The 226,459-nt window shown below is 66.3% G+C and carries 204 protein-coding genes, 1 tRNA gene and 2 riboswitches (2 of these 207 cut by a window edge); of the genes, 93 read left to right on the forward strand and 112 right to left on the reverse strand.

Annotated features, from left to right (window positions below):
- From CSC70_RS04500 to CSC70_RS04510, 3 genes are all read right to left on the reverse strand, one after another.
- Positions 1-968, reverse strand: partial view of a DUF3734 domain-containing protein gene (locus tag CSC70_RS04500; protein WP_162455469.1) — the 5' portion only. The gene continues 232 nt to the left of window position 1, outside the view; the window shows 968 of its 1,200 coding nt (coding positions 1-968); the start codon lies at positions 966-968; its stop codon lies off the left edge, out of view.
- Between the two features lie 4 nt (positions 969-972).
- The gene (locus CSC70_RS04505) at positions 973-1,764 is read right to left on the reverse strand and encodes a 3-hydroxybutyrate dehydrogenase (protein ID WP_162455470.1); all 792 of its coding nucleotides are present in this window, start codon (positions 1,762-1,764) and stop codon (positions 973-975) included.
- A 92-nt stretch (positions 1,765-1,856) separates the two neighbouring features.
- The gene (locus CSC70_RS04510) at positions 1,857-2,336 is read right to left on the reverse strand and encodes an SET domain-containing protein (protein ID WP_162455471.1); all 480 of its coding nucleotides are present in this window, start codon (positions 2,334-2,336) and stop codon (positions 1,857-1,859) included.
- A 193-nt stretch (positions 2,337-2,529) separates the two neighbouring features.
- Between CSC70_RS04510 and CSC70_RS04515 the strand changes: the two genes are divergently transcribed.
- From CSC70_RS04515 to CSC70_RS04595, 17 genes are all read left to right on the forward strand, one after another.
- The gene (locus CSC70_RS04515) at positions 2,530-2,991 is read left to right on the forward strand and encodes an SUF system Fe-S cluster assembly regulator (RefSeq protein WP_162455472.1); all 462 of its coding nucleotides are present in this window, start codon (positions 2,530-2,532) and stop codon (positions 2,989-2,991) included.
- Positions 2,992-3,005: 14 nt separating this feature from the next.
- Positions 3,006-4,475 carry a Fe-S cluster assembly protein SufB gene (gene sufB, locus CSC70_RS04520; RefSeq protein ID WP_162455473.1) on the forward strand — a complete coding sequence of 490 codons (1,470 nt, stop codon included), beginning with the start codon at positions 3,006-3,008 and terminating at the stop codon, positions 4,473-4,475.
- Between the two features lie 132 nt (positions 4,476-4,607).
- Positions 4,608-5,372 carry a Fe-S cluster assembly ATPase SufC gene (gene sufC, locus CSC70_RS04525; protein ID WP_162455474.1) on the forward strand — a complete coding sequence of 255 codons (765 nt, stop codon included), beginning with the start codon at positions 4,608-4,610 and terminating at the stop codon, positions 5,370-5,372.
- Positions 5,369-6,613: a Fe-S cluster assembly protein SufD gene (gene sufD, locus CSC70_RS04530; RefSeq protein ID WP_162455475.1), complete on the forward strand. Its 1,245-nt coding sequence runs from the start codon at positions 5,369-5,371 to the stop codon at positions 6,611-6,613. Before sufC ends, sufD begins: the two co-directional genes overlap by 4 nt.
- A complete protein-coding gene (locus tag CSC70_RS04535) occupies positions 6,610-7,860 on the forward strand; it encodes a cysteine desulfurase (RefSeq protein ID WP_162455476.1) in 1,251 nt (416 codons plus the stop codon). The genes sufD and CSC70_RS04535 overlap by 4 nt, the downstream gene beginning before the upstream one ends.
- A gap of 36 nt (positions 7,861-7,896) precedes the next feature.
- The gene (locus CSC70_RS04540; RefSeq protein WP_162455477.1) at positions 7,897-8,439 is read left to right on the forward strand and encodes a GNAT family N-acetyltransferase; all 543 of its coding nucleotides are present in this window, start codon (positions 7,897-7,899) and stop codon (positions 8,437-8,439) included.
- The gene (locus CSC70_RS04545) at positions 8,436-8,768 is read left to right on the forward strand and encodes a non-heme iron oxygenase ferredoxin subunit (RefSeq protein WP_162455478.1); all 333 of its coding nucleotides are present in this window, start codon (positions 8,436-8,438) and stop codon (positions 8,766-8,768) included. Before CSC70_RS04540 ends, CSC70_RS04545 begins: the two co-directional genes overlap by 4 nt.
- A gap of 106 nt (positions 8,769-8,874) precedes the next feature.
- The gene (locus CSC70_RS04550; RefSeq protein ID WP_162455479.1) at positions 8,875-9,249 is read left to right on the forward strand and encodes a hypothetical protein; all 375 of its coding nucleotides are present in this window, start codon (positions 8,875-8,877) and stop codon (positions 9,247-9,249) included.
- A 199-nt stretch (positions 9,250-9,448) separates the two neighbouring features.
- A complete protein-coding gene (locus CSC70_RS04555; RefSeq protein ID WP_162455480.1) occupies positions 9,449-11,761 on the forward strand; it encodes a catecholate siderophore receptor Fiu in 2,313 nt (770 codons plus the stop codon).
- Positions 11,762-11,816: 55 nt separating this feature from the next.
- Positions 11,817-12,503: a Fe2+-dependent dioxygenase gene (locus CSC70_RS04560; protein ID WP_162455481.1), complete on the forward strand. Its 687-nt coding sequence runs from the start codon at positions 11,817-11,819 to the stop codon at positions 12,501-12,503.
- Between the two features lie 175 nt (positions 12,504-12,678).
- On the forward strand, positions 12,679-13,062 hold the full coding sequence (locus CSC70_RS04565; RefSeq protein WP_162455482.1) for a hypothetical protein: 384 nt from the start codon (positions 12,679-12,681) through the stop codon (positions 13,060-13,062).
- A 162-nt stretch (positions 13,063-13,224) separates the two neighbouring features.
- A complete protein-coding gene (locus CSC70_RS04570) occupies positions 13,225-15,588 on the forward strand; it encodes a TonB-dependent receptor domain-containing protein (protein ID WP_162455483.1) in 2,364 nt (787 codons plus the stop codon).
- Positions 15,589-15,737: 149 nt separating this feature from the next.
- Positions 15,738-16,355: a PepSY-associated TM helix domain-containing protein gene (locus CSC70_RS04575; protein ID WP_162455484.1), complete on the forward strand. Its 618-nt coding sequence runs from the start codon at positions 15,738-15,740 to the stop codon at positions 16,353-16,355.
- Between the two features lie 41 nt (positions 16,356-16,396).
- Positions 16,397-16,912, forward strand: coding sequence for a DUF2271 domain-containing protein (locus CSC70_RS04580; RefSeq protein ID WP_162455824.1), 516 nt, complete (start codon positions 16,397-16,399; stop codon positions 16,910-16,912).
- 56 nt (positions 16,913-16,968) lie between these two features.
- Positions 16,969-17,766, forward strand: coding sequence for a DUF4198 domain-containing protein (locus tag CSC70_RS04585; protein ID WP_162455485.1), 798 nt, complete (start codon positions 16,969-16,971; stop codon positions 17,764-17,766).
- Between the two features lie 112 nt (positions 17,767-17,878).
- On the forward strand, positions 17,879-18,790 hold the full coding sequence (locus CSC70_RS04590) for an FAD:protein FMN transferase (protein WP_162455825.1): 912 nt from the start codon (positions 17,879-17,881) through the stop codon (positions 18,788-18,790).
- Positions 18,787-20,421 carry a sulfite reductase subunit alpha gene (locus tag CSC70_RS04595; RefSeq protein ID WP_162455486.1) on the forward strand — a complete coding sequence of 545 codons (1,635 nt, stop codon included), beginning with the start codon at positions 18,787-18,789 and terminating at the stop codon, positions 20,419-20,421. Before CSC70_RS04590 ends, CSC70_RS04595 begins: the two co-directional genes overlap by 4 nt.
- On the opposite strand, the gene CSC70_RS04600 is transcribed toward CSC70_RS04595, so the two are convergent.
- The 12 genes from CSC70_RS04600 to rlmE form a co-directional block, all read right to left on the reverse strand.
- On the reverse strand, positions 20,415-20,921 hold the full coding sequence (locus tag CSC70_RS04600; protein WP_162455487.1) for a hypothetical protein: 507 nt from the start codon (positions 20,919-20,921) through the stop codon (positions 20,415-20,417). The genes CSC70_RS04595 and CSC70_RS04600 overlap by 7 nt on opposite strands.
- A gap of 127 nt (positions 20,922-21,048) precedes the next feature.
- The gene (locus tag CSC70_RS04605) at positions 21,049-21,669 is read right to left on the reverse strand and encodes a HutD/Ves family protein (protein ID WP_162455488.1); all 621 of its coding nucleotides are present in this window, start codon (positions 21,667-21,669) and stop codon (positions 21,049-21,051) included.
- A 48-nt stretch (positions 21,670-21,717) separates the two neighbouring features.
- A complete protein-coding gene (locus CSC70_RS04610; RefSeq protein ID WP_162455489.1) occupies positions 21,718-21,903 on the reverse strand; it encodes a DUF2065 domain-containing protein in 186 nt (61 codons plus the stop codon).
- A gap of 8 nt (positions 21,904-21,911) precedes the next feature.
- A complete protein-coding gene (hflC, locus tag CSC70_RS04615; RefSeq protein WP_162455490.1) occupies positions 21,912-22,775 on the reverse strand; it encodes a protease modulator HflC in 864 nt (287 codons plus the stop codon).
- Positions 22,776-22,787: 12 nt separating this feature from the next.
- Positions 22,788-23,891: an FtsH protease activity modulator HflK gene (hflK, locus tag CSC70_RS04620; protein ID WP_162455491.1), complete on the reverse strand. Its 1,104-nt coding sequence runs from the start codon at positions 23,889-23,891 to the stop codon at positions 22,788-22,790.
- A 136-nt stretch (positions 23,892-24,027) separates the two neighbouring features.
- Positions 24,028-25,326 carry a ribosome rescue GTPase HflX gene (hflX, locus tag CSC70_RS04625; protein WP_162455492.1) on the reverse strand — a complete coding sequence of 433 codons (1,299 nt, stop codon included), beginning with the start codon at positions 25,324-25,326 and terminating at the stop codon, positions 24,028-24,030.
- Between the two features lie 57 nt (positions 25,327-25,383).
- Entirely contained in the window at positions 25,384-25,653 is a 270-nt protein-coding gene (gene hfq, locus CSC70_RS04630) for an RNA chaperone Hfq (RefSeq protein WP_162455493.1), read from the reverse strand.
- A 132-nt stretch (positions 25,654-25,785) separates the two neighbouring features.
- Positions 25,786-26,733 (reverse strand): tRNA (adenosine(37)-N6)-dimethylallyltransferase MiaA, encoded by a 948-nt coding sequence (gene miaA, locus CSC70_RS04635; protein WP_162455494.1) that lies wholly within the window; start codon positions 26,731-26,733, stop codon positions 25,786-25,788.
- A gap of 39 nt (positions 26,734-26,772) precedes the next feature.
- Positions 26,773-28,260: a sodium/proline symporter PutP gene (gene putP, locus CSC70_RS04640; protein ID WP_162455495.1), complete on the reverse strand. Its 1,488-nt coding sequence runs from the start codon at positions 28,258-28,260 to the stop codon at positions 26,773-26,775.
- Positions 28,261-28,327: 67 nt separating this feature from the next.
- Positions 28,328-29,224: a dihydropteroate synthase gene (gene folP, locus CSC70_RS04645; protein WP_162455496.1), complete on the reverse strand. Its 897-nt coding sequence runs from the start codon at positions 29,222-29,224 to the stop codon at positions 28,328-28,330.
- Between the two features lie 70 nt (positions 29,225-29,294).
- The gene (gene ftsH / locus CSC70_RS04650; RefSeq protein WP_162455497.1) at positions 29,295-31,220 is read right to left on the reverse strand and encodes an ATP-dependent zinc metalloprotease FtsH; all 1,926 of its coding nucleotides are present in this window, start codon (positions 31,218-31,220) and stop codon (positions 29,295-29,297) included.
- Positions 31,221-31,269: 49 nt separating this feature from the next.
- Positions 31,270-31,902 carry a 23S rRNA (uridine(2552)-2'-O)-methyltransferase RlmE gene (rlmE, locus tag CSC70_RS04655; protein WP_162455498.1) on the reverse strand — a complete coding sequence of 211 codons (633 nt, stop codon included), beginning with the start codon at positions 31,900-31,902 and terminating at the stop codon, positions 31,270-31,272.
- Between the two features lie 91 nt (positions 31,903-31,993).
- Between rlmE and yhbY the strand changes: the two genes are divergently transcribed.
- Positions 31,994-32,299 carry a ribosome assembly RNA-binding protein YhbY gene (yhbY, locus tag CSC70_RS04660; RefSeq protein WP_162455499.1) on the forward strand — a complete coding sequence of 102 codons (306 nt, stop codon included), beginning with the start codon at positions 31,994-31,996 and terminating at the stop codon, positions 32,297-32,299.
- Positions 32,300-32,323: 24 nt separating this feature from the next.
- Entirely contained in the window at positions 32,324-32,698 is a 375-nt protein-coding gene (locus tag CSC70_RS04665; protein ID WP_162455500.1) for an Mth938-like domain-containing protein, read from the forward strand.
- A 36-nt stretch (positions 32,699-32,734) separates the two neighbouring features.
- Here the strand turns inward: CSC70_RS04665 and CSC70_RS04670 are convergent, their stop codons facing one another.
- The 4 genes from CSC70_RS04670 to surE form a co-directional block, all read right to left on the reverse strand.
- Positions 32,735-33,472: a peptidoglycan DD-metalloendopeptidase family protein gene (locus CSC70_RS04670; RefSeq protein ID WP_246189324.1), complete on the reverse strand. Its 738-nt coding sequence runs from the start codon at positions 33,470-33,472 to the stop codon at positions 32,735-32,737.
- A 133-nt stretch (positions 33,473-33,605) separates the two neighbouring features.
- On the reverse strand, positions 33,606-34,190 hold the full coding sequence (locus tag CSC70_RS04675) for a YqaA family protein (protein WP_162455502.1): 585 nt from the start codon (positions 34,188-34,190) through the stop codon (positions 33,606-33,608).
- Complete coding sequence (locus CSC70_RS04680; RefSeq protein WP_162455503.1) at positions 34,190-34,867, reverse strand: protein-L-isoaspartate(D-aspartate) O-methyltransferase; 678 nt, start codon at positions 34,865-34,867, stop codon at positions 34,190-34,192. The genes CSC70_RS04675 and CSC70_RS04680 overlap by 1 nt, the downstream gene beginning before the upstream one ends.
- Positions 34,864-35,643: a 5'/3'-nucleotidase SurE gene (gene surE, locus CSC70_RS04685; RefSeq protein ID WP_162455504.1), complete on the reverse strand. Its 780-nt coding sequence runs from the start codon at positions 35,641-35,643 to the stop codon at positions 34,864-34,866. Before surE ends, CSC70_RS04680 begins: the two co-directional genes overlap by 4 nt.
- Before the next feature lie 95 nt (positions 35,644-35,738).
- Here surE and CSC70_RS04690 point away from each other — a divergent pair, with 95 nt between their 5' ends.
- The gene (locus CSC70_RS04690; protein ID WP_162455505.1) at positions 35,739-36,287 is read left to right on the forward strand and encodes a Smr/MutS family protein; all 549 of its coding nucleotides are present in this window, start codon (positions 35,739-35,741) and stop codon (positions 36,285-36,287) included.
- Positions 36,288-36,303: 16 nt separating this feature from the next.
- Here the strand turns inward: CSC70_RS04690 and CSC70_RS04695 are convergent, their stop codons facing one another.
- The 9 genes from CSC70_RS04695 to CSC70_RS04735 all read right to left on the reverse strand — a co-directional run bounded on the left by CSC70_RS04695 (position 36,304) and on the right by CSC70_RS04735 (position 43,512).
- The gene (locus tag CSC70_RS04695) at positions 36,304-36,531 is read right to left on the reverse strand and encodes a hypothetical protein (protein ID WP_162455506.1); all 228 of its coding nucleotides are present in this window, start codon (positions 36,529-36,531) and stop codon (positions 36,304-36,306) included.
- A 133-nt stretch (positions 36,532-36,664) separates the two neighbouring features.
- Positions 36,665-37,705, reverse strand: coding sequence for a tRNA pseudouridine(13) synthase TruD (gene truD, locus CSC70_RS04700; protein ID WP_162455507.1), 1,041 nt, complete (start codon positions 37,703-37,705; stop codon positions 36,665-36,667).
- 52 nt (positions 37,706-37,757) lie between these two features.
- Entirely contained in the window at positions 37,758-38,249 is a 492-nt protein-coding gene (ispF, locus tag CSC70_RS04705; RefSeq protein ID WP_162455508.1) for a 2-C-methyl-D-erythritol 2,4-cyclodiphosphate synthase, read from the reverse strand.
- Complete coding sequence (gene ispD, locus CSC70_RS04710) at positions 38,246-38,935, reverse strand: 2-C-methyl-D-erythritol 4-phosphate cytidylyltransferase (protein WP_162455509.1); 690 nt, start codon at positions 38,933-38,935, stop codon at positions 38,246-38,248. Before ispD ends, ispF begins: the two co-directional genes overlap by 4 nt.
- On the reverse strand, positions 38,935-39,276 hold the full coding sequence (gene ftsB, locus CSC70_RS04715) for a cell division protein FtsB (RefSeq protein WP_162455510.1): 342 nt from the start codon (positions 39,274-39,276) through the stop codon (positions 38,935-38,937). Before ftsB ends, ispD begins: the two co-directional genes overlap by 1 nt.
- 3 nt (positions 39,277-39,279) lie before the next feature.
- Positions 39,280-40,572, reverse strand: a complete 1,293-nt coding sequence (eno, locus tag CSC70_RS04720; RefSeq protein WP_162455511.1) for a phosphopyruvate hydratase — start codon at positions 40,570-40,572, stop codon at positions 39,280-39,282.
- Positions 40,573-40,592: 20 nt separating this feature from the next.
- On the reverse strand, positions 40,593-41,426 hold the full coding sequence (gene kdsA, locus CSC70_RS04725) for a 3-deoxy-8-phosphooctulonate synthase (protein ID WP_162455512.1): 834 nt from the start codon (positions 41,424-41,426) through the stop codon (positions 40,593-40,595).
- The gene (pyrG, locus tag CSC70_RS04730) at positions 41,423-43,099 is read right to left on the reverse strand and encodes a CTP synthase (protein ID WP_162455826.1); all 1,677 of its coding nucleotides are present in this window, start codon (positions 43,097-43,099) and stop codon (positions 41,423-41,425) included. Before pyrG ends, kdsA begins: the two co-directional genes overlap by 4 nt.
- 146 nt (positions 43,100-43,245) lie before the next feature.
- Positions 43,246-43,512 carry a hypothetical protein gene (locus CSC70_RS04735; protein WP_162455513.1) on the reverse strand — a complete coding sequence of 89 codons (267 nt, stop codon included), beginning with the start codon at positions 43,510-43,512 and terminating at the stop codon, positions 43,246-43,248.
- Between the two features lie 130 nt (positions 43,513-43,642).
- On the opposite strand from CSC70_RS04735, the gene parE reads away from it, so the two are divergent.
- The gene (parE, locus tag CSC70_RS04740; RefSeq protein ID WP_162455514.1) at positions 43,643-45,532 is read left to right on the forward strand and encodes a DNA topoisomerase IV subunit B; all 1,890 of its coding nucleotides are present in this window, start codon (positions 43,643-43,645) and stop codon (positions 45,530-45,532) included.
- Between the two features lie 617 nt (positions 45,533-46,149).
- Here the strand turns inward: parE and CSC70_RS04745 are convergent.
- From CSC70_RS04745 to CSC70_RS04755, 3 genes are read right to left on the reverse strand one after another with little or no spacing between them, the layout of a single operon-like run.
- Complete coding sequence (locus CSC70_RS04745) at positions 46,150-47,397, reverse strand: NAD(P)/FAD-dependent oxidoreductase (protein ID WP_162455515.1); 1,248 nt, start codon at positions 47,395-47,397, stop codon at positions 46,150-46,152.
- Between the two features lie 16 nt (positions 47,398-47,413).
- Positions 47,414-48,670 carry a DUF418 domain-containing protein gene (locus CSC70_RS04750; protein WP_162455516.1) on the reverse strand — a complete coding sequence of 419 codons (1,257 nt, stop codon included), beginning with the start codon at positions 48,668-48,670 and terminating at the stop codon, positions 47,414-47,416.
- Between the two features lie 14 nt (positions 48,671-48,684).
- A complete protein-coding gene (locus tag CSC70_RS04755) occupies positions 48,685-49,164 on the reverse strand; it encodes an FKBP-type peptidyl-prolyl cis-trans isomerase (protein ID WP_162455517.1) in 480 nt (159 codons plus the stop codon).
- Positions 49,165-49,245: 81 nt separating this feature from the next.
- Here CSC70_RS04755 and CSC70_RS04760 point away from each other — a divergent pair, with 81 nt between their 5' ends.
- The 4 genes from CSC70_RS04760 (at position 49,246) to CSC70_RS04775 (ending at position 53,122) form a co-directional block, all read left to right on the forward strand.
- Entirely contained in the window at positions 49,246-49,806 is a 561-nt protein-coding gene (locus CSC70_RS04760) for a C40 family peptidase (RefSeq protein ID WP_162455518.1), read from the forward strand.
- Between the two features lie 121 nt (positions 49,807-49,927).
- Positions 49,928-50,854, forward strand: a complete 927-nt coding sequence (locus tag CSC70_RS04765) for a C40 family peptidase (protein WP_246189325.1) — start codon at positions 49,928-49,930, stop codon at positions 50,852-50,854.
- Positions 50,855-51,029: 175 nt separating this feature from the next.
- Positions 51,030-52,721 (forward strand): alkaline phosphatase, encoded by a 1,692-nt coding sequence (locus CSC70_RS04770; RefSeq protein ID WP_162455519.1) that lies wholly within the window; start codon positions 51,030-51,032, stop codon positions 52,719-52,721.
- Between the two features lie 26 nt (positions 52,722-52,747).
- Positions 52,748-53,122, forward strand: a complete 375-nt coding sequence (locus CSC70_RS04775; protein ID WP_162455520.1) for a VOC family protein — start codon at positions 52,748-52,750, stop codon at positions 53,120-53,122.
- 39 nt (positions 53,123-53,161) lie between these two features.
- Here the strand turns inward: CSC70_RS04775 and CSC70_RS04780 are convergent, their stop codons facing one another.
- Positions 53,162-53,614, reverse strand: a complete 453-nt coding sequence (locus CSC70_RS04780; protein ID WP_162455521.1) for a CopD family protein — start codon at positions 53,612-53,614, stop codon at positions 53,162-53,164.
- A gap of 86 nt (positions 53,615-53,700) precedes the next feature.
- Here CSC70_RS04780 and CSC70_RS04785 point away from each other — a divergent pair, with 86 nt between their 5' ends.
- Together CSC70_RS04785 and CSC70_RS04790 are read left to right on the forward strand one after the other, a co-directional pair.
- Positions 53,701-54,300, forward strand: a complete 600-nt coding sequence (locus CSC70_RS04785; protein WP_162455522.1) for a class I SAM-dependent DNA methyltransferase — start codon at positions 53,701-53,703, stop codon at positions 54,298-54,300.
- Positions 54,301-54,330: 30 nt separating this feature from the next.
- Positions 54,331-55,608 carry a polyhydroxyalkanoate depolymerase gene (locus CSC70_RS04790; protein ID WP_425501516.1) on the forward strand — a complete coding sequence of 426 codons (1,278 nt, stop codon included), beginning with the start codon at positions 54,331-54,333 and terminating at the stop codon, positions 55,606-55,608.
- Positions 55,609-55,741: 133 nt separating this feature from the next.
- On the opposite strand, the gene CSC70_RS04795 is transcribed toward CSC70_RS04790, so the two are convergent.
- On the reverse strand, positions 55,742-56,659 hold the full coding sequence (locus CSC70_RS04795; protein WP_162455523.1) for a sensor domain-containing protein: 918 nt from the start codon (positions 56,657-56,659) through the stop codon (positions 55,742-55,744).
- Entirely contained in the window at positions 56,656-57,018 is a 363-nt protein-coding gene (locus tag CSC70_RS04800; protein WP_162455524.1) for a PadR family transcriptional regulator, read from the reverse strand. The genes CSC70_RS04795 and CSC70_RS04800 overlap by 4 nt, the downstream gene beginning before the upstream one ends.
- A 156-nt stretch (positions 57,019-57,174) precedes the next feature.
- On the opposite strand from CSC70_RS04800, the gene CSC70_RS04805 reads away from it, so the two are divergent.
- Entirely contained in the window at positions 57,175-58,095 is a 921-nt protein-coding gene (locus tag CSC70_RS04805; RefSeq protein WP_162455525.1) for a peptidylprolyl isomerase, read from the forward strand.
- 35 nt (positions 58,096-58,130) lie between these two features.
- Positions 58,131-58,424 (forward strand): hypothetical protein, encoded by a 294-nt coding sequence (locus CSC70_RS04810; RefSeq protein ID WP_162455526.1) that lies wholly within the window; start codon positions 58,131-58,133, stop codon positions 58,422-58,424.
- Positions 58,425-58,462: 38 nt separating this feature from the next.
- On the opposite strand, the gene CSC70_RS04815 is transcribed toward CSC70_RS04810, so the two are convergent.
- From CSC70_RS04815 to rraA, 3 genes are all read right to left on the reverse strand, one after another.
- Positions 58,463-59,578 (reverse strand): NADH:flavin oxidoreductase, encoded by a 1,116-nt coding sequence (locus CSC70_RS04815; protein ID WP_162455527.1) that lies wholly within the window; start codon positions 59,576-59,578, stop codon positions 58,463-58,465.
- A gap of 117 nt (positions 59,579-59,695) precedes the next feature.
- Positions 59,696-61,270 (reverse strand): serine hydrolase, encoded by a 1,575-nt coding sequence (locus CSC70_RS04820; RefSeq protein WP_246189326.1) that lies wholly within the window; start codon positions 61,268-61,270, stop codon positions 59,696-59,698.
- Positions 61,271-61,296: 26 nt separating this feature from the next.
- A complete protein-coding gene (gene rraA / locus CSC70_RS04825) occupies positions 61,297-61,773 on the reverse strand; it encodes a ribonuclease E activity regulator RraA (RefSeq protein WP_162455528.1) in 477 nt (158 codons plus the stop codon).
- A 95-nt stretch (positions 61,774-61,868) separates the two neighbouring features.
- Between rraA and CSC70_RS04830 the strand changes: the two genes are divergently transcribed.
- Positions 61,869-62,816 carry a DMT family transporter gene (locus tag CSC70_RS04830; RefSeq protein WP_162455830.1) on the forward strand — a complete coding sequence of 316 codons (948 nt, stop codon included), beginning with the start codon at positions 61,869-61,871 and terminating at the stop codon, positions 62,814-62,816.
- Positions 62,817-62,823: 7 nt separating this feature from the next.
- On the opposite strand, the gene CSC70_RS04835 is transcribed toward CSC70_RS04830, so the two are convergent.
- Together CSC70_RS04835 and CSC70_RS04840 are read right to left on the reverse strand one after the other, a co-directional pair.
- The gene (locus CSC70_RS04835; RefSeq protein ID WP_162455529.1) at positions 62,824-64,665 is read right to left on the reverse strand and encodes a DEAD/DEAH box helicase; all 1,842 of its coding nucleotides are present in this window, start codon (positions 64,663-64,665) and stop codon (positions 62,824-62,826) included.
- 135 nt (positions 64,666-64,800) lie between these two features.
- Positions 64,801-65,676: an endonuclease/exonuclease/phosphatase family protein gene (locus CSC70_RS04840; RefSeq protein WP_162455530.1), complete on the reverse strand. Its 876-nt coding sequence runs from the start codon at positions 65,674-65,676 to the stop codon at positions 64,801-64,803.
- 118 nt (positions 65,677-65,794) lie between these two features.
- On the opposite strand from CSC70_RS04840, the gene CSC70_RS04845 reads away from it, so the two are divergent.
- Complete coding sequence (locus tag CSC70_RS04845; RefSeq protein ID WP_162455531.1) at positions 65,795-66,031, forward strand: RNA-binding S4 domain-containing protein; 237 nt, start codon at positions 65,795-65,797, stop codon at positions 66,029-66,031.
- A 26-nt stretch (positions 66,032-66,057) separates the two neighbouring features.
- Positions 66,058-67,905 carry an ABC transporter ATP-binding protein gene (locus CSC70_RS04850; RefSeq protein WP_162455532.1) on the forward strand — a complete coding sequence of 616 codons (1,848 nt, stop codon included), beginning with the start codon at positions 66,058-66,060 and terminating at the stop codon, positions 67,903-67,905.
- Between the two features lie 27 nt (positions 67,906-67,932).
- Here the strand turns inward: CSC70_RS04850 and CSC70_RS04855 are convergent, their stop codons facing one another.
- Complete coding sequence (locus tag CSC70_RS04855) at positions 67,933-68,427, reverse strand: DUF4019 domain-containing protein (protein WP_162455533.1); 495 nt, start codon at positions 68,425-68,427, stop codon at positions 67,933-67,935.
- Positions 68,428-68,489: 62 nt separating this feature from the next.
- Complete coding sequence (locus tag CSC70_RS04860) at positions 68,490-69,620, reverse strand: COG3904 family protein (RefSeq protein ID WP_162455534.1); 1,131 nt, start codon at positions 69,618-69,620, stop codon at positions 68,490-68,492.
- A gap of 199 nt (positions 69,621-69,819) precedes the next feature.
- On the opposite strand from CSC70_RS04860, the gene CSC70_RS04865 reads away from it, so the two are divergent.
- Genes CSC70_RS04865 through CSC70_RS04875 form a run of 3 tightly spaced genes read left to right on the forward strand, consistent with a single transcriptional unit; the run spans position 69,820 to position 73,001 of the window.
- Positions 69,820-71,067 (forward strand): alkaline phosphatase family protein, encoded by a 1,248-nt coding sequence (locus tag CSC70_RS04865; protein WP_162455535.1) that lies wholly within the window; start codon positions 69,820-69,822, stop codon positions 71,065-71,067.
- Positions 71,068-71,116: 49 nt separating this feature from the next.
- A complete protein-coding gene (locus CSC70_RS04870; RefSeq protein ID WP_162455536.1) occupies positions 71,117-71,617 on the forward strand; it encodes a methylated-DNA--[protein]-cysteine S-methyltransferase in 501 nt (166 codons plus the stop codon).
- A 31-nt stretch (positions 71,618-71,648) separates the two neighbouring features.
- Positions 71,649-73,001, forward strand: coding sequence for a chloride channel protein (locus tag CSC70_RS04875; RefSeq protein ID WP_162455537.1), 1,353 nt, complete (start codon positions 71,649-71,651; stop codon positions 72,999-73,001).
- Positions 73,002-73,103: 102 nt separating this feature from the next.
- On the opposite strand, the gene CSC70_RS04880 is transcribed toward CSC70_RS04875, so the two are convergent.
- Positions 73,104-73,280, reverse strand: a complete 177-nt coding sequence (locus CSC70_RS04880; protein WP_162455538.1) for a 30S ribosomal protein THX — start codon at positions 73,278-73,280, stop codon at positions 73,104-73,106.
- Between the two features lie 134 nt (positions 73,281-73,414).
- A complete protein-coding gene (locus CSC70_RS04885; protein WP_162455539.1) occupies positions 73,415-73,822 on the reverse strand; it encodes a MerC domain-containing protein in 408 nt (135 codons plus the stop codon).
- A 102-nt stretch (positions 73,823-73,924) separates the two neighbouring features.
- On the opposite strand from CSC70_RS04885, the gene CSC70_RS04890 reads away from it, so the two are divergent.
- The 3 genes from CSC70_RS04890 (at position 73,925) to scpC (ending at position 78,176) form a co-directional block, all read left to right on the forward strand.
- Entirely contained in the window at positions 73,925-75,976 is a 2,052-nt protein-coding gene (locus CSC70_RS04890) for a TonB-dependent receptor (RefSeq protein WP_162455540.1), read from the forward strand.
- A gap of 60 nt (positions 75,977-76,036) precedes the next feature.
- Complete coding sequence (locus CSC70_RS04895; RefSeq protein WP_162455541.1) at positions 76,037-76,579, forward strand: DNA-3-methyladenine glycosylase I; 543 nt, start codon at positions 76,037-76,039, stop codon at positions 76,577-76,579.
- A gap of 79 nt (positions 76,580-76,658) precedes the next feature.
- Positions 76,659-78,176 (forward strand): succinyl-CoA:acetate CoA-transferase ScpC, encoded by a 1,518-nt coding sequence (scpC, locus tag CSC70_RS04900; protein WP_162455542.1) that lies wholly within the window; start codon positions 76,659-76,661, stop codon positions 78,174-78,176.
- Positions 78,177-78,225: 49 nt separating this feature from the next.
- Here scpC and CSC70_RS04905 read toward each other — a convergent pair whose 3' ends face one another.
- Together CSC70_RS04905 and CSC70_RS04910 are read right to left on the reverse strand one after the other, a co-directional pair.
- Positions 78,226-79,359: a PilT/PilU family type 4a pilus ATPase gene (locus tag CSC70_RS04905; RefSeq protein ID WP_162455543.1), complete on the reverse strand. Its 1,134-nt coding sequence runs from the start codon at positions 79,357-79,359 to the stop codon at positions 78,226-78,228.
- Between the two features lie 54 nt (positions 79,360-79,413).
- The gene (locus tag CSC70_RS04910) at positions 79,414-80,451 is read right to left on the reverse strand and encodes a type IV pilus twitching motility protein PilT (RefSeq protein WP_162455544.1); all 1,038 of its coding nucleotides are present in this window, start codon (positions 80,449-80,451) and stop codon (positions 79,414-79,416) included.
- Positions 80,452-80,547: 96 nt separating this feature from the next.
- Here CSC70_RS04910 and CSC70_RS04915 point away from each other — a divergent pair, with 96 nt between their 5' ends.
- From CSC70_RS04915 to CSC70_RS04925, 3 genes are read left to right on the forward strand one after another with little or no spacing between them, the layout of a single operon-like run.
- Complete coding sequence (locus tag CSC70_RS04915) at positions 80,548-81,243, forward strand: YggS family pyridoxal phosphate-dependent enzyme (RefSeq protein WP_162455545.1); 696 nt, start codon at positions 80,548-80,550, stop codon at positions 81,241-81,243.
- Positions 81,240-82,061: a pyrroline-5-carboxylate reductase gene (gene proC, locus CSC70_RS04920; protein ID WP_162455546.1), complete on the forward strand. Its 822-nt coding sequence runs from the start codon at positions 81,240-81,242 to the stop codon at positions 82,059-82,061. The genes CSC70_RS04915 and proC overlap by 4 nt, the downstream gene beginning before the upstream one ends.
- A gap of 14 nt (positions 82,062-82,075) precedes the next feature.
- Positions 82,076-82,546: a DUF4426 domain-containing protein gene (locus CSC70_RS04925; protein WP_162455547.1), complete on the forward strand. Its 471-nt coding sequence runs from the start codon at positions 82,076-82,078 to the stop codon at positions 82,544-82,546.
- Between the two features lie 19 nt (positions 82,547-82,565).
- On the opposite strand, the gene CSC70_RS04930 is transcribed toward CSC70_RS04925, so the two are convergent.
- A complete protein-coding gene (locus CSC70_RS04930; protein ID WP_162455548.1) occupies positions 82,566-84,779 on the reverse strand; it encodes a YadA-like family protein in 2,214 nt (737 codons plus the stop codon).
- A gap of 105 nt (positions 84,780-84,884) precedes the next feature.
- On the opposite strand from CSC70_RS04930, the gene CSC70_RS04935 reads away from it, so the two are divergent.
- Positions 84,885-85,121, forward strand: a complete 237-nt coding sequence (locus tag CSC70_RS04935) for a hypothetical protein (protein WP_162455549.1) — start codon at positions 84,885-84,887, stop codon at positions 85,119-85,121.
- Between the two features lie 49 nt (positions 85,122-85,170).
- Here CSC70_RS04935 and CSC70_RS04940 read toward each other — a convergent pair whose 3' ends face one another.
- From CSC70_RS04940 to pdxH, 11 genes are all read right to left on the reverse strand, one after another.
- Positions 85,171-86,013 (reverse strand): hypothetical protein, encoded by an 843-nt coding sequence (locus CSC70_RS04940; RefSeq protein ID WP_162455550.1) that lies wholly within the window; start codon positions 86,011-86,013, stop codon positions 85,171-85,173.
- Positions 86,014-86,407: 394 nt separating this feature from the next.
- Positions 86,408-87,268: a hypothetical protein gene (locus CSC70_RS04945; RefSeq protein ID WP_162455551.1), complete on the reverse strand. Its 861-nt coding sequence runs from the start codon at positions 87,266-87,268 to the stop codon at positions 86,408-86,410.
- Between the two features lie 34 nt (positions 87,269-87,302).
- Entirely contained in the window at positions 87,303-87,899 is a 597-nt protein-coding gene (locus CSC70_RS04950) for a hypothetical protein (protein WP_162455552.1), read from the reverse strand.
- 34 nt (positions 87,900-87,933) lie between these two features.
- Entirely contained in the window at positions 87,934-89,076 is a 1,143-nt protein-coding gene (locus CSC70_RS04955; protein ID WP_162455553.1) for an OmpA family protein, read from the reverse strand.
- A 104-nt stretch (positions 89,077-89,180) separates the two neighbouring features.
- Positions 89,181-89,918: a hypothetical protein gene (locus CSC70_RS04960; protein ID WP_162455554.1), complete on the reverse strand. Its 738-nt coding sequence runs from the start codon at positions 89,916-89,918 to the stop codon at positions 89,181-89,183.
- Between the two features lie 15 nt (positions 89,919-89,933).
- Positions 89,934-90,719, reverse strand: coding sequence for a hypothetical protein (locus CSC70_RS04965; protein WP_162455555.1), 786 nt, complete (start codon positions 90,717-90,719; stop codon positions 89,934-89,936).
- Between the two features lie 150 nt (positions 90,720-90,869).
- The gene (locus tag CSC70_RS04970) at positions 90,870-91,457 is read right to left on the reverse strand and encodes a hypothetical protein (RefSeq protein WP_162455556.1); all 588 of its coding nucleotides are present in this window, start codon (positions 91,455-91,457) and stop codon (positions 90,870-90,872) included.
- Positions 91,458-91,550: 93 nt separating this feature from the next.
- On the reverse strand, positions 91,551-94,154 hold the full coding sequence (locus tag CSC70_RS04975) for a serine/threonine-protein kinase (protein WP_162455557.1): 2,604 nt from the start codon (positions 94,152-94,154) through the stop codon (positions 91,551-91,553).
- A gap of 225 nt (positions 94,155-94,379) precedes the next feature.
- Positions 94,380-94,775: a hypothetical protein gene (locus CSC70_RS04980; protein WP_162455558.1), complete on the reverse strand. Its 396-nt coding sequence runs from the start codon at positions 94,773-94,775 to the stop codon at positions 94,380-94,382.
- 87 nt (positions 94,776-94,862) lie between these two features.
- Positions 94,863-95,417 (reverse strand): ECF-type sigma factor, encoded by a 555-nt coding sequence (locus tag CSC70_RS04985; RefSeq protein WP_162455559.1) that lies wholly within the window; start codon positions 95,415-95,417, stop codon positions 94,863-94,865.
- Between the two features lie 181 nt (positions 95,418-95,598).
- Entirely contained in the window at positions 95,599-96,198 is a 600-nt protein-coding gene (gene pdxH, locus CSC70_RS04990; RefSeq protein ID WP_162455560.1) for a pyridoxamine 5'-phosphate oxidase, read from the reverse strand.
- 38 nt (positions 96,199-96,236) lie between these two features.
- Between pdxH and CSC70_RS04995 the strand changes: the two genes are divergently transcribed.
- On the forward strand, positions 96,237-97,088 hold the full coding sequence (locus tag CSC70_RS04995; protein WP_162455561.1) for a kinase: 852 nt from the start codon (positions 96,237-96,239) through the stop codon (positions 97,086-97,088).
- Here CSC70_RS04995 and CSC70_RS05000 read toward each other — a convergent pair.
- Positions 97,069-97,272 carry a dodecin family protein gene (locus CSC70_RS05000; RefSeq protein WP_162455562.1) on the reverse strand — a complete coding sequence of 68 codons (204 nt, stop codon included), beginning with the start codon at positions 97,270-97,272 and terminating at the stop codon, positions 97,069-97,071. The two genes, CSC70_RS04995 and CSC70_RS05000, sit on opposite strands and share 20 nt — an antisense overlap.
- Positions 97,273-97,369: 97 nt before the next feature.
- On the opposite strand from CSC70_RS05000, the gene CSC70_RS05005 reads away from it, so the two are divergent.
- Genes CSC70_RS05005 through mdtD form a run of 5 tightly spaced genes read left to right on the forward strand, consistent with a single transcriptional unit; the run spans position 97,370 to position 101,853 of the window.
- Positions 97,370-97,912 (forward strand): shikimate kinase, encoded by a 543-nt coding sequence (locus tag CSC70_RS05005; RefSeq protein WP_162455563.1) that lies wholly within the window; start codon positions 97,370-97,372, stop codon positions 97,910-97,912.
- Positions 97,909-99,015, forward strand: a complete 1,107-nt coding sequence (gene aroB, locus CSC70_RS05010; RefSeq protein ID WP_162455564.1) for a 3-dehydroquinate synthase — start codon at positions 97,909-97,911, stop codon at positions 99,013-99,015. The genes CSC70_RS05005 and aroB overlap by 4 nt, the downstream gene beginning before the upstream one ends.
- Positions 99,016-99,049: 34 nt before the next feature.
- Positions 99,050-99,307, forward strand: a complete 258-nt coding sequence (locus tag CSC70_RS05015) for a WGR domain-containing protein (RefSeq protein ID WP_162455565.1) — start codon at positions 99,050-99,052, stop codon at positions 99,305-99,307.
- Positions 99,308-99,362: 55 nt separating this feature from the next.
- Positions 99,363-100,439: a uroporphyrinogen decarboxylase gene (gene hemE, locus CSC70_RS05020; RefSeq protein ID WP_162455566.1), complete on the forward strand. Its 1,077-nt coding sequence runs from the start codon at positions 99,363-99,365 to the stop codon at positions 100,437-100,439.
- A gap of 7 nt (positions 100,440-100,446) precedes the next feature.
- Positions 100,447-101,853, forward strand: coding sequence for a multidrug transporter subunit MdtD (mdtD, locus tag CSC70_RS05025; RefSeq protein ID WP_162455567.1), 1,407 nt, complete (start codon positions 100,447-100,449; stop codon positions 101,851-101,853).
- A gap of 22 nt (positions 101,854-101,875) precedes the next feature.
- Here mdtD and CSC70_RS05030 read toward each other — a convergent pair whose 3' ends face one another.
- A complete protein-coding gene (locus CSC70_RS05030) occupies positions 101,876-105,385 on the reverse strand; it encodes a hybrid sensor histidine kinase/response regulator (protein ID WP_162455568.1) in 3,510 nt (1,169 codons plus the stop codon).
- A gap of 140 nt (positions 105,386-105,525) precedes the next feature.
- On the opposite strand from CSC70_RS05030, the gene CSC70_RS05035 reads away from it, so the two are divergent.
- The 3 genes from CSC70_RS05035 to CSC70_RS05045 are packed head-to-tail and all read left to right on the forward strand — an operon-like array spanning position 105,526 to position 107,337.
- The gene (locus tag CSC70_RS05035) at positions 105,526-106,194 is read left to right on the forward strand and encodes a YceI family protein (RefSeq protein WP_162455569.1); all 669 of its coding nucleotides are present in this window, start codon (positions 105,526-105,528) and stop codon (positions 106,192-106,194) included.
- Positions 106,191-106,781 carry a cytochrome b gene (locus CSC70_RS05040; protein WP_162455570.1) on the forward strand — a complete coding sequence of 197 codons (591 nt, stop codon included), beginning with the start codon at positions 106,191-106,193 and terminating at the stop codon, positions 106,779-106,781. The genes CSC70_RS05035 and CSC70_RS05040 overlap by 4 nt, the downstream gene beginning before the upstream one ends.
- The gene (locus CSC70_RS05045) at positions 106,771-107,337 is read left to right on the forward strand and encodes a YceI family protein (protein WP_162455571.1); all 567 of its coding nucleotides are present in this window, start codon (positions 106,771-106,773) and stop codon (positions 107,335-107,337) included. Before CSC70_RS05040 ends, CSC70_RS05045 begins: the two co-directional genes overlap by 11 nt.
- A gap of 12 nt (positions 107,338-107,349) precedes the next feature.
- On the opposite strand, the gene CSC70_RS05050 is transcribed toward CSC70_RS05045, so the two are convergent.
- The gene (locus CSC70_RS05050) at positions 107,350-107,586 is read right to left on the reverse strand and encodes a glutaredoxin family protein (protein WP_162455572.1); all 237 of its coding nucleotides are present in this window, start codon (positions 107,584-107,586) and stop codon (positions 107,350-107,352) included.
- A gap of 71 nt (positions 107,587-107,657) precedes the next feature.
- Between CSC70_RS05050 and CSC70_RS05055 the strand changes: the two genes are divergently transcribed.
- The 3 genes from CSC70_RS05055 to CSC70_RS05065 all read left to right on the forward strand — a co-directional run bounded on the left by CSC70_RS05055 (position 107,658) and on the right by CSC70_RS05065 (position 112,316).
- On the forward strand, positions 107,658-109,040 hold the full coding sequence (locus CSC70_RS05055; protein ID WP_162455573.1) for an L-serine ammonia-lyase: 1,383 nt from the start codon (positions 107,658-107,660) through the stop codon (positions 109,038-109,040).
- Between the two features lie 135 nt (positions 109,041-109,175).
- Positions 109,176-110,729, forward strand: coding sequence for a sulfatase family protein (locus CSC70_RS05060; RefSeq protein ID WP_162455574.1), 1,554 nt, complete (start codon positions 109,176-109,178; stop codon positions 110,727-110,729).
- A 75-nt stretch (positions 110,730-110,804) separates the two neighbouring features.
- Complete coding sequence (locus tag CSC70_RS05065) at positions 110,805-112,316, forward strand: sulfatase family protein (RefSeq protein ID WP_162455575.1); 1,512 nt, start codon at positions 110,805-110,807, stop codon at positions 112,314-112,316.
- Positions 112,317-112,334: 18 nt separating this feature from the next.
- Here CSC70_RS05065 and CSC70_RS05070 read toward each other — a convergent pair whose 3' ends face one another.
- The 3 genes from CSC70_RS05070 to metX are packed head-to-tail and all read right to left on the reverse strand — an operon-like array spanning position 112,335 to position 115,683.
- On the reverse strand, positions 112,335-113,423 hold the full coding sequence (locus CSC70_RS05070; protein WP_162455576.1) for a homoserine dehydrogenase family protein: 1,089 nt from the start codon (positions 113,421-113,423) through the stop codon (positions 112,335-112,337).
- Positions 113,420-114,646, reverse strand: coding sequence for an O-succinylhomoserine (thiol)-lyase (locus tag CSC70_RS05075; RefSeq protein WP_162455577.1), 1,227 nt, complete (start codon positions 114,644-114,646; stop codon positions 113,420-113,422). The genes CSC70_RS05070 and CSC70_RS05075 overlap by 4 nt, the downstream gene beginning before the upstream one ends.
- Positions 114,643-115,683, reverse strand: coding sequence for a homoserine O-succinyltransferase MetX (metX, locus tag CSC70_RS05080; protein ID WP_162455578.1), 1,041 nt, complete (start codon positions 115,681-115,683; stop codon positions 114,643-114,645). The genes CSC70_RS05075 and metX overlap by 4 nt, the downstream gene beginning before the upstream one ends.
- A gap of 70 nt (positions 115,684-115,753) precedes the next feature.
- Positions 115,754-115,876, reverse strand: a riboswitch (SAM riboswitch).
- A gap of 98 nt (positions 115,877-115,974) precedes the next feature.
- On the opposite strand from metX, the gene CSC70_RS05085 reads away from it, so the two are divergent.
- The 3 genes from CSC70_RS05085 to trhA all read left to right on the forward strand — a co-directional run bounded on the left by CSC70_RS05085 (position 115,975) and on the right by trhA (position 119,393).
- Positions 115,975-116,922, forward strand: a complete 948-nt coding sequence (locus CSC70_RS05085) for a peptidoglycan DD-metalloendopeptidase family protein (RefSeq protein WP_162455579.1) — start codon at positions 115,975-115,977, stop codon at positions 116,920-116,922.
- An 82-nt stretch (positions 116,923-117,004) separates the two neighbouring features.
- Positions 117,005-118,624 carry a peptide chain release factor 3 gene (locus tag CSC70_RS05090; protein ID WP_162455580.1) on the forward strand — a complete coding sequence of 540 codons (1,620 nt, stop codon included), beginning with the start codon at positions 117,005-117,007 and terminating at the stop codon, positions 118,622-118,624.
- 112 nt (positions 118,625-118,736) lie between these two features.
- Positions 118,737-119,393 carry a PAQR family membrane homeostasis protein TrhA gene (gene trhA, locus CSC70_RS05095; protein ID WP_162455581.1) on the forward strand — a complete coding sequence of 219 codons (657 nt, stop codon included), beginning with the start codon at positions 118,737-118,739 and terminating at the stop codon, positions 119,391-119,393.
- A gap of 360 nt (positions 119,394-119,753) precedes the next feature.
- On the opposite strand, the gene CSC70_RS05100 is transcribed toward trhA, so the two are convergent.
- The 3 genes from CSC70_RS05100 to mtgA are packed head-to-tail and all read right to left on the reverse strand — an operon-like array spanning position 119,754 to position 121,906.
- Positions 119,754-120,182 carry a CBS domain-containing protein gene (locus CSC70_RS05100; RefSeq protein ID WP_162455582.1) on the reverse strand — a complete coding sequence of 143 codons (429 nt, stop codon included), beginning with the start codon at positions 120,180-120,182 and terminating at the stop codon, positions 119,754-119,756.
- On the reverse strand, positions 120,142-121,161 hold the full coding sequence (locus CSC70_RS05105) for a glycosyltransferase family 2 protein (RefSeq protein ID WP_162455583.1): 1,020 nt from the start codon (positions 121,159-121,161) through the stop codon (positions 120,142-120,144). Before CSC70_RS05105 ends, CSC70_RS05100 begins: the two co-directional genes overlap by 41 nt.
- Before the next feature lie 7 nt (positions 121,162-121,168).
- Positions 121,169-121,906 (reverse strand): monofunctional biosynthetic peptidoglycan transglycosylase, encoded by a 738-nt coding sequence (mtgA, locus tag CSC70_RS05110; RefSeq protein WP_246189327.1) that lies wholly within the window; start codon positions 121,904-121,906, stop codon positions 121,169-121,171.
- 109 nt (positions 121,907-122,015) lie between these two features.
- On the opposite strand from mtgA, the gene hslO reads away from it, so the two are divergent.
- The 3 genes from hslO (at position 122,016) to CSC70_RS05125 (ending at position 125,649) form a co-directional block, all read left to right on the forward strand.
- Positions 122,016-122,909, forward strand: a complete 894-nt coding sequence (hslO, locus tag CSC70_RS05115; protein WP_162455584.1) for an Hsp33 family molecular chaperone HslO — start codon at positions 122,016-122,018, stop codon at positions 122,907-122,909.
- 122 nt (positions 122,910-123,031) lie between these two features.
- Positions 123,032-123,886, forward strand: a complete 855-nt coding sequence (locus CSC70_RS05120; protein ID WP_162455585.1) for an XOO1806 family protein — start codon at positions 123,032-123,034, stop codon at positions 123,884-123,886.
- Positions 123,887-124,143: 257 nt separating this feature from the next.
- The gene (locus tag CSC70_RS05125; RefSeq protein ID WP_162455586.1) at positions 124,144-125,649 is read left to right on the forward strand and encodes a sulfotransferase; all 1,506 of its coding nucleotides are present in this window, start codon (positions 124,144-124,146) and stop codon (positions 125,647-125,649) included.
- A gap of 7 nt (positions 125,650-125,656) precedes the next feature.
- On the opposite strand, the gene CSC70_RS05130 is transcribed toward CSC70_RS05125, so the two are convergent.
- The 7 genes from CSC70_RS05130 to CSC70_RS05160 all read right to left on the reverse strand — a co-directional run bounded on the left by CSC70_RS05130 (position 125,657) and on the right by CSC70_RS05160 (position 133,944).
- The gene (locus CSC70_RS05130) at positions 125,657-126,625 is read right to left on the reverse strand and encodes a class I SAM-dependent methyltransferase (protein WP_162455587.1); all 969 of its coding nucleotides are present in this window, start codon (positions 126,623-126,625) and stop codon (positions 125,657-125,659) included.
- A gap of 90 nt (positions 126,626-126,715) precedes the next feature.
- Positions 126,716-129,283, reverse strand: a complete 2,568-nt coding sequence (locus CSC70_RS05135) for a TonB-dependent receptor (RefSeq protein ID WP_162455588.1) — start codon at positions 129,281-129,283, stop codon at positions 126,716-126,718.
- Positions 129,284-129,601: 318 nt separating this feature from the next.
- A complete protein-coding gene (locus CSC70_RS05140) occupies positions 129,602-131,161 on the reverse strand; it encodes a tetratricopeptide repeat-containing sulfotransferase family protein (protein WP_162455589.1) in 1,560 nt (519 codons plus the stop codon).
- A 127-nt stretch (positions 131,162-131,288) separates the two neighbouring features.
- Complete coding sequence (locus CSC70_RS05145) at positions 131,289-132,188, reverse strand: DUF4097 family beta strand repeat-containing protein (protein ID WP_162455590.1); 900 nt, start codon at positions 132,186-132,188, stop codon at positions 131,289-131,291.
- A 10-nt stretch (positions 132,189-132,198) separates the two neighbouring features.
- Positions 132,199-132,711, reverse strand: a complete 513-nt coding sequence (locus tag CSC70_RS05150) for a hypothetical protein (RefSeq protein WP_162455591.1) — start codon at positions 132,709-132,711, stop codon at positions 132,199-132,201.
- The gene (locus CSC70_RS05155) at positions 132,708-133,301 is read right to left on the reverse strand and encodes an RNA polymerase sigma factor (RefSeq protein ID WP_162455592.1); all 594 of its coding nucleotides are present in this window, start codon (positions 133,299-133,301) and stop codon (positions 132,708-132,710) included. The genes CSC70_RS05150 and CSC70_RS05155 overlap by 4 nt, the downstream gene beginning before the upstream one ends.
- Positions 133,302-133,350: 49 nt before the next feature.
- Positions 133,351-133,944, reverse strand: a complete 594-nt coding sequence (locus tag CSC70_RS05160; protein ID WP_162455593.1) for a TetR/AcrR family transcriptional regulator — start codon at positions 133,942-133,944, stop codon at positions 133,351-133,353.
- A gap of 238 nt (positions 133,945-134,182) precedes the next feature.
- On the opposite strand from CSC70_RS05160, the gene CSC70_RS05165 reads away from it, so the two are divergent.
- From CSC70_RS05165 to CSC70_RS05175, 3 genes are all read left to right on the forward strand, one after another.
- On the forward strand, positions 134,183-135,073 hold the full coding sequence (locus tag CSC70_RS05165; protein WP_162455832.1) for an alpha/beta fold hydrolase: 891 nt from the start codon (positions 134,183-134,185) through the stop codon (positions 135,071-135,073).
- The gene (locus tag CSC70_RS05170) at positions 135,070-137,547 is read left to right on the forward strand and encodes an acyl-CoA dehydrogenase (RefSeq protein WP_162455594.1); all 2,478 of its coding nucleotides are present in this window, start codon (positions 135,070-135,072) and stop codon (positions 137,545-137,547) included. The genes CSC70_RS05165 and CSC70_RS05170 overlap by 4 nt, the downstream gene beginning before the upstream one ends.
- Positions 137,548-137,672: 125 nt before the next feature.
- Positions 137,673-138,149 carry a hotdog fold domain-containing protein gene (locus CSC70_RS05175; RefSeq protein ID WP_162455595.1) on the forward strand — a complete coding sequence of 159 codons (477 nt, stop codon included), beginning with the start codon at positions 137,673-137,675 and terminating at the stop codon, positions 138,147-138,149.
- Positions 138,150-138,183: 34 nt separating this feature from the next.
- On the opposite strand, the gene CSC70_RS05180 is transcribed toward CSC70_RS05175, so the two are convergent.
- Positions 138,184-138,537 carry a DUF1304 domain-containing protein gene (locus tag CSC70_RS05180; protein WP_162455596.1) on the reverse strand — a complete coding sequence of 118 codons (354 nt, stop codon included), beginning with the start codon at positions 138,535-138,537 and terminating at the stop codon, positions 138,184-138,186.
- A gap of 19 nt (positions 138,538-138,556) precedes the next feature.
- Positions 138,557-139,885, reverse strand: a complete 1,329-nt coding sequence (locus tag CSC70_RS05185; RefSeq protein ID WP_162455597.1) for an NTP/NDP exchange transporter — start codon at positions 139,883-139,885, stop codon at positions 138,557-138,559.
- A 106-nt stretch (positions 139,886-139,991) separates the two neighbouring features.
- On the opposite strand from CSC70_RS05185, the gene CSC70_RS05190 reads away from it, so the two are divergent.
- The gene (locus CSC70_RS05190) at positions 139,992-141,581 is read left to right on the forward strand and encodes a GMC family oxidoreductase (protein WP_162455598.1); all 1,590 of its coding nucleotides are present in this window, start codon (positions 139,992-139,994) and stop codon (positions 141,579-141,581) included.
- 102 nt (positions 141,582-141,683) lie between these two features.
- On the opposite strand, the gene CSC70_RS05195 is transcribed toward CSC70_RS05190, so the two are convergent.
- From CSC70_RS05195 to CSC70_RS05220, 6 genes are all read right to left on the reverse strand, one after another.
- Positions 141,684-142,670 (reverse strand): OmpA family protein, encoded by a 987-nt coding sequence (locus CSC70_RS05195; RefSeq protein ID WP_162455599.1) that lies wholly within the window; start codon positions 142,668-142,670, stop codon positions 141,684-141,686.
- A gap of 11 nt (positions 142,671-142,681) precedes the next feature.
- Complete coding sequence (locus CSC70_RS05200; protein WP_162455600.1) at positions 142,682-146,089, reverse strand: TonB-dependent receptor; 3,408 nt, start codon at positions 146,087-146,089, stop codon at positions 142,682-142,684.
- Complete coding sequence (locus CSC70_RS05205) at positions 146,086-155,550, reverse strand: SdrD B-like domain-containing protein (protein ID WP_162455601.1); 9,465 nt, start codon at positions 155,548-155,550, stop codon at positions 146,086-146,088. The genes CSC70_RS05200 and CSC70_RS05205 overlap by 4 nt, the downstream gene beginning before the upstream one ends.
- A 696-nt stretch (positions 155,551-156,246) precedes the next feature.
- On the reverse strand, positions 156,247-158,319 hold the full coding sequence (locus CSC70_RS05210) for a hypothetical protein (protein WP_162455602.1): 2,073 nt from the start codon (positions 158,317-158,319) through the stop codon (positions 156,247-156,249).
- Positions 158,320-158,468: 149 nt separating this feature from the next.
- Positions 158,469-160,397: a M48 family metallopeptidase gene (locus CSC70_RS05215; RefSeq protein ID WP_162455603.1), complete on the reverse strand. Its 1,929-nt coding sequence runs from the start codon at positions 160,395-160,397 to the stop codon at positions 158,469-158,471.
- 55 nt (positions 160,398-160,452) lie between these two features.
- Entirely contained in the window at positions 160,453-161,058 is a 606-nt protein-coding gene (locus CSC70_RS05220; RefSeq protein ID WP_246189329.1) for a LemA family protein, read from the reverse strand.
- 128 nt (positions 161,059-161,186) lie between these two features.
- On the opposite strand from CSC70_RS05220, the gene CSC70_RS05225 reads away from it, so the two are divergent.
- A complete protein-coding gene (locus tag CSC70_RS05225) occupies positions 161,187-162,581 on the forward strand; it encodes a serine hydrolase domain-containing protein (protein WP_162455604.1) in 1,395 nt (464 codons plus the stop codon).
- Positions 162,582-162,747: 166 nt separating this feature from the next.
- On the opposite strand, the gene CSC70_RS05230 is transcribed toward CSC70_RS05225, so the two are convergent.
- Positions 162,748-163,182, reverse strand: a complete 435-nt coding sequence (locus tag CSC70_RS05230; protein WP_162455605.1) for a histidine biosynthesis protein HisIE — start codon at positions 163,180-163,182, stop codon at positions 162,748-162,750.
- Between the two features lie 204 nt (positions 163,183-163,386).
- On the opposite strand from CSC70_RS05230, the gene CSC70_RS05235 reads away from it, so the two are divergent.
- Entirely contained in the window at positions 163,387-163,734 is a 348-nt protein-coding gene (locus CSC70_RS05235; RefSeq protein ID WP_162455606.1) for a hypothetical protein, read from the forward strand.
- Between the two features lie 306 nt (positions 163,735-164,040).
- Here the strand turns inward: CSC70_RS05235 and gcvH are convergent, their stop codons facing one another.
- From gcvH to CSC70_RS05255, 4 genes are all read right to left on the reverse strand, one after another.
- Complete coding sequence (gcvH, locus tag CSC70_RS05240) at positions 164,041-164,436, reverse strand: glycine cleavage system protein GcvH (protein WP_162455607.1); 396 nt, start codon at positions 164,434-164,436, stop codon at positions 164,041-164,043.
- Between the two features lie 88 nt (positions 164,437-164,524).
- On the reverse strand, positions 164,525-165,631 hold the full coding sequence (gene gcvT / locus CSC70_RS05245) for a glycine cleavage system aminomethyltransferase GcvT (protein WP_162455608.1): 1,107 nt from the start codon (positions 165,629-165,631) through the stop codon (positions 164,525-164,527).
- Between the two features lie 67 nt (positions 165,632-165,698).
- Positions 165,699-166,130, reverse strand: coding sequence for an NfeD family protein (locus CSC70_RS05250; RefSeq protein ID WP_162455609.1), 432 nt, complete (start codon positions 166,128-166,130; stop codon positions 165,699-165,701).
- Between the two features lie 3 nt (positions 166,131-166,133).
- On the reverse strand, positions 166,134-167,096 hold the full coding sequence (locus CSC70_RS05255) for an SPFH domain-containing protein (RefSeq protein WP_162455610.1): 963 nt from the start codon (positions 167,094-167,096) through the stop codon (positions 166,134-166,136).
- A gap of 133 nt (positions 167,097-167,229) precedes the next feature.
- On the opposite strand from CSC70_RS05255, the gene CSC70_RS05260 reads away from it, so the two are divergent.
- From CSC70_RS05260 to CSC70_RS05270, 3 genes are read left to right on the forward strand one after another with little or no spacing between them, the layout of a single operon-like run.
- Complete coding sequence (locus CSC70_RS05260; protein ID WP_162455611.1) at positions 167,230-167,817, forward strand: RNA polymerase sigma factor; 588 nt, start codon at positions 167,230-167,232, stop codon at positions 167,815-167,817.
- Positions 167,810-168,472, forward strand: a complete 663-nt coding sequence (locus CSC70_RS05265) for a hypothetical protein (RefSeq protein ID WP_162455612.1) — start codon at positions 167,810-167,812, stop codon at positions 168,470-168,472. Before CSC70_RS05260 ends, CSC70_RS05265 begins: the two co-directional genes overlap by 8 nt.
- Positions 168,473-168,516: 44 nt before the next feature.
- Positions 168,517-169,578, forward strand: a complete 1,062-nt coding sequence (locus CSC70_RS05270; RefSeq protein WP_162455613.1) for a PDZ domain-containing protein — start codon at positions 168,517-168,519, stop codon at positions 169,576-169,578.
- 28 nt (positions 169,579-169,606) lie between these two features.
- Here CSC70_RS05270 and CSC70_RS05275 read toward each other — a convergent pair whose 3' ends face one another.
- The 4 genes from CSC70_RS05275 to CSC70_RS14845 form a co-directional block, all read right to left on the reverse strand.
- The gene (locus tag CSC70_RS05275) at positions 169,607-170,563 is read right to left on the reverse strand and encodes a DUF6607 family protein (protein WP_162455614.1); all 957 of its coding nucleotides are present in this window, start codon (positions 170,561-170,563) and stop codon (positions 169,607-169,609) included.
- Between the two features lie 32 nt (positions 170,564-170,595).
- Positions 170,596-171,189, reverse strand: coding sequence for a ChuX/HutX family heme-like substrate-binding protein (locus CSC70_RS05280; protein WP_246189330.1), 594 nt, complete (start codon positions 171,187-171,189; stop codon positions 170,596-170,598).
- Positions 171,190-171,194: 5 nt separating this feature from the next.
- Entirely contained in the window at positions 171,195-173,432 is a 2,238-nt protein-coding gene (locus CSC70_RS05285) for a TonB-dependent hemoglobin/transferrin/lactoferrin family receptor (protein WP_162455615.1), read from the reverse strand.
- Positions 173,433-173,573: 141 nt separating this feature from the next.
- On the reverse strand, positions 173,574-173,774 hold the full coding sequence (locus CSC70_RS14845) for a hemin uptake protein HemP (protein WP_162455616.1): 201 nt from the start codon (positions 173,772-173,774) through the stop codon (positions 173,574-173,576).
- Between the two features lie 318 nt (positions 173,775-174,092).
- Between CSC70_RS14845 and CSC70_RS05295 the strand changes: the two genes are divergently transcribed.
- From CSC70_RS05295 to CSC70_RS05305, 3 genes are all read left to right on the forward strand, one after another.
- A complete protein-coding gene (locus CSC70_RS05295) occupies positions 174,093-174,665 on the forward strand; it encodes a TMEM165/GDT1 family protein (RefSeq protein WP_211369422.1) in 573 nt (190 codons plus the stop codon).
- 75 nt (positions 174,666-174,740) lie between these two features.
- Positions 174,741-176,078, forward strand: coding sequence for a NupC/NupG family nucleoside CNT transporter (locus CSC70_RS05300; protein WP_162455617.1), 1,338 nt, complete (start codon positions 174,741-174,743; stop codon positions 176,076-176,078).
- A 73-nt stretch (positions 176,079-176,151) separates the two neighbouring features.
- Positions 176,152-176,487, forward strand: coding sequence for a YegP family protein (locus CSC70_RS05305; protein WP_162455618.1), 336 nt, complete (start codon positions 176,152-176,154; stop codon positions 176,485-176,487).
- A 237-nt stretch (positions 176,488-176,724) separates the two neighbouring features.
- Here the strand turns inward: CSC70_RS05305 and dusB are convergent, their stop codons facing one another.
- The 3 genes from dusB to CSC70_RS05320 form a co-directional block, all read right to left on the reverse strand.
- Positions 176,725-177,723, reverse strand: coding sequence for a tRNA dihydrouridine synthase DusB (gene dusB, locus CSC70_RS05310; RefSeq protein ID WP_162455619.1), 999 nt, complete (start codon positions 177,721-177,723; stop codon positions 176,725-176,727).
- A gap of 113 nt (positions 177,724-177,836) precedes the next feature.
- The gene (locus CSC70_RS05315) at positions 177,837-179,435 is read right to left on the reverse strand and encodes an alkaline phosphatase D family protein (protein WP_162455620.1); all 1,599 of its coding nucleotides are present in this window, start codon (positions 179,433-179,435) and stop codon (positions 177,837-177,839) included.
- A gap of 127 nt (positions 179,436-179,562) precedes the next feature.
- Positions 179,563-179,796, reverse strand: a complete 234-nt coding sequence (locus CSC70_RS05320; RefSeq protein ID WP_162455621.1) for a hypothetical protein — start codon at positions 179,794-179,796, stop codon at positions 179,563-179,565.
- Positions 179,797-180,132: 336 nt separating this feature from the next.
- Here CSC70_RS05320 and CSC70_RS05325 point away from each other — a divergent pair, with 336 nt between their 5' ends.
- From CSC70_RS05325 to CSC70_RS05345, 5 genes are all read left to right on the forward strand, one after another.
- Positions 180,133-181,467 carry a GTP-binding protein gene (locus CSC70_RS05325; protein WP_162455835.1) on the forward strand — a complete coding sequence of 445 codons (1,335 nt, stop codon included), beginning with the start codon at positions 180,133-180,135 and terminating at the stop codon, positions 181,465-181,467.
- The gene (locus CSC70_RS05330; RefSeq protein ID WP_211369423.1) at positions 181,455-183,767 is read left to right on the forward strand and encodes a TonB-dependent receptor domain-containing protein; all 2,313 of its coding nucleotides are present in this window, start codon (positions 181,455-181,457) and stop codon (positions 183,765-183,767) included. Before CSC70_RS05325 ends, CSC70_RS05330 begins: the two co-directional genes overlap by 13 nt.
- 79 nt (positions 183,768-183,846) lie before the next feature.
- Positions 183,847-185,718: a CocE/NonD family hydrolase gene (locus tag CSC70_RS05335; protein WP_211369437.1), complete on the forward strand. Its 1,872-nt coding sequence runs from the start codon at positions 183,847-183,849 to the stop codon at positions 185,716-185,718.
- Between the two features lie 30 nt (positions 185,719-185,748).
- Positions 185,749-187,113 carry an alkaline phosphatase PhoX gene (locus CSC70_RS05340; RefSeq protein ID WP_162455623.1) on the forward strand — a complete coding sequence of 455 codons (1,365 nt, stop codon included), beginning with the start codon at positions 185,749-185,751 and terminating at the stop codon, positions 187,111-187,113.
- Between the two features lie 128 nt (positions 187,114-187,241).
- Positions 187,242-188,360: a transporter substrate-binding domain-containing protein gene (locus CSC70_RS05345; protein ID WP_162455624.1), complete on the forward strand. Its 1,119-nt coding sequence runs from the start codon at positions 187,242-187,244 to the stop codon at positions 188,358-188,360.
- A gap of 118 nt (positions 188,361-188,478) precedes the next feature.
- Here CSC70_RS05345 and CSC70_RS05350 read toward each other — a convergent pair whose 3' ends face one another.
- Positions 188,479-189,510 carry a metal-dependent hydrolase gene (locus CSC70_RS05350; protein ID WP_162455625.1) on the reverse strand — a complete coding sequence of 344 codons (1,032 nt, stop codon included), beginning with the start codon at positions 189,508-189,510 and terminating at the stop codon, positions 188,479-188,481.
- A gap of 108 nt (positions 189,511-189,618) precedes the next feature.
- Between CSC70_RS05350 and CSC70_RS05355 the strand changes: the two genes are divergently transcribed.
- Positions 189,619-190,179, forward strand: a complete 561-nt coding sequence (locus tag CSC70_RS05355; RefSeq protein ID WP_162455626.1) for a DUF1439 domain-containing protein — start codon at positions 189,619-189,621, stop codon at positions 190,177-190,179.
- A gap of 6 nt (positions 190,180-190,185) precedes the next feature.
- On the opposite strand, the gene CSC70_RS05360 is transcribed toward CSC70_RS05355, so the two are convergent.
- A complete protein-coding gene (locus CSC70_RS05360; protein ID WP_425501519.1) occupies positions 190,186-191,004 on the reverse strand; it encodes a UDP-2,3-diacylglucosamine diphosphatase in 819 nt (272 codons plus the stop codon).
- The gene (gene olsF / locus CSC70_RS05365; protein WP_162455627.1) at positions 191,001-192,704 is read right to left on the reverse strand and encodes a bifunctional ornithine lipid synthase OlsF; all 1,704 of its coding nucleotides are present in this window, start codon (positions 192,702-192,704) and stop codon (positions 191,001-191,003) included. The genes CSC70_RS05360 and olsF overlap by 4 nt, the downstream gene beginning before the upstream one ends.
- Positions 192,705-192,920: 216 nt before the next feature.
- Between olsF and metK the strand changes: the two genes are divergently transcribed.
- From metK to CSC70_RS05380, 3 genes are all read left to right on the forward strand, one after another.
- A complete protein-coding gene (gene metK, locus CSC70_RS05370) occupies positions 192,921-194,147 on the forward strand; it encodes a methionine adenosyltransferase (RefSeq protein WP_162455628.1) in 1,227 nt (408 codons plus the stop codon).
- 121 nt (positions 194,148-194,268) lie between these two features.
- On the forward strand, positions 194,269-194,769 hold the full coding sequence (locus tag CSC70_RS05375) for an acyl-CoA thioesterase (protein WP_162455629.1): 501 nt from the start codon (positions 194,269-194,271) through the stop codon (positions 194,767-194,769).
- A gap of 27 nt (positions 194,770-194,796) precedes the next feature.
- Positions 194,797-196,677, forward strand: coding sequence for an ATP-binding cassette domain-containing protein (locus tag CSC70_RS05380; protein WP_162455630.1), 1,881 nt, complete (start codon positions 194,797-194,799; stop codon positions 196,675-196,677).
- A 12-nt stretch (positions 196,678-196,689) separates the two neighbouring features.
- Here the strand turns inward: CSC70_RS05380 and ppc are convergent, their stop codons facing one another.
- Positions 196,690-199,401 carry a phosphoenolpyruvate carboxylase gene (gene ppc / locus CSC70_RS05385; RefSeq protein ID WP_162455838.1) on the reverse strand — a complete coding sequence of 904 codons (2,712 nt, stop codon included), beginning with the start codon at positions 199,399-199,401 and terminating at the stop codon, positions 196,690-196,692.
- Positions 199,402-199,574: 173 nt separating this feature from the next.
- Positions 199,575-199,667, forward strand: a riboswitch (S-adenosyl-L-homocysteine riboswitch).
- A gap of 37 nt (positions 199,668-199,704) precedes the next feature.
- Between ppc and ahcY the strand changes: the two genes are divergently transcribed.
- Positions 199,705-201,150 (forward strand): adenosylhomocysteinase, encoded by a 1,446-nt coding sequence (gene ahcY / locus CSC70_RS05390; protein WP_162455631.1) that lies wholly within the window; start codon positions 199,705-199,707, stop codon positions 201,148-201,150.
- A gap of 71 nt (positions 201,151-201,221) precedes the next feature.
- Here ahcY and CSC70_RS05395 read toward each other — a convergent pair whose 3' ends face one another.
- Positions 201,222-201,779: a DUF3228 family protein gene (locus CSC70_RS05395; protein ID WP_162455632.1), complete on the reverse strand. Its 558-nt coding sequence runs from the start codon at positions 201,777-201,779 to the stop codon at positions 201,222-201,224.
- A 119-nt stretch (positions 201,780-201,898) separates the two neighbouring features.
- Here CSC70_RS05395 and metF point away from each other — a divergent pair, with 119 nt between their 5' ends.
- Together metF and CSC70_RS05405 are read left to right on the forward strand one after the other, a co-directional pair.
- Positions 201,899-202,723 carry a methylenetetrahydrofolate reductase [NAD(P)H] gene (gene metF / locus CSC70_RS05400; protein ID WP_162455633.1) on the forward strand — a complete coding sequence of 275 codons (825 nt, stop codon included), beginning with the start codon at positions 201,899-201,901 and terminating at the stop codon, positions 202,721-202,723.
- Positions 202,724-202,777: 54 nt separating this feature from the next.
- Entirely contained in the window at positions 202,778-203,356 is a 579-nt protein-coding gene (locus tag CSC70_RS05405; RefSeq protein WP_162455634.1) for a hypothetical protein, read from the forward strand.
- Between the two features lie 60 nt (positions 203,357-203,416).
- Here the strand turns inward: CSC70_RS05405 and CSC70_RS05410 are convergent, their stop codons facing one another.
- The 6 genes from CSC70_RS05410 to CSC70_RS05435 all read right to left on the reverse strand — a co-directional run bounded on the left by CSC70_RS05410 (position 203,417) and on the right by CSC70_RS05435 (position 209,194).
- Complete coding sequence (locus tag CSC70_RS05410) at positions 203,417-204,721, reverse strand: sensor histidine kinase (RefSeq protein ID WP_425501520.1); 1,305 nt, start codon at positions 204,719-204,721, stop codon at positions 203,417-203,419.
- A 12-nt stretch (positions 204,722-204,733) separates the two neighbouring features.
- Positions 204,734-205,417, reverse strand: a complete 684-nt coding sequence (locus tag CSC70_RS05415; RefSeq protein ID WP_162455636.1) for a response regulator transcription factor — start codon at positions 205,415-205,417, stop codon at positions 204,734-204,736.
- A 5-nt stretch (positions 205,418-205,422) separates the two neighbouring features.
- Positions 205,423-205,914 carry a hypothetical protein gene (locus CSC70_RS05420; RefSeq protein ID WP_246189331.1) on the reverse strand — a complete coding sequence of 164 codons (492 nt, stop codon included), beginning with the start codon at positions 205,912-205,914 and terminating at the stop codon, positions 205,423-205,425.
- A gap of 286 nt (positions 205,915-206,200) precedes the next feature.
- Positions 206,201-207,094, reverse strand: coding sequence for a 30S ribosomal protein S6--L-glutamate ligase (gene rimK / locus CSC70_RS05425; protein ID WP_162455637.1), 894 nt, complete (start codon positions 207,092-207,094; stop codon positions 206,201-206,203).
- 125 nt (positions 207,095-207,219) lie between these two features.
- Positions 207,220-207,293: transfer RNA gene (locus tag CSC70_RS05430), tRNA-Gly, on the reverse strand.
- 80 nt (positions 207,294-207,373) lie between these two features.
- A complete protein-coding gene (locus CSC70_RS05435; protein ID WP_162455638.1) occupies positions 207,374-209,194 on the reverse strand; it encodes an autotransporter outer membrane beta-barrel domain-containing protein in 1,821 nt (606 codons plus the stop codon).
- 157 nt (positions 209,195-209,351) lie between these two features.
- Between CSC70_RS05435 and thiS the strand changes: the two genes are divergently transcribed.
- The 5 genes from thiS to CSC70_RS05460 all read left to right on the forward strand — a co-directional run bounded on the left by thiS (position 209,352) and on the right by CSC70_RS05460 (position 213,252).
- Positions 209,352-209,552 (forward strand): sulfur carrier protein ThiS, encoded by a 201-nt coding sequence (thiS, locus tag CSC70_RS05440; RefSeq protein ID WP_162455639.1) that lies wholly within the window; start codon positions 209,352-209,354, stop codon positions 209,550-209,552.
- Between the two features lie 72 nt (positions 209,553-209,624).
- Positions 209,625-210,419 (forward strand): thiazole synthase, encoded by a 795-nt coding sequence (locus CSC70_RS05445; RefSeq protein ID WP_162455640.1) that lies wholly within the window; start codon positions 209,625-209,627, stop codon positions 210,417-210,419.
- Between the two features lie 2 nt (positions 210,420-210,421).
- Positions 210,422-211,162 carry a tRNA (guanosine(46)-N7)-methyltransferase TrmB gene (gene trmB / locus CSC70_RS05450; RefSeq protein ID WP_162455641.1) on the forward strand — a complete coding sequence of 247 codons (741 nt, stop codon included), beginning with the start codon at positions 210,422-210,424 and terminating at the stop codon, positions 211,160-211,162.
- Positions 211,163-211,168: 6 nt separating this feature from the next.
- A complete protein-coding gene (locus CSC70_RS05455; protein ID WP_162455642.1) occupies positions 211,169-211,393 on the forward strand; it encodes a VOC family protein in 225 nt (74 codons plus the stop codon).
- Positions 211,393-213,252, forward strand: coding sequence for an SLC13 family permease (locus CSC70_RS05460; RefSeq protein ID WP_162455643.1), 1,860 nt, complete (start codon positions 211,393-211,395; stop codon positions 213,250-213,252). The genes CSC70_RS05455 and CSC70_RS05460 overlap by 1 nt, the downstream gene beginning before the upstream one ends.
- On the opposite strand, the gene CSC70_RS05465 is transcribed toward CSC70_RS05460, so the two are convergent.
- Entirely contained in the window at positions 213,249-213,587 is a 339-nt protein-coding gene (locus CSC70_RS05465; RefSeq protein ID WP_162455644.1) for a Rieske (2Fe-2S) protein, read from the reverse strand. The genes CSC70_RS05460 and CSC70_RS05465 overlap by 4 nt on opposite strands.
- Positions 213,588-213,673: 86 nt before the next feature.
- Here CSC70_RS05465 and CSC70_RS05470 point away from each other — a divergent pair, with 86 nt between their 5' ends.
- The 4 genes from CSC70_RS05470 to CSC70_RS05485 all read left to right on the forward strand — a co-directional run bounded on the left by CSC70_RS05470 (position 213,674) and on the right by CSC70_RS05485 (position 216,632).
- Positions 213,674-213,955, forward strand: a complete 282-nt coding sequence (locus CSC70_RS05470; RefSeq protein WP_162455840.1) for a hypothetical protein — start codon at positions 213,674-213,676, stop codon at positions 213,953-213,955.
- A gap of 12 nt (positions 213,956-213,967) precedes the next feature.
- Positions 213,968-214,681, forward strand: a complete 714-nt coding sequence (locus tag CSC70_RS05475) for a fumarylacetoacetate hydrolase family protein (RefSeq protein ID WP_162455645.1) — start codon at positions 213,968-213,970, stop codon at positions 214,679-214,681.
- Between the two features lie 42 nt (positions 214,682-214,723).
- Positions 214,724-215,137, forward strand: a complete 414-nt coding sequence (gene mscL / locus CSC70_RS05480) for a large-conductance mechanosensitive channel protein MscL (protein WP_162455646.1) — start codon at positions 214,724-214,726, stop codon at positions 215,135-215,137.
- Between the two features lie 82 nt (positions 215,138-215,219).
- Positions 215,220-216,632, forward strand: coding sequence for a M28 family peptidase (locus tag CSC70_RS05485; RefSeq protein ID WP_162455647.1), 1,413 nt, complete (start codon positions 215,220-215,222; stop codon positions 216,630-216,632).
- A gap of 4 nt (positions 216,633-216,636) precedes the next feature.
- Here CSC70_RS05485 and CSC70_RS05490 read toward each other — a convergent pair whose 3' ends face one another.
- The 7 genes from CSC70_RS05490 to cysD form a co-directional block, all read right to left on the reverse strand.
- Positions 216,637-217,569 (reverse strand): TrmH family RNA methyltransferase, encoded by a 933-nt coding sequence (locus CSC70_RS05490; protein WP_425501521.1) that lies wholly within the window; start codon positions 217,567-217,569, stop codon positions 216,637-216,639.
- Positions 217,482-218,915, reverse strand: a complete 1,434-nt coding sequence (locus CSC70_RS05495) for an alanine/glycine:cation symporter family protein (protein WP_162455649.1) — start codon at positions 218,913-218,915, stop codon at positions 217,482-217,484. The genes CSC70_RS05490 and CSC70_RS05495 overlap by 88 nt, the downstream gene beginning before the upstream one ends.
- Positions 218,916-219,027: 112 nt before the next feature.
- Complete coding sequence (locus tag CSC70_RS05500) at positions 219,028-219,570, reverse strand: GNAT family N-acetyltransferase (protein WP_162455650.1); 543 nt, start codon at positions 219,568-219,570, stop codon at positions 219,028-219,030.
- Between the two features lie 3 nt (positions 219,571-219,573).
- Positions 219,574-222,699 carry an efflux RND transporter permease subunit gene (locus CSC70_RS05505; protein ID WP_162455651.1) on the reverse strand — a complete coding sequence of 1,042 codons (3,126 nt, stop codon included), beginning with the start codon at positions 222,697-222,699 and terminating at the stop codon, positions 219,574-219,576.
- Positions 222,700-222,705: 6 nt separating this feature from the next.
- Entirely contained in the window at positions 222,706-223,800 is a 1,095-nt protein-coding gene (locus CSC70_RS05510; RefSeq protein WP_162455652.1) for an efflux RND transporter periplasmic adaptor subunit, read from the reverse strand.
- Between the two features lie 120 nt (positions 223,801-223,920).
- A complete protein-coding gene (cysN, locus tag CSC70_RS05515; protein WP_162455653.1) occupies positions 223,921-225,798 on the reverse strand; it encodes a sulfate adenylyltransferase subunit CysN in 1,878 nt (625 codons plus the stop codon).
- On the reverse strand, positions 225,798-226,459 hold the 3' portion of the coding sequence (cysD, locus tag CSC70_RS05520) for a sulfate adenylyltransferase subunit CysD (RefSeq protein ID WP_162455654.1). The gene runs 247 nt beyond the window's last position; only the last 662 of its 909 coding nucleotides appear in the window; the start codon falls outside the window, past its right edge — the gene reads right to left on this strand; it ends in the stop codon at positions 225,798-225,800. Before cysD ends, cysN begins: the two co-directional genes overlap by 1 nt.

A 226,459-nucleotide genomic window follows, 5' to 3' on the forward strand; every position in this document is an offset into this window, starting at 1 on the left:
CACCAGGGGTTGTCGGCGCGCTGCCCCGCCGGAATTTTCTCCAGCAGTTCGCGCAGCATGCGTCGGTAATGCTGGTCCAGCCGCTGCAGGTTGGTGATGGTGCGGGTGCGACTGGAGAAGCGGATCTCCTTTTCGCGTTCGGCCACGTCCAGCAGGTGCTTCGGCAATTCGCCGCGCGCGTTCCACAGATCGACCTGGAACACCAGCGCGTCGCGTCGCGGCTCGGAAGCGAATACCTGCGATAGCGGCGTGTTGGAGACGATGCCGCCGTCCCAGAACCAGCGTCCGTCGATCTCCACCGCCGGGAACGCCGGCGGCAGCGCCCCCGAGGCCATGATGTGGCGCGCATCCAGTCGTATCTGCGCGTTGTCGAAGTACTCCATGTTGCCGCTGGCCACATCCACCGCGCCGACGCTGACGCGGATGCCGCCGTCGTTGAGGCGGTCGAAATCGACCAGCCGCTCCAGCGTATCCAGCATCGGCCGGGTGTCGTAGATGCTGGCGGTACCGGGGCCGGTGGCCGACGGATCGAACCACGGCCTGGGCGTGTAGAAACCGTGCTGCCCTTCGATCATCGCCCGCCACGCTTCCCAGGCATCCAGCCAGCCGCGCGAATCGGCATCCATGTATTCCAGCCAGGCTTCCTGCCCCAGCGTGGTCGCCGGCAGCCAGTACGGGCGCGAGATCGTGCGCCAGAATTCACGCAAGGCCTCAATCCGCTTGCCCGGCGGGTTGCCGGCGATGATCGCGGTGTTGAACGCGCCGATCGAGATTCCGGCCAGCCAATCCGGCTCAATCCCGGCCGCGTGCAGGCCTTCGTACACGCCGGCCTGATAGGCGCCCAGCGCACCTCCGCCCTGCAGGACCAGCGCGGTCGCCGCGGGCTGCGAATCCTCCTTTGCGCCACGCGCCGAATTCGCTGCGGATTTGCGCCCGGTCGTGCCGGGTCGGCTGCGCCGGGTCGCCATCGCGCTACTGCATGTGCCAGCCGTGGCTGACCACCAGGCTCTGCCCAGTCAGCGCCGCGCTCGGGAATTCGCACAGGAAGCGTACCGTTTCGGCCACGTCCTCCACGGTGGTGAAGATGCCATCGACGGTTTCGCCCAGCATCACCTTCTTCACGACCTCCTCTTCGCTGATGCCCAGTTCCCTGGCCTGTTCCGGGATCTGCTTTTCCACCAGCGGCGTGCGCACGAAACCCGGGCAGACCACGTGCGAGCGCACGTTGTGCTTGCCACCCTCCTTGGCCAGTACCCGCGCCAGCCCGAGCAGGCCATGCTTGGCGGTCACGTAGGCCGACTTCAGCGGCGAAGCCTGGTGCGAATGCACCGAACCCATGTAGATCACCACACCGCCGCGGTCGTTGGCGTACATCGCCGGCAATACCGCCTTGGTGGTCAGGAAGGCGCCGTCCAGATGGATCGCCAGCATCTTCTTCCAGTCGGAGAACGCGTACTGCTCGATCGGATTGACGATCTGCACGCCGGCATTGGACACCAGGATGTCCACCGCGCCCAGCGTGGCGGTCACCTGCGCAATGCCGTCGTTGACCGCCGCTTCGTTGGTGACGTCCATCGTCACGCCGGTCGCCTTGCCGCCACCGGCGATGATCTCGTCGGCCACCACCTTGGCGCCATCGGCGTTCAGGTCGGCGATGGCGACCGCACAGCCGCGTGCGGCCAGCACCAGTGCGATCTGTTTGCCGATGCCGCTGGCCGCGCCGGTGACCACCGCGACCTTGCCGTGCAGGGATGAAGAAGTCATGTCCAGTTCCTCGATCTTGGGGGAGTCTGCCGCCATCCTGCCTCAGCAGAACGGCGCCGGGCATCGTACCTGCGGCCGATGCCGTGCCGGTTTCAGTCCTTCGGCTGCAACATGGTGCCGGTGCAGTTCTTCGAACCGCACTTGCACGCCCACAGCTTCTTCAGCTTGGCCGTGTACGGCTCGTCCAGCACGATGCCGTAGTTGTAGGTCAGTTCCTCGCCCGGCTTGATGTTGCGGATGGCGTGGATGTAGACCTTGTCCTTCTTGCGGTTCTTGCCGTCGTGCTCTTCCACCTCGGATTCGCAGTTCGGATTGCAACTGTGGTTGATCCAGCGCGCGATGTTGCCGTCGACGTTGGCGTCGATCACGTAGTCGTCGTTGAGCGTGAACAGGAAGGTGTGGCCATCCTCGTCGTCGTCGCCGTACACGTCGTCCACGTCCTCGTGGGTTCGTACCTTGCCCTTGTAGCGAACGATGCGCTCGCCCTTCCTGATCGCCTCGGTGGCGAACACGCCATTGCCGTGGATGCTGGACAGTCGGGCCTCGATCTTCTTCCTTTTCTTGTTGGACATCACGCTTGCGTTTTCGGCGGTGGGAGCTCGATTGTCGCACGACGACGTTGCCTGCGTGGCGCAGGCCATCCTGCAGAAAACCGCGCGAAACGCGGGCACAGGAACACGCCGCCGAATCGGCGTCATGACAATACTGGTCTGATCGCGGCATAAAGAGTACAATTTTGGTCCGTTTTAAGGTGCCCGCCTCTCCATGCTTCGCGTCACCAAGCTGACCGACTACGCCACCGTGATCCTGACCGTGCTCGCCGCGCGGCCGGGCGCGGTGCTGAGCGCGGTCGACCTGGCCGAGCAGGCCGGGCTGGAAACGCCCACCGTCAGCAAGGTGCTCAAGCCGCTGGCCCAGGCCAACCTGGTCGAAGGCTTCCGTGGTGTCCACGGCGGCTACCGGCTGGCGCGCCCGGCCGAGGCGATCACCCTGGTCGACATCGTCGAGGCGATGGAAGGCCCGCTGGCGATGACCGAATGCAGCCTCGACCACAGCGAGTGCGGCATTTCCCACCAGTGCGGGGTCCGCGCCAACTGGCGCCGCATCAACGATGTCGTCGCCGACGCCCTGCGCAGCGTCAGCCTGGCGCAGATGCTCGCAGACGCCCCGCTTCCTTCCGGCACCGGCGGAGGCAAACGCATTGCCGCCCGCCTGACCCACGCATGACCCGCAGGCAGCCCATGGCCACCCCAACCGACACCCTCGAGACTCCGGTCCGCAACGCGGAGATCCTGCAGCAGCTCGGCCGCCGCTACGACGCCGGCTTCGTCACCAACATCGAATCCGACTCGCTGCCGCCGGGCCTGGACGAGAACGTGGTGCGCGCGCTGTCGGCCAAGAAGGGCGAGCCCGAATGGATGACCGAATGGCGCGTGGCCGCCTACCGGCACTGGCTGACCATGCCGATGCCGCACTGGGCCAAACTGCAGATCGCGCCGATCGACCTGCAGGCCATCAGCTACTATTCGGCACCCAAGGGCCCGAAGTACAAGTCCATCGACGAGGTGCCGCAGGAGTTGCTGGACACCTACGACAAGCTCGGCGTGCCGCTGCACGAACGCGCCAAGCTGGCCGGCGTCGCGGTCGATGCGGTGTTCGACTCGGTCAGCGTCGGCACCACCTTCCGCAAGGAACTGGCCGAGAAGGGCATCATCTTCTGCTCGATGTCCGAGGCCATCGCCGAGCATCCGGAGCTGGTCAGGCAGTACCTGGGCAGCGTGGTGCCGGTCGGCGACAACTACTTCGCCGCGCTGAATTCGGCAGTGTTCTCCGACGGCAGCTTCGTGTTCGTGCCGCGCGGCGTGCGCTGCCCGATGGAGCTCAGCACCTATTTCCGCATCAACGCCGGCCACACCGGGCAGTTCGAACGCACCCTGATCGTGTGCGAGGACCAGGCCTACGTCAGCTATCTGGAGGGCTGCACCGCGCCGATGCGCGACGAAAACCAGCTGCATGCCGCAGTAGTGGAACTGGTCGCACTGGAAGACGCCGAAATCAAGTATTCGACCGTGCAGAACTGGTATCCGGGCGACGAGCAGGGCCGCGGCGGCATCTACAACTTCGTGACTAAACGCGCCGAATGCCGCGGCGCGCGCAGCAAGGTGACCTGGACCCAGGTCGAAACCGGGTCGGCGATCACCTGGAAATACCCGTCCTGCGTGCTGCTGGGCGACGACTCGACCGGCGAGTTCCACAGCGTCGCCCTGACCCACCACTGCCAGCAGGCCGACACCGGCACCAAGATGATCCATGTCGGCAAGCGCACCAAGAGCAAGATCGTCAGCAAGGGCATCAGCGCCGGGCGCGGACAGAACAGCTATCGCGGGCTGGTGCGGATCGGCGCCGGCGCCGACGGCGCGCGCAACTACACCCAGTGCGACAGCCTGCTGATCGGCAAGCAGTGCGGCGCGCACACCTTCCCCTACATCGAGGTGAAGAACCCCGACGCGACCGTCGAGCACGAGGCCACCACCTCCAAGATCAGCGACGAGCAGATGTTCTATTGCCGCAGCCGTGGGATCAGCGAGGAAGACGCGGTCAGCCTGATCGTCGACGGCTTCTGCAAGCAGGTGTTCCGCGAACTGCCGATGGAATTCGCGGTGGAGGCGAAGAAGCTGCTGGAAGTCAGTCTGGAAGGAAGCGTCGGATGACTTCATCGGAACCCTTCTCCCACTAGCGGGAGAAGGTGGCGCGGAGCGCCGGATGAGGGCACTCCATATTTCCCTCACCCCTACCCCTCTCCCACAAACGGGAGAGGGATTCGAAAATGAACTGGAAACATCATGCTGAAGATCGACAACCTCCACGCCAGCGTCGCCGGGAAGGAAATCCTCAAGGGGCTTTCGCTGGAGGTGAAAGCCGGTGAAGTGCACGCCATCATGGGCCCCAACGGCGCCGGCAAATCCACGCTGGGCAACATCCTGGCCGGCCGCGAAGGTTATGAAGTCACCGCCGGCAGCGTCGAGTTCGACGGCAAGCCATTGTTGGAACTAGAGCCGGAACAGCGCGCCGCCGAAGGCGTGTTCCTCGCCTTCCAGTACCCGGTGGAAATCCCCGGCGTCAACAACACCTACTTCCTGCGCAGCGCACTGAACGCGCAGCGCAAGTCGCGCGGCGAGGAGGAACTGGATTCGATGCAGTTCCTCAAGCGGGTGCGCGAGAAGCTGGCCGTGCTGCACCTGAAGGACGAGCTGCTGCACCGGGGCGTGAACGAAGGATTTTCCGGCGGCGAGAAGAAGCGCAACGAGATCTTCCAGATGGCGGTGCTGGAACCGAAGCTGGCGATCCTGGACGAGACCGACAGCGGCCTGGACATCGACGCGCTGAAGAACGTCGCCGACGGCGTCAACGCGCTGCGTTCGCCCGAGCGCGCCTTCCTGGTCATCACCCACTACCAGCGCCTGCTCGATTACATCAAGCCGGACGTGGTCCATGTGCTGGCCGATGGCCGTATCGTGCAGAGCGGCGGCCCGGAGCTGGCGCTGGAACTGGAGGCGCATGGCTACGCCTGGCTGAAGGACCGGGTAGCGCCGGAGCAGGCCGCGTGAGCCACGCCCTGCTCGATTCGCTGGCTTCGGGCTTCGACGGCGACGCCGGCCGCCGCGCGTTGCTGGACGCCGCCTTGCGCGACGGCTTGCCCGGCCCGCGCAGCGAAGCCTGGAAGTACACCTCGCTGCGCGCGCTGGAACGCCGGCGTTTCGACCAGCCGCCACATGCACCTGCCATCGACATCGACCCGGCGCTGCTGTCCGACATTCCGGCGCCGCGACTGGTCTTCGTCAATGGTCGTTTCGACGATACTTATTCCGACATGCACGACCTGCCGGCCGGCGTGAGCCTGCATGTGCAGGACAACGCCGACGGATCGTCCGAACCGACAGCCGGCAGCGACGAGGTGTTCGCGCGCCTGAATGCCGCGCTGGCGCGCACCGGCGCACGACTGACGGTGGAGGCCGGCGTCCATGCTGAAACGCCGGTGCATCTGGTCTTCATCGGCGCCAGCGCCGACCGCGACTTGGCTTGGCACCTGCGCCATCGGATCGAACTGGCTGTCGGCGCACGGCTATCGCTGGTCGAACACCACCTGGCCGCCGGCGAACACCGCCATCTGGACAACAGCGTGCTGGAGCTTCGCCTGCAAGCCGGCGTCGTGCTGGAACACCTGCGCCTGCAGGCCGGCAGCGACGGCGCGACCTCGTTCCTGCGCACCGATGCACAACTGCTGGGTGCGGCCCGCTACCTGCGCTGCGACCTGGAACTCGGTGCGGCATTGTCGCGGCACGAGCTCGATGTACGGCTGGACGACCGCGACGCCGAAGTGGTCGCCAATGGCGTGCTGCTCGCCAGCGGCCGCCGTCACCTGGATACCCGACTGGGCATCGAGCACGTCGCCCGCGATACCCGCTGCGGGCTACTGTGGCGCGGCATCGGCGCCGGCCGCGCGCGTGCCGTGTTCCACGGTGGCATCACCATCCACGCCGGCGCCGACGGCAGCGATGCGCAACTGTCGAACAAGAACCTGCTGCTTTCGCCCACCGCCGAAATTGACACCCAGCCGGTGCTGGTCATCCACGCCGACGAAGTGCAGGCCGCGCACGGCGCCACCGTCGGCCAGCTCGACCCCAATGCCTTGTTCTACCTGCGCTCGCGCGGTCTGCCGCAGGCGCAGGCGCAACAGCTGCTGACCGCCGCTTTCGTCCGCGAACCGCTGGCGGCACTGCCTTCACCGGCGCTGCGCGCGCTGGCCGAAGCCCGGCTGGACGCCGCGTTGCGGGAACTGGACGAATGAACGCCGCCGCCCGCCCCGGACAAGTGGCATCGCCGATCGACTGGCAGGCCGTACGCGCCGATTTCCCGCTATTGCAACGACAGGTGCACGGCAAGCCGCTGGTGTATTTCGACAATGCCAACACCGGGCAGAAGCCGGCAACGGTGATCGCGGCGGTCGACGACTTCTACCGCCAGCACAACGCCAACGTCAGCCGCGCCGTGCACCAGTTGGGCAGCGAGGCCACCGACGCCTACGAGGGCGCCCGCGGCAAACTGGCCGCTTTCCTCAACGTGCGAGCCGACGAACTGGTGCTGTGCAGCGGCACCACCTTCGCCATCAACCTGGTCGCGTATTCGTGGGCGCTGCCGCGGCTGCAGGCCGGCGACACGATCCTGGTGTCGCGGATGGAGCACCACGCCAACATCGTGCCGTGGCAACTGGTCGCCGAACGCACCGGGGCGACGGTCCGGGTTGCGGAAATCCTCGAAGACGGCAGTCTCGATCTCGATGCGCTGTACGCGTCGATGACCGCGGACGTGAAGCTGCTGGCCGTGGCCCATGTCAGCAACGTGCTGGGCATGGTCAACCCGGTGCGCGAGATCTGCCGGGAGGCGCGCAAGCGCGGCATCGTCAGCGTGGTCGACGGCTCGCAGGCGGTTCCGCACCGACCGGTCGACATCGCCGCGATCGGCTGCGACTTCTATGCCTTCACCGGGCACAAGATGTGCGGGCCGACCGGCACCGGCGCGCTGTGGGCGCGGCGCGAGCACCTGCAGGCGATGCCGCCGTTCCTCGGCGGCGGCGAGATGATCAAGGAAGTCAGCTTCGAAGGCACCGTGTTCAACGACCCGCCGCACAAGTTCGAGGCCGGCACCCCCAACATCGCCGGTTTCGTCGGCCTCGGCGCGGCGGTGGACTACCTGTCCACGCTGGGCATGGCGAACGTCGAGGCGCGCGAAACCGAGCTGCTGGCCCACCTGACCGAGGAGCTGAACCGCATCGAAGGATTGCGCATCTTCGGTCGTGCGCCGGACAAGGCCGCCGTGGTCTCGTTCCTGCTCGAAGGCGCGCACGCGCACGACCTGGCCACCCTGCTCGACCTGGAAGGCGTGGCCGTGCGCTCCGGCCAGCACTGCGCGCATCCGCTGCTGCAGTTCTACGGCGTGGCCGCCACCTGCCGCGCCTCGCCGGCGTTCTACAACACGCACGAGGAAATCGAGGCCTTCGTGGCCGCGCTATGCAAGGTGCGCAAGCTGCTGGGCTGAAGCCGCGACCGCCGCCGGGGCGCTAGAATCTCCGCCATGCAGACGCCGGAATTCCGCGTGGCCACCGTGGCCGACATCCCCGCCCTGGTCGAACTGGTCACTTCGGCCTATCGCGGCGAGGTCAGCCGTCAGGGCTGGACCACCGAGGCCGACCTGCTGGACGGCCAGCGCATCGATCCGGACGTGCTCCGCCACGATATCGAACGCCCGCGCAGCCGGGTGCTGCTGGCCGAGCGCGACGGCGAGTTGCTGGCCTGCGCGCATATCGCCGATGAAGACGGCGTCGGCTACTTCGGCATGTTCTCGGTGCGTCCCGATTTGCAGGGCGCCGGCCTCGGCAAGGCGCTGCTGGCCGAATCCGAACGCATCGCCGGCCGCGAATGGTCGCTGTCGCGGATGCGGATGACGGTGATCGACGTGCGCGAGGAACTGATCGCCTACTACCAGCGCCGCGGCTACCGGCGCACCGGCATCACCAAACCCTTCCCCTACGGCGACGCCCGTTTCGGCCTGCCGCTTCGCGACGACCTGCGCTTCGAGGTACTGGAGAAAGACTTGTCGCTGGAGGCCGCCGCATGAGCGAGACCTGGACCTTCATCTGCCCCACCGGCGAACTGCTGCCGGGTGAGATGAAGACCGCGTTCGACGAGGTCACCGGCGCCGGCATCGTGGTGTTCAACCTGGATGGCGAGCTGTACGCGCTGGAGGACCGCTGCAGTCACGAGGAATTCGAGTTGTCGGTTGGCAGCCTGGACCCGGCCGAAGGCTCGATCGAATGCATCCTGCACGGCGCCCGCTTCGATGTCCGCGACGGCCGCCCGCTGTGTGCGCCCGCCTACGAACCGGTGGCCAAGTTCCCGGTCAAGACCGAACACGGCGGCGTCTGGAGCCGCGACGACCGCGACTGACGCCGGTTTTCACCGGTTTGGGTGACGCCTTGGTTGTAAACGGGAATCACTCTCATTATCATGTCCATTCGTTTCGAATGCCGAGGCGCATGCCGCCCTGTTCACGTTGATTCCGCAAGCCGCCACTGCCCGCGCCTTCTGCCTCCGGCTCACGACACGCTTGTCGCTGGCCGGACTGGCATGCCTGCTCGGCATCGGCGTGGCGATGGCCGTCCCGGATAGCGAATCGAAGCCCATGCTACCGGTCCATGCCGCCGTGCAGGGCGAGACCCCAGATCCGGTCGTGCTGGCCCCCGCGGAACAGGATGACCTAGCCAACGATTCGACCCGGCTGCTGCCCGAAGGCGAGGACATCCTTGCGGACGCCCCGTCGCAGCTGCGTGCCGTGGTCAATCCGTCCTTCCTGCCTCGCTTCGGCCTTGCTCCCGCGCATGCCGACACACGCCGCCGCTATCGCGGCCAGGCGCCGCCCCGCGGCTGAGCCCAGCCCGCGTTCGCCTGCGCTCCACACCCAGGCGCCATCGTTGTCCGCTTCCCCACAGCCACCCGCACGCCAGCACGACTGATCGTCCTCGCTGCAGCCAGGAAAGTGCTTGTCCGGCGATCCATTGCCGGCAGGCCGAGCCCTCGCCCATCGCGGTAGCCGCTCCAACCACCCTACTACCGACTGACTGGACACCATGACCCACATCAAGAGCCGCAAACACGCGCCGCGCTCGCAGCGCACCCAGCCCAGCCTGGCCACCGCCACCCTGCTCACCGGCCTGGCCCTGACCACTCCGATCGTCGCCGCCCAGGAAGCGCCCGATGGCGCCCGCGAAGCCACCACACTGGACGGTGTCCAGGTCAAGGGCGTGCGCGGCTACAAGGCCGAGCGCCTGGCCTCACCGAAGTTCACCCAGGACCTGCAGGACACCCCGCAGACCATCCAGATCATCACCGACGACCTGTTCAACCAGCAGGGCGCCACCACCCTGACCGAGGCGCTGCGCAACAGTCCCGGCGTAGGCACCTTCTACGTCGGCGAAAACGGCAATACCACCACCGGCGACACCGTCTACATGCGCGGTTTCGACACCTCCAGCAGCATCTTCGTCGATGGCGTGCGCGACCTGGGATCGATCTCGCGCGACGTGTTCAACATCGAACAGGTCGAAGTGGAAAAGGGACCGGCCGGCACCGACAACGGCCGCTCCGCGCCGACCGGCGCGATCAACATGGTCAGCAAGCAGGCCAACCTGCACGACGCGATCGCCGCCAGCCTCAGCGCCGGCAGCGACGGTCAGCAGCGCGGCACCGGCGACTGGAACCACGGCTTCGCCGGCTTGCCCGGCAGCGCCCTGCGCATCAACGCGATGTGGCAGGACAGCGACGCGCCCGGCCGCGACCATGTCAACGGCAGCCGCTGGGGCATCGCGCCTTCGCTGGGCTTCGGTCTGGACGGCGATACCCGGCTGTTCCTGAACCTGCTGTACGTCAAGCAGGACAACGTGCCCGACGGCGGCGTGCCGACCATCGGCCTGCCTGGCTGGGAACCGCAGGCTGGGTTGGAAAACCTGATCGGCCACCCGGTCGATCCGGAAAACTTCTACGGCACCCGCAGCGACCACGACGACGTGACCGCGCAGATGGCCACGCTGCGCTTCGAACACGACTTCTCCGACGCCCTGAAGCTGACCAACACCGCGCGCTGGGGCCAAACCGAACAGGATTACCTGCTGACCGCGTTCATGACCACCGGCGGCGCCACCGGCAACGTGCAGGCCAGCGACCCGGACGACCTGTCGACCTACACGGTCAATCGCAGCCTGCCGACCTTCAAGGACCAGACCAACACCATCGTCACCGACCAGCTCAACCTGCGCGCGGATTTCGCCACCGGCGGCGTCGAGCACAACCTGAGCACCGGTCTGGAATTCACTCGCGAAGAGCTGGAAACCCGTGGTCAAGGCGCCAGCAACGGCAGCAGCTGGCCGGCGGCCAGCCTGTACGATCCGGACTGGGACGTCACCGGGCTGACCTGGGCGCATACCGGTGCGCACAGCCGCGGCCGGACCACTACCTGGTCGGCATACCTGTTCGACACGCTCAAGTTCGGTGAACGCTTCCTGCTGACCGCGGGCCTGCGCCTGGACCGCTACGACACCGAGTTCCAGAGCAGCGCCGTCTGCGGCGGTCGCGGCGGCCCCGCCTGCGGCGACAATCCCGCCGGCACCGTGCTGCCTTCGGTCGATGCCGACGTCTCCGACACCCTGTTCAACTGGAAGCTCGGGGCGGTGTACAAGCCGGTCGAATCGCTCAGCCTGTACGCCAACTTCGCCCTGTCGCAGCAGCCGCCCGGCGGCAGCTCGCTGGAACTGAGCGCCTCGGCCAACAACGCCAACAACCCGATCTACGATCCGCAGGAAGCGGATACCTGGGAAATCGGCGCCAAGTGGGAACTGCTGCACAACCTGGCCCTGAACCTGGCCCTGTTCCAGACCGACGTCACCAACGAAGTCATCAGCGATGGCGCCGGCGGCTACTACCAGCAGGGCGAGAAGCAGGTGAAGGGCGTCGAGCTGTCCACGGTCGGCCAGCTGACCGAGAACTGGTCGATCTCGGCCGGCTATACCCGCATGGACACGCAAATCGAACAGGGGCCCACGATCACCTCCGACGGCACCCCGAACCTGACCTACACCCCGGAGGAAGCCTTCACCAGCTGGACCAGCTACCACTTCCCGTTCGGCCTGACCGTCGGCGGTGGCGTGCGCTACTCCGGTGAAATGCATCGTGGCACCGACGGCGCCGCCGGCACGCCGAAGACCACCAAGTCGTACACGGTCTGGGACGCAGTGGCCTCGTACGAGGTCAGCGACAGCCTGACCCTGCGCCTGAATGCCTACAACCTGTTCGACAAGCAATACGTCGCCGCGATCAACAAGAGCGGCTACCGCTACACTCCGGGTACGCCGCGTACCTTCCTGCTCAGCGCGGACTTCCGCTTCTGAGCCCCTGCCGCGGTCGGGGACTTTCCCCGGCCGCGGTGCGACCGAGTTCCACACCATGCTGCTGCACATCCCCGAGGTACTGACCGACGACGAACTGGCCGGGATCCGGCGGGCGCTGGACAGCGCCGACTGGGCCGACGGCCGGGAAACGGTCGGCGTGCAGGGCGCGCAGGTCAAGCGCAACCAGCAACTGCCCGACGCCTCGCCTGTGAAGGCCGAACTGGGCCGGATCGTGCTGGCGGCGCTGCAGCGCAACCCGCTGTACTTCGCCGCTGCACTGCCGTTGCGCACGCTGCCGCCACGCTTCAACCGCTACCAGGGCGGCGGCGAATACGGCTTCCACGTCGACGGCGCGGTGATGATCAGCGGCCACGACGACACCCGCAGCATGCTGCGCTCGGACCTATCGTGCACGCTGTTCCTGTGCGAGCCGGACGAATACGACGGCGGCGAACTGGTCGTCAGCGACACCTACGGCGAACACGAGGTCAAGCTGCCGGCCGGCGACCTGATCCTGTATCCGTCCAGCAGCCTGCACAAGGTCACCCCGGTCACCCGCGGCGCGCGGCTGGCCTCGTTCTTCTGGGTACAGAGCATGGTCCGCGACGAATCCCGGCGCCGGCTGCTGTTCGAAATGGACACCTCGATCGAAACCCTGCGCCACAGCGGCGCCGATCAGGACGCCGTGCTGCAACTGACGGGCGTGTACCACAACCTGCTGCGGCAATGGGCCGAAGTTTAAGCAAACGGGATTCGTTTGCTTTTGCGAGTGATTCTTATTAATATGTTCCCCCGACGCCGGCACGCCTTCGCCTTCCGCCTGCCTGCCGGCCCCGTGGGGAATTCCGCTCTTGTCGTCATCGCGCCTTCCAAGCTGCCCATCGCCCGCCGCCGGCCACCGATCTCGGGCCTGGCTGTTGCCGGCACTGCTGATGCTGGCGCTGGCATTGCCGGCAAAGGCCTGGGCAGGCAACGGCGATAGCACCCGCGGCCCCGCAGGTCGCTGCACGGCCACGGCCAGCGCCGAATCTGCTCATGCGCATGTCCTGGACGAACGCGACCAGGGCCAGCCGGCGCTGCCGACCCATCAGGACATGCCGGCCAAGAAGCGCCGCAGCGGCGACTGGCTGCCTGCGCAGCCGCGACCCGCGCCGTCGCCCCTGATCGCCGCGACTCCCGCCGATGCCGACACAGCACGGCTGGCTTCGGCCCGCACCCGCTTTCTGCAGGCGGCCGTCGCGCTGCCGATGCCTTCGCCGCTGACGCAACAGCCCCCCGGACAGGCCCCGCCGCGCGCCTGAGCTGCGCCCGCCGCAACGTCGCGGCAACCCGGCTCCGCGAGCCGCTCTTCTCTTTCCCCCTGCCAGCCCTTCGTGTGGCCCGCTGCACCGCCAGCGGCACGACACGGCACGCCAGCCTGCCCGCGCGCATCCGCGCGCCCTATTCGCAAGGCATCGATCCGCATGAACGCTCATTCCCGCCGTTTTCCTTCCCGCACCCTGCTCGCTTGCGCCGTGGTCGCGCTGCTGCCGCTGCCCGCACTGGCCGACGACGCCGCGGACGCCACCGACCTCGACCCGGTCGTGGTCACCGCCACCGGTTTCGAACAGAAGATCACCGACGCGCCCGCCAGCATCAGCGTGATCACCCGCGAGGAACTGGAAAAACGCCCCTACATGACCCTGATCGACGCGGTGCGCGACCTGGAAGGCATCGATGTCGGCGAAACCTCGGACAAGACCGGGCAGAAGACCATCAGCATGCGCGGCATGGGCGCCGACTACACCCTGATCCTGGTCGACGGCAAACGCCAGAACAACCACGGCGACATCTACCCGAACAACTTCGGCGGCAACCAGTTCAACCACATCCCGCCGCTGGACATGATCGAGCGGATCGAAGTGATCCGCGGCCCGGCCTCGACCCTGTACGGTGCCGACGCCCTGGGCGGCGTGATCAACATCATCACCCGCAAGGTCTCCGACCGCTGGCGCGGTTCGGCCACCCTTTCGCACAACGTCCAGGAGAACGACGACTTCGGCAGCGACAGCACCCTGGACTTCGCGCTGATGGGGCCGCTGGCCGGCGATACGCTGGGCCTGGGCATTCGCGGCTCGCGTTACGAGCGCAACGCGTCCGAACCCGAATACGAAGTGGTGTACGACCCGGCCGGCGAGCCGCACGAGCGCAGCCTGGGTTTCGGCGGCGGCGGCAAGACGGTGGACAACACCAACACCTCGGCCGGCATCACCCTGACCTGGAAGCCCGACGATCGGCAGTCGCTGCAGTTCGACCTGGATCGCTCCGAACAGGAATACGACAACACGCCCTACCTCAACAATCTGGGTACCGAAACCTATCCACTGGGAACGGTCGACAGCATCACCACCATCTGGCGCGCCAGCGGCGGCAACGTGGCCCCGCGCGTGGGTTATACCGACTCGCAGGAGTTCACCCGCAACCAGTGGTCGCTGGTGCACAACGGGCAATGGGAGTTCGGCAACAGCTTCGTCTCGCTGGCCTGGATCGACACCGAGAACAACGGCCGCACCCTGCCGTTCTCGGTCGAGGAACGTCTGCTGCTGCAACAGATGTACGACGCCAGCGGCGACTATGCCGGCCTTAGCCTGGACGAGCGCAAGGCGCGGGCCGAAGCGGCCTTCCTGCCACGACCGAAACGGACCATGGAAAGCAGCCAGTACACCCTGGACGTCAAGCTGGACATCCCGGTGCAGGGCTGGGGCGGCTACCACCACTTCGTCGTCGGCGGCCAAGCCATCGACGGCGAACTGGAGGACGGCGTGTTCGGCATGGAGAGCGGCGGTTACGGCAACGGCACCGTGCAGGAACACCGCATGTGGTCGCTGTTCGCCGAGGACAACTGGAGTCCGATCGATCCGCTGACCATCACCCTGGGCCTGCGCCACGACGACCACAACCTGTTCGGCGGCCACCTCAGCCCGCGCGCATACGCGGTCTACGAGCTCGCCCCGAACTGGACGCTGAAAGGCGGCGTCAGCACCGGCTACAAGACCCCCAAGACCACCGACCTGTACGACGGCATCACCGGCTTCGGCGGCCAGGGCACCAGCCCCTGGGCCGGCAATCCCGACCTGCAACCGGAAACCAGCGTCAACAGTGAGATCGCGCTGTACTGGACTTCGGCCGATGGTGTGCACAACTTCAACATCACCGCCTTCCACAACGACTTCGAGGACAAGATCGAACGCGCCGAGGTCAGCCAGAGTTGCACCGAAACCGGTGGCGTGCGCCCCTGCGTCAACCTGGGCGAATACTGGGCGGTGCTGGGCACCGGCAACGTCAACCAGTACATCAACGTCGACAAGGCCCGCATCCAGGGCGTGGAAGTGGCCGGCCGCTGGCAAATCATCGAACCGTTGTCGTTGCGCGCCAACTACACCTACACCGACAGCGAACGCAAGAGCGGCGACGATGCCGGCCTGCCGCTGGCGCAGTCGGCCAAGCACATGGCCAACGCCACCCTGGACTGGACCGTCAGCGACCGCTTCGGCATGCAGCTGATCGGCGAGATGCGCTCCAGGCGCTATCGCGGCAGCACCGACGACGACGGCAACCCGCTGTACTACAAGCGTTACGACGTATTGCACCTTGCTGCGCAATACCGCTTCAACGAGCACGTCAGCCTGAACGGCCGCATCAACAACCTGCTCGACGAGGACTTCACCAGCTTCGAGACCACCTTCAGCGAAGACGGCCTCGGCGGCTACACCCTGACCTACCTGGACGACTACAACAACAAGGACAAGGCGAGGAACTACTGGCTGAGCCTGCACATCAGCTTCTGAGCCGGCGGGGCATTCCCCGGTGCGATGCCTGCGGGAACGCGCCGGGGAAATGATCCGTCTTGAGAATTATTCTCATTTTCGTTTTATAATCCTGGTCCCGTTTCCCTGCCCACGCCCCTGCCTTGCAGCACGCATCGACCGACACTGGAATGGCCCGCAATGCGCAACGCCGCGGCTACTGGCTGCGCACGCTGCACCAGTGGCACTGGATCAGCGCAGCGATCTGCCTGATCGGCATGCTGCTGTTCGCCGTGACCGGCATCACCCTGAACCATGCCGCCCAGATCGAAGGGGCGCCGCAGGTGCAGAACCGCACGCTGGAACTGCCACCCGGACTGCGCGATGCCCTGCAGGGCCCGGACGAAGGCAAGGCGCCGTTGCCTCCTGCCGTGTCGGACTGGCTCGGCAAGGCGCTGGATGCGTCGATCCATCGCGCCCCGGCCGAGTGGTCCGACGTCGAGGTCTACCTGTCCATGCCCGGTCCCGGCAAGGACGCCTGGCTGAGCATCGACCGCGAAAGCGGCGCGGTGGAGTACGAACGCACCGACCGCGGCTGGCTGTCCTACCTCAACGACCTGCACAAGGGCCGCAATACCGGCCCGGCGTGGCGCTGGTTCATCGACGTGTTCGCCATCGCCTGCGTGGTGTTCACCGTTACCGGGCTGTTCCTGCTTCAGATGCATGCGCGCCAGCGGCGCATGACCTGGCCCTGGGTCGGCCTGGGACTGGTCGTTCCGCTGCTGCTGGCCCTGCTGTTCATCCATTGACCTTCCTTCCGCACGAGTTCCCCACCATGTCGAAGACCGCCATCCACACCACACTGACCATCGCCCTCAGCGGCCTGCTGGCCACCCCGGCCTATGCCGCCTCGCTGGATATCGAGGTCGAAATCCCCCAGCTGAACGTCGCCGAATACCACCGCCCCTACGTGGCCGTGTTCGTCGAAGGCGCCGACCAGAAGGCGGTCGCCAACCTCGCCGTGTGGTACCAGATGCGCGAAACCCGCGAAGGCCACGGCACCAAGTGGCTGCCCGACCTGCGCCAGTGGTGGCGCAAGTCCGGCCGCAGCCTGCAGGTGCCGGTGGACGGCGTGACCGGCCCCACCCGCCCGGTCGGCACGCATGCGCTGCAGTTCGACGCGGACAGCTCCGAGCTGCGCAAGCTGAGCCCCGGCAACTACACCCTGGTGGTGGAAGCCGTGCGCGAGGTCGGCGGCCGCGAGCTGCTGAAGATCCCCTTCACCTGGCCGGCCAAGGCCGCGCAGACCGGTTCGGCGCAAGGCAGCAGCGAACTCGGCGCGGTGCGCCTGACCGTCAAACCCTGATTGCCCGGTTGCCGCTCCGAACCGGATTCCCGTTCCGCACCCGCTGGAGAAAACCCATGAAGCGTTCCCTCGCCATCGCCCTTGCCATCGCCGCACTGCTGCCGGCCGCCGCCGCCGCCCACAAGGCCTGGTTGCGGCCGTCGCAGACCGTGCTGGCCGGCACCGATCCATGGATCACCGTCGATGCCGCCGTGTCCAACGACCTGTTCTACTTCAACCACGTGCCGCTGCGGCTGGACGGCCTGACCGTTACCGCGCCGGACGGCAGCCGCATCGACGCGCAGAACACCGCCACCGGCAAGTACCGTAGTGTGTTCGATGTGGCACTGCAACAGGCCGGCACCTACCGCATCGCGGTGGTCAACGACGGCCTGTTCGCGACCTGGGAAGAGAACGGCCAGCGCAAGCGCTGGCGCGGCGACGCCAGCACCTTCGCCAAGGAAGTGCCGAAGGACGCCAACGTGTCCGAATCGATCGGCCGGGTGGAAACCTTCGTCACCAACGGTTCGCCGAACGACACCGCGCTGCAGCCCAGCGGTCGCGGCCTGGAGCTGGTCCTGACCACCCATCCTAACGACCTGTTCGCCGGCGAGCCGGCGACGTTCCGCCTGCAACTCGATGGCAAGCCAGCCGCCGGCTTGGAAGTGGAAATCGTCCGCGGCGAAACCCGCTACCGCAATGCGCAGGACGAGATCAAGCTGACCACCGGCGCCGACGGCGGGTTTTCGGTGACCTGGCCCGAAGCCGGCATGTACTGGCTGGAAACCTCCACCCAGGACGACAAGACCTCGATCCCGCAGGCAAAGCAGCGTCGGCTGAGCTACGTGGCCACGCTGGAAGTGCTGCCACAGTAAGCGTCACCCACCGCGTGCCCTGCGGGGTGCGCGGGAGCCGCACGTGCACGTCTCCGTCGCCCCCGCCGATGCCCGCGCCCACAGCGTCGTCCACACGCTGTATGGCGAAACCATGGGCACGCGCTGGCGCGTGAACCTGTGTGCCAACGCACGCGCGCCGCTGGAAACACTGCATGCGGCCATTCAGGGCGAACTGGACACGGTGGTTGCGCAGATGAGCACCTGGGTCGCCGACAGCGACATCAGCCGCTACAACCGCGCCGAAGCCGGCAACTGGCAGACACTGCCCGCCGCCTTCGCCCGTGTGCTCGCTGCTGCCCTGCAGGTCGCCGCCGACAGCGACGGTGCCTACGACCCGACCCTCGGTTCGCTGGTCGCCGCCTGGGGCTTCGGCGCCGAGGGCGGCGAGCAGCGCGTGCCGGACACCGAATCGCTGATGCAGGCGCGTGCACGCGTCGGCTGGCGGCGGCTGCAGTTCGACGGCGCCCGCCTGCTGCAACCGGGCGGCGTGGCGCTGGACCTGTCGGCGATCGCCAAGGGCTATGGCGTAGATGCCGTCGTCGCCATGCTGCGCGCGCGTGGCATCGAGGCGGCCCTGGTCGATGTCGGCGGCGAACTGCGCGGCTATGGCCGCAAGCCCGACGGCACCCCGTGGCGGGTCCTGGTCGAACACCGCGACGATGACGATGCCGAACCCTGCGTGCTGCAACTCGACAATGCCGCGGTGGCCACCTCCGGCGACCGCTGGCACCGCTTCGTCGCCGATGGCCGCGAGTATTCGCACACGCTGGACCCGCGCAGCGGGCGGCCGGTCGATACCGCGCCGGCCGCGGTCACCGTCGTCGCCGAATCGGCGATGCTCGCCGATGCCTGGGCCACCGCGCTGACGGTGATGGGCCTGGAACACGGCCCCGCCTTCGCCGAAGCCCGCGGACTGGCGGCACGCTTCGTCGATCATCGTCCGCATGGCGGCGTGGCGGAGATCCGCAGCACGACAGCGTTCGACCGCTTCCTGCCTGCATGAACGCCGTCGCCGTTTCCGATACCGGCTGGCGCAGCCGCACCGGCAATGCGCTGGTGCTGCTGGCCCTGGCCGCACTGGCGCTGATGCTGCTGAGGTGGCAAGGCGGCGAAGCCTGGCCGCTGGCGATGCGTCCGCGGCAGTGGGCGTGGGCCGGCGCCGTGCTGCTGGCCTACCTCGGCGGTTGCGCCTGGCTGTGGCAGCGCACGCGTCCCGCGCTGGTTGCGGCGACCGAGGCCGATGCCGACGCGGTGATCGTCGCCTGGGCCAGCCAGACCGGCTTCGCCCACGAACTGGCGCAACGCACCGCCGAGGCCCTGGACGCCGCCGACCAGCCTGTGCAGCTGCTGTCGCTGTCGGCGCTGGACGCCGAACGCCTGTCACGTTGCCGACGCGCACTGTTCGTCGTCAGCACCACCGGCGAAGGCGATCCGCCCGATCATGCGTTGGCCTTCGCTGGCCGCACCCTGACCACGGCGGCGGCGCTGCCGCAATTGCAGTTCGCGGTGCTGGCCCTGGGCGACCGCGAATACACGCAGTTCTGCGCCTTCGGCCATCGGCTGGAGCAATGGCTGCGCCGGTCCGGCGCCCGCCCGCTGTTCGATCTGGTCGAAGTCAACAACGGCGACGCCGGCGCCCTGCGACACTGGCAGCACCAGCTGGGACAATGGATCGACGCGACGGAATTGCCGGACTGGGCACCGGCCGATTTCGAACCATGGCGTCTGCACGAACGCCGGCTGCTCAACCCCGGCAGCCAGGGTGGTGCGGCCTACTACATCGCCTTGTCGCCGCCGCCCGGCGCATCACCGCAATGGCAGGCCGGCGACATCGTCGAAATCGGCCCGCGCAACGCGCCTGCCGCGGTGACCGCCGCGCTCGCCGCACTGCAGCTGCCCTCCTCCGCACCGGTGCGTTTCGGGCAACAACCAACCACCCTGGGCGACGCGCTGGCGCGCAGCCACCTGCCGCTGCCGGAAATGCTGGCCGGCGCCGATGCGCAAACCGTGGCCGATGCCCTGCAGACCCTGCCCAGCCGCGAATACTCGATCGCCTCGCTGCCTGCCGATGGCGAACTGCAACTGCTGCTGCGACGTATGCTGCGGCCGGACGGTAGTCCCGGCGTCGGTAGCGGCTGGCTGTGCGATCACGCCGAACCCGGTGGCGAAATCGCCGCGCGCATCCGCTCCAATCCCAACTTCCACCCGCCCGAAACCTGGCGGCCGCTGATCCTGATCGGCAACGGCACCGGCATCGCCGGCTTGCGCGCACTGCTGAAATCGCGCGTTGCCGACGGTGCGCGCCGCAACTGGCTGATCTTCGGCGAACGCCAACGCGCGATGGATTTCTTCCACGGCGAGGAACTGCTGGCATGGCAGTCGCGCGGCTGGATCGAACGCATGGACCTGGCGTTCTCGCGCGACGACAGCGAACGCAAGGTCTACGTGCAGGATCGCCTGCGCGAAGCTGCCGCCGACCTGCGCCGCTGGCTGGCCGACGGCACGGCCGTGTACGTCTGCGGCAGCCAGGCCGGCATGGCCCCGGCGGTAGACGCGGTGCTGCGCGAAACGCTGGGCGATGCCGAGGTCGAAACCATGCTCGCCGACGGCCGTTACCACCGCGACGTCTACTGATCGTACTGATCGCGATTGCGCTCGCCGCAACCGGCTTGTTGCGGCTCCTCGCAGATCGAGGCCGCCCGGCGCATCTGCGCTTCGTCCAGCGGCGGCGGCCGCGCCACTGCCGACTGGATCTGCTGTTTCCAGCCGGGTACGTGCTTCATGCCCTGATTGACCTTGCCCGCGAGATAATTCACCGCCAGCGGCACGATCCCGCCCTGCTTGCCGATCTCCTCCAGGCTGGGCGTCTCGTGCCAATCCCGACCGAAACGCGTGCCCTGCACCTGCACCGGGTTGCGGAAGCGGTACGGATCAATCACTTCGGTTCCCAGCCGCGGCGCGGTGACCCGGATCGCCTCCAGTTCGGTTGCGCCATCGTCGGCGTCCACGACTTCAGACGGCGGTTCTTTCGCCGTTTCGGTCGCGGCATCCTGTCCCGCCGCGCAGGTCGGAGCCGCCAGCAGCACGAGCACGGCGGTCAGGCGACGGGATTTCCGGGAACGCTGCCGGGACATGCTTCCTTGCACCGAAGGAATATCGGGGGTCGATTATCCCTGCCTGCGCAGCGCACGAATCGCCACCGGGCATCGTTCACCGTCGCGCGGTCGCCATCGGTTCAGCGACTGGCCACGATCAAAAGGACTAGTCCCGTGCCAGCAGCCGGATCGCCAGCAACTCGCCGCCACCATCCAGCATGTAGCGCCGGCGTCCCGCAGCGCCGGACAGCAGGGCGGTATCGCCGGCCCACAACGGCGGCAGACCGCAGTCCTCGCGGAAGCGTGCCTGGCCGGCGATCAGGTGGAGCGCCCAGTGCGTGCCCGGCTCGGCGAAGAAAAACATCGAACCGACCAGCGGACGATGCAGCAGTTCGGCCTGCAACGCATCGCGCCGCCACATCAGGTTGAATGCGTGCGCCGTGCCATCGACCGGCGCGCCGGTCACGCCACGCTCGCCGGCGAAGCGCAGGCGCGTGTGCGGCGGGTCCAGTGCGCATTCCTCGCCATCATCGAAGCGCAGGCGCAGGCCATTGCCGTGCAGCAGCACGTGCTCACGATCGATGCCGGGAAAACGCGAATACGCCGCTTCGGATTCGATCTCCGCGATCGACAGGCGATAGTCCCAATCCCCGTTGCCGCCCTTGCGCAGGCGACCGGTACAGATTTCCCGGGTCCAACCGGCGCCGTTGCTCCAGCGCATGCGCCGGTATTCGTTGGCCGGGATGACCCGCGACTCCTGATCTCCATGGCGAGGTATCTGCCTCATGCGCGGCAGTCTAGGCTGCGGGTCGCCGCGTGGAAACCGCCGGCAAGCTCAGCCGCGGCAGTAGTGCAGCGCCAGCAGGCCGAACACCACGATCATGCCGCCGAACACGCGCAGCCGGCCTTCAGGCATCGCATGCAGCTGTTCGGCCATGCGCTTCCAACCGTTGGGGGTGACGAACAGGAACAGGCCTTCCAGGATCGCCACCAGGCTCAGCGCCGCCCACAGGTCCGACATGCCCGCGCTCAGCGATCGTTGCGCAGGTACTGCAAGAACGGGTCGTTGCGCTCCAGCACCACCACGCCCTGACCGTCGGCGAACGCGGCGCGATAGGCTTCCAAGCTGCGCTGGAAGGCATAGAACGACGGGTCGCGGTTGGCCGCCTGCGCATAGATGCGCGCTGCTTCGGCATCGCCTTCGCCGCGCAGCTTCTGCGCATCGCGCTCGGCTTCGGCCAGCAGCACGGTCTGTTCGCGGTCGGCCTGCGCGCGGATGATCCGCGCCTGCTCCTCGCCCTCGGCGCGCAGCTGGTTGGCCACCTGCTTGCGTTCGGCGCGCATGCGGTCGTAGACCTGACCGATCACCTCGCTGTCGGTCGGCAGGTCGATCTGCTTGAAGCGGATGTCGACGATGCGCACGCCCAGGTTCTTGGCGCCTTCGTTGATGCCCGGCAGCTGTTTCTCGATCAACTCGTTGCGGTTGCCCGAGACCAGTTGGGTCAGCGTGCGCGAGTTGATCTCGTTGCGCAGCGACTCCTTGATGATCGGCGCCAGGCGATCGGTGGCGGTGTCCTCGTTGCCGCCGGTGGCGCGATAGAAGTCGGCGACGTTGACGATGTAGCCGATGGCCACGAAATCGACGCTGACGTCCTTGCGCTCGGAGGTCAGCGAGCGTTCGGGCGGGAATTCGTTGGCGGTGAAGCGGCGGTCGAACACCCGTGCGCTTTCCACCAGCGGGACCTTGAAGTGCAGACCGGGGCCGATCTCGCTGCGGCTGACCCGTCCCAGGTTCAGCACCAGGCCGACCTGGCCTTCGTTGACCACGTAGACCGAACCCATCAGGCCCAGCAGCAGCGCCACCACCAGCGCGACAATCACGGAAGATTTCATTGTCGGCTCTCCTTATTCGCGGCCGGCCGGGCGCGGTCCGCGCTCGGGGTTGCGGATGGACGAATCGGGCGTACTGTCGACCTGCGGCATCACCATGTCCGGGGTCAGCTGCGGCGCCGGCGCGGTGGCATCAGTGCCCGGCATCGGCACGTAGATCAGCTGGCGGCCATCGCCGCCGACCACCTTGCGGTTGTGCGCCAGCACCTGCTGCACGGTCTCAAGCCATAGGCGCTTGCGGGTGACTTCCGGCGCAGCGCGGTATTCATCGACCAGCAGGGTGAAACGTTCGGCGTCGCCAGTCGCGCGGGCGATGGCGGCGGTCTTGTAGCCTTCGGCGACGGTACGGATCCGCTGCGCCTGGCCGCGCGCCTCGGGCACGATCTTGGCCGCATCGGCACGCGCCAGATTGATCAGGCGCTCGTTGGTCTGCTGCGCGCTGTTGACCTCGTCGAAGGCCGGTTTGACCTCTTCCGGCGGGCGCGCGTCCTGCAGGCTCAGCTCGGTGACGACCAGACCGGTGCGGTAGGCGTCCAGCGAGCCCTGCAGCGAAGTGAACGCCGCGGCCGACAGCGGGCCGCGCGCATTGAGCACGGCGTCCAGGTTGGAACGGCCAATCTGCTCGCGCACCGCGCTCTGCGCGGCTTGCTTGAGCACCTCGTCGGCATCGCGCGAGCCGAACAGGTACAGGCGCGGGTCGCTGATGCGGTACTGCACGTTGAACGAGACGGTCACGATGTTCTCGTCCTTGGTCAGCACCGGCAAGCTTCGGGTGAAGGTGCGCACCTCGGTGGCGTTGACCTTGGTCACGCTCTCGATCGGCCATGGCCACTTGAAGTTGGGGCCGGGCTGCATGGTGCGGGCGTATTGCCCGAAGCGCAGCACCACGCCGCGCTGCTGTTCGCCGATCAGCTGGAAGCTGCTGAACAGCACCAGCACGCCCAGCGCCACCGCCACCCAGCGCAGCGGGCTGCCGCCAGCGCCGCTGCCGCGCAGGCGGTCGATCCACTCGCCGAGCGGATTGTTGCGGTTGCGCCGCGGCTTCCAGGGATTGCGCGGACCGTCGCCGGAGCCGTCCGATCCGTTGCCCGAGCCGTTGCCGGGGGTATTCCAGGCCATGCCTACTCCAGGGTTGGGGAATCGCCGTGCCGCAGCAGCCAGGACGCCGCGCGATCCGATTCCGGTGTGTTCGATTCCGGGATGTCCGATTCTACTAGATGGGGCCGGAACCCCGGCCGGCAAGTCCGGGCCGGACTCAATACGGCGCTTCCGGTTCCGGCAGCAGCGGTTCCAGGCCGTGTCCGCCGGCCTCGGCGGCCAGCCGGCGCGCCTCGGTCAGCGGCAGGTCCACGCGCAGGTGCCAGCCGGCCTCGTCGTGGCGCTCGTCGCGCACCGCGCCCAGAGCGTGCAGGCGCGCGCGCAGGCGGCCCTCGCCGTTGCCAAGCAGCAACGGGCCGCTGACCCGCGCCTGGGCGAAACGCCGCCCCAGCGCCTCGCGCAGCAGATCCAGGCCTTTGCCGTCGCGGGCCGAAATCCACACCCGTTCGCTGGCCTCGTGCGGCACGTCATGGCGCGGCTGCGCGCCGTCGATGCGGTCGATCTTGTTGTAGACCAGCATCTGCGGGATGTCGCCGGCGCCGATCTCGTGCAGCACTTCGTCGACCTGGGCGATGCGCTCCTCGCGCAACGGGTCGGCCGCGTCGATCACGTGCAGCAGCAGATCGGCCTCACGCGCCTCGCTCAGGGTGGAACGGAAGGCGGCGACCAGTTCGTGCGGCAGGTCGCGGACGAAGCCGACCGTATCGGCCAGCACCACGTCACCACCGGGCAGCGGAATCCGGCGCACGGTCGGGTCCAGGGTGGCGAACAGCTGATCGGCGGCATAGGCGCCGGCGCCGGTCAGGGTGTTGAACAGGGTCGATTTGCCGGCATTGGTATAGCCGACCAGGGCCACCCGCGGCAGCTCGCTGCGGACCCGCGCGCGGCGCATCTGCCCGCGCTGCACCTCGACCTTCTGCAGCCGCTTCTGCAACTGCTCGACCCGCTTCTGCAGCAGCCGTCGGTCGGTTTCCAGCTGGGTTTCACCGGGGCCACGCAGGCCGATCGAACCGCCGCGCTGACGCTCCAGGTGGGTCCAGCCGCGCACCAGACGGGTGGCCATGTGCCGCAGCTGGGCCAGTTCCACCTGCAGCTTGCCTTCATGGCTGTGGGCGCGCTGGGCGAAGATGTCCAGGATCAGCCCGGTGCGGTCCAGCACCCGGCGCTCGAGAATCTTCTCCAGGTTGCGCTCCTGGCCGGGCGACAGGGCGAAGTTGACCAGCACCAGATCGGCGCCGGTGGCCTCGGCCACGGCCTTGATCTCGTCCAGCTTGCCGCTGCCGATCAGGGTGGAGGGATTGGGCCGGTCGATCCGCGCCGGCACGACCGCGGCGATGCTGGCGCCGGCGGAACGGGCCAGTTCGGCAAATTCCTCGAGGACGCCGTCATCGGGCGGACCGCCGGCATGCGGCTGGATCAGCAGGGCGTGCTCGCCCTTGCGCGAACGTTCGAACATGCACGGATGGTATGGGCGAATGCGGGCAAAACAACCGCCCGCAGACGGCCGGACGGCTTATTCGGCCTCGTCGCCGCCGTCCTGATCGCCGCCCTGGACGTAGCCGCCTCCCGGACCCACGCGCACGTTGCGCGCCGGCACCACGGTGGAAATGGCGTGCTTGTACACCATCTGGCTGACCGTGTTGCGCAGCAACACGACGAACTGGTCGAACGATTCGATCGTGCCCTGCAGCTTGATGCCGTTGACCAGGTACACCGATACCGGCACGCGTTCGCGCCGCAGCGCATTCAGGAAAGGATCCTGCAAGGATTGCCCCTTGGACATGTCGTACTCCGCCTATTCTTCGATAGGGTGTTGTTATTGTTCCGGCACGGCATCGTGCTTCCCCAGCCGCATCCGGACTGCGGATGTTACACAACTGCGCCGATTTGACCAGCCAGACGGTGCACGGAACCGTTACACGAACCGCGCCAGCGCCCGCTCGAGGCCCTCCCGGTCCTGCTGCGGATCGAACCACGGCGCGTCCAGCTCGCCGCGCAGCCAGGTCAGCTGGCGCTTGGCCAGCTGGCGGGTGGCGAAGATCGCGCGGTCGCGGAACTCGTCCGCGTCGGTGACTCCGTCCAGGTGTTCCCAGGCCTGCCGATAGCCGACCGCGCGCACCGCCGGCTGATCCAGCGGCCGTTCCAGTGCCTGCATCTGCGGCAAGGCCCGCAATGCGCGCAGCTCGTCCAGGAAATCAGCCGCCAGCATGGCGTCGAAGCGCCGCTCGATCCGCGCATGCAGCTGCGCACGCTCGCGCGGAGCAAGTACCAGTTTCAGCACCCGGTACGGCAGGCGCTGGTTGGTCGATTCCCGCTGCCACTGGCTGATCGGCTTGCCGCTGAGCCGGTACACCTCCAGCGCGCGCTGGATACGCTGCGCATCGCCCGCGCGGATGCGTTGCGCCGCCTGCGGATCGATCCGTGCCAGTTCCGCGTGCAAGGCCGACCAGCCTTCGGCATGCGCCTGCGCGGCCAGTTCGGCGCGCAACCCGGCATCGGCTTCGGGCATCGGCGACAGGCCCTGCAGCAGGGCGCGGAAATACAGGCCGGTGCCGCCGGCCAGGATCGGCAGGCGGCCGCGGGCGGCGATGTCATCCAGCGCCCGTCTCGCATCGACGGCGAATTCGGCCGCCGAATAGACCTGCCAGGGGTCGCGCAGGTCGAGCAGGTGATGCGGCACCGATGCGCGCTCTTCGGCGGTCGGTTTGGCCGCGCCGATCTCCAGCCCGCGATAGACCAGCGCCGAGTCGACACTGACGATCTCCCCACCCCGCCGCTGCGCCCATTCCAGCGCCAGCGCGCTCTTGCCGGAGGCGGTCGGCCCCATCAGGGCGATCACGGCTGGACGCGAATCGGAAGGCATCGGTTGCGGCTTGCGACGAAAGCTTGGGCGCGGCGCGGATCAGTAGCCGCTCTTGTCCAGTTCGGCGTGCACGGCGTCGAAGGTGTCCTGCACCGATGACGGTGGCGCGCGACTGGCCAGGCTGGCCAGCACGATCGCCAGCGATGCCAGCAGCACGCCGGGGATCATCTCGTACAGCGCGCTTCCGGTCTGCTTCCACAGGATCACGGTAACCGCGCCGATCAGCATGCCGGCCAACGCGCCGTTGCGGGTCATCCGCTTCCAGAACAGCGAGAACAGCACCAGCGGCCCGAACGCGGCGCCGAATCCGGCCCAGGCATAGGACACCAGGCCGAGTACGCGACTGTCGGGATCGCGCGCGATCCAGATCGCCAGCACCGCCACCGCCAGCACCATGCTGCGACCGAACCAGACCAGTTCGCGCTGGCTGGCGGCCGGACGCAGGAAGCCGCGGTAGAAATCCTCGGTCAGCGCGCTGGAGCAGACCAGCAACTGGCAGGACAGCGTGCTCATGATCGCGGCCAGGATCGCCGACAGCAGCACGCCGGCCACCCACGGATTGAACAGCTGCTGCGCCAGTTCGATGAACACCCGCTCCGGATTGGCCTGCACCCCGCCGGCCACGTCCGGATGCACGGCAAACCAGGCCAGGCCGAAGAAGCCGGTGGCCATCGCCCCCAGCAGGCACAGCACCATCCAGCCCATGCCGATGCGGCGCGCACGCGGGATGGTGGCCAGGCTGTCGGCGGCCATGAAGCGCGCCAGCACATGCGGCTGGCCGAAATAGCCCAACCCCCAGGCCAGGGTGGAGACGATCGCCACCGCACCGCCGGCGCCGACCCACTGCAGCCGCGCCGGGTCCAGTTCGCGCACCGCCTGCACGGCTGGATCGAAACCGCCGACCCCGGCCATCGCCATCATCGGCACCAGCAACAGGGCGAAGATCATCAGCGTAGCCTGCACAGTGTCGGTCCAGCTGACCGCAAGGAAGCCGCCGATGAAGGTGTACAGGATGGTCGCCGCCGCGCCCCACCACAGCGCCTGCGCATACGGCAGCCCGAACACGCTTTCGAACAGCCGCGCCCCGGCCACCATGCCCGAAGCGCAATAGATGGCGAAGAACACCAGGATCACCAGCGCCGACAGGATGCGCAGGACGCGGCTGCGGTCGTCGAAGCGATGGGTGAAGTAATCCGGCAGGGTCAGCGCATTGCGGGTGTGTTCGGTGTACACGCGCAGCGGGCCGGCCACGTACTTCCAGTTGCACCAGGCGCCGATGACCAGGCCGATGGCGATCCAGGCTTCGGATGCGCCGCCGAGGTACAGCGCGCCGGGCAGGCCCATCATCAGCCAACCGCTCATGTCCGAGGCGCCGGCCGACAACGCGGTGACGTAACTGCCCAGCGAGCGCCCGCCGAGGATGTAATCGTCGAAGCTGCGGGTGGAGCGCCAGGCCCAGAAGCCGATGCCGACCATCAGCAGCAGGTAGGCGACGAAGGTGACGAGCAGAGGCGTACTTGCGGTCATCGGCAGGTGCTCTCGACTTTCCGGCGAAGCGCCAGAGGCTAGCAGATACCGGGCCGTCGAGGCATGCTCAGTCCTCGTCCGGCCAGCGGATCGCGGGCGCAGCATCCTTGCGCGGCATCGGCACTGCGGCCACGGCATTCCAGACCTTCAGTGCATCGGCGGTGGCGGCCACGTCGTGCACGCGCAAGATGCGCGCACCGCGCTGCGCGGCGATCAGGTGCGCGGCGACCGAACCGGCCACGCGCTGGTCCGGCACCTCGCGCCCGGTCAGTTCGCCGATGCTGCGCTTGCGCGACAGCCCGGCCAGCACCGGCACGCCGAGTTCGGTGAAGCGTTCCAACTGCGCCAGCAGGGCCAGGTTGTGCTGCAGGGTCTTGCCGAAACCGAAGCCCGGATCGACCACGATGTTCTTCTTGGCGATACCGGCCATCTCGGCGGCGAAGATGCGCTCGGCGAGGAAACGGTGCACCTCGCCGACCACGTCGTCGTAGTGCGGCGCGTCCTGCATCGAACGCGGTTCGCCCAGCATGTGCATCAGCACCACCGGCACCCCGAGCGCGGCGACGGTGTCCAGCGCGCCTTCGCGGCGCAGGCCGCAGACATCGTTGATCATGCCGGCGCCGGCCTCGACCGCCGCGCGCATCACCTCCGGCTTGCAGGAATCCACGCTGATCGGCAGCGTCGATTCCTTCGCCAGCCGCTCGATCAGCGGCACCACCCGGCGCAGCTCCTCGTCCACCGGCACATCCTCGGCCCCGGGCCGGGTCGATTCGCCGCCGATGTCGAGGATGTCCGCGCCCTCCTCGGCCAACCGCATCGCATGCGCGAACGCGGCGTCCACGCTGTCGTGGCGTCCACCGTCGGAAAACGAATCCGGAGTGACGTTGACGATGCCCATCAGCCGCGGGCGATCGAGTTTCAGCGCGCGGCCCGCGCAATCGAGCTGCGGCGTGGTGTCGAACATGGATTGCGGGTCCGGAAAAGGAAAGGCCAGAACGAAGTCTGGCCTTTCACGGGTCTGCTGACAACGCGGATCAGGTCTGCGCGGCCGGCCCGCCGATCGGCGGCAACGGCCGATTGCCCGGCTTGTCGCCCTTGTCCGACTTGCCCCAGTCGGCCGGTGGCGGCACGTCGCGGCCTTCCATGATGGCGTCGATCTGCGGCGCGTCGATGGTCTCGTACTGCAGCAGGGTCCTGGCCATGACATGCAGCTTGTCCAGATTTTCGCTCAGAATCCGGGTCGTCTGCTGATAGGCCTTGTCGAGAATGCCGCGCACGACCTCGTCGATCCTGCGCGCAGTCTCGTCGGACACGTTCTTGTGCTGGGTCACCGAGCGACCCAGGAACACCTCGTCCTCTTCCTCGCCATAGGCGATCGGACCCATCTCGTCGCTCAAGCCCCACTTGGTGACCATGTTGCGCGCCATCTTGGTCGCGCGCTCGATGTCGTTGGAGGCGCCGGTGGTGACCTTGTCGGTGCCGAAGATCAGCTCCTCGGCCACGCGACCGCCGTACAGCGAGCACAGCTGCGACTCGATGGCCACGCGGTTCATCGAATACTTGTCGCCCTCGGGCAGGTACATGGTCACGCCCAGCGCACGGCCGCGCGGGATGATGGTGACCTTGTAGACCGGGTCGTGCTCGGGCACCACCCGGCCGACGATGGCATGACCGGCCTCGTGATAAGCGGTCAGCGTCTTCTCCTCTTCGCTCATCGCCATCGAGCGGCGCTCGGCACCCATCAGGATCTTGTCGCGCGCCTTGTCGAAGTGCTCCATCCGCACTTCCTTCTCGTTGCCGCGGGCGGCGAACAGCGCCGCCTCGTTGCACAGGTTGGCGAGGTCGGCGCCGGAGAACCCCGGCGTGCCGCGGGCGATCGTCATCGGCTCGACGTCGTCGGCCAGCGGCAGCTTGCGCATGTGCACGCGCAGGATCTGCTCGCGGCCCTTGACGTCGGGCAGGCCCACGACCACCTGGCGGTCGAAGCGGCCCGGGCGCAGCAGCGCCGGGTCGAGCACGTCGGGACGGTTGGTCGCGGCGATCACGATCACGCCTTCGCCACCCTCGAAGCCGTCCATCTCGACCAACAGCTGGTTGAGGGTCTGCTCGCGCTCGTCGTGGCCGCCGCCCAAGCCGGCGCCGCGATGACGACCGACCGCGTCGATCTCGTCGATGAAGATGATGCAGGGCGCGTGCTTCTTGGCCTGCTCGAACATGTCGCGCACGCGGCTGGCGCCGACGCCGACGAACATCTCGACGAAGTCGGAGCCGGAGATGCTGAAGAACGGCACCTTGGCCTCGCCGGCGATCGCCTTGGCCAGCAGGGTCTTGCCGGTACCGGGCTGACCGACCATCAGCACGCCGCGCGGAATCTTGCCGCCCAGCTTCTGGAACTTGGACGGATCGCGCAGGAAGTCGACCAGCTCGCCGACTTCCTCCTTGGCCTCGTCGCAGCCGGCGACATCGGCGAAGGTGACCTTGACCTGGTCCTCGCCCTGCAGCTTGGCCCTCGACTTGCCGAAGCTCATCGCACCCTTGGTACCGCCACCACCGCCCTGCATCTGGCGCATGATGAATATCCAGAAGCCGATGATCAGCAGCACCGGCAGAAAGTTCAGCAGGATCACCCCCAGCGAGATGCCGCTGCCGGGCTTGTCGCGGCTGATCGCCACGTTCTTGTCGACCAGCACGTCGACGAGCTTGTCGTCCTGCGGCCCGTACACCGTGCCGGTGCTGCCGTCGGTGCGGGTGTACTGAATGGCGTTGGTCGACAGCGTGGTGTCGTTGGTGAAGCGCACCGACTGCACGCGGCCGTTGTTGACCTCCTGCAGGAATTCCGAATAGCTGGCGCTATGCGTGCCGGCGCCACCGCCACGGTTGGGGGCAAAGCTCTGGAACACCACCATCAGTACGACGGCGACGACCACCCACAGCAGCAGATTCTTGGTCAAGTCGTTCATCCTCGATCGTTTCCGGCCTTCCCCACGGGGTTACCTTACTGCAATTCGTTCATCGGGGCTGGGCACGTTTGCCCTGCCCCAGCGCATACACCTCCGGCGAGCGCTTGCGCGAGGCGTCCGGCTTGCGGATCGCCACGCGGTCGTAGCGCCGCCGCAGCTCGCGGATGTAGTCGTCGGATCCTTCGCCCTGGAACAGCTTGATCAGGAACGCGCCGCCGGTCTTGAGCTGGCGATCGGCGAAATCCATCGCCAATTCAGCCAGATACATCGCCCGGGGCTGGTCGACCGCACCCATGCCACTCTTATTGGGGGCCATATCCGACAACACAAGGTCCACCGGCTGGCCCGCCAGCATCGCTTCCAGTTGCGATAACACGCTGTCTTCCCTGAAGTCGCCGTGAAGGAACTCCACCCCGGCCAGTGGCGGCATCTCCAGGATGTCCATCGCCACCACCCTCCCCTGGTCGCCCATGGCCTGACGCACGTACTGCGACCAGCCGCCCGGGGCCGCCCCCAGATCCACCACCACCATGCCCGGCTTCAGCAGGCGGTCGCGCTTGAGCAGTTCTTCCAGCTTGTAGGCCGCGCGCGAGCGCATGCCTTCGGCCTGCGCCTTCTTGACGTAAGGGTCGGCGAAGTGCTCCTTGAGCCAGCGCTGGCTGCTTTTGCTGCGGGACGCCATGGAACGGGGCCGGGCGGCCGCGGCCGTTCCGGAGATCGGAAGGAAGGGCCGCCATGATACTCTGAAGCCCCTCCGCTACCCTGACTGCTGCATGGCTCCAGTGCTGACCCCCGCCCAGAGTCGCTTCCTGCGCGGCCAGGCCCACGACCTGAAAGCGCTGCTGCAGACCGGTGGCAAGGGCGTCACCCCGGCCTTCCTGGCCGAGCTGGACGAGGTGCTGGAGCGCCACGAACTGGTCAAGGTCAAGGTGGCCGCGGACGACCGCGAAGCCCGCGACAGCCTGATTTCGGACATCGCCAGGCAGACCGACGCCGCGCTGGTACAGCGGATCGGCCATGTGGCCGTGCTGTACCGTCCCAGCAAGGACAAGCGTCAGATCGTGCTGCCACGAGCCTGATCGCCCGCGACCGGCGCCGGCACCATGCAGCTGAACCACGAAATCCCCGATTACGAGTACGCGCTGCGCAGCGCCGATGGCCATCGCGCCACCGTCAACGACCGGGTGCTGACCGCCAGCTTCATCCTGACCCCGTCGCAACTGGTCGAGCACTGGCCGGTTGCCGCCGGCACGGCCCTGCAACCGGCCGATCTGGAGCCGTTGTTGCGACTGGAGCCGGAGCTGGTGCTGCTGGGCACCGGCGAACGCCAGGTATTCCCTTCCGCCGCGGTGATGGCCGCCTGCCTGACCTGCGGCATCGGCATCGAAGTGATGGCCAACCCGGCCGCCGCCCGCACCTTCAACGTGCTGGCCGGCGAAGGCCGGCGTGTGGCCGCCGGATTCCTGCTTGGACCGTAGAAGTGGAACCCGCGAAGCGGATTCCGCCGGACTGGGTCATTTCTTCGGCAGATAACCCACCGGATCAACCGGCTTGCCGTTGTAGCGGATCTCGAAGTGCAGCATGTCGCGGGTGGCGCCGCTGCGGCCCATCTCGGCGATCTGTTGGCCGGCCTTGACCGTCTGCCCCTCGGCAACCAGCCGCTTGCGGTTGTGGCCGTAGGCCGACAGCCACTGGTCGTTGTGCTTGACGATGATCAGTTCGCCATAGCCGACCAGGCCGGTGCCGGAATACACCACCACGCCATCGGCCGCCGCGCGTACCGGCGAGCCGGCGCTGCCGGCAATGTCGATGCCCTGCCGGGTGGCATCACCCGCGGCATAGGTGCCGACGATGTTGCCATCGGCCGGCCAGCGCCAGCGGATATTGCTGCTGACCGCCGCAGTCGCCGTGCTGCCGGCCGACTTGGAAGGCGTACTGGCCGGCTTCGGGCCAGTCGTGGCGCTTGCGGCAGGCTTGGAGGTACTGGCACTGGACGCCGTGGATCGGCTACCGGAAGAGGGATACAGCCGCAACGTCTGTCCCGGATAGATGGTGTACGGCGAAGCGATGCTGTTCCAGCGGGCGACGTCGCGGAAATCCAGCCCGTTGCGGAAGGCGATGCCGTACAGCGTATCGCCGCGCTTGACCTTGACCGTGCTGCCATCTTTCGCGGCGCCGGCCGTCGACTTTCCGGAAGACGTCTCGCGTACCACCGTGCTGCTGCACGCCGCCAAAGCCGCCAGCAACATCATGCACGCCGCCGTCCTGACCAGAAGGGAGATTCGATTCCTCATCGCTCGCCACATCGCTCCATTGAAGCGGAAAAGTTAACAGACGCCTCCGCGACCCGCTGACAGCCAGATGAACACCGGCTCGCTTTGCGGATCAATGCCGCCACTGCAACCATACCAGCAGCAACAGCACGGCAATGCCGACGACCCAGCCCAGCAGTTCGATGTAGCGTCGGATCATCGGCTCGTAACGCGGCCCCAGCCAGGCCACCAGCCCGGCCACCAGGAAGAAACGGCCCCCGCGCCCGACCAGCGCACCCAGCGCGAACGGCAACAGCGGCATGCCGGCCGCACCGGAAGCCACGGTGAATACCTTGAACGGGATCGGGGTGAAGCCGGCGACGATGATGATCCAGAAGCCGTAGCGTTCGAACAGCCCCTGCACCTGGGCGAAAGTGTCGGCATAGCCGGCGCGCTGCAGCCACGGCATCACCGCTTCCAGCGCGTAATGGCCCAGCAGGTAACCGACCAACCCACCCAGTACCGAAGCGATGGTGCAGACGGCCGCCAACCGCGCCCAACGCTGCGGCTGCGCCAGACTCATCGGAATCAGCATCACGTCGGGAGGAATCGGGAAGAACGTCGCCTCGGCGGCGCTCATCCCTGCCAGGTAACGCGGCGCATGCCGATGCTTCGACCAGGCGATGCACCGGTCGTACAAGGGGCCGAACAGCTTCATCAGTCCAGGGTTCCCGACAGCAGGGGCACAAAGGTGACTGCAGCCAGGTGGTCTTCTTCCACGCTGCCGTCCTCGCGTCGGGTCAGCTTGAGCAGCGACTGCCCGCCGGACGCGCCGACCGGCGCGACCAGACTGCCGCCGACGGCAAGCTGATCGATCAGGCTGTCCACCAGCGCCGGTGCCGCGGCGGTAACGATGATGGCGTCGAACGGAGCTTCTTCCGGCCAGCCGATGCGGCCGTCGTCGTGCTTGCTGCGCACGTTCAGGCCCAACTGCCGGAACCGCTTGCGCGCCTGCCGCAGCAGGTCGCCGATCCGCTCGACCGTGTACACCTGCATCCCCAGCGCCGCCAGCACCGCCGCCTGGTAACCGGAACCGGTACCGATCTCCAGCACCTTCTTCGGCGCATCCTGCAGCAAGGCTTCGGTCATCCGCGCCACCACCCACGGCTGCGAGATGGTCTGGCCGTGGCCGATCGGCAAGGCGGTGTCCTCATAGGCGCGGGTGGCGAAAGCCTCATCGACGAACAGATGCCGCGGCACGGTGCGGATGGCGTTGAGCACCCGCTCGTCGCTGATCCCGGACTCGCGCAGGCGTTCGACCAGACGGTCGCGGACCCGTTGCGAAGTCATGCCCATGCCGACCGCCTCCGGTTGCAGACGCAAGCGCGGGGTCATGCGGAAACCTCGAGCGAAGCGCTCAACCCATCGACCCAGCTGGCAACCTTCTCCAGCGCCTGATAGCGGGTCAGGTCGACGTGGATCGGGGTGATCGAGATGTAGCCGGTGCGCACTGCGTGGAAGTCGGTGCCGGGGCCGGCATCCTGTTCCGGGCCGGCCGGGCCGATCCAGTACACCGTACCGCCACGCGGGTCCGGCTGCGGCAGGCAGGCCTCGGAACGGTGGCGATTGCCGAGCCGGGTCACTTCGAAGCCTTCCACCGCATCCCAGGACAGGTCGGGCACGTTGACGTTGAGGATGGTGTTGGCCGGCAGCGGATCGGATTTCAGCCGCTGGACGATTTCCACCGCGGCGCGCGCGGCGGTCTCCAGGTACTGTGGCTTGTGGTCAACGGTGACCAGCGACATTGCCACCGCCGGCAGGCCGAGGAAGCGCCCTTCCATTGCCGCCGACACGGTGCCGGAATAGATCACGTCGTCGCCCAGGTTGGAGGCGTTGTTGATCCCCGAGACCACGATGTCCGGCTCGTAATCGAGCATCCCGGTCAGGGCCAGGTGCACGCAATCGGTCGGCGTGCCGGCGACGCGCCAGGTCTGCGGATCGAGCTGCTTGACCCGGATCGGCAGATCCAGGGTCAGCGAATTACTGGCCCCGGAACGGTCGCGGTCGGGCGCCACCACCAGGACCTCGTGGCCGGCGGCGCGCAGACCCTCCGCCAGCGCCCGGATGCCGGGGGCATCCACGCCGTCGTCGTTGCTGACAAGAATGCGCATGGAACTCCTCTTCGTGCGGCGCACATGATACCGGATGCGCACGCTTCCGAGTCCCGCGCTTGCGCGGCGCGGACGCAGCGTCGACCATGTCGGCCATGTCCAGACGCGCCCCCGACGACGATGCGGACGACGCGGCATTGTTCCGGGAATCGATCGGCGAGGTCCGCCGGCTGCCCGAGTCGCCGCCGCCACCGCGCAAGGCTCCGCCGCGCCCGTCCCGGCGCATGGCCGAGCGCGACGAGAGCGAGGCGCTCAGCGAGTTCCGCCTGGCCCTGGAAGAGGATGCCCTGCAGGCGGGTGACACCCTTGCCTACCGCCGCGAAAACCTGCCGGCGACTGCATTCCGCCGGCTGCGTCGCGGCCAGTACGCCGTGCAGGACGAACTGGACCTGCACGGCTGCGACCTGCGCCGGGCCGAACAGTTGCTGCGCCGGTTCCTGCGCGAAGCGCATGCCGAGTCGCTGGGCTGCGTGCGCATCATCCACGGCAAGGGCCTGCAATCCGATGATGGACTGCCGCTACTGAAGAACCTGGTCGACCGCCAACTGCGCCAGCGCGCCGAAGTGCTGGCCTTCCACTCGGCGCCACCGGCACAGGGCGGAACCGGCGCGGTGCTGGTATTGCTCGCACAACGTCGGCCCTGACCGCCGCCAATCTGTTTCAATTGCTCTGCTTTTGGTCGGGCGGATTCACCCATTTCACGCGGACACCACGCTGCTTGGCGATGTGCTCCACTCTGGCAATATACAACTGATCAGCCGTCACCACCTGGCTGTTCTGCGATTGCCCTGCTGGATTCGCCTGCACGAGCTTGCTCCGGTCCGAGGCGCATGCGGACAACACCATAACCACGGATACAGAGACAAATACCGATAGCGTACGTTTCATGGTTCGCCCTCCGGTTGCATGCAGAACTGCATGCTTCAGTCACCCGGACACCCACGCCCGGGTGTATCTGCGGTTATAAACCCTCTGCATGAAAATGCCAGTGCCGGTAATCCCTTTCCGACAAGCGGACTAGTCAGCCGGAAGGCTCACAAATCCGGCCCAACTCGTGCAGCAAGGCCGTGGCATAACTGCCGGGCGGCAGGCCGAATTCCAGCTGTAACACCGCTTCTTCTGGCCACGCCCATTGCAGGCCGTCTACCCGCAAGCGCAACGCACGGCGCTCCTGTTTCAGGCCGGCCTGCTCCAGTCCCGCGCGCAAGCGGTGGGCCAGATCGTCGTCCAGCGCGTCGCGCTCCAGTCGCTCACAAGCATCGCGGCTGCGCAGTTCGCCTTCGCCCCACAGCGGTCCGGAAGGATGAATGTCGAATTCCGCCAGTCGGCGCGCCAGGTCGTCGTTCCACGGTTCCGGGCCGAACACGCTGCGGCTGCCGTCCAGCACCCAGACCTCGCCGTCCAGCGGGGTATCCCAGCAGTTCTGCGCGACACGCGCGGCCAGCACCCGGTTGAACAGTTCCGAACGCGCCGCCGACAGCAGCAGGCTGCGTTGCTCACGCCGCATCCGGCGCCCGTCGAACATCGCCAACGCCTGCGCGATGTTGCCGCCGCCACGACCGAAGCGCTGTTCGCCGTAGGCGTTCGGAATACCGCGCGCGGCGATCTGCGACAACCGCGCCTGGATGGCCTCGCGCTCACCGCTCACTTCGCGCAACACCAGCACGAAACGGTTGCCGGCCAGTGCGCCGCGCGGCAGTTTTCGGTTGTGCCAGCAGGACTCGAGGATTTTCAATCCTTCGACGTACAGGGAATCGAACTCCGGGGCGATCTTCTTCGGCAAATGCACGCTGAACCGCTGCCGCGTCACCGCGTTGCGATCCTTCAGGCCCGCATAGCCGATACCCATCTCGGGAATCTTCGCCCAGCGCGCAAGCTCCTTGGCAACGAAAGCGGTATTGAGGCCGCGCTTCTCGATGGTCAGCAGCAAGTGCTCGCCCTCGCCGGCCGGCTCGAAGGCCGGGACTTCCTCGACGAAGAAGTCTTCGGGAACACTGCGGATTTGCGCTGTGAGCACGGCGTCGCCGAATGCGCGCGGCGGCGGAACGGGGGCCTCATTCATGCACCGTCTCCACACAGCACCGCCCGATCACAAAACGTGTCCGGCACCGACATCAATCGCGAACCAGCAGCACCACCGCCTGCGCCGCGATGCCTTCGCCGCGGCCGGTGAAGCCGAGTTTCTCGCTGGTGGTCGCCTTGATGCTGATCTGGCCAGGATCGATGCCCAGGTCCCTGGCCAGAGTCTCGCGCATGGCCTGCGCGTGCGGCCCGATCTTCGGCCGTTCGCAGATCACGGTGACGTCGGCGTTGCCGATCCGCCAGCCTCCGCGCTTGCGGATCAGGCCGTTGCAGTGGCGCAGGAACGCGCGGCTGTCGGCATCCTTCCACTGCGGATCGGACGGCGGGAAATGTCGCCCGATGTCGCCCAGCGCCAGCGCGCCCAGCATGGCGTCGCACAAGGCATGGATAACCACGTCGCCGTCGCTGTGGGCCAGCACGCCGCGTTCGTGAGCTACCCGCACGCCGCCGAGCATCAGGTGGTCGCCTTCGCCGAAAGCATGGACATCGAAGCCCTGGCCGATGCGTATCCCGGTCTGTGTCATGAGCGTGAGAGCATGAATTCGAACCGGTCCAGATCGGCCGGCGTGGTGATCTTGAAATTGTCCTCGCTGCCTTCCACCAGCAGCGGCCGCTGGCCCAGGCGTTCCATCGCCATCGATTCGTCGGTGATTTCGACCTTCGCGGCCGCGGCGGCTTCCAGCGCGCGCGACAGCTGCAGCCGGTGGAACAGTTGCGGCGTCAACGCGCGCCACAACCCTTCGCGCGGCTCGGTGCCGTCGATGCCGCCATCCTCGCCGGCGCGCTTGAGCGTGTCGCGCACCGGCGCCGCCAGGATGCCGCCAACCGGATCGGCGCGGCCGCGCTCCAGCAATATCGACAAATCCGCAGCAGACAGGTTCGGGCGCGCCGCATCGTGCACCAGCACGAAATCGTCGGCGCGCACGTCGTCGGGCAAGGCGCGCAGGCCGGCCAGCACGGACTCGGCACGGGTCGCGCCGCCGGTACAGGTTCGTAGCGGTTTGCCGACCACGCTGTCCCAACCGGGCCAGTCGGCGTCATTGGCCGCAATGACGACCATCGCGCCGGCCACCGATGGATGCGACAGCAGCGCCGTCAACGTGTGCGCGATCACCGGTCGGCCGCCGGCCTGCAGATATTGCTTGGGCACCGTCCCGCCGAAGCGGGTGCCGCGGCCGGCCGCCGGCACCACCGCCCAGACGCCGGGCATCAGGGCTGCGCCTCGGTATCAGCGTCCGCGCGTTCGGCATCGGCCGGTGCCGGCTCTTCAACCACGCGGTAGAACGTTTCGCCGGGCTTGATCATGCCCAGTTCGCTGCGCGCGCGCTCCTCGACCGCATCGCCGCCGGATTTCAAGTCTTCCACTTCCGCGGCCAGCCGCGCGTTGCGGTCGCGCAGCCCATCGTTTTCCTGGCGCTGGCTGGCGACACGACTTTCCATCGCCACGACCTCGCCGGAGTTGGCGCGGCCGAACCAGAACTGGTACTGCAGATAGACGAACACCCCCAGCAGCAGGGCCAGCACCAGCAGCAGCCAGCGCATGCCGCGCATCGCTTACGGCTTCAGCGAAACGAAGGCGTCGCGGCCGGCGTAGCGCGCGCCCGCGCCCAACTGCTCCTCGATGCGCAGCAACTGGTTGTACTTGGCCACGCGGTCGCTGCGACACAGCGAGCCGGTCTTGATCTGGGTCGCCGTGGTCGCCACCGCGATGTCGGCGATGGTGGTGTCCTCGGTTTCGCCGGAGCGATGCGAGACGATGGCCCCGTAACCGGCGTGATGGGCCATGGCGATGGCCTCCAGCGTCTCGGTCAACGTACCGATCTGGTTGACCTTGATCAGGATCGCGTTGGCGGTGCCGGACTCGATGCCTTCCTTGAAGATGCGCGGATTGGTGACGAACAGGTCGTCGCCGACCAGCTGCACCTTGCTGCCGATGCGATCGGTCAGCGCCTTCCAGCCGGCCCAGTCGTCCTCGGCCATGCCATCCTCGATCGAGACAATCGGGTATTCAGCCGCCCATGCCGCCAGGAAATCGACGAACTGCTCGCTGGTCAGGCGCTTGTTCTCGCCAACCAGGTGGTACTTGCCGTTGTCGAAAAACTCGCTGGAGGCCACGTCCAGGCCCAGCAGCACGTCCTCGCCGGCGGTATAGCCGGCCTTGCCGATGGCTTCCAGGATGGTGTCCAGCGCCTCTACGTTGCTGCGGAAATCGGGGGCGAAGCCGCCCTCGTCGCCGACCGCCGTGCTCAGACCATGGCTCTTCAGCACCGACTTCAGCGAATGGAAGATTTCGGTGCCGGCGCGCAGCGACTCCGAGAACGAGGCGAAGCCGACCGGCAGCACCATGAACTCCTGGAAATCGACGTTGTTGTCGGCATGCGCGCCGCCGTTGATGATGTTCATCATCGGCACCGGCAGGCAGACGTCGGATTCGGCGGTGTCGGACAGGTGCTGCCACAACGGCTTGCCCTTGCTGGCGGCCACTGCGTGCGCATTGGCCAGCGACACTCCGAGCAGGGCGTTGGCGCCCAGCCGGCCCTTGTTCTCGGTGCCGTCGAGGTCGATCAGGCGCCGGTCCAGGCCTTCCTGATCGGCCGCATCGAAGCCCTTCAGCGCATCGGCAATGGCATCGTTGACGTTGGCCACCGCGGTACGCACGCCCTTGCCCAGATAGCGGGTCTTGTCGCCATCGCGCAGTTCCACCGCCTCCTTGGTCCCGGTGGACGCGCCGGACGGCACCGCGGCGCGACCGAAGCTGCCATCGGCCAGCGTGACCTCGGCTTCAAGGGTGGGGTTGCCGCGGGAGTCGAGGATTTCGCGGGCGTGGATCTTGGCGATGTTGGTCATCGGGTCGTCTATGGCTCGTGTCAAAGGGTGGATTCGAGAAAACCGTTCTTCTTGGTGATGGCATCCAGCGCCAGCAGGGTTTCCAGCAGCGCTTCCATCTTGTCCAGCGGCCAGGCGTTGGGGCCGTCGGACAGGGCCTTGGACGGGTCCGGATGGGTTTCCATGAACACGCCGGACACGCCCACCGCGACCGCCGCGCGCGCCAGCACCGGCACGAATTCGCGCTGGCCGCCGCTGGAGGTGCCCTGCCCGCCCGGCAGCTGCACCGAGTGGGTGGCGTCGAACACCACCGGGCAGCCGGTGTCGCGCATCACCGCCAGCGAGCGCATGTCACTGACCAGGTTGTTGTAGCCGAAGCTGGCGCCGCGCTCGCAGACCATGATCGCGTCGTTGCCGGTGGACTTGGCCTTCTCGACTACCGGCTTCATGTCCCACGGCGACAGGAATTGGCCCTTCTTGATGTTGACCGGCTTGCCGGCCGCACAGACGTTGCGGATGAAGTCGGTCTGCCGAACCAGAAAGGCCGGGGTCTGCAGCACGTCCACCACCGAAGCCACTTCGGCCATCGGCGTGTACTCGTGCACATCGGTCAGCACCGGCACGCCGATCTGCCGCTTGACCTCGGCCAGCACCTTCAGGCCTTCCTCCAGACCGGGGCCGCGGAAGCTGGTGCCCGAGGTGCGGTTGGCCTTGTCGAAGCTGGACTTGAAGATGAAATTGATTCCCAGCCTGCCGGTGATCTCCTTCAGCCGGCCGGCGGTGTCCAGCTGCAGCTGCATCGACTCGATCACGCAGGGACCGGCGATCAGGAACAGGGGGTGGCCGAGTCCGGCCTCGAATCCGCAGAGCTTCACGCGCGCACTTCCTTCAGCAGTTTGCCGCCGGCCCCGCTTTTGAACGACTTGCACTCGCGGGCGGCACGGATGAAGCCGACGAACAGCGGATGTCCGTCGCGCGGGGTCGACAGGAATTCCGGATGCGCCTGACAGGCCAGGAACCATGGATGCACCTGCCGCGGCAGTTCGATCATCTCCACCAGCAGGTCGTCGATCGACTTGGCCGAGATGACCAGGCCGGCGTCCTCCAGCTGGGTGCGATAGCGGTTGTTGAACTCGTAGCGGTGGCGGTGGCGTTCGGCGACCACGTCCTTGCCGTACAGTTCGCGTGCCAGCGTTCCCGGCTTCAACCGGGCTTCCTGCAGGCCCAGGCGCATGCTGCCGCCCAGGTCCGACTTCTCGTCGCGCTTCTCGATCTCGCCGGTCGCGGTGCGCCATTCGGTGACCAGCCCGATCACCGGATGCTCGCACTGCTTGTCGTTCTCGGTGCTGTTGGCGTCGGTCAGGTCGAGCACGTGACGGGCGTAATCGACCACCGCCGCCTGCATGCCGTAGCAGATGCCGAAGTACGGCACGCGGTTCTCGCGGGCGAACCGCGCCGTCAGCACCTTGCCTTCGAAACCGCGGTCGCCGAACCCGCCCGGCACCAGGATGCCGTCCACATCGCGCAGCGCCGCATCGCCCTGCTCCTCGATGTCCTGCGACTCCAGCCACTTCAGATTGACCCGGGTGTGCTGACGCAGGCCGCCGTGCTTGAGCGCCTCGCCGACCGACTTGTAGGCGTCCTTGTGGTCCACGTACTTGCCGACCACGGCGATGGTGACCTCGTCCAGCGGATGCAGGGTGGCGTCGACCGCCGCTTCCCACTCTGACAGGTCGGCCGGGCCGGATACCGGCAACCGCAAGCGGTCGACCACGAAATCGTCCAGCCCCTGCTTGTGCAGGCCGGTCGGGATCTTGTACAGCACGTCCACGTCCGGGACGCTGATCACCGCGCGCTCGCTGACGTTGGTGAACAGGGCGATCTTGCGCCGCTCGCCGTCCGGAATCTCCTGTTCCGACCGGCACAGCAGCACGTCCGGCTGGATGCCGATCGAACGCAATTCCTTGACCGAATGCTGGGTCGGCTTGGTCTTCAGCTCACCGGCTGCGGCGATGAACGGCACCAGGGTCAGGTGCATGAACACGGCCTTGTCCGGGCCACGCTCGGTGCGGATCTGGCGGATCGCCTCGAGGAACGGCAGCGACTCGATGTCGCCGACCGTGCCGCCGATCTCGACCAGGGCCACATCGAAGCCTGCGGTGGCCTCGTCGATGCAGCGCTTGATCTCGTCGGTGATGTGCGGGATGACCTGCACGGTCGCGCCCAGGTAGTCGCCGCGGCGCTCCTTGCGGATCACGTTCTCGTAGATGCGGCCGGTGGTGACCGAATTCCTGCGGCTGAGCCGTGTGCGCACGAAGCGCTCGTAGTGGCCCAGGTCGAGGTCGGTTTCGGCGCCGTCGTCGGTGACGTAGACCTCGCCGTGCTGGAACGGGCTCATGGTGCCCGGATCGACGTTGATGTACGGATCCAGCTTCATCATCGTGACCTTCAGGCCACGGGCCTCGAGGATAGCCGCCAGCGAGGCGGCGGCGATTCCCTTGCCGAGCGAGGACACGACGCCGCCAGTGACGAATACCAGCGGAGTGATGGGGCCAGGGGATGTCATGGCGCGGGCTTCCCGGAAAGCCATAGTCTAGCGGCAGCGGCCCCGGTCTCCAAACCGCGCCGCCGGCCCCGGAAACGCGCACGCCCCGACCAGCGGGGCGTGCGGGAAACCACTAGAAGACCAGCCGCTCAGGGCTTGTCCTTCTCCTCTTCCTCTTCCTTGCCGGCGCGGACGGACTCGTCCTTGGACTTGGCGCGCTGCGCGGCCAGCTCCTGGTTGGCGGCGCGGCGGTCGGCCTTCTTCTGCGCCTGACTGCGGTCGTCCTGGGCGCTTCGCGCCTTGTCGTCGGTGCCCTTCTTGTCGGCCGACTGGGCAAAAGCGGCCGTCGCCGTGGCGAAGCCAAGCACCGTCAAGGCCAGCAAGGCCGGTTTCAGGAACGATTTGCGCTGGGTCATGGGAGTTCTCCCTGCGTGTGAATGCGCGGACCTTAGCGCAGCCCGGCCGACCGCCCCCTGAACGTGCAAAAAAGCGGTTCAGGCCGCACACTTTCCCGATTGTTCAGCAATACGGATGCACTGGCAGTCCATGAGTTCCCGCTACAACGCCGCCGACATCGAAGTCCTCTCCGGCCTGGACCCGGTCAAGCGCCGGCCCGGCATGTACACCGACACCACCCGCCCCAACCACCTGGCGCAGGAGGTGGTCGACAACGCCGTGGACGAGGCGCTGGCCGGCCATGCCCGCGAAATCGCCATCACGATCTACAAGGACGGCAGTTGCGAGGTGTCCGACGACGGCCGCGGCATGCCGGTGGACATCCACCCGGAGGAGAAGATCCCCGGCGTGGAGCTGATCCTCACCCGCCTGCATGCCGGCGGCAAGTTCAGCAACAAGAACTACACCTTTTCCGGCGGCCTGCACGGGGTCGGCGTCAGCGTGGTCAACGCGCTGTCGAAGCGGGTCGAGGTGCACATAAAACGCGACGGCAGCGAGCATCGCATCAGCTTCCGCGACGGCGACCGCGACACCCCGCTGGAAACGGTCGGCAGCGTCGGCAAGAAGAACACCGGGACCCGCGTGCGCTTCTGGCCCGACCCGAAGTATTTCGATTCGCCGAAGTTCAGCCTACGCGCGTTGAAGCACCTGCTGCGCGCCAAGGCCGTGCTGTGCCCAGGCCTGACCGTCAGCCTGTACGACGAGGCCAGCGGCGAGCGCGAGCAGTGGCATTACGAGGACGGCCTGCGCGACTACCTGAAAGGCGCGCTGGCCGGCCAGGAACTGCTGCCGCCGGAACTGTTCGTCGGCCAGCTGGACAAGGACACCGAAGTGGTCGACTGGGCGGTGGCCTGGGTGCCGGAAGGCGAACTGGTGCAGGAAAGCTACGTCAACCTGATTCCGACCGCCCAGCACGGCACCCACGTCAACGGCCTGCGCACCGGTTTCACCGAGGCGCTGCGCGAGTTCTGCGATTTCCGCAACCTGCTGCCGCGCGGGGTCAAGCTGGCGCCGGAAGACGTGTGGGACCGGGTCGCCTTCGTGCTGTCGCTGAAGATGACCGACCCGCAGTTCAGCGGCCAGACCAAGGAGCGACTGTCCTCGCGCCAGGCCGCCGGTTTCGTCGAAGCCGCGGCCAAGGACGCCTTCTCGTTGTGGCTGAACCAGCACACCGATCTCGGCGAGAAGATCGCCCAGCTCGCCATCGAACGCGCCAGCGCGCGGCTGAAGACCGAAAAGCAGATTGTGCGCAAGAAGGTCACCCAGGGGCCCGCCCTGCCCGGCAAGCTGGCCGACTGCATCAGTCAGGACCTGTCGCGCACCGAACTGTTTCTGGTCGAAGGCGATTCGGCCGGCGGCAGCGCCAAGCAGGCGCGGGACAAGGATTTCCAGGCCATCCTGCCGCTGCGCGGCAAGATCCTGAACACCTGGGAAGTCGCCTCCGGCGGCGTGCTGGCCTCGCAGGAAGTGCACGACCTGGCCGTGGCCATCGGCTGCGATCCCGGCAAGGACGATATCTCCGGCCTGCGCTACGGCAAGGTGGTGATCCTGGCCGACGCCGACTCCGACGGCCTGCACATCGCCACCCTGCTCAGCGCGCTGTTCCTTCGCCACTTCCCGGCACTGGTCCGCGCCGGCCATATCTTCGTGGCGATGCCGCCGCTGTTCCGCGTCGATGTCGGCAAGCAGGTGTTCTACGCGCTGGACGAAGAGGAAAAGCGCCTGCTGCTGGAGAAGATCGAACGCGAGAAGATCAAGGGCCAGGTGCACGTGACCCGCTTCAAGGGGCTGGGCGAGATGAATCCGTCGCAGCTGCGCGAATCGACCATCCACCCCGATACCCGCCGACTGGTGCAGCTGACCATCGACGACGATCTGGAAACCCGCTCGCTGATGGACATGCTGCTGGCGAAGAAGCGCGCCGGTGATCGGAAGCTGTGGCTGGAAACCAAGGGCGATCTGGCCACGCTGGAAGTCTGACCCGGCCATTCATCCACATCAGCCGTGGCGACGGCATCATTGCCATGATGGCGGATGGATACGCGCAGCGCGGCTGGAGCAGAAGGGCGATCTGGCAACACTGAGAAGCGTGAAAAGTATTGAGGAAAGGTTGTACCGTCCTCGTCGAACATCGCAATCCAAGGCAATGGCGCAGATGCACATAATGCAGAGCTACGCCATTCCATACATCAATGCCTCAAGGCCAATTAATCACATTCCAATAGGGAAGGCCAAGCGCAAACATCATAAGCAATATTGCCAGCACAACCGTGATCCTACAGATTCTTCTCAACCGTTCTGGCACAAACCTAAGTGAATAGACGGCATAGCCCGCTAATACAAATTGCCCAAAGAGCAACATGATGATCTGAATCACTGCCCCCACCTATCTGTTCCAGAGCACGGCTTAGTGCAATTTTCTGCTCTTGCGGCAGCATTGATGCAGATTGCTAGCTTGGACTTCCTCATAATCAACTTCTCCTTGTCAAAACTCCCCTGTTTCGGCCTTTTAGCGCTCACTCCGACTACCGTCAATCACGCGCGGTCAGACTCGCCTGCAAGCGTCCAGGCCAACATCAAAGCTTGTTCCTGCCATATCAAAAACGCTCCGGCGCGTAGGGCTTCGGGTCAATTGCCGGTGCTGTGCCGGTGATCAGGTCGGCCATCAGCTGACCGGTGGCCGCGCTCATGCTGACGCCGAGCATGCCGTGGCCGGCGGCGATCCACAGCCGGCGATGACGTGGCGCGCGACCCAGCAGCGGCATGTCGTCGCTGCTCATCGGCCGCCAGCCGTACCAGCGCTCTTCCACCGTTTCGCCGACCGGCTCGTGCAGGTATTCGCGCGCCGCCGTTTCCAGCGCAGCCAGCCGGGTCGGGTTCAGCGTGGTGTCGTAACCGGAGAATTCCATCGTGCTGCCCAGGCGGAAGCCGCTGTCCCAGGCGCTGACGCAGACCGAGCGATCCTTCAGCGTGATCGGATGGCTGGGCACCCGCCGCGGGCGCGAATAGGTGATCGAGTAGCCCTTGCCAGGCTGGATCGGCAGGCGCATGCCCAGCCACTGCCCGAATTGCGGCGACCACGCGCCCATCGCGACCACCGCCTCGCGGCCGCGGCGCTGACCCGATGCGGTGTGCGCCGACACCCCGGCATCGTCGGCCTGCAGCGACTGCACCGCGCAGTCTTCCTCGATGACGCCGCCGCGTTCGCGCACCAGCCGCGCCAACTCGCTGGCGTAGCGGTCCGGGCGCAGGCGCGCATCGCCGGGGAAGCGGATCGCGCCTGCCAGTCCGTCCTTCAGTGCCGGTTCGGCGCGCAGGTAGTCGGCGCCCTCGATGAAGCGGCTGTCGATGCCGAACTCGCGGATCGCCTCGCAATCGGCCATGTGCCGCTCGAAGTTCTCGCGGCTGCGGAACACGTAGTCCATGCCTTCCTGCACGAATTCGCACTGCATGCCGTAGCGGTCGATCCATTCGGCCATGCGCTGGCGCGAATCGTTCAGCAGCGCCGCCCGCCCCCAGGTGCTGGCGCGCCAGTCGCGGCGGTTGCAGCGCGAGGCGAAACTCAACAACCAACGCCATAGCGCCGGGTCCAGCCGCGGCTTGATGTACAGCGGCGCGCCGGGAGTGAACATCCAACGCAGTGCCTGGGTGATCTGCCCGGGCGCGGCCAGCGGTGGCGCGTGGCTGGGGGTGATGGTGCCGCAGTTGCCGTGCGAGGCGCCGCGGCCGGTCTTGCCGGCTTCCAGGATGCGCACGCCGCGGCCGGATTCGAGCAGGGCCAATGCCGTGGCCAGCCCGATCACGCCGCCGCCGAGGATCAGGACATCGTCTTGGGGGGAGTTCATCGCTGCAAGTGTACGGTCAGGCCGCCACCGTCTGCCGCATCGGCTGCGGCTTCAGATAGGTCAGCGAGCGCCAGACCCATTCCGCCGGACCGAAACGGAAGCGCGCCAGCCAGGCGCGGCTCAACAGCACCTGCGCGCAGAACAGGGCCAGCGCGAACGGCACCTGCCAAGCGCGCGGCAACTGTTCGAAGTAGCCCAGTCCATACCCGTAAAACACCCAGGTACAGACCAGCGACTGCAGCAGGTAGTTGCTCAGGGCCATGCGCCCAGCCGGCGCCAACCAGGCCAGCAAGCGCCGACCGCGCGGCGACTGCAGGCCGCGCAGGAGCCAGGCCAGGTAGGCCAGGCACAGCAGCAAGCCCGCCAGCATGGCCAGGCTGTAGGCGAAACCGCTGCGCAGGTCGAAGCGCAGCACCGACATGTCCGGCTGCAACGCGATCGACAGTCCCATCGCCGCCAGTCCCGCCGGCAGCGCGATCCAGCGCAATGCGGCGTACAGGCGCGGGAACCGTTGCGGCTGCACGATCGCGCCCGAATGCACGAACCACGCCCCCAGCAGGAACATGCCGAACACCTGCGGCCCGACCATGGTCAGGTTGGTCAGCGCCAGGCCCAGGTCCTGCAGGCGCTGGCGGACCGCTTCCAGCCAGCTGCCGTTGCCGAACGCCTGCCGTTGCGCCTCGATCAGCGACGCCATCATCTTCTGCTGCTCGGACATCATCTCGTTCCAGCCGCTGGCCGCCTGCGGGTCCAGCTGCATCAGCGAACCGACCGCACCGATCATCAGCATCAACGCCGACGGCGCGGCATAGGCCAGCAGCGCCAGCACCACCAGCCAGCCGCCGCGCAACGGACGGAATGCCAGCAGGAAGAACGACAACAGCGCATACGCCACCAGGATGTCGCCGGACCAGACCAGTACCGCGTGCAGCAGGCCGATTCCCAGCAAAACCAGGCCGCGCCGCCAGTACACCCCGGCAAAATCGCGACCGGCAGTTTCGGCCCGCTGCGACATCACCGCGAAGCCCATGCCGAACAGCAGCGAGAACAGGGTGTAGAACTTGCCCTGCACCAGCAGGTAGATCAGGCCGTCGGCCCAGCGATCGAGCCCGCCCAACGCCGGATCAATGCCACCGCCCGCCGACCAGGTCGGGCCGACAAAGCCTTCCATGTTCATCAGCAGGATACCGAGCAGGGCGAAACCCCGGACTACGTCCAGCGACTGCAAGCGCTCGCCCGGCGCCACCGGCGCCAGCGCTGCATCCACCGGCATCGGCGGAACGGTATTCAGTGGTGGTGGCCGCCTTCGCCGTGCACGTGGCCGTGTTCGAGTTCTTCCGCGCTGGCCTCGCGCACCTCGACGATCTCGACGTCGAAGTGCAGGTCCTTGCCGGCCATCGGATGGTTCAGGTCCACGTCGACCACGCTCATGCCGACCTTGGCGATGGTCACCGCGCGCGGGCCGAAGTTGGTCTGCAGCACCACCTGCTCGCCCGGTACCAGGCGCTGGTTGCCGAAGTGCTTCTTCGGCACCCGCTGGGTCATGCCTTCGCGACGCTCGCCGTAGGCCTCGGCCGCACCGACGTCGGCGCCGAAGCTGTCGCCGGCCTCGTGCTCCATCATCGCGGTCTCCAGCCCCGGGATGATGTTGCCGTGACCGATCAGGATCGCCAGCGGCTCGCGGTCCTTCGAGGTTTCGATCGGCGCCTGGCCGACTTCGGACACGGTGTAATGGAAACGGACGACGCTGTCTTTTGCGATCTTCATTCTGGACTCGGTGGCTTCGTGCAGGCCGACGCCAATGGGCGGCGGCTTGTCGATCGGGAGGGATGCGCCCAAGATGGACGCATGAGGGCCACGCATTATCCCGGCTTGCCCGGACGCATTCCAGCCGCCCTGCGGCACGCTCCGCGCATTGCCATCCTGCTGTTCGGCACCCTGCTGGTGCTCGCCGGCTGCGGCAGCGACAAGCCGGTGGTCAGATCGCCGCCGCCCGGCAGCGCTTGGCCGGTGGTGTCGGCGAAGGACCCGGCGGCCGCCAATTCGGTGCTGATGCGCGCCCTGGGACTGGTCGGCACGCCGTATCGCTGGGGCGGCAACACACCCGAATCCGGCTTCGATTGCAGCGGTCTGGTCACCTATGTCTACCGCGACATGCTCGACCTGCGCCTGCCGCGCACCTCGCGCGACCTGGCCCAGGTGCAGGGGCCGAAGATTTCGCCCGGCAAGCTGGCGCCGGCCGACCTGGTGTTCTTCGGCAGCCGCGGCAATGTCACCCATGTCGGCATCTATGTCGGCGAAGGCCGCTTCGTCCATGCGCCCAGCAGCGGCGGCACGGTCCGTCTGGACCATCTGGACGGCGCCTATTGGCGCGACCACTACAGCGGGGCCAGGCGGGTCCTGCACTGATCGTCATGTCCGGATATGCGATACGAATCACGGGCATACATTCCTTATTTAACTTATTTTTAACTTTTATCTGGCCGCCAAACGGCATGATTTCCGTCCAGCCCGTCTTCCCTGACCCTTCGTGCCGACCGACGACCTGACCCCACCAGGCCAGCCAGCCGCCCGACGTTTCCTGATCGCCTCCGGGCTGCTGCTTGCCATGGTCAGCGCGAACGGCATGGCCCAGAGCCTGCCGGCCACGGAAGAAGCCGAGGCGAGCGCCGATGCCCTGCTGCCGGTCGAGACCACTTCGGCAGAACAGACCGACCCCGGAACTCCTGTCGCCGATGCGCCGACAACTGATACCGATGCCGGTGAAGCGGTCGCCGTCGTCGAAGCACCGCCTGTCAAGCCCGTTGCCGTTGCTGCGACCGAACATGCTCCGGCAGCAGCAACACCGGCACCTGCGGCCGCCAAACCGGCCAGCGACGGATTCCTGGCCAAAGCCAACGACGCTGCCAACGCTACCCTGACCCTGCTGTTGCCGCGGCTGGCAGCCAATGATGCGCTGCCGCTGCTGGACCGCTCGGCGATGCTGGCCAACGACCTGAACCGGTTGCTGGCCGATCACAGCCTGGACAAGATCAAGCAGATCGGCACGCTCGACGAGGCCGGGGTCGACGGCAAGGTGCAGACCCTGCTGAAGCGTGCGCTGACCCTGCTCGGCACGCCGTACCGCTGGGGCGGCACCTCGCCGGATACCGGCTTCGACTGCAGCGGCCTGGTCGGCTACGTGTTCCGCACCGCGCTCGGCATCGAGCTGCCGCGCGTGTCCCGCGACATGGCCGCCAAGCAGGATGCGCAGCTGATCCGCGACATCGGCGAACTGGAGCAGGGCGATCTGGTGTTCTTCAGCCGCCGCGGCAAGCGCGTCGATCATGTCGGCATCTATCTGGGCGAAGGCCGCTTCGTGCACGCCCCGCGTACCGGCAAGGACGTGATGGTTTCGCAGCTGGACAGCGGCTACTGGAGCAAGCACTTCATGCAGGCGCGCCGGGTCGCGCTGTAGCCGCACCGGCTCCGCTTCGGCAGCACACCGAGATCGACCGCCGCACGGCGGTCTTTTCATGCCTGCATCGGTCACCGCCACCCGGCGGCAATCGCCCGCTGCGCCCTGCTGTCACTGGGCGGACATGGATCGGCGCATAATGCTCTTTCCCCCTTCCGCTTCCCCCCTGATCGCGATGCTCCGTTCTTCGTTCAGCCTTGCCACCGCCGCCCTGTTGCTGGGCGCCTGCAGCACCACGCCCTCGCAACCCGGATCCGGCAATCCGGCCACCGTCGTCGATGTCCCCGCCGTCAGCCACCCGGATGGCGAAACCCCTGCCTGGTGGTACCGCAGTGGCGCGGCGCAGGCCGCGGCCAACGGCGCGATGCAGGGCAAGGCGAAGAACGTGATCCTGTTCCTCGGCGACGGCATGAGCCTGACCACGGTCGCCGCCGCACGTATCCTCGACGGCCAGCGCAAGGGGCGGCCGGGCGAGGAGAACCGGCTGTCGTGGGAAACCTTCCCGGCCACCGCGCTCAGCAAGACCTACAACACCAATTCGCAGACCCCCGATTCGGCCGGCACCATGACTGCCATCACCACCGGGGTGAAGACCCACATGGGCGCCATCGGCGTCTCCGCCGGCAGCCGCCTGGATTGCGCCGACAGCCTGGGCAAGCAATTGCTGAGCTGGCTGGAGCTGGCCGACAGCGCCGGCCTGGCCACCGGTGTGGTCAGCACCGCGCGCCTGACCCACGCCACCCCGGCGGCGACCTATGCGCATTCGCCGGAGCGCAACTGGGAGGCCGATGTCGACCTGCCGCCGGAAGCGGTCGAACAGGGCTGCCGCGACATCGCCCAGCAGTTGATGACACCGCACTTCGGCAAGGGTCCGACCGTGGCCCTTGGCGGCGGACGCGGCGAGTTCATGACCGTCGCCGAAAACGATCCCGAGTACGGCGACAAGGTCGGCCTGCGCCTGGACGGCCGCGACCTGGTCGCCGAATGGCGGCAGACGCACCCGGATGGCACCTATGTCTGGAACCGCCAGCAGTTCGAGGCCGCAAAGGACGCACCGGCGCTGCTGGGCCTGTTCGAATACGACCACATGCAGTACGAACACGACCGCCCGCAGGACATCGGCGGCGAACCGAGCCTGGCCGAGATGACCCGCGCGTCGATCCGCACCCTGTCGCGGAACGCCAATGGTTACGTGCTGATGGTCGAAGGCGCGCGCATCGACCATGCCAACCACGCCGGCAACGCCTTCCGCGCGCTGACCGACACCATTGCCCTGTCCGAAGCGGTACAGGCCGCGGCCGACGCCACCTCGGCCGAAGACACGCTGATCATCGTCACCGCCGACCACTCGCATACGCTGGGCTTCGTCGGCTATCCGCAACGCGGCAACCCGATTCTGGGCAAGGTGCGCGGCGCCAGCGGCGAAGGCGCCAATACCGGCGACTACGCCCGCGACGGCATGGGCCTGCCCTACACCACCCTGAACTACATGAACGGCCCCGGTTATGCCGGTGCCAGCAACCGCCAGCCGGAAGGCCCGAAGCACTTCTACCACACGCCTGCCGAGTTCTCTCCCGCCAGCGGCCGGCCCGACCTGACCGACGTCGATACCGAAAATCCGGACTACCTGCAGGAAGCGCTGTTCCCCGCCAAGTCCGAGACCCACGGCGGCGACGATGTCGGCATCTGGGCTCGCGGCCCCGGCAGCCAGGCCGTGCGCGGCACGGTCGAGGAAAACGCCATCTACCACTTCATCGTCCAGGCCACGCCGAAACTGCGTGAACGCCTGTGCGCGGCCGGCACCTGCAACCGCGACGGCGTACCGGTGGAATTGCCGAAGCCGCAGGATTTCCAGCAGGCTCCCTGACCCGACCACAGCACAAGGAGGTTCACATGCTCGCCTACGTCACCCTCGGCACCCGCGACCTGGCCCGCGCGGCCGCGTTCTACGACCAGGTCCTCGCCGTCATCGGCGGCAAGCGGATGATGGAAGAGCCGGATTACTTCATCGCCTGGGCCAACAGCGAACACGGCGCCGGTCTCGGCATCACCTACCCCTTCGACAAGCAGCCGGCCAGCGTCGGCAACGGCACCATGGCCGCCCTGCAAGCCGAAAGCCGCGAGCTGGTGGATCAGTTGCACGCCAAGGCACTCGAACTCGGCGGCAGCGACGAAGGCGCGCCCGGGCAACGCTACCCCGGCTTCTACGCCGCCTACTTCCGCGACCTGGACGGCAACAAGCTCAACGTCTGCTACATGGGCGAATGAGCGCGGCGCGCACGGCTGCGTCGGTTGGCCGAGCTGGATTCAGAACGGCTTGGCCACCACCAGATACACCACACCGAGCAACAGCAGCAGCGGCACTTCGTTGAACCAGCGCAGTGCCTTCGACGAAGGCAGCGTCTTGCCCTTGGCTTGCCCCTTCAGCCAGCGTCCGCCGACGACGTAGTGGATGAGGATCAGCGCGACCAGCGCCAGCTTGGCGTGCATCCAGCCCGAACCTGCCACCACCATGGTCGGAAACGTCGGCCACAGCCGGTAGCCCAGCCACAGCAGCAGGCCCAGCACGAAGGCCAGGCCGAACATGATGTGGCCGAAGCTGTACAGCCGCCGCCCCATCAGCGCCAGTCGCGACTGCACGTCCGCTTGTCCTTGCGTTTCGGCCAGGTTGACCAGGATCCGCGGCAGGTAGAACACCGCCGCCATCCACGCGATGACGAAGATCACGTGCAAGGTCTTGACCCACAGATAGGCGTGCATGCGCTGGACTCCCGCGGCCGTGCCGCGCGTGCTGGACGAAGGCGGGTATTGTAGACGCCCTTCGCAGCACCTCAGGATCCGCACGCATGAGCAAGCAGTACGACCGCGCCTACTTCGACAAGTGGTATCGCCGCGAAGGCATCGGCGGCCGCCAGCGGCTGGCGCGCAAGGTCGCGATGGCGGTGGCGGTGGCCGAATACCATCTGGAGCGGCCGATCCGCAGCGTGCTGGACATCGGCTGCGGCGAAGGCGCCTGGCGCGCGCCGCTGCTCAAGCTCCGGCCCAACTGCAGTTACCTGGGTTTCGACAGCAGCGAATACGCGATCGGCCGCTACGGTCGCCGGCGCAACCTGCATCCGGCGCGTTTTGCCGACTTCGCCGAATTGCGCCCCTGTGCGCCGGTCGACCTGCTGGTCTGCAGCGACGTCCTGCATTACCTGCCGGCACGCGAGATCGCTCGCGGCCTGCCCGGTCTGGCCGAACTGTGCGCCGGCGTGGCTTTTCTGGAATGTTTTGCACGCGAGGACGAGACGCTCGGCGACGATGTCGGCTACATCGCCCGCCCCGCCCGCTGGTACCGTCGGCATTTCGCCGAAGCCGGCTTCCAGCAGGCCGGATCGCACTGCTGGCTGTCGCCGACGCTGGCTGAACAGGCAGCTGCGCTGGAGCTGGCCCCCTGTTCATGATGCGACGTGCCTCCGTCACCGAATTGAGGTATGCTGCATCGCAGCAAAAAGGAGTTGAACCGCATGCTGCTCTATCAATGGCATGAACTCGGCCGCCATTGGATGTCGCCCTGGATCCAGCTGGCCGACGCCAACGCCAAGATCTTCTCCAACCCCAACAGCTGGCTGTCGCGGCTGCCGGGGGCCGAACGCGTGTCGGCCTACAACGAGCTGGTCTACCGGCTGGGCAAGGACTACGAGAAGCCCGAGTGGAGCATCCACCAGGTCGATAAGGACGACGCCTCGATCCCGGTGGTCGAGCAGGAAATCATCCGCAAGCCGTTCTGCCGTCTGCTGCGCTTCAAGCGCTACACCGACGACGCCGGCAGCATCGCCACGCTGAAGGAAGAACCCTCGGTGCTGGTGGTCGCGCCGTTGTCCGGCCACCACGCCACCCTGCTCCGCGACACCGTGCGCACCCTGCTGCGCGACCACAAGGTCTACGTGACCGACTGGGTCGACGCGCGCATGGTGCCGATGTCCGAAGGCGAGTTCAGCCTGGACGACTACATCGCCTACGTCGAGGAATTCATCCGCCACATCGGCGCCGACAAACTGCACGTGATCAGCGTGTGCCAGCCGACCGTACCGGTGCTGGCCGCGGTATCGCTGATGGCCGGCCGCGGCGAGAAGACCCCGCGCTCGCTGGTCATGATGGGCGGCCCGATCGACGCCCGCCACAGCCCCACCGAGGTCAACGGCCTGGCCACACGCAAGCCGCTGTCGTGGTTCGAGAACAACGTCATCCACACCGTGCCGGAAACCTATCCGGGCCACGGCCGCAAGGTCTATCCCGGCTTCCTGCAGCATGCCGGCTTCATCGCCATGAATCCCAGCCGCCACTTCATGTCGCACTGGGATTTCTATTCCGACCTGGTCAAGGGCGACCAGCAGGATGCCCAATCGCATCGCCAGTTCTACGACGAGTACAACGCCGTGCTGGACATGCCAGCGCCGTACTACCTGCAGACCATCCGCACCGTGTTCCAGGAGTTCCTGCTGCCGCGCGGCAAGTGGAAGGTCAAGGGCGAACTGGTCAATCCCGCCGCGATCCGCAATACCGCGCTGATGAGCATCGAAGGCGAACTGGACGACATTTCCGGCCTCGGCCAGACCGCCGCCGCGCACGCGATGTGCAGCGGCATCCCCAAGACCCGCCACCGCACCCTGGTGGTGGAAGGCGCCGGACACTACGGCATCTTCAGCGGCCGTCGCTGGCGCGAGAAAGTCTATCCGCAGGTGCGCGACTTCATCGCCAAGTACGCTTGAGCGCAAACGAGGAACGAGTGGAGAGAAACGAGTGGAGAGGAACGAGGAGTGAGTGAAAGGCAGAGGCTGCTGCGCCGTTGACTTCACTCGTTTCTCACTCCTCTCCACTCGTTCCTCGCTCCTCTCGCTCCCTTCACACCACCGGATTGCGCACCAGCAGGTGCTTGGCCAGCCAGCCGTGGAACATGCCGACCGCCCGCGCCAGGTGCAGGGTGCCGAACAGCAGCAGGATCCCGGTCGCCGAAACCGCCGGCAGCAGCCACGGCGCATCCGAAGCCATGTTCCAGCTGCCGAATTCCATTTCGTAGGAATACGGGAACAGCAAGCTCAACGGCGCCAGCGCCAACCCCAGCGACGTGCTAAGCAACGACACCGCGACGGTGAAGTACGCGGTTCCCAGCGGCAGCATCAGCAGGAAATACAGCATTGCAGTCCAGGTGCGGCCGTCGGTGAACAGCTCGCCCAGCCGCGTCATCCACGGCTTGTCCCGCTGCGTATACAGCGGACGCCGCGGCATGCGTTCGCCCAGCAGGACCTCAACGATGCGCCCTTCCACCAGCGACAGCAGACGCACCGACATCAGGAACAGCAGCAGCAGCGGGATGCCGATGATCAGGATCAGCAGCCCGGCCGACAGGCTGGCGCCGGTCACCACCCAGGTGAAATAGAAGGTTCCGGTGGCCAGGGCCAGCAGCATGTAGAACAGCGCGCCATAGGTGCGCGGGTCGGCGATCACGCCGAAGAAGCGGCCTGGCAGCGAAGTCCGCGGCGGCGGCGGCGGCGGCCGCAACGCGCGCGTCACCTTGACCTCGGTATCGCGGTAGATCTCGGCGACCTCTTCGGGCGCGCCATAACTGCCGGCCACCGAGGCGATCACCTCGGCCTCGGACTTTCCGGCCTGCTCGGCCAGTTCCGCGCGCAGATATTCCTCGGCGTCGTACAGGGCATCCTGGATCATCGCCGGGTCGGCGCCTTTCAGCGCCGCGCGCAGCTGTTCCAGGTATTCGGGAATGGACGTCGGCAAGGCGGTGGTGGTTTCACTGGTGCTCATTGCAATGCCCCCTTCAGGACGGTATCGACGGAATCGCGGGTCGCGCCCCAGGCGGCGGCCCACTGTTGCAGGGCCTGCCGGCCCGGTCCGGTGATGCGGTAATAGCGGCGCGGCGGCCCAGCGTCCGACGGCTCGATGAAACTCTCCAGCAACCCGGCCGCTTCCAGGTTCCGCAGCACCGGGTACAGCGCGCTCTGCTTGCCGCTCAGCACACCATCGAGCCGCTCCATGCGCTTGGCGATCAGATACCCGTACAGCGGTTCGCCAGCCTGCGCCAGCACCGCCAGCAGGGCCAGCGACACCGTGCCGGTACTCAGTTCCTTCTGGAACTTCTTCAGCGACCCATCCACTTCGTTCATTGGCCCTGCTCCCACCCGGGTTGGCTAGGTTGAAGGGAATACTACTAATTACTTCAGTATAGTGATTGTGCCATTAGTCATCGCCTGTCGGGTTTGCCGGCCATGGCCGCTGCGGCCAGAATCGGGGACCACATTCGCTCGCCACCGGAACCGCATATGCGCCTGCGCACCACCTCGCTCGCCTTTTGTCTGGCTCTTGCCACCGCCGCGCCGGTCCTTGCCGACGACGCGCCGGTCTACCGCAGCGCGCAGGAGATCGTCGACGCGGCGCCGGATACCGACTGGCGCGACCTCGACCCGGCCAACACCCTGTACATGGAGTTGCCGGGCGGCCGGGTGATCATCGAGCTGGCGCCGGAGTTCGCCCCGGAGCACGCCGGCAACATCCGCACCCTGGCCCACGAACATTTCTGGGACGGCACCAGCATCTATCGCTCGCAGGACAACTTCGTAGTCCAGTTCGGCGATCCGGACGGCGAAGACCCGGCCACGGCCAAGTCCCTCGGTAGTGCGAAAACCCATCTGCCGGCCGAATTCGAGCGCGCCAGCGACAGACTGCACTTCGACGCGCTACCCGACGTCGATGGCTGGGCATCGCAGGTCGGCTTTGCCGACGGCTTCCCCGCCGGCCGCGACCCGCAGGCCGGCAAGGCCTGGCTGGCGCATTGCTACGGCGCGCTCGGCGCCGGCCGCAACCTTGACGCCGACAGCAGCCTGGGCGCCGAACTGTACGTGGTCACCGGACAGTCGCCGCGTCAACTGGATCGCAACATCACCCTGGTCGGCCGGGTGGTGAAGGGCATGGAACTGCTCAGCGTGATCCCGCGCGGCCCCGAGCCGATGGGTTTCTACGAGAACGCCGAAGAACGCACGCCCATTGTGTCGATCCGCCTGGCCAGCGACGTGCCGGCGGCCGAACGCACGCCGCTGCAACTGCTGCGCACCGACACCCGGAGCTTCCACGACGCCACCGAGGCCCGGCGCAATCGCCGCGACGCCTTCTACAAGCGCCCCTCCGGACACATCGACCTGTGCAACGTTCCGCTGCCGGTACGGGTAACGCCCGCACGCCACTGATCCCACACTCACATCCCGACCTGGAGAAAACCCCCATGCCCCTGTTGCGCTTCCGCGTCACCGGCACCGAAGACGACCTGCGCCTGCTGGCCGACCGCATCAACGACATCGACGGCATCGAACACATCGAGGAAATCGCCGACCTGATGCCGCATATGGACGACCCGGACTCCAGCTCGGCCGGCCTGACCGACGACATCGGCCCCGGCACTCACCTGCTGGAAATCGACGCCCCCGACGATGCGCTCGCCGAACGCGTGCGCAACGTGATCGAGCTGACCGCAGCCAATCGCGATCTGGTGATCGAATTCGAAGCCGACGACGGCTGAGCCACCTGACGCGCGCTGGCGTCGGCGGCATGTCGCGCTCAAACCAGTTGACGCATCGAGGCCGGGTCGAAATCGCGCAGGCCGACGCTGTCGCCGCTACGGACCTTCTGCGCCCATTGCGGATCGGCCAGCAGCGCACGGCCGACCGCGATCAGGTCGAACTCTTCGCGTTCCATCCGCCTCACCAGTTCGTCCAGACCGGCGGCCTGCGAACCCTTGCCGCCGAAAGCGCCGAGGAAGTCGCTGCCGGACAGGCCAACCGATCCCACCGAGATTGTCGGCGCGCCGGTCAGCTTCTTCGCCCAGCCGGCGAAGTTCAGCCCCTGCTCGCCGTCGATCTCCGGGAATTCCGCTTCCCAGAACCGTCGCTCCGAACAATGCAGGATGTCCACGCCCGCCTCGACCAGCGGCAATAGCCAGTCACGCATCTCGTCCGGCGTAGTCGCCAGCCGCGCCTTGTAGTCCTGCTGCTTCCATTGGCTGACCCGCAGCAGCAGCGGGAAATCCGGCCCGATCGCGGCACGCACGGCGGCAATGACTTCAGCGGCGAAGCGCGAACGCTCGCGCAGGCTGGCGCCACCGTAACGATCAGTGCGACGGTTGCTGCCGGACCAGAAGAACTGGTCGATCAGATAGCCGTGCGCGCCATGCACTTCGACCACGTCGAAGCCCAGTCGGCGTGCATCGGCGGCGGCGCGCGCGAACGCGGCGACGGTGTCGGCGATGTCTTCCTCGCTCATCGCCACCCCGTTCGGATCGTCAGGCCCGTTCAGTCCGGACGGACTTTCGACCGGCGCTTCCGGCGTCCATGCACTGGTCCCACGCGTCGCGCCGGTATGCCAGATCTGCGGACCCATCCGTCCACCGGCGGCATGCACCGCGTCGATCACACCTTTCCAGCCCTGCAGCGCAGCGTCGCCATGGAAGAACGGAATCCCCGGCTCGTTGCGCGAGGCCGGACGGTCAATCACGGTGCCCTCGGACAGGATCAGCCCCACCCCGCCCTCGGCGCGACGACGGTAGTAGTCGGCATTGGCGCTGCCGGGAATGCCCTCGGGAGCGAACAGCCGCGTCATCGGCGCCATCACGATGCGGTTGGCCAGCTGCAGGGTCTTGTGCTGGAACGGGCGGAACAGGATCTCGTTGGCAGGCATTGCGTCAGTGTCGTGTGAGAAGGTCGGCGAATTCTGCGACACGGGCGCCGCATGCAGAACCCGTTTCCGCTGCAGATCTCAGGACACTGTGTTCGATCAGGCCGCCCTGGTGGCGACTCAGTCGTCTTCGTCGTCCTCCACCGGGGTCAGCACCAGGTCCTGGAAGTCGAAGCTGAAGTCGGTCAGCGACGATGCCGGCTGCATGCGCAGCTCGCGCACCTTGCCGTCCGGGTCCAGGCTGAAGCTGGCGAAGGCATCGGCATTGAGCGTGCGCTCGTCCCAGCGCACGATGAAGGTATCGTGCTGCCAGTGCTCCAATGTGCCCAGCAACAGCGGCGTGTGCGCGAACTGCATGCGCAGGCGGCCATCCTGTTCGAACACGCGCACCTCGCCGTACCACGGATCGCGATAGTTGGCGGCATAGCCGGAAGGCGGCAGCGATGGCGTGGAACCTTCTGCCCGCGCGGCCAGATGCTGCTGCCAGCCTTCGTCGGCATCGCCGCCGGCCTTGGCCACCGATTTCGCGTAGGCATCCACCCAGTCGGTGGCCGGCGCATCCAGCAAGGCATCCAGCACGGTGTAGGTGACCGCATTGAAGGCCGCGCCGCTTTCCTGGTTGGTCAGCACGACCACGCCGAGGTTCAGTTCCGGAATCAGGGTCAGACGCGAGACCATGCCCGGCCAGCCGCCGGTGTGCCAGACCAGCTTGCGGCCGCGATAGTCGCTGAGCCGCCAGCCCTCGCCATAGCCCTGGAAGTTCGGCGTGGCCGCGGCCAGTTCCGGCACAGGCGGTTTGCCGACGCCGATCGGGGTGATCACCGACCACATCTCGCGCTGCCGCGCCTGGCTGAACAACGGCGTGCCGTCGGGCAGCTTGCCGCCGGCCAGTTGCACGTTCATCCATTTGCCCAGGTCGTGCACGCTGGCGTACAGGTCGCCGGCGGCGCGATTGTTCGACCAGCTCATCCGCGCCACCGGCTGCAGGGTCTTGAAATCGGCCTTGGCGTGGCCGATGGCCGGGCGATCGGCGGCCGTGACCCGGTCGTTGAAACGGGTGCCACGCATACCGACCGGGTCCAGGATCTCGTGTTGCACGAAATCGACGTAGCTCTGTCCGGAGACCTCTTCGATCACCTTCTGCGCTACCGCATACAGGATGTTGTCGTAGGCGTAGCCGTCGCGGAATCCTTTCTTCAGCGGCACCTTCGACAAGCGTTGCACGACCTCGTCCACGCTGTAGTCGCTGGGTGGCCAGAACAGCAGGTCGCCGGCGCCCAGGCTGAGGCCGGAGCGGTGCGAGAGCAGGTCGCGGATGCGCATCTGCCCGGTGACGTAGTCGTCGGACATGCGGAAACCCGGAAGATGGTCGATCACCCGGTCGTCGAGTTTCAGCTTGCCCTGATCAGCCAGGATCGACAGCGCCGCCGCGGTAAAGGCCTTGGTGTTGGAGGCGATGGCGAACGGCGTGGTCGCGGTGACTGCGGCCGGCTTGCCGATCTCGCGCACGCCATAGCCGCGCTCGAGCACGACTTCACCGTCCTTGACGATAGCCACCGCAATGCCCGGCACGTCGAAAGTCTCGCGCACGCGCTCGACCTGCGCGTCGAGATCCTGCAATCGCGACGGCAGTTCACCCGCTGTCGCCCACGTGGCCGACAGCGCCAGCATCCATCCCGCACACCACTTGCCCATGTCGTACTCCTGTCCGATCCGGAAAACTACAGCAACGCCTGCTTCGCCACGATTACCCCGTTGGCATCGGCATACAGCCAATCCCCCGGCGTGAACACCACACCGGCGAAACCGACCTGCACCTCCACCTCGCCCAGGCCACGCTTTTCGGTCTTCATCGGCGTGGCCGCCAGCGCCTTGACCCCGAGCGGCAGCTGCTGCAGCGCTTCGACGTCGCGCACGCCACCGTGGATAAGCAAGCCGCTCCAGCCGTTCTTCACCGCCGCCTCGGCCAGCATGTCGCCCAGCAACGAACGTCGCACCGAGCCTGCGCCATCGACCACCAGTACCCGTCCGTGGCCGTCACTGCCGACCTGCTCGCGGACCCGCGAGTTGTCCTCGAAGCAGCGGATGGTCGCGATGCGGCCGTGGAAGCGGTGGTTGCCGCCGAAGTCCAGGAACAGCGGCTCGGCCACCTGCACCTCGGGATGGGCATCGCAAAGATCAGGCGTGGTCCAGGTCATGGCGGAAATCCTGCGGACGGGAGTTCCGATGTTACCGCTGGCGCGCGAGCAGCGGGGCTGCGCCAATGATCGATGGTATAGGCGACAATGCGCGGATGCCGATGACCGCCACCGCCCGCGCCCAGTTGCAGATCCATCTGTGTGTGCTGTTGTGGGGCTTCACCGCCATCCTCGGCAAGCTGATCCTGCTGCCGGCGCTGCCGCTGGTGTGGTGGCGCATGTTGATCGTGGTCGCGGCGCTGGCCCTGCTGCCGCGCGTCTGGCGCGGGCTGCTGGCGATGCCTTCGCGCCTGCGCCTGGCCTACGCCGGGATCGGCCTGCTGGTGGCGCTGCACTGGCTGACTTTCTACGGCGCCATCAAGCTGGCCAATGCCTCGGTGGCCGCCACCTGCATCGCGCTGGCGCCGGCATTCACCGCGGTGGTCGAACCGTGGCTGGCGCGACGGCCGTTCTCGCCGCGCGAGTTGGCCTTCGGCCTGGCGGTGCTGCCCGGAGTGGCGCTGGTGGTCGGCGGCGTGCCGGACGGCATGCGCAGCGGGATCGTGGTCGGCGCCTTGTCGGCACTGCTGGTGGCTATCTTCGGATCACTGAACAAGCGTCTGGTCGAACACGGCGACCCGCTGGTGGTCACCGCCGTCGAACTGGGCGCCGGCACCCTGCTGCTGACCGCGCTGGCGCCGGCGATGCCGTGGCTGTTCCCGGCCTTCGCCGGCGACCTGTGGGCGCTGCCCGGCTGGCGCGACGGCCTGTGGCTGCTGGCGCTGTCGCTGCTATGCACGCTGCTGCCGTTCGCGCTGGCGCTGGTCGCGTTGCGCCACCTCAGCGCCTACGCGGTGCAGTTGGTGACCAACCTGGAACCGGTCTACGCCATCGTGCTGGCGATGCTGCTGCTGGGCGAGCAGCGCGAACTGGGCGGGCTGTTCTACCTGGGTGTGGCGATCATCCTGGCCGCGGTGTTCCTGCAGCCGCTGCTGCAACCACGCCGACCGGTGGAGCATGCCGAAATCCTCGGCACCGCCGAGGCCAGGCAGATCGTCGACTGACGCCGGCTCAGTCCTGCGAACGCTTGCCGCCCTTGCGGTGCGGCTTCTTCGCCACCGGCTTGGCCGCGAAACGGGGCTTGCCGCGCCGCGGCGGCGCATGGCCGTCGTCTTCGCCCAGCCGGCGGATGCGCAACTGCTGCCCGGCCACCCAGACCTTCTTCAGGTGCAGCAGGGTTTCCTTCGGCATGCCTTCGGGCAGGTCGAGCACACTGTGATCGTCGTGGATGTCGATGCGGCCGATGTAGCGGCTCTCCAGCCCGGCCTCGTTGGCGATCGCGCCGACGATGTTGGACGGCTTGACCCCGTGCGCGTGGCCAACCTCGATGCGGAAGCTTTCCATACCGATCTCCGGCGCCCCGCGCGGCGGCTTGTCCGGTTTGTCGAATCGGGGCGCCCGCGTCGGCGCTTGGTCGCGATCCTCGCGCGGGCGCGGCGGGCGCGCTTCCGCGCGGGCGCGTGGCGCCGGCCTTTCGCCCTCGCGAGTCTCGCGAACCTCCGGCTTGCGGCTGGCGCGCGGACTGTCCGGCGGCAGCAGCAGCGGCGCATCGCCCTGCAGCAGCCGTGCCAGCGCCGCGGCAATTTCCACCGCCGGCACATCATGTTCGCGCTCGTAGGTCTCGATCAGCGGGCGGAACTCGGCGGTGTCGCCGTCGGCCAGCGCCTCGCTGATGCGGCCGAGGAAACGCGCCACCCGGCGGTCGTTGACCGCTTCCGCGCTGGGCAGCGACATTTCCTCGATCGGCTGGCGGGTGGCGCGCTCGATCGCGCGCAGCATGCCCTTCTCGCGCGGGGTGACGAACAGGATCGCCTCGCCGCTGCGGCCGGCGCGCCCGGTGCGCCCGATCCGGTGCACGTAGCTCTCGGTATCGTAGGGAATGTCGTAGTTCAGCACATGGCTGATCCGCTCCACGTCCAGCCCGCGCGCGGCCACGTCGGTGGCCACCAGCACGTCCAGCTTGCCGTCCTTCAGCTGGCCGATGGTCTTCTCGCGCTGCGCCTGCTGCATGTCACCGTTGATCGCCGCCGCCGCCAGCCCGCGCGCCTGCAACTTGCCGGCCAGTTCTTCGGTGGCGGCCTTGGTGCGGGCGAACACGATCATCGCGTCGAACGGTTCGGCCTCCAGGATCCGGGTCAGTGCCTCCAGCTTGTGCATGCCGCTGCCGAACCAGTAACGCTGGCGGATATTGGTCGCGGTGGTGGTCTTGGCCGCGATGGTCACTTCCACCGGGTCGCGCAGGTAGGTCTGGGCGATGCGATGGATCTGCTTGGGCATGGTCGCCGAGAACAGCGCCACCTGGCGCGATTCGGGCACCTTCTTCAGCACCGTCTCGACGTCGTCGATGAAGCCCATCCGCAGCATTTCGTCGGCTTCGTCCAGCACCAGCGTGGTCAGCCCGGACAGATCGAGCGAACCCCGGTTCAGATGGTCGATCACCCGTCCCGGCGTGCCGACCACCACGTGCGCGCCGCGGCGCAGCGAATGCAGCTGCGGTCCGTAGCTCTGCCCGCCGTAGATCGGCACCACATGGAAACCCGGCAACCGCGCGGCATAGCGCTGGAAGGCCTCGGCCACCTGGATCGCCAGCTCGCGGGTCGGCGCCAGCACCAGCGCCTGCGGCAACGTCCGCGACAGGTCCAGCCCGGACAGCACCGGCAGCGCGAAGGCGGCGGTCTTGCCGGTACCGGTCTGCGCCTGCCCCAGCACGTCGCGGCCGGCCAGCAGGGCGGGAATGGTCGCCATCTGGATCGGCGACGGCGACTCGTAACCGAGTTCGGTCACCGCCTGCTGCACGGGCGCGGCTAGGCCGAGATCCGCGAAACGCGGCGGCGCGGGAATGGCATCTGACATGAAGGCTCCGGAGCGCCCGGCCGGGCGCCGGCGGGCGGAAAGACCGCGTATTGTGCGCCTTTTCGCGCCGGTTTGCCGCGACGGCGGCGTTCCGGACCCCGTGCCGCCGGGATGTTCCCGCGGCGAGGAGACGCGTCAGCGCGGCTCCGCGTCCGAATAATCGACCAGCATCGGGAAGTGGTCGGACGGGTAGCGTTCCCCGGCATGGTCGTCGACGGTGCGCAAGCGCTCGGCCTTCAGGCCACGCGACCAGGCCCAGTCGATCCGGCGCTCGGCCCGTCCGCTGAAACCGTGGAAGGTCGCCGCTGGCCCTTCCCGCAATGCCGCACTGACGAAAGCGTCGTCGAGGTCCTGTTGCAGGCGCGCATACGCCGGACTGCCCGGCTCGTCGTTGAAGTCGCCGGTCAGGACCACCGGCGCATCGCCCGCCAGTTCGGCGATGCGCTGCGCCAGCAGTTCCGCGCAACGGCGTCGCGCCTCGCCGTCTTCCTGCCGGTAGGGAAAGTGGGTGTTGAACAGGTAGAAGCGGCGGCCATCGGCCCAGCGTTCGAACAAGCCCCAGGTGACCATACGCGGATAGGGATTGCCCCAGCTGATGCTGCCGGGCACCTCGGGAGTTTCGGACAGCCAGAAGTTGCCGGATTCGATCAGGCCCAGGGTGTAGGTCCGGTAGAACACGCCCATGCGTTCGTCGTCGGGCTTGCCGTCGCCACGGCGTCCGCTGCCGAACCACGCGTACCCGGGCAGGTGCGCGACCAGATAGCGGCCTTGCGCTGCGACCAGTTCCTGGGTACCGACGACATCCGGCGCGGCATCGCCGATGACCTGCACCATCAGCTCGCGGCGCGCTTCCCAGCGGTTGGGACCGTCGGCCTCCACCGGTACCCGCACGTTGAAGCTCATCACCCGCAACCCAGGCCGCGCATCGCCGGCCGCCGCCGCTGCGGACGCAAGCCACAGGCCGGCCAGCAGGCCGCAGGACAACAGGATCAACCTCGGGAATACCGTCATCGCGCGCCCTCCTCGGCATTGGCAGCGGTCGTGTCGCACCCCGCCGCCACGCATGATTCTAGCGGCAGTGATCATGCCCGTTCGAACACCCTCGATGTCCAATCGCTAGACTGCGGCCATGCGAATCATCGATTTCGAACTGGAACGCGACTTCATCGAACTGAACCAGCTGCTCAAGCTGAGCGGGCTGTGCGACAGCGGCGGCCAGGGCAAGGCGATGGTGGCCAGCGGCGCGGTCCGGGTCGATGGCGAGCAGGAGCTGCGCAAGACCGCCAAGATCCGCGCCGGCCAAGTGATCGAACTGGAAGGCGTTCGCATCCTTGTGCGCGGCCGGGAGGCCGATGCGGGACAATAAGGTTCCCGTTCTACCCGAAAGCCCGCATGTTCCGCTGGTTCGAAAGCCGCCTGCCGCCTTTTCCGCCCGCGCTGCCAACGCAGCCGCCGACCGGGCTGTATGCCTTCTGTCGCCATTACACGCGTGGCGCCGAGCCGTGGCTGCTGCTGATGGCCGCGACCACCGCCGGCATCGCGATCGCCGAACTGGTGCTGTATGCCTATGTCGGTTCGCTGGTCGACCGGCTCGGCGCTTCCACCCCGGACGGGTTCTTCGCCGGCGAAGGCCGCCACCTGTTGTGGATGGGCGCACTGGTACTGCTGGCATTGCCGCTGCTGGTGCTGCTGAACGCACTGGTCCAGCACCAGACCCTGCTCGGCAATTTCCCGATGCGGATCCGCTGGAACGTGCACCGCTACCTGCTGCGGCAGTCGATGGGGTACTTCCAGGACGAGTTCGCCGGACGCATCGCCACCAAGCTGATGCAGACCTCGCTGGCGGTGCGCGAAACGGTGATCAAGCTGCTCGACATCGGCAACTACGTGCTGGTGTTCTTCGTCGGCACCCTGGTCGTGGCCGGCGCCACCGACTGGCGGCTGATGCTGCCGTTCGCCGCCTGGATCGCCGGCTACGCCCTGCTGATGCGCCATTTCATCCCGCGCATGAGCCGGATCTCGGCGCTGCAGGCCGATGCGCGCTCGACCATGACCGGACGCATCGTCGACAGCTACACCAACATCGCCACGGTCAAGCTGTTCTCGCACTCGCAGCGCGAACAGGCTTACGCGCGCGAGGCGATGCAAGGCTTCATCGACACCGTGTACCCGCAGATGCGGCTGGCCACGCGGGTCACCAGCCTGCTGTACGCGCTGAACATGCTGCTGCTGTTCTGCGTGGTCGCCGCCGGCCTGTGGCTGTGGCAGCAGGGTGCGGCCAGCGCCGGTGCGATCGCGGTCGCCATCGCCCTGGTGCTGCGCATCCTCGGCATGTCGCAGTGGATCATGTGGGAACTGTCGGCGCTGTTCGAGAACATCGGCACCGTGCACGACGGCATCCACTCGATCTCGCTGCCGCCAACCGTCGACGATGCCGCGGGCGCCGCGGCCATGCCGCAACCGGCCGGCGATATCCGCTTCGAAGGCGTCAGTTTCCACTACGGCAAGCAGGGCGGCGTGATCGAGGACCTCGACCTGCACGTCCGCCCGGGCGAGAAGATCGGCGTGGTCGGCCGCTCCGGCGCCGGCAAGTCGACCCTGGTCAACCTGCTGCTGCGCTTCCACGATTGCGAACGCGGCCGAATCCTGATCGATGGCATCGACATCGCCAGCGTGCAGCAGGATTCGCTGCGCGCGCAGATCGGCGTGGTCACCCAGGACACCTCGCTGCTACACCGATCGGTGCGCGAGAACATCCTGTACGGCCGCCCCGACGCCAGCGACGAGGACATGCGCGAAGCCGCGAGCCGGGCCGACGCGCTGGATTTCATCGACGAACTGGTCGACGCCAAGGGCCGGCGCGGCTTCGACGCCCAGGTCGGCGAACGTGGCGTGAAGCTGTCCGGCGGACAGCGCCAGCGCATCGCCATCGCCCGCGTGCTGCTGAAGAATGCCCCGATCCTGGTGCTGGACGAAGCCACCTCGGCGCTGGACTCCGAGGTGGAAGCAGTGATCCAGGAAAACCTTTACCGGCTGATGCAGGGCAAGACCGTGATCGCCATCGCCCACCGGCTGTCGACGATCGCGGCGATGGACCGGCTGGTGGTGATGGATCGCGGCCGCATCGTCGAACAGGGCAGCCATGCGCAACTGGTCGCGGCCGGCGGCCTCTACACCCAGCTGTGGCAGCGCCAGTCGGGCGGCTTCATCGACCCGCCGACCGAGGCTGCGGTGCCCTGAGCCGGCGCCGCATCGGCTGACGAAGGCTCAGCGCAGGCTGTAGCCGGAAACGCGCCAGACCTTGTCTTCGTCCAGGCGGAACGAGACCAGCTCGCGGATCGGCTGCTGCGTACCGGTGAACTTGGTCGCGTACACCACGCTGACATAGTTGCCCTCCGGCACCTCGCCGCCGGCCTTGTAGGCCGCATAGGTCACGCCGACGCGCTCGCGGGAGGCGACATTGCCGAGGCGCTTGCGGTCGGCCGCCACCTGCGAAACGAAGGCATTGCCGTCGACGATCTTCTTGGCCGCCTCGGACGCGCCCTGCCAGAGCTCGCCGGTCTTGCCCTCGTCGACCATGCCGATCACCTGATCGCCCGCCTGCGCCATCTGCTGCTCGAAGCGGGCCAGCTGCGCCTGCTGCTCGGGCGAGAGCTGCTGCTGCGCCGCTGCTGCGGGCTGGGGCTTCGCCTGTTGCGCAATGGCGCCGCCGGCCGTCAGGCCGAGGGCGACGAAAAGCAGGAGGCTGGAGCCGGTTTTCATATCGAAGTCCTTGATTCGGTGTCCGAACACCGAGTTTACGCCAGCCATACTGGCAAGCAACGTCAACGGCCCGATCCGGCACTCGCGTCCGGCGACGATTCAGTATCCGGCTGCCCCGCCTGTCCGTGCGCGGGCGGACTCTCATTCTCTTCCTGCACCGGCGCATCGGCCATGTGATCGAACTCGGACAGCGGACTGTCGTCCGGGCAGATTTCGTCGGGAAAACCGAATTCGCCGCGCAGCGACAGGCCGCAGGCATTCAGTTCCTCGACCCCGGCGGACTCGACCCGGCAACGGGCATCGAAGGCGCGCACGAAGGCGTCGCGCCGGGAAACGAAGTCCTGGCCGCACTTGCGCATCAGCCGCAGGCGGTCGAGGTCGTCCTGCGCCGGGTTGATCCCGTCCAGGCCGTACTGCTTCAGTTCGGCCGTCGTCAGCAACCTCAGACTGCGATTGGGAACCGCCATCATCAGGTCGGCCACCGCCACCGCGGCGCCGTTGCGCTCCAAATAGTCGCGCACGTGGTCGTACACCACCCGCAGTTCGCGATTCAGTTCGCGCCGCGTGGACGCGGTCGAACTCATGCGGATGATGCGGTGGATGCCCACCTTGCCGCCGATCATGCGTACATCGCCGGCCGCCAGCACGAATACACAGGCGCTGTGGCAGACTGCGTCTTCGCGCACCCACACGGTCCAGCGCGACTCGGCGATGAAATCGCCGGCGCGGATCGCATCCTCGACCATGCCGCCGCTGGAATTGATGTCCAGCACGCGCTTGTCGATACCCAGTTCGTCGGCCACCGTGGTCACCCGCTCGACCAGCGCGGTGAAGTCGGGCTGCACCTTGCCAACGTAGCGTAGGCGCATGACGCCACGCTCGATGCACGGCGCCAGCAGGGCGACGATGCTGTCATGGTCCAGATCGACCAGCGGCGCACCATCGCCTTGGCTGGCATAGTCCAGTTCGCACCCCAGCGAGGCTTCTCCGGATTCCAGCGCCCGCGGCGACCAGTCGACCTCGTGGTGGGCAGGATCGGCCGCGACCGCCGCCGGCACAGCGACAGCCGGCTCGACCGGCGCCGTGCTGACCGCACCACCCTCTTCCGGACTGGTCAGTTCGACCGTCTGCATCTCCGTGCTCGCCGGCCCGGCAGTGGGCTTGCCGCCGCAGCCTGCCAGACCCGTCGCCATCAGGGCGCCAGCCAGAAGCCAGCACGTTCGAACAACTCGCATCGCATCACCGGTCGCGGCGGGGTCCGCGCTCTCTCGATCAGTGTAGGGGCTGGCGGCCGATCCGGGCGAATTCGCGCTGAACCACGCACGGACATGAGAATTGCATCCGATTCTGTCAAGCTAGCGAGGTTCCTCCACTCATGCCCGCCCATCGCCCATGCGTCTGTCGTTGCCGAAGACCCTGTGGCTGGCCGGCCTGTTGTTGCTTGCAGGCTGCGCCAGTCGCCCCCCCGCCGCTTCGCTGCCGTCCGCGCATGTTCCGCTGCTGCTGGTTTCCGTCGACGGCCTGCGCCCGACCGATGTGACCGAGGCGCAGATGCCCGCCCTGGCCCGGCTGGCCCGGCAGGGCGTCGTCGCCGACCAAGGCATGGTGCCGTCCTATCCGTCACTGACGTTCCCCAACCACTACACCCTGGTGACCGGGCTGCGCCCCGACCATCACGGCATCATCCAGAACACGATGCGCGACGACACCCTGGGACCATTCGCGCTCTCGGACCGCAACGCGGTCGGCGATGGCCGCTGGTGGAACGACGGCCTGCCAATCTGGGTCAGCGCCGAACAGGCGGGCCTGCGCACGGCGACCATGTTCTGGCCGGGCAGCGAAGCCGAAATCCACGGCCATCGACCCAGCTACTGGCTTCCGTTCGACAAGACCATGTCGCCGCAGGCCCGTGTCGAGCGTCTGCTGACCTGGCTGGATTTGCCCGCGGACCTACGCCCGACGTTGTTGACCCTCTATTTCGACCAGGTCGATCACGAATCCCACGATTTCGGCCCCGATTCCGAACGTGCCCTGGAAGCGCGCCAGCAAATCGACCGGGCACTGGGAAGCCTGCTGGACGGTCTGCAACAGCGTGGACTCGCCGGCCATCTCAACCTGATCGTGGTATCGGATCACGGCATGACCAGGGTGGCCCCGGGGCATGTCGTGGCGATCGAAGACATGGCGCCGGCCGAGGATGTGGAGCCGATCAATGGCGGACAGGTCGTCGGCTTTGTCGCCAAGCCCGGTCGCGAGACCGCCGCCGCGCAACACCTGCTGGGACGCCACGATCACTACCAGTGCTGGCGGAAGCAGGACCTGCCTGCCCGCTGGCACTACGGTACCCACCCACGCGTACCGTCGTTCGTCTGCCAGATGGACGAAGGCTGGGATGCGCTGCCGCGCAAGTACGCGCAACAACGCCCGAACCGCGATCGCGGCTCGCACGGTTTCGATCCCGAGTTGCCGTCGATGCGCGCGACCTTCATCGCCAGCGGACCGGCATTCCGCGACGGCGTGCATCTGCCGCCTTTCGACAACGTCGATGTCTATCCCCTGCTCGCGCACCTGCTCGGCATTGCCCCCGCGGCCAACGACGGCGATCTGACTCCACTGCTGCCGGCACTGAAAGCACCTTGAGCATGCGCGGGGCGAATAGCTCGAGCGCACCGGCCACGCCGCGCCCTGCATGATCCGCTACCTGCACATCGACAGTCCGGTCGGCCGACTGCTGCTGGCGGCTGGCGAGGCCGGCCTGTGTGCGATCGAGTTCCCCAGCAACCGCCATCCGGTCGTGCGCGGTGAGGACTGGCACGCCGGCGAAAACCCGGTACTGCTCGCCACACGACGCCAGCTCGACGAGTATTTCGCCGGTCAGCGACGGCAGTTCGAGCTGCCGCTGTCGCCGTCCGGTACCGGCTTCCAGCGCCAGGTCTGGGCCGCGCTGGCGACGATTCCCTACGGCCAGACCCTCAGTTACGCGCAACTGGCCGCACGTATCGGCCAGCCCTCGGCGGTGCGCGCGGTCGGCGCCGCCAACGGCCGCAATCCGCTGCCGATCGTGCTGCCCTGCCATCGCGTGATCGGCGCCGACGGTTCGCTGACCGGGTTCGGCGGCGGCCTGCCGACCAAGCGCTTCCTGCTGCAACTGGAAGGCGCATTGCCGGGCGAACCGGATCTGTTCGCCTGAGGACGACGATGCGGCATGCGACAATGCGCGCATGCGTTCCCCCCTGCCCCGTTCCGCGCACGAGTTCCTGTGGTCGCGCGAACAGTGGAAACGGCGCCTGGCCCTGTGGGGCGGCGCGGTGGCGGTGGCGCTGGCCGCGTTGCTGTTCGCCAAGGCCGGCGATGCGGCGTTCGGCGGCTTCATGCGCATCTACGCGGCATCGCCGTGGTGGACGCTGCTGCTGACGCCGGCGGTGTTCGCCCTGCTCAGCTGGCTGACGCTGGGCTGGCTGAAACCGACCCGCGGCAGCGGCATTCCGCAGGTGATCGCGGCCATCGACCGCCCCAACCGCGACTACCAGTCGAAGAACCTCTCGCTTGGCGTGTCGGCCGGCAAGCTGGGGCTGACCGTGCTGGCGCTGTTTGGCGGCGCGTCGGTCGGGCGCGAGGGCCCCACCGTGCATGTCGGCGCCAGCCTGATGTACGTGGTCGGTCGCTGGTTCGGTTTCCGCGATCCGCACGAGGCCACCCGCTTCCTGCTCGCCGGCGGCGCGGCCGGTATCGCCGCCGCCTTCAATACCCCGCTGGCCGGGGTGGTGTTCGCCATCGAGGAGCTCAGCGACCGCTATGAGCACCGCTTCTCTGGCACCCTGATCACCGCGGTGATCGTCGGCGGCGTGGTATCGCTGGGCCTGGTCGGCAACTACACCTATTTCGGTACGGTCAGCGCCGCCCTGCCGCTGGGAACCGGCTGGCTGGCAGTGCTGCTGTGCGGCGTGGTCTGCGGCCTGCTCAGCGGCGGCTTCAGTCGCGCGACGCTGGCGGCGATGGACGGCAAGCCGCGCTGGCTGGGCCGGTTGCGAGACGCGCATCCGATTCTGTTCGCCGCCGGTTGCGGGTTGCTGCTGGCGTTGCTGGGACTGGCCTTCGGCGTCGGCGCCTTCGGCACCGGCTACGAACAGGCGCGCAGCCTGGTGCAGGGACATGCGGTCGTCGGCCACGAATTCGGCCTGATGAAACTGGCGGCCAACCTGGTGTCCTCGGCGGCCGCCATCCCCGGCGGCCTGTTCTCGCCGGCGCTGGCGGTCGGCGCCGGGCTGGGACACAACCTGTCGGTGCTGATGCCGCAGGTCGATCCACGCGCCTTCGTCCTGCTCGGCATGACCGGCTATCTGGCCGGCGTGACCCAGGCGCCGCTGACCTCGGCGGTGATCTCGATGGAACTGACCGACAGCAGCGACATGCTGCTGCCGATCCTGGCCGTGGTGCTGCTGGCACGCGCGATGTCCTCGCTGGTCTGCCGCACCCCGATCTACAAGGCCATGGCCCAACGCCTGCTGGCCGCCGCAGCGGTACCGACCGGCGACGACGGGCCACCTCCGACGCAAGGATCAGCCGCGACCTGAGCGCGGCGTCGGCGAAGACACGCTCGTCGATGAATGGATCCTGCAAAACGCGGAACGCGGCGTTTCCGCCGCGTTCCGGTTGACCGCATTGCCGAGCGAATCTCAGCCGGCCTTGGCCACGGTCTTCTTGGCCGCCTTCTTCGCCGGCGCCTTGGCAGCCGGCTTCTTCACCGCGCCCGTCGCCGCGACCACGGCGGTAGCGCTGGCCTGCTTGCGCGCATTGCCGTAGCTGGAGTTGTAACGCTTGCCCTTGGCGGTCTTGCGGTCGCCCTTGCCCATGTCTGACTGCTCCTGCGAAAGGTAGGAAAAAGTGTCCCGCGGCGCGTCAGAACCCGTTGGATAGAGCGCCGCTGAGGGGCGGCAAGCCTACCACAAGGCCGCCGCAGCGGCCCTGCCGTTTACACAGCCAGGTTTCAGCGCGGGCAATCCACGCCGTGAACATGGCGGCGACTGAGCCGCAGGTTGACCATGTGACCCAGCCCAACCAGTAAACCACCCAGAGCCATGACCACGCCGTGCAGCAGTTGCGAGACATGCAGTGGCGGATACAGCGCCGCCAGCCACAAGGCGGTCAGGCCCGGCAACAACAACCCCAATGCCTGCAAGGCGCGGTGGCGGCGATAACCCAAGGTCAGGCTGAACAGGCCCAACAGGCTCGCGAACAGGATGAAGGCCTGCTCGAAGCGTTCGCCCAGCAAACTGGAAACCCCCAACGCCGGCATCGCCGTGATCAGGAGCGGTAACAGCGCGCAGTGGATCGCGCAAACCAGCGAGCCGGTCGCGCCGAACCGGTCGAGCCATGAGCCAAGACGGGAAGACATGCCGCGAGTATGACTTCCGGGAGGGTTGCAGATCACCATGTCGGATATATTATAACATTAAACGTATTGCCGTCTCCCTCTCCAAGGCCCCAATCCCTCGCCATGAACAAGACTCCGCTACTGCACCGCCAGCTATTCCTTGCCATCACCACGACCTTGGCCGTCAGTTCCACAGTCTGGGCGCAGGTCGCCCCGCAGGAAAGTATGAATGCGGCCCCAACCAGCGACACCCGGCATGCTAAGAAAGTGGATCGGCACGTCAAGGACCTCGACAAGATCGTGGTCACCGCAAGTCCGTTGCGTGACAGCGCCGAAGCGTTGAGTCAGCCGGTCGAAGTACTCGCTGGCGAGCGTCTGGACGAACAGCGTGCCGCCACTCTGGGCGAAACCATCTCCAGTCTGCCTGGCGTGCAGAGCTCCAACTTCGGTCCTGGCGTCGGCCGGCCGATACTTCGGGGCCTGGATGGCCCCCGCGTGGCCGTGCTGAGCAATGGCATGGTCAGTAGCGACGTATCCACGGTCAGTCAGGATCATGCTCCCGCGGTGGAGGCTTTCCTTGCCGATCAGGTCGAAATACTGAAAGGCCCGTCCACCCTGCTCTATGGCAGCAGCGCTATCGGCGGCGTGGTCAATATCGTCGACGGACGCATTCCGGAAACTCCGATCGAAGGTGGATTCAGCGGCCGTGCCGAAATGCGCTTCGAGACCGTCAACGACGGCAATACCGACATGTTCCGCGTCGATGGCGGCTCCGACGGTTTTGCCGTGCATGCCGACGGCGTGTACCGCAACAACAAGGACTACGACACGCCGGACGGGAAGCAGGCCAATACCTTCATTGACACCAAGACCGGTGCGCTGGGCGCTTCATTGCTGGGTGACTGGGGATTCGTCGGCGTCTCTGCATCTCGGTTCGAAGACGATTACGGTAACCCGGGTGAACCGGGCAACCTTGCCGAAGGCGAGCGCGGCGTCTGGATCCGCATGCGCCAGGACCGCTATGACCTGAAAGGTGGGCTGACTTCGCCATGGGGAGACGGGAGCGGCCTGCGCTACAGTCTCGGCCACACCAGCTACGAGCACACCGAATTCGAAGGTGACGAAGTCGGCACGTTGTTCCAGAAGAACGCCAACGAAGGTCGCGTGGAGGCTGCCTTCTCCTGGGGGCCGGACTGGAATGGCGCAATCGGTGCGCAGGCCAGCGACACCACATTCCGCGCCATCGGCGAGGAATCGTTCGTACCCGAGACCAAAACCCGGGCCTACGGCCTGTTCGGCATCGCACGCCGCAGTTGGAACGTCTATCAGCTGGATGCGGGCCTGCGCGTGGACAAGGTCAAATCCAATCCCGCCGAAGGCGCGGCGCGCAACTTCACTCCCATCAGTTTGTCGCTGGCCGGCAGCTGGCGCATCGACGATCAATGGCGGTTGACTGCCAACCTGGATCACGCCGAACGCGCTCCCGCCGAAGAAGAGCTGTTCGCCGACGGTCCGCACCTGGCCACCCTCGCCTATGAAATCGGCAATTCCGACCTGACCGAGGAAAAAGCCAACCAGCTGGAGCTGGGCGTGCAGTACAAGTCCGAGTTGATGGACGCGAAGCTGTCCGCCTATTACAACCGATTCGACGACTTCGTCTATCTGGTCGACACCGGCGATGAATGGTATTTCGACGAAGAGGACGAATATCTACCAATCCGGCAATGGACGCAGGCCGATGCCAAGTTCTTCGGCTTCGAGGGCGAAGCCACTTTCCATCTGGCCGACAATGACAGCGGCCTGTGGGATCTGCGCATCTACGGCGACAGCGTGCGCGGTTCGCTGCGGGATGGTGGCGATCTGCCGCGCATCGCGCCCGGTCGCCTGGGCGCGCAGCTGCGCTGGCAGGCAAACGCCTGGCGGGCCAGTCTTGGCGCAGTCCGCTATGCACAACAGGACCGGGTCGCCGAGAACGAAACGCCGACCGACGGCTACACGCTGGTCGACGCGCACCTTGCCTACCATGGCGATGCCGGCAGTCAGCTCGCCTGGGAAGTATTCTTGGACGGGAACAATCTCACGGGCGAAACCGCGCGCGTGCATACCTCGTTCCTGAAGGATTCGGTCGTGTTGCCGGATCGCAACTTCGCTTTCGGCGTGCGCGTGTTCTTCTGACGATGCCAGTGCCGCACCGGGCGACGGCTATGGTGCGGCACTTCGCGGTAACCTGACCCCATGTCAGGATACTGCAACTTCGCCCCAGGCCATCCGGTCCACGGTCCCTATCACGACCGCGAATACGGCTTTCCGCAGCGCGACGAATCCATCTTGTTCGAACGCCTGCTGCTGGAGATCAACCAGGCCGGCCTGAGCTGGGAAACCATCCTGAAAAAGCGCGAGGGCTTCCGCGCCGCCTATCACGGCTTCGACGTCGACAAGGTCGCCAGTTATCGCGAACGCGAACGCCAGCGCCTGCTGGCCGACCCCGGCATCATCCGCAACCGGTTGAAGATCGACGCCGCCATCCACAACGCGCAGGTCATCCGCGGCCTGCGCAAGAGCCACGGCGGCTTTGCCGACTGGCTGGATGCGCACCATCCCCTGCCCAAGACCGACTGGGTCAAGCTGTTCAAGCGGACCTTCCGTTTCACCGGCGGCGAAATCACCGGCGAATTCCTGATGAGCCTGGGCTACCTGCCCGGCGCGCACCGCGAGGACTGCCCCGCCTTCCGCCGCGCCGCGAAGCAGCGGCCGCCGTGGATGCGAACGCGCAAGTGAGCCGACCCTGCGGACGGATCCTGTTTCGCGTCACTGGCGTATCCGCGATAATCCGCTTCCCCCACGCTTTTCCCCGATCATGTCATCAGACCGAATCCTGCATCCGCAATTGCGCGAGCGCATTGTCTCGGCCGAACAGGCGGCAACCCTGATCCAGCCCGGCGAAACCGTCGCGATGAGCGGCTTCACCGGTTCCGGCTATCCGAAATCGGTGCCTCTGGCGCTGGCCGCGCGCATCGAGCAGTCGCACGCCGCGGGTACCCCGTTCCGGATCAAGGTGCTGACCGGTGCCTCGACCGCGCCCGAACTCGATGGCGCACTGGCCAAGGCCGACGCCATTTCGCTGAGGCTCCCGTTCCAGTCCGACCCGGATGCGCGCAAGCGGATCAACGACGGCCAGCTGGAATACATCGACATGCACCTGAGCCAGGTCGCGCAGCAGACCTGGTTCGGCATATACGGCGACATCGACACCGCGATCGTCGAGGCCACTGCGATCCGCGAAGACGGCCGCCTGGTCCCGTCCACGTCGGTCGGCAACAACAAGACCTGGCTCGACCTTGCCCGCAAGGTCATCATCGAGGTCAACCAGTGGCAGCCGGCCGAAATCGACGGCATGCACGACATCTACTACGGCACCGCCCTGCCGCCGCAGCGCAAGCCGATCCCGCTGGTGAAGTCCGACGACCGTATCGGCGAGCCCTATCTGCGTTGCGATCCGGACAAGGTCGTGGCCGTGGTGCTGACCGACAAGCCGGATCGCAACAGCCCCTTCGCCCCGATCGACGCGACCAGCGAACGGATCGCGGGACACTTCATCGAGTTCCTCGGCCATCAGGTCAAGCACGGCCTGTTGCCGTCCAACCTGTTGCCGCTGCAATCCGGGGTCGGCAACATCCCCAACGCAGTGCTGGCCGGACTCGGCAACAGCGGACTGCGCGGCCTGCACGCCTTCACCGAGGTCATCCAGGACGGCATGCTGGACCTGCTCAAGTCCGGCGTCCTGGCCAGCGCCTCATGCACCGGCTTCGCGCTGAGCCCGGCTGCCAGCGAGGAATTCAAGCGCGGCATCCGCTTCTACCGCGAACGCATCATCCTGCGCACGCAGGAGATATCGAACCATCCGGAACTGGTGCGCCGGCTGGGTTGCATCGCGATGAACGGAATGATCGAGGTCGACCTCTACGGCAACGTCAACTCCACCCACATCATGGGCTCACGCATCCAGAACGGTATCGGCGGCTCCGGCGATTTCGCCCGCAACGGCTATCTTTCGGTATTCCTGAGCCCGAGCACCGCGCGCAACGGCAGCATTTCCTCCCTCGTGCCGATGGTCAGCCATGTCGACCATACCGAACACGATGTGGCGGTCATCGTCACCGAGCGGGGGCTGGCCGACCTGCGCGGGCTGTCGCCCAAGCAACGCGCCCGCGCCTTGCTCGACAATTGCGCACACCCGGACTACCGCGATCAACTGGAAGACTATTTCGACCGCGCCTGCCGGGAAAGCTACGGACGGCACACGCCCCACCTGCTGCCCGAGGCGCTGTCCTGGCACCAGCGCTGGCTGGATACCGGCAGCATGAAGGCGAACTGAGGGGCTGCCGTCTGCCGCGGCATCGGCCACAACCGCGCCGCGGCGCTTCTCAGTTGCGTACCTCGGCCACTTCCACCCCATCCAGCCCCTGCGCCAGGGTCCGCGCATCGCCGCCCTGCGACAGCTTGATCTTGAGCCGGACCTCGTTCTGCGAGTCGGCGTGGCGCAGCGCGTCCTCGTAGCTGATCTCGCCGGCCTGGTACAGCTCGAACAGGCTCTGGTCGAAGGTCTTCATGCCCAGGTTGGTGGATTCCTTCATCACTTCCTTGAGCTTGTGGATCTCGCCGTCGCGGATGTAGTCCTGCACCAGCGGCGTGCCGAGCAGGATCTCCATCGCCACCCGCCGCGCCTTGCCGTCGGGGGTCGGGATCAGCTGCTGCGCGACCACGCCCTTGAGGTTCAGCGACAGGTCCATCAGCAACTGCTGGCGGCGATCTTCCGGGAAGAAGTTGATGATGCGGTCCATCGCCTGGTTGGCGTTGTTGGCGTGCAGCGTGCACAGCACCAGGTGGCCGGTTTCGGCGAAGGCGATGGCGTGGTCCATGCCCTCGCGGGTGCGCACCTCGCCGATCATGATCACGTCGGGGGCCTGGCGCAGGGTGTTCTTCAGCGCCGCGTCCCAGCTGTCGGTGTCGATGCCGACCTCGCGCTGGGTGATGATGCAGCCCTCGTGCTTGTGCACGAACTCGATCGGGTCCTCGATGGTGATGATGTGGCCGGTCGAATTCTGGTTGCGGTAGCCGATCATCGCCGCCAGCGAGGTCGACTTGCCGGTGCCGGTGGCGCCGACGAAGATGATGATGCCGCGCTTGGTCATCGCCAGCGTCTTGATGATCGGCGGCAGGTTCAATTCCTCCACCGTCGGGATCCGCGCCTCGATCCGGCGCAGCACCATGCCGACCTGGTTGCGCTGGTAGAAGCAGCTGACGCGGAAGCGGCCGACGCCGGCCACGCCGATGGCGAAGTTGCACTCGTGGGTCTTTTCGAACTCCTCGCGCTGCGCCGGCGTCATCACGTTCAGCACCAGGTCGCGCGACTGCTGCGGCGTCAGCGGCGTCTGCGTCACCGGCGAGATCTTGCCGTGCACCTTGATCGACGGCGGCATGCCCGCGGTGATGAACAGGTCCGAGGCCTTCTGGTGCGCCATCAGTTTGAGGAAGGAGGTGAAATCAATGGTGCTCATTGGAATTCCTCTGTATGAGGCCGTCGCGGCGACAGCCCGCCGGCAGTGGTCGGCTTATTCGAACAGGCGCTTGTCCTTGGCGTATTCCCTGGCCTGCTGGCGGGTGATCAGGCTGCGCTTGACCAGGTCCTGCAGGTTCTGGTCCAGCGTCTGCATGCCCATCTGCTGGCCGGTCTGGATCGCCGAATACATCTGCGCCACCTTGTCTTCGCGGATCAGGTTGCGGATGGCCGGGGTGGCCACCATGATCTCGTGCGAGGCGATGCGACCGCCGCCGACCCGCTTGAGCAGCGCCTGCGAGATCACCGCACGCAGCGACTCGGACAGCATCGAGCGCACCATCGGCTTCTCGCCGGCGGGGAACACGTCGATGATGCGGTCGATGGTCTTGGCCGCCGAACTGGTGTGCAGGGTGCCGAACACCAGGTGGCCGGTTTCCGCCGCGGTCAGCGCCAGGCGGATGGTTTCCAGGTCGCGCAACTCGCCGACCAGGATGTAGTCCGGGTCCTCGCGCAGGGCCGAACGCAGCGCCTCGTTGAAGCCGTGGGTGTCGCGGTGCACTTCGCGCTGGTTGACCAGGCACTTCTGCGAGGTGTGGACGAACTCGATCGGGTCCTCGACAGTGAGGATGTGGCCGTATTCGTTCTTGTTGATGTGGTCGACCATCGCCGCCAGAGTGGTCGACTTGCCCGAGCCGGTCGGCCCGGTCACCAGGATCAAGCCCTGCGGCTGCTCGATCAGCTGGCGGAACACCGGCGGGCAGGCCAGGTCCTCCAGGGTCAGCACTTCCGAGGGAATGGTGCGGAACACCGCGCCGGCGCCGCGGTTCTGGTTGAAGGCGTTGACGCGGAAGCGAGCCAGCGACGGGATCTCGAACGAGAAGTCGACCTCGAGGAATTCCTCGTAGTCGCGGCGCTGCTTGTCCGACATGATGTCGTAGACCAGCGCGTGGACCTGCTTGTGGTCCAGCGCCGGAATGTTGATCCGGCGCACGTCGCCGTCCACCCGGATCATGGGCGGCAGGCCGGCGGACAGATGCAGGTCCGATGCCTTGTTCTTGACCGAAAATGCCAGCAGTTCGGCAATATCCATGTGTCGCTTTCCCCCAGATGCCGCGAAAATTTGGAAACCTTTGGCCCCTCGCGGCAGTATAGCGCCCCCGCCACGATATCCAACGGTTGATGGAACATGCTCGCCGGCACCCTCAGCGAGACCCTGCAACGCCTTGATAACGCAGCAAAAGCCGCGCACAGGCCAGTGCCCCGCCTGCTGGCCGTTTCCAAGCTGAAACCGGCGGCCGACATCGCCGCGCTGGCCGCTGCCGGGCAGCGCGCCTTCGGCGAAAACTACGTGCAGGAGGCCCAGGCCAAGGTTGCCGAACTGGCCGGACTGGGGCTGGAGTGGCATCTGATCGGCCACCTGCAGTCCAACAAGGCCGAACTAGCCGCCCAGCTGTTCGACTGGGTACAGACCGTGGACCGGCCCAAGCTGGTGACCGCACTGGGCTCGGCGCGCCCGGTCGACCGCCCACCGCTCAAGGTTCTGATCCAGGTCAACGTGGACGACGAGGCCGGCAAGCACGGCTGCCGGCCGGAGCAGGTCGACGCGCTGGCCGCCGCGATCGCCGGCCAGCCGGGCCTGAGCCTGCGCGGACTGATGGCCATCCCTACTCCGCATGCCGACATCGAGCGCCGGCGCCCGGCCTTCCGCTGCATGCGCGAACTGTTCGACGACCTGGCCGCTCGCCATCGCCAGGTCGACACCCTGTCGATGGGCATGAGCGACGATTTCGCCGTGGCCATCGCCGAAGGGGCGACAATGGTGCGCATCGGTACCGCACTGTTCGGTGCCCGCCCGCCCAAACCACAAGGAATCCCCGCATGAGCACCGACCCGATTGCCTTCGTCGGCGGCGGCAACATGGCGCGCAGCCTGATCGGCGGCCTGATCGCAGGCGGCATGCCGGCCGCATCGATCCGCGTCGCCGAACCGCAGGCGGCCCTGCGCGAAGCCCTGGTCGACGATTTCGGCATCCACACCTTCGAGCGCGCCGACGACGCCGTGACCGGTGCCGCGACCTGGCTGCTGGCGGTCAAACCGCAGGTCATGCGCACCGTCTGCGAAGCATTGGCGCCGCAAGCCGGCGCCGCGCGGCCGCTGGTCGTCTCGATCGGCGCCGGGATCACCACCGGGCAATTGCAGCGCTGGCTGGGGACGCAATTGCCGGTCGTACGCGCGATGCCCAACACCCCGGCCCTGCTCGGCGCCGGCATCACCGGCTTGTATGCCAACGCACTGGCCGGCGAGGACGGCTATCGCCGCGCCGAAGCCCTGCTGGCCGGGGCGGGCCAGACCGTGCGGGTCGACGACGAAGCCCTGATCGACGCGGTCACCGCCGTGTCCGGCAGCGGTCCGGCCTATGCCTTCCTGCTGGCCGAAGCGATGGAAGCCGCCGCCCGCGAACAGGGCATGCCCGCCGACACCGCCCGCGCCCTGGTCCTGCAGACCCTGCTCGGCGCCGCCCGCATGCTGACCGAAACTGGCGAAGCCCCGGCCGAGCTGCGTCGCCGCGTCACCTCCCCCGGCGGCACCACCCAGGCCGCCGTGGAGACTTTCGAAGCCGGCGGTTTCGCCGCACTGGTCGCCGATGCCATCGCCGCAGCCACCCGGCGCGGCCGCGAACTGTCGCAAGCCAACGATTGAACCGGGAGATATCCGTGCGCATTCCGTCCCTGTCCCCACGCCTGCCCGCGCTGGCGTTCCTGCTGGCCCTGGCCGCCTGCTCCGAAAGCGAACAGCCTCGCCCCGCGCAGCCGGTGCCGCCGACGCAGTCGGTGTCCGAGTTCGGCGACCTGCGCGTGCGCTACAACGCCCTGCCGACGCTGTCGATGAACGAAGCCGTCGCCCGCGAATACGGCGTGCAACGCGACGCCGGCACCGCCTTGCTGGTGATCGCACTACGCAAGGCGCAAGCCGAGGACGAAATCGCGGCCGACGGCCAGGTCGAAGCCGTGGTCGTCGACCTGCAGGGCCGGCGCCAGGAAGTCGAGCTCCGCGCCGCCGGCACCGGCGACTACGTCGACCATATCGGCACATTCGCCATCGACCCGCACGACACCTATCGCATCGAGGCGCGGATCCGCCACGAGGGCCGCACCGAAACGGTGAAGTTCCAGCGCAGCTTCTGAGGCCGAAAAGCCCTGGCCGCTACAGGTCGATGCCGAAACCGACACCCGCCGACTTTTCGCTGCCGCTGAAAGCGCCGCCGAGGCTGAACGTCGCGGTCTTGCCGATGCGCTTGCCATAGCCCACCGACAATGCGCTCTCGCCTCCCTGCCAGCCGGCGCCGACCGCGATCCGTCCACGCGGGCTCTGCGTGCCGGCAGCGTTGATCGCCATGTTCAGCATCGCGCTGCCCATCGCACCCTGGCGGTCGATCCGCCGGTCCTGCTGCCCCAGACGGCGTTCGACCTGGTCGAAACGATCATCCAGCGCATCCAGCCGTCCGTTGATGGCCGACGGATCGAAACCGGTCAATGCCGCGACCTGCGTATCGGTATAGGCATTGGCCGCGCTCAGCGTGCTCGCGTCGCCATTGTCAGCATAGGTTTCCGCCGCCGCCTTCGTGTCGGAATCGCCGGCATCCGCATAATCCTGAGCGGAAGCCAGCGTGGCTGCATCCCCCGTATCGGCATATGTCCGGCTGGCGGCAGCCGTCGCCGCATCACCATTGTCGGCAATGGCCTGCACCTCCGGCTCGGAAAGCCCCGTCGTCAAACCAGCTATCTGCGTGTCGGTGTAGGCATAGGCATCGACCAATGCGGCCTGCAATTGGCTCAGATTGACCGCATCGGTGGCCTCGGTTCCGGCGGCGACATAGGTAATCTGGGTCAGGCTGCTGGAACTACCTACCGACAGCGTGCCCTCGCGATCGGCCACCGCACCATAGCCGATAGCAGTGCTGTAGTCCGCCTCGGCCCGCGCGTTCACCCCGGACGCACTGCTGTAATCGCCCAGCGCCACCACGCCCGCACCCATCGCCACCGCACTAGTGCCGGCGGCATAGCCCGTCTCGCTGCTGGCGTCAAGAATCCCGTCACCATCGGCATCGAAGTCCGCATTGATGGAGCCGCTGTCATCCCTGTCCCACCACCCCGTCACCGTCACGCTGCCGTTTCCGGCAGCTGCGCTCACTGTTCCGAATGCACTACTGCGTTCGCCGCTGGCTATACTGTAGCTGCCGAACGCGTTGCTGGAATCTCCGCTGGCCGTGTTGTGAAGGCCGAACGCGTTGCTGGAATCTCCGCTGGCCTCGTTGCTATAGCCGAACGCGCCGCTGAATTCTCCACTGGCCTCGTTGCTATAGCCGAACGCGCCGCTGAATTCTCCACTAGTCTCGTTGCTAAAGCCGAACGCACTGCTAGAAACACCGCTGGCCGTGTTGCGAAGGCCAAACGCGCTGCTGGAATATCCGCTGGCCTCGTTGCTATAGCCGATTGCAGTGCTGTAGTCCGCCTCGGCCCGCGCGCTCACCCCGAACGCGCTACTGTAATCGCCCAGCGCCACCACACCCGCACCTACCGCCACCGCACTGGTGCCGGCGGCATAGCCCGTCTCGCTGCTCGCGTCAAGAATCCCGTCGCCATCGGCATCGAAGTCCGCATTGATGGCGCCGTCGCCATTCCTGTCCCACCAGCCCGCCACCGCCACGCTGCCGTTTCCGGCGGCTGCGCTCACTGTTCCGAATGCGCTACTGCGTTCGCCGCTGGCTATGCTGTAACTGCCGAACGCGTTGCTGTAATCGCCGCTGGCTTTGCTGTAACTGCCGAACGCACTGCTGGAACCTCCGCTGGCCGTGTTGCGATAGCCGAACGCACTGCTGGAACCCCCGCTGGCCGTGTTGCTATTGCCGAACGCATTGCTGGCGCTGCCCCCGGCCGTGTTGCTGATTCCGAACGCATTGCTGGCGCTGCCCCCGGCCTGGTTGTTGTAACCGAATGCGTTGTTCCGCGCGTCGGTCGCCTGATTGTTGAAACCGAAAGCCGAACTGGACAACCCGCTGGCCGTGTTACGCGCACCGACGGCGGAGGCATCCTGGGAAGCGGTCTGGTTGAAACTGCCGATGGCCACCGACCGAAGCCCATCGGCTTCATTGGCGTAGCCCACGGCACTGGACGATGCCCCGGTCGCAAGGTTGTAGTTGCCCAACGCCACCGCCACGGTTCCTGAGGCGGAATTGTTCTGCCCGTAGGCGCTTGCCGAAAGATCGCAGGTCGTGTTGTCGGTTCCGTCCTCGTTGCCCCGATCTGTACTGCCGGCATCCGGGCAAGGCGCATCCACCGCCCACGCCGGCGCGGAAAAGCCCAAGGCCGCGAGAATTGCAAAGACCAATGGCGCGGGATATCGCAGTCGTATCTTCATATTCATTTCCCTTCGGTTCGTATCGTGTTGTGGGCGACCCAATGACGCATGCACGCCTCTAGGGTTCGGTCGTGCAATGGAACAACTTCCGGATCAGGGCACGGCATGCATGCGCCACGCCAGGCCCGTGCTGGTCATTCGCTTGCTGTTGTTATCGCTTTTGCAACCGCCGTTGCACTTGCTGCCAAAGAAACCGCCGATGCAGCCATGGCGAAGCCGCAAGCAAACCGCATGGTTGCTGCGCATGACCCATCCTTGATGCCACGACGGATGTCTGGCTTCATTGAGAACATTCGACAAATCACTACAAAGCGGGCCACCGCAGTGACAAAAGGTCAGTGATCGGCCCGATCACCATCCCGGACTGTCCGGCTTCTGCAGCGCACCCCAGCTATTTGCAGGGTGTGTCGTCCGGGACCGGCAGGCCACGCTTGCGTGCGAATTCACGCATTTCCTCGGCGAGTTGCTCGCACGACATTTCGCCGCGCATCGCCCGGCGACCGATGTCCGTGGATTCCTCGATGCCCTGGGTGGTAAACGCAGTGACCAATGGGTAGCTACCGGTATCGAAGCTGCGCTGCTGCATGCGGAAGTCCAGCAGCTGGCAGGTGATGTCGCCGCCGTCCGTGTCGGCCCCCTCGTGCACGACGTAGCGGGCCACGCGGTTGACCTGGGCCAGGTAGTCCTTGAACAACCCCGAGCAGAATCCGAGCCAAGGCTGCTCGGTCGGCACGGTGCTGGGCACGTTGTCGTACCACAGCGTCATCGTGCTGCCTTCGTAAGCAGTCCCGCGCATGTCGCTGGTATTCGGAACCGGCGTGGCCATCGCCGTCGGCGGGGTGTTCGCGACACTACGCAGGAATTCGTTCATGTTGCCGTAGTCCAGCGACCAGTTGGTCGCACCCGGAGTCGCATCGCCGCCGGCCTGGATGCAGGCTTTACCGTATTCGACCGATTGTCCGCACATCAGCGCGTTGCCGGCACCGCGCAGTACGGCGAATTCGTAGGTGACGCCGGGAATGGCCTGCCCGCCCATCGCCTGCCTTATGCTCTCGAGGTCGAACAGGCCGATGCTGCCATCGGCAGTATTGACGTAATAGTTGATTTCGCCGTTGGCGAGGTGACTATCGACATGCTCGCGAATGGCCAGGTCGAATTTGTAGATGCCAATCGGTTCGTCCGGATTGGGCGAAAAGCTGCTGGCAGCGGCAAATGCCTCGCGGTAGCTGCGCATCGCTGCATCGTTCGGGTCGACACCCTCACCCGCGCCGTCCGTATCCGTCGCCGAAGCTGATGCAGAGTCGTCCGTGCTCGCAAGCAGGGTCGGGCGGTGTTCCGGATCCCCAAGCCAATCACGCACGCCGGCAGGCAACGGAATCACCCCGGTCCATGCCAGTGCCATAGCACCAACGAGCAATGCGCCGGAGCCAAGCACGATGGCGAGGCCACGCCTCACGACCGCGTTCCCGTCACGATGCCACGGGTGGACAGGTTGCGGCCTTCATGTGTCTTCATCGAAATTCTCCTGCCCACCGACGCAAGTTGCATCGCCGAGTGGAACTGCCACAGTGATCGCATCCCCTGCCGACACCCCATGTGACCCGGGACACGCGATATCAACCGTCCATCTAGCGGGATCGGGGCATCCATGCAGGGTTGCCGTACACGACCCTGCCGCCGGCATCGAAGGTGAACACCTGCCCTTCGGACACGACCCCGGCGTCGTTCACGAAAAAGACGTAACCGAGATGGTTGTCCTCGGTACCTGCATCGTCGCGGGCCCTGATGCCGGCGATCAGCGTGTAATAGCGGTTGGTTTCCAGGTTCAGGGGCTGCGTCACCTGACGGCGCGCCAGCGTTGCCGAGCCCAACGGGGTGCGAACCGAAATGCGCTCGGCGCGCGAATGTTCGAGTACGGCATTGATCGTCACGAGCTGCCCCGGCGCCAGCCCTCCGGCAACGTTGGACACGCCAGCGCCCTCGACATGAGCCGATTCCCAGGCCGGCGTCTGCGACTGCGACCTTCCGATCACCGCCGTCGAGTGGGAGACGCCGGACAGCCAGCCGGACAGCCAGCTCGAGCTGCGAGCGACCGGCCGCCCCCGCTCCAGCCTGAAAAGGACCGCATCGTCGAAGCCCCAGCGCATCCGACCCCGGTTGCTGACCTTCGCACCGATGGAAAATGCCTGAATCTTGTGGTTCTTGATCTTCGCCGCCGGCACGGCCAACCCGCTGATGGCGAGGTTGAAGTCCGGGTCGGTGCGCGTTCGCACGTGTACCACGGCAGGCGAGGCGTCTTCGGGCGAAGTGGACTGCGTCGGCGGTGCCGGCTTCAGTTCACTGGAAATCTGCCGACCCGCCAATGGCTTGCTTTTCAACACCGGCTTTACGGCAGGCGATTTTTCCTGTGCACTGGCGAACACGGGCAACAGCAGCGCCAGGATCGTCGCCAGAAAGCAAACCTGGGTTCGGGACTGCATGGATTCCATTCGACTCCTCCTGCGCCTCCAGTCGGGCACCTGTCTATTTGCGGTACTTGGCGATCAACGCGTTCGCCACCTTCTGTGCGTTTTCTCCGGCCGTCTTGCGGTCGGTCACCGTCACCCTCTTGTTGGCGGCGCCGAAGACCAGCGTGTCGAAACTCAGCCGGAAATACCGGTCGTAGTCCGGGTTGTAGATGAACAACCAGCCCCGCGGCTTGTGCATGGCCAGAACGTTGTCACCGGTCGCATCCGGCACGGCCGACAGCAGCCCGGTCTGGTCCTTGCGCATGTCGTCGATTGCACGCCGGACTTCGGCTCGGGCCATCTCGCCGGTACGGAAAAGCAGCGGGCTTTTGCTGCCATCGACCAGGTTGATCACATAGCGGCAACCATCCGCTTCAACATTGCCCGCCGGGATGGACAGCGCAGCCGCGACCTCTTCGGTGGAGAGGAACGGGCAAGCCCCTTCGGCCAGCGAGAACAGGTCGGAGTAGTCACCACTTTGCGGACGCGCTGCGCCATCGCTCCCGACATCTGCAACCTTGGCGGGGGACACGTCCGCCTCTGGCGTGGCCTGCTTGCCGCAGGCCAGCAACGATCCGAACAGCAACAGGGCAAGCAGGAGTTTGGTCTTCATGTCGACTCCGTGGTCCTGAAGTTAAAGACAGGCATCACTGCTTGACCAGTTCCACCCGCCGGTTCTGCGCGCGGCCGTCCTCGGTGTCGTTGCTGGCCACCGGCACGCTGCTGCCGACGCCTTGCGCGCTCAATCGCGTGGCGGCCACGCCTTGCGCAATCAGCGCCTTGCGCACACTGTCGGCGCGCTGCTGCGACAGCTTCATGTTGGTCGCCGCGTTGCCGGTGCTGTCGGTATGCCCGACCACCAGCAGCTTGAGCTGCGGTTGCTGGCCCATCAGGATCACGACCTGTTCCAGCGAGGCATCGGATTCGGCCTTCAGGCTGGCCTTGCCGGTATCGAAGAAAATTCCGTCCAGGGTAACCTTGCCGCTTGCGGCCAAGCCCGCGGCCAGCGCGTCGGCGGAAACCCCGACCATGCCGGTATCCATCGCCGCGCTTTCCAGCACGTGCACGTAGGCGATGCTCGGATTCACCCCGACCGAGACATAGGCGGTTCCGCCGCCGTAACCGACCCTGCCGGTGAAATAGCGTACATCGCCGCCGATGCCGAGGTTCATGCCGTTGATCTCGCCCCAACCCGGCGAACCCTTGGTCGTCGAACCCGTAGTGCCGCAGTTTTCGCGTTTCACGCACTCGTAGTCCACCTGGAAGCCTTGCGCAACCAAGGCATTGCGATAGTTGCTGATGACCTCGAAGGTCGAACGCCCCTTCGGGTTGTTGTATTTCAACCGGGTCAGGGTGCCTTCCAGGCGTTCGGTCAGGTTTACCTTGTCCTTCCAGCCGACGATGCGGTAGTACTCGTTGTAGTCGTCATACTTGCGCTCCTTGCGCTTGGATCCTTGGTACGGCGTGATCAGCGGGTGGTCCCCGCCCGGATCGACGGATGCGACCGCACCGCCAGCTGAATCCGAATAGCCGGCGCCCGAGCCGTCATCGTAAATCTCGACTTCCTGACCTTGCTGCCTGGCCAGCTTGATGCACTCCTCGTCCCCCAGCGCGCAGCGCGCGACCTTGCGCGACTGCTCGTCGACCTTCTGCTCGACTTCGCTCTTGGCGGCGTTTTCGGCGATCTTCTTCAGCCGATCGAGCCAGCTCTGCGCCGACGCCGTGGATGGTGCGGCCAGCGCGATGGCGAACGGCAGCAGGAAGGCGGCAATACGGACACGGTGGTGCATGGCAGATTCCTCGGATCGTGGCGCGACCGCGAAGGCCGCTTGTACAGACATTCGAAAATTCAGTGGGAAACAGGCCACGCTGGCGCGGCGGCACTGTGTTCCGCTCAGGGATTGACCGGGGTGATCTCGCAGCCGCCGTAACGATAGCCACTACCGCCCGCTCCCCTGCTTCCGCTTACGGGAATCAGTTGGATGGCGCGCTCACGACTTGTGTTCGGCTCGAGCACAAAGCTGACCAGGCTGCCCGGCGCTGGAGGCAAGGGTTGCCAACGACCCGTACCGCCGGTCGAACTCCCATATTCGCCACGCGGCGAACGTACATAGGAATCCATGGCCACCAGGTTCCCTTCCCCCTCCACATAACACTCCAGCAACAACCAGTCTCTCGGGGCCGCAGGCAAGTTTGCCAGCAGGATCGAGCGAGCACCTGCAATCTGGCCATACGGCATGCCCTCGCTGGAGTTGTAATCGATTTGGCCGCCGCCACCCATCATCATCAGTTGCGCACCGCTGGCTAGGTAAGGCTGCTGTGGCGCCAACAAGATGGAAGGCTTCAATGCACTGGCGCCGACATTCAGACCCCACGCGCGCAGCGTGGTCAATTTGCGGCGCTGGGTGGCGCTGAGCGGAGGTGGCTTGGGCAACATCAGCGTTTTCGGCGGCGCCGGCACCTTCACGCCGCTGCCGACGGCGGGAGGCCGGATCTGCGCGGACTGGATGGTCTGTGCCGCCCGTGGCGTGAGGGATTGCGGGCTCTTCACCACCTGCCCGAAGGCGCCCGGCAATGCCAGGGCAATAACGAGGGACAGCACTGTTGCGCAGATACGGACATGACGATGCATGGCGGACTCCTAGACTCAGGGGTTGACCGGGGTGACTTCGCAGCCACCGAAGGTGGATACCGGCCTGCGCTTCAGCGTGATCGTGCGTTTGCTTTGCGTACTGGGCACCAACACGAAGCCGACGATTCCTCCCCCTGGCGGCACGTGCCGGGTATAGCCCCGGATCTGGTTGTCGTCGTACGCGCTGCCATGCCATGACCTTCCCTGCATGTAGGCAGGCGTCGGCGAGTTGGGATGCGTAACCGAAGCAGTGAGGTCAAAGCCGTCGGGATAATGGTAGCCATCGCCCGCCTCATAGCACTCCACCAGCAACCAATCCCTTGGCGTCGCGGGGATATCCTTGAAGATCACCATCGAGTCGACGGCCAGGAGCTTGATCGAACCATAGGGCAGCCCCTCCTTGGAGGCATAGTCGATCGTGGTGCCGCGATCGCTGACCACGCTCATCACCGCCCCATTGGCCAAATAGGGTTGCTGCGGCGTGAGCAGATAGGACGGCTTCAATGCACTGGCACCGACATTGAGGCCCCAATCGCGCAGTGCGAGCAACTTGCGCCGCTGGGTGGCGCTGGGCGGCGGCGGCTTGGGCAGCGCCAGTGTTTTCGGCGGTGCCGGTACGCGCACGCCGCTGTGACTGGCGGGCAACTCGACCTGCGTCGAGCTGATCTGGCTGGACTGGATGGCGCGTGTCGCCTGCGGTGTGAGCGTCTTCTGCGGCAGCTGCTGGGCAATGGCACTGGCCGGCACTGCGGCAAGGGCAAGCGGCAGCAGGGTGATGGCGATGCGGGCATGACAACGCATGGCGCGAACTCCTCGGGTCGTGGCGCGACCGCGAAGGCCGCTTGTACAGACATTCGAAATTCGGCGGGAAACGGGCCAAGCGAGCGAAAACGAAGGCATGCGCGCACCTTCATCTGCGCGCGGGAATCCGGCTCCCGGCGCTTCCCGCGATCAGCGACCGGATTGCAGCAGGCGGATCACCTCCGTGCTGCTCAGGGTCTTCTGGTTGTTGCCGGGGTTGCAGTCGTCGTTGGCCTTGTTGCCGTCAGCGTAGATGTCCGGGTCGTAGGTGATGGACGCGGTCACGGTATTGGCGAGATTGTTGTAGGGCGCCCAGCGTTCCTGGTCATCGACCTGGCCGCGCTCCTGCCCGGGCTCGAGCGAGGTGAAGTCGATGCCGGGCAAATTGCGGCCGTTGACGCGAATGGTCAGGCTCTGCTGACCCGTACCGGACGACCAGGCGGTCTTGCCCAGGTTGCGTACCGTGGCGAATACATCGAAATAGTATTTCCCGTCGGCGGTACGGCGCAGGCGCTGCACGCCCACTTCGGTAATGGCCGGGTCCGGTCCCAGACATTCGCCAGGCTTGAACAATGGCGGCCTTTTGAGCACGTTGGGCGGGGTCACCTGCTTGGCTGGAATGACAGGCTTGACTGGCTTGACTGGCTTGACCAGGGTGGGCTGACTAACCTGGGCGATGGCCACCTGGGCCATGGCCAACGGCAGCAGGACGGTGGCGATGCGGATATGACGATGCATGGCGCGAGTTCCTCGAATCGTGGCGCGGCTGCAAAGACCGCTTGTCCAGACATTCGAAGTTCGACGGGAAACGGGCCACGCCGGTGCGCCGTGTCAGGTGCCGATGGCCTCCCTGAGCTTGCCGAACAGCCGTCGTTGCGCTGGGACGTCGCGTGCGATCACCTCCCAGCCTTCAGCACGCAGCGCTTCGCAGACCTCCCGGTCGGGTCCCTTGCACTTGCCGGAAATCGCCTTGATCAGCACCGTCACGTAATTCGAGGTGTCGCGGTGGTCCTTGCGCAGTGCGGACAGCGCGCCGAGCACCATGGCGGAGGCTTCCTCGGGCCGTCCGAGCTGTGCCATCGCCACGCCGCGTTCGGCATCGAGGACCAGCGATTCGGCCGTGTCCTTGCCGTTCGCGTCGAGATAGGCGGGCCGCGCGGCGAGATATTGCGCATCGGCGGCCCGTGGATCGCCGCTGCGCATCAGCAGGCGCGCCAGTGCGATCTGCAGTTGTGCGAGCTGTCGGCTGCCGGCGGGCTTGCTCTTGCGCATGCGTGCGACGAGGTCGCGCATGAGCGCGATGGCCTCGGGAAGCTGGCCGGTGTCGGCGAGGTGCGCGACCTTGTGGCGGGTGAGGGTCAGCACCCGGGCATTGTCGTTTCCGTAGATGGCGCGCATCCGCGGCAGCAGGTCCTCGACCGCGGCGTTGGCCTCGTCCTTCCGGCCCATGCGCAGCAGGATCCGGATGCGCACCTCCCCCAGATTGACGGCACGCACGGACGCCTTGCCCTCGATCGAGACCGCATCCGCGATGCCGCGGTCGATCGTGGCCAGCGCTTCGTCCAGGCGGTTGAGCTGGTACTGGCTCAGGGCCCTGACATTCAGCGCATTGATGGAAGTGACCGTCGGGCCAGCATAGAAACGGGCGTGGCGTTCCAGGATCCGGTCCGTCAGCGCCAATGCATCGTCGAAGCGCCCGAATCCCTCCAGTGCCAGCGCATACCGCATCAGGAAGGTATCGTACTCGTCCGCCGACAGCGACTGTTCCAAGTCCGGCTGGCGCCAGAGTTCGTCCTTTTTCGCGACCGATGCCGCAGTCTTGCCCGCGTTCCACAGGATGTCCGATTCGCGCACGGCAATGGCCGTGCAGAACCGCTTGCCGGCGCCGGGACACAACGCCCATGCGCGCGCATTCGCCGCTTCGGCCTCGTCGTAGCGGGAAGCGCCGATCAGGGCGGATGTCAGCCACGACACCATGGACAGGTGATCGCCGCTGCCAGGGCGAGCATGGGAGACAGCATTCTCGATTTCGGCGAGGCGCTTGATTTCCGCTGCCCAGTCCGTGCGTGGCTTGAGGACCAGTCGCGCAGCGATCAGTCGGGCTTCCCGGAGCAGGCTGTCGATGTCGCCTGCGGTGGGAGGCGCGAGACGATTGGCTTCCTCCAGCAGGGCGACCGCCTCCTTGTTGCGGCCCGCCTGCGAGTGGATGGTCGCCAGCGAGACGAGTACGTCGGCAAGCGTCGAGGGATCGTCGGCCAGTTGCCGGTGCGCTTCGGATTCGGCGTGTGCCAGCAATTGCTTCCGCGGAATGTTGGTCGGCATGTTCCTGGAAGGAGAAAGCGACAGCAAGAGTTCCTGCAGGAATTTCAGTTGCCGTTGCGCCGAGGCTTCCGCCGTGGTCGCCTGTTCGACGGCGGCAAGAGCGGCGGCGCGCTGTACCAACGACATCCAGATGCCTCCGACCAAGGCGAGCAGCAAGGCGGTCGTCAGCGAAGCTGCCAGTCGGTGGCGCGCAATGAACTTGCCGAAGCGGTACCAGCCGCTGTCATGATGCGCGGCCACCGGTCTGCCAGCCTGCCACGCGCGCAGATCTGCGCCCAGTTCGGCCGCGCCGGGATAGCGCCGGACCGGTTCACGGGCGAGCGCCTTTTTCAGGATCGCACCAAGGTCACCGACCAGTAGCCTGCGCCGCGCGCGATCGTTCTCACGATCCAGCAGCACGGCAGGATCGCGGCATTCGGCGTCGGCAACGTCTTCGGGGAATTGTGGCGGCTTTCCGACCAACAACTGGTGCAAAAGACTGCCTAGGCCGTAGACGTCGGTGGCGGTGGTAATGGCTCCGCCATGCAGCTGTTCCGGTGCCGCGTAGCGCGGTGTGAGGGCATAGATACCGGTACCGGTCAGCTCGCTGGCGCCCTCTTCCAGCATCCGCGAAATGCCGAAATCCAGCAGCACCACCCGGCCTTCGTGATCGACCAGGACGTTGGACGGCTTGATGTCGCGATGGATGACCAAGTGCCGATGGGCGTATTCCACCGCGTCGCAGACTTGCAGGAACAGCTCGACGCGCTGTGCCGTATCCAGCCCCTGCTCGCGACACCAGGTTTCGATGTCGATGCCTTCGACCAGCGCCATCGCGAACCAGGGCGTGCCGTCCTCGGCCACGCCGGCGTCCAGCACCGGCGCGATGCCGGGATGGCTCAATCGCACAAGGATGTCGATCTCGCGGGCGAAGCGCGCCTTGCCCTCGTCCGTGGCTGCGGCCAGCGACAGCAGTTTCACTGCCGCCCTCTGCCCTGCCGGCGGCTGCAGCGAGCGGGCGCGATACACCACCGACATGCCGCCCTTGCCCAGCAGATCGGTCAGCAGCCAGCGCCCCAGTTGGCGGCCAGACAAGGCGGCGGTTTCACCAGCGCTGGCGGCCAGCGACGGCAACGGCGAATCCAGCACGCTGGGACGATGCTCGGTCGCCAGCATCCGCTCGGCCAGCGCCCGCACCTCGGACGGCACGTCGGGCGCATACAGTTCGGCCTGCCGCTCGGCCTCGGGCAGATCCATCAGCCGCTCGACCAATGTCAGCGCGGCCTGCCAATGCTTCGACGGTTCCCGTGTGTCCGTCATCGATCGCCCTCGATCATTGCCCCAGACTGTCGCGTGGATTCAATCTTTGTACAACCAGGTCCCGGAGCCATCGCATGGCTGCGCCTCGACCTTGCATGTATGCTGTTTCCCAAGTGCCCGAAACGTACTGCATTCAATCCGCTTCGAATACGGATTGGCAAGCTTCCATTTGGAAAAATCCGGCCCATATTTCTCCTTGGCCTTCTTCTTCCAGTCATCGATGGCAGAATCCTTTGCCCGGTCTTTTATCCGGAATCCTCCGGTCTTGGAAAAGCCGAAGATCGGATCGACCACGCAGCCGTTCGAGCTGGTCGCTGGCCGCACCGGTGCCGGTCGTTTGGTCGCCTTGCCGTCGGCAAGCACTGCATCGGTCTGGCCGACGGCAATGGCGCAAATAGCAACCAGAACCAGGCGACGGAAGAAAGTTACGCTCATTCGAATCTCCGGTTCGGACCGGATGGCGAATTGCATCCGGACCCAACAAAGACATTCGATGCGCGGTGCAAAAGCGGGCCATGCCCACTACTCCATCAATGTCTGCAGCGCCGCTCGGGCCGCCGCCCACTCACGCTTCAGCGTGCGCTCGGACCGACCCAGCATCGGCGCCAGCTCGGCATAATCCAGCCCCGCGAAGAAACGCAGTTCGACCAGCTCGCGCCTCGCTGGGTCGATTTTCTGCAGCTGGTCCAGCGCCGCGTCCAGGGCCAGCACTTCCTCGGGACGGGTCTCCTGCAGCAGGTTGTCCTCCAGCTCGACCCGAACCAAGTCACCGCCATGGCGTCCGGTCTGCGCCCTGCGCGCATGATCGACCACAATCCAGCGCATCGCCTGCGCGGCCGTGGCATAGAAATGCTTGCGGCTCTCCAGATTCAGCGACTCGTTGCCGCACAGACGCAGGTAGGCCTCGTTGACCAGCACGGTCGGGGTCAGCGTGTCCTGCCCACCGCGGGCGATACCGCGGGCAATCTTGCGCAACTCGGCGTACAGCAACCCACAGACCCGGGACAGACTGTCCGGATCATCGGTGGCGGCCTGCCGCAATAACAGGGTGATGTCGCCGGTGGCGTTCTCGTCCATCAATTCCTGCCCGCTCTACCCCATGCCATTCGCGTCGCAGCCGGAGCCTCTTCCGGCCGCTCGTGACTACTGAAGCATATCGCAGCGGGATGCGCCCGAGGTCAGCGAAAACACAAAGACTTGCCTGAAATGCCGATGCGCTTCACAAACCGCCTTTCCTCAGCCGTACGCTGCAAACAACTCAGGGAAACAGCATCTGCTTGTGCCAGGTACCACCATCATCTCGGTGATAACGCCAGCGCTCATGCAGACGGAATTCGGCGCCGTACCAGAACTCGATCGCCTGCGGCACCACCCGGTAGCCGCTCCAGCCCGATGGCCGCGGCACCGGCTTGCCCTCGAAACGGGCCTCGACCTGCACCAGGTGCTGCTCGAATTCCTCACGCGAGCCTAGCGGCTGCGACTGATGCGAGGCCCAGGCACCGATCTGGCTCAGCCGCGGACGCGAGGCAAAATACGCGTCGGCTTCGGTATCCGAGACCGGCTCCACCCTGCCTTCGATCCGCACCTGGATGCCGGCCTCGCGCAAGGTGCGCCACAGGAACAGCAGCGCCGCTTGTGGATTCTGCGCCAGTTCGCGCCCTTTCTGGCTGCCGGTATGGGTATAGAAGACGAAACCGCGCGCGTCAAAAGCCTTCAACAGCACGATGCGCGCGGAAGGGCGCCCGTCCGCCGTGGCCGTCGCCACCGTCATTGCGTTCGGCTCGGCCTCGTGGCTAGCCTTGGCCTCCTCGAACAGTTCGGCAAAGGTCGTCAGGGCTTCCGTGTACAACTCGGTCATGGCGGTTGGCCTGCGGGGGTTTGCGCTATTGTCGCGCGATGACGTCCGCAACGCACCCACCTTCCGCTGCGGGGTTCCCCGCCGCGCTGGTCGAGTCCCTGCTGCGCGAACTGCCGACGGCGGCCGACGGACACGCACCCGTGTTCGGCATCAGCGGCCTGCAGGGCAGCGGCAAGTCCACGCTAGCCGCGCAACTGGCCGCAGCCGCAACCGGCGCCGGTCTGCGCACGGCGATGGTGTCGATCGACGACTTCTACCTGACCCGTGCGGAGCGGCTGCAGCTGGCGCAACAGGCGCATCCGTTGCTGGCTACCCGGGGGCCGCCCGGAACGCACGATCTGACCCTGGCGATGGACACCCTGGGAGCCCTCCGCATGCGGCAACCGGCCAGCCTGCCGCGATTCGACAAGCTGGCCGACGACCGCCTGCCGCCTGAGCGCTGGCCGCGCATGGATGCGGGTGTCGATCTGGTGATCTTCGAGGGCTGGTTCCTCGCCACCCCGGCCGAACCGGATCCAGCGCTGGCCACGCCATTGAACGCACTGGAGCGCGACGAGGACGCCGACGGTCGCTGGCGGCACCATTGCAACACGGCGCTGGCGCGCGACTATCCGCCGCTGTGGAACCTCATCGACCGCCTGCTGTTCCTGCAACCACCAGGTTTCGAGGTCGTACCGGAATGGCGCTGGCAGCAGGAACAGGGCCTGCAGGCCGCCGATCCGTCACGTCCGGGGATGTCGCAGGCGCAGCTCCAGCGCTTCGTGCAGCACTACGAACGGGTCAGCCGGCAGGCCTTGCGCACCCTGCCGGCCTTGGCCGACCGCGTCGTCCGCCTAGACGCGCGACGGCGACCGCTGGACGACGGAGGCCTTACGCCACCACGAAGGTGATGCGCAGGTTGACCCGCCATTCCTGCACGTTGCCGGCATCGTCGGTCACCACCTTGATCTCGTTGACCCAGGCGCCCTTGATGCCCTTCACCGTCTCGGCGGTCTTCTTCAGCCCGGACTTGACCGCGTCCTCGACGCTGCTGGCGGAGGAAGCGTTGACTTCGATGATCTTGGCGATGGACATTCGGTGTCTCCTTACGTGTGGCGGCGATGCGCCGGGGCAGCCAGCCTAATCCGTTGCCTGTTAAGCGATCGCTACGGGGTGCTAGCATCCCTGCAGCATGAATCCCGCCCCGAACCTCGTCCTGATCGGCCCGATGGGCTCCGGCAAAACCTCCATCGGCAAGCGCCTGGCCGAGCGATTCGGCCTGCGCTTCGTCGATGTCGACCAGGCCATCGTCGACCGGGTCGGCGCCAGCATTCCCGCCATCTTCGAGCATGTCGGCGAAGCCGGCTTCCGCGAACGCGAGCGCGCCGTGCTCGATCAGTTGCTCGATGGTCAGGACCAGCTGGTCTCTACCGGCGGCGGCGCCGTGCTGGATGCGCACAACCGCAGCCGCATGCGTGACCGCAGCTACGTGATCTATCTGCGTACCCGTGTGGAGACCCAGCTCAAGCGACTGAAGCACGATCGCCACCGCCCTCTCTTGCAGCGCGAAGACCGCGAACAGGCCCTGCACGCCATGGCCGAATTGCGCAATCCGCTGTACGAGGAAGTCGCCGACCTGGTGCACGATACCGATGGACTGAACCCCGGCCAGGCGGTCGGCAGCCTGGTCGAGCGCATTGCCCGCCTGTGGCAGAACAACGGAAGCCTCGCATGACCTCCTCCCTGCGCCACGTCGATGTCGGCGGACAGACGCCCTATCGCATCCACATCGGCCCGCACCTGCTGACCGAAGGTGCCGCGTTGGCCGCGCAGGTTCGCGGCCGACATGTGTTGCTGGTCAGCGACTCCAACGTCGCCCCGCTGTACGCCGCCGGCGTGCGCGAAGCCCTGCACGCCGCGCGATCGGAACTGCAGATCGCCACCTTCGTGCTGCCGGCCGGCGAGGAATCGAAGACCCTGGCCCACTTCGGCGGCGCCATCGAAGCACTGGCCGGCCTGGGCGCCACCCGCGACGCCTGCGTGTTTGCCCTCGGCGGCGGGGTGGTCGGCGACCTGGCCGGCTTCGCCGCCGCCTGCTGGATGCGCGGCATCGACTGCGTGCAGCTGCCGACCACCCTGCTGTCGATGGTCGATTCCTCGGTCGGCGGCAAGACCGCGGTGGACATTCCGCAGGGCAAGAACCTGGTCGGCGCCTTCCATTCGCCGCGGGCGGTGTTCGCCGACACCGGCGCGCTGCGTACCCTGCCGATCCGCGAATTGCGTGCCGGCCTGGCCGAAGTGATCAAGTACGGTGCCATCCGCGACCCGCTGTTCTTCGAGTGGCTGCAGGCCGAGCGCGAGGCCCTGCTGGCCGGCGATGCAGCTGCGCTGGCCCAGGCCATCGCCCGCAGTTGCGAGCACAAGGCCGAGATCGTCGAGCGCGACCCGCTGGAAAAGGGCGAGCGTGCCCTGCTCAACCTCGGCCATACCTTCGGCCATGCGATCGAGGCCGAACAGGGCTACGGCGGCGCCGGCAACGACAACCTGAACCACGGCGAGGCCGTCGCCGTCGGCATGGTGCTGGCCGCAAGACTGTCGGCCGACTTGGGCATGGCCACGACCGAAGATGCCGAGCGACTGGCCACCCTGCTGGCCGGCTACGGCCTGCCGACCGCGATCCCGGCCGGACTGGCGCCGGACGCCCTGCTGGCGCGGATGCGGCTGGACAAGAAGAATCTGGCCGGTCGCCTGCGGCTGGTGCTGTGGCGCGGCGTCGGCCATGCCGAAATCGTCCCCGACGTCGACGAAGCCGCGGTGCTGGGCGTGCTCGTAGGATAGAGCGCAGGCGCCGGCAACCGCTACAATTCACGCCATGCGCGTCTTTCTGCAGCAACGCCCGTCCGCGGGCGAAGCTCCCCGCTACGTCCAGCTGACCCTGCAACCGGATCTGTTCGGTGGCTGGGAGCTGCTGCGCGAAAGCGGCCAGCTCGGCGGTCGCGCCCAACTCCGGCGCGAGCAGTACCTGCTGCAGGACGAGGCGACCAATGCCTTCGAGAAAGCCCGCGACAGCTGCCTGAAGCGCGGCTTCCAACAGACCTTCGCGCAGGGCGCGCACATGCCGAAGCACTGATCCGCGACCCGCCGCTTCCGACCCGACCCAACGCCAACGCTTACCGAGATATCCCTTGTCCCACGCCCCGCTCGAAAACGACCGCTTCCTCCGCGCCCTGCGCCGCCAGCCCGTCGACCGCACCCCTGTCTGGCTGATGCGCCAGGCCGGGCGCTACCTGCCCGAATACCGCGCCACCCGCGCTCGCGCCGGCAGCTTCCTCGGCATGGCCAAGAACCCGGAGATCGCCTGCGAAGTCACCCTGCAACCGCTGGCGCGCTTCGACCTCGACGCGGCGATCCTGTTCTCCGACATCCTGACCATTCCCGATGCGATGGGGCTGGGGCTGTATTTCGCCGAGGGCGAGGGGCCGAAGTTCGAACGCCCGGTGCGCGATGCCGCCTCGATCGCCGCGCTGTCGGTGCCGGACATGGAAACCGAACTGCGCTACGTGATGGACGCAGTGCGGCTGATCCGCCGCGAACTGCGCGGCAAGGTGCCGCTGATCGGCTTCTCCGGCAGTCCGTGGACGCTGGCCTGCTACATGGTCGAAGGCGGCGGCAGCAAGGACTTCGCCCGGATCAAGGCGATGGCGCTGAACGAACCGGCCGCGCTACACACGTTGCTGAAGGTCAACACCGATGCGGTGATCGCCTACCTGGCCGCGCAACGCGCGGCGGGTGCGCAGGCGCTGCAGGTGTTCGACACCTGGGGCGGGGTGCTGTCACCGGCGATGTACCGCGAATTTTCGCTGCCGTACCTGTCGCGGATCGCGCGCGAACTGCCGCGCGGTGAAGGCGACCAGCGCGCACCGCTGATCCTGTTCGGCAAGGGCAATGCCGCGCATCTGGAGGCGCTGGCCGACTCGGGCACCGAGGCGGTCGGCGTGGACTGGCTGGTCGAGCTGGGCGAAGCTGCGCGCCGCACCGGCGGCAAGGTCGCGTTGCAGGGCAACCTGGACCCGGCGGTACTGTACGGCTCGCCCGACGCCATCCGCGTCCAGGCCCGCGCCGCGCTGGACAATTACCGCGACGGCAATGGCGGCTCGCGCGAAGGGCACGTGTTCAACCTCGGTCACGGCATGTCGCCGGATATGAATCCGGAGCACGTCGCCGTGCTGGTCGAGGAAGTACATACCTACAGCGCGCGCTGAGCCCCACATGCCGTCGGCAGCGGTTCCCCACGCCTCCCGCCCGCTGCTGTGGCTGGTGGCGGCGAGCGTCTTCATGCAGATGCTCGATTCCAGCATCGTCAATACGGCACTGCCGTCGATGGCGAACAGCCTGGGCGAGAGTCCGCTGCAGATGCAGTCGGTGGTGATGATCTATGCGCTGGCCAATGCGGTGTTCATTCCCGCCTCGGGCTGGCTGGCCGATCGCTTCGGCACCCGCCACGTCTACCTGATCGCGGTGCTGCTGTTCGCCGCCGGTTCGCTCGCCTGCGCCCTCTCGCAAAGCTTGGCCCAACTGGTCGCCTCGCGCGCACTACAGGGGCTGGGGGGCGCCCTGCTGCTGCCGGTCGGGCGGCTGGCCATCCTGCGCACGGTGTCGCGCGAGGAGTTCCTGCCGGCGATGAGCTTTGTCGCCATCCCCGCCCTGGTCGGCCCGCTGGTCGGCCCGACCCTGGGCGGCTGGCTGACCGAAATTGCCTCATGGCACTGGATTTTCCTGATCAATCTGCCGATCGGCGTTCTTGCCATTCCGGTGGCGCTGCGGGTCATGCCCAACCATCGCGGCAGGGAACGGACCCGTTTCGACGCCGTGGGCTATCTGCTGCTGGCCATTGGCATGGTGCTGCTGACCCTGGCGCTGGACGGCCTGTCCGGCCTGGGCACGGCGCATGCGCTGGTGTTGCTGATGGCGGTGTTCGGCCTGGCCGCAATGGCCGGTTACTGGCTGCACGCCGGCGCGGTGGCGCACCCGCTGTTCCCGCTGCAGATGTTCCGCCTGCCCAGCTTCCGGATCGGCATTCTGGGCAACCTGTTCTCGCGCGTGGGCAGCGGCAGTGTCCCCTACCTGATCCCGCTGCTGCTGCAGGTGGGCATGGGCCTGTCACCGATGCAGGCCGGGACGATGATGGTGCCGGTGGCGCTGGCCGGCATGGCCTCCAAACGCGCCGCGGTGATGCTGGTCGGACGCTTCGGCTACCGACGAGTGCTGATGGTCAATACGGTGCTGGTGGGCCTGATGATCGCCGCCTTCGTGCTGGTCGGAGCACAGCAGCCGCTCTGGCTGCGGATCGTGCAGTTCGCGCTGTTCGGTGCGGTCAATTCGCTGCAGTTCACCGCCATGAACACCGTCACCCTGCGCGATCTGGATACCGAATACGCCAGCGCCGGCAACAGCCTGCTGTCGATGGTAATGATGCTGGCCACCAGCTTCGGCGTGGCCGCCGCCGGCAGCCTGCTGGCGGCTTTCGACCAATACCTGGGAGCGCATGGTGCGCAACTGCCGCTGCAGGCCACCTTCATCTGCATGGGCACGATGACGCTGGCATCGACCCTGGTGTTCTGGCAGTTGCCGGACCAGCGCCCCCCTGCCCGCACGGTCGAGCCGGTCGCCGAATAGGTAAATGCCGCGTCCGCCGCGATCAGTCGTGGCGGTTGCCAAGCATCGTGCCGATCGCCGCGGCCAGCATCTCGCCGGTCACCGGCTTGCGCAGGAAACCGTCGAAGCCGGCCGCGCGCGCCGCCGGTTCGGCATCGGCGTCGGCACGTGCGGTCACTGCCAGCAGCGGCAGATCCAGCCCCTGCGCCCGCAGTTGGCGGGCCAGCGCCAACCCGTCGAGGCCCGGCAGATCCAGATCCAGCAGGGCGATGTCGAAGCTATCGGTCGCGGTTTCGGTCAGTGCCGCCAATCCATGCGCCACGTGCTGCACCCGGTGTCCGCGCGCGGTCAGCAGCCCGGTGATGACCTCGGCCACGGTCGGATCGTCTTCCACCAGCAGAATGCGCAGGCTGGCGCTGGCCTTCAGCAACGGGCGCTCCATCGGCTGACGGCCGGAACTCGCCGCCTCCGGCAACGGCAGCTCGACGATGAACCGGGTGCCGTTGCCCGGTGCGCTGTCCACCGTGATCTGTCCGCCCATCGCCACCGACAACTCCTGGCAGATTGCCAGCCCCAGCCCGCTGCCGCCGTAACGGGTCGCGGTCTGCGCGCCCTCGGCCTGCTCGAAGCGCCGGAACAGCCGTTGCTGCTGCTCGGCGTTGATGCCCGGGCCGGTATCGCTGACCACGAAACGCACGCCTTCCCCGGCCAGGGCTTCGACCCGCAGTTCGACGCTGCCGCGCTCGGTGAACTTGATCGCGTTGTTGAGCAGGTTCAGCAGGATCTGTCTTACCCGCATCGAGTCGCCGCGCAGCGCCAGTGGCGCGCGCGCGTCGATCTGGCTGGAGAACGCCAGTCCGCGTTTGGCCGCCATCGGTGCGGTCAGCGACGCCACTTCGGACACCAGTTCACGTAGACCGAAATCCTGCTGGTCCAGCTCGAGCTTGCCGGCTTCGATACGGGCCAGGTCCAACGCGTCGTTGACCAGTCGCAACAGGTGCGCACCAGCATTGCGGATCGCTTCGGCGTAACCGCGCTGGCGCGGGTCCAGCCGGGTACCGAGCAGCAGCTCGCTCATCCCCAGCACGCCGGTCATCGGCGTGCGCACCTCGTGGCCAAGGGTGGCCAGGAAGCGGGTCTTTGCCTGCGAAGCCTGTTCGGCGACCTCGCGCTTGTGCAGCGCCAGCTGCCACTCGCTGCGATCGCGCACGCGCCGGCGGTATCCGGCCGCCAGCAACAGCACCGTCAACACCCCCAGTACGGCGAACAGCAGGATGCCCCAGCGACTGCGCCACCATGGCGGAGCGACGCCGAAATCGACGAACTGGCTGGCCGACCACAGGTTGTCTTCCGAGCGGCCCTGCACTTCGATCCGGTACTTGCCGGGCGGAAGTTGCGACAGCGTGCGTTCGCCGTTGCGGCCGACCTGCACCCAGTTGTCGTCGAACCCCGGCAGGCGGTAGCGGTACACATGGCTGGACACGTTGGTGTAGCTCAGCAGGCGTGCGGTCACTTGCAGGTCGCGGTCGTCGTGCGCCATCTCGAAATAGGCACCGGGTTCAACCCGGCGTTCGCCGTCGTGCGTACGCACGATGATCGAATCGACCGCCAGCCGCGGCGGTTCGGTTTCCGGCCGTACCGCGATGGGGTCGAAGATCGCCACGCCATGCGCGGCAGCCACGACGATGCGGCCATCGCCCTTGCGTTGCACCGGCCAGCCCAGGATCTCCTGCCCCGGCAGGCCGTCGTGGATGTCGTAGATGCGCGTCTGCTTCCTGGCCGGGTCGATCCGGATCAGGCCGCGCTTGCTCGACAGCCAGATCACCCCGCGCCGATCCACGGTCATGCCGTCGAAGATCACCTGCGGCAGGTCCTGCGCCCGGTCCAGGTGTTCGATGCGGCGATAGCGGCCCTGTTCGAAGCGATAGGCCGTCAGCGCGCCCATCGTGCCGATCCACAGCGTGCCGTCCTCGTCGGAGGCGAAGGTGCCGACCCGCGCCGTGTCGTCGATGCCCGGCGGCCGGACGAAAGCGCCTTGCGCGTCGTCCCAGGCCAGCACGCCATTGCCGGCCAGCCATGCCCGTCCATCCGGCCCGATCTTCAGGAACGAGGGATCGAAGCCCGCCTCCAGCGCCCGACCGCCGTCCAGAAGCGCATCCACCACCACCGCACCGCCGGGATCGCGGGCCTGGACGCCGACATTGCGCACCAGTTGCCAGATCCGTCCCTGCGCATCCTGTCCGATCGCGGTCACATCCCCCGCCAGCGCAGCGTCGCTCGCATCCTCCGATCCCCACCGCCGCACCCGGCCGCTGTCCGGATCGTAGCGCGCCACCCCGCCCAGATACCCCATCCACACGCCGCCATCGGCGGCTTCCATCACGCAATTGAGCGGGCGGTCGCCGGCCGCATCCTCCAGCACGTGCCGGACCTGTCCGCTTTCGGGGTCCAGTTCGTCGAGAATGCCGGTGCTGCCGACCATCCACATGTTGCCGCTGCGCGAAGGCGCGATGGAATAGACCTGCGTGTTGCCCAGCGAGGCGGGGTCGCGCTCGTTCTTGGTCAGCACCGAGAACTGGCGCCAGTTGGACGGCAGGTACCACAGGCCGGCGTCGGAACTGGCGAACCACAATCCGCCCTCGCGGTCTTCCAGTGCCCGGCTCCATTGCGGGTAGACGTCGCCGCGGGTCAGGTCGCTGTACAGCGGAACCCGGTGGATCGGCACGTCGGGCTCGGCGCGCTGCATGCCTTCGAAGGCGTCCAGCCAGTAGGCGCCGCTGCGGTCGTGCAGCAGCAGGCCATACAGCGTCATCCGTCCGCGCACGCCCCAGGGATCCAGCGAACTGCTGCCATCGGCACGGTAATGACTCATGCCCAGCACCGTGTTGATCCAGACGCCGCCCTCGCCGTCATCCGAGAGCCCGGTGGCATAGGGCGTGACCATCGCCTCGGCCGGCACTCGCTCGAAATCGTCCCCGGTCCAGCGCGCCACGCCGCCGTCGGTCGCCACCCACAACGTGCCGTCGCCGGCGATGATCAGGTCGGTGATGGCAGTTCCCGGCACACTGCGCTCGTTTCCCGGCTCCGGCATGAAGCGTTCGACGGTGTCGTCCGTGCGGATCCGGTACAACCCGCTCGAACCGGTGCCGAACCAGACCTCGCCGTCCGGCGTCGCGGTCACGCTCCAGACGATGTTGCTGCCGATCACCGGATAGGCTGCGCTGTCGTAGTAGCGGAACTCGCGCCGGCGCGCATCCAGTATCGCCAGACCGGCGCCGTGGGTACCGACCAGCACCCGGTTGTCCGCATCCACGTGCACCGCCAGCACGATGTTGTCGCGCAGGCCCTCGCCTATCCGCCAGACCCGGAAATTCACCCCGTCGTACCGCGCCAGGCCATCCATGGTCGCCAACCAGATATAGCCGTCGGCATCCTCGGCAATGTCGTTGACCGAGTTCGACGGCATGTCGTTGGCTACCGTGATCTGGCGCAAGCGCGGAGTCTCCGGCAACCCCGCGGCAGCCTTCCCGGCCAGCAGCAGCGCCAGCAGCATCACTGCGCATCCCATTCCCCGAGCCGTCATGGCCTGTTTCCGTCCTCGTCGAGTCGCCCGCGCGGTTCCGCCGCATCCTCGCAACGGATCGTTGTGCATGCAAGCGCGCTCCTGCGGCACGGGCGGCTAGAATCCCGGTCATGCCCGTCCCCATCGCCCTCGCCCGCTGGCTGCTGCTGTCCTTCGGATTCGCGTCCATCGCCGCACACGCCGAGCCCGTGCGCTATGCACTGGACCCGGTGCATACGCGGGTGATGTTTGCGGTGCAGCATGCCGGCTTCTCGCATGCGCTGGGCACGATCTCCGGTAGCCGCGGCGAGCTGTGGTTCGACCCCGACGACTGGAGCACGGCGCGGGTGGTGGTCGAAGTGCCGTTGCAGCGCGCCGACCTTGGCGACGCCGACTGGAACCACGCGGTGCTGGCGCGCAACCTGCTGGATGCGGAAGGCTTTCCGGTCGCCCGCTTCGTCTCGACCCGGATCGAGCCGGTCGACGCATCGACCGCCAACGTGCACGGTGAGCTGACCCTGCGCGGCGCCACTCGCGAGGCCACCCTGACCGTGACCCTCAACGCGCTCAAGCGCCATCCGCTGCCGCCGTTCCGGCGCACCGCCGGCTTTTCCGCCACCGCCACGCTCCTGCGCAGCGACTACGGCATCGATGCCTGGAAGTCGGTGATCGGCGATGAAGTCGAGCTGCGCATCGAGGCCGAAGCGGTACGCGATCGCAATGGCGACGATGCAGAGCAAACGCCTGCGACCGAGACTTCTGCGCCAACAGCTTCCCCCGAACCGGAACCGACGCCATGACCTTGAAGAACACCGACACGCAATGGGGAATGGTCAGCCAGGCCTTCCACTGGCTGATCGTGGTGCTGATCCTCGGCCTGGGCATCGTCGGCCTGACCATGGGCGAGCTGCCGCGCACGCCGAAATACTTCTGGGTCTATACCGCGCACAAGTCGATGGGCATCACCGTGCTGGCGCTGATGCTGCTGCGGCTGGGCTGGCGACTGTACGCCGGCGCGCCACGGCCGGTGCCCGGCACGCCCGGCTGGCAGCACGCCATCGCCACCATCACCCACTGGCTGCTGTACGCGCTGGCGCTGGCGATCCCGCTGTCGGGCTGGCTGTACGACTCGGCCAGCGGGCTGCGCCCGTTCCGCTATTTCGGCCTGTTCGAAATGCCCAAGCTGGTCGCGCCCAGCGAATCGCTGCAGGACGCCGCCCACCAGGCGCACGAACTGCTGTTCTGGGTGCTGATCGCGCTGGTCGCGCTGCACGCCGGCGCCGCGTTCTATCACCACCTGTTCCAGCGCGACGACACGCTGGCCCGCATGCTGCCGCGCCGACGCCGGCAGACTCCCCCCAGCCCGGAGCCCGATCATGTCGCATAAGCTGCTTCCGCCCGCCCTGACCGCCGCCGCCCTGGTGGCGATGATGGCCTCCGCGCCGGCACGCGCCGCCGACTACCTGCAGGCGCCTGGCTCGACCCTGGTATTCGCCACCCAGTACGACGGCGAAATCTTCACCGGCCGCTTCGGCGGTTTCAAGACCCGCCTCAGTTTCGACCCGGCCCGGCTGGAGGCCGCCAGCCTAGAGGTCGTTATCGACCTGGCCGGCACCGATACCGGCAACGACGATCGCGATTCGACCCTGGTCGGCAGCGCCTTCTTCGACGTCGGCAAGTACGCCCAGGCCCGTTACAGCGCACGCACGTTTCGCGACCTCGGCGATGGCCGCTATGCCGCCGACGGCACCCTGAGCCTGCACGGGGTCAGCAAGCCGGTGACGCTGACCTTCACCTGGACCCCCGGCGAACGCCCGGTGCTGGCCGGCAGGGCGCGGGTCAGGCGGCTGGATTTCGGCATCGGCAGCGGCGACTGGGCCGACACCGCGCTGATCCCCGACGAGGTGGCAATCAGCACCAAGGTCGTGCTGCAGCCGAGGTAGGACCAAACCGTCCTAGCCGCTCCCCTGGCCCAGAAACCGTCGCACCTGCCCGATACCGAACGGCCAGTCCAGTTCGGCGCCGCCCTGCGGGTCGCGCAGCACCGGCACCCTCATGCCGTAACGCGCCTCCAGCGCCTCGTCGTCGTCGATGAACACGCTGTCGAAATCCGGCACCCGCGCCTGCGCCAGCACCTCCAGTGCCTGGTCGCACAGATGGCAGTCGTCTCTCTGGTACAGGATCAGCGGCACGGCGGCATCCGACGGAAAGCTGTTGCGACGCGCAAGATGTCCGCGCCGGGAGCGGCCTTAGAATACGCCACATGGCCGTCAGCACCTTCGACCTCTACAAGATCGGCATCGGGCCGAGCTCCTCGCATACCGTCGGCCCGATGCGCGCGGCCGCGCGCTTCGTCGATCGCCTGCTGGTGCAGCCAGGACGGCTGGATGACGTGGCGCGCGTACGTGCCGAAGTGTTCGGCTCGCTGGCCCTGACCGGGCGCGGACACGGCACCGACAAGGCTCTGCTGATGGGGCTGGAAGGGCACTATCCCAATGCCATCAACCCCGACATCATCCCGGCCGCACTGGAACGCATCCGCGGCGAGAAGCGCTTGCAGCTGCACGGCAGCCACGCCATTGGCTTCGACGAGAAGCGCGACCTGGCGATGAACAGGCGTCAGAAACTGCCTTACCACACCAACGGCATGCGCTTCACCGCCTACGACGCTGCCGATGACGTCGTCGCCACCCGCGACTACTACTCGGTCGGCGGCGGTTTCGTGGTCAACCAGGACGAAGCGGCCGAGGACCGCATCGTGCCCGACGACACCCCGCTGCCGTATCCGTTCGCCACCGGCGACGAGCTGCTGCAGCGCGCGCAGGCCAGCGGACTGGGCATCGCCGCGCTGATGCTGGAGAACGAGAAGAGCTGGCGCAGCGAAGAGGAAATATTCGCCGGCCTGCGCGAGATCTGGAACGCGATGCAGGACTGCGTGGCCCGCGGCATCCGCCAGACCGGCACCCTGCCCGGCGGCCTGCACGTGGCGCGTCGCGCGCCCACGCTACACGCCGAACTGTCCTCGCGCCCGGAAGCGGCCATGCGCGACCCGCTGACCGTACTCGACTGGGTCAACCTGTATGCGCTGGCGGTCAACGAGGAAAACGCCGCCGGCGGGCGCGTGGTCACTGCGCCGACCAATGGCGCCGCCGGCATCATCCCGGCAGTGCTGCACTACTACGACCGCTTCTGCGCCGGCAGCAGCGAGGCGCGCATCTTCGACTTCCTGCTCACCGCTGCCGCCATCGGCATCCTGTACAAGGAAAACGCCAGCATCAGCGGCGCCGAGGTCGGCTGCCAGGGCGAAGTCGGGGTGGCCTGTTCGATGGCCGCCGCCGGACTGACCGCGGCGCTGGGCGGCACGCCCAGCCAGATCGAGAACGCCGCCGAGATCGGCATGGAGCACAACCTGGGCCTGACCTGCGACCCGATCGGCGGCCTGGTGCAGATTCCCTGCATCGAACGCAACGCGATGGGCGCGGTGAAGGCGATCAACGCCAGCCGCATGGCCCTGCGCGGCGACGGCAAGCACAAGGTCTCGCTGGACAAGGTCATCAAGACCATGCGCGACACCGGCCGCGACATGCAGGACAAATACAAGGAAACCAGCCGCGGCGGGCTGGCGGTCAACGTCATCGAGTGCTGAGTTCCTTCCCTGCAACTGCATGGCCATGCTGCGATGCAGTGTGAAAACGTTTTCATGAGCGGTTAGGGTACGTCGGTCATCGCCCTCCATGCCGTCCTGCGGCGATGTTTCCTGCCATCGACCCAGGAGCCGCCAATGTCGTCCCGATTCAACCGCCGCAAGGCCATGCAGTTGTTCGGCGCGGGCGCCGCCGGCCTGTCGCTGCCGGGCATCCTCGCCCAGGCCCGTGCCCGCGGCGCTGATACTCCACCGGCCAAGGCCCGCAAGGGCGCGCCCAACATCCTGTTCATCATGACCGACGATCAGGCCAGGGGCGCCCTGAGCATTTACGGCAACCCCATCCTCAAGACGCCGAACATGGATCGCGTCGGCCTGGAGGGCATGCGTTTCGACCAGGCCTTCGTCACCACGTCGGTGTGCGCGCCCAGCCGCGCCTCCTATCTGACCGGCCTGTATGCGCACAGCCACGGCGTGACCAGCAACGGCGAGGAACCGGGCTGGTACCAGCAGATGGGGTTGGCCCATGACCAGATCACCTACCCGATGCTGCTGCGCCAGGCCGGCTACCACACCGCCGTGGTCGGCAAGTGGCACATCAAGTCGATGCCGACCGGGTTCGACCACGCCGCGATCCTGCGCGGCCAGGGCAGCTATTTCGATCCCGAATTCATCGTCAACGGCGCGCCGGTGCGTTTCCGTGGCCACACCGACGATGTGATCGGCGACCAGGCTATGACCTATCTGCGGCAACGGCCCAAGGATCAGCCGTTCTGCCTGTGCTACCAGTTCAAGGCGCCGCACGGGCCGTGGGAACCGGACTCGCGCTTTTATTCCGCGTTCGAGGACGTCGACATCCCCTTACCGCCGGGCTTCGGAGAGCCGCAACCCGATGGTGCGCCCGTCGCGTTCTCGAAGACCACGCAGGAAATCGCCAACATGCGCGATTTCTTCCACAAGGCCGAACGGCGACCGCCGCAGGTCGACGAGAGCCTGCCGGAAGACCAGCGCCTTCGCGCCGTCTACCAGGCCTACATCCGCAACTACTATCGCGTGCTGCTGGGCGTGGACGAAAACGTCGGCCGCGTGCTCGACTTCCTCGACAAAGAAGGTCTGGCCGAGAACACCATCGTCGTCTACACCACCGACAATGGGATGTTCATGGGCGAGCACGGCTTCTATGACAAACGGTTGATGCTCGAACCCTCGATCCGCGTTCCGCTGCTGATGCGCTGGCCGGGGCATATCCAGCCCGGTCGCGTCGACGGGGATCACATGGTCCTCAACATCGACGTGGCACCGACCCTGCTGGAACTGGCCGGGGTCGAACCGCCGGACTGGATGCAGGGCCGCAGCTGGAAACCGATCGTCGAGGACCGCAAGACCGACTGGCGCGAGGATTTCCTCTACGAATGGTACGAGTACCCGGCCGTGCATTGCGCGCGCAAGCACCACGGGGTCCGCACCACGCGCTGGAAGCTGATTCACTTCTGGCAGCAGCCGGAAGAGTGGGCGCTGTACGACCTGCAGGACGATCCCGGCGAAACCCGCAACCTGGCCGGCGATCCGCAGCATGCCGACACGTTCGCACGGCTGAAGCGGCGCATCGCGGAACTGCGTGCGGAAACCGGCGACCACGGTGAGCCAGGGGAAACGCTGCCCGTGCTCGAGCCCGGGAAGTGCCCCGCCTAGGCACCACGACTGCCTCGCATCCGGAAACCCGCAATTGCCGCCAGCTTCACCTCAAACGGACAAGGAACCCCGCTCATGCCTACCCGTCACGATCGTCGCTCCGCACTGAAGCGCCTGGCCGGCGCATCGCTTGGCCTGTCGCTGGCCCCGCTGTTCGGCGGCGGCCTGCGGGCCGCCATGCGCGGCTCCGCCGCACGCCGTCCGAACATCATCTTCATGATGACCGACGACCAGGCCTTCGGCGCGATGAGCCTGTACGGCAACCGCATCCTGCAGACGCCGAACATGGACCGGATCGGGCGCGAAGGCGTGCGCTTCGGCCAGGCCTTCGTCACCAACTCTCTGTGCCTGCCCAGCCGCGCCAGTTATCTCACCGGCCAGTACTCGCATACCCACGGCATGCTGACCAACGGCGAGGAATCCGGCTTCAACGACCAGCCGGCGATCCGCAACGAGGACACCTGGCCGATCCTACTGGGCAAGGCCGGCTACCACACCGGGATGGTCGGTAAGTGGCACGTCAATTCACCACCGCAGGGCTACGACCTGACCGCCATCCTGCAGGGACAAGGGGTGTATTTCGATCCGCCGATGCTGGTCAACGGCCGCTTGCAGGCACAACGCGGGCACGCGGACGACGTCATCGGCGACCATGCACTGCGCTTCCTGCAGCAGGTGCCGGACGATCGTCCGTTCTGCCTGTTGTGCCAGTTCAAGGCGCCGCACCGCGGCTGGGAACCGGCACCGCGCTTCGCCAAGCGTTTCGAGAATGTCGACATCCCGCTGCCGGCGCATTTCGACGAGAGTCTGGCCACCCGTCCTCTGGCGGTGCAGAAATCGCAGATGCGCATCGCCGACATGCCCGACTTCCACGATCGCGGCGTTCCGGCCAGTTTGCCCGAAGCCGAACAGGCACGCGCCAACTACCAGGCCTTCATCAGGCACTACTACCGTGTGCTTCTGGGCGTGGACGAAAACGTCGGCCGCGTGCTCGATTACCTGGACCGGCAGGGATTGGCGGACAACACTCTGATCGTCTACACCTCCGACAACGGCTTTTTCCTCGGCGAGCACGGCCTGTTCGACAAGCGGCTGATGTACGAGCCCTCGATCCGGGTGCCGATGTTGCTGCGCTGGCCCGCACAGGTCGATGCCGGACAAGTCGACGACGACAACTTCGTGCTCAATATCGATGTCGCCCCGACCCTGCTGGATCTGGCCGGCGCCGACGTGCCGGACAACATGCAGGGACGCAGCTGGCGGCCGCTGCTGGGTCTGGGCGGCGGCTCGGTGCCGTGGCGGCAGGACTTTCTGTACGAATACTTCGAGTTCCCCGCCGCGCACTGCGTGCGTCGCCATCGCGGCGTGCGCAACCATCGCTGGAAACTGATCCAGTTCTTCGACGACCCGCAGGAATGGGAACTGTACGACCTGCAGGACGATCCGGACGAGATGCGCAACCTCGCCGGCGATCTCGCCCATGCCGTCACCCTGCGCAAACTGCGCCAGCGGCTGGCGCAACTGCGCCGCGAATACGACGACCACCTGGACTTGCCCGTTCCCGACCCGAAGCAATGTCCGGCCTGAAGACCAGGCCCTTCGGTTTCAGGAGCGATCGGCCGTCAGGGATTCCAGCACATCATCCAGCAAGGCGGCGGCGGTGACTTCGGCGCCGGCGCCCGGACCCTGGATCAGCAACGGCTGGTTCGGGTAGCGGTCGCACCAGATCGCGACCCGATTGTCGGTGCCGCTGCCGGCGCACAACGGATGCGAACGCGGCAACGCGCGCAGCCCGACTTCCGCGCCGGATTCGGGGGCAAAGTTGCCGACGAAGCACAACCGGCAATCGTCCCATTCAGCCTGCCGCAAGCGCTGGGCCAGCATCTCGTCGAGCAGGGGCCAGCGCGCTTCGGCTTCGCCGTCCGGCGCGGTGCGCAACAGCGGCGGCAGCAGCGAATCCACACGGACCTCGTGCGACTCCAGTGCAAAGCTGGCCGCGCGCGCCAGGATCAGCAGCTTGCGGCGCACATCCTCGCCCGACAGGTCCTGGCGCGGGTCGGGCTCGGTATAGCCGGCGTCGCGGGCCTGCCGCAGGCGTTGCGAAAATGCCTGGGTGCCGTCGAAACCGGACAGCAGCCAGGCCAGCGATCCGGACATCACCCCCTCGATGCGATGGATGCGTTCGCCTCCGCGCAGCAAGGCGCGCAGCGAGCGCAGCAACGGCAACCCCGCGCCGACCGTGGCGCTGTCGCCGTAGCGCGCGCCGGAATCATGCGCGGCACGGATGATCGCCTGCGCCCGCACAAGTTCTCCGCCGCTGCCGAGCTTGTTCGCCGTCACTACATGCACGCCGTCCTGCAACCAGCCCGCATGCCGGTCCGCTACTGCATCGCTCGCGGTGGCGTCGATGACGAAGTCACCTGCTCGCAAAGGGGTGGGTTCGGCCGATGACGGCGAAGCGCCACGCGCGCGTGGTGCGGCACGTGCCTGCTCCAATGCGGCGTCGATGCCGCCACCGCGGCAGTCATGCACTCCCCGCGAATTGGCCAGCCACGCCAGCGACGGCAACTCCAGACCCTGCGTGCGCAGACGCTGGTAGCGCGCGACGAAGGCGCTGCCGACCGTGCCGGTGCCGAACAGGGTCAGCCGCGGCGCCGCGGCCGCGCCGACATCCAGGCGCAGTACCCGGCTCATGCGTCGGCGCGCTTGCGCTCGCCTTTGGCCACCACCGTTTGCGCACGCGACAGGGCCGCCTGTAGATCGGCCAGCAGATCGTCCAGCGCCTCGATCCCGACCGACAGCCGCAGCAGGCCGTCGGAAATGCCGGCCTTGGCCCGCGCCTCCGGCGTCATCGCCGCATGCGTCATCGTCGCCGGATGCGCGACCAGGCTTTCCACGCCACCCAGCGATTCGGCCAGGGTGAAACAGCGCAGACCATCGACGAAGGCGCGCACCTCGTCCTCGCCGCCGTGCAGCTCGAACGAGATCATCGCGCCGAATCCCTTCTGCTGGCGCGCGGCCAGCGCATGATCGCGGTGCGAGGCCAGGCCCGGGTAATGCACCTTGGCCACCGACGCGTGCCCCTCCAGCAATTCGGCGACGGCTTGCGCATTCTCCTGGTGCACGCGCAGGCGCGCGTCCAGCGTGCGCAGGCCGCGCAGGGTCAGGAAGCTGTCGAACGGCGAGCCGGTCAGGCCCAGCGCATTGGCCCACCAGACCAGTTGCTCGTGCACGTCGGCATCGCGGGCGACGACCGCGCCACCGACGACGTCGCTGTGGCCGTTGACGTACTTGGTGGTCGAATGCAGCACCAGGTCGGCGCCGAACTCCAGCGGCCGCTGCAGCGCCGGCGACAGGAAGGTGTTGTCGACCGCGACCCTGGCCCCTGCCTTGTGCGCGGCATCGATGACGAAACGCAGGTCGGTCACCCGCAGCAGCGGATTGGACGGCGTTTCCACCAGCACCAGCTTCGGCGACTGCGCCAGCGCCTCGGCCAGCGAACGCGGGTCGGTCAGGTCGGCGGTGATCAGTTCGAAATGGCCCTTGGCGGCCAGCGCGTTGAACAGCCGCCAGCTGCCGCCATAAGCATCATGCGGCACCACCAGCCGGTCGCCGGGCGACAGCAGCGCGTGCAGGACCAGGGCGATCGCGCCCATGCCGGTCGCGGTGACCACGCCGCCGATGCCGCCTTCCAGTTCGGCCAGCGCCTCGGCCAGCAGGTCGCGGGTCGGGTTGCCGCTGCGGGTGTAGTCGTACTGGCGCTTGTTGCCGAAGCCGTCGAAGCTGAAGTTGGACGACAGCACGATCGGCGGAGTCACCGCGCCGTACGCGGTATCGCGGTCGATACCGGCGCGCACCGCGGAGGTGGCGGTCGAAAAGGGGGTGCTGTCGTTGGCGGTGCCGTCGATGGCGCTCATGCGGAGTCTCCGGCGCCGTCGGCGCTGTGCAATGCGTGGGAAAGCAGGGCGTCGATGCGATCGGTTTCCTTGAGGAAGGCATCGTGGCCGTAGGGCGAGCGCAGGATGCGCAAGGTACCGAGCCGGCCGAGGCCCTCGACCAGTCCGACCAGGTCGGCCAGCGGCACCAGACGGTCGCCTTCGACCGCGATCACCGTGGTCGGCACGCCGACTGCGGCCGGGTCGACGTTCTGCAGGTCGATCGATTCGGACAGCCGCAGGAAGGCGTTGACCGGCGTGCGCGCCACGTATTGCGCGCCGACCGCGTCCAGATAGTCCTCCGCCGCCACCCGCACGCGACCGTTGACCACTTCAGGCAGGGCGTCGAAGCGTTCGGCAAATTCTTCCTGAGTGCGGTAGCTGAGCATGGCGAACTGCCGCGCCAGCGACAGCCCCTGCGCATCGGCGCACTGCAACTGGCCCAGCGCCACCGCCTTGCGCTGCAGCGCGCGCCAGGCCGCCGCATACGGATGGGCGCGGTGTGCGCCGCTGACTGCCACCAATCGCTGCAGGCGCTGCGGGTGACGGACCGCCAATTGCAGCCCGACCAGGGCGCCGTAGGAATAGCCGACGAAGCCCTGCAGGCGCTCGATCTCCAGTGCGTCCAGCAAGGCGACGATGGCATCGGCCTGGTCGGCGGGATCGATCGGCGCATCCAGCTTGCCGTCGGCGCCGACGAAATCGAAGGCCAGGACCCGACGATGTGCCGGATCCAGCGTGCGGCCTTCGCCGACCAGTTCGTCGGCCCAGCCCTTCTCCGGGAATTCGGCGCTGGCCGACACATGGCGATGCGCGGAAATGCCGCCGGCCACGAACACCACCGGCGCTGCGGCCGGCCCCTGCACTTCATAGCGCAGGGTCAGCGTGCGCGTGCCCGCATGGCGCATGGCCAGCACCACCGGCAGTTCGCCACGGCTGGCGTGCGAAGTCCGCGCCGGGCCGGCATTGGTCGGGGGGATCGAAGCGGGTACGGTGGGCGGCTCTTTCACGGGACTCATGGCGTTTCCAGCGGTGGATCGGCCATCGAGCTTCGCGGAGCCCGCGTTCGCCATGCACGAGGCATGGATCGAACCATCTTTCGGCGGACGCACGCAGGTCCCCGCAGGATTTGGCACCAAACACGCGGCGCCGAAGCGCCCGCTGGTTGCCCCGGCATCAAAGGGCCTGTCCCTCCGCCGGTCTCGATGGTCCGCGCAGATTGCCAGCCCGGTTTCCGCTTGTCAATCGCTTTATGCGCATGAAGCGATGGAATGCATCGCCAGCGGCACGGACACCGCATAATTCCGGCGATGCCCGGTTCCACTCTCCCCCGCCCCCTGCGCCGCGTCACCCTGCTCGCCTGGCTGATCGGCTTGGCCGCCTTCGCCACCACGGCGGATGCGGCCCGGCTGTACAAGTGGAAGGACCTGCAGGGGGTGACCCGCTACGGCGACCAGCCCCCGGACAACGCCCAGCCCGTGACCGGCAAGGTCGAAGTCCTGCGCTACCGCAACCCCGGCGCGCCACTGGTCCGTCTGCGCCTGGAAAAACAACCCACCCGCTACCTGGCCTGGGCCGACAACGACATGCATGGGCCGGTCCAGGTGCAGCTGGAATTCCGCCGCAACCGCAACATGCTGGCCTCCCCGGCACTGCCGGTCGCCGCCACCGTGGCCGGCGGCGACAGCACGCAACTGGCTGCACTGCTGATCACCGACGGCTCGGGCAAGGGCGACTTCGAACTGGACATGCGCTCGGTGCCGGGCGACCCGCGCGCCCATCCCCGCGACCATCTGTACCGGCTGCCCTTCCAGGCCGACATGGTCCGCGTGGACCAGGGGCCCGGCGGCCGCTTCAGTCATGACGATGCGCAGAATCTGTACGCGGTCGATTTCGCCATCCCCGAGGGCACTCCGGTACTGGCCGCACGCGCCGGCGTGGTCATGCAGGTCGAGGGCGACTTCGACCGCGCCGGCCCGGACCGCGAGGCCTACGGCGGCCGCGCCAACTTCATCCGCATCCTGCACGACGACGGCAGCATGGCGGTGTACGCGCACCTGCAACCGGAAGGCGTGCAGGTGCGCGAAGGCCAGTCGGTGCACGAGGGCCAGCGCATCGGGCTGTCCGGCAATACCGGCTTCAGCACCGCCCCGCACCTGCACTTCGTGGTCCAGGTCAACCGCGGCATGCGGCTGGAATCGATCCCGGTGCGGATCCAGGGGCCGCTGGGCGAACTGAAATTCCCGGCGATTCACTGAGGCAGCGGCCGGCGATGGGCCAGTCCCCGCTATAATCGCCGCCTTCCCGAGCCCTGCTGACGCCGTCTCCGGCGCCGTTCCCATGTCTGCTGCCCCTCTCTCCGATGTCGCCCACGAAGCCGCGCGCCGCCGCACCTTTGCCATCATCTCCCACCCCGACGCCGGCAAGACCACGCTGACCGAAAAGCTGCTGCTGTTCGGCGGTGCGATCCAGATGGCGGGCTCGGTCAAGGGCCGCAAGGCCGCCCGCCATGCGACCTCCGACTGGATGGCGCTGGAAAAGGAACGCGGCATCTCGGTGACCAGCTCGGTGATGCAGTTCCCCTACGAGGGCCGCATCGTCAACCTGCTGGATACCCCCGGCCACGCCGACTTCGGCGAGGACACCTACCGGGTGCTGACCGCGGTGGACAGCGCGCTGATGGTCATCGACGTGGCCAAGGGCGTGGAGGAACGCACGATCAAGCTGATGGAAGTGTGCCGCCTGCGCGACACCCCGATCATGACCTTCATCAACAAGCTCGACCGCGAAGGCAAGGACCCGATCGAACTGCTGGACGAAGTCGAACGCGTGCTGGGCATCCAGTGCGCGCCGGTGACCTGGCCGATCGGCATGGGCCAGCGGCTGAAGGGCGTGGTCCACCTGATCAGCGGCGAGGTGCATCTGTACGAACCGGGACGCAACTTCACCCGCCAGGATTCGACCATCTTCCCGTCGCTGGACGCGCCGGGGCTGGCCGAAAGGATCGGCGCCGACATGCTGGCCGCGCTGCGCGATGAACTGGAACTGGTGCAGGGCGCCGCCGCCGAATTCGACCCCGAGGCCTACCTGCGTGGCGAACAGACCCCGGTGTTCTTCGGCTCCGGCGTCAACAACTTCGGCGTGCAGCCGTTGCTGGATTTTTTCGTCGAACACGCACCCTCGCCGCAGCCGCGCGCCACCACTGGGCGCACGGTGCAACCGACCGAGGACAAGCTGAGCGGTTTCGTGTTCAAGATCCAGGCCAACATGGATCCGCAACACCGCGATCGCGTCGCCTTCATGCGCGTTTGCTCGGGGAAATTCACTGCGGGCATGAAAGCCTTCCACGTCCGCAGCGGCAAGGAAATGAAGCTGGCGAACGCGTTGACCTTCATGGCCAGCGACCGCGAAATCGCCGCCGAGGCGTATCCGGGCGACGTGATCGGCATCCACAACCACGGCACCATCTCGATCGGCGACACCTTCACCGAAGGCGAGTCGCTGTCGTTCACCGGCATCCCCAACTTCGCCCCGGAACTGTTCCGCCGTGCCCGCCTGCGCGATCCGCTCAAGCTGAAGCAGTTGCAGAAAGGCCTAGCCCAGCTGTCGGAGGAAGGCGCCACCCAGTTCTTCCGCCCGCTGATGAGCAACGACCTGATCCTCGGCGCGGTCGGCGTGCTGCAGTTCGACGTGGTCGCCTACCGGCTCAAGGACGAATACGGCGTGGACGCCAGCTTCGAACCGGTGCAGGTGGCGACCGCGCGCTGGATCCACTGCGACGACGCCAGGAAGCTGGAAGAGTTCCGCGAGAAGAACGCGCTGAACCTGGCCCTGGACGCCGCCGGCGAGCTGGTCTACATCGCCCCGACCCGGGTCAACCTGCAACTGGCCGAAGAACGCGCCCCCGGCGTCGAGTTCCGCGCCACCCGCGAACACGCGCACAGCGTGGCGGTGGAATAGAGGCCTCAGGCATCGATCCGGGCGCGTGATTCCCATCACCAGCCATACCCGCCGCTGAATCTGACGTCGGCGCACGGATGCACCGATTGCTGCATTGCGGTAATTTGGGCGCATGAACCCCCATGCCTCGCTGCACGACGATCTGACCGAACTGCGCGACGAGATCGCCAACGCGTTGACCCACGGGGTCGGTGCGGCGGCGGCATTGGCCGGCGGTGCGGTGCTGATCACCCTGGCTGCCATCTACGGCGATGGCTGGCAACTGGCCGGTGCCATCGTGTTCGGCGTGGCCCTGCTGCTGCTGTACACGGCCTCCACCCTGTACCACGCCATCCAGCACCCGGTCGCCAAGGGCCGGCTGAAGGTGTTCGACCACTGCGCGATCTACCTGCTGATCGCCGGCACCTATACGCCGTTCACCCTGATCGGCCTGCGCGGGCCGTGGGGCTGGGGGCTGTTCGCGGCGATCTGGGCGCTGGCCATTGCCGGGGTGCTGTTCAAACTGTTCTACACCGGCCGCTTCAAGACGCTATCGACCCTGATCTACGTGGCGATGGGCTGGCTGGTGATCGTGGCGATCAAGCCGATGCTGTCGTCGCTGGATGCCTGGACCTTGGGCTGGCTGCTGGGCGGCGGCGTGTTCTACACGCTGGGCACCTACTTCTACCACCGCGAGTCGATCCGCTACTCGCACGCCATCTGGCATTTGTTCGTCATCGCCGGTAGCGTCTGCCACTTCGTCGCGGTGACTCGGCAGGTGTTGTCCTGACGCAAGGCAGCATCACAATAGACATACGACTGGAGTGGATTGTCAGTCCGTGTGGCATCCGACGACGTTGCTGGCTTCAAGCAGACTAGCGCCCGTCTGCTTCCGATATGCACGGATCGCGGCAACCATCTTTCCACACCCCATGAGTTCTCGAACCTCATCGGAAGGCCCCGGCAAATCGGAAACGGGACGAGGCTTGGGTTGCATTGGTTGCATTGCAATGACAACTACCATGAGTGCAACGACCGCGCTTATGTATGCCGCTGTTTCCATTGCTGAGAATCCATTCGTCAAAAATAATTTCCGTAGATCACAATCAAAGCAATGTCACCGATTGAGGGCGACTTGTTCAGAGGTTCCCTAACTCGCGATATACCGCTGCAACTGATCCAGTTCGACCTGCTGGTCCTCGATCACCGCCTTGACCAGGTCGCCGATGGAAATCACTCCGACGACCTCGTCCCCTTGCGTCACCGGCAAATGGCGGATGCGGTGCTCGGTGACGACCTGCATGCAGCGATCCACGCTGTCGTCCGGGCCCACCGTGATGACCTTGGCGGTCATGATCTCGCTGACCGGTGTGCCCGACGAGGACTTGCCGTGCAGGACGATCTTGCGCGCGTAGTCGCGCTCGGAAACGATGCCGGCCAACCTGGGGCCTTCCATCACCAGTACCGCACCGACGCCTTTCTCGGCCATCAGCCGGATTGCGTCGATCACCGAATCGCCCGGAGCTACCGCGTAGATCTCAGGCGTCTTCTCCCCCAACAACTGCCTTACCGTGCGCATGGCCGACCTTCCCCGTGTGGATGCCAGACAAGGATACTCCTGCCGCATCGGGTTGCCACACATCGACCAGATACAGCGGCCGCTGCTTGACCTCGTCGTACAAGCGCCCCAGATATTCGCCGATCAGCCCCAGCGCAACGAGTTGTACGCCACCGAGGAACAGAATCACCACCATCATCGACGGCCAGCCGGCCACCGGGTCGCCCCAGAACAGCGCCTTGAGCACGATCCACACCGCGAAGGCGAACGCCAGCAGCGCGGTCAGCACGCCCAGATAGGTCGCCACCCGTAGCGGCGCAGTGGAAAAGCTGGTGATGCCTTCCAGCGCGAAGTTCCACAGCTTCCATAGGCCGAAGTTGCTGCTTCCGGCCAGCCGCGCCTCGCGCCGGTACGGAATCGACACCTGGTTGAAGCCGACCCAGCCGAACAACCCCTTCATGAAACGATGCCGTTCGCGCAACTGCCGCAGGGCGGCCAGCGCGCGCGGCGACAGCAGGCGGTAGTCGCCGGTGTCGGCCGGTATCGGCGTCTTCGACAGCCGCCCGATTACCCGGTAGAACGCCGCTGCGGTAGCGCGCTTGAGCCAGCCCTCGCCATCGCGCTGGATGCGGGTGCCGTGCACATCGTCGTGGCCTTCGCGCCACTGGGCGACGAACTGCGGGATCAGTTCCGGCGGGTCCTGTCCGTCCGCGTCCAGAATCATGGCTGCGCCGTGCTCGACCCGGTCCAGTCCGGCGGTCAACGCCAGTTCCTTGCCGAAGTTGCGCGACAACCGCAGTAGCGACACCGTCGGGTCGTTGCGGGCGATGCGCTGCATCTGCGCCCAGGTGTCGTCGGTACTGCCGTCGTCGACGTACAACACCCGGCCGTCGATGTCGTCCAGCCGGCGCAGCACCGCGGCGATACGTGGGTGCAGCTTCGGCAGCGAGGCGGCTTCGTTCTTCGCCGCGATCACCACGGTCAGGCGTTCCTGGCTCATCGGGCGATCATTCCAGATTCCGCAGGTAAGCGGTACCGCCCAGTTGGCGCACCTGGCGCTGGATCCACCGTGCCCGCCGCTGTACGTAGGGCCCCGGCCGGGTCGCACTGTAGCGCCGGGGCGCCGGCAGCACCGCCGCAAGTCGCGCGCTCTGCCCGGCCTCCAGCCGCAGGGCCGGCTTCTTCCAGTAACTGCCCGCCGCCGCTTCGGCACCGTAGATGCCATTGCCGAATTCAGCCACGTTGACGTACACCTCCAGGATCCGCCGCTTCGGCCACAAGGCTTCGATCAGCATCGTGTACCAGGCTTCCAGCCCCTTGCGCAGCCAGCGCGAGGGCCGGCTGCTGCCCTGCCACAGGAACAGGTTCTTGGCCGTCTGCTGGCTGATCGTGCTGGCGCCGCGCAGCTTGCGCCCTTTGGCATTGCTGGCCTGCGCCTTGCGGATGGCCTGCAGGTCGAAACCCGAATGCGCGGCGAAGTTCTGGTCCTCGGCGGCGATCACCGACATTGGCAGCGACGGCGCGATCCGGTCCAGGTCGCGCCAGTCGTAGGCGATGCGGAACGACCCGTCGCCCTGCATCCAGGCTTCGCCCTGGCGGATCAGCATGAACGAGGAAAACGGCGGATCGACGAAGCGCAGCACCAGCACCTGCAACACGCTGAACGCCGCCAGCAGCAACGGCAGCGCCAGCAGACGCCGCAGCCAGCGGTGGCGACGCGGAGGAGCGGCAACCGTTTCGTTCACCGGCAGTTTCCCCGCTTGCGCATGTCCGCCATCGCCCCCATCTTCCAGCGATCCGTTTCCCTTGCATTATGCCTGCAGCCGCATCCCTTCCCGCCTTCCTGCACCCGCCATGCCTGACCAGACTTCCGACGCCCTGACCCGCTTCCTGCTGCCTGCCGCCGGTGTGCGCGGCGTGCATGTGCGCCTGCAGGATCCTTGGCAACAGGTCCTCTCGCATGGCGATTACCCGGCCTCGGTCGCAAGCCTGCTCGGCGAGGCCACCGCGGCCGCGGCGTTGTTCACCGGCCACGTGAAAGTCGACGGACGCCTGTCGGTGCAATTGCGCGGCAGTGGCGACCTGCGCACCCTGTTCGCCGAATGCACCGCCCAAGGCACCCTGCGCGGGATCGCGCGCTGGGAGGAAGGCACGACGCCGTCGCGCGACCTGGCCCGGCTGGGCGAGGACGCCGTGCTGGCCATCACCATCGAGAATCCCGGCCTGGATCCGCGCGAGCCGCAGCGCTATCAGAGCCTGGTGAGCCTGCAGGCACCCAGCTTGGCCGAGGCCTTCGAAGACTATTTCCGGCAGTCCGAGCAACTGCCCACCCGCCTGCTACTGGCGGCCACGGAGCATGAGGCCGCCGGCCTGATGCTGCAGAAGCTGCCCGGCGACGAGGGCGACGAGGATGGCTGGAACCGGGCCGGAGCCCTGTTCGACACGCTGGCCGAGCCGGAACTGCTGGACACCTCCGCCGAAACCCTGCTGGTCCGCCTGTTCCACGAAGAACAGGTGCAGCTGCTGGGTACCCGCCCGCTGGCGTTCGCCTGCTCCTGCTCGCGGGAACGGGTCGCGGCCATGCTGCAATCGCTTGGCAGCGAGGAAGCGCATGCTGCACTGCAAGATGATACCGTCCGGGTCAAATGTGAGTTTTGTGGACACGACTATTTGTTCGGCCGGGCTGGAATCGATGAACTTTTCAGCGCTGCGGCGGTCGAAGCCCCTGTCCCGAGTCGGCTACATTGACCGGGCGGGGCGTGGATGCTTAACATTTGTTGAACATTCATGAATCGGCTAAGATTCGCTTTCCCCTTAACTTATTAGGGGCGGGGAACTGCCTTCGGCACGTTGGGAGCCTGAAATCCGTCATGAAATCGCGTCGCCTGCGATCATCGCTCGCACTGCTGCTTGCCCTCGGCATGGCAGCGGGGGCGCATGCGCAATCGCGGACGCAGTCCGGCAATGACGGCTCGGCGTATCTGCCAGTTCTCAACAACAACGGCAAGGTCGAAGCGCTGCTGCTGCTGGAGCCCACCGGCGAAGCCAGCGCCGGCACCAAGTGGCGCTTCGGCGCCAATACCATCAATACCGCCTTCGGCCTGCAGTCCGGCGATTCGCTGGGCTTGGTCTGCAACCGCCAGACCGGCATCGCCAGCACCATCGGCAGTCTGGTCAACCACTGCAACCTGGCCGCGTTCGACGGCGACTCGAATGCCAGCCAGCGCGTGTCGGCCGGCGCCACCTTGTCCCGCCCCGGCGCACGGCTCGGCCTTTCGGCCGGCAGCGGGCGCGACACCCTGCCCTCCTGGCTGATGTCCGGCAAGGGCGGCACCCAGATCGAGCAGAACGACTTGGCCGTATTCGGCGAGAAGAACATCGGCCGCGAAGGCTTCGTCCGCATCGGCGGCGCGATCGCCCGTGCCCGCCTGATTCCCGCCGCCGATCTGCCGACGATCGCCGACCGCTGGAACAGCAAGAGCCTCAGCGTGGGTGGCGGCTACGGCGACTTCAGCGCCAACATCGTCGGCCGCGTGGTCGATGTCCCCGGCCAGTCCAGCAGCTGGGAAGGCCTCGGCGTCGGCCTGACCTGGCGCACCCCGTGGAGCGGTCAGCTCACCGTCGGCGCCGAAAACGTCGTCACCCGCGGCAAGAACCCCTTCTCGCCTAACAACGAGAGCGACGAGGGTACCGTGCCCTACGTGCGGTATCAGCAGGATCTCTGACGGCTCACTCGTTGGAAAATAGGCGTCTAGAATCCCAAGTCGAGACTGCCAGCGGGCTTATTGACAGAGGGGATTTGCGTGGTGCCGAGCATGTTCTGTCCGGCCTGACGCTTGCCACGAATCCATCACTTCACTGCTGCCTGAAGATAGCACTGTCATGGTCGCGCCTTGGATGTCATGAGCGGGCGGCGCCATACATGGTCAGAGCGTGCAAACTCGATCCGAACTCTTCTGATACGAAATTTCGGACTGGCTGCTTGCTTGCATACCTTAGACGTTTGGATGAAGCCGTCGAATACCTTCGCGACAATGTTTCTATGGTGCCGACGCATTTAGAAGGATGGGAGACCTTAGCACGGGTACTCAAGGAATCGGGCAAAGCTGAAGAAGCCGCGCAAGCTTTGGAGCAAGCGAATCACCTGCTTCCGGACAATCCGAGATTGATCAAGCCACTCGCAAGCCTGATGCTTGAGTCTGGTCATTTTCGTATCGCAGCGAATCATTACCTCCGACTTAGTCAGCTTTCACCGAACAATCAAGACTTGCGCTTGAAAGCCGGCTGGGCTTTTGACCAATGCGGAGAGCATTCGAAGGCTCGCGATTTGTATCAGGATGCGCTACGTAGAAGCTCGGGCACTCCCGAACTGTGGATGGCACTGGCTCAATCTTGCGAAGACCTTGGAAAGCGCGAGGAAGCATTGGAAGCATACCAGCGCGCCCACGCGGTAAAACCCGATTGGGGACTTCCTCTCGCCGCCATGCTCGGGCTAGGGCCAACCAATGACATGACTCAGCTGCTGGCCAAAGCAGACAAATTGCTTTCCAGCACGAAGCTGGAAGCAGAAGAATATTCCATTCTTTCGAAAGAAGTGGGCAAGGTATTGGACAAGCGAGGCGACTATGCCGGCGCGATGCTCCACTGGCATGCTGGAAACTCTGCCAAGCGAAAGAAATATGGCGCACTGGATCGAGCAATGTTGTCCAGATGGACGCGACAGTCATTGCAGTTCGTATCTGCAGAATTGCGATCCGCCGCAGAAGATTTGGCATCCACGGATCCCAGGCCAGTATTGGTGGTCGGCATGCCTCGCAGCGGAACGACTTTGGTCGAGCAGATCATCTCTACGCACTCCAAGGCATATGGGCGAGGAGAGCTGCAGGAGTTGTGGTGGATAGAAAGGCGATTGATGTCTCGTTTGCAGCCCATGCGAGACAAGCCTTCGTTTGCTGTTGCTGCACGAGCCCTCATCAAAGAAGAAATTTCAAACTATTTGAACGAACTAACCCAGGGAGCACCAAACGACTCGATCCGTATCGTGGATAAGGCGCCGCTGAATTTTCTTAGACTAGGGCTCATCCAGCTGATGTTCCCCCTGGCGCACGTAATCTGGTGCCGCAGGGATGCGCGCGATCTTGCAATTTCAACCTATAGCGAAAACATGGCCCCCGAAGCTCGTTTCGCCACTGATCTGGATGACATTGCGCACTATGCCGCCATGCAGGAGCAAGTCATGCATCATTGGCAGCACAATACCCAACTGCCCATCCTGGAAGTACAGTACGAAAGACTTGTGCAAGAGCCACGAGTAGTATCAAAGGCGATGATCGAGTTCTTGGGGCTGAATTGGGAGCAGGATTGCCTCTCCCCTCACCTTGGAAGAAGCGTCATTCACACACCTAGTCGTTGGCAAGTTCAGCAGCCGATCCACCACAAATCCGTAGGCCGATGGCGCCATTATTCTGAGCATTTTGTCTCGAAGTAGCTCGCGATCATTGCAGAAGAGCTTTGACGCCCCAGCCAAGTACTCCTTCATCCTGCTGCAATTCAGTGATATCTAGCCTGGCACCAGGATACCTCCGCATCACAATATGACCGAACTCGAGAATGGAATCAGCATTCCGTGCAGACTCGATCATGCTTGTGGTTCTCGACTTGGACGCTTCCAATGCATCGCGCCATTGTCTGAGTCGGTTGAACGCTGTGTCGACCCCGATCTCGGCCCTGCTCACGCGCGACAGTAGCGCATGAACCTCATGCCGAAACTGAAGCAAGATGTCCGGTACAAAGTTGTCAACTAGAACTTCGGCGATCTTGTCCATTGCGGTGTTGTAGCCCAATCGAGCTTGCACTTTCTCGGGGAAGTTCGATGCCGGCACTGTCGCATGCCTTGCATCACCTAACCACGGCAGCACCTTCGAGGCCGCGTCCAAAACCCCATCATCCGCCAACAAGAGAGACAAATTAGTGTTCTCTTGCTCTCCAACGCGAACAACGACCGAATTCTCGTGATGAATTACGCACGCAAGTCGGCCACCCGCTTCACACACCCTGACCGCTTCATTCACGGCCTGCGGCCACTCTGCGTATTCGATCCCGTACTGACTCGTAATCAAGTCAAATTCTCCGTCCGAAAACGGCAGCGTCTCAAGGTGAACTCCGGAATGCATGTGCAAGATATCCTTTTGCCCATCATTGATCCAATCCGGCAAGATATCTGCCAAATCCACGCCTACAATCTCGAGAGGCCGTGTCCGTATGCATTCCAAGGCCAACTTCGGCACGGCACCATTCCCCGTCGCGAGATCTAGCATCCGTCTTGCTGGTCTCTCCTGGAAGACCTCCATCCAGAAATCCGCCAATATGCCGGAATAATTTCCATGAAAACTGCTTGTGCATGAATGCAGGGCGCCCGATGACCAATAGGTGGACCAAGCTTGCCGTTTTCCGGTATCCATCATGATTTCCACAAGATATGCGATTCGGCACTCCACGCAAAGAAAAAGGCCCCGACATGCGGGGCCTTTTCCATGCAACAGGGTCCAGCTGTATCAGAAACGCTGGGTGTAGCGGAAGTACGTGGTACGCCCGTAGGCATCATAGAGATAGAAGTTCCATGGACGACCATCATACCCAACAAGTTCCGGATAACGGTCACCGATGTTCATCGCGCCGACGCTGATCGTCGAGTTCCACGGGGTCTCCCAGTTGAACTGAAGATCATTGGTGGCATAACCACCGACGCTGGTACCGTCCGGATCTTCCTGACCATCAATATAGTTGATTCCCCAGATCACACCGAAATCACCAAGCTTCCAATAGTTCTGCAAGTTGGCACGGTACTTCGGCGTCCCCAGATACCCGATGTAATCAATAGTGGATCCCGGAGAGGTGATTTCGTACTTGTTGGTATACGACACCGTCAGCATGTTCTTCAGACTGCCTGCAGCCCCAAAGTCGAAGTCCGTATTGGCGCGGAAATCGAAACCATTCGTCTTCAAGTTACCCACATTGCCGTAACCAGCGATGATTTCGGTGATGTGCCCATCCACTGGAGAGCGGGTAATGCTCAAACCGGGTGGAATCTCGCCGTAATTCGCCGGATCCAGATCCATGTTGACGATGTCCTGGGCACTGATCGACGAAATATTGTTATCAATCTCGATGTTCCAGAAGTCCACGGACAGGTCCAACCACTCGGTCGGATCCCAGACCACGCCGATGCTGTACTGCTCGGACTGCTCGGAAGACAGGCCCGGATTGGCGATGTAGTAGGTATCAACCTGAACTTCGTCCGAAACTCCGTTGTTGAGGCAGTCCGCGGTCAATCCGTTGAACAAGCAGCTTGCCGGGTCCTGCACTGGATCGGCCGAGAAAGACGGCGCCTGAGTCAGGATATCCAGACCCGGGGCACGGAAACCCTGGCCCCACGACGCACGGAATGTCAGATTATCCATCGGCTGCCAGCGACCCGAGATCTTCGGGGAGAAATCATTACCGTAATCACTGTACTTGTCATAACGGCCAGCTACGGTCACATCGAACGCACTAGTGAACGGAAAGAGCCACTCAAAGTAGGCGGAAGACACTTCACGACCACCGGCAGACGCGCCACCCGCCGAACCCAAGACAACACCCGCCTGCGACAGCGAATCATACAAGTCCATGTAGTCCTCTTCGCGGTATTCGCCACCGACGACCACAGAAGAGAGGCCTCCACCCATTTCGAACAGATCGAAGGTGGCGTTACCGAACCATTCTTTGGTCTTGAAGAACGAATTGCGCCCGATCGTGGCAGTGAAGCCGTTCAGCGTTTCCTGACTGGCACCATACGGATCGGTCAGCACGTAATCACCCGCATCCACCGCCTGATTGGCCAGACTCTGGATGATGTAGCCGTAGCCCAGTTCGTCATAGTCGTAGTTGGTGCGGCGAGCGCCAAACTCGACCGAAATCTTGTCGGTCAACTGACCCTGGAAGCCAATCAGATAGTCAGCATTGTTGGCCGTGGTGTAAGTATCGCGATTGCCGGCAGCCGCAAAGCGGTGGAAGAAGTATGTCGGCAAACCGTCGCCCTGGACGACGTCATTCGGAGTACCGTCACTGGCGATAACAACACCCGGCACCGGAGCATAACGACCGAAGGTCTCGACCTTTGTGTTGGAGAACGTGGCATATACCAGCCAATCGTCGTTGATCTGGTAATCCCCGCGCACGAAGACCGCAGTATTGTCCACCGACGCTTCGTTAGCCGCCACAGAGTTGAAGTCGAACGAGCAACGACCGTTCGACTGCGCCCAGAACGGATAGTCGACATTGCGCTCGGTGGTTGACGGGCAGTCGAAGCCTGGAACAGCAACAATCAGACCGGTATCCCAGTCGTAGTAGTTGTTGCCGTAAGTCGAAACACCGAGAGTTTCGCCACCGATCTGGTCACGAGTGAACACCATGCCACGGCTGGCCTTCGACGCACCACCCACCAAACGACCACGGTCACCGGACACGCCGAACACTGCCGAAGCATCTTCCAGATCGCCACCAGTGATCGCGGTTTGGCCAGTGCCAATTCGAAGTTCTGCGCCATTGAAATCCTTACGCAGGATGATGTTGACCACGCCGCCAATTGCATCGGAACCGTAGACAGCTGAGGCGCCATCAGACAGGATTTCGATCCGTTCCACAGCTGCAAGCGGAATCGCATTCACGTCCGCGCCAGACGAGGCCGACATCGGGTTGGTCGGGGCACGACGTCCGTCAATCAGGACAAGCGTGCGGCCAGAACCCAAACCACGCAAGTTGATAGTCGACAAGCTCTGCGCCGAACTACCAGACTGCGGCTTGAAGTTACCGAACGAGGCAAAAGTGCTGTCGCGCAGCACATCGGCAACCGACACGTCACCGGACGCATCGATCTGCGCACGGTCAATCACGATGACCGGGGATGCGCCTTCGATATCGGCGCGCTTCAGTCGCGAACCCGTGACTTCAACGCGATCCAGCGTCGTGGCTTCACCAGACGAGTCGCTGTCCTGCGCAAAGGCAGTCCCGGTGCTCAACGACGCCGCACTGACGAAAAGCGCAAGCTTGATCGCGTTGGGCAGTTTCTTGAGGTTAGTCATTTAGAGGCTCTCTCCAGAGTTCAGAATAATGGACACGGACTTGCGACCCGCACCAAAGGAGCAGCTGCAGGAAACGGACCCACAGCTGGTGACTGAAGGATAACGCAATTTTTACGGCGATGAAATGGCCTCCCGCTCACTACTTGCGATTCAAGCCGTTTGTGATTTTTCTTCTTATTTTTCATGCACTTGATGATTGATCTCACAAAAACGTGAGATTGCAACGAGCGCACCTAATCCCCTCTGCCGTCTTAATCCGGCAAATACGGGCTGAATGCAAAACTCAGGTTACGGCCGACTTATCTACGCCGCCCCGAGTCAAGCTTCTGTCTCACCGAGCTGACTTTGCAAGCGCCCAAGATGGGCCCGATACCGCTGCCACTGCCCCACATAGCCGGAATGGACCGGCTCGCGCACCTGCACCGTACTAGCGGTTCCTATCATTCCGTCCAGTCTCGTCGTCGCAAAATCGATTCCGGGCGCCCGCCTTATCCCGCAGAACTCTAGTACACGAGACATGCCAACTTCGGGCTGGGCCACCAACTCCTCATAGCGGATGTCCAGTATCCGCCCAGGAAACATCTCATGCCAATGAGACATCAGTCGGCGGTACCACAAGAAATGACGTGCCATCTCTCCCTGATCGTAGCTGTATGGATACGCGTCGGCGAACAATGCCTTCATGTTGGAAAAACAGGCATCCATCGGGTCGCGTGCTATGTGAACGATCTTCGCCATGGGTAACGCTTGGGCAATGTAGCCCGCGACCATGGAATTTGCAGGAAGTTTGTCAGTATAAAACCCAGCGCTGCCGGCCCGCCATTGGGTGTGTTCAAGGTATCGGCGACCTAGCTCTGTCCAGTCGCACTCTTTCGCCCTATCTACCAGTTGCACATCAAGATGCGGGCCACCGATGCTGTCGCACACCCATCGCAACTGACAGACGAAATCACGCAACTCGCCCGCATCGACCACACCTGGATTCGTGCACAACATCCGTTCCAGCAGGGTGCTGCCGGACCTGGGCAGCCCGACGATGAATATCGGCACCGCTCCGGTTACATCCGACGCAGCATCACATTGCTGTGGCGCAAACTGCTCCAGCGCATCGAACAGGGCGCGCTGTCCAGGTTCGTCATAGCTGATCTGGGCACGCCGGAGCCTCATGCCCGCTTCCAGATGGGTCCAAGCCGTTCGCTCGTCTCCCATGTCGTCGAATGTCTTGAACAGACTGTAATGCAGCAACGGAGCGAAGGCATGCTGATCGCCGACACGCGCCAGGAGCGAACGCATCCTGTCAGCATGATTGTTGTCTGCAGTTTGGCGGCGGCTAGTTACTAGGGCCCGCATGGCCGGGGCGAAGCCAGGATCGATGCGCAAGCACGCCTCAAGCGATTCCTGCGCCATTCCAATCTTGCCGCAGTACATCCGCGAAAGACCGATCAGATACTCGATTACGGCAGATCTGACTCCGGCACGTGCAGCACGTACGAGAAACTCCTCTGCACGGTCATAAAAGGAAAAATCGGCGAGCGTCTTCCCCGCATTCGCTAGAACGGAGGGGTCAATCCCATCCAGAACGCCAAGCTCCTCTATGCAACCCAGTGCCGATTGCAGCTCTCCCAGATCGGCAAGCTGCCTCGCCAGCATCAGCTGAAATTCAGGATCAGGGTGTTGCGCAGAAGCAGATGCAAGGGTATGCGCCACCGCATCCCGCATCCTCCCCGCTCTGGCGGCTATGACCCCCAGTCTGAGGTGTGCCATCCCCTTCAGATCCGAACAGGAAAGCAAGGACTCAAACGCATTGAGAGCCTTTTCAGGATGGTTCCTGGCAATGGCTTCTGCACGACTCCAAGCTTGCGCTGAGGTCAGCTGCATGCATACACCTTAGGGCTCTCTCCTCTACGCCAACATCATAAGACGAACCGACGATATCCATCACCCGATAATGATGTTCTCCTCCGAACAAACGTCTGGCTACTTCAAGCGCGCTGCAATGATCGGATCATTCAACCCTCAGGGTGGCGCTGCCCGAGAACGTCTCGATACGGATCTCGCCATCGCCATTGCCGTAGCGGGTGTCGAAGCTGGCGCCGGGGCCGTATTTGGGACGATCGACGGTTACGCCGGGGGCCTTGAGGTTGCCGCTGAAGGTTTCGGCGCTGACCCGCGCCGACAGGTTGGCCGGCAGTACCAAGCCGACGTCGCCGCTGACGGTTTCGACATCGATCTCGCCGTTTTCGGCCAGGGCCGTCTGCAGGCGGATGCGGCCGCTGACCGTGCTGGCCGAGAACTTGCGCACACGCTCTTCCGGGTTGACCTGAACGGTGATGTTGCCCGAGACCGTCTCGACATCCACTTCGCCCACCAGGCGCCCCTTCAGGCTCAGGTTGCCGCTGACGGTTTCGGCGCTGATCTCGGCGGTGTTCAGCGTCAGCAGCAGGTTGCCGCTGACGCTCTCGATGTCGGCTTCGTGCGGCGCGGCGGCAACGACCACATCGCCGCTGACGCTGTCGATGGACAGCGAACGCGATGCCACGCCGTTGACGTCGACATCGGCCGATACCGATTCGATATCCAGCCCGGCCTGCAGCGGCACGATCAGTTCCAGCCGGGTCGGCTCGGTCTTGTCGCCGCGCCAGCCGTTGTTCTTCGGGTAGCGGACCTTGACCACCAGGTGCCGGCCATCGCCTTCGACGACCAGCTTCTCCACGCCCTCGCCCAGGCTGCCGCGGATCTCCACCTGCTCGCAGCGGCAGGCGCGGACCTGGATGCTGCCCTTGAGGTTTTCGATCTCGACCTGGCCGTCGGCGTCGAGCGGGCGGGTTTCGTTGATCGGGGTGGCGGCCATGGCCGATGGCGCCAGGGCCAGCAGCAGGCAGGAAGACAGGCAGGCGATACGCATGATGGTTTCCTCAGGTCGGAATGGCGCGCTGGGTCAGTTCCAGGCGCAGGGCGTAGGTGCGGCGCAGCTGCTCCAGCAGGCGTCGCGACGACGGGTTGTGGTCGATGGCATCGAGGATCTGGACGACGTTGCGGTCCAGATCCTGCAAGGCCGGGGCGTATTCGGGCCGCGCCTGGGCCTGCGGCATGACCGCCAGCGCGGTTTCGTACTGGCGCGCCAGGCGCACGGCTTCGCGCTCGATGACGGGACTGCTGCTCGCCATGGGCGCATGACCGAGCGTGTCGGCGGGCCCACCGCCCAGCCAGACGCCCCCGACCGCCAGCAGCACCGAGGCGGCCAGCGCGGCCGGCAACCAGCGCGGTGCCTGCCAGCGGGCATCGCGCGTCGCTGTCTGCTGCTGCGGGGTGGCGGCGATGCGCGCGGCGATCTCCGGCCACAGGTCGCGGCCGGGGGGAGTGTCCTGACGCAGGGCGCGCAGCTGCCAGCGCAAACCATCGTCGCGGGTTTCTTCGATCCGGTTCATGTGCCGTCTCCCAAGCGCCCGCGCAGCAACTGCCGGGCGCGATGCAATTGTGCCTTGGAACTGCCGACCGCCATGCCCAGCTCGGCGGCGATCTCCTCGTGCTTCCAGCCTTCCACGTCGTGCAGGACCAGTACCGCCCGCGCCCGCGGCGGCAGGCTGTCGACCGCGCGTTGCAGATCCATGCCCAGCGCCATGCCGTGGCCGGCCGAATCCGGCACGTCCAACCTGTCCAGGGTGTCGTCCTCGGCGTCCCAGCGCGGTCCGCTGCGACGGCTGCGCAATTCCATCAGCGCGGTGTTCACTGCCAGCCGGTGCAACCAGGTCGATACCGCGCTTTCGAAGCGGAACCGCGGCAGGGCCTGCCACGCGCGCACGAAGGCTTCCTGGGTCAGGTCCTCGGCCCGCGCGCCCTGCCCGCCGACCAGGCGGGCGATGACGCCGTGCACGCGTCCGGCGTGGCGCTGGTAGAGCGAGGCAAAGGCTTTGCCGTCACCGCCGGCAGCATCGCGCGCCAGGGCGGCATCGATCTCCGCGACCGCATCGGCGGACGGGGCTTCGGTCAGGACTTCGCTCACGGCTGCATTCAGCATACCGTCTGGGATGCCGGGACCGCCGCGATGGTTTAAGCCGCGCGGGCGGTCAGGGCACCAAGGTCTGGATGACGTGTTCCAGATAGGCCTCGAACTCGTCGTGCTGCAGCTTCGGCTGCTGCAGTTGCAGATTCAGCTGCAGGAAGCCGATGTAGGCGGCATAGGTCAGGCGCGCGCGGTGGCGGGAATCGTCGCGGCCGAGGCCGGCCTGGCGGAAGGTCGCGGTCAGGTAGTCGAGCCGGCGCTTGGACACGCGGTCGATCACCGGCTGCACGGCCGGATGGTCCAGCGCTTTCAGCAGTTCGCTGTAGATGATGTGCGGCTTGACCTCGAAGCCGACCACGCGGAACAGCTCACGCAGCCGCTGGTGCGGGTCGGACACCGCCTCCAGGCTGCCGAACACGCTTTCCTGCTCGACCGTCTCCCAGCGCTCCAGCGCGGCGCGCAACAGGGCGTCGCGTGACGGGAAGTGCCAGTAGAAGCTGCCCTTGGTCACTCCCAGCCGGCGCGCCAGCGGCTCGACCGCGACCGCGGCCACGCCCTGCTCGGCGACCAGGTCCAGGGCCGCCTGCGCCCAGTCGTCGGCGCTGAGGCGGGCATTGCGTTGGGCGGGGACGGGTGCCTGGGCTGCGGTCGTGGTCATGACCCGCATTTAACCATACGGGGAGGTTTGCAGCAGTATGTTTTCGGCCGCAATCGCGGAAATTTGCGCTGCGGCGCAGCACCGGCAGGCCCGAATTTCCGGGCTGAGGGGGCCAATCCGCGGGTTCGAGCCAATAATGTGACTTCCGGATTGACTCCTGCAATTTGCCAACTCCATACTAATCCGTATGGAACAAGACGAGACTCTCGCGCAGACTGGTCTGCAGTCATCGCCGACGATGACGGGCGCCGAAGGTTTGTCGCTGGCAGTCAGCCGTTTCGACACCCCGGCCGCGCTGCAGTCGGGGCCGGCCCTGCTGTTCGCCCACGGATTCGGCCAGACCCGCCATGCCTGGCAGCGCAGCGCCCAGCAACTGGCGCGATTGGGCTACCCCGGGCTGACATACGACGCCCGCGGCCATGGCGGATCGGGCTGCAACCCGGCCGGGCTTGCCTATGCCGGCGAACAGTTCACCGACGACCTGATCGTGCTCGCCGGCGAACAGCCGCAGCCGCCGGTGCTGGTCGGCGCCTCGATGGGCGGCCTGTTCGGCCTGCTGGCCGAGGCGCGCTGGCCGGGCCTGTTCCGCGCCATGGTGCTAGTCGACATCACCCCGCGCTGGGAAGCCGCCGGCCTGGAGCGGATTCTGGCGTTCATCACCGCCTTCCCGCAGGGCTTCGATTCGCTGGAGCACGCCAGCGAGGTCATCGCCGCCTACCTGCCGCAGCGGCGCACTCGCAAGAGCGCCGAGGAACTGCGCGAGATCCTGCGGCAGAACGCCGAAGGGCGCTGGAACTGGCACTGGGACCCGCGCCTGGTCGACGATCTGGTCCGCGACTGCGCCCGCCACCAGGACGACATCGCCGAGGCCGCGCACACGATCCGCTGCCCGCTGCTACTGATCAGCGGCGGACGCAGCGACCTGGGGTCCGCGCGCACGGTCGAGGAATTCCGTACGCTGGCGCCGCATGCGCAACACGCGCACCTGCCGGACGCCACCCACATGCTGGCCGGCGACGACAACGACAGCTTCACCTCCACCGTCCGCGACTATCTGGCCGGTCTGCCGGCCGTCGTCCCGGTTTCCACTCACCCTGCCACGGCCCCCGCTACAGGAGCCCACCCATGAGCATCGCGATCCCCATCCTCGTCGTCCTGCTGATCGGCGCCATTGCCGCCTTCCATCGCATGCGCCTGGCGGTCTGGGCTGCACTGACCGGCTCGGCCCTGGTCGCCTGCTGGCTGCTGGGCGCCAGCGCGCCGACCGTTGTCGTGCTCGGCGCATTGCTCGCCGTGATCGCCCTGCCGCTGCTGATCCCGGCCGTGCGCAAGCCGCTGCTGACCGCGCCGGCGCTGAAATTCCTGCGCAAGGCGCTGCCGCCGCTGTCGCAGACCGAACGCATCGCGCTGGAAACCGGCTCGGTCGGTTTCGAGGGCGACCTGTTCAGCGGCGACCCCGACTGGAACAAGCTGCTGAACTATCCCAAGCCGCAGCTGAGCGACGATGAACAGGCCTTCCTCGACGGCCCGGTCGAAGAACTGTGCCGGATGACCAACGACTGGGAGATCACCCACGTCTACGCCGACCTGCCGCCGGAGCTGTGGGATTTCATCAAGCAGAACCGCTTCTTCGGCCTGATCATTCCGAAGAACTACGGTGGCCTGGGCTTTTCCGCGCTGGCCCACCACAAGGTGATCCAGAAGCTGGCCTCGGTCAGCAGCGTGGTCAGCTCGACCGTTGGCGTGCCCAATTCGCTGGGCCCGGGCGAGCTGCTGATGCACTACGGCACCCAGGAACAGAAGGACCATTACCTGCCGCGGCTGGCCGCCGGCCAGGAAGTGCCCTGCTTCGGCCTGACCGGGCCGTTCGCCGGCTCCGACGCCACCTCGATCCCCGACTACGGCATCGTCTGCAAGGGTGAGTGGAACGGCGCCAACGTGCTTGGCGTGCGCATGACCTTCGACAAGCGCTACATCACCCTGGCGCCGGTGGCGACCCTGATCGGCATGGCCTTCCGCATGTACGATCCGGACGGCCTGCTGGGCGACACCCAGGACATCGGCATCACCCTAGCCCTGCTGCCGCGCGATACCGAGGGCGTGGAGATCGGCCGTCGCCACTTCCCGCTGAACTCGACCTTCCAGAATGGGCCGATCCGCGGCAAGGACGTGTTCATCCCGCTCAGCCAGCTGATCGGCGGCGTGGAAATGGCCGGCAAGGGCTGGAACATGCTCAACGAATGCCTGGCCGTGGGCCGTTCGATCACCCTGCCCTCCACCGCCTCCGGTGGGGCCAAGTCCGGCGCCGCGGTGACCGGCGCCTATGCGCGCATCCGCAAGCAGTTCGGGCTGTCGGTCGGCCGCTTCGAGGGCGTCGAGGAGGCGCTGGCGCGGATCGGCGGCAAGGCCTACGCGATCAGCGCGCTGTCGCAGGCGACCGCGGCCGCGGTCGATCGCGGCGACGTGCCGTCGGTGCCGTCGGCGATCGCCAAGTACCACTGCACCACCATGGGCCGCGACGTCGCCAAGGACGTGATGGACATCATCGGCGGCAAGGGCATCATCCTGGGGCCGCGGAATTTCGCCGGCCGCGCCTGGCAGGCCTCGCCGATCGCGATAACGGTCGAAGGCGCCAACATCATGACCCGCAGCCTGCTGATCTTCGGCCAGGGGTCGATCCTGTGCCACCCGTACATCATGAAGGAGATGAAGGCGGCGCAGGAAAGCGACCCGCGCGCCGGGGTCGATGCGCTGGACGCGGCGCTGTTCCCGCACATCGGCGCCGCCATCTCCAACGCGGTGCGTTCGTTCTGGTTCGGCATCACCGGCTCGAAGTTCGGTTCGGCGCCGGGCGACGACTACACCCGCCGCTACTTCCGCAAGCTGGACCGCTACGCGGCCAACCTGGCCCTGCTGACCGACGTCTCGCTCGGCGCGCTGGGCGGCAAGCTGAAGTTCAAGGAGTCGCTATCCGGGCGCCTGGGCGACGTGCTCAGCCATCTGTACATGATGGGTGCGGTGCTCAAGCGCCACCACGATGAAGGCGCGCCGCAGAGCGACCGTCCGCTGCTGGCCTGGGCCTTCCACAACAGCGCCTACGAGATCGAGCTGGCGCTGTCGCAGGCGCTGCGCAACTTCCCGATCAAGCCGCTGGGCTGGCTGCTGTGGCCGGTGGTGTTTCCGTGGGGCCGGCGTGCGGTCGCGCCGGGCGATCGCCTGAGCCATCGCGTGGCCCTGCTGCTGATGGCGCCCAACGAGGCCCGCGAGCGCCTGGCCCGCGGCGTGTTCCTGACCCCGTGCGAAAACAACCCCGGCGGTCGCATTAACAGCTATCTGGCCAAGGCGGTGCTGGCCGAACCGGTGGAGCGCAAGTTCCTGAAGGCGCTGAAGAACAGCGACATCGAGGCGCTGGACTTCGAGACCCAGCTCGACGAGGGCGTCAACGAGGGATGGATCACCGCCGATGAGCGCAAGCAACTGGAAGAACTGCGCGAAATCACCCTGGACGCGATCACGGTGGACGATTTCGACCCACACGAACTGCGCGCGGCCAGCTATTACGACCTGCCGCAGCACAAGCGGCAGCCGCGCGAAGCGGCGTAAGGCATGCGCAACAACGGCGTCTACCCGACGCCGTCGTTGTTTACTGGAAAGCAAACCCTTGGATCGTCATCCCGGCGGCTGTTAAAAGCCGCCGGGATGACGGACAAGAAACAATGGCGGTCGCGATGAGCAATCAGGTCCTGTCCCTCTACAACACGCTCGCCGGCAAGCCGCTCGGCAAGTGGTTGTTCTCGAAGCTGATCTGCTTCAAGGCGCCATATTTCGGCAGCATCGGCCCGCGGGTGACGCGACTGCAACCGGGACGCGGCGAAGCGACAATCCGGCATCGCCGCGGCGTCACCAACCATATCGGCACCGTACACGCGATCGCCCTGTGCAACCTGGCCGAATTCATCGGCGGCCTGAGCTGCGAGGTCAGCCTGCCACCCTCGATGCGCTGGATTCCCAGAGGCATGGCGGTGGAATACCTGAAGAAAGCCGTGGGCACGATGCATGCGGTGGCCACCCCGGCCTTCGAGCCGCACGAAACCAGCGAAGGCTACGAGCTGCCGGTCGAAGTGACGATCTCCGACCCGCAGGGTGAAACGGTGTTCCGCGCCCGCATCGGCATGTGGGTAACGCCGAAGCGTGCGGCGCAGTAGCGAACACGCCCCGCCACGACGCGAGCCGATAGCGTCAGGTCACCAGGATCACTGTGAGGATCGCCGCGAGCGCCGGCAGCCCCTGCACGAAGAAGATGCGCTTGCTGACGCTGTACGCGCCGTACAGCGCGGCCACCACCACGCAACCGAGGAAGAACAGCACCACATTCCATTGCGAGGTACACAACCCCCATAGCAGGCCGGCGGCGAGGAAGCCGTTGTACAGGCCCTGATTGGCCGCCAGCACCCGCGTCGTCTCGGCCTTCTCCGGCGTGTTGCGGAAGGTCTTCAACCCCAGCGGGCGGGTCCACAGGAACATCTCCAGCACCAGGAAATACCCGTGCAACCCTGCCACCAGCAGGGTCAATATCTTGGCCAACATCAGCATCACGTCCTCCCGGTTCGCTTCAGCGGCGCGCGGCCACGGCATCGGTGGTGTTCTCGACCCGGCGCCACAGCCGCCAGCCGATCCCGGCCGCCAGGAAGGCCGCGCCCGCGCTGAGGGCGGCAAATCCGCCGATGCTCATGCCCAGCGTCTTCAGGCCGTTCATGCCGGTGGCAATGGCCACGTCGCCAAAGCGCCAGACGGCGGTGTCGACCGCATCCTGGCCCTTGTAACGCACGTTGCGCGGTACCCGCGTGTACAGGCTGTGCCGCGCCGGTTCGGCCATGCCGTAGGCCAGGCCGCGGCTGACGATCAGCGCCAGCACCGTCGGCGCCAGCGGGCCGACCAACCACGGCAGGGTGAACAGCGGGGCATGCGGATCCTGCGCGAACACCACGACCAGCAGGACCGCCACGCTGATCGACGCCCACAACATGATCAACACCCCCGGCCCCTTCCGCGGCAACAGCCAACGGGTCACGAATACCTGCATCAGCACGGTCAGGATGTTGCAGACCAGGTCCACATCGGCATGGAAACGCGTGCGCGCCGCCGCGTCGGCGAAGGTCGCGCCGGAATAGTCGATCATCAGCGCATAGTTGACCGTGCCGATACCGTCGGCCAGCAGCAGCAGCACCGCCATGCCGCGGATGAAAGGATCGGTGAATATCTGCTTCAACCCGTCCCACATGCTGCCGCCGACCGCGTCCTCGTGGCCGGCCTCGTGCCGACGGGCGCCATGCACACGCGCCCAGCGACCCAGCAGCACCACGCAGACCGTCGCGATGCCCAGCAAGCCGGCCGACACCATCAGCAACGGCGCCACCCCGATCACGTCGACCAGCGAGCGCGTCAGCGCCGGACCGGCCAGCGCGCCCAGCGTGCCGGCGACGGCGATCACCGGGAACAACCGCTTCGACTGGTCCAGGCTCCAGATGTCGGACATGAAAATCCAGAACACCGACACCACGATCAGATTGAACACGCTGACCCAGACGAAGAACACCATACCAAGCATGCGCGGGCTGAGCAGGCCCACATTGGTGAACGCCGGCACGAAGGCCAGCAGGCAGGCGATGAAGAACAGGTACACCACCGGCACCAGCTTGCGCCGCGGCCAGCGCGAGGCCAGCGCGGCGAACACCGGGGTGAGTATCAACGTGGCGACGAAGGTGGCAGCGTAGAACCACGGCAACTGGGTCGAGCCGACCGCGGCCGACAGCTGCTCCCGCACCGGGCGGATCACGTAGTACGCGGCCAGCACGCAGAAGAAATAGACGAAGGAGATGCCCACCGCGCGCCATTCGCCCGCATGCACCCGGCTTGCCGTGGGCGCGTGTTCAGTCTGCATCTGTGCGTGCCCCACGTATTCCGACGGCCGCAGTATACGATGCAGCGCAGCATCGGCAGCAAGCGGGCTGCCGCTATGCTCCGTTCCACCCAGCCCGGACTGCATCGTGTACGACTTCATCATCATCGGCGCCGGCTCGGCCGGCTGCGTGCTGGCCCACCGGCTGTCCGAAGACCCCGACGCCCGCGTGCTGCTACTGGAAGCCGGGCCGCGCGACTGGCACCCGTTCATCCACATGCCAGCCGGGCTGTCGCGGCTGGTCAAGCTGAAAAGCGTCAACTGGAACTACGACACCGAACCACAGCCGCACTTGAACGGCCGCAGGCTGTGGTGGCCGCGCGGGCGGGTGCTGGGCGGCTCCAGCTCGATCAACGCCATGTGCTATATCCGCGGGCTGCCGGACGATTACGACGAATGGAGTGCGCTCGGTGCGCAGGGCTGGAGCTGGCGCGAGGTACTGCCCTACTTCCGCCGCAGCGAAGGCAACAGCCGCGGTAGCGACGCCTTGCACGGTGGCGACGGTCCGTTGAAGGTCTCGGACCTGCGCCACGTCAATTCGCTGTCCTCGGCCTTCATCGAGGCCGCGCAACAGGCCGGCCAGCCGCGCAACGACGACTTCAACGGCCCGCGGCAGGACGGCGCCGGCTTCTACCAGGTCACCCAGAAGGACGGCACGCGCTGTTCCACCGCGGTCGCCTACCTGGATCCGGCACGCAGCCGCCCCAATCTCGAAATCGCCACCGGCGCCCGCGTGCAGCGCATCGTGCTGGAAGGCGGTCGTGCCGTCGGTGTCGAGGTCATGCACGGCAGGCAGCAGCGCCTGCTGCGGGCGCAACGCGAGGTGCTGCTCTGCGGCGGCGCAATCAATTCGCCGCAACTGCTGATGCTGTCGGGCATCGGCCCGGCCGACCATCTTCGTGAATACGGCATCGCCGTGGCCGTCGATCTGCCCCAGGTCGGCGGCAACCTGCAGGACCACCTGGACATCTGCACCCTGCAGCATTCCACCCAGCCGGTCAGCTACGACCGTGCCAGCGAGCTGAAGACCGCATTCGACTACTACCTGCGCGGCAGGCGCGGGCCCGGCAGCAGCAACATCGCCGAAGCCGGCGGCTTCCTGCGCTCACGCCTGGCCGGCGACGCGCGGGCCGACATCCAGCTGCACTTCGTGCCGGCCATGCTGGACGACCACGGCCGCCACCGGCTTGCCGGCGACGGCTACACCCTGCACGCCTGCTTCCTGCGCCCGCGCAGCCGCGGCACGATCGGCCTGGCCAGCGCCGACCCTTGTGCTCCGGCGCGCATCCAGCCCAACTACCTGAGCGATCCCGAGGGCTTCGACCTGGCGATGATGGTCGAATGCGCCAAGGTGTCCCGCGAAATCTTCGCCCAGCCGGCGTTCGATCCCTACCGCGGCGCACCGATCTTCCCCGCCCGCAGCGACCTGTCCGACCGCGAGCTGGCCGACTTCGTCCGCGCCAAGGCCGAAACCGTCTACCACCCGGTCGGCAGCTGCCGGATGGGCCGCGACGACGCCAGCGTGGTCGACCCGCAACTGCACGTCCGCGGCGTGGACGGCCTGCGCGTGGTCGACGCCTCGGTGATGCCGCGCCTGATCGGCGGCAACACCAACGCGCCGACGACCATGATCGCCGAACGGGCGGCGGACCTCATTCTGGGCCGAAAGCCCCTCTAGATCCGGGCTTTTCCGGATCAACGCCACCGGCACGATGACCCGGCGAAGCCGTGCTGTTCAAGTGCGCGCGACCGTCGGCTATCGTCGGATCGTGGGCACCGCTCAACGCGCGACTTTGAGACGCACCTCTACCCGGCGATTCGGGATAAGGCATTCGCGCAAAGCCGCCTGCGGCTTGACGCCATCGCACGATTGCACCTGCTCGGTATCGCCCTTGAAGCTGTAACTCACCTTGCCGGCATCGATGCCGCGTTCGATCAGCAACGCGTGCACCGTTCGCGCGCGACGCTCGGACAGCGCCTGGTTGTAGTCGTGGCCGCGCCCCTGCAGGCGGTCGGCATGGCCCACCAGCTCGACCCCGGTGAGCGTCAGGCCTTCCGTGCGCAGGCGATCGAGTTCGCGGTCCAGGCTCTGCAGCGAGTACGCGCGGATGTCGTCGCGGCCCGAGCGGTCGAACTCGAACAGCACGTTGGCCGTAAGCACGGCATCGGCCGGCAGGACAGCGGCGGCGCACTGGCGCGAAAGCGCCTCGGCATCGCTCACCCAGTCCTCGGCGATCTGGATGTACGGCTTGGCGTGGCGCCACTGCTGCTGGTTGAACTCGTTGCCGGCATGCACCAGCTCCACCTCGCCGCAGGCCACGGCCTGCTGCGCGCATTCGAAGCCCGGGGTGCCGTGGATCGCGCCCAGGCGCTTCCACAGATCCTCGCGCACGCGGGCGGCGTTGTTGACCAACGGCGTGTCGGTGGGCAGCGGGGACACGCCCTGCTCCATGCCCACGATCAGCTTCTCCGATTCGGTCAGCGCTTCCTGCGGGAAGGCGCTGCGATCGTTGCGGCTGTACTCGTGGAAGGACACGTCCAGCCAGCATTGGGCCTTGGACAGATGGTAATCGCGCACCGGCCGGCCAGCGTCGTTGAGTGCCTTGATCCGGCCCTGGGTGTGCTCGTAGCCGGAAAGGTCGGCGTGGATCGCCTCGTCGGTGATCCGGGCATCCGGCGGCACCAGTTGCGTCTGCTGTGCACCGGCGGAGAAGGCAAGGGTCGCCACCACGGCGGCGCACAGGAGGGAGGTCTTCGTATCGGTCATGTCGGTATTCCTCAGCGCACCGGATCGCGGTAGCGGGCGTCTTCCCTGCGGAAGATGTCTTCGTCGAACTTGAAGCGCAGGCGGATGAACGCACCCTGCTGCGTGTACTCGTAGCCGGTCAGGTCTTCGTCACCGCGGAAACCGGTGGCGTTGTAGCCCACCGACAGCCACAGGTTCTGCCGCAGCAGGCGGCCGACTTCCACGCCGAACGCATACTGGTTGGCATCGTCCTGGCCGCGGAAGGCCGAGCCGAGCACGCCGATGTCCCAGTTCTCGGTGATGTCGTAGACGATGCGACCCGACAGCAGCACGGCGTTGAAGTCGTCGTCCACGCGCCCGGTATCGGCATAAAAGAAGCTGTCCTGTTGCCACTTCGCCGCCACCCGGCCGGTCAGCCACCACGGCCGCGACGGGTGCCAGTCCGCGTGCGCCGAGACGATGTGCGCGCTGCTGCGGATGTCCTGACCGGTATCCGAACCGAAGCCGGAGCTGTCCATGCCGCTCTCGTCCTTCTCCAGCTTGTACTCGTAGCGGGCCAGCGCGTTGACGCGGTTGGTGTCGGTGTCGCGGTAGGCCACGCCGACCTGGAACCGGTCCTGCAGCACGTCGCCGCGCGCGTCGTACTCGGTGCGCAAAAGGTAGTTGCGCGCCAGCACGGTCCAGTCGCGGTTGAGCTTGCGCGCGGCCAGGAACTGCAACAACGTGGTGTTGTAGCCCTCGTTGGTGGGCGTGTCGGCGACATCGTCGGAAATGCGGTGTTCCAGCCGCACGTTGCCACGCCACAGCGGATTGGCGCTGTAATCCAGTGCGAAGCCGATGCCGGTGGAATCGCCGATGTTCCCGGAGATCACGTTGGTGTGCTCCAGCGTGGTATCCAGGCGCAAGCCTTCGCGCAGGTCCCAGCGGTTGCGTATGCCCGAGGCGGCCTGGATATCGCGACCGGCAATGGCATCACGCAGGCGGTATTCCGAGAACAGCTGCGTGTCCTTGATGAAGCTGGTGTCCACGCCCAGCGCCAGCGTGTCGGCTTCACGCCCGTCCTGGGTCAGGCCGTTCACGCCGCTGATGCCGGTCTGCTTTTCGTAACGTCCGTAGATGCGGCTGCGCTCGCGCAACTGGTAGTCCATGCCCAGCGCCACGCGGCTGCGGTCTTCGCCATGGATGTCCTGCTCGACTTCGCCACCGATGCTGAAACGGTCGCTGGGGCGATAGCCCACGCCAAGGCGCAGCATGTCCGACGACAGTTCGGTGCCGACCGGCAGGCCGCTGCCCACATCGTTGGGATTGCCGCTGCTGATGATCGGCAGACCGGTCAGCGGGTCCAGCGGTTGCTGGCCGTAGCCCAGCGCACCGCCGCCGGAACCTGTCGCATAACCGCCGGACAGGCCGCCGATGTTGCCGTAACCGCTGCTGGTGGCCCACGTGTAATACGCACCGACGGTTTCGCGGATGGCGCGGTAGCCCACATCCAGCGTCAGCTTGTCGGTGAGCTTCACCCGGGTGCCGGCGCTGGCCGCTTCGCGCTCGCCGCCTTGCGGATTGCGATCCTCGCTGCGCAAGCCTTCGGCGTACAGCTCGAAGCGATCGGTCAGGCGCCAGCGCGCGGTCGCGCTGTACTCGCCCCGCCCGCCGTACAGCGGCGAGGCCGGGTTGTTGAACTCCGGATCGGACTGCCCCGCGAACAACTTCAGGTCCAGCGCCTTGCCGGCATGGCCCAGTTCCACCCGCCATGCATCGCCTTCCACCAGGCCGCTCAGTCCCTGCAGGCCCGGCGTGCCGTACTGGTTGACGCTGTTGGTGTTGACCTCGCTGCGCGTGCGCGCGGCCTCGGCGACCAGCCAGGTGTTGGCGCCGAAACGGTAGCCCACGTTGGCGCTGCCCATCTCGAACGCAGCGAACGGATTGCGGTCGTCCACGTACGAACCACCGACCTCGCCGTGCTCGCCGACACGCAGCTGCGCATCCGCGCCCAGCACCAGGAACTTCTCGGTGCCCTGGTCGAGCTCGTAGGTGATGCGCAGCGACACCGGGTTGAGGTCGCTGTCGAACGCCGGCAGGAAGCTGTTGAGCAGGATGCGGCCTGAGAACGGCTCGAAGCTGTAGTCCACCAGCCGGCCCAGCGGGCGCACCGAGACGATCCGCGAGGGCTGGTCGCGGTCGCGCACGACCACTTCCACCCGCTCGCTGCCTTCCAGCACGGCATTGTTGCGCAGCCCGTACGGACCGCTGCCGGCGGCCGGCAGTTCCTCGATCACCTGACGCAACGAATCCTCGATGGCGAAGACATTGCCGCGCACGCGGGTGTTCTCGAAATGCCAGCCCAGGCCGGTCGCGGTGCGGTTGTAGGTGCCCAGTACCCGCTGACCCGCCTGGGTGCCGAAATCGGCGCCGGTCTGGGTGGCGATGTTGTCGCCGGTCTGGAAGTCGCCGTACAGCAGGTAGCTGCGGTCCTTGTCCACGCGCACGTACAGGCGCTCGGCCGAGCGCGCGTCGAACCCGCGCAGCGAAGCATCGCCGTATACCGGGTAGAACTCCTCCGGCTGGATGTCGCGCAGCAGCCGCGCACGCACATCCTTGTCCGAGTCGTAGGCCGCGGTCAGCAGGTACTCGCCCTTGATCGCGCCCTTGACGAAGAACGCTGTGCGCGCGGCACCGTTGGCCTTGCCGTTGTTAAACTGCTTCTCCCAGCGGCGGATTTCCCGTTCGAACCCGTCTCCCTGCTGGGTGCCATTGATCAGGTTGTTGCCATCGCGGCGGAAATTGATGACGCCCTCGATCAGGCCGGTGGCGAGCAGTTCGCGCATCTCGGGCACGAAGCCGATCACGCCTTCGGCGCTGTGGCTGCCCGATGTCACTCGCAGCAGCACATCCTGCGGATCGTGCGGCGCCAGCAGTTCGAATTCGGCACGCCCGTCGCGTACCGGCAACTGGATGCCTGGGGTAACCTGATCGGCATCGAGACGGCCGGGGCCGAGCTCGTCGGTACGGCCGTCGGCCAGCTTGATGCGTCCGCCGCTGTGCTCGATGGTGGCGAAGGACTCGCCCGCCATCGGCTTGCCTTCGGCATCGTACAACTGCACGACCACCTTTACTGGCGACTGGCCATCGGCCGGCACGCCGTCGCGGTCGACTTCGACCACCACACGATCAACGCCGGCATTGACGCTGTAGTCGACGTTGCCGGGTTGTGCGTACAGCGGTTGCGGCGCGCTGTCCCGCGATTCGGGCGATTGCGGATACAGCGGCGTGGCCTGGCCCAGCACCGGGGTGAAGCGCTGGTCGCCGGACACGCTCTGCGCCATTGCCAACGAAGGTGTCACCGCGAGCGCAAGCGCCAGCGCGAGGGGATGGAGCGAATGACGCGAAACATGCATGGCACGGGATTCCGGGATCGACGAACGCAGGGCGAAGCGGCTCATGGCTGCACCTCCCCGTTGCGTGCGTCGTTCGTACCGGTTGGCCTCGGATCGATGATCGGCCGCTGGTCGGACGAATCGGTGCCCTGCTGCGGCGCGCGCGCCGGCTTGCTCTCGAAGCGCAGGGGCTGCTGCCCGCGTTCGGTTTCCGGCGCGCGGACCTCACCCTGCGTGCGTCGCGCCTTCACCTGCTCGACCACCGGGTTGGAGCAGCTGCCCTCGATGAAGTCGGCGCGATGCAATTCGCCATTCTTCAGGTCGATGAACAGGCTGTCCGCATCCCCCAGGTTGCGGTTGCTGCTGGTGGTCAGACGCGAACCCACGGGCAGGGTCGACGGATCGACCTTCAGCGTATGGCTCTTCGGCGGCAGGCCGCAGTAGCTGTACTTGCCTTCCGAATCACTGACCATCCAGGTGCCGTCCTCGAAGTACATGCGCACGCCGGGAATGCCCAGCTCCTCCTCGTCCTGCAGGTGATTGACGTTGCAGTCCACGAAGATCTTGCCCAGCACGCAGCCCTCGTCGGCGAATACGCCACCGCTGACGATCACGCGGTACTCGGCCGGGTTGGACGGCACCACGCCACCGTTCGGGTACGGCGCCAGCGTGGACGGATCGACGCAGCCGCCATCGATCGAACAGCCATAGGCCCGCGCGCGGTTGATGCCGTCGCCCTGCTGGCTGCCCACGCCCGCGCGTGCGCGGTAGGTCAGCACCTTCTGCTGGCCCACGGCGAGTTCGCCGACGTCGAACACCAGCGTCGGGCCCGGCTTGCCGAGCGGATCGGCGATGCCGGCACTGTCGACGCGCGCGGTACCTTCGATGAAGGTGAAGCCGTGCGGCAGGCGGTCGATCACGTTGACGGTACCCATCGCCGCGCCCGCGGTCTGCCGGATGGTGATGGTGTAGACCAGGCTGTCACCCACTTCCACGGTCTTGCGGTCGCCGGTCTTGGTGATGACCAGGCCGGGGGCGACCTGCGGATCCAGCGGGATGTGGTTGTGCACCGGCGCCGCAACGCCGGAACCCAGCGTCAGCTCCAGGTAATAGGTGGTCGACGTGCCGACCGGACCGGTGGGTGCGGTGGCGTTGGTCTGCACCGGATAGCTTTCGCCCGGCGTGGATGGTGGCGTCAACGATGAAGTTTCCGCCGGAATCATGCCGGACTCGAACGCATAGCCGGCCGGCGGCGTCACCGCCAACTGGAAGCTGCACGACGCAGGCGCGTCCGGTCCCAGCAGGAACTGGTAGAAGCCATCCGCGCCGACCGTCATCGACACCGACGAGCCCTGCACGGTGTAGCCACCCAGCGAGGCGTTCAGCACGTGCTGCTCGGGCGCATAGCCCGCGCAGGTACCGATCGGCGTCAGGGTGACGCGCGAACCGGGAACCGGCGTACGCGTCGTCGCGTCGTAGACCACACCACCAGGGTTCAGCGGCAGGCTTTGCTGCGGCAGGTTTGCGCCGGGCGCCAACACGACGGCCAGGTGGGTGCTGCCACCCTCGTTGCTGCGGCACGAACTGGCCGTGCCGTTGGCCGTGGCGTTGTCGGCATCGCAGGGCACGGGCGGACCGGCGACGGTTTCGCCGCTGACCGGCAGACCCCAGACCACGCCCGTGGCCGGATCGCGGAAGCGGATGTCCAGCGGAATGCCGGGCACCTGATCGGCGATGGAATAGCTGCCGTCCACACCGGTGGTCGCAGTGCCCACGACCTGGCCGCTGGCGTCGACCACTTCCACGACCCAGCCGGACAGGCGACGGTCACCGCCATCGATGCGGCCGAAGTCGCTGCCCTGATCGAACCACACCGTACCCGACACCGAGGCCGACAGTTGCACCGGCGTCGGCAGCTGGCAGGCGTTCTGGGTGATCGCCGGGTCGCACACCGGCAGGTCGCCCGGGTTGCCTTCGAAATCGGCGCGCTCTTCCGGCGTCGGCGTGCGGAATTCGTTTTCGCCGCCACCCTCGACGATCACTGCATTGCTTACCGGCGTGGCCGTCGCCGCGGCCGCGGCCACGTGCACCGCGGCGACGATGCTGTCGGCCGAGGTCGCGCCCGCCGCGATCGCCGTGCTGCTGACGCAGCGGAAACCGGTGTCGCCCACTGCGCCGGTACAGGTCCAGCCCGTACCGACCGGCGTGGCCGCCAGCGTCAGGCCGGCCGGCAGGCGATCTTCCACCACGTACTCGCCCGCGCTGGGCTGCTGCCCGATATTGCGCACGCGCAGCGTGTAGCTGGCGGTGTTGTTGACGGTGAAGATGGCCGGCGTCGCGGTCTTGCTGACCACCAGGTCGGGCGAATCGCCGATCTCGCCGAAATTGTTGTCGATCGACTCGCCACCCGGCGGCAGCACGATGCCGCTGATCGCCGACGGCGTGGTGTCCACCGGCGTCGCGGTACCGGTGGTGGTGCCGTCGATGGTGCCGGCGCTGGTGATGCCGTTGAGCGTCTCCGGCGGCTGCGTCGGCTCGGTCACCGTGTAGGTGCCCGGACGCAAATCGTCGAAACGATAACGGCCCTCGACATCGGTGGTGACGGTGACATCGACGGGCTGGCCCAGGTCGTCGGTGCCGGTCAGCACCACCTGCACGCCGGCAAAACCGCCTTCGCCCGTATCGACGACACCGTTGTTGTTGCCGTCGTTGTAGACGCGACCACCGATGGTGCCGGCCGGCACTTCGCCGAAGTCATTGCCGGTGACGGCCTCGCCCACGCCCAGCGTGACATTGCTGATGACGGAGGGTGTGGTCGTGGGCGGGGTGACGTCGCCACCACCGGTCCCGGCGACGGTCGTGCCGTTCAGCGTGCCCGCAGGCTGCTCGGGCTCGGTGATCGTGTACGTGCCCGGCGGCAGTTCGGTGAACGCGTAGCTGCCATCCGGTTGCGTGGTCACTTCGCGGGTGATGGTGTTGCCGGCCAGGTCGGTGCCGGTCAGACGCACGGTGACGTTGCCGATACCTTCCTCCGACGGATCGACGACACCGTCGTTGTCGGCATCGCTCCACACGCGCCCACCGATCGAACTGTTGAGCGGAATCTCGCCGAACAGGTTGTCGATCGAACTGGCGCCAGGCGTGCTCAGGTCGATCGCGCTGATCGCGCTGGGCACGGTGGCGATCGGCGTGGCGGTCCCCGTCGATGTGCCGCCGACGGTGCCGGCGATGGTCTGGCCGTTGCTGGTGCCGGTCGGCTGCGTGGGTTCGGTCACCGTGTAGGTGCCCGGCCGCAAGCCTTCGAACGCATAGTCGCCACTGGCGTCGGTGGTGGTGCTCAACGACACCGCCGCGCCGGTATCGTCGGTACCGGTCAGGGTGATGGTCACGCCATCGATGCCGGTTTCGGCCGCACCGGACTGCACGCCGTCGTTGTCGGCATCGAAGAACACGCGGCCGGACAGGGCCACGCCGAGCGTCTCGCCGAAGTCATTGTCGATCGACGCGCCGCCCGCGGGCAGTACGATGCCGGCCACCGCACTGGGCACTGCATCCACGGGCGTGGCGACGCCACTGGTGCTGCCGCCGACAGTGCCGGCCACGGTGATGCCGTTGATCGTGGTCAGGCCGCCGACCACCGGCTGCGCGGCCTGTTCGCTGACGGTATAGGTGCCGCCCAGCAGATCGTCGAAGCGATAGTCGCCATTGGCGTCGGTGACCACCGCGGACACTGCATTGCCCAGCGCGTCCACCGTGCCCGCCGGCAACGACACACTGACGCCGGCAATGCCGCTCTCGCCCGCATCGCGCACGCCGTTGTTGTTGGCGTCCAGCCACACGCTGCCGGACAGCGACGCGGCACGTTCGCCAAAGTCGTTGCCGCTGGAGCCGGTCGCCGGCAGATTGCTGACGGTGATGGTATTGCCCGGATTCACCTGGCCGTCCGCCAGATCGTCCGGCTGCGTCTCGACGATGCGGTAGCTCTGGCCGGTGATTGCGCCGCCGTAGCTGTAGCCGCCGTTCGCATCCGTGACCAAGGTGACCGGCGGCAGATCGTCCGCCGTGCCGAATACGCCGTCCGGCCCCGCACCTTCGATCACCACGGTGACGCCGGGAAGGCCGGGCTCGCCACCATCCTGGTTGCCATTGTCGTCGCGGTCCAGGTAGACCGTGCCGTCGATAATGGCATTGGCAAGTTCGCCGAACAGATAGCCGGTCGCCGTCTGGCCCGCATCGATGATGATGCCGTCGATGACGTTCGACGTAGTCGCGTTGCCCGGCGTGGCGGCATTGCCCGGCGTGTGTCGGCCATCGATGTAGCCGACCGGCTGCGTTTCCGTGACCGTGTACGTGGTACCGCCCTGCGGCGGCAGCAAGTCGGGGAACAGGTACGCACCGCTGGCATCGGTCTGCACGCTGACGTTGACCGGATTGCCGAGCAGGTCGGTCCCGGTCAGGGTCAGGGTGACACCGGAGATCGGGTTCTCGCCGCCGTCGAAGTTGCCGTTGTCGTTGTTGGCTGGCGTGCTCGAGAAGTCCTCGAACACCGCGCCCGCCAGCGAGCCCAGCGTCTCGCCGAAATCATGGCCCGAGGTCCCGGTGGATGGCAGCGCCGCGATGTCGATGACGTTGGCCGGGTTCTCGGTGCCGTCACCGTAGCCATCCGGCTGCGTCTCGGTGACGCGGTAGTCCTGGCCGACCACCAGGTCGGTGAACTGGTACGCGCCGTTGGCGTCGGTCTGCAACGTCACCGGCGCCGGGTCGTCGCCGTTGCCGAAGATGCCGTCGGCGCCGGCGCCGGTCAGAACGACGGTGACGCCCTGCAGGCCGCCATTCGGACTCGAATTGACCATACCCGTATCGCCGGCATCGAAATCGCCGTTGTCGTTGCGGTCGACGTAGACGTTGCCGCTGATGCCGGCCACGGCGGCTTCGCCGAAGTTGAAGTCGGTACCGTCGGTGCCCGCGCCCAGGTCGATCGTGCTGATGCGGTCGGTGGTGGTGGCGTCGCCGCCCACACCCGTGCCCGGCGTGCAGCCGCTGGTGCATGCCGCGCCGCCGATCTGGCCGGGATTCACCGCAGCGGGCAGGTTCTGGTAGCTGCCGGTCGGCAACACTTCGCGCAACGTGTATACGAGCAGCGGGTCCAGGTCGGTGAATTCATAGGCGCCGGAAGCATTGGTCGTGGTGGTTGCCACGACGGCACCGGTGGCCGCATCCAGCAATTCGACTGTCGCACCGGCGATCGCGCCATCGCTGCCATTGCGGACGTTGTCGAAGTTGGCATCGACATATACGAAACCCGACAACGAGGGTCGACGCACTTCCGGGAAGTTGTAGCGAACACCGGCATCGTCGACGCCGACCAGAATCGCGGCGATCACCGAGTCCGGCGAACCGACGCTGTAACCGCCGCCCAGCGAGGGCTCGTTCCCGCCCGCAGTGGGCAGCGCCGAGGGGCTGTTGATGTAGCCCGCGGGCTGCGTCTGTGTCAGCGTGTAGCCCGACGCGTCCGCCGGTGACAGATTGGCAAAGCTGTAGCTGCCGTCGGCCGCCGTCGTGGCGGTACGGCTGACCGCATTGCCGTAGGCATCGGTGCCGGTCAGGGTGATGGTCACGCCGCCGATGCCCGGCTCGGCCGCCGTACCCTGGTGCGTGCCGCCATTGGCGCTGGCACGATCACGGTCTTCGAACACCACGCCCGCCAGCGAGGAACGCGTCACCGCCAGCGGCACGGTCGTCGTGTTGTTGCCGGGAACCGGGTCGACCTGCTCCGTGGCGACCGTCGCGGTATTGTTGGCACTGCCGCCGGACGGATACGTGTCCCAGCGTGCAGGCACGATGATGCGCACGCGTCCGGTCGCGGTCACGTCGCCCAGGTTGCAGGTCACGATGTTGCCGGCCTGGCTGCAGTTGCCGGTGCCCACGGGCACTTCGCCGCCGCCCGGGTCGGGGCCCACCTTGCGCCAGGTGATCGCGCCGGTGACCACCAGACCTGTCGGCAGCGTGTCGGTGATCACCGTGCCGGTGCCGTTGAGCGGGCTGTCACCGCTGCGGTCGATCGACAGGCTGGCGCCGGGACCGTTGTTGACACCGTCGATCACGTAGAAGAACGGCTGCCGCAACGCCACGCTGGTCGCCTGCGGCGGCAGCGCCACTGCCGGGTCGGTGTCGGGCGACGCGACCACGGCCGTCTTCGTCACGCCCATGTCGGCGCGTGCACGGATGGTGGTCTCCTCGTCGGCAGTGTTGTTGGCAGGGTTCGGATCGGTTTCCGCCGAAGTCGCCGTGACCGTATTGCCTAGGGTGTCGCCGGAGGTACCCGGCGGGGTTTCGTACTGGAAACGCACGTACAAGGTGCTGGTCTGGCCACTGGCAACCACGCCGGGCTGATTGGGGGCAAAGCCCGCACCCGGCATCGCGCAGTCCAGCGTCATCGGGGCGCCCACCGTCGGATTGGCTCCGGCGGTCACGCTGCACGCGCCGATCACGAACGGCCCAGCCGTCGTTTCCGACGCACCGATGTAGCGCACGGTACGGCCGGGCTGCGGTATGAGCGTGTCCGAAACCCGGACATTGGTAGCCAGCGACGGACCATTGTTGAGCACGGTCAGCTGGTAGGTGACCAGGTTCTGGCTGATGTCGTCAGCGTTGTAGCCCAGCGGATCCACGCCGCCGGCGAAGCCCACGTCCACCTTGTTGGTGATCAGGTCCGCGGTGCCGCTGTTGAACGGCAGCGTGGCACTGCGCTGGTCATCGCCAGTGGATGGGTCGAGGTTGTAATCGAAACTGCCGTTGGCATCGCTGCCGGTCGCCGGATCGGGCACACCGTCGCCGTTGCGGTCGAAATAGAAATCGGCCACGTTGGTGAAGATGCGACCGGTGTTATCGACGTTGACATTGGGGCGGACCACCACCGTCATGGCTTCGGTCTGACCATTGCCAAGCGACAGCGGGGCGCAGGTCAGCGTCACCGTGGCGGGGGCGGCGGTCGGATTGGCGTACGAAGTGCCGCCGCCAGCCGGTGCGGTGGTGATCCCCGGCCCCGGGGTCGCGGTACAGGCAGTGACGCCGCCTCCGGTCCGGACCGCCGACACCAGCACGAAGCCAGCGTCGTTTGCCGGCAACGTGAAGACATCGCGGAACACCACGCCCGGCGCAACGGATGGGCCCTGGTTGGCGTACGACATCACGTAGGTGGTATTGACGCCCGCCTGGCCGGTGGCGCCGGAGGTGATGTTCTTCGCCGTGGTCTGCACATTGGCCACACGGTCGACCTGCAGCCAATCCGAAGCACTGTTGTTGGCCGTGTTGATCTCGCCAACCGAGCCTGCAACGGACGCATCGACGCCGACACCGGCGGTGTTGCAGAACGCGTTGCTGACCGTCGCGCCACCGCAGGTGGTCGTGCCGGTGCCGGCACTGTCGAACAGCGCCCGTTGCACGGTCAGCACGATCGTCGCGCTGGCGCCGCTGGCCAGGGCAGTGGTGCCGGAACGACAGACCACCGATCCGCCGGTAGTGCATGTCCAACCGGCCGGAACCGTGCTGGCGGTCACCGTCGTGCGGCCAGCAACGAAACCGGGGATGGCGTCGTTGACCACCACGCCGGTCGTGCTGTCGGGGCCGTCGTTGGTCACCGTCAGCGTGTAGGTCACCGTGGTCTGGCTGGCCGTCAGCACGTTGTCGGCGGTGCCGGGGCCGTTGGTCTGCTTGGCGATGCGCAGGTCGGCACGCTCGTTGGTGGTACGGGTGCCCGCTCCGTTGCAGTCGTTGCCGGCTTCCGGGTCGGTGTCGATGCCGTTGCCGGTAAGAGGTTCGAGCGAGCCGTTGGAGCCGCCCGTGCACGCCGTATTGGTGAGCGAACCGGGCGCGCGCGCGCGGCTGACGATTTGCAGTTGCGGAGCATCGGCGCCCACGGCCAGCGGCAGCGAACCGGGGTTGAGATCGCAGGTGACGCGCTGACGTGCCGGCGGCACCGCATAGGGGTTGTCGACGCTGCAAGTCCACGGTCCGGAGGCGGAAACGAATTCCTCGCCTGCAGCCAGTTCGTCCACCACCTGCACCTGGTCGGTCGCCGCACGCGGGCCCAAGTTGCTGACGGCGATGTTCGAGGTCATCCGGCTGTCGGCATCGCTGCCGATACCGTCCCACACGGCGACCAGCGCGGGCGTCTTGTTCTTGCTCAGCGCCAGGTCGGCGCCGTCGGCCAGCACCGTGAAAGTCACGCTGCCGCTGTTGTTGTCGACGCCGCTGCCGGGGCTGTTCGGGTCCGGCGTGTTCGAGGCGATGGTCGCGGTGTTGGTGACATCGCCGCTGCTGTTCGCCCCGGTCGACGGCACCGTCGCCGTGATCGTGATCGTTTCCACGGCGCCGACCGGCATGTCCGCGCCACGGGTACAGGTGCGCGTGCTGTTGGCGCCGTCATTCGCGCAGGCCCACGCGCCGGGCTGGGTGCCACCGGTGATGACGAAACCCGCGGGCAGCGCATCGATGATGCTCGCGTTCTGCGCCACGCTGGGGCCCAGGTTGCGGGCCGTCAGGGTGAAGGTAACCTCCTGGCCGGCAATGGCCGGGGCAGGCGCGGCCGATTTGGCCAGCGCCAGGTCGGCGCCCGGCGTGATCGCCGTGCTGACATCGGCATCGTTGTTGCTCGGGTCGGGATCCGGCGTGCCGATGCCCTCCACCACCGCCGCGTTGGTGATGTTGCCGCTGCCGGCCGTGACGAGCGCACGGAACGTGAAGGAGGCGCTGGCGCCCACCGCCAGCGTACCGGCGTGGGTGGCCGTCATCGTGCCGGCGCTGAAGGTCCAGCCGGCACCACTGAAGCTGTTGGGCACATAGGTCGTGGCCGCGGGCAGCGTATCGACGACACGGAAATTGGTGGACGGGCTGGGGCCATCGTTGGTGACCATCAGCGTGTAGGTCACTTCGCCGCCACCCACCACGGGGTTGGGCGTCGCCGTCTTCTGCAGGCGCAGATCGCCCGCCTCGATCAGCGTGGTGGTCTGGTTGCGGATGTTGTTGGCGGTATTGGTGTCGCCGGCGAAGAACGGATCGGACACATCGAGGCTGTCGATCGGCGTACTGGCTGGCGGCAGACTGGTGCCGAAGCCGATTGCGCCGTGCACGACCACCGAACCCGGTGCCTGCCCGCCGGTATCCACGCCGATCTGGAAGCTGACCGGCGAGCCGCCGGCCAGCGTGCCCTGCAGCGCGCCGTGATTGCAGACAATGCGGGTAGAAACGACCGGATCGGCTGCGCAGAATGCGGGAAGGCTGCCGGCCGTGGTGCCGGGCGGCAGGTCGAAGATACTGACGGTATCGCTGGCAACATCGCCCGCGCCGTTTTCCAGGGTGATGCTGTAGACCACCTCGCTGCCCGCAGGCGCCGGGTCGTAACCGCTATCGGAAAAGTCGGTGATCTGCAGGTCGGCCGACCACGCCAGGGGTGACACCACGCACAAGGCCACGGCTGCCAGGCGCCGCCAGGCGGCCAGGGTCTCGTGTCTGCGGGGTGGCCGCACGTCCGGCGAATTCTTCGCCGACCGCAATACTGCGTACACGGCACTACGCACCGCAATCACTGGCTTGCTCACTACATCCCCCTGACAAATGCACAACCACCCCACACGAAAGCCGCTCTTCGATGCACTCTCGGCGCTAGACTTTCGGGACGTACCTTTCCGTAGTTTCTGTTGTGAAACCCCTATTACGAAAAAAGTATGTGAGATGAGTCACATGGCGTCAAGATCATGACTCGCGTATAGGGAAGCTGATATGCAATGGCACGCACATCGTAAATGTGAGATCAGGCGCTTGCATGTGATGAAAATGCAAAGCGATATCTGCCAACCTGGCCCATGCATCCGGCGATGTACCAAGGTCATGGCACGTACCGCTGCGGCCTGAACCCGATGGTTGTTTTTTGCCGCACTGCCAACGGCTAATAGCTGCCGTATCGCCGCTGCCAATCCATCACCGAGAGGCTTTCACATCGCCTCGTCCCGTAGCGGGCATCGCACGATCCGGATGCGCGTCACGTTTGTCTGGGCTACCCCGCGCAGCGTGTCGATTGCGAACAAAAGCAAGGCGACGACCCGGATAATCAAGGTGATAGCCGGAAACGGCGGACACTGATCAGGATTTCTCCGGCAGAGTGGGCAGTCCAAGTTCATGATTGAACTTTCCTCACATCACGGTGCCGCCGGACAAGGTAGGAGTCACTCCATCCACGGGTTGCGCATGGCTTCGATCTTCGTCGGGTCCCCACCGGCTTCGATAGAGGCGATCTGGTCGCGCAGCTGCTGCTCGACCTTGGCGTCCAGCGGCACTTTCTTCTGCTCGAGCAGGCGACCATACGCCTGCTTCGCGTGCGCGCCGTCGCCGAGGCGCAGGTAGGCGTTGCCGAGTTCGACCCCGGCGGCGACGTTGTGCGGCAGCACCGCGGCGACCTCTTCCAGGCGCTGCGCGACCAGGGTGAAATCCTGCCCATCTTCCTTGTACAGGTACTCCATCACCTTACTGCCAAGACTGGAGGCACGCATCTGTGGCCGCGTCAGACGTCCGCGCCAGATGCCGATGTAACCCAGTTGCGCGACCTTTTCCATGTCCTTGAACACCTCGGCGGGATCCCATTCGAACTGCGGCCACGGCAACTCGTCGGCGACGGTGTTGACGAACCAGCCATTCCAGACCCCCGCCGTGTTGCTGTCATCCATGTCCTCGACGAACCGGCGAAAGTCGACTCGGCCGGCGCGCCATTGCCGCTCCATCATCATCCAGTAGTCCGGATACAGAGGCTCCCCGCTACCGGCGATCTCGCGATCGTAATACGCGCGTATCTCGCCGAAACGCTGGCCGAGATCGACCCCTTCGTTGCGGAAAGCGCGATAACCGCCCTCGGTGCCGCCGACCAGTTCGTTGTGGTACTCCCACAGACGCGGCTCGCGTATCGTCATCGCGAAGGCGGCGACGAACAGCACCGCGACCACGCCCTGCAATGCCCGCGAACGCCTGCGCCACGCTTCGGCCAATGCGCCTCCGCCGAGCACGGCGGCAGCGGCAAGCAGCGGAATAGCATGGCGCACCCCGCCCCACGCCTGCGGCGACACGATCAAGGCAGCGAAATGCAACGTGCTGGCGACCGCGAGCGCCGCGAGCATCCAGCGCGCGGTGGCTGGCAACGGCGCACGCAAAAGCAGTACAAGGCCGAGCAGCGACAGCGCCATCAGCGCAATCGGGATCTTCGCGGCGAGGATCGCGGGCCAGGTGAACCATGGCGTGCGCCCCTCGTACACCCTGCCCCAGATCAGGTGCAAGGCACCGCCGCGACCCTCGATGCCGGTACGCACCGTGTCGGCCAGACCCCACAGATAGGCGCGCGGCAGCAGCTGCAGTTCGTCGGCCACGTCGATCGTACCTCGCAACGCGGGCCTGGTGACTTCCGCGATCTTTGTTTCCATCGCGAGGTTGAACGCGTCACCGCCATCGGCATCGGCATGGAAACGGAAGCCGTATTGCGCCCACAGCAGCACGACCCCGAGCAAAACGCCCGCGGCCAGCTTGCCCGTGCGCCGCGCCGCCTCCTTCCATCCGCCGTTCCGCACGCCCGACAACGCGGAAACCGCGAGTACGGCGCCGGTCCCGATCAACCCGGCCAGCGCCGAATGCTTGGCTCCCAGCGCCAATCCCGTGGCGATGCCGAACACCACCACCCACCGCCATTGCCAACCCGCTGCCAGGATTCCCGCCGCAACGACCACCAGCGCGAACGTCAGCGCCAGCAGACCATCGGTCATCACCACGGGAAGGTGCGCGCCCAGGGTCGGTTCCAGCGCGAGAAACGCCAGCGTCCCTGCCGCCCAGGCGAAGCCCGCTGCGCGCCACAGCAGGAAGCCAAGCGCAACCAGCAATAGCCCATTCAGAACCCACATCGCGAGATGAGCGCGCCGCTGCGCACGTTCCGAGTCGTTGTCCTCGAACATCGTGCGCTCGACCCATTCGCGCTCCTGCACCTTTTCCCGCAGTGCCGGTTCCGGTCCGATCCGGAAATCCGCCGGCATCCACGCGCCAACCCACAGCTTGGCCAGCGGCGGATGCTCGGGATTGAGATGACGGTCGCCACCACGCACGTATGTTGTGCCGGCGACAATGTGCCAGGGCTCGTCAACGGTGAAGCTGTCCAGGCGCGTCCCATGCCAGGAGCGCAACACGGCGAGCGCGGCGAGCAGGATCAGGACAAGGCCGGCGATGACCCGCCGGCCGGTGTTCGTGGACGATAACCTGCGAAACATGGCAAGGCTCCTTGCATCCGACGGGACAACCAAGGAACAGCGGAAATCGGATCCCCTGGCCCGGATTCCGGATATGGCATGCCTTCCATGCGGAACTCTCACCACCGGGCCTTCTCAAATCAACGAGAGCTCCCCGGAGGATCGGCCAGTCAGCCCTTTTCCAGCATTGCCGGCAGCGGGCAGTGCAGCACGCCGCAGACGGTGCGCAACAGTTCGGCTTCGGACACGGAAACGCGATTGTCGTGGCTGATGGTCTCGGTGATGGCCTCGACCATCACCTGTTTGGCCAGCGGGTCCAGCGCGTCCAGCGGTCCCCAGACCGCGTCCAGCGCGCGCACGCCTTCGGCCGGCGGCGCGTAAGGCAGGTGGTCGCGCGGCAGGATCCGGTGCAACCCGGCCAGATAGGCGCGTTGCGCGTCCATCGGACTGGGGTTGCCGGCCTGCGCCAGCACCGCCAGCAGGGTTGCGAACTCCTGCTTCACATTGCCCGGCTTGCGCCGGCCCAGGCGCGCATGTCGCGCCGGGTCCAGCGACTCGACCAGCTGGGTTTCCAGCAGCCGGCCCAGGCAGTATTCGAATAGCGACACCTTGCCGTCGGTATTGACCACCGCATGCACGCAATCCATGAACGCTCCCAGCTCCGGGCGTGGGCGCAGCCGCAGCACCGGGAAGGCCAGCGAAGCCAGCGGCAGACGCAGCATCGGGTGCAGTTCGGCCAGATGCGCCTGCCGCAGGTCGAATGCGCGCTGCGCCACGGCCTCGCCCAGGCGGGGCACGATCTCGCTGCGCTGCAGCGCGGCCACGCCGGCATCGGCGTCCAGCAACAGCCCCAGCAGCAGCGGCATCACCGCGTCGCGCTGCGCGGCCAGTGCGCGCAGTTCGGCCGGGATGGCGTCCATGATGTCGCCGGCACGGCGATAGTCGTCCGCAGCCGGCGTGGCGACCTGCTCCACCACCATCGGCGCGGTCACCGTCACCGTGCCCTCGCGTGGCGGCAGCGGCGGCGGCAACGGCGCTCCGCCAGCTTCGGCCAGGCCGAGGGCGATGTCTTCCTGCAATCCATCCGGCGGCGACAGCGCCCAGCCCGCGGTCAGCCGCTCCAGCTGCTGCGGGTTGAACGAAGGCTCCAGCTTGCGGATGCGTTCGAGCAGCGGCGGATGGGTGGCGAACAGGCTCGAATAGCGACGCCCCTGTCCGAACAGCATGTGGCTGACTTCCTCGGCCTGGCCCGGATCGGCCAGTTGCGAACCGTCGTGCAGTCCGGCGATCTTCTTCAGCGCGCCGGCCAGGCCGGTGGTCTGGCGGGTGAACTGCACGGCCGAGGCATCGGCCAGCATCTCGCGCTGGCGACTGACGCCGGCCTTGATCATGCGGCCGAAGAACAGGCCGATGCCGCCGACCGCCATCGCCACCGCGGCCAGCGCCAGCACCGCGCCGACTTCCTTGCTGCGCCCGCCGCGGGTGTGTACCAGGATGCGCTGGCCGATGATGCTGAGCATCATGATGCCGAACAGCACGCCCATCAGGCGGATGTTCAGCCGCATGTCGCCGTTGAGGATGTGGCTGAACTCGTGCGCGATCACCCCTTGCAGCTCGTCGCGGTTGAGCCGTTCCAGCGCGCCGCGGGTCACCGCCACCACCGCATCGGTCGGCGCGTAGCCGGCGGCGAAGGCGTTGATCGCCGACTCCTGCTCCAGCACGAACAGCTTCGGCATCGGCACGCCGGAAGCAATCGCGATCTCCTCGACCACGTTGCGTAGCCGGCGCAGGTTGAAATCGGTGGTGTCCTCCGGCACCCGGCTGCCGCCCAGCTGCAGTGCCACCGCTTCGCCGCCGCCGCGCAGGCTGGCGATGCGGTACAGCGAGCCCAGGCCGATCACTGCCAGCGTCGCCAGCGTGCTCAGCAGCAACAGGGCTGCCATCGACCCAGCGCTGCCGCCACCGCCGAGAACGCCGCCGAACAGCACCAGCACCGCGGCATCCACCGCCAGCACGATGCCGGCCACCGCCAGCGCGAACAGCACCACCATGCGGGTGGAACTGCGACGCGCCGCGGCCTGGTGTTCGAAGAAATTCATCTCGCTGCCGCGCCGGATCGGTGGGGCGAACCGCCCGACGACCGGCCGCTGGTGCCTAGAACTGCACCTTCGGCGCCTCACGCACCTGCTCGGCCTTCTCCGCCGGAATGTCCAGCAGGGCCGCCGCAGCGAAGCCGAACGTGTTGGCGACCAGACTGGACGGAAACACCTCGCGACGGTTGTTGTAGGCCATCACCGAGTCGTTGTAGGCCTGGCGGGCGAAGGCGACCTTGTTTTCGGTCGAGCTCAGCTCCTCGCTCAGCTGCATCATGTTCTGATTGGCCTTCAGGTCGGGATAGGCCTCGGCCACCGCCAGCAACCGTCCCAGACCCGCATTCAGCTGCCCTTGCGCGGCGGCCAGCTGGGCCATCGCCTGCGGGTCGCCCGGATTGGCCTTGGCCGCGGCCAGACCCGACTGCGCCGCCGAACGCGCGGCGATCACTGCTTCCAGCGTCTCGCGCTCGTGGGTCAGGTAGCCCTTGGCGGTTTCGACCAGGTTGGGGATCAGGTCGAAGCGGCGCTGCAGCTGCACGTCGATCTGGGCGAAGGCGTTCCTGAACGCGTTGCGGGCCGTGACCAGTCCGTTGTAGACGCCCATCGCCCACAACGCAGCCAGTACGACCAGTCCAAGGATAATCGCCAGCAATGTGAACAGCATCATGGCCATCTGACTTCACCCCGTTTGTGATATCCGAAACAACCGACTTATTATCCGGTTGAACACAGCTTACGCAGGCACGAGACGCAATGAAAGTGAACGGCGCCGGCACGACACGGAAGCTCCTGGGGATGATATCGCCGCGGACGGCATTGTCGGCCGCGTTGCTCACCTGCATCGCACCGCTGTCGGCGCAGACGCCGGCAGTATTGCGCTGGGACGGCGCTGCGCCCGCGCAGACGGCCGCCAGCGGAGGTTACGAAGCACCCGCGCAACCGCTGCCGTACCGCACCCAACTGGCCAGCCTGCAGGTGCAGCCGCCTGCCCGCGGCTTCGACGTCGCCCGTTTCGAGGCGATGGCGAGCGAGCTGACTATCGGCCAGCGGGTGCCCGGCTTGGCCATGGCCATCGTCCAGGACGGCCGCGTGCTCAGTGCGCGCGGCTACGGCGTGACCGACGTGGTGTCGCCACAGGCCGTCGATGGCCACACCGTGTTCCGCCTGGCTTCGCTGTCCAAGGCCTTCGCCGGCACCGTGACCGGCCTGCTGGTCAACGACGGCACCCTGCGCTGGGACAGCAAGGTCGACGACTACGTGGCCGACTTCCGGCTCAGCGACCCTTACGCCACTGCCAAGGTGACGGTGGCCGACCTGCTCAGCCATCGCGTTGGCCTGAAGCACTACAACAGCTTCGATCGCGATATCGAAGCCTATGCCAGCTACCAGCAGGTCACCCACAAGCTGGCCGACGCGCCGCTGGCCTGCGCCCCCGGCGACTGCTACGCCTACCAGAACGTGGCCTTCAGCCTGATCGGCGACGTGGTCCGCGAAGCCAGCGGGCAAAGCTACGAGCAACTGGTGCAGCAGCGCCTGTTCGCTCCGCTGGGCATGCGCGACGCCAGCCTCGGCCTGGCCGGGATCGAACACAGCCGGCACTGGGCCAAGCCGCATTCGCGCAGCCGCAACGGCTGGGTATCGCTGATGCCCAAGCCGACCTACTACCGGCTGCCGCCCGCCGCTGGCGTCAACGCCAGCGCCAGCGACATGGCGCAATGGCTGCTGGCGCAGACCGGGCACCGCACCGACGTGCTGCCGTTGCCGCTGCTGGCCACCCTGCACGCCCCGGTCATCGCCACGCCGGGACAGATGGGCCGCGGCTGGCGTCGCGAACGCATCTGGGCCGCCGGCTACGGGCTCGGCTGGCGGGTGTTCGAATACGCCGGGCATCCGGTGGTGTTTCATGCCGGAGCCGTCGAGGGCTACCGTTCGCTGATCGCCCTGGTGCCCGAGCGCGACCTCGGCGTGGCGCTGATGTGGAACGGCAGCAGTTCGCTCCCCAGCGGCCTGCTACCGACCATCCTGGATCGTGCATTTGGTTTGCAGGGCGGCCCCTGGCTGGACGTTCTGCCGACCGACCAATTGCTGCTGGCAGGCGAGGACAAGGACGAGAACGATGCTGATGCGGAATCCGCATCGCCGCGCACCCAAGGCAGCTCTTCAAGCAAGGCCAGCGCCTCTCCGGAATGATCCGGTTGCCGCTCCGCGCGGCGACAAGGCTGCGGCCTGAACGCATGGCCAGCGTGTATGCCGTGCATGCCGGCGACCACCGGCTGACGCGCCCATAAAAAACTCCCCTCCCGCTGGGCAGCCGGGAAGGGAGTTCGAGTGGGTACTACGGTCTATCGGGGTTGTATCAGATCAGCGGCGCCGGCATGGCCGGCATCGCCACTGCTGCTACTTTTTTGGACTTATTTTTTTTTTTGGCAGCCTTCTTCTTGGCAGCCTTCTTCACGGTCTTCTTGGCGACGGCCTTCTTCGCGACCTTCTTCTTGGCAGCCTTCTTCACCGCCTTCTTCGCGACCTTCTTGGCTACCTTCTTCTTCGCGACCTTCTTGGCAACCTTCTTCTTCGCGGCCTTCTTCACCGCCTTCTTGGCGACCTTCTTCTTCGCGACCTTCTTGGCTACCTTCCTCTTCGCGACCTTCTTGGCCACCTTCTTCTTGGCGACCTTCTTGGCTACCTTCTTCTTCGCGACCTTCTTCACTGCCTTCTTGGTGGCCTTTTTGGCTACCTTCTTCTTGGCGGCTTTCTTGGCCACCTTTTTCTTCGTTGCTTTCTTCGTTGCCATGTGATGGCTCCTCGTCAGTTTGCTATCAATTGATGGATCCGTGTTGCTTAGCCCAGTTGCAAGAAAACGCCGCGGGAGTCGGACCCGGCGGCAACCGCCAACGCGCCAGGCGCGCCGGAGCGGATGGATCGGGCGTCACAGCCGATGGCTGCAGCTACCCCATGCACGCCAACACCCGCGACAGGCTCGACGCGGGTGGACGACATGAATCTGAAACTCGCATTTCCCCTGGCAGGACATTTTCGGAGGGAAGCGAAGCCGACGTACTTCTCGATGACGGTACGGTTGAGAAACCTTGTTGTTGTCCGTTTCGTCGCGATGACCCGACTCACTTGCTTCCGCAGCAAAGTTCTGCTGGGGCGAAACCTAATCACGCTTTTTTCAAGTGTCAACACTTTTCCAAAATTTTTTTCGACCTCTGCAGGAACGATCGGCAAGCCGCGTGTCGGTATACGCCGTCCATCCATCCGGCCGTTCGCTTCGAATGCATGCGCATCGATTGATCGCGAAAAAAGAAAAGCGCATTTTTCCCGCTGTTTTTTTGCATCTTGAATGCGGCCGCGTTCTTGCGCGGCACTTGCGGATGCGCGTCGGGAAGGATCGTCACATGCCGAACCGCGGCTAAATTTCGGCTGACGAACGGTGCTCGCCCGCACCCCGGATTTCGCGCTGCACAAGGTCCGAACGCACCGTTTTGCGCAAAAATTTCTCCCCTGTCGGACCACCCCCGACGCATGCGCGGGACAAGCGAAGACATCGTCGAACGAATCCGGTGCGTCGTTTTGCAAAAACAAAAACCCGCGCCTGGGCGCGGGTCGGTATGACGTTCGACGGCGGATCGGATGCCGTTGCCTGGCGTCAGTGATCCTCGTCTTCCAGCAACTCGGCATAGTCGTCCGGCGACAGCATGTCGTTGAGCTGGTCCGGCTCTTCGGCCACGACCACGAACAGCCAACCGTCGCCGTAGGCGTCCTCGTTGATCGTCTCGGGCTTGTCGGCCAGCGATTCGTTGACCTCGACCACGCTGCCGGTCACCGGACTGTAGACGTCCGACGCGGCCTTCACCGACTCGACCACCGCGCAGGCGTTGCCGGCTTCGACCCGGTCGCCGACATTCGGCAGTTCCACATAGACCAGGTCTCCGAGCAGGCCCTGGGCATGGTCGGAGATGCCGACGGTGACGCGCCCGTCGCCTTCGACGCGGGCCCATTCGTGTGACTTGAGGAATTTCAGATCGCCTGGGATATCGCTCATCTTGGCTGCTCCGGCATTGCGCGGGTGGGGCGGAAGTGGAACTAGTGTAGCGAAGGAATACGGTGTGGGAAGCGGGCAGCCCGCAGATTCAGCCCAGCACGCCCGGCTGCGCCTGGCCGTCGCGGACGAACGGGAACCCGACCGTGCGCACCGGCACTTCGCGGCCGCGGATATCGACCCGCACCGGGTCGCCGGCGGCGACCGGCACGCGGGCGAAGGCGATCGCCTTGCCCAGGGTCGGCGAGAAGGTGCCGCTGAGGATCTCGCCGTCGCCGGCATCGGTCAGCACCTTCTGCCCGTGCCGCAGCACGCCCTTCTCGTCCATCACCAGGCCGATCAGCTTGCGCGGCACGCCGGCGGCCTGCTGCGCCTCCAGCGCGGCGCGACCGATGAAATCGCGGCCCGCGTCCAGCGCCACCGTCCAGGCCATCGCCGCTTCGTACGGCGTGGTGCTCTCGTCCATGTCCTGGCCGTACAGGTTCATGCCGGCTTCCAGCCGCAGGGTGTCGCGCGCGCCAAGGCCAGCCGGCTTCACCCCGGCTTCGAGCAAACTGTTCCAGAACCCGACCGCTGCCTCCTGCGGCAACACGATCTCGAAGCCGTCTTCGCCGGTGTAACCGGTACGGGCGACGAACAGCGGCGTGCCGGCCGTCGCCACCGCCTCGACGGCACTGAAGCGACCGATGGCGGCGACCGCATCACGGTCGGCTTCGCGCAGCAGGCCCAGCACCCGCTCGCGGGCATTGGGGCCCTGCACGGCAATCATGGCGAAGTCGGCGCGCTCCCTGACCTCGATACCGAACGCGGCGGCCTGCTGCCCGATCCAGGCCAGGTCCTTGTCGCGGGTGGCGGCGTTGACCACCAGGCGGAAGAAGTCCTCGCCCAGGTAGTACACGATCAGGTCGTCGATCACGCCGCCGCTTTCGTCCAGCATGGCGGTGTACAACGCCTTGCCCGGGCGCTTGAGCTTGTCCACCGAATTGGCGACCAGCCGGCGCAGGAATTCGCGCACGCGCGCGCCGTGCAGGTCGACCACGGTCATGTGGCTGACGTCGAACATGCCGGCGTCGCGGCGGACCTGGTGGTGTTCCTCGATCTGCGAGCCGTAGTGGATCGGCATGTCCCAGCCGCCGAAGTCGACCATCTTGGCGCCGAGCGCGCGGTGGGTTTCGTTGAGGACGGTCTTGCGGGTCATCGCGCCTGCCTGGTTGCGGAAAGGCGCGATTATCCCAGATGCGTCGGCCCCGCGTGCCGGGCGACGATCACTCCGGCTGCACTTTCAGCGTCATCCCGTCGGTGGCGATGACCCGCACCGGCGCACCGGCTGCCAGGTCGGGGCCCTCCACCATCCAGAAGGTGTCGCCGATCTTGACCCGGCCGTGGCCGCCGACGATGGCCTGTTCCAGCATCACCACCCGGCCGATGTTCTGGCTGGCGCGCTGGTTCAGGGTCGGGTGGTCGCTTTCGCGCCCGCTGCGGCGGAACCACTTCCGATAGACCTGGATGGCAACGAAGCTCAGCACCACGAACGCGGCCACCTGGGCCAGCAGCGGAATGCCCGGCACCACCAACACGGCAAGGAACACCGCCGCTGCGGCGAAGCCCATCCACAGCATGAAGGCGCCCGGCGCCATCGCCTCGGCGGCGAACAGCAGCAGCGCGATCGCGGCCCAGGCCGTCACGTCCCAGCGCATGGCTCAGCCCCCGCTCGGGAAGGTCGCACGGGCCGGCGCACCGCCCTGCGACTTGTCGTCCAGCGCCTGCTGCGCCAGCTTGGCGATCCCGCCCAGCGAACCGATGATCCCGCTGGCTTCCATCGGCATCAGCACGAACTTCTGGTTGGGCGCGGTGGCCAGCTTCTCGAACGCTTCGACGTACTTCTGCGCAACGAAATAGTTGATCGCCTGCACATCGCCCTGGGCGATGGCCTCGGACACCATCTGCGTAGCCTTGGCTTCGGCCTCGGCCAGACGCTCGCGCGCCTCGGCTTCGCGGAACGCGGCCTCCTTCTCGCCCTCGGCTTCCAGGATCGCCGACTGCTTCTCGCCCTCGGCGCGCAGGATCTGCGACTGCCGCATGCCCTCGGCCTCGAGGATCTGCGCGCGCTTCTCGCGCTCGGCCTTCATCTGCCGGGCCATCGCATCGACCAGGTCGCGCGGCGGCTGGATGTCGCGGATCTCGATCCGGGTCACCTTGACGCCCCACGGGTTGGTGGCCTGATCGACCACGGTCAGCAGCTGGGCATTGATCGTCTCGCGCTGGCTCAGCGACTCGTCTAGGTCCATCGAACCGATCACGGTACGGATGTTGGTCTGCACCAGGGCGATCATCGCCACTTCCAGGTTGGCCACCTCGTAGGCCGCCTTGGCCGCGTCCAGCACCTGGAAGAACACCACCCCATCCACGGTCACCACCGCGTTGTCCTTGGTGATCACGTCCTGGCTGGGCACGTCCAGCACCTGTTCCATCATGTTGATCTTGCGACCCACGCCGTACACCACCGGGATCAGGAAGTGCAGGCCCGGCGACAGGGTATGGGTGTACCTGCCGAAACGCTCCACCGTCCACTCGTAGCCCTGCGGCACCATCCGCACGGTCTTGAACAGGATGATGATGCCTGCGATCAGGACGATGATGGCGAGCGGAACTCCACCTGGCATGAGATTTCTCCTTACACAATGAGTCGGGATGTCCTGGCGGCAGTATAGGGGCTGCGATGGGGGCCGGTGGGGTGGGCCGGGGCGCCGCCGCCGGCTGCAACGCTTTTCCCCTCCCGCGCATCCTTGTCAGGGTATGCCAGCCACCGCCACGCCCGGTTCCAGCTTCGCCATCGACGTGCCCGCCAGCCTGCTGGGGCGTGCCCGTGCCGGGCAGGCCGAGGCTTTCGAGCAGCTGTACCGCTGGTTCGAACGCCCGGTCTACACGCTGGCGCTGCGGATGTGCGGCAACCGCGAAGATGCCCAGGAAGTGCTGCAGGACACCATGCTGAAACTGATCCGCCAGGTGGCCGACTTCCGCGGCGACAACGGCAGCCCGTTCTGGGGCTGGCTGCGGCAGATCGCGGTCAACGAGGCGCTGATGCGGCTGCGCCGGGACCGCAGCCGCGCCTGCGAGATCGACGGCGTGGAGGAATCCCGGTTCGGCGAAGACCTGGCGCCGCTGCCGCCGGCCGCCGCCGACGCCGCCCTGCTGCAACGCGCGCTGGGCGAACTGCCGGCGACCACCCGCAGCGTGATCTGGCTGTACCACGCCGAGGGTTACACCCACGACGAAATCGCCGCGCTGATGCAACGCACGCCCAGCTTTTCCAAATCGCAACTCGCGCGCGGCCTGCGTCGCCTGCGCGCCCTGCTCCAGGTGGAGGAACCCGCCCATGCCTGACGATACCCGCCCCCGCGACCTGCCCGGCAACTGGTCCGAAGCGCTGTCCGCGCTGCCGCTGGAGCAGCCCGCGCACAGCGCCTGGGAGCGGCTCGCCGCCGAGATCCGGCCACCGCGTCGGACTTACCGACGCTCCATCGGCTGGGCGGTGGCGGCGATGCTCGCCCTGGCCCTGGTCGTGCCGCTGGCATGGCGCGGCGAACTCGTTCCATCCGACGACACGCCTGTCGTGGCGACACAAACGACCGATCCCGCCACTGCCGGCTCGCGGATTCCACACCCCGGCGCCGACCCGACCCCCGCCAGGCCGGAAACGGCAGCCAGGACCCTGACCGCGCCCGCGCAGGCGATCGCCGCCAGCGAGGAATTGGACGCGCTGTACCTGCAGTCCGCGCAGCTGGAAAGCCTGCTGGCGCAGGCTCGCGACGACCGCGTGCTCAGCGGCCCGGCGGCGGCGACCAGCGACGAACTGACGCAGCGGCTGGGCTGGATCGATGCCGCCCTGGCGCAGCCGGCGCTGGCCGACGCCCAGCGCAACCGGCTGTGGCGCGAACGCGTGGACACGCTGCAGCAGCTGGTCGGCTTCGAAAGCACCCAACGCTGGCTGTCCACCCACGGCCAGACCTACGACGGCCAACTGGTCGCCGTGTACTGAACCGACACCCATCCCGCATCGACGACGAAGCACAGGTGATTCCCATGAAAGCCTTCAAACCCTCCCCCTCCCTGCTGGCGGCCGCCCTGCTTGCCTGCATCGCCACCACCGGCCCGTTGCGCGCGCAGACCAGTCCACGGGAGCGGGCAGAGATCGACCGCGAACGCGCCGAAGCCCGGCGCGAACTCGCCGCGGCGCGCGAGGAACTGGCCGAAGCCGCGCGCCACGTCGCCGAGCTGTCGAAGGAACTGTCGCAATCGGACGAACTGCAGGCATTGGCGCACAGTTTCTCGCAGCGCCCGGTGATCGGCGTGATTCTGACGCCGGACAACCAGACCGGCGTGCGCATCGGCGGCGTCACCCCGGACAGCGCTGCCGACGAAGCGGGCCTGAAGTCCGGCGACCACATCGTCAGCGTCGATAGCACGCCGCTGCTGGGCAGCGATGCCGGCACCCGGCTGAAGAACGCACGTCTGTTGCTGGGCAAGCTCGACACCGATACGCCGGTGCGCATCGGCTATGTGCGCAGTGGCCGCGAAAGCAGCGTCAAGCTGACCCCGCGACGGACGCCGCGGACCTTCGTGTTCCACAATGACGACGGCGACTTCAGCTTCAACATCGATGATGCGCGCGTGGATATCCAGCAGTTGCACGACATGACCGCGCAGATCGGCCGCGACGTCAGTCTGGCCATCAACGGCGACTGCGGTGACAAGGATTGCAGCTTCAGCGTGCTCAGCGAAGCCTTCCGCTGGAACGGACTGAACCTGGCCGAAGTCGACCCCGGCCTGGGTCGCTACTTCGGCACCGACACCGGTGTGCTGGTGCTCAGTGCCGGCGAGGACTTGTCCGGGCTGCAGGCCGGCGACGTGATCCGCCGCATCGACGGCAAGGCGGTCGGCACCCCGCGCGAGGCGATGGCCGCGCTGCGCGCCAAGCCGGCCGACAGCCAGGTCGATGTGGAGTACCTGCGCGACCGCAAGGCCGCGACCACCCGGATCAAGGTGCCCAAGGCCATGCCGTTCCGCATCCCCGCGCCACCGAAACCTCCCAAACCGCCGGCGCCACCCAAGCCACCGGCACCGCCTTCACTCAGCGTGCTGTAACCGCGTCCGCGGGCGTGTCGCGAAGGCTTCAGCGGACAGTGGCCGCGGTGGTCGCGTGCGCCGGCTCGACCCATTCGGCGAAGGCGGCGTCGATCTCCGCATCGGCGACCGACTTGTCCTCCTGCACCTGCTCGGCCTGGGTGAACAGCGGGACGATCAGCGCCATGCCGTCGATCCTGGTCTTCAGGTGCAAGCCCGGCGGTGCGGACAGGAAGCCGTCCCAGCGCTGGCGCACCCGCGCCCAATAGTCGCGGGTCGCGTTCCAGTAATCGTAGGCCGGGGTGAAGTCGACGTCGGTATCCTTCTGGTAGTCGTTGAAACCGAACTCGCGCGCGATTTCGACCTGACTGCCGTCTGGCTTGCGCAGTACCTTGGTATTGAACTGCTCGTGGGTCCAGCCGCCCGGTGTGATGGTGTGGCGATTGACCACCGCCAGTGCGTTGTAGTCGCTGCGACGGGTGTATTCGCGGCGCGGCAACGGCCGCCAGCTCAGGTCGCTGGTCCAGCTGGCGATGCCGTTGGCGTATTCCCAGCGCCCGGTTCCGCAATAACGCGGCGCGTCGCTGACCTCGTACACGCACTGTGTCCAGGCCTCAGCGGTTTGTTCGGGCGACAGCGGATGCACCGTCCAGGTCTGTTCGTCGCTGAACTCGAAGCGGCTAGCCGCCTCGTAGATCCAGTCCTGCCGCCAATGCTTGGTCACGTGGCCGCTCTTCTCGTCCACCAGCAGGTGCTGCAACACGATCCTGCCCGGCGCGTCCTCGACCACGATCACCACTTCGTCGCCGCCGCTGCGCATCGCCGGCGCGCGCTCGTAGCCGGGTTGCAGCAGCACGGTCTCGTCGAAGGCGAAATCGACCAGGTACTCGCCCTGCATGGCCAGGATCGCGGCACGGTCGCGTTCGAGCGGTGCGGATGCGTGTGCGGCGCCGATCTGCAACGGCAAGGCGATCAGCAAGGCGATGGCGACCGGGGTGAATTTCATGGTGGCTGTCTCCACAAGGAACGGGGTGGATCTTATCCGAGCCTGACCAGCGGCATTGCCGCCGCCGGCCCGGCAATCGGGTTGTTTGTCGAGAACGCGGCCTCGGCCAGCAGGGCCGAGCGCGCGCAGCAGCAGTCGTCCACGCGGCATTCGCCTTCGGCGCCCTCGGCGCGGACGATCGCCTGCGCGGTGGCCGCGCCCAACGCCGATACCGGCACCGGACTGGCGGCCAAGGTCGGCAGCGCACCGTAGCGGGACATGGCGTGCAACTGCAACGGAGTGGCGCGCCAGGACTCGCCCAGCAAGCGCCGGGCCAGGCGACGCCACAAGCGCTCGTCCACCCGGCAAACAGCCGGCGGCTCCGCAGCGGCCGGCAGGCTGGCCAGTAGCCGGTCCCAGGCCAGGAAGTCGCTGTCCGGCAGCAGGCACAAGCGCCAGCAGCACGCGCCTTGCGCGTCGTAGAACGACAGGCTTTCGCGCAAACCGTCGCTGTCCACGCCGGCCTGCACCTGCGTGCGCACCGCCTGCGTCCAGCCCGACAGCTCGCTGCCGTGCTGCGGCCGGTACAGGCACAGCACCGTACCCAGTGCGGCCAGTTGCTGCGGATGCGGCAATGCCTGCGCCATGCCGGCTACCACGCCAAGGTCAGGCTGGCCGACAGGTTGCGGCCGGGACTGGTGTAGCGGTCAAGCACGCTGCTGCCGGCCGCGGTCAGCGGCACGTCGCCCGAGGCCCAGTATTTCCTGTCGGTCAGGTTGAACACGCCCAGGTTGACGCTGGCGCCGGGGGCGAAATCGAAATGCGCGAACAGGTCGAGCACGGTATAGGCATCCGCCTGGAACAGGGTGGGATCGGAAACACGGTCCTTGCGGCCGGCATGGCGTACGGCCAGCTCGCTGCCCCAGCGCTCGCGGTCGAAGGCGATGCCCACGGTGGCGGTGAAAGGGTCGACGCTGTCCAGCGGCACGTCATCGGTCCGGTTCTCGCCACGCGACCACGCCGCTGCTCCGCGCAGCGACCAGCCGTCCCACGCCGCCGACAGCGCACCGAAGTCCACGCCTGCCTTAAGCTCGACGCCGTGGATCTCCGCCTCGGCCACGTTCTGCGATTGGTAGACCGCCAAGCCTTCATCGCTGATACCAGTGAACACGTATGACTCGATGAAATCCTCATAGCGGTTGTAGTAGCCGGACAGGCTGGCCCAGGCCGCATCGCCGATGTAGCGCAGGCCGAGTTCGACGCCGTCGCTGGTTTCCGGCTTCAAGTCGGGATTGGCGATGGCGGTGTAGCCGAACATCACGTTGGTGAAGCCGATGTTGACGTCGTTGTACGGCGGTGAGCGGAAGCCGTGCGCGTATCCGCCGAACAGCGACCACGCATCGGCGAAGCGCCAGACCATGCCCAGTTTCGGCGACACGCTGGTTTCGCTGATGTCTGCCACGACCATGTCGGGATTGTCCTCGGCGAAGATGTTGTCCACGTCCGATCGCAGCCGGTAGTGATCCACGCGCAGCCCGGGCACCAGGCGGAAAGCGCCGTCAGCGAAGACAATCTCGTCCTGCACGTACAGCGCCGCGGTGGTGGTCCTGCTGATCGGAAAATCGCGCACCGGAAAGATGTCCGGCAGCATCACCGGGGTGCTGACGCCGGTCAGCGGATAGCTGCGCAGGCCATCGCGCTTCTGCCGGGTCTCGGTCCGTACCAGGTCCAGGCCATAGGCCAGTTCATGCGTCACCGCGCCGTCGATACGCTTGCGGAAATTGGCCTGCACGCCGTAGCTGCGCTGGTCGAAGTTGAACTCGCGTTCGCGGATGTCCTGCAGGGTCGGCGCCGGCAGCGTGCGCTCCTCGCGGGTGTATTGGGTCGTCTCGCTGTCCTGGCGATAGATCTGCCAGTCCAGGCTGTCGGCGAATGCGGCGTTCAGGTCGTCCCACTCGTGGGCGAACGACACTCGCGCCCGGGTCTGGTGGTCGTGCGCGAACACGACGTCGTTGCTCGCTCCGGTCAGCGCCTGATAGCCCTGCGAGGTCAGCACATCGGTATCGGCGCTGTCCTCGTTGCCTTCCACGGTGAGCCGGAAGCGCTGGCCGGCGTCGGGCGCAAACACCAGCTTGGTCAGCAGGCTGCGGCCATCACGGTCCTGCGGATTCGGCAGGGTGCGCGTGCTGCCGGCGCCGCCGGTTTCTCCCTGGTTCTCCGGTTCCTGGCCCTGGCGATGGCTGACCGCGGCCATGCCGCTCCAGCGCTCGCCGCCGAACGCGGCCGTGGCGCCGGCGAACAGGCCGTCCCAGTCGCCGGCATAGCCGAACTTGAGGCCGAAGTAGGCGTCGCTGCCGTCGGCCAGATAATCGTTCGGATCCTTGGTGATGAACGACACTACGCCGCCGAGCGCGTCCGAACCGTACAGCGAACTGGTCGGACCGCGCACGATCTCGACCTGTTTCAGCGTATCCAGGTCGACGAAGTTGCGGTTGGCATTGGAGAAACTGCCGATGCTGAACGCATCGGACACCGGGATGCCGTCGGTCTGGATGCGCACGCGATTGCCTTCCAGGCCACGGATGCGAAAACCGCCCAAACCGAAGCGGCCGAAACTGGAGGTCACCGTGACCCCGGGCTCGTACCGGACCAGATCGGCGATGTCGAACACCAGTTGCCGGTCCATCTGCTCGCGGGTCACCACATCGACACTGTTCGGCACGTCGGCCACCGCGCGTTCGGTGCGGGTGGCGGTGACCTGCATGCGATCGAATTCGGTCACGGCCGCATCGGCGGCGCCATCGGGCGCCGAAGACGCCGTGGCCTGCGCATGGGTATGGGACGAAATGGCTAGCCAAAGGGCAGCGGTCAGGACGGAGGGACGGATCATCGGCACGGAGCTTTCCTGATGGGTTTGAATTGCGAACCCGGAAGGCTGGCGGCCGGTGTTGCCGATGGCTGGCGCCCAGGTGGAGAGAACGTTGCGTGGTTGTCTTGCGGCGAACCCAGCCGCAAATGCGGTGCCCAGGTATTACTTGGTCAGAATCAGCTTGTCGTTGCTGGTGTGACGCAGGCGGTAGACGCGGTCGCCATGGCGGATCAGCACCTCACGGCGGCCATTGAGCAGGGTATCGCTGCTCAGCGCATCCTCGGCGGACCGGCACGCATCCGCGACCGGTTCGCGAAACGGACGGACATCGGGCAAAGACAGGACGGCGGGGTGTACGCGCATGGCATGGTCTCCTTCGTGCTGCGTGACAGGGCGGGTATATCGGCTTGGTAGTTGATGATAATGATTCTCATTACATAGTCAACCCGGACCCCTGCCCTACAATTCCGGCCACTTTCCTCCGGGGAGTAGCCCATCCGCCTATCTGGCGGGACCGCGCATCAACACACTTGGCCTGCCGGCCATGGTGCGCAGGGGTCGCGAAGCCTGGCTTCGCCGACCGGGCAAGACCGAAGGCAAGCGTGGCGCAACCCGGAGCCGGGCAGCGCGGCGTTTGCCTTCGCGTCCATGCGAAGTGCCCGGCTCCTGGAGAAATCCCCCATGCTGTCCCTGCAAGCCCTGTGGGTATCCACCGGTACGGTGGCGCTGGCCGAGATCGGCGACAAGACCCAGCTGCTCGCCCTGCTGCTGGCGGCCCGCTTCCGCAAGCCCTGGCCGATCGCGCTGGGCATCCTCGCCGCCACCGTGGTCAACCATGCCATCTCGGCCTGGCTGGGCATGGAAATCTCCAACCTGCTGTCGCCGCAGGTGCTGCGCTGGATCGTCACCGCCAGCTTCATCGGCGTGGCGCTGTGGACGCTCAAGCCGGACGAGCTGGATACCGAAGGCGAAAAACTGCCGGCGCACGGCGCCTTCATCGCCACCACCATCGCCTTCTTCCTGGCCGAGATCGGCGACAAGACCCAGGTCGCGACCGTGCTGCTGGCGACCCGTTATTCGCCGCTGTGGGAAATCGTCGCCGGCACCACCCTGGGCATGCTGCTGGCCAACCTGCCGGTGGTCTGGCTGGGCCACCGTTTCGCCGACAAGCTGCCGTTGAAGCTGGCGCGCTGGCTGGCCGCGGCGGTATTCCTGGCGCTGGGCCTGTGGGTGGCGTTCCGCGGCATCGGCTGATGCCGGCGCAGCTTGCCGCCACCCCGGCACTGCACTAGTCTGCTTGAATACCTATTGCAAAGAGCCGGGGACTGCATGCTGGAAGCACTTGGGCGTATCGGGTTCGGCCTGTTCGGGCTGGCGGTCTTGATCGGCATCGCCTGGGTCTTCTCCAGCAACCGCAGGCAGGTCAGCTGGAAGCTGGTCGCCACCGGCCTGGTGCTGCAGATCGTGGTGGCCTGCTTCGTGTTGCTGACCCCGTTCGGCGCGGCCATCTTCGATGCGCTCAGCAGCGGCTTCGTCAAGCTGCTGGGGTTCACCCAGCAAGGCAGCGCGCTGATCTTCGGCAGCCTGGCCGACACCAATCTGGTCGGGCAGACCTTCGCCCTGGGGGCCGGCGACACCTCCGCCGGCGCAGCCGGCAAGTACGGTTTCATCTTCGCCTTCCAGGTGCTGCCGACGATCATCTTCTTCGCCTCGCTGATGAGCGTGCTGTACCACATCGGGGTGATGCAGGCGATCGTGCGCGGCATGGCCTGGGGCATCACCAAGCTGATGCGGGTGTCCGGCGCGGAAACCCTCAGCGTGTGCGCCAATGCCTTCATCGGCCAGACCGAGGCGCCGCTGGTGGTCAAGCCGTACATTATGGGCATGACCCGGTCGGAACTGCTGACCCTGATGGTCGGCGGCATGGCCACCATCGCCGGCGGCGTGCTCGGCGCCTACGTGACCATGCTGGGCGGTGGCGATCCGGTGCAGCAGGCCTATTTCGCCAAGCACCTGTTGACTGCCAGCATCATGGCCGCGCCGGCCACCCTGGTCATCGCCAAGGTGCTGATGCCGGAAACCGGCACCCCGCAGACCCTGGGCACAGTGCACGTGACCGCGGAGAAGACCACCACCAACATCATCGACGCCGCCGCCTCCGGCGCCTCGGACGGCCTGAAGCTGGCGCTGAACGTGGGCGCCATGCTGCTGGCGTTCACCGCGCTGATCGCGCTGGTCAACGCGCCAATCAGCTGGCTGGGCGAAGTCAGCGGCATCAACGACATCATCGGCCGCCAACTCGACCTGTCGGTGCTGCTGGGCTACCTGCTGGCACCGGTGGCCTGGGTGATCGGCGTGCCGTGGCAGGACGCCGGCGACATCGGTTCGCTGATCGGCACCAAGGTGGTGCTGAACGAATTCTTCGCCTATGCGCAGCTGGCCGGGGTCCGCGACGGCCTGCAGCCGCATTCGGTGCTGATCGCCACCTATGCGCTGTGCGGCTTCGCCAATTTCAGTTCGATCGCCATCCAGATCGGCGGCATCGGCGGGCTGGCGCCGGAACGGCGCCACGATCTGGCCAGCCTCGGCCTGCGCGCCGTACTGGGCGGCAGCATCGCCACCCTGATGACCGCCACCATCGCCGGCGTGCTGTCGAACCTGACCTGACGCAGCAACCGTAACAAAGCGCTAATCGTTCCTGCACTACCCTGTGCCTTCAACCCACCGGAAAGGAGACGTCATGGCCGGAAAATTCGTGATCAGCAAGCGTAGCAATGGAGACTTCCAGTTCAACCTGAAGGCCGGCAACGGCCAGGTCATCCTGGCCAGCCAGGGCTATGCCGACAAGTCCGGCTGCAAGAACGGCATCGAGTCGGTGCAGAAGAACGCACCGGACGATGGCAAGTTCGAGCGCAAGACCTCCAGCAACGGCAAGCCGTTCTTCAACCTGCTCGCCGGCAATGGCCAGGTGATCGGCACCAGCGAAATGTACGAAAGCGAGGCCTCGCGCGAGAACGGCATCGAGTCGGTGAAGAAGAACGCACCGGACGCCGAGGTGGTCGACGAGACCGCCTGATCCACAATGGTAACAACCGCATGACGGAAAGCCCGGCACGTCCGGGCTTTTTCGTGCCCGTACTGCCAGCCGGGATGTGCGTCATGCAGATCGGCCCATATACGCTCGACCCACCACTGGCGCTGGTGCCGATTCAAGCCTCTGCAAATGCAGGGCTGGGATCGATTCGGAACGTCCTCCCCACCCCGGTCGGGAAATCGGCGACACTCAGGGCGGCCTTTCACCACTCAGGGAAAGTCACGCTGCCTTGGCGAATCTGGATAATGCGCCCGACTGCAGTGCCTCGAAATACTCTCGGGTGAGCCTCATCTGGTCATCGGCGGTTTCGGCCAGATTGACAACCGCCCGGAAACCCGTGTTCTCGGGCCGATCCTTGGAATACCAGCCCAGATGCTTGCGGGCTACCCGCACGCCACCCTGCTCGCCGTAATGGACATAGAGCTGCTGCAGATGGCCCAGCAGAATGTCACCGACCTCGGCCGGCTCTGGCGGCGGAAGCAATTCTCCGGTCTTCAGGTAGTGCGAGACCTCGCGAAATATCCAGGGCCGCCCCTGTGCCGCCCGGCCGATCATCAGCGCATCGGCGCCGGTCAACCTCAGCACATCTCCAGCCTTCACGGGATCCGTGATATCCCCATTGGCCATCACCGGAATCTTCACCGCCTGCTTGATGGCCGCGATGGTGTCGTACTCGGCTTCGCCGGAATAATGCATGTCCCGGGTACGCCCATGAACTGCCAACGCCTGGATACCCGCCGATTCGGCAATGCGGGCAATGGCGACCCCGTTCTTGTTTTCCCGGTTCCAGCCGATCCGGATCTTGAGGGTAACCGGCACGTCCACCGCCCTCACCACTGCATCCAGAATCCGACCGACCAGCACTTCGTCCTGCAAAAGCGCCGAACCCGCCCAGGCTTTGCAGACCTTCTTGGCGGGACAGCCCATGTTCAAATCCACCACCTCTGCGCCGTGCGCCACGTTGTAGCGTGCCGCTTCAGCCAGGAACGCAGGTTCAGACCCCGCGATCTGGACGCCCACCGGCTCGGGCTCTCCGGCGTGATCCATTCGCAGCCTGCTTTTCCTGGTGTTCCAGAAACGGGAATCACTGATCGTCATCTCGGACACGGCATAACCTGCCCCGAGCCGCTTGCACAGCAGGCGGAACGGTTTGTCGGTCACGCCGGCCATCGGGGCCAGCACCAACGGGGGATCGATGCGGTAAGGACCGATATGCATTTGCCGAGGATCTGAGAGCCTGTCGAAACGGCAGCAGTTTAGTGCAGTTCGGAGCTGCACCAAGACATCCCGACAACCTTCTCGGGAGCACGCCCGGGCAAATCTCCCGGGTTTCAGGCGGACATGACTCCCGGACGCCCGTCTTCGACCCGAAACTTCCGGGTAGTCGCGCATGCGCTGTCATGCACGGTTACGCTCTCCGGATTCCTCACCTCCACTTCCACCCCCGATGGCCGCATGTCGAACATCAGGTAACCACGGCGCGTGCTGTCTCCGTAGTGCGCATGTGGGTTGGCCGCTATCTTCGCGTCCAGCACCGCTTGGGACATGCTGGGCGAAGTTAGCGACGTGCCGACGAACTCGGTGCCGATGATTGCCGACTCCGGACGCGCGTAGTCGGCCTTGACGTCGCAGGCAATTGTGCAGTGGTAGTCGCCGCCGATGATAAGCGGGTTGCGGACGCGGTGGTGCTGCAAGCCGGAAACCATCCGGTCGCGGGCCTTTGGATAGCCGTCCCAGGCGTCGGTGAAAAACTCGGACCCCTCGTCGGAAGGTGTGGGAAGCGGTGACACCAGGCTTTGCTGCATGATCACGTTCCAGCGCTCTTTGCTCGCGGCGAACTGCTTGTCGAGCCAGGTTTCCTGTGTGTGCCCCAGAATGCTGCGCTTCGGATCCAGCCGCTGTGCGCAGGTCGCATCGGTCACATCGAATCGACTTCCGGCCATGCCGGGGCGCGGGCAGACCATCGGGTCGCGATACTGGCGGTCGTCCAGCACGTGGAAACGGGCCAGTCGACCGATCTGGAAACCACGGTAAAGCTGCAAGCGCCGATCCGGCAACAGCGCACCCATGGGCAGCGGCTGGTGTTCGAAGTACGCCTGCAGCGCGTTGGCACGGCGTTCGGGAAAGTTCGGGTCGTAGTCCTCGCCCCGTTCACCGCCCCAGTCGTTCATTACCTCGTGGTCGTCGATGGTGAGCATCCACGGCACGGCTTGATGCATCGCCTGTAGATCCGGGTCAAGCTTGTACTGCGCGTAGCGGGCACGATATTCCTGCAGCGAATAGGGTTCGGGATGGGCATGCACCCGCACGCGTCGGTCGCTGGCGTTGTATTCGTAGATGTAGTCACCGACGAAGCAGACCATATCCGGATCGTCGCGCAGCATATGTCGGTAGGAGGAGAAGTAGCCCATCTCGAAATGCTGGCAGGAAGCAAGCGCGAAGCGCAGCCTGTCGACCTCCGCACCAGCCGCGGGAAGCGTGCGCGTGCGCCCTACCGGGCTGACCTCGTTGCCAGCGATGAAGCGATACCAATACCAACGATCCGGGGCGAGGCCGGTCACCGGGACATGGGCACTGTGCGCCAGGCCGGCCATCGCATACCACCGACCGGATCGCACGACATTGCCGAAATGCTCGTCGGTAGCAACTTCCCAGCGCAACGGAACCTGCATCACCCCCATTCCACCGTCATGCAACGGATCCGGGCACAGGCGGGTCCACAGTACGAAGCCGTCAGCAGAAGGCGTCCCGGAAGCGACTCCGAGTTTGAACGGATAGTCCGGGAACAGGACCAAGCGGCTTGCCGTGCGTGCCGGCTCGACGCAGGCCAGCAGACCAGCCGAAATCACTGTCTTGAACAATTGCCGGCGCTGCAACGACACGAGGTCACCGGGAACTGCTTGTCGCGGCGGTCGGTGGTGCTTCTTCATGATCGATCCTCGTTCGTTCAAGGCAGCCATTTGTCCGGCGTTGTGCCGGTACTCTCGCCCCTTGTTCCACATATACGGACTTGCCAATGACGAGTGCCGGCGATGGCGCTGCCGACAATGGGAGATTTCAGGAAGACGGGCGTGTGTCGAGTTCTTTTCCTGCCCGGAGGAACCAGGTGACCACACGTTGCCGATGCGGCTCACCCCAGCGACGCACGAATTGCTGGGTGTGATAGTCACTGGCATCCCCGAGTGCCGCGATGCGTTCGCGGATGTAGCTAGCGTTCAACTGCAATCCGCAATCGACCTCAATGCAATACCGCCAGGCTTCGTAGCTGTCCGGAACAATATCGTCTTTCATGGCGAGGACTCCTTGGGAGCGGACTGGAAGATCAGGCGGACTCAGGACACCGCCTGCAGCGATACCGCGCCGTCCATGCTCCCAACATCGGCTTCAATCCAATCCCACAGAGACAGCCGCAATGGCAACAAGCCTGCAAGTCAGGACCGAAGGGGAAGCAGCGTCGTCTGGACATCGGCATTGGAGTTCCGTGCCCCAGTCAGGCGGCAAAGGCAGTTACACGAAATAAAGCAACTTTGATGATACGTTATAACATTATAATCCATGGTGCCCGACACCATGGCTGTCCGCCTGACCGACGGGACCGCAAGTACCTGCCAGCCAAGGATCCATCGCATGCTCCAATCGCCTGCCAACCCTACCCGTCCGCCCTTGCCGGTTACCGTCCTTTCCGGCTTCCTCGGTGCTGGAAAGACCACCGTGCTCAACCACGTCCTGCGCAACCGTGAAGGCCGCAAGGTCGCGGTGATCGTCAACGACATGAGCGAGGTCAACATCGATGCGGCGCTGGTCCGCGACGGTGGCGCGGCGCTGAGCCGTACCGACGAGGCTCTGGTCGAGTTCAGCAACGGCTGCATCTGCTGCACGCTGCGCGACGACCTGATGCAGGAAGTCCGGCGTTTGGCCGACGAAGGCCGTTTCGACTATCTGCTGATCGAGTCGACCGGCATCTCCGAACCGATGCCGGTGGCAGCGACGTTCGCGGTGCGCGACGAGCATGGTTTCAGCCTGTCCGACGTGGCGCGACTGGACACCATGGTGACCGTAGTCGACGGCGCGCGTTTCATCGACGATTTCGGCTCGGCGAAACGTCTTTCCGACATTGGACAACAAGCCGGGCCAGACGATGCGCGTGGCATCGTCAACCTGTTGGCCGACCAGATCGAATTCGCCGATGTCATCGTGCTGAGCAAATGCGACATCGCCGATCCGGAGAAGCTGGTGCTGACCAAATCCATGCTGCGCGGCCTGAATCGCGACGCGAAAATCGTCGAATCGCGCAATGGCGACCTGCCGCTGGATGAGATCCTTGATACCGGCCGCTTCGATTACGTCAAGGCGCAGCTTGCGCCGGGCTGGATGAAGGAACTCCGTGGCGAACACACGCCCGAGACAGAGGAATACGGCATCTCCAGCTTCGTCTTCAACGCGCGCCGGCCGTTCCATCCACTGCGTTTCGGCAGCCTTCTCAATCGCGGCCTCGATGGCGTGATCCGCAGCAAAGGTTTCTTCTGGCTGGCCAGTCGCATGGATTGGGTCGGTGAGCTGGCCGTGGTGGGCGGGTCGACACAGACGCACGCCGCCGGATTTTGGTATGCCGCCCGCCATCGCGTCGACAACGGGAGCATCGGCATGCCGCCTGCGCCCATCGAGCGAACACTGGCGCCATTGACCGAGCTAGGTTGGGCGCGAGCCGAAGCAGCACGCTGGTCGGCGGCGGCACCTTCACCACTGGAAGTGCCCGACTCCCGGGAATATCAAGCCATGCAACGCCTGTGGCACCCACTTTGGGGCGACCGCCGCCAGGAACTGGCGATCATCGGTGTGGGGCTGGATGAAGCCCGTACCCGTGCCGAACTCGAAGCCTGCCTGCTGACCGACGAGGAGATGGCACTCGGACCGGATGGCTGGCTCGGACTGCCCGATCCATTCCCCACTTGGCATCGCTGATCCGGAAACACGAATTTCCTTTCCCCCGCCACCTGCAACCTGAAATGAAACCCATGATGAAAGCCCGCGTTCTTTCCTCCGCCATCGCCAGCTTGGTATTTACCCCAATAGGGGCTTTCGCACAGGAGGACACCTCCCGCACACCAGTCGAACTGGACGAACTGGTCGTCACCAGCGAAAAGACCCGCAAGCCCGGACTAACGACACAGCCCATTACAGTGCTGAGCGGCGATGAACTTGCACACCGTCGCCAAGGCGGTTTGGGAGAAACCTTGGTTGGGTTGCCAGGCGTGCACCTGGATAACTTCGGCGGCGGCGCATCCCGGCCGGTTATCCGCGGGCAGACCTTGCCACGGATCGAAATCCTTTCCGATGGAGCCAGCCTGTTCGACGCGTCTTCAGTATCTCCCGACCACGCCATCACCACCGACCCACTGCTGCTGGACGGCATCGAAATCATCCGCGGCCCGGCGGCTGTCATCTACGGCGGGAACGCGATGAACGGCGCGATCAACCTGATCGACGGGCGCATCCCAAGGAGACTGCCCGAAAACGGCATTGCCGGCGCGGCGGAAGTGCGACTTGGTTCCGGCGATGAGGAAAACACCGGCGTCGGTCGGATCACGGCTGGACTGGGACCATTCGCCTTCCATGCCGAAGTGGCGCGCCATCACAGCAGCGATTACGACATCCCGGGCGGCGAGTTGAAGGACTCATTCGCCGAGAGCACGACCAAGGGTTTTGGTGCGTCGTGGATCACCTCGAAGGGTTATGTCGGCGCGGGTTATTCGGAGCAAGACAGCGAGTACGGGTTGCCTGGCCACTCGCACATCAATGGCGTTTGCCACACCCACGGAACCGACCTGCACTGCGCCGCGCATGACGAATACGACGATCCGTTTGGTTCATCCGATGCGCATACCGCCTATATCAAGTTGCATAGCGAGCGTAGCGATCTACGTGCGGATTACCATGACTTGATTACCGGAATCCAGCACATTCGCCTGCGTGCCTCGCATACTGATTATGTGCATGACGAAATCGATGGCCCGGCATTGTTCACGCGTTACACCAATGAAGTGAACGACGCACGTATTGAACTGACGCACAAGCCATTGTTCGGCTTCACCGGGACATTCGGCGTGCAACACACTGATGGCACGTTCACCGGCCTCAACATCAACGACATGCATCGGTCATCCACTTACGAAAACGTGGACTTATTCGTTGGTTTCGAGCCACCCTACGACTACGTCACCAAGGACACCGGGATTTTCTTTAGCGAACGCGGCAGCTTCGGCGCTTTCGACGTGGAATTCGCGATGCGCAAGGACAAGCGCGAAATCACTCGACCTGTGCCGCCATTGATCACGCACGTTTCCGATCAGCTTGCGGCCCTTCTTTCTATGCTCTATGGCCCAGACTATATGGCCGCGCTAGATAGCTACAAGGAGCAAGTCATTGGTGATTTCATTGCCAACAATCCCGGCGTGGAAAACGACCCGCTTTCTGTTTCGATTGGTGTGGCCTGGAATGCGGGCAACGGCTACTCGACATCGTTCAGTCTGGCGCGCACCCAGCGCGCACCTAGTGTGCGCGAGTTGTACGCTGCGGGAAACAACCTTGCGACCAACAGCTTCGAGGTCGGGTTGACGCAGGCGACCTACTACTCCCCGTCGTTCCCTGCATCACGCACCGATGTACTGGAAACGACGAAGTCGGCTGACCTGACTATCCGCAAGCAAGGTGGCGAAGTTGAATTCGAGGTCGGTTTGTTCCACCAAGACATACAGGACTACGTCTTCGCGCGCCTGATCGAAACCGATAGTGAAACCGGCCTTCCACATAACTACCTGCTTTACACTGCCGCCGACGCCACCTTCACCGGCCTCGACGGCCAGATCAGTCGTCAGTTCGACGGTGGCCACACGCTAAGCCTGTTCGGTGACTACGTGCGCACCAAGTTCAAGAACGAGGACGACAATCTGCCGCGCATCCCGCCAGGCCGGCTGGGCACACGCTACGCATGGTCGAGCGGGCCGTTCTCGGCAGATGTGGAGTACTACCATACCTTCTCGCAGGACCGCATTGCCTCCTACGAAACAAAAACCGACGGCTACGACATGCTCAACGCCACCTTCGCGTACCGCTTCGAACTGACGTTGCGCCAATCAGCCGAGTTCTATGTGCGCGCAAACAACCTGCTCAACGAACTAGCCTACGTCCACACCTCATTCGTGAAGGATCAGTCGCCGCTGCGTGGGCGCAACCTCGTGCTGGGCGTACGTTACCAGTTCTGATGTTTCCACTTATTCATCAGGAAGCTAAGGTGAAATGAAAAAACTATTCGCAAGCCGGTGGTATCGCAGCCTGGTGGCAATGGCGCTGGTTTCCGCGCTTTCCATAGCCGGGGCATCGGCACAGACCGCACCGAGCACACCGGACATCACCGGCAAGGAATTCGTCACGCCGAAGGGCAACTTCGACTACGACAAGCGCGTGGTCATGGTGCCGATGCGCGACGGGGTCAAGCTTTACACCGTCATCGTGGTGCCCAAGGGCGCGAAGAACGCGCCGATCCTGCTGACCCGCACGCCCTACGACGCCGCGGGCCGCACCAAGCGCCTGGATTCGCCGCGGATGATCGACATCCTGCCGCAGGGCGACGAGGTGTTCGTGCAGGCCGGTTACATCCGTGTATTCCAGGACGTACGCGGCAAGCACGGTTCGGAAGGCGACTACGTGATGACCCGTCCGCTACGCGGTCCGCTGAACCCCGGCAAGACGGACCATGCCACTGACGCCTGGGACACCATCGACTGGCTGGTCAAGCATGTGCCTGAATCCAATGGCCGCGTCGGCATGCTGGGTTCGTCGTACGAAGGCTTCACCGTGGTGATGGCGCTGACCGACCCTCACCCGGCGTTGAAGGTAGCCGCGCCGGAAAGCCCGATGGTCGATGGCTGGATGGGCGACGATTGGCTGAACTACGGCGCCTTCCGGCAGGTCAATTTCGGTTATTTCACCGGCCAGCTGACCAAGCGGGGCAAGGGCGCATCGATCCCGAGCGTGGGCCTGGACGACTACACCGCGTTCCTGCGCGCCGGTTCCGCCGGCGACTACGCCCGCGCCAACGGTCTGGAGCAGCTACCGTGGTGGCACAAGCTGACCGAGCACCCAGCCTACGACTCGTTCTGGCAGGAGCAGGCGCTGGACCGGAAGATGGCGAGCACGCCACTGAAGGTACCGACCATGTGGCTGCAAGGCTTGTGGGACCAGGAAGACATGTGGGGCGCGAACCATTGCTACAAGGCGATGGAGCCGCGCGACACCGGCAACAACCTCAACTATCTGGTGATGGGGCCGTGGCGACACAGCCAGGTCAATTACGAAGCACGCAATCTCGGCGCGCTGAAATTTGACGGCGACACTGCATTGCAGTTCCGCCGCGACGTGCTCAAGCCGTTCTTCGATCAGTATCTGGTCGAGGGTGCGCCGGAAGCGGACACGCCACCGGTACTGATCTACAACACCGGCGAGGATCACTGGGACCGCTTGCGGCAATGGCCCCGCACGGCCAGCGCGAAGCCGCTGTACCTGCGCAGTGGCGGCCAACTTTCGTTCCAGCCGCCGCAACCTGGTGAAGGCGATTTCGAGGAGTTCGTCTCCGATCCGGCCAAGCCGGTGCCGTTCGCGCCACGGCCGGTAAGCTTCGGCGACCGCGGCATGTGGACGACCTGGCTGGTCAAGGATCAGCGTTTCGTCGATGGTCGGCCGGACGTGCTGACCTTCGTCACCGAACCCTTGACCGAACCGCTGCGCATCGCCGGTACCCCGCAAGTGGATTTGCTAGCCTCGACCAGCGGCAGCGACAGCGACTGGGTGGTCAAGCTGATCGACGTGTACCCCGACCAGATCGCCTCAGCGCCCGAGATGGGCGGCTACCAACTGTCGGTGTCGCTGGCGATCTTCCGCGGCCGCTATCGTGAGGACTTCGAGCAGGCCAAGGCGATCACGCCGAATGAAACGCTGGCGTACCGCTTCGCGTTGCCAGAAGCCAACCACGTGTTCCTGCCGGGCCACCGGGTCATGGTGCAGGTGCAATCGACACTGTTCCCGCTGTACGACCGCAATCCGCAGACATTCGTGCCGAATATCTACTTCGCCAAGCCTGCGGATTACCAGAAGGCGACGCAGCGTGTCTGGCACTCGCCGGAGGCGGCGAGCTCGATCGCGCTGCCCGTGTACTGATCTGAAACCAGCAGTTGGCAGAACAAATCCATGGTTACCCGTCGACAGTTCACGTTCGCACTCACCGGCAGCGCATTCGCCGGACTCCTGGCTTCATGCAGTCCGGCGGTTGGAATTCGTGCCACAAAGCCGTTGCACGCCTATGGTGATCTGGCCCCCGATCCAGCGGGATTGCTCGACCTGCCGAAGGGATTCGGCTATCGCGTGATTTCCGCGTTCGGCCAGCGCATGGACGACGGCTTCGTGGTGCCCGACCGTGCCGACGGCATGGGGTGCTTCGCGCTGGGTGAACGGCGCGTCGCGCTCGTCCGCAATCACGAGTTGAAGGCGAATCAGCAGATTCTTGGCCCGGCACCAGGCACGACGCCTGCACATATACCGGCTTACGATCGCAACATTTCGGGGGACGTGCTGCCAGGCGGCACCTCGACGATCATCTACAACCTGGCCTCGGGCCAAGTCGAGTCACAACACTTGAGTCTGGTCGGCACGATCCGCAACTGTGCGGGCGGCACGACGCCCTGGGGAAGCTGGCTGACATGCGAAGAGGACGTGACCCGTGCTGGCGAAGGGGTGGGCCGCGACCATGGTTGGGTTTTCGAAGTGCCGGCCGAAGCACACGGCCTAGTGCCGCCAACACCGCTGGTGGCCATGGGCCGCTTCAATCACGAGGCGGCGGCGGTCGATCCGCGCACCGGGATCGTCTACCTGACCGAAGACCGGGATGACAGCCTGTTGTACCGCTTCCTTCCCGACGCACCGGGAGATCTGGCCCGGGGAGGGCGCTTGCAGGCACTTGCGTTGGTCGAGTCTGACATCAGCGACAGCCGCAACTGGCATGGAATCACCATGTCGCGCAGCACATGGCACGAGGTGCGCTGGATCGATCTGGATGACGTGAAAAGCCCGGATGACGATCTGCGCATGCGGGGCCATGCGCGCGGCGCGCTGCTGTTCGCTCGTGGCGAGGGCATCCACTTCGGCGAAGACGAACTTTATTTCTGTTGCACGTCGGGTGGTGTCGCGATCCTCGGGCAGATCATGCGTTACAAGCCATCGCGCTTCGAAGGGCTGCCTGCCGAAAAAAGCGAGCCAGGGCGGCTGCAAATCTTCGTCGAGTCCACGGATCCGGCGCATTTCAATTTCGGCGACAATCTGACCGTGGCACCCAATGGTCATCTGATCGTGTGCGAGGATCAATACACGGCCGTCGTGGACAACCACCTGAGAGGAGTAACACCGGACGGAGATATCTACACCTTCGCGCGTCTGCGCCTGCAGACCGAGCTGGCGGGGGCCTGCTTCTCGCCCGATGGTTCGACACTCTTCGTCAACCTCTACAGCCCGGGAAAGACACTTGCCATTACCGGCCCTTGGGCAGAGTTCCGGTCATGAATGCCGGAGCCCCTTCGAGCACGCCGCCGGAATTATCCGCCGTAGCCTGAACCTGCGCCGGGGCGATGCCTGCAGCCTCGTGCCGCAGCCGTTATTCTGCATCGCTGGCAACCAGGGAGATTCTTCGCATGCCTGCATCCGCTTCGCCGTGGCTGCGTCTCGCGCTCGCGCTGCCGATCCTGCTGATGGCCGCCGTCGCAGGCGCCCAGACGATGGCGCCTTCCGGCACTGATACGCCACCTGCGCGCAAGCTGACTGTCGGCGTGAAAGTCGCGCCGCCATTCGTGACCGAACAGGGCGATGGTATCTATTCCGGCCTGGCCATCGACCTGTGGGACGAGATCGCGCAGGAGCGCGGTTGGGAAACGACGTTCAAGCGCTACGAACTGGACGATCTGCTGGAAGCGGTCGAGCATGGCGACGTCGATGCAGGGTTGGGCGCGATCACCGCGACCGCCGAGCGCGAGAAACTCATGGATTTCAGCCACCCGATCACCAGTTCAGGCTTGGGCATCGCGGTACGTTCGCAGCGGGGTGCCGGCTGGCTGGCGGTGGCCCGCGCGTTCTTCTCGCCCGGCTTTCTCAAGGTGCTGGCCGCATTGGCGACCCTGCTGCTGGTCATCGGCGCACTGACATGGCTGGCCGAACGCCGGCGCAATCCGGAGCATTTCGGTGGCCCCCCTTCGCAAGGCATCGCCTCGGGATTCTGGTGGGCCGCAGTCACCATGACCACGGTCGGCTACGGCGACAAGGCGCCGGTGACCCTGGCCGGCCGCCTGGTCGGACTGCTGTGGATGTTCGCCGCGCTGATCATCGTTTCCACCTTCACCGCGGCGATCACCAGTGCGTTGACGGTCGGCCAGCTGTCTTCGCGCATCACCCAAGCCAGCGATCTCGATGGCTTGCGGATCGCCAGCCTGGCCGGCACCACCAGCGCGGAGTGGCTGCAAGGGCGCGGGCTGGACTTCGACGATGCCGCGGACATCGATGCTGCGCTTGCGTCTCTGGCCAACGACGAGTGCGACGCCGTGGTCTATGACGCTCCGCTGCTGCAATGGACCATCGGCAAGCGCTATCGCGGCCGGTTGGAAATGCTGCCGCTGCGGCTGGAGCGACAGGACTACGCCTTCGCCCTGCCCGCCGCCAGTGCGTTGCGCGAGCCATTGAACGAGTCGCTGCTGGAACGGATCAACGCCCCGGGATGGCGCGCACGTGTGGAGGGCTATCTGGGCGGCAAATCCGAGTAGGGTTCTCCTCGGGCACGACCATCACCACGCATGATGCTGTCGCCGCCAGCGCTCTGCTCCTGGCAGCGCACGCATCAGCCTGTCCGCGTGGGTCGGCGGCCCCGACAGGTCATGCCCGTCATGGTTCGCGGCCTTCGCTCTCGGCCTCCGGCGCATGCCAGATCCGCCGCCACGCCTCGCCCAGTTGTCGTCGCGCATGCCACGGCCAGGCCATCTGCGTCGGCGGCACTTCGCGCCAGCCATCGCCCGTGCGCTCGGCAACCACGAAGTTGAAGCTGTAGTCCGGTTCGGCGCCCATCCGCAGGTCGCTGAGCACCAGCGCATCATCGTGACGCGAGGCCTTCATGAAACCGTGGTTGAACCAGGCCAGCCGCTGCACGGCCGGGTACGCGGTTACCTGCGCCAGATCGTCGACATCGGACGCATGGGCGCGGAAGCGCATCGGGCCGCGGTCGGCCACCAGTGAATACTCGCCTTCGACGAAACCCTGCGGCGTCATCGCCACCACCCGCCACAGCAGGGTGTTGAACGGCATCGGCACCGAAAAGCGAGGCGCGTCCTGCAAACCCATCGTCGCCAGTGTTTGCCCGGCCTGTCGCTCGACCAGGCCCTTGGCCAGCAACGACCATCCCAGATAGGCCGTACTCAGTACCAGCCCGAACAACACGGCCTTGCCCGCCACGCGCCTTGCCCCGGCGATGGCCGCAACGACCACGCCGATCAGCAGCCACAACGTGTACATCGGATCGATGATGAACACGCTCGACCACATCGCCGGCATCGGACGCAGTGGCCACCACAATTGCGTGCCATACACGGTGAACGCGTCCAGCAGCGGATGAGTCACCAGGGCCAGCAGGATGGCCCAGAACCATCGTGCCGGCGCTTCGGCTACCCGTTTGCCGCGCGACCGGTACCAGGCCCAGATTGCCCAGGCCAACAGCGGCAGCACCAACAACGAATGGCTGAAGCTGCGATGCCAGGTCATACGCAAGACCGGATCGTCGGTCAGCAGTACCAATGGAAGCGAGTCCAGGTCGGGCAACGTCCCCAGTACGGCTCCAGCCAGCAGGGCGGCGCGACGATGACCGGCTGGCACTACGGCGGCGGCGACCGAGGCGCCGAGAACGATCTGGGTTAGGGAATCCATGCGCGCATGCTAGCAGTACGCCACCAGGCACAAGACCTACTGCGGGCCTTGGCTTTGAAGCCGGGGGCAACCCGCGTATCGTCGTCGTGTCCTCCCGGGAAAATCGACATGAATCCTCAACGCCGCCTGCTGGTCGCCTCCATCGCCGCTACCCCGCTCGCCCTGGCCGGCTGCGCTTCGCTGAACGACATCGCCGCGCTGCTCGGCAACCAGTTCGTGCTCGGCCCGATGCAGATCCAGAGCGCGCTCAACGGCAGTTTCCCCAAGCACTACGACAAGCTCGGCGGACTGGCCTCACTGAGCCTGGTGGACCCGAAACTGTCCATTCCGCAGGACAGCCATCGCCTGCGCCTGGACCTCGCCCTCGCCCTCGACCTGCTCGGAAGTCGGACCGCGAGCGGCAGTTTCGGCCTGTCCAGCGGCGTGCGCTTCGATACCCGCACGCTGGGCATCCATCTGGATGAGCCCGCGATCGAATCGGTGGACGTGCCGGCCTTGGGTGGTGCGATGAACAACACCGTCCGCGGTGCGCTGAATACCTGGCTGGCCGAGTATTCGCGCGATGAGCCGGTGTACCGCTTCGACAGCAACCTGCTCGGGCGGATCGGCTCGCGTCAGGTCAGCAGCACCGAAATCGCCAACGGGCAAGTCGTGGTGAACCTGCAATAGCGCGGCTCAGGCCGCCTTCCGCCATTGCTCCGGCGCCGGTCGCGACTGCGGCGGCAGCAGCGCCAGGGTCTCGCCGGTGTGCGACAGCAGCCGCAGCGTGCCGTCCATGTCCTCGGCCAGCGCCGACAGGGTTTCCACCCAGTCGCCGTCGTTGGCGTAGACCAGGCCGTCGCGCTGCTCCAGCGCGGCACGGTGGATGTGCCCGCAGACGATGCCGTCCAGCCCGCGCCGGCGCGCGTCCTGCAAGCCGGCCTGGACGAAGCGCTCGATGTAGCGCTCGGCCGCCCCGCTCTGCCGTTTCAGGAATTCGGACAGCGACCAGTAGCGACGCCCGAGCTTGCGTCGCAACTGGTTCAGCAACTGGTTGCCGGTCAGGATGCGGCTGTACAACCAGTCGCCGAACTTTTCCTGCAAGCCGCCGAAGTGGGTGACGCTGTCGTAGTCGTCGCCGTGCACGACCAGCAGGCGGCGGCCGTCGGCGGTGGTGTGGATCGTCCGCCGCCGCACCTGCATGGCCGGCAGCATCATCCCGCACGCGCGCCGCAGCGGGCGGTCGTGGTTGCCGGGAATGTACACCAGTTCGGTCCCGGCCCGATGCAGCGCATGCAGGGCCTCGATCACCTCGTTGTGCGCGGCGCCCCAGCTGGCCCGGCGCTGCGCCAGCCACCACAGGTCGACGATATCGCCGACCAGGTACAGCCGCTCGCAGCGCAACGAGGCGAGGAACGCGGCCAGGTCGGCGGCGTGGCAGTGTTTGGAACCCAGGTGAACGTCGGAAATGAACACCGAGCGACGCATCGGTTGCGGGATCGCCTTGAGCATCATGCCGTCTCCTTCGCGGTTTGCAGGTAGCGCTGCCGCTTCTTCGGGCGGATGCGCCGGAGGTCCACTTCGATCAATCCGTCCAACGAATCGCTGAAGTCCGGATCGACGCCGAACGCCAGAAAGCGCGCGCCGCCGGGCTCGCACAGGTCGGTGTACTGCCGGTACAGGGTCGGCACACCGGTGCCGAGCGCCGACAGGTTGGCCTTCAGCACCTCGAAGGCGGTGGCCGCGTCCAGCTCGCCGAACGAAGGCGGCGCGGCGAAGTACTGGAACGGCCGGTTCGACTCCGCCAGCGGATCGGCGCTGCCGTAATAGCGCTGGTAATAGGCCACCAGCTGCTCGCGCGCGGCGCGCGGCAACGCGGCGCTGATCGACACCGCGCCGTACAGGTAACGCACGTTCGGGTAGCGCCGCAGGTAGGCGCCGATCCCCTGCCACAGGTAGTCGAGGCTGCGGCTGCCCCAGTACTCCGGCACCACGAAGCTGCGGCCCAGCTCCATGCCCTCGGCCAGCCGCGGGATGGCGTCGTCGCGATAACGGAACAGGCTGGCCGTATACAGCCCGGCCAGCCCCCGTTGCGCCAGCGCGGTCGCGCCACGAGCGATCCGGTACGCGCCGGCGATCCGCTGCGCCGCGGCGTCCCAGACCACGATGTGCTGGTAATGGCGGTCGTACGCATCCAGGTCGCGGCGACGGCCGCTGCCCTCGCCGACCTTGCGGAAGGTCAGTTCGCGCAGCCGGCCCAGTTCCTGCAGCAGTGGCGAACCCGCGCCACAGGAAGCCAGCAGGATCTGCTTGCCGTCGGCGGTCTCGCCCAGGCATTCGGCCCGTTCCAGTTCCGCTAGCAATCGCGGCACGGCGACCGCGGGCGCCAGCGGCTCCTGTCCCGGCGTTGTAATTCCACGCTGGCGCGCCAGTGCGTACAGCGCACGCCGCACCTGTCGCAATTGCGCCGCCACGTCGCCATCGGCGGCCAATGTCATCGGCGCGCCGATCCGCAGCGTCAGCGGACGCCCGCCGCGGGCGAACATCTCGCGCGCCAGCAAGGCGGTGCCGGCCGGCTTGAACAGCGCCGATGCGCCGTAGAACAACGCCGAATTGCGCGCCTGGATCAGCACCGGCAGCACCGGCGCGCCGCTGTGGCGGGCGAAGCGCAGGAAGCCGCGCCGCCATTCGCCGTCGCGCACGCCCTGCAGCGAAATCCGCGACACTTCGCCGGCCGGGAACACGATCACGCACTGCTCGGCATCCAGCGCCGCTTCCACCGCCTGCAGGCTGTCCACGCTGGGCCGGCCGCCAAGGATGCGCACCGGCAGCAGCAGGCCGGACAACGGCTCGATCCCGGTCAGCAGGTCGTTGGCGACGATCCGCACGTCGCGGCGCACGCGGCCGACGCAATCCAGCAGGGCCAGCGCATCGAGCGCGCCGGAAGGATGGTTGGCGACGATCAGCAGGCGGCCGCGCGTCGGGATCGCGCTGGCGGCGGCGTTCTCCACCCGGTAGTCACTCTGCAGCCGCCGCAACGCCGCGGCGACGAAGTCGAAACCGCGCAGATGGCCGTTTTCCGACAGGAACGCGTCGATCTGGTCCAGCCGCGACCAGCGGCCCACGGTGCGCAGCAGCGGTCGCGCCAGTTTCGCCCGAGGACCGCGGAACCAGTGCGGATAACGCTGCTGCAGGCGGTCTTCGATCTGGAGCATGGACATCGTGGGTCGGCCCGGTTGGCCGGCAGCCTGAACCCCGACGACGACAGCCCGGTTGCGGTTTTGCGGCAAACGCATGACGTCGCAGGCGGCGTCCGTTTTAACCGCAGCCGAATCCCGGTGCTGGCAGGATGCAGCGACGGCGGCGGAGGTGTATCATTCGCGGCCATCTTTTCATCCCGATGAAGGGATATAACCCAAGGATTCCCGCCGATGTCCAGCTACCTGTTCACTTCCGAATCGGTTTCGGAAGGCCATCCCGACAAGATCGCCGACCAGATCTCTGACGCCGTGCTCGACGCCATCCTGGCCCAGGACAAGCGCGCCCGCGTGGCCTGCGAAACCATGGTCAAGACCGGCGCGGCGATCGTCGCCGGCGAAGTCACCACGACCGCCTGGGTGGATATCGAGGGGCTGGCCCGCCAGGTCATCAACGACATCGGCTACGACCACTCCGGCGTGGGCTTCGACGGCCATACCTGCGCCATCATCAACATGCTGGGCAAGCAGTCGCCGGACATCGCCGCCGGCGTCGACGGCACCCGCAAGAAGGCCAAGAAGCCCGAGGAACAGGGCGCCGGCGACCAGGGCCTGATGTTCGGCTACGCCTGCAACGAGGCGCCGGAATACATGCCCGCGCCGATCTACTACAGCCACCGCCTGGTCGAACGCCAGGCCAAGGTGCGCAAGAACGGCAAGCTGCCGTGGCTGCGCCCGGACGCCAAGAGCCAGGTCACCCTGCGCTACGGCGAGGATGGCGGCATCCTCGGCCTGGACGCGGTGGTGCTGTCGACCCAGCACGATCCGGGCATCAAGCAGAAGGACCTGGTCGAGGCCGTGCGCGAGCACATCCTCAAGCCGGTGCTGCCGAAGAAGTGGTACGAATCGCTGCCCAAGAGCAAGGTCCACATCAACCCGACCGGCATCTTCGTGATCGGCGGGCCGGTCGGCGACTGCGGCCTGACCGGGCGCAAGATCATCGTCGACACCTACGGCGGCATGGCCCGCCATGGTGGCGGCGCGTTCTCCGGCAAGGACCCTTCCAAGGTCGATCGCTCGGCTGCCTACGCCGCCCGCTACGTGGCCAAGAACGTGGTCGCCGCTGGCCTGGCCGACAAGTGCGAAGTGCAGGTCAGCTATGCCATCGGCGTGGCCGAACCGACCTCGATCTCGGTCACCACCTTCGGCACCGGCAAGATCAGCGATGACAGGATCGAAAAGCTGATCCGCAAGCATTTCGACCTGCGCCCCTACGGCATCATCAAGATGCTCGACCTGATCCACCCGGTCTACCAGCGCACCGCCAGCTACGGCCATTTCGGCCGCAAGCCGGAACAGGTGAGCTACCTCGACGTTGCCGGCAAGACCCAGACCGCCACGGCGTTCTCGTGGGAACGGACCGACCGCGCCGATGCGCTGCGCAAGGACGCCAAACTGTAACGGCGGCGCACGCCAGCCACCGATCGACCGACGGGCCGCGCAAGCGGCCTGTCGCGTTTCCGCCAATGGCCACGCAGCGGTTAGCCTATGGTTCCCGTCGTCGCACCGGAACCCGCCCGCCATGGAAAGCCTGAAGAGCCATCAATTGTCGATGACCGTGCTGATGACACCGGACATGGCCAATTTCTCCGGCAAGGTCCACGGCGGCGCGGTGCTGAAACTGCTCGACCAGGTCGCCTATGCCTGCGCCAGCCGCTATGCCGGCAAGTACGTGGTGACGCTGTCGGTGGACCAGGTGACGTTCCGCCAGCCGATCAACGTCGGCGAGCTGGTCACCTTCCTCGCCTCGGTCAACTACACCGGCTCCTCGTCGCTGGAGGTCGGGATCAAGGTCGTGGCCGAGGACATCCTGCGGCAGAGCGTGCGTCACGCCAACAGCTGCTTCTTCACCATGGTCGCGATGGACGATGACGGCAAACCGACCCCGGTTCCGCCGCTGCAGCCGCAGACGGCGGACGAACGCCGCCGTCATGCCGCCGCGCAATTCCGCCGCCAACTCCGTCAGGAAATGGAGCAGCGCCACGCCGCCTTGCTCGCCTCGACCGCGCCCGCTGACGTCTGAAACCCCGACCGCGACTAGAATATCCGCATGTCCCTGCTGCAATTCCTGCGCGTCGACTACGGGGTCGGCGGGCCGCTCCTGCTCGACCATGTCGACCTGTCCATCGAAGCCGGCGAACGCGTCTGCGTGGTCGGGCGCAACGGCGCCGGCAAGTCCACGCTGATGCGGCTGATGGCCGGCGAATTGAAGCCCGACGACGGCGAGATCCGCCGCCAGGATGGCGTGGTGGTGGCGCGGATGGCGCAGGAAGTGCCGCAGGACACCGACGGCAGTGTGTTCGACGTGGTCGCGCAGGGGCTGGGCGAACTGGGTCCGCTGCTGGCGCAGTACCACCATGCATTGCACGCCGGCGACATGCAAGCCATGGGCGATGCGCAGTCGAAGATCGAGGCCCGCGACGGCTGGGACCTGGATCGGCGCGTGCAGCAGGTACTGGACCGGCTGGAACTGCCGGAAGCCGCCGATTTTTCCGCCCTGTCCGGCGGCATGAAGCGGCGCGTGCTGCTGGCGCAGGCACTGGTCCGCGGCCCGGACATCCTGCTGCTGGACGAACCGACCAACCACCTGGACATCGAGGCGATCGCCTGGCTCGAAGGCTTCCTGAAATCCTTTGCTGGCAGCATCGTCTTCGTCACCCACGACCGCAGCTTCCTGCGCGCGCTGGCGACCCGGATCGTCGAGATCGACCGCGGCACGCTGAGCAGCTGGCCCGGCGACTACGACAACTACCTGCGCCGGCGCGAGGAACGCCTGCATGCCGAAGCGCAGGAGAACGCACGTTTCGACAAGCTGCTGGCGCAGGAAGAGATCTGGATCCGCCAGGGCATCAAGGCCCGCCGCACCCGCAACGAAGGCCGCGTGCGCGCACTGAAGGCGCTGCGGCACGAGCGCGGTCAGCGCCGCGAACTGACCGGCAACGTGCGGATGGAAGCCGCCGCCGCGCAGGCTTCGGGCCGCAAGGTGGCACAACTGCACGAAGTCTCGCAGGCTTTCGGCGGACGCAGCCTGCTGCGCGAGGTCTCGACCACGATCCTGCGCGGCGACCGGGTCGGCATCATCGGCCCCAACGGCGCCGGCAAGTCGACCCTGCTGAAGATCCTGCTGGGCGAGCTGAAGCCCGACAGCGGCAGCGTCGAACTGGGCACCGGCCTGCAGGCGGCCTATTTCGACCAGCACCGCAGCCAGCTGGACGAATCGCTGAGCGCACTGGAGAACGTCGCCGAAGGCCGCGACCACATCGAGATCAACGGCCAGCGCAAGCACGTGATCGGCTACCTGCAGGACTTCCTGTTTTCGCCGGAACGTGCGCGCGCGCCGATCACCCGCCTGTCCGGCGGCGAGCGCAACCGCCTGCTGCTGGCACGGCTGTTCGCACAGCCGTCCAACCTGCTGGTGATGGACGAACCGACCAACGACCTCGACGTGGAAACACTGGAACTGCTGGAAGAACTGCTGGCCGACTACAAAGGCACGCTGCTGCTGGTCAGCCACGATCGCGACTTCCTCGACAACGTGGTCACCAGCACCTTGGTGCTGGAAGGCGACGGCCGGCTGGGAGAATACGTCGGCGGCTATTCCGACTGGCTGCGGCAACGGCCGGCCATTGCCGCCAGCAATCGTCCGTCCATTACGGCGGACGCCTCACCCGTATCGACACCTGAAGCGCCCGCTCCCGCCGCAGCGGTCGCCAAGCGCAAGCTCAGCTACAAGGATGCGCGCGAACTGGAACAGTTACCCGGCCGGATCGAATCGCTGGAAGCGGACATCGCCGCCCGCAGCGAAGCGATGAACGAGCCCGCCTTCTACCAGCAGGACGGCGCCGCGATCACCGCCGCCAACGAAATCCTGGCCGCGCTGCAACTCGAACTGGACGCCGCCTACGCACGCTGGGCCGAACTGGATAGTTGACAGCTCAACACGTCAGCCGGTGTTCTGCACGCCCTGGGCGACGCCATTGACGCTGGCCACCAGCGCCCGCAGCAGCATTTCGTCCTCGCCACCCGACGCGCGCCAGCGCTGCAGCAGGTCGGCCTGAATGACGCTGATCGGGTCCACGTAGGGGTTGCGCAGCTGGATCGACAAGGCCAGTCGCCGGTCGTGCTGCAGCAGGTAATCGTCGTCGATCAGCTTCAGGATCCACTCGCGGGCCAGCGCATGTTCCTGACGGATGCGCGGGAAGAATTCCTCGTGCAGGTCGCCGGACAGCCGCGAAAACATTTCGGCAATGCCCAGATCGGTCTTGGCCAGCACCATCGACACATCGTCGAGGAAGGTGCGGAAGAACGGCCACTCGGCCGCCATCTCGCGCAGGGTCTTCTCGTGGCCGCCCTCCACCGCTGCCTTCAGTCCGCTGCCGACACCGTACCAGCCCGGCACCACGGCGCGGGTCTGGGTCCAGGCGAACACCCACGGGATCGCGCGCAGGTTGTCCAGTCCCGCGTCCTGACCCAGCCGGCGCGACGGCCGCGAACCCAGGGTCATGCGTTCGATCACGTCGATCGGGGTCGCGGTGCGGAAATAGCTCATGAAACCCGGTGCCTCGACGAAGCCGCGATAGGCCGCGCGGCTTTCGGCGGTCACCCGATCCATCAGCGCGCGCCATTCGGCTTCGCGCGGTTCCGGCGGACGCGGGCGCAGGCTGGACACCAGCACCGCGCCGGCGGCCTGCTCCAGCGAGCGCAGCGCCAGCGCGCGAATACCGTACTTGCGATGGATTACCTCGCCCTGCTCGGTCACCCGCAAGCGGCCATCGACGCTGCCGCGCGGCGACGCTTCCACCGCGCGCGGGGTCTTGCCGCCGCCGCGGCTGATCGAACCGCCACGGCCGTGGAAGAAGGTCAGCTTGATGCCCAGTTCGTGCGCGGCCTGCAGCAGTTCCACCTGGCCGCGCTGCAGGCCCCAGCGCGAGGCAGCGATGCCGCCGTCCTTGCCGCTGTCCGAATAGCCCAGCATCACCATCTGCACGTTGCCGCGCGCGGCCAGGTGGGCGCGATAGACCGGATCGGCCGCGAGGTCACGCAAGGTGTCCGGCCCCTGACGCAGATCGTCCACCGTTTCGAACAGCGGCGCGATGTCCAGCGGCACATGGCCCTGCGCATCGACCAGGCCACCGCGTCGCGCCAGCGCCAACACGGTCAGCACATCGGCGCGGTTGTGCGCCATGCTGATGATGTAGGCGCCCAATGCATCGGCGCCGTGGATGCTGCGCGCCTCGGCCAGCGCGGCGAACACCGCGTCTAGCCGGCGGTTGCCCTCGTCCTCGCCGCGCGGCAGCAGCTTGCCGTCACCCGCGTAGTCGGCCAGCAGGGCGGCGCGTTCGATCGCGTCGCGCGTCGCCCAGTCCGCGTCGCCCAGCGCCTCGGCCACCGCACGCGCATGCACACTCGATTCCTGGCGAACATCGAGCCGCGCCATGTGGAAGCCGAACGTGCGTACCCGCCAGGCCAGCCGGCGCACTGCGAACCAGCCGGCGTGGATGCCGCGGTTGTGCTCCAGGCTGCGCAGGATCATGTCGATGTCGGCGGCGAACTCCTCCGGCGAGGCATAGCCTTCGGGCTGCTCGTCCAGGGTCGCCTGCAAGCGCGCGCGCATCAGCTCGTTGAGTAGCCGGTACGGCATGTCGCCGTGGCGAGGACGCGAGCGTGCTGCCGCCTGCGGCAGCAGTTCGCGGTAATACTGCATGCGCGCCATCACCTGCGCGTCCACACCGACCAGCGAGGTCGACTGGCTGAGCAGTCTGGCCAACTGGCGCAGTTCCTTCAGGTACTTGTGCAGGATCTCGCGCCGCTGCGCGCGCAGGGTCTGCGCGATGGTGCCGGCATCGACATTGGGGTTGCCGTCCATGTCGCCGCCGACCCAGGTGCCGAAGCGCAGCAGGCGCGGCAATTCCGGACTGTCGCCGAAGGTTTCGCGGAACGCGGTTTCCAGCGTTTCGTAGAACACCGGCATCACCCGGTACAGCACTTCGGTGATGTAGAAGCCGACGTGTTCGCGCTCGTCCTGCACGGTGGGCCGCACCGGCGAAGAATCGGGGGTCTGCCAGGCCGAGGTCAGCGCCATGCGAAAGCGGGCGATGTCCGCGGCGCGCTCGTTGGGCGTGCGCTGGCCGTCCAGGTCGTCGACCAGGCTGGCCACCATCAGTTGCTCCTTCTCCAGCAGCACGCGACGCAGCGCTTCGGTCGGATGTGCGGTGAACACCGGCTCGATGTCGACGTTCGGCAGCCAGGCTGCCAGTTCCTCCAGCGTCGCCCCCTGCGCCTTCAGCTTCAGCAGGCTGTCGTGCAGGCCCTCCGGCTGCGGCCGGGTCCCGCCGCTGCGCTGGTATTCGCGGCGGCGGCGGATGCGGTGCACGCGCTCGGCGATGTTGACCACCTGGAAGTAGGTGCCGAAAGCGCGGATCAGCGCCTCGGCATTCGACGGCGACAACCCCGTCAGCAAACCCGCCAGCGCATCCAGCGACTCGTCGCGCTGGCGCCGGGCAATCGCCGTGGTACGCACGCGCTCCACTTCCGCAAGGAAGTCCGGCGAAATCTGCTCGCTCAGCATGTCGCCGACCAGGGCGCCCAGCCGGCGCACGTCGTCGCGCAACGGCGTGTCGACAGCAGCGAATTCGGGATTGCGGTTCAGATTCATGGACATCGGGGGCCGGGAAGGAAGTCGATTGCGCCTTGCCCGCCGCGACGCACTACCACAAGACCAGTTGCAGACCGGATGCGGCATCGCAGCAAACCACTGCAAGCCTACCCCATCCGCGTCCGGCGTCCATTTATCGTTCCATCCGCAACGAACGATATAATCGCCATTCCCCCGCCGAGGGGCGCTGCGACCGCGCGGCCTGCACGACAGGCGCACGCGGCCAGGCTCGGTGGAGCGGTTTGCGACAACGGCGCCCGTAATGACAGGGCCTTCGCGCCCGCCACTTACGGAGCTTCCACCATGAACGCACAGGTCAAGACCTTCTCCACCGAAGGCGACTACAAGGTCGCCGACATCTCGCTGGCCGACTGGGGCCGCAAGGAACTGGACATCGCCGAGCACGAGATGCCCGGGCTGATGTCGATCCGCCGCAAGTACGCGCCGCAGGCCCCGCTGAAGGGCGTGCGCGTGACCGGCTCGCTGCACATGACCATCCAGACCGCGGTGCTGATCGAAACGCTGAAGGACATCGGCGCCGACGTGCGCTGGGCCAGCTGCAACATCTTCAGCACCCAGGACCACGCCGCCGCCGCGATCGCCGCCACCGGCACCCCGGTGTTCGCCTGGAAAGGCGAAACCCTGGAGGAATACTGGGACTGCACACTGGACGCGCTGAGCTTCCCCGACGGCAAGGGCGGCTTCCTCGGCCCGCAGCTGGTGGTCGACGACGGCGGCGACGTGACCCTGCTGATCCACAAGGGCCACGAACTGGAGAACGGTTCGGACTGGGTAAACACGCCCTCGTCCAGCCAGGAGGAACAGGTCATCAAGAACCTGCTCAAGCGCGTCGCCCAGGAACGCCCCGGCTTCTGGACCACCGTGGTCCGGGACTGGAAGGGCGTGTCCGAGGAAACCACCACCGGCGTGCACCGCCTGTACCAGCTGGCCGAACAGGGCAAGCTGCTGGTGCCTGCGATCAACGTCAACGACTCGGTCACCAAGAGCAAGTTCGACAATCTGTACGGTTGCCGCGAGTCGCTGGCCGACGGCCTCAAGCGCGCCCTGGACGTCATGCTGGCCGGCAAGGTCGCGGTGGTCTGCGGCTACGGCGACGTCGGCAAGGGCTGCGCCGCCTCGCTGCGCGCCTACGGCGCCCGCGTCATCGTCACCGAGATCGACCCGATCTGCGCACTGCAGGCGGCGATGGAAGGCTACGAGGTCAAGACCGTCGAGGACACGCTGGGTACCGGCGACATCTACGTCACCACCACCGGCAACAAGGACATCATCCGCCTGGAACACATGACGGCGATGAAGGACCAGGCCATCGTCTGCAACATCGGCCACTTCGACAACGAAATCCAGGTCGATGCGCTGAAGGCGCTGGACGGGGTGAAGCAGATCAACATCAAGCCGCAGGTGGACCGCTTCGACCTGCCCAACGGCAACGCGATCTTCCTGCTTGCCGAAGGCCGCCTAGTCAACCTGGGTTGCGCCACCGGCCACCCGAGCTTCGTCATGTCGAACTCGTTCTCGAACCAGACCCTGGCGCAGATCGACCTGTGGGCCAACAAGGACTTCTACGATCCCAAGGTCTACATCCTGCCGAAGAAGCTGGACGAGGAAGTCGCCCGCCTGCACCTGGAAAAGATCGGCGTGAAGCTGACCACCCTGACCCAGGACCAGGCCGACTACCTCGGCGTGCGCGTGGACGGCCCGTTTAAGCCGGAGCATTACCGCTACTGATCGGCGCAGTCACTCTGTGCAATATGGAACGGGCGCCGCGAGGCGCCCGTTTTCATTCGAGGCAAACTCATTCAGGGCCGCCAATTGGCGTTCGCCTCCCAGAATTCCACACTGCGCCGGTAGGCCTCGCGGTCCAGCGGCACGCCGGAGCCGCCCTCTTCCACGCCGAGCGCGTTGCGCATCATGGTGATCGGCGCCATCGGGATTTCCTCCGGTCCGGCCGTGTACAGGCAACCGACGATGCCCCAGTCGCCTTCGATGGGGGCGCCCTCCTTCGCCAGTTGCCCGGCGCTGTAGAGGATGACGACCAGGTAATCGGCCACCGGCGGCTCGACGCCTTCGAACCAGCGCACCAGTACCGGCAACTCGTCGCGGCTGCGCGCCTCGTAGGCCGAGCGCAGCAGGTGACGGTTGCCATCGTCGATCGGCACGGTCAGGCAGCGGGTCGAGGTCCAATTGCGATGCACATGCAGCTTGCAGAACGGCGCGTAGCCGTCCAGTACCTTCAGCGGCGGCTCCGTGTTCAGTCGTGCCTCGAACTGTTCCGGCGTGCAGTCACGGAGGGTGTTGCCGCGCAGCGGGCATGGGAACAGGCGGGTTCGGGCGAACGGGGTCAGGACGATCGACATGCACGGTTCCGAGGACGGCGAATGGCGGTGCATCATCGACCAGCCGGGCGCGCCCGCCAATCTTCACATTCATCTTGATGGAGAGATATAATTGCCCCGTCCTTGCCCGGCCCGCCGCCATGACCGCCATCAGCCTCGAGTTCTATCCGCCCAAGACCGACGAACAGCGGCTGCAGCTGGATCGCACGGTGCGGAAGCTGAAGCCCTTCGGGCCGGAATTCGTGTCCTGCACGTTCGGCGCCGGCGGCTCGACCCTCAGCTACACCGCCGAAACCGTGCGTCACCTGCGCCAAGGCCACGCCTTGGACGCCGCGCCGCACCTGTCCTGCGTCGGCGGCAGTCGCGAACAGATCCGCGAACTGCTGCAGCTGTACCGCGCCATCGGCTGCCGGCGCATCGTCGCCCTGCGCGGCGACATGCCTTCGGGCATGGGCCACCCCGGCGACCTGCGCTACGCGACCGACCTGATTGCCTTCATCCGTGCCGAGCACGGCGACCACTTCCACATCGAGGTCGGCTGCTACCCGGAAACCCATCCGGAAGCCGAGGACGCGGTGATCGACCTGCGCCACTTCAAGGCCAAGCTCGACGCTGGCGCCAAATCGGCCATCACCCAGTATTTCTACAACGCCGACGCGTACTTCCACTTCGTCGAAGCGGTACGCAAACTGGGCGTGGAAGCACCAATCGTGCCGGGCATCATGCCGATCTCCAATTTCAGCCAGTTGCGCCGTTTTTCCGAGCAATGCGGCGCCGAGATTCCGCGCTGGATCGGCAAGCGCATGCAGGCCTTCGGCGACGATGTCGACGGTATTCGCGAGTTCGGCGCCGATCTGGTCGCGGCGCTGTGCCGGCGCCTGCTGGATGGCGGCGCGCCCGGCCTGCATTTCTATACCTTGAACCTGGCCCGCCCGACCCAGGCCGTGCTGTCGCGGCTTAGCTGAACGACGACGGCATCGCGCATTCCGCGTTCACGCCGGCGACGGTAAGCTGCACGCATGCGAGCGCTTTGCGGACTGTTGACCCTGCTGCTGGCCTTCGCCAGCATGGGATGGCCGAAGGATGCCGCCGCTCAGCAGGTACAGCGCTGCACCAGCCTGAGCGGCGAAACCGTCTACACCGACAAGCGCTGCGAGGATGTCGGCGCGATCGACCGCCTGCCGGACGTGCGCCGGCCTTCGTCGTCCTCGTATTACCGGCGTGGCTGCTCGCGCACGCTCAGCGATCTGGTCTACCAGATCACCGCGGCCATCGATGCCAGGGACGTCAACCGTCTGGCCGGGGTCTACCAATGGGGGGGCGTCTCCGATGCGACCGCCAACCGCATCCTCGACCGGCTGGAAGCCATCGCGCAGCGGCCATTGGTGGACATCGTGCCGATCCGGCCCGACCCGCCTCCGATTCTCGACGAGGAAGGCAACATCGTCGACGACAATGCCGATGGCTATTACCCGCAGACCACGCGCACCCGGCCGACCGGATTGCGGCTGGAGCAGACTTTGAAGAACAGCGCCACGCCTTCGACCACCGTGTTCGGTCTGCGCCGCGCCTACAACTGCTTCTGGATCACGCTGTAGGAGCAGCGTGAGCTGCGACCTGGCTTTCACGGGAAAGCTTCTTCGCGGCTGACGCCGCTCCTACGTCGACGAAAATTTCAGCGTGGCGACCACGCCCTTTTCCTTGCCCGGATGCACGCCGACCTGCCAGCCATACAGGTCGCACAGGCGGCTGACGATCGACAGGCCGATACCACCACCCTGCGAGCGCCCGGCATGGGCGCCGCGATAGCCGCGCTCGAACAGTCGCGCAGCGTCTTCTTCGCTCAATCCCGGGCCGGTATCGATCACTTCCACCGCATCGGCCAGCAGCCGCACGGTCACGCTGCCCTCCTGGGTGTACTTGACCGCGTTGCCGATCAGGTTACCCAGCGCCACCGACAGCGCTGCTTCCGGCGCATCGACGGTCAGGCTGCTTTCGCCCTGCATGTGCAACTCCAGCGGCTTGTTGCCCATCTGCGCGCGATGCGCGTCGAGCAACTGCTCGACCACCTTCGCCACCAGCGCATTGCCCTGCCCGCGCTCGTTGCGCGACAGCTGCAACAGGGAACTGATCAGGTCGGTACATTGCTGCTCGGCGCGCTGGATCCGCGACAGACGCTGCCGCAGCTTGTCGTCGAGTGCAGGGTTGCTGAGCATCAGTTCGGTGGCGCCGCGAATCACCGCCAGCGGCGTGCGCAGTTCGTGACTGACGTCGGCATTGAATTCGCGATCGCGCTGAACCATTTCCGTCAACCGGTCGGAATAGTCATCCAGCGCCTTGGCCAGTTCACCGACTTCGTCGTCGGGGAAATGCGATGCCAATTGCTTCGGGTTCTCGCTGCCGCGGTAGGCGCGCAATCGTGCCGCCAGTTCGGATACGGGACTCATAACTCGGGAAGCCGACCACCAGCCGATCAGCAGCGACAGCGCGCCGAAAACGAAAACGGCGACGATCAGCCATATCTTGAGCTGCATCTGCCCTTTGCTGCTCTGGGTCATGTTGTAGGCAAGGAAAAACCAGGCATCCGGCGTCTTGCGCACGGCAAGCTTGTACGAGAACGGTGCGCCGGTCTCGGCATCCACGCCACTCAGGTTGTGGATGCCGTCCTTGAATTCGTACCAGTCCGGCTCTTCCTGGCGAAGCTTCTCGAAACCGTCCGGTCGCACGATCTGTCCGTACATCTGCTGTACGGGCAGATCGGTATTGTTGGGGTCCAGATAGAATCGACGCGCATATCCGTCGATGTTCTGGTTCATCACGTCTTCGACCAGTTCGTTCTCGACCCTCTGCCGCGCCATGTCGGTCAGATAGGCGAACAGGGCCGTCAGGCCGGTTCCCAGCAGGAAGAAGGACAGGATGATGCGGGTCCGCAGCCGCCGCCGGAATGTCCTGCGCTTGCTCACCTGCAACGTAAATCAGCTGCTGGCGTCGGGGGCAGCGATGCGGTACCCGATACCGTGGCGGGTCTGGATATAGGGCGTTTCGAACGGCTTGTCGACCACCGCGCGCAAGCCGTGGATATGCACGCGCAACGAATCCGAATCGGGCAGTTCCTCGCCCCAGACTCGGGTTTCAAGTTCTTGCCGGGTCACCACCGCCGGCGAAGCCTCCATCAGCGCCTGCAGGATCTTCAGCGCGGTGGGATTGAGCTGCAGCAGCTTGCCTTGGCGCCGCACCTCGAGCGTATCCAGGTTGTATTCCATCTCGCCCACTTCCAGGATTCGCGTCTGCACCGCCTTGCCGCGACGGGCCAGGGCGTTCAGGCGCACCTCGACTTCCTGCAACGCGAACGGCTTGACCAGATAGTCGTCCGCGCCCGAATCGAATCCGGCAAGCTTGTTGTCCAGCGTGTCACGCGCCGTCAGCATCAACACCGGCGTCTGCTTGCGCGCCTCGTTGCGCAGCTTGCGGCAGACCTCCAGCCCGTCCATCCCGGGCAGGTTGAGGTCGAGCACGATCGCGTCGAACTCGTGCACCACCGCCAGATGCAAACCGGTCACGCCGTCGGCGGCAAAATCGACGGTATGTCCACGGTCTTCCAGATAATCGCCCAGGTTGGCGGCGATATCGCTGTTGTCTTCGATGACAAGTATGCGCATTTCAGTCAATTCTGTACGGGTGCTTTAAGACCTATGTTTTGCCGAACCGCGTCTTGTGACTGTTCGCGTGCCCTTCTACGCTCGGCCACTGTCATGCAATTCGTGGTTGTTCGATGCGATCCCACCTTCTTCTCACGAGTGCACACCAGACGACTGTCCTCTCCAGCCTGCGTGAGAATCGCGTTCACCAGCTCCTGGTCATTGAACAACTCTGCCTTCTTGGCTTCGTCCAACGTTGTCAATCCGCCTGCAACCGCCAATGAGCTGGAAATGCGATCAAGAGCAGTCTTGACCTTCTTGCGATCATCGCTGCTGATCTCGCTGTAAGTTTCACCATCCGCCAGATCACGTTCGATGGCTTGACGCTGCTCAATGAACGACTGATGCAAATCAAGAATGGAATCCGCGCCAGATGCTGCGGAACCGGATTGAATATTTGCGTACGCAGTACTCATCGCAAGGCTGCAAACCAGTAATGCAGGTATCGAAAAACGCATTTCGTCGAACCTCCTAAGATTTCGTGGGATGAATGCTTCGGAAACTGTAGCAGACCGAACGACAAGTCAAACGCGAAGAAGACACTTCGTAGTCCCCAGAAAAAGACCCGGGCGGCACGTGCCGCCCGGGTTACAAGAACAACCCCGATTTACCGTAATCCTGTCGTTTCCAGAGCTGACGTGGTACGTGCAGAGTCGCGGCCCGGATCAAGCTATACCCAGCTCGATTAAGCGCACGTTAAAGTTTTCTTAACCTGCGAAACTGAACAGGATTTTCCCGCTATCTTCATGATCTAAAAGCATTTCTGGAACAAGCTGTTGCGATGTAGTCGATGATCTCGGTACCGATATCGCAGCCGCAAGCGTGCTCGATGCCTTCCAGTCCGGGGGTCGAATTCACCTCCAGCACCAGCGGGCCGCGGCGGGAGCGGATCAGGTCCACGCCGGCCAGCTCCAGACCCAAGGTCCGGGTGGCGCGGACCGCCACCTCGGCTTCCTGCGGGCTGATCTCGACCGGCTCGGCGGTGCCGCCCCGGTGCAGGTTGGAGCGGAAATCGCCTTCCGGCGCCTGCCGGCGCATGCTGGCCACGACCCGGTCGCCGACCACGAAGCAGCGTAGATCGGCACCTTCGGCCTCGGCAATGTATTCCTGCACCACGAAGTTGGCGTACAGGCCGCGCAAGGCTTCGATCGCGCCCTTCGACGCCGACGGCTTCTCGGTCAGCATCACCCCCGCCCCCTGGGTACCCTCGGTCAGCTTGATCACGTGCGGTGGTGGACCCAGCATGTCGAGCAGGTCGGCGGTGTCGTCCGGGTTGTCGCCGAATACCGTGATCGGCAGGTCGATGCCTTCCCGCGCCAGCAACTGGTGCGCACGCAGCTTGTCGCGCGCGCGCAGGATGGCGTCGGAAGGATTGGGCGTGTAGGCGCCCATCAGTTCGAACTGCCGCAGCACGGCCGTACCGTAGCGGGTGATCGAAGTGCCGATGCGCGGGATGACGGCGTCGTAGTCGGCGACCGGCTTGCCGCGATAGTGCATGTCGAAACCGCCGCGGGCGATCCGCATGTAGCAACGCAACGGATCCAGCACGCGAACGCTGTGGCCACGCGCGCGCGCCGCCTCGACCAGACGCCGGGTCGAATACAGCTTGCTGTTGCGCGAAAGAATCGCCAGTTTCATCTTGCACGTGCCCGGTCTTGTTCATGCAACAGAATGACACGCCCTGAACCGTTCCTGGCAGTGCCGGACCGGAACCGGGGATCGCGGAAAGTCGGCGAGGGCGACTAGTGTGAGAAAGGGGTGACTGGAGCGGGTGAAGGGAATCGAACCCTCGTCGTAAGCTTGGGAAGCTTCTGCTCTACCATTGAGCTACACCCGCACGGGCGCCCGTTGCAGGCCCCGGGAAAGTTTAGGTGGCGGCCCGGGGCGGCGCAATGGCCCACCCCGGTGCCGAGTCGGTCAGAATCGCCCGCCCAGGGTCAGGTACAGGCTGTTGTCGCTGCCCCCGGATTGGCCGACCGTGCCGATCGCGCCGATGTTGGCCTCCAGCTCGCCGAGGCCGATCCGCGCGCCCAGCCGCACCACGCCATAGTCCTGGTCCCAGTCGACGCCCGGAACCGCATAGGCGTCCAGCCCGCTTACCGACTCCAGCTGCGCGAAGACCTGCTCGTCGGCGTCCTCGAACTCATGCCGGTAGCTGGCCTGGAAATACGGGGTCACCCGGTCGTTGATCGCATAGCTGACCTGCCACCCCGCATCGAGGGTCAGCGAATCCAGATCCTGGTCGGGATAGGCCAGCGACGTGGAGTTGTCCATGTTTTCGGCATAGCCATCGACCTTGATCTGCTGCATCAACAGGCTGGCCACCGGCCCATGCTGCAGCCGGCCTTCGCCCATGCGGTAACCGGCGCTGACGCCGACGCCGAGATTGCTGCCATCGGCGCTGCCGTGATGACTGCGGACCGCCGGCCCCAGCACCACGTCGCGCTTCACGTCATAGGACAGCCAGCTGTAGCTGAGCTGGGCATTGACCCAGGCACGGTCGCCATACCAGCCGGCAAAGCCGCCCAGCGTGGTGTCCGACTGACTGAAATCGCCGCTGTTCTGACCGAAATCCTGGGTGCCCTTGCCGTAGCCGGCAAAGCCGCCGAACACCCAGTCACCGCGCACGCTGTCCACGCCGAAGCTGCCCGACGGCGCCATCCCGTCGTACAGGTCGCCGTGATCGTAGCGCTGCATGTCGCCACGCAGGCCGCCCCACCAGCGCAAGCCGTCCTGCTCCGGCTTGCCGTCCAGATGCATGGCGACCATGTCCGCGCGTCCACGGCCAACCACGGCCGCCGAATGCGGCAGGATGGAGATCAGGCGCGGACCCTCGATCACCGATACCGCGTACTGCGCCAGCAGCCGGTGGGCGGCGGTGCTGGGATGCACGCCATCAGCGAACGCATAGGTTTCCGCGGCGGAAGGATCGACATAGTTCAGCGGGCTGCAGGTCAGCGAAGACTCGATGTTGCAGGCGGTCCCGGTGACATTGGCGAAACCGTAGGTCCCCGGCGCAGCGGCGATCTCGCCGATGAAACTGAAGGTGTCGAGCGGGATCACCCGCAACCCGGCCGCGCCCAGGCTGGAATACAGCGCCTGGTTGTAGGTCGCCGCAAGCTGGGTACCGGCGGCGACACCCGCCGCGCCCTGGGCGAGGAACTGCGGCGTCTTGCCCAGATCGGGAATGTTGGGCACCAGCACGTACTGCGCACCGGCGCCCTGCAGCGTGGCGATGGCGCCGAGCTGGGCGGTGATCGCCGCACCAATGGTCGCTTCCGCCGGCGCACCGGCGGCCACCGCGAACAGGTCGTTGGCACCCCCCCAGACGGTATAGAGCGCATTAGGATCGGCGCTGCCGCCATTCGCGGCGAGATAATTGCCCGTCTGAGTCAGCAGCGAGGGGACCGGGCCGAAATCGCTGCTGCGATCCTCGCCCGCAAGCGCGCCACCGACTGCATAGTTGGTCCCACCCTGATTGTCGCTGTCCGCATTGGTTCCGTAATAGTCGGCCAGGAACTCGGCCCAGACCCAACCCGGGTTGGTGGTGAAACGGCCCAGCACGGCCGCATCCGGACCAGCAACCTGGACCAGCGCGGGCCGGAAATGGCCCGAGTCGGTCAGGCTGTCGCCGATGAAGACCGTTTCGGAGAACGTGCTGCCGGCCATTGCCGGCGCCGTCGCCAGGGCCAGCGCCGCCGCGAGGGCGGAGCAGGCCGGGAATTTGATCGATTGCATGGATCCCTCCTGGGATTGTCGTACTGGTTCGGGGCAGGCCAGGTCGCCTGCCAGCAGCAGCCGTACGGCTGCGCATGGGGACATATGCTTTCACCCCGCACGCCAACACACACGCTGCGCCGCGGCATGAACACGGGGGATCGGCGAGAATGACAGGATGAACATCTTGCTCAACGGACAGCCCAGAGAACTGACTGCCACGGCCACGGTGGCGGACCTGCTGCAGGTCGAGAACCTGACCGAACGCCGGGTCGCGGTCGAGGTCAACGGCGAAATCGTCCCGCGCAGTGCCCATGCCGTGCATGTGCTGGGCGAAGGCGACCGGATCGAGATCGTGCAGGCGATGGGCGGCGGCTGAAGGCGCGCCCACGCCATCGACCAGGCCCTGCTTCGCCCCCCCTCGCCACGCAACATCGGCGATAATCATCGAATGTCCACGCACGCCCTCACCGACCCGCTCGTCATCGCGGGCAAGACCTATGCCTCGCGCCTGCTGACCGGCACCGGCAAGTACAAGGATTTCGAGGAAACCCGCCTCGCCACCGAGGCCGCCGGCGCCGAAATCGTCACCGTGGCGATCCGTCGCACCAACCTGGGCCAGTCGCCGAACGAGCCGAACCTGCTCGACGCGCTGCCGCCGGACCGCTTCACCATCCTGCCCAACACCGCCGGCTGCTACACCGCCGAGGACGCCGTGCGCACCTGCCGGCTGGCGCGCGAACTGCTTGACGGCCATGCGCTGATCAAGCTGGAAGTGCTGGGCGACCAGAAGACCCTGTACCCGGACGTGGTCCAGACGCTGAAGGCGGCCGAGACACTGGTCGCCGACGGCTTCCAGGTCATGGTCTATACCAGCGACGACCCGATCCTGGCCAAGCGGCTGGAGGAGATCGGCTGCGTCGCGGTGATGCCGCTGGCCGCGCCGATCGGCTCGGGCCTGGGCATCCAGAACAAGTGGAGCCTGCTGGAAATCGTCGACAACGCCAGGGTGCCGGTGATCGTCGATGCCGGCGTCGGCACCGCTTCGGACGCGACCATCGCGATGGAACTGGGCTGCGACGGCGTGCTGATGAACACCGCCATCGCCGGCGCCCGCGATCCGTTGCTGATGGCCAGCGCGATGAAGAAGGCCGTGCAGGCCGGCCGCGAGGCCTTCCTGGCCGGACGCATCCCGCGCAAGCGCTACGCCAGCGCTTCCAGCCCGGTGGACGGCCTGATCGGCTGACGATGACCGACCCGTTCGCCAGTCCCGGCGCCAAGGCTCCACCCAAGCCGTTCACGGCCACCGAAGGCCGCCGCCAGGTCCGCAGCTTCGTGCTGCGGCAGGGACGCTTCACCGAGGCGCAGCAGCGCGCCTTCGATACCCAGTGGCCGCGCTTCGGGCTGGATTACCGCGGCCAGCCGCGCGACTTCGATGCCGTCTTCGGCCGCCACGCGCCGCGCGTGCTGGAAATCGGCTTCGGCAACGGCCAGGCCTTGCGCTTCGCCGCGCGCCAGGACCCGGACCGCGACTACATCGGCATCGAGGTCCACGCCCCCGGTGTCGGCCGCCTGTTGAACGCCTTGGCCGAGGACGGCAGCGATCATGTGCGCCTCTACCACCATGACGCGGTGGAAGTGCTGCAGAACGAAATCGCCGATGACACGCTGGACGAGGTGCGGATCTACTTCCCCGATCCCTGGCACAAGAAGCGCCACCACAAGCGCCGGCTGGTGCAGCCGGAGTTCGCCGCCCTTCTGGTGCGCAAACTGAGCCCAAGCGGACGCCTGCATCTGGCCACCGACTGGCAGGCGTATGTCGAGCACATGTGGGACGTGCTCGACGCCACCGCCGGGCTGCGGAACCGCAACGGGCCGCGCGGGCACGGGCCGCGTCCGCCGTGGCGACCGCAGACCCATTTCGAGACCCGCGGGCAGCGCCTGGGCCACGGTGTGTGGGACCTGATCTACGACCGCAGCGGACCCTGAGCCGACATGCCGGCCCGCGGATTCGATCACTTCAACCTGCACGCCCCGCGCGAACTGCCGGAGAAGATGCGCCGGTTCTACCTTGATGCTATCGGCCTGCACGAAGGGCCGCGCCTGCCGTTCCGCAGCCACGGCTGCAGGTCGCTGCGCGAGGCAGCCGGCAACGGCATTGAGTTGAACTTTGCATCCGGCGCACAATTGCCCAAACCCGACGGAGTGCCCGGCGCGTAATGGATGCCGCCCTCACGCTGACCACCGACATGAAACTGGTCCTCGGGCTGGTGGTCTTCACCATGGCGATGTTCGTGTTCGAACGCATCCGCGCCGACCTGGTCGCGCTGGTGGTGCTGGTGGTGCTGGGCATCACCGGGCTGATCGCCCCCGAGGAAATCTTCGGCGGTTTTTCCGGCAACGCGGTGATGAGCATCATCGCCACGATGATCCTCGGCGCCGGCCTGGACCGTACCGGCGCGCTGAACCGCCTGGCCGCGTGGCTGCTGCGACGCGGCGCCGGCAAGGAATCGCGGCTGATGATGATGACCATGGGCATCGCCGGCCTGAACTCGTCCTTCATGCAGAACCCGTCGGTGATGTCGCTGTACCTGCCGGTGGCCGCACAGCTGTCGGCGCGGACCACGCTGTCGCTGCAGCGCCTGCTGCTGCCGATCGCCTCCGCCATCGTCATGGGCAGCGCGCTGACCATGGTCGGCAACTCGCCGCTGATCCTGCTCAACGACCTGCTGATCTCGGCCAACAACAACCTGCCCTCGGGCATGGCCACGCTGGAGCCGCTGCGGATGTTCGCGCCGCTGCCGATCGGCGTGGCCCTGCTGCTGGCCGCGCTGCTGTATTTCCGTTTCCACGGCGACGGCAAGCTGAAGGACGAGATCGAACCGAACACGGTGCCGACCCGCACCGAGAGCTATTTCGCCACCACCTACGGCATCGAAGGCGACGTGTTCGAACTGACCGTCACCGCCGAAAGCCCGCTGGTCGGAATGACCCTGGGCGAGGCCGAAACCCTGCACGAAGCGCCGCTGATGCTGGCGCTGAAGACCGGCGACGACGTACGCCTGTCGCCGCCGGGCGACATGCGCATCTGGGTCGGCAGCGTGCTGGGGGTGATGGGCGGCCGCCAGCAGATCAAGGATTTTTCCCAGAACCAGTTCCTGCGCATGTCCTCGCGGCTGCGCGAATTCGGCGACCTGTTCAACCCCAGCCGCGCCGGCATTTCCGAAGCGGTGGTGCCGCCGACCTCGCGCTTCATCGGCAAGAGCGCCGCCGAGCTGCGGCTGCGCAAGCAGCAGGGCATCAGCCTGCTGGCGATCAACCGCGACAAGAAGGTGCTGCGCGACGACGTGCGCCAGGTCAAGCTGCGCGCCGGCGACATGCTGGTCTTCCACAGCATCTGGCGCGACCTGGCGCAGGCGGCCGAAAGCCGCGACTTTGCCGTGGTCACCGACTACCCGACCGGCGAGCATCGCCCGCACAAGTTCAAGATCGCGATGGTGATCTTCGCGGTGACCATCCTGATCGCGCTGACCTCGAAGCTGCCGGTGGCGCTGACCCTGATGACCGGCGTGGCCGGCATGCTGCTGACCGGCGTACTGCGGATGGACGAGGCCTATTCGGCGATCAACTGGAAGACCATCTTCCTGATGGCCGGGCTGATTCCGCTGGGCTGGGCGATGGACAGCAGCGGCGCGGCGGCCTGGGTCGCCGGGCACACGGTCGAACAGTTGCCCGAAGGCATCCCGGTGTGGCTGCTGGAAATCGCCCTGGCCCTGCTGGCCACCGGCTTTTCGCTGGTCATCAGCCATGTCGGCGCGACCATCGTCATGGTGCCGATCGCGATCAACCTGGCGCTGGCCACCGGCGGCAATCCGATCGCGTTCGCGCTGATCGTGGCGCTGTCGGCGTCCAACAACCTGATCACCTCGTCCAACCCGATCGTGTCAATGATCATCGGACCGGCCAACTACAGCCCACGCCAGCTGTGGCGGGTCGCCGGGCCGCTGATGCTGATCTATTCGATGGTGATCGTGCTGGTGATCAACCTGATGTTCTGGGTGCAGACTCGGCTAGGCTAGGCCGTCCCGGACGCGACCAGCCACACGTCGTCGCCGATCTTCTCCACCGCCACCGCGCGCAAGGCGTCGCCGCGGCAGGGGCCGGCCACGCACTGGCCGTTTTCCAGTTCGAACGTCGCGCCATGCGCCGCGCACACCAGCAGGCCGTCCTTGCCGAGCAGGAACTTGCCGGGTGCCCAGTCCAGCCGGCGTCCCGCGTGCGGGCAGACGTTCCACCACGCACGCACCGCATCGCCGCTGCGCAGCAGGATCAGCGACTCGCCGACGCCGTCGATTTCCACCTCGGTGGCAGCCGGCACGCCGTCGGGCAGGTCGGCAAGAGCAATCAAACGCATGGTTTAACGAAGTCCTTACACGGTCATCGATCTGTCACCGGATACTCGTCGCACCGGCTCTCGCCATTCTCCCACGCCCGATGCCCATGTACCGCAGCAGCTTCCAGTTCGGCCATGCACGCCTGCGCTCGATGTTCTCCCCGCGCAAGCCCCGGCATCCGCTGCTGCGGCTGCTGCTGGGCCTGGTCGGCGTAGCCATGCTGGGCGTGCTGATCGTGCTTGGCCTGTTCGTCGGCGCCGCCATGCTGGCCGGCGGCCTGCTGTACAAGCTGCTGCGCCAGCGCGGCCAGCCGATCGCGCAGGATCCGCGCGTGGTCGAAGGCGAATTCCGCGTGGTCGACAAGCCGGCCCTGCCTCTTTCCCGTTAGGCTTCCCTCCCGATGGTCGATATGTTCCCCCCGCCCGCGCAGGCGCGCGTCCCCGTGCGCGGTGGTGGCAGCTTTCCCGTACACCGCATCTACTGCGTCGGCCGCAACTTCGCCGACCATGCGCGCGAGATGGGCGCAGCCGCGCCCGCTTCGAAAACCGATCGCGGCACTCCGGTGTTCTTCATGAAGCCGGCCGACGCCATCGTCTGCGGCGATGCCGATGTGCCATACCCGCCCGCCACCGACGAACTGCATCATGAAGTCGAACTGGTGGTCGCGCTGGACCGCGACGCGCCCGCGGGCCGGCTCGACCCGGCCGACGCGCCCGCGCTGATCGCCGCCTACGGCGTCGGCCTGGATCTGACCCGCCGCGACCTGCAGGCCGCGGCCAAGGCCAAGGGCCTGCCCTGGGATATCGCCAAGGGCTTCGATCATTCCGCGCCGATCAGTGAGCTGGTGCCCGCTGCCGAAGTCGGCCCGCTCGGCGCGCGCGACTTGCAGTTGTACGTCAATGGCGAGTTGCGCCAGCACGGCAGCCTCGGCGACCTGATCTGGGACGTGCCGGAGATCCTGCACGAACTGTCCACGCTGTACGCGCTGAAGGCCGGCGACCTGGTGTTCATGGGCACCCCGGCCGGCGTCGGTCCGCTGCACCCGGGGGATGTCTTTCGCGCCAGCCTGGACGGCGTGGCGACGCTTCAAGGACGCATCACCGGCGGGGTATAGTGTGTCTTCTTCCCACTTCCGCATGCATTCGGGGACAGCGACATGGGCATGATCAGCGAATTCAAGGAATTCATTTCCAAGGGCAACGTGGTCGACCTGGCGGTCGGCGTGGTCATCGGCGCCGCGTTCGGCAAGATCGTCAGCGCGCTGGTCGAAGGCGTCGTCACCCCGCTGATCTCGCTGGCCACCGGCGGCGTCGATTTCGCCGACCTGGCGATCACCCTGCGCGAAGCCCAGCTGGATGCCGCCGGCAACGAGGTCGCGCCTGCCCTGCTGCTGAACTACGGCGGCCTGCTGCAGACCGCGCTGGATTTCCTGATCATCGCCTTCGTGATCTTCCTGTTCCTGAAGGCCTACAACAAGTCGCGCGCCCAGGCCGAAGAGCCGCCCGCGGAAGCGGAGCCGACCGAAGACATCCTGCTGCTGCGCGAGATCCGCGATTCGCTGAAAAAGTAGCCGCAGCTTCACGGCCACATCCTCCGGCAGCCGGATCCCAGCCGATCCGGCTGCAATCATTCCCTGCCCCACGGAAACCGCCATGCTTCGTTCCCGTCTGCTGCTTGCCCTCGGGTTTGCCTTCTGCTGCCATGCCTCGGCCGAAACGGCCACCCGCATCCCGGCCCCGGCGCTGCACACGGCGGCGGAACTGCGCGAGCAGGCGCTGGCCGATGACACCGGCTGGCAGGTGCTGGAATCGCTGACCACCGAGATCGGCCCACGACTGGCCGGCAGCGAGGCCGATGCCCGCGCGGTCGAATGGGCCAAGGCGAAATTCCAGTCGCTCGGTTTCGACAAGGTCTGGACCGAGCCGGTGACCTTTCCCAAGTGGCAGCGCCGCAGCGAATCGGCCGAGGTGCTCGGCGCCGGCGCGCAGCCCTTGCACGTGACCGCGCTCGGCGGCAGCGCCGGCGGCACGGTCGAAGGCGAAGTCGTCCGCTTCGCCGACCTCGAGGCGCTGGAAGCCGCAGCGGAAGGCTCGCTGCAAGGCAAGATCGCCTTCGTCGATTACCGCATGTCGGCCGCGCGCGACGGCAGTGGCTATCGCATGGGCAGCATGGTTCGCGGCAAAGGCCCTTCGGCCGCGATCCGCAAGGGCGCGATCGGCTACGTGATGCGCTCGGCTGGCACCGACTCGCATCGCGTGCCGCATACCGGCATGACCCGATACGAAGAAGGGCTGACGCCGGTGCCGGCCGCGGCCCTGTCGATGCCCGACGCCGACCAGCTGGCGCGACTGGTCGCGCTTGGCCCCACCCGTCTGCGGCTGTCGCTCGACTGCGGCTGGGACGGCGAATACACCTCACAGAACGTGATCGGCGAAATCACCGGGCGCGAGCTGCCGGACGAAGTCGTGGTGATCGGCGGGCACCTGGATTCCTGGGATCTCGGCACCGGCGCCATCGACGACGGCGCCGGCGTGGCGATCACGATGGCCGCCGGCCATCTGATCGGAATGCTGAAGCAGGCGCCGAAGCGCAGCCTGCGCGTGATCGCCTTCGCCAACGAAGAGCAAGGCCTGCTCGGCGGCAAGGCCTATGCCGAACGCCATGCCGGGGACGTAACCCAACACCAGATCGTTGCCGAAAGCGACTTCGGCGCCGGCCGCATCTATGCCTTCAATACCGGTCCGGCGACCGCAGAAGCGTCACGCGAGGCAACGATGCAGATCGCCGACGCGCTGGCGCCGCTGGGCATCGAATACGCACCCGGCAAGGGCGGGCCCGGTCCCGACGTCAGCGCCATCGCCGGCAAGGGCGCCGCCTGGGGCTGGCTGGCGCAGGACGGCAGCGACTACTTCGACCTGCACCACACCGCCGACGACACCCTGGACAAGGTCGATCCGAAGGCGCTGGCGCAGAACGTGGCCGCCTACACCGTGTTCGCCTGGCTGGCCGCCGAAGCCGACGGCGGTTTCGGCAGTGCGCCGAAGGAAACCGCGGCTAGGCCGTGAAGGCCTAGGGCTGCCGGCGCTTCCATTCGGCCAGCAGCACCGCGGTCGCCGCCGCCACGTTGAGGCTTTCCACCGCGCCGCTGCCGGGAATCGACAACCGTTGTTCGCAGTGCGCGGCCAGCGCCGCGTCCATGCCCTCGCCTTCGGCGCCCATCACGTAGACCAACCGGTGCGGCAACTCGGCCGCGAACAGATCCTCGCCATCGCGGACCACGGTGGCGGCCAACCGGAAACCGGCCCCGCGCAACTGCGCCAGCGCGTTGTCGGTCTGTCCCAGCCGCACCAGCGGCACCTGCTCGGCCCCACCTTCGGCGACCCGAGCCGCAGCGCCGGACAACGCCAGCGCCGCATCGCGCGGCAGCAGCAATCCCGCCACGCCGAAATGCGCGGCCGAGCGCAAGATGGCGCCGAAGTTGTGCGGATTGCCGACCCCGTCCAGCCAGATCGCCAGTGCCGGCGCAGCGGACGGCAGCGCGTGCAGCCAGTCCGAAAGCCGCATTGGCTCGAGCTTCAGCACATCGGCGACCACGCCTTCGTGATGCTGGCTGCCGGCCAGCCGGTCCAGGTCGCCCGACTCCACCACTCGGTAACCCAGCCGGTGCTGCACGCACCAGGCCAGCAGCGGTTTCAGTTCCGGCATCCGCGATTCGAGCAGGTACAGCTTGCGCAACGCCTGCGGCCGGTGGCGGAACATCGCCAGCACCGCGTTCAGTCCGTACAGACGCTGTTCCGCCGCCTGTCCGCGCGCCGGCGGCGTCTCGGGCGCGCCTTCCTGCGCGACCCGGCGCGGGCGACCGGCCCACGGCGAATCGCGGCCCGGGCCGACCGGCTTGCGCGGACCGCGTTCGCTCACTCCCGGTCGCGCCAGAAGTCGGCGTTGCGGATCTGCAGCGCCTCCGGATCGAAGCGGATCGGCTGCCCGGTCTTCTTGCGCCACTCGTAGTCGCGCAGTGCCTTCAGCGCCGGCTTCTGCAGGATCAGGATGGCAATGATGTTCAGCCACGCCATCAGGCCGACGCCGATATCGCCGAGCGTCCATGCCGATGCCGCCTCGTGGACGGCACCATAGGTCACCGTGGCCAGCAGACCGATGCGCAGCACCTGGGTGATCCACGGCCGGTGCACCTTGCGATTGATGTAGGCGATGTTGGTCTCGGCCATGTAGTAATAGGCCACGATGGTGGTGAAGGCGAAGAACAGCAGCGCCAGTGCCACGAACATCTTGCCGAAGCCCGGCATCACCGATTCCACCGCATTCTGGGCGAAGCCGGGACCGACCTCGACCCCCGGCAGGTTGCTGACGATGGCGACGCCGTCCGGTCCCATCACGTTGTACATGCCGGTGGACAGGATCATGAAGGCGGTGGCCGTGCATACCAACAATGTGTCCACGTAGACCGAGAACGCCTGCACATAGCCCTGCTGCGCCGGGTGATCGACCTCGGCCGCGGCGGCCGGATGCGGGCCGGTGCCCTGGCCCGCCTCGTTGGAATAGATGCCGCGCTTGACGCCCCACTCCACCGCCAGGCCGAGCACTGCGCCGAATGCCGCTTCGGCGCCGAATGCGCTGCGGAAGATCAGCGCGGCCACTTCCGGCAGCATGTGCATATTGAGGAACAGGATCACCAGCGCGACCAGGATGTAGCCCAGCGCCATGAACGGCACCACCACCTCGGCAAAGGTGGCGATGCGGCGCACGCCGCCGAAGATGATGAAGCCCAGCGCGATCACCACCACCGCAGCGGTCACCGTCGGTGCGATGCCCCAGGCCGTGTTCATGCCCAGGGCGATGCTGTTGGCCTGCACGCCCGGCAGCAGGAATCCGGTGGCGATCACCGTGACCACCGCGAACAACCATGCGTACCATTTCTGGCCCATCGCCTTCTCGATGTAGTAGGCCGGACCACCGCGATACTGGCCGTTGTCGTCCTTTTCCTTGTAGATCTGCGCCAGCGTCGATTCGACATAGGCCGTCGATGCGCCGAGGAAGGCCACCACCCACATCCAGAACACCGCGCCCGGCCCGCCGAAAGCGATCGCGGTGGCGACACCGGCGATGTTGCCGGTGCCGACACGCCCGGACAGCGACATCGCCAGCGCCTGGAACGAGGACACGCCGGATGCCGAGCTCTTGCCCTTGAACAGCAGGCGGATCATCTCGCCGACCCCGCGCACTTGCATGAAGCGGGTACGGACGGAGAAGTACAGGCCGGCGCCCAGGCACAGCGCGATCAGCGGACGGCTCCAGAGCACGGAATTCAACCAGTTCAGTACGGCATCCACAGGCAGGCACTCTCCGGTAGGCAGGTGGGAAGCGGGCCGCGGACGTGCTGCCGCCGACACCCATCGACAAGATAACCGCATTCGCTCGGGCGTGCGCAAGCGCGCAAGCCGATCAGGCCGGCAGATCCCGGGTGATGGCGAACAGGCGCAGATCGTGCACTTTCCCGTGCTTGAGCACCGCGCGACGCATGCAGCCTTCCTCGGCGAATCCGTTCTTCAGCAGTACCCTGGCCGAGGCCTGGTTGAAGTCCAGCACGGTGGCCTGCAGCCGATGCAGGTCGAGCGCGCCCATCACCCACGGCACGTAGGCGCCGACGATCCGGCTCATCCGGCCCTGTCCCCAATGACGCTGGCCGATCCAGTAGCCCAGCTCGGCGCCGACCCGGCGTTCGCCCGCCAGCCTGCGCGCGCCGATGGCGCCGCAGGCCTGGCCGTCGATCTCGATGGCGAACACCGGATCGTCCAGATCGACCACCTTGCCCGACAGGAAGGCCTCGGCGTCGGTACGGGTGTACGGATACGGGAAGCGGTCGCTCAGTCCGCGTCCGACCGCCTCGTCGTTGGCGTGCAGCAACAGCGCATCGGCATCGTCTTCGCGCCAGCGACGCAGGCGCATGTCGTCTCCGATCGTGATGACGGCAGCGTGCCAGTCCATGAGTCAGGCATGCCCGCCGACCTGCGGGGTGTCGGCTTCCAGTTTCTCCAGCGTCTTCGCCAGCGCATCGGGCGAACGCGTGTACGGCGCCAGCAGGGCATAGAACGCGGGCACGATGAACAGCGACAGCAAGGTCGAGAACGACACGCCGAAGATGATCACGATGCCAATGGTCGCGCGGCTCGCCGAACCGGGTCCGCCGGCGACGACCAGCGGTACCGCGCCGGCGACGGTGGCGATGGAGGTCATCAGGATCGGGCGCAGGCGCACCGACGCCGATTCGACGATGGCCTGGTGCACGTTCCTGCCTTCGTCGCGCAACTGGTTGGCGAACTCGACGATCAGGATGCCGTTCTTGGCCGCCAGCCCCACCAGCATGACGATGCCGATCTGGCTGAACAGGTTCAGCGTGCCGCCTGTCGCCCACAGGCCGATCAGTGCGCCAAGCACGCCCAGCGGCACGGTCAGCATGATCACCACCGGATGCAGGAAACTCTCGAACTGCGCCGCCAGCACCAGATAGACGATCAGCAACGCCATCGCGAAGGTCAGCATCACCGCGCCGCCAGCCCTCTGGAATTCGCGCGACTCGCCCTTCCAGTCGATCTGCGCGTATTCGGGCAGTTCTTCCTCGACCACCTGCTGCGCCCAGTGGACCGCGTCGCCGAGCCGGTAGCCGGGCGCCAGGCCAGCGCTGATGGTGATCGAACGCAGGCGGTTGAAGCGGTTGAGGCGGCCGGGCTCGGCAATTTCCTGCAGGGTGACCAGGTTGGACAGCGGAATCAGTTCGCCGCGGTCGGAACGCACCTGGATCGAGGACAGGTCCATCGGCGTGGCGCGATCGCCGCGGCCGGCCTGGACCAGCACGTCGTACTCCTCGCCGTTGTCGACGAAGGTGGTCACCCGCTTGGAGCCCATCATCGTCTCCAGCGTGCTGCCGATCTCGGTCACCGACACGCCGAGGTCGGCGGCGCGTTCGCGATCGATGTTCACCCGCATCTGCGGACGGGTTTCCTTGTAGTCCGAATCAGGGCCGACCAGACCCGGGTTCTCTTCCATCCGCGCCAGGATGCGGTCGCGCCACTGCGCCAGTTCGGCGTAGTCCGGACCGCCCAGCACCATCTGGAACGGTTGTCCGCGGGTACGCACCAGACCGCCACCGACCTGGCTGCGCACGCGCACGCCCGGCAGCACGGACAGCTCCTTCTGCACCTGCGCGGCGACCTCGGCAGTGGTCACGTCGCGCTGGTTCCAGGGCTGCAGGAAGGTGCTGACTCGTCCAGTATGCATTTCCTCGCTGCTGCCGAAGCTGCCGGGCACGCGCGGACTGGCGCGCAGGATCGGCTTGTCCGGCCCGGTCAGCCCGGCCATGATCTTTTCCACCTGCTGCATCTGTTCGACCGTGTAGTCGAACCCGGCGCCCTCGGGCCCTTCCAGCATCACGAAGAACACACCGCGATCTTCCTGCGGTGCGAGCTCGGACGGAATCGTGCGGAACAGCAGCACGGTCGCGGCGATCGCGGCCAGCACCAGCGCGCCATACAGCCACGGGCGATCCACGCTGCGCTCGAGCAGGCCGCGATAGGCGCGACTCAGCCGTTCGAACTGGCGGTCGATCCACAAGCTGATCCGCAGCCGCTTCTCGCCGGCATGCGGGCGCAGCAGCTTGGACGACATCATCGGGGTCAGGGTCAGGGCGACGAAGGCCGAAATCGCCACCGCCGCTGCCAGTGCCACCGACAATTCACGGAACAGACGACCGGTATTGCCTTCCAGGAATCCCACCGGCAGGAACACCGCGATCAGCACCCCCGTGGTCGCGATCACCGCGAAAGCGACCTGCGCGGTGCCACGCCGCGCCGCGACCAGCGGCGGTTCGCCCAGGTCGATGCGGCGCTGGATGTTCTCGACCACGACGATGGCGTCGTCGACCACCAGGCCGATGCACAGCACCAGTGCCAGCAGGGTCAGCAGGTTGATCGAAAAGCCGAACACGTACAGCGCGATGAAGGCGGTGACCAGGCACACCGGCACCGTGACCGCCGGGATCAGCGCTGCGCGCACGCTGCCCAGGAACAGCCAGATCACCACCAGCACCAATGCAATCGCCTCGGCCAAGGTCGCGTAGACGCGCTCGACCGACGCCTCGATGAACTGGGTGGTGTCGTAGGAGACGAAGATGTCGGTCCCGTTGGGTAGCGTCGGCCGGATGCGGTCGGCTTCCTCCTGCGCGGCGCGCGCCACCTCCAGGCTGTTGGCGGTCGAAGTCTTGATCACGCCAATACCGATATTCGACTCGCCGTTGCTGCGGTAATAGGAACGACGCTCGGCCGAGGCCAGCTCGACCTGGGCCACATCGCCCAGCCGCACCACATAGCCATCGCTACCCTTGCCCAGCGGAATCTCGGCGAAATCCTTCGGCGTCTGGTAGTCGCGGCTGACCCGCAGGGTGAAGTCGCGCTGTTGGGATTCCAGCCGCCCGGCCGGCAGTTCGACGTTCTCGCTGCGCAGGGCGGCTTCCACGTCGCCGACAGTCAGACCGCGCGCGGCCAGCTGGTCGCGATCCAGCCAGATCCGCATGGCGTAACGCTGCTGACCACCGATCCGCACCCGGGCCACACCATCGATGGTCGAGAATCGGTCGCGGATATAGCGGTCGACATAATCGCTGAGCTGCAGCGCGTCCATCGTCTGCGAGGACATGTTGAACCAGATGATGACGTCGGCGTCGGCCTCGACCTTGGCGATCTCCGGCGGTCGCGCCTCGTCCGGCATCCGGTCCACGACCCGGCTGACCGCATCGCGCACGTCATTGGCCGCGGCCTCGATGTCGCGGGTGGACTTGAACTCGATGGTGATGTCCGAGCGGCCGTTGGTGCTGCGCGCCTCGATGGTCTCGATACCCTCGATGCCGGACAGGCCGTCTTCCAGGATCTGGGTGATGCGGGTCTCGATCACTCCGGCCGAAGCGCCCGGATAGCTGACCTCGACCGACACGATCGGCGGATCGATCGCCGGCAACTCGCGCAGGGTCAGACGGCTGAACGACATGATGCCGAGCACGACCAGCATCAGGCTCATCACCACCGCGAACACTGGACGCTTGATCGACAGCTCGGACAGGTTCATGGCCGCTCAGCCCTGCCCGTCACCGACCGCAGGCGGTACACCTTTGGCGGCTGCACTTTCGTCGACGATCAAAGTCCCCGCGCGCAGCTTGCTGGTACCGTCGACCACGATACGGTCGCCGGCACGCAGACCATCGTCCACCGCCACCCGGCCGGATACCCGGCTACCGGGCCGGACATCGACACGCTCGACGGTGTTGTCGTCCCTGGCCCGCCACACGAAGCTGTCGCTGCCGACCTGGACCACCGCGATCTCCGGCAGCACCAGCGCCTGCCGCTGCGGCAACTGCAACCGCACCTGCATCAGCATGCCGGGACGCAGCTCACGCCCGGGGTTGGGAAACATGCCGCGCACCGTCACCGCACGGGTGTCCGGATCGATGCGCGCATCGATGGTCTCGACCTTGCCTTCGAACTCGCGCCCCGGCCAGGCCACGCTGGTCGCGGTCAGCCGCTCGTCGCGCTGCAGGTTCGACAGCCGCGCCTCGGGGACCGGGAAATCGACATAAACCCGCGAGATGTCGTCCAGGGTGGCGATCACCGTGCCCGGCGTCACCAGCGCACCCGGACTGACCTGGCGGATGCCCAGGGTGCCGGCGAACGGGGCGCGGATGCTGCGGTCGCCAATGTCGGCGCGCATCTGCGCCACCCTGGCCCGTGCCGCATCGAGGGTGGCGCGCTGGGTGTCCAAGGTGGCGCGCGCGATCAACTGCTGGCGCACCAGTTCCATGCCGCGGTTGTACTGGCGCTCGGCGTCGGCGGCCTCGGCCTCGGCCGCCTGCAGCGCGGCGTGCTGCTGGTTGCCCGACAAGGTGATCAGGGTCGCACCGGCCGCGACCTCGTCGCCGCTGTCGAAATGCACCTGCTGCACGACTTCGCTGACCTTGGCGGTCATCGTCACCGACTCGTGCGCGGTCACCGTGCCCAGCGCGGACAGCACGTCGTTCCACGGCTCCTCGACCAGCGTCAGCGTGGTGACGGGGACCGCCTCGGCGGCCGCGCGTGCCGACCCCACATTCGGCCCGCCCCTTCCGTTGCAGGCGGACAACGCAAGCATCAACAGCGCAATGCTGCCCAATCGCACGGCGGGTCGGCGGGACATATGGAACCTTGTCGGACGAACCGTTCAAGTCTAACGTCTCTTGTCTGGCAAATGACCGCACTCGCGACCCATTGCAGGCATGACGATCGGCCCTTGCGCAACCACGCTCGCGGCGCTCCGTTATCGCAACCCCAGCGCCTGCAGGACCTGCCCGGCCAACGCTTCGGGCAACTGACCGTCCGCGTCCAGACGCAGCTCGGGCCGCTCGGGCGCTTCGTAAGGCGAGTCGATTCCGGTGAAGTTGGGAATCTGCCCGCTGCGCGCCTTGCGATACAACCCCTTCGGGTCGCGCGATTCGACCACCGGCAACGGCGCATCGACGAAGATCTCGAGGAATTCGCCCTCGTCGAACAGTTCGCGCGCCATCCGCCGCTCGCTGCGGAACGGCGAGATGAAGCTGACCAGCACGATCAGGCCTGCTTCCGCCATCAGCTTGGCCACCTCGGCGACCCGGCGGATATTCTCGACCCGGTCGGCGTCGGTGAAACCCAGGTCGCGGTTCAATCCGTGGCGCACGTTGTCGCCGTCGAGAATGAAGCTGTGATAGCCCAGCGCATGCAGGCGCTTGTCCACCAGGTTGGCGATGGTCGATTTGCCGGCGCCGGACAGGCCGGTGAACCACAGCACCTTAGGCGTCTGTCCCTTGATCCGTGCGCGCGCCGCCTTGTCCACGTCCAGATGCTGCCAGTGCACGTTGCCGGCCCGGCGCAGCGCGAACTCCAGCATGCCGGCGCCGGCGGTGGCGTTGTCGTAGCGGTCGATCAGGATGAAACCGCCGAGCGCGCGGTTGTCCACATAGGGCGAAAACGCAAGCGGCTCGCCCAGCGACAGGTTGCAGTAGCCGACCTCGTTGAGCTCCAGCTGGCGGGCCGCTAGATGCTCCTGCGTGCTCACGTCGATCCGGTGCTTGATCTCGGTGACGGTGGCGGCCACGGTGCGGGTGCCGATCTTCAGCCAGTACGGCCGCCCCGGCAGCAGTGGCTGTTCGGACATCCACAGCAGGTGGGCGGCGAACTGGTCGGCCACTTCCGGTGGATCGTCGGCCGCCGCGATCACGTCGCCGCGGCTGACATCCACCTCGTCGGCCAAGGTCAGGGTCACCGCCTGCCCAGCCTGCGCCGATTCCACATCGCCGCCGTCGGCCGCCAGCACCCGCTCCACCCGCGTGCGCCGCGCCGAAGGCAACACCACCACCGCATCGCCGGGGCGCACGCTGCCACTGACCACGGTGCCGGCGAAGCCGCGGAAATCCTGATCGGGGCGGTTGACCCACTGCACCGGCAGGCGCAGTCCGCGTTCGGCGCCATGCACGGCCGGCTGCACCGTTTCCAGATGCTGCAATAGCGCGGGGCCGTCGTACCACGACATGCGCGCGGACTTCGCGCTCAGGTTGTCGCCTTCCAGCGCCGACAGCGGGATGCACTGCACACGACCGATGCCCAGACGTTCGGCCAGTTCCCGATACTCGGCGGCAATGGTGTCGAACACGCCCTGGTCGTAACCGACCAGATCCATCTTGTTGACCGCCAGCACCACCTCGCCGATGCCCAGCAGGGAGACGATGAAACTGTGCCGGCGGGTCTGCGTCAGCACGCCCTTGCGCGCATCGACCAGCACCACCGCCAGGTCGGCAGTGGAGGCGCCGGTGGCCATGTTGCGGGTGTACTGCTCGTGGCCCGGGCAATCGGCGACGATGAACTTGCGCTTGTCGGTATCGAAATAGCGGTAGGCCACGTCGATGGTGATGCCCTGCTCGCGCTCGGCCGACAGCCCGTCCAGCAATAACGCGTAGTCGATCCGCTCGCCCTGGGTGCCGTGCTTGCGGCTTTCGGCCTCCAGCGCCGCCAGCTGGTCGTCGAACAGGCACTTGCTGTCGTACAGCAGGCGACCGATCAGGGTGCTCTTGCCGTCGTCCACGCTGCCGCAGGTGATGAACCGCAGCATCGGCTTGGACTCGTGCGCCTTCAGGTAGGCGGCGATGTCGGTCTGGGCGCCCATCAGAAATACCCTTCCCGCTTCTTCTTCTCCATCGAGGCAGACGGGTCGTGGTCGATCACCCGTCCCTGCCGTTCCGAGGTGGTGGCGACCAGCATCTCGGCAATGATCTTCTCCAGGCTGTCGGCGTCGGATTCGATGGCCCCGGTCAGCGGATAACAGCCCAGGGTGCGGAAGCGCACCCGGCGCAGCTGCGGGGTTTCGCCGGCGCGCAGCGGCAGGCGCTCGTCATCGACCATGATCAGCGCGCCGTCGCGTTCGACCACGGGACGCTCGGCGGCGAAATACAACGGCACCACCGGAATGTTTTCGCGGTAGATGTACAGCCACACATCCAGCTCGGTCCAGTTCGACAGCGGGAACACGCGCACGCTCTCACCGGTATTGATCCGGGTGTTGTACAGGTTCCACAGTTCCGGACGCTGCTGCTTGGGGTCCCAGCGGTGGGCGCTGCTGCGGAACGAGAACACCCGCTCCTTCGCCCGCGACTTCTCCTCGTCGCGCCGCGCGCCGCCGATGGCGGCATCGAACTTCCACTTCTCCAGCGCCTGCTTCAGACCCTGGGTCTTCATCACGTCGGTATGCACGGCGGCCCCGTGGCTGACCGGACCGATGTCGCGGGCGATACCGTCCGGATTGACGTGCACGCGCAGGTCCACGCCGG

It is taken from the genome of Pseudoxanthomonas kalamensis DSM 18571 (assembly GCF_010211745.1).
Classification (GTDB): Bacteria; Pseudomonadota; Gammaproteobacteria; order Xanthomonadales; family Xanthomonadaceae; genus Pseudoxanthomonas_A; species Pseudoxanthomonas_A kalamensis.

Bases quoted from the DNA above. Each gene is read 5' to 3' on its own strand.
- CSC70_RS04505 (WP_162455470.1), bottom strand. From the start codon at position 1,764: ATGACTTCTTCATCCCTGCACGGCAAGGTCGCGGTGGTCACCGGCGCG.
- CSC70_RS04510 (WP_162455471.1), bottom strand. From the start codon at position 2,336: ATGTCCAACAAGAAAAGGAAGAAGATCGAGGCCCGACTGTCCAGCATC.
- CSC70_RS04515 (WP_162455472.1), top strand. From the start codon at position 2,530: ATGCTTCGCGTCACCAAGCTGACCGACTACGCCACCGTGATCCTGACC.
- sufB (WP_162455473.1), top strand. From the start codon at position 3,006: ATGGCCACCCCAACCGACACCCTCGAGACTCCGGTCCGCAACGCGGAG.
- sufC (WP_162455474.1), top strand. From the start codon at position 4,608: ATGCTGAAGATCGACAACCTCCACGCCAGCGTCGCCGGGAAGGAAATC.
- CSC70_RS04535 (WP_162455476.1), top strand. From the start codon at position 6,610: ATGAACGCCGCCGCCCGCCCCGGACAAGTGGCATCGCCGATCGACTGG.
- CSC70_RS04540 (WP_162455477.1), top strand. From the start codon at position 7,897: ATGCAGACGCCGGAATTCCGCGTGGCCACCGTGGCCGACATCCCCGCC.
- CSC70_RS04545 (WP_162455478.1), top strand. From the start codon at position 8,436: ATGAGCGAGACCTGGACCTTCATCTGCCCCACCGGCGAACTGCTGCCG.
- CSC70_RS04555 (WP_162455480.1), top strand. From the start codon at position 9,449: ATGACCCACATCAAGAGCCGCAAACACGCGCCGCGCTCGCAGCGCACC.
- CSC70_RS04560 (WP_162455481.1), top strand. From the start codon at position 11,817: ATGCTGCTGCACATCCCCGAGGTACTGACCGACGACGAACTGGCCGGG.
- CSC70_RS04570 (WP_162455483.1), top strand. From the start codon at position 13,225: ATGAACGCTCATTCCCGCCGTTTTCCTTCCCGCACCCTGCTCGCTTGC.
- CSC70_RS04575 (WP_162455484.1), top strand. From the start codon at position 15,738: ATGGCCCGCAATGCGCAACGCCGCGGCTACTGGCTGCGCACGCTGCAC.
- CSC70_RS04585 (WP_162455485.1), top strand. From the start codon at position 16,969: ATGAAGCGTTCCCTCGCCATCGCCCTTGCCATCGCCGCACTGCTGCCG.
- CSC70_RS04590 (WP_162455825.1), top strand. From the start codon at position 17,879: ATGGGCACGCGCTGGCGCGTGAACCTGTGTGCCAACGCACGCGCGCCG.
- CSC70_RS04595 (WP_162455486.1), top strand. From the start codon at position 18,787: ATGAACGCCGTCGCCGTTTCCGATACCGGCTGGCGCAGCCGCACCGGC.
- CSC70_RS04600 (WP_162455487.1), bottom strand. From the start codon at position 20,921: ATGTCCCGGCAGCGTTCCCGGAAATCCCGTCGCCTGACCGCCGTGCTC.
- CSC70_RS04605 (WP_162455488.1), bottom strand. From the start codon at position 21,669: ATGAGGCAGATACCTCGCCATGGAGATCAGGAGTCGCGGGTCATCCCG.
- CSC70_RS04610 (WP_162455489.1), bottom strand. From the start codon at position 21,903: ATGTCGGACCTGTGGGCGGCGCTGAGCCTGGTGGCGATCCTGGAAGGC.
- hflC (WP_162455490.1), bottom strand. From the start codon at position 22,775: ATGAAATCTTCCGTGATTGTCGCGCTGGTGGTGGCGCTGCTGCTGGGC.
- hflK (WP_162455491.1), bottom strand. From the start codon at position 23,891: ATGGCCTGGAATACCCCCGGCAACGGCTCGGGCAACGGATCGGACGGC.
- hflX (WP_162455492.1), bottom strand. From the start codon at position 25,326: ATGTTCGAACGTTCGCGCAAGGGCGAGCACGCCCTGCTGATCCAGCCG.
- hfq (WP_162455493.1), bottom strand. From the start codon at position 25,653: ATGTCCAAGGGGCAATCCTTGCAGGATCCTTTCCTGAATGCGCTGCGG.
- miaA (WP_162455494.1), bottom strand. From the start codon at position 26,733: ATGCCTTCCGATTCGCGTCCAGCCGTGATCGCCCTGATGGGGCCGACC.
- putP (WP_162455495.1), bottom strand. From the start codon at position 28,260: ATGACCGCAAGTACGCCTCTGCTCGTCACCTTCGTCGCCTACCTGCTG.
- folP (WP_162455496.1), bottom strand. From the start codon at position 29,224: ATGTTCGACACCACGCCGCAGCTCGATTGCGCGGGCCGCGCGCTGAAA.
- ftsH (WP_162455497.1), bottom strand. From the start codon at position 31,220: ATGAACGACTTGACCAAGAATCTGCTGCTGTGGGTGGTCGTCGCCGTC.
- rlmE (WP_162455498.1), bottom strand. From the start codon at position 31,902: ATGGCGTCCCGCAGCAAAAGCAGCCAGCGCTGGCTCAAGGAGCACTTC.
- yhbY (WP_162455499.1), top strand. From the start codon at position 31,994: ATGGCTCCAGTGCTGACCCCCGCCCAGAGTCGCTTCCTGCGCGGCCAG.
- CSC70_RS04665 (WP_162455500.1), top strand. From the start codon at position 32,324: ATGCAGCTGAACCACGAAATCCCCGATTACGAGTACGCGCTGCGCAGC.
- CSC70_RS04670 (WP_246189324.1), bottom strand. From the start codon at position 33,472: ATGATGTTGCTGGCGGCTTTGGCGGCGTGCAGCAGCACGGTGGTACGC.
- CSC70_RS04675 (WP_162455502.1), bottom strand. From the start codon at position 34,190: ATGAAGCTGTTCGGCCCCTTGTACGACCGGTGCATCGCCTGGTCGAAG.
- CSC70_RS04680 (WP_162455503.1), bottom strand. From the start codon at position 34,867: ATGACCCCGCGCTTGCGTCTGCAACCGGAGGCGGTCGGCATGGGCATG.
- surE (WP_162455504.1), bottom strand. From the start codon at position 35,643: ATGCGCATTCTTGTCAGCAACGACGACGGCGTGGATGCCCCCGGCATC.
- CSC70_RS04690 (WP_162455505.1), top strand. From the start codon at position 35,739: ATGTCCAGACGCGCCCCCGACGACGATGCGGACGACGCGGCATTGTTC.
- CSC70_RS04695 (WP_162455506.1), bottom strand. From the start codon at position 36,531: ATGAAACGTACGCTATCGGTATTTGTCTCTGTATCCGTGGTTATGGTG.
- truD (WP_162455507.1), bottom strand. From the start codon at position 37,705: ATGAATGAGGCCCCCGTTCCGCCGCCGCGCGCATTCGGCGACGCCGTG.
- ispF (WP_162455508.1), bottom strand. From the start codon at position 38,249: ATGACACAGACCGGGATACGCATCGGCCAGGGCTTCGATGTCCATGCT.
- ispD (WP_162455509.1), bottom strand. From the start codon at position 38,935: ATGCCCGGCGTCTGGGCGGTGGTGCCGGCGGCCGGCCGCGGCACCCGC.
- ftsB (WP_162455510.1), bottom strand. From the start codon at position 39,276: ATGCGCGGCATGCGCTGGCTGCTGCTGGTGCTGGCCCTGCTGCTGGGG.
- eno (WP_162455511.1), bottom strand. From the start codon at position 40,572: ATGACCAACATCGCCAAGATCCACGCCCGCGAAATCCTCGACTCCCGC.
- CSC70_RS04735 (WP_162455513.1), bottom strand. From the start codon at position 43,512: ATGACCCAGCGCAAATCGTTCCTGAAACCGGCCTTGCTGGCCTTGACG.
- parE (WP_162455514.1), top strand. From the start codon at position 43,643: ATGAGTTCCCGCTACAACGCCGCCGACATCGAAGTCCTCTCCGGCCTG.
- CSC70_RS04745 (WP_162455515.1), bottom strand. From the start codon at position 47,397: ATGAACTCCCCCCAAGACGATGTCCTGATCCTCGGCGGCGGCGTGATC.
- CSC70_RS04750 (WP_162455516.1), bottom strand. From the start codon at position 48,670: ATGCCGGTGGATGCAGCGCTGGCGCCGGTGGCGCCGGGCGAGCGCTTG.
- CSC70_RS04755 (WP_162455517.1), bottom strand. From the start codon at position 49,164: ATGAAGATCGCAAAAGACAGCGTCGTCCGTTTCCATTACACCGTGTCC.
- CSC70_RS04760 (WP_162455518.1), top strand. From the start codon at position 49,246: ATGAGGGCCACGCATTATCCCGGCTTGCCCGGACGCATTCCAGCCGCC.
- CSC70_RS04770 (WP_162455519.1), top strand. From the start codon at position 51,030: ATGCTCCGTTCTTCGTTCAGCCTTGCCACCGCCGCCCTGTTGCTGGGC.
- CSC70_RS04775 (WP_162455520.1), top strand. From the start codon at position 52,748: ATGCTCGCCTACGTCACCCTCGGCACCCGCGACCTGGCCCGCGCGGCC.
- CSC70_RS04780 (WP_162455521.1), bottom strand. From the start codon at position 53,614: ATGCACGCCTATCTGTGGGTCAAGACCTTGCACGTGATCTTCGTCATC.
- CSC70_RS04785 (WP_162455522.1), top strand. From the start codon at position 53,701: ATGAGCAAGCAGTACGACCGCGCCTACTTCGACAAGTGGTATCGCCGC.
- CSC70_RS04790 (WP_425501516.1), top strand. From the start codon at position 54,331: ATGCTGCATCGCAGCAAAAAGGAGTTGAACCGCATGCTGCTCTATCAA.
- CSC70_RS04795 (WP_162455523.1), bottom strand. From the start codon at position 56,659: ATGAGCACCAGTGAAACCACCACCGCCTTGCCGACGTCCATTCCCGAA.
- CSC70_RS04800 (WP_162455524.1), bottom strand. From the start codon at position 57,018: ATGAACGAAGTGGATGGGTCGCTGAAGAAGTTCCAGAAGGAACTGAGT.
- CSC70_RS04805 (WP_162455525.1), top strand. From the start codon at position 57,175: ATGCGCCTGCGCACCACCTCGCTCGCCTTTTGTCTGGCTCTTGCCACC.
- CSC70_RS04810 (WP_162455526.1), top strand. From the start codon at position 58,131: ATGCCCCTGTTGCGCTTCCGCGTCACCGGCACCGAAGACGACCTGCGC.
- CSC70_RS04815 (WP_162455527.1), bottom strand. From the start codon at position 59,578: ATGCCTGCCAACGAGATCCTGTTCCGCCCGTTCCAGCACAAGACCCTG.
- CSC70_RS04820 (WP_246189326.1), bottom strand. From the start codon at position 61,270: ATGGGCAAGTGGTGTGCGGGATGGATGCTGGCGCTGTCGGCCACGTGG.
- rraA (WP_162455528.1), bottom strand. From the start codon at position 61,773: ATGACCTGGACCACGCCTGATCTTTGCGATGCCCATCCCGAGGTGCAG.
- CSC70_RS04830 (WP_162455830.1), top strand. From the start codon at position 61,869: ATGCCGATGACCGCCACCGCCCGCGCCCAGTTGCAGATCCATCTGTGT.
- CSC70_RS04835 (WP_162455529.1), bottom strand. From the start codon at position 64,665: ATGTCAGATGCCATTCCCGCGCCGCCGCGTTTCGCGGATCTCGGCCTA.
- CSC70_RS04840 (WP_162455530.1), bottom strand. From the start codon at position 65,676: ATGACGGTATTCCCGAGGTTGATCCTGTTGTCCTGCGGCCTGCTGGCC.
- CSC70_RS04845 (WP_162455531.1), top strand. From the start codon at position 65,795: ATGCGAATCATCGATTTCGAACTGGAACGCGACTTCATCGAACTGAAC.
- CSC70_RS04850 (WP_162455532.1), top strand. From the start codon at position 66,058: ATGTTCCGCTGGTTCGAAAGCCGCCTGCCGCCTTTTCCGCCCGCGCTG.
- CSC70_RS04855 (WP_162455533.1), bottom strand. From the start codon at position 68,427: ATGAAAACCGGCTCCAGCCTCCTGCTTTTCGTCGCCCTCGGCCTGACG.
- CSC70_RS04860 (WP_162455534.1), bottom strand. From the start codon at position 69,620: ATGGCGACGGGTCTGGCAGGCTGCGGCGGCAAGCCCACTGCCGGGCCG.
- CSC70_RS04865 (WP_162455535.1), top strand. From the start codon at position 69,820: ATGCGTCTGTCGTTGCCGAAGACCCTGTGGCTGGCCGGCCTGTTGTTG.
- CSC70_RS04870 (WP_162455536.1), top strand. From the start codon at position 71,117: ATGATCCGCTACCTGCACATCGACAGTCCGGTCGGCCGACTGCTGCTG.
- CSC70_RS04875 (WP_162455537.1), top strand. From the start codon at position 71,649: ATGCGTTCCCCCCTGCCCCGTTCCGCGCACGAGTTCCTGTGGTCGCGC.
- CSC70_RS04880 (WP_162455538.1), bottom strand. From the start codon at position 73,280: ATGGGCAAGGGCGACCGCAAGACCGCCAAGGGCAAGCGTTACAACTCC.
- CSC70_RS04885 (WP_162455539.1), bottom strand. From the start codon at position 73,822: ATGTCTTCCCGTCTTGGCTCATGGCTCGACCGGTTCGGCGCGACCGGC.
- CSC70_RS04890 (WP_162455540.1), top strand. From the start codon at position 73,925: ATGAACAAGACTCCGCTACTGCACCGCCAGCTATTCCTTGCCATCACC.
- CSC70_RS04895 (WP_162455541.1), top strand. From the start codon at position 76,037: ATGTCAGGATACTGCAACTTCGCCCCAGGCCATCCGGTCCACGGTCCC.
- scpC (WP_162455542.1), top strand. From the start codon at position 76,659: ATGTCATCAGACCGAATCCTGCATCCGCAATTGCGCGAGCGCATTGTC.
- CSC70_RS04905 (WP_162455543.1), bottom strand. From the start codon at position 79,359: ATGAGCACCATTGATTTCACCTCCTTCCTCAAACTGATGGCGCACCAG.
- CSC70_RS04910 (WP_162455544.1), bottom strand. From the start codon at position 80,451: ATGGATATTGCCGAACTGCTGGCATTTTCGGTCAAGAACAAGGCATCG.
- CSC70_RS04915 (WP_162455545.1), top strand. From the start codon at position 80,548: ATGCTCGCCGGCACCCTCAGCGAGACCCTGCAACGCCTTGATAACGCA.
- proC (WP_162455546.1), top strand. From the start codon at position 81,240: ATGAGCACCGACCCGATTGCCTTCGTCGGCGGCGGCAACATGGCGCGC.
- CSC70_RS04930 (WP_162455548.1), bottom strand. From the start codon at position 84,779: ATGAAGATACGACTGCGATATCCCGCGCCATTGGTCTTTGCAATTCTC.
- CSC70_RS04935 (WP_162455549.1), top strand. From the start codon at position 84,885: ATGCATGCGCCACGCCAGGCCCGTGCTGGTCATTCGCTTGCTGTTGTT.
- CSC70_RS04940 (WP_162455550.1), bottom strand. From the start codon at position 86,013: ATGCGCAGCTACCGCGAGGCATTTGCCGCTGCCAGCAGCTTTTCGCCC.
- CSC70_RS04945 (WP_162455551.1), bottom strand. From the start codon at position 87,268: ATGGAATCCATGCAGTCCCGAACCCAGGTTTGCTTTCTGGCGACGATC.
- CSC70_RS04950 (WP_162455552.1), bottom strand. From the start codon at position 87,899: ATGAAGACCAAACTCCTGCTTGCCCTGTTGCTGTTCGGATCGTTGCTG.
- CSC70_RS04955 (WP_162455553.1), bottom strand. From the start codon at position 89,076: ATGCACCACCGTGTCCGTATTGCCGCCTTCCTGCTGCCGTTCGCCATC.
- CSC70_RS04960 (WP_162455554.1), bottom strand. From the start codon at position 89,918: ATGCATCGTCATGTCCGTATCTGCGCAACAGTGCTGTCCCTCGTTATT.
- CSC70_RS04965 (WP_162455555.1), bottom strand. From the start codon at position 90,719: ATGCGTTGTCATGCCCGCATCGCCATCACCCTGCTGCCGCTTGCCCTT.
- CSC70_RS04970 (WP_162455556.1), bottom strand. From the start codon at position 91,457: ATGCATCGTCATATCCGCATCGCCACCGTCCTGCTGCCGTTGGCCATG.
- CSC70_RS04980 (WP_162455558.1), bottom strand. From the start codon at position 94,775: ATGAGCGTAACTTTCTTCCGTCGCCTGGTTCTGGTTGCTATTTGCGCC.
- CSC70_RS04985 (WP_162455559.1), bottom strand. From the start codon at position 95,417: ATGGACGAGAACGCCACCGGCGACATCACCCTGTTATTGCGGCAGGCC.
- pdxH (WP_162455560.1), bottom strand. From the start codon at position 96,198: ATGACCGAGTTGTACACGGAAGCCCTGACGACCTTTGCCGAACTGTTC.
- CSC70_RS04995 (WP_162455561.1), top strand. From the start codon at position 96,237: ATGACGTCCGCAACGCACCCACCTTCCGCTGCGGGGTTCCCCGCCGCG.
- CSC70_RS05000 (WP_162455562.1), bottom strand. From the start codon at position 97,272: ATGTCCATCGCCAAGATCATCGAAGTCAACGCTTCCTCCGCCAGCAGC.
- CSC70_RS05005 (WP_162455563.1), top strand. From the start codon at position 97,370: ATGAATCCCGCCCCGAACCTCGTCCTGATCGGCCCGATGGGCTCCGGC.
- aroB (WP_162455564.1), top strand. From the start codon at position 97,909: ATGACCTCCTCCCTGCGCCACGTCGATGTCGGCGGACAGACGCCCTAT.
- CSC70_RS05015 (WP_162455565.1), top strand. From the start codon at position 99,050: ATGCGCGTCTTTCTGCAGCAACGCCCGTCCGCGGGCGAAGCTCCCCGC.
- mdtD (WP_162455567.1), top strand. From the start codon at position 100,447: ATGCCGTCGGCAGCGGTTCCCCACGCCTCCCGCCCGCTGCTGTGGCTG.
- CSC70_RS05030 (WP_162455568.1), bottom strand. From the start codon at position 105,385: ATGCTGCTGGCGCTGCTGCTGGCCGGGAAGGCTGCCGCGGGGTTGCCG.
- CSC70_RS05035 (WP_162455569.1), top strand. From the start codon at position 105,526: ATGCCCGTCCCCATCGCCCTCGCCCGCTGGCTGCTGCTGTCCTTCGGA.
- CSC70_RS05040 (WP_162455570.1), top strand. From the start codon at position 106,191: ATGACCTTGAAGAACACCGACACGCAATGGGGAATGGTCAGCCAGGCC.
- CSC70_RS05045 (WP_162455571.1), top strand. From the start codon at position 106,771: ATGTCGCATAAGCTGCTTCCGCCCGCCCTGACCGCCGCCGCCCTGGTG.
- CSC70_RS05055 (WP_162455573.1), top strand. From the start codon at position 107,658: ATGGCCGTCAGCACCTTCGACCTCTACAAGATCGGCATCGGGCCGAGC.
- CSC70_RS05060 (WP_162455574.1), top strand. From the start codon at position 109,176: ATGTCGTCCCGATTCAACCGCCGCAAGGCCATGCAGTTGTTCGGCGCG.
- CSC70_RS05065 (WP_162455575.1), top strand. From the start codon at position 110,805: ATGCCTACCCGTCACGATCGTCGCTCCGCACTGAAGCGCCTGGCCGGC.
- CSC70_RS05070 (WP_162455576.1), bottom strand. From the start codon at position 113,423: ATGAGCCGGGTACTGCGCCTGGATGTCGGCGCGGCCGCGGCGCCGCGG.
- CSC70_RS05075 (WP_162455577.1), bottom strand. From the start codon at position 114,646: ATGAGCGCCATCGACGGCACCGCCAACGACAGCACCCCCTTTTCGACC.
- metX (WP_162455578.1), bottom strand. From the start codon at position 115,683: ATGAGTCCCGTGAAAGAGCCGCCCACCGTACCCGCTTCGATCCCCCCG.
- CSC70_RS05085 (WP_162455579.1), top strand. From the start codon at position 115,975: ATGCCCGGTTCCACTCTCCCCCGCCCCCTGCGCCGCGTCACCCTGCTC.
- CSC70_RS05090 (WP_162455580.1), top strand. From the start codon at position 117,005: ATGTCTGCTGCCCCTCTCTCCGATGTCGCCCACGAAGCCGCGCGCCGC.
- trhA (WP_162455581.1), top strand. From the start codon at position 118,737: ATGAACCCCCATGCCTCGCTGCACGACGATCTGACCGAACTGCGCGAC.
- CSC70_RS05100 (WP_162455582.1), bottom strand. From the start codon at position 120,182: ATGCGCACGGTAAGGCAGTTGTTGGGGGAGAAGACGCCTGAGATCTAC.
- CSC70_RS05105 (WP_162455583.1), bottom strand. From the start codon at position 121,161: ATGAGCCAGGAACGCCTGACCGTGGTGATCGCGGCGAAGAACGAAGCC.
- hslO (WP_162455584.1), top strand. From the start codon at position 122,016: ATGCCTGACCAGACTTCCGACGCCCTGACCCGCTTCCTGCTGCCTGCC.
- CSC70_RS05120 (WP_162455585.1), top strand. From the start codon at position 123,032: ATGAAATCGCGTCGCCTGCGATCATCGCTCGCACTGCTGCTTGCCCTC.
- CSC70_RS05130 (WP_162455587.1), bottom strand. From the start codon at position 126,625: ATGATGGATACCGGAAAACGGCAAGCTTGGTCCACCTATTGGTCATCG.
- CSC70_RS05135 (WP_162455588.1), bottom strand. From the start codon at position 129,283: ATGACTAACCTCAAGAAACTGCCCAACGCGATCAAGCTTGCGCTTTTC.
- CSC70_RS05140 (WP_162455589.1), bottom strand. From the start codon at position 131,161: ATGCAGCTGACCTCAGCGCAAGCTTGGAGTCGTGCAGAAGCCATTGCC.
- CSC70_RS05145 (WP_162455590.1), bottom strand. From the start codon at position 132,188: ATGCGTATCGCCTGCCTGTCTTCCTGCCTGCTGCTGGCCCTGGCGCCA.
- CSC70_RS05150 (WP_162455591.1), bottom strand. From the start codon at position 132,711: ATGAACCGGATCGAAGAAACCCGCGACGATGGTTTGCGCTGGCAGCTG.
- CSC70_RS05155 (WP_162455592.1), bottom strand. From the start codon at position 133,301: ATGCTGAATGCAGCCGTGAGCGAAGTCCTGACCGAAGCCCCGTCCGCC.
- CSC70_RS05160 (WP_162455593.1), bottom strand. From the start codon at position 133,944: ATGACCACGACCGCAGCCCAGGCACCCGTCCCCGCCCAACGCAATGCC.
- CSC70_RS05165 (WP_162455832.1), top strand. From the start codon at position 134,183: ATGACGGGCGCCGAAGGTTTGTCGCTGGCAGTCAGCCGTTTCGACACC.
- CSC70_RS05170 (WP_162455594.1), top strand. From the start codon at position 135,070: ATGAGCATCGCGATCCCCATCCTCGTCGTCCTGCTGATCGGCGCCATT.
- CSC70_RS05175 (WP_162455595.1), top strand. From the start codon at position 137,673: ATGAGCAATCAGGTCCTGTCCCTCTACAACACGCTCGCCGGCAAGCCG.
- CSC70_RS05180 (WP_162455596.1), bottom strand. From the start codon at position 138,537: ATGCTGATGTTGGCCAAGATATTGACCCTGCTGGTGGCAGGGTTGCAC.
- CSC70_RS05185 (WP_162455597.1), bottom strand. From the start codon at position 139,885: ATGCAGACTGAACACGCGCCCACGGCAAGCCGGGTGCATGCGGGCGAA.
- CSC70_RS05195 (WP_162455599.1), bottom strand. From the start codon at position 142,670: ATGACCGATACGAAGACCTCCCTCCTGTGCGCCGCCGTGGTGGCGACC.
- CSC70_RS05200 (WP_162455600.1), bottom strand. From the start codon at position 146,089: ATGAGCCGCTTCGCCCTGCGTTCGTCGATCCCGGAATCCCGTGCCATG.
- CSC70_RS05210 (WP_162455602.1), bottom strand. From the start codon at position 158,319: ATGTTTCGCAGGTTATCGTCCACGAACACCGGCCGGCGGGTCATCGCC.
- CSC70_RS05215 (WP_162455603.1), bottom strand. From the start codon at position 160,397: ATGAATTTCTTCGAACACCAGGCCGCGGCGCGTCGCAGTTCCACCCGC.
- CSC70_RS05220 (WP_246189329.1), bottom strand. From the start codon at position 161,058: ATGATGCTGTTCACATTGCTGGCGATTATCCTTGGACTGGTCGTACTG.
- CSC70_RS05225 (WP_162455604.1), top strand. From the start codon at position 161,187: ATGATATCGCCGCGGACGGCATTGTCGGCCGCGTTGCTCACCTGCATC.
- CSC70_RS05230 (WP_162455605.1), bottom strand. From the start codon at position 163,182: ATGGCAACGAAGAAAGCAACGAAGAAAAAGGTGGCCAAGAAAGCCGCC.
- CSC70_RS05235 (WP_162455606.1), top strand. From the start codon at position 163,387: ATGAATCTGAAACTCGCATTTCCCCTGGCAGGACATTTTCGGAGGGAA.
- gcvH (WP_162455607.1), bottom strand. From the start codon at position 164,436: ATGAGCGATATCCCAGGCGATCTGAAATTCCTCAAGTCACACGAATGG.
- gcvT (WP_162455608.1), bottom strand. From the start codon at position 165,631: ATGACCCGCAAGACCGTCCTCAACGAAACCCACCGCGCGCTCGGCGCC.
- CSC70_RS05250 (WP_162455609.1), bottom strand. From the start codon at position 166,130: ATGCGCTGGGACGTGACGGCCTGGGCCGCGATCGCGCTGCTGCTGTTC.
- CSC70_RS05255 (WP_162455610.1), bottom strand. From the start codon at position 167,096: ATGCCAGGTGGAGTTCCGCTCGCCATCATCGTCCTGATCGCAGGCATC.
- CSC70_RS05260 (WP_162455611.1), top strand. From the start codon at position 167,230: ATGCCAGCCACCGCCACGCCCGGTTCCAGCTTCGCCATCGACGTGCCC.
- CSC70_RS05265 (WP_162455612.1), top strand. From the start codon at position 167,810: ATGCCTGACGATACCCGCCCCCGCGACCTGCCCGGCAACTGGTCCGAA.
- CSC70_RS05270 (WP_162455613.1), top strand. From the start codon at position 168,517: ATGAAAGCCTTCAAACCCTCCCCCTCCCTGCTGGCGGCCGCCCTGCTT.
- CSC70_RS05275 (WP_162455614.1), bottom strand. From the start codon at position 170,563: ATGAAATTCACCCCGGTCGCCATCGCCTTGCTGATCGCCTTGCCGTTG.
- CSC70_RS05280 (WP_246189330.1), bottom strand. From the start codon at position 171,189: ATGGCGCAGGCATTGCCGCATCCGCAGCAACTGGCCGCACTGGGTACG.
- CSC70_RS05285 (WP_162455615.1), bottom strand. From the start codon at position 173,432: ATGATCCGTCCCTCCGTCCTGACCGCTGCCCTTTGGCTAGCCATTTCG.
- CSC70_RS14845 (WP_162455616.1), bottom strand. From the start codon at position 173,774: ATGCGCGTACACCCCGCCGTCCTGTCTTTGCCCGATGTCCGTCCGTTT.
- CSC70_RS05295 (WP_211369422.1), top strand. From the start codon at position 174,093: ATGCTGTCCCTGCAAGCCCTGTGGGTATCCACCGGTACGGTGGCGCTG.
- CSC70_RS05300 (WP_162455617.1), top strand. From the start codon at position 174,741: ATGCTGGAAGCACTTGGGCGTATCGGGTTCGGCCTGTTCGGGCTGGCG.
- CSC70_RS05305 (WP_162455618.1), top strand. From the start codon at position 176,152: ATGGCCGGAAAATTCGTGATCAGCAAGCGTAGCAATGGAGACTTCCAG.
- dusB (WP_162455619.1), bottom strand. From the start codon at position 177,723: ATGCATATCGGTCCTTACCGCATCGATCCCCCGTTGGTGCTGGCCCCG.
- CSC70_RS05315 (WP_162455620.1), bottom strand. From the start codon at position 179,435: ATGAAGAAGCACCACCGACCGCCGCGACAAGCAGTTCCCGGTGACCTC.
- CSC70_RS05320 (WP_162455621.1), bottom strand. From the start codon at position 179,796: ATGAAAGACGATATTGTTCCGGACAGCTACGAAGCCTGGCGGTATTGC.
- CSC70_RS05325 (WP_162455835.1), top strand. From the start codon at position 180,133: ATGCTCCAATCGCCTGCCAACCCTACCCGTCCGCCCTTGCCGGTTACC.
- CSC70_RS05335 (WP_211369437.1), top strand. From the start codon at position 183,847: ATGGCGCTGGTTTCCGCGCTTTCCATAGCCGGGGCATCGGCACAGACC.
- CSC70_RS05340 (WP_162455623.1), top strand. From the start codon at position 185,749: ATGGTTACCCGTCGACAGTTCACGTTCGCACTCACCGGCAGCGCATTC.
- CSC70_RS05345 (WP_162455624.1), top strand. From the start codon at position 187,242: ATGCCTGCATCCGCTTCGCCGTGGCTGCGTCTCGCGCTCGCGCTGCCG.
- CSC70_RS05350 (WP_162455625.1), bottom strand. From the start codon at position 189,510: ATGGATTCCCTAACCCAGATCGTTCTCGGCGCCTCGGTCGCCGCCGCC.
- CSC70_RS05355 (WP_162455626.1), top strand. From the start codon at position 189,619: ATGAATCCTCAACGCCGCCTGCTGGTCGCCTCCATCGCCGCTACCCCG.
- CSC70_RS05360 (WP_425501519.1), bottom strand. From the start codon at position 191,004: ATGATGCTCAAGGCGATCCCGCAACCGATGCGTCGCTCGGTGTTCATT.
- olsF (WP_162455627.1), bottom strand. From the start codon at position 192,704: ATGCTCCAGATCGAAGACCGCCTGCAGCAGCGTTATCCGCACTGGTTC.
- metK (WP_162455628.1), top strand. From the start codon at position 192,921: ATGTCCAGCTACCTGTTCACTTCCGAATCGGTTTCGGAAGGCCATCCC.
- CSC70_RS05375 (WP_162455629.1), top strand. From the start codon at position 194,269: ATGGAAAGCCTGAAGAGCCATCAATTGTCGATGACCGTGCTGATGACA.
- CSC70_RS05380 (WP_162455630.1), top strand. From the start codon at position 194,797: ATGTCCCTGCTGCAATTCCTGCGCGTCGACTACGGGGTCGGCGGGCCG.
- ppc (WP_162455838.1), bottom strand. From the start codon at position 199,401: ATGAATCTGAACCGCAATCCCGAATTCGCTGCTGTCGACACGCCGTTG.
- ahcY (WP_162455631.1), top strand. From the start codon at position 199,705: ATGAACGCACAGGTCAAGACCTTCTCCACCGAAGGCGACTACAAGGTC.
- CSC70_RS05395 (WP_162455632.1), bottom strand. From the start codon at position 201,779: ATGTCGATCGTCCTGACCCCGTTCGCCCGAACCCGCCTGTTCCCATGC.
- metF (WP_162455633.1), top strand. From the start codon at position 201,899: ATGACCGCCATCAGCCTCGAGTTCTATCCGCCCAAGACCGACGAACAG.
- CSC70_RS05405 (WP_162455634.1), top strand. From the start codon at position 202,778: ATGCGAGCGCTTTGCGGACTGTTGACCCTGCTGCTGGCCTTCGCCAGC.
- CSC70_RS05415 (WP_162455636.1), bottom strand. From the start codon at position 205,417: ATGCGCATACTTGTCATCGAAGACAACAGCGATATCGCCGCCAACCTG.
- CSC70_RS05420 (WP_246189331.1), bottom strand. From the start codon at position 205,914: ATGCGTTTTTCGATACCTGCATTACTGGTTTGCAGCCTTGCGATGAGT.
- rimK (WP_162455637.1), bottom strand. From the start codon at position 207,094: ATGAAACTGGCGATTCTTTCGCGCAACAGCAAGCTGTATTCGACCCGG.
- CSC70_RS05435 (WP_162455638.1), bottom strand. From the start codon at position 209,194: ATGCAATCGATCAAATTCCCGGCCTGCTCCGCCCTCGCGGCGGCGCTG.
- thiS (WP_162455639.1), top strand. From the start codon at position 209,352: ATGAACATCTTGCTCAACGGACAGCCCAGAGAACTGACTGCCACGGCC.
- CSC70_RS05445 (WP_162455640.1), top strand. From the start codon at position 209,625: ATGTCCACGCACGCCCTCACCGACCCGCTCGTCATCGCGGGCAAGACC.
- trmB (WP_162455641.1), top strand. From the start codon at position 210,422: ATGACCGACCCGTTCGCCAGTCCCGGCGCCAAGGCTCCACCCAAGCCG.
- CSC70_RS05455 (WP_162455642.1), top strand. From the start codon at position 211,169: ATGCCGGCCCGCGGATTCGATCACTTCAACCTGCACGCCCCGCGCGAA.
- CSC70_RS05460 (WP_162455643.1), top strand. From the start codon at position 211,393: ATGGATGCCGCCCTCACGCTGACCACCGACATGAAACTGGTCCTCGGG.
- CSC70_RS05465 (WP_162455644.1), bottom strand. From the start codon at position 213,587: ATGCGTTTGATTGCTCTTGCCGACCTGCCCGACGGCGTGCCGGCTGCC.
- CSC70_RS05470 (WP_162455840.1), top strand. From the start codon at position 213,674: ATGTACCGCAGCAGCTTCCAGTTCGGCCATGCACGCCTGCGCTCGATG.
- CSC70_RS05475 (WP_162455645.1), top strand. From the start codon at position 213,968: ATGGTCGATATGTTCCCCCCGCCCGCGCAGGCGCGCGTCCCCGTGCGC.
- mscL (WP_162455646.1), top strand. From the start codon at position 214,724: ATGGGCATGATCAGCGAATTCAAGGAATTCATTTCCAAGGGCAACGTG.
- CSC70_RS05485 (WP_162455647.1), top strand. From the start codon at position 215,220: ATGCTTCGTTCCCGTCTGCTGCTTGCCCTCGGGTTTGCCTTCTGCTGC.
- CSC70_RS05500 (WP_162455650.1), bottom strand. From the start codon at position 219,570: ATGGACTGGCACGCTGCCGTCATCACGATCGGAGACGACATGCGCCTG.
- CSC70_RS05505 (WP_162455651.1), bottom strand. From the start codon at position 222,699: ATGAACCTGTCCGAGCTGTCGATCAAGCGTCCAGTGTTCGCGGTGGTG.
- CSC70_RS05510 (WP_162455652.1), bottom strand. From the start codon at position 223,800: ATGTCCCGCCGACCCGCCGTGCGATTGGGCAGCATTGCGCTGTTGATG.
- cysN (WP_162455653.1), bottom strand. From the start codon at position 225,798: ATGGGCGCCCAGACCGACATCGCCGCCTACCTGAAGGCGCACGAGTCC.